Source organism: Gardnerella sp. DNF00550 (genome assembly GCF_049262685.1).
In the GTDB taxonomy this organism is placed as follows: Bacteria; Actinomycetota; Actinomycetes; order Actinomycetales; family Bifidobacteriaceae; genus Bifidobacterium; species Bifidobacterium leopoldii.
This window is the reverse complement of sequence record NZ_CP058397.1, coordinates 576,715-807,400: the sequence shown is the minus strand read 5'-3', so window position 1 is coordinate 807,400 and position 230,686 is coordinate 576,715. Positions and strand designations below refer to the sequence as shown.

Annotated in this window: 158 protein-coding genes, 4 tRNA genes, 1 other RNA gene, 3 pseudogenes and 1 riboswitch (2 of these 167 running past the window's edge); of the genes and pseudogenes, 109 read left to right on the top strand and 57 right to left on the bottom strand. The window is 39.7% G+C overall.

Going from position 1 to position 230,686, the window contains the following annotated elements; translation table 11 throughout:
* Together HXT29_RS02900 and HXT29_RS02895 are read right to left on the bottom strand one after the other, a co-directional pair.
* Window positions 1–137, bottom strand: the 5' end (the start) of a protein-coding gene (locus tag HXT29_RS02900; protein ID WP_422118238.1) for an Ig-like domain-containing protein. Its footprint begins 3,139 nt before the window's first position; the window shows 137 of its 3,276 coding nt (coding positions 1–137); it begins with the start codon at window positions 135–137; its stop codon lies beyond the left edge, outside the window.
* Window positions 138–494: 357 nt separating this feature from the next.
* The gene (locus tag HXT29_RS02895; RefSeq protein ID WP_241760354.1) at window positions 495–719 is read right to left on the bottom strand and encodes a hypothetical protein; all 225 of its coding nucleotides are present in this window, start codon (window positions 717–719) and stop codon (window positions 495–497) included.
* A gap of 544 nt (window positions 720–1,263) precedes the next feature.
* Here HXT29_RS02895 and HXT29_RS02890 point away from each other — a divergent pair.
* The 5 genes and pseudogenes from HXT29_RS02890 to sstT all read left to right on the top strand — a co-directional run bounded on the left by HXT29_RS02890 (window position 1,264) and on the right by sstT (window position 12,169).
* Window positions 1,264–1,854, top strand: coding sequence for a hypothetical protein (locus HXT29_RS02890; RefSeq protein WP_004119982.1), 591 nt, complete (start codon window positions 1,264–1,266; stop codon window positions 1,852–1,854).
* 311 nt (window positions 1,855–2,165) lie between these two features.
* A complete protein-coding gene (locus tag HXT29_RS02885; protein ID WP_004119980.1) occupies window positions 2,166–3,473 on the top strand; it encodes an MFS transporter in 1,308 nt (435 codons plus the stop codon).
* A gap of 185 nt (window positions 3,474–3,658) precedes the next feature.
* Window positions 3,659–8,158: pseudogene (locus HXT29_RS02880) on the top strand (GA module); the annotation flags it as partial.
* Window positions 8,159–8,191: 33 nt separating this feature from the next.
* Complete coding sequence (locus HXT29_RS02875; RefSeq protein ID WP_422118458.1) at window positions 8,192–10,486, top strand: hypothetical protein; 2,295 nt, start codon at window positions 8,192–8,194, stop codon at window positions 10,484–10,486.
* 426 nt (window positions 10,487–10,912) lie between these two features.
* Window positions 10,913–12,169, top strand: coding sequence for a serine/threonine transporter SstT (gene sstT, locus HXT29_RS02870; RefSeq protein ID WP_422118237.1), 1,257 nt, complete (start codon window positions 10,913–10,915; stop codon window positions 12,167–12,169).
* Between the two features lie 168 nt (window positions 12,170–12,337).
* Here sstT and epsC read toward each other — a convergent pair whose 3' ends face one another.
* Both epsC and cysK read right to left on the bottom strand, forming a co-directional pair.
* On the bottom strand, window positions 12,338–13,177 hold the full coding sequence (gene epsC / locus HXT29_RS02865) for a serine O-acetyltransferase EpsC (RefSeq protein ID WP_422118236.1): 840 nt from the start codon (window positions 13,175–13,177) through the stop codon (window positions 12,338–12,340).
* Between the two features lie 116 nt (window positions 13,178–13,293).
* Window positions 13,294–14,226, bottom strand: coding sequence for a cysteine synthase A (cysK, locus tag HXT29_RS02860; protein WP_004119971.1), 933 nt, complete (start codon window positions 14,224–14,226; stop codon window positions 13,294–13,296).
* 996 nt (window positions 14,227–15,222) lie between these two features.
* Between cysK and HXT29_RS02855 the strand changes: the two genes are divergently transcribed.
* The 6 genes from HXT29_RS02855 (at window position 15,223) to HXT29_RS02830 (ending at window position 22,366) form a co-directional block, all read left to right on the top strand.
* Window positions 15,223–16,824 carry an InlB B-repeat-containing protein gene (locus HXT29_RS02855; RefSeq protein ID WP_116971441.1) on the top strand — a complete coding sequence of 534 codons (1,602 nt, stop codon included), beginning with the start codon at window positions 15,223–15,225 and terminating at the stop codon, window positions 16,822–16,824.
* A 437-nt stretch (window positions 16,825–17,261) separates the two neighbouring features.
* A complete protein-coding gene (locus tag HXT29_RS02850; RefSeq protein ID WP_064340420.1) occupies window positions 17,262–17,684 on the top strand; it encodes a GNAT family N-acetyltransferase in 423 nt (140 codons plus the stop codon).
* 129 nt (window positions 17,685–17,813) lie between these two features.
* Window positions 17,814–18,623 carry a nucleoside phosphorylase gene (locus HXT29_RS02845; protein WP_004107172.1) on the top strand — a complete coding sequence of 270 codons (810 nt, stop codon included), beginning with the start codon at window positions 17,814–17,816 and terminating at the stop codon, window positions 18,621–18,623.
* A gap of 291 nt (window positions 18,624–18,914) precedes the next feature.
* Window positions 18,915–20,681 (top strand): ABC transporter ATP-binding protein, encoded by a 1,767-nt coding sequence (locus HXT29_RS02840; protein WP_422118235.1) that lies wholly within the window; start codon window positions 18,915–18,917, stop codon window positions 20,679–20,681.
* Window positions 20,682–20,951: 270 nt separating this feature from the next.
* Window positions 20,952–21,542: a type IV toxin-antitoxin system AbiEi family antitoxin domain-containing protein gene (locus tag HXT29_RS02835; protein ID WP_004119958.1), complete on the top strand. Its 591-nt coding sequence runs from the start codon at window positions 20,952–20,954 to the stop codon at window positions 21,540–21,542.
* Window positions 21,539–22,366 carry a nucleotidyl transferase AbiEii/AbiGii toxin family protein gene (locus tag HXT29_RS02830; RefSeq protein WP_422118234.1) on the top strand — a complete coding sequence of 276 codons (828 nt, stop codon included), beginning with the start codon at window positions 21,539–21,541 and terminating at the stop codon, window positions 22,364–22,366. The genes HXT29_RS02835 and HXT29_RS02830 overlap by 4 nt, the downstream gene beginning before the upstream one ends.
* A 245-nt stretch (window positions 22,367–22,611) precedes the next feature.
* On the opposite strand, the gene HXT29_RS02825 is transcribed toward HXT29_RS02830, so the two are convergent.
* Window positions 22,612–23,952 carry a Na+/H+ antiporter family protein gene (locus HXT29_RS02825; RefSeq protein WP_032842528.1) on the bottom strand — a complete coding sequence of 447 codons (1,341 nt, stop codon included), beginning with the start codon at window positions 23,950–23,952 and terminating at the stop codon, window positions 22,612–22,614.
* 526 nt (window positions 23,953–24,478) lie between these two features.
* On the opposite strand from HXT29_RS02825, the gene HXT29_RS02820 reads away from it, so the two are divergent.
* The 3 genes from HXT29_RS02820 (at window position 24,479) to HXT29_RS02810 (ending at window position 28,650) form a co-directional block, all read left to right on the top strand.
* Window positions 24,479–25,246: an ATP-binding cassette domain-containing protein gene (locus HXT29_RS02820; RefSeq protein ID WP_004119947.1), complete on the top strand. Its 768-nt coding sequence runs from the start codon at window positions 24,479–24,481 to the stop codon at window positions 25,244–25,246.
* A complete protein-coding gene (locus HXT29_RS02815; RefSeq protein ID WP_421789348.1) occupies window positions 25,236–27,314 on the top strand; it encodes a YhgE/Pip family protein in 2,079 nt (692 codons plus the stop codon). Before HXT29_RS02820 ends, HXT29_RS02815 begins: the two co-directional genes overlap by 11 nt.
* Before the next feature lie 163 nt (window positions 27,315–27,477).
* Window positions 27,478–28,650, top strand: coding sequence for a hypothetical protein (locus HXT29_RS02810; protein WP_421789350.1), 1,173 nt, complete (start codon window positions 27,478–27,480; stop codon window positions 28,648–28,650).
* Window positions 28,651–28,828: 178 nt separating this feature from the next.
* Here the strand turns inward: HXT29_RS02810 and HXT29_RS02805 are convergent, their stop codons facing one another.
* Window positions 28,829–29,959, bottom strand: a complete 1,131-nt coding sequence (locus HXT29_RS02805; protein WP_421789352.1) for a 4-hydroxybutyrate dehydrogenase — start codon at window positions 29,957–29,959, stop codon at window positions 28,829–28,831.
* A 192-nt stretch (window positions 29,960–30,151) separates the two neighbouring features.
* On the bottom strand, window positions 30,152–31,492 hold the full coding sequence (gene nox / locus HXT29_RS02800; RefSeq protein ID WP_421789354.1) for a H2O-forming NADH oxidase: 1,341 nt from the start codon (window positions 31,490–31,492) through the stop codon (window positions 30,152–30,154).
* Window positions 31,493–31,890: 398 nt separating this feature from the next.
* Here nox and HXT29_RS02795 point away from each other — a divergent pair, with 398 nt between their 5' ends.
* Window positions 31,891–32,499 (top strand): pyroglutamyl-peptidase I, encoded by a 609-nt coding sequence (locus tag HXT29_RS02795; protein WP_064340260.1) that lies wholly within the window; start codon window positions 31,891–31,893, stop codon window positions 32,497–32,499.
* 71 nt (window positions 32,500–32,570) lie between these two features.
* Here HXT29_RS02795 and HXT29_RS02790 read toward each other — a convergent pair whose 3' ends face one another.
* Window positions 32,571–33,014 carry a type II toxin-antitoxin system HicB family antitoxin gene (locus tag HXT29_RS02790; RefSeq protein ID WP_422118233.1) on the bottom strand — a complete coding sequence of 148 codons (444 nt, stop codon included), beginning with the start codon at window positions 33,012–33,014 and terminating at the stop codon, window positions 32,571–32,573.
* Between the two features lie 153 nt (window positions 33,015–33,167).
* Between HXT29_RS02790 and HXT29_RS02785 the strand changes: the two genes are divergently transcribed.
* The 5 genes from HXT29_RS02785 to HXT29_RS02765 all read left to right on the top strand — a co-directional run bounded on the left by HXT29_RS02785 (window position 33,168) and on the right by HXT29_RS02765 (window position 39,411).
* Window positions 33,168–33,905 carry a hypothetical protein gene (locus HXT29_RS02785; RefSeq protein ID WP_422118232.1) on the top strand — a complete coding sequence of 246 codons (738 nt, stop codon included), beginning with the start codon at window positions 33,168–33,170 and terminating at the stop codon, window positions 33,903–33,905.
* Window positions 33,895–36,519 (top strand): HAD-IC family P-type ATPase, encoded by a 2,625-nt coding sequence (locus tag HXT29_RS02780; RefSeq protein ID WP_422118231.1) that lies wholly within the window; start codon window positions 33,895–33,897, stop codon window positions 36,517–36,519. Before HXT29_RS02785 ends, HXT29_RS02780 begins: the two co-directional genes overlap by 11 nt.
* A gap of 85 nt (window positions 36,520–36,604) precedes the next feature.
* A complete protein-coding gene (locus tag HXT29_RS02775; RefSeq protein WP_116442665.1) occupies window positions 36,605–38,173 on the top strand; it encodes an L-serine ammonia-lyase in 1,569 nt (522 codons plus the stop codon).
* A gap of 279 nt (window positions 38,174–38,452) precedes the next feature.
* The gene (locus HXT29_RS02770; protein WP_116971448.1) at window positions 38,453–38,860 is read left to right on the top strand and encodes an FKBP-type peptidyl-prolyl cis-trans isomerase; all 408 of its coding nucleotides are present in this window, start codon (window positions 38,453–38,455) and stop codon (window positions 38,858–38,860) included.
* Window positions 38,861–38,931: 71 nt separating this feature from the next.
* Complete coding sequence (locus tag HXT29_RS02765) at window positions 38,932–39,411, top strand: GreA/GreB family elongation factor (RefSeq protein ID WP_004107146.1); 480 nt, start codon at window positions 38,932–38,934, stop codon at window positions 39,409–39,411.
* Between the two features lie 233 nt (window positions 39,412–39,644).
* Here HXT29_RS02765 and lexA read toward each other — a convergent pair whose 3' ends face one another.
* Window positions 39,645–40,319, bottom strand: coding sequence for a transcriptional repressor LexA (gene lexA, locus HXT29_RS02760; protein ID WP_100066613.1), 675 nt, complete (start codon window positions 40,317–40,319; stop codon window positions 39,645–39,647).
* A 217-nt stretch (window positions 40,320–40,536) separates the two neighbouring features.
* Here lexA and HXT29_RS02755 point away from each other — a divergent pair, with 217 nt between their 5' ends.
* Together HXT29_RS02755 and nrdR are read left to right on the top strand one after the other, a co-directional pair.
* Complete coding sequence (locus HXT29_RS02755) at window positions 40,537–40,914, top strand: LysM peptidoglycan-binding domain-containing protein (RefSeq protein WP_422118453.1); 378 nt, start codon at window positions 40,537–40,539, stop codon at window positions 40,912–40,914.
* Window positions 40,915–41,146: 232 nt separating this feature from the next.
* Window positions 41,147–41,602 (top strand): transcriptional regulator NrdR, encoded by a 456-nt coding sequence (gene nrdR / locus HXT29_RS02750; RefSeq protein ID WP_004119918.1) that lies wholly within the window; start codon window positions 41,147–41,149, stop codon window positions 41,600–41,602.
* Between the two features lie 61 nt (window positions 41,603–41,663).
* Here the strand turns inward: nrdR and HXT29_RS02745 are convergent, their stop codons facing one another.
* Window positions 41,664–43,940 (bottom strand): HelD family protein, encoded by a 2,277-nt coding sequence (locus HXT29_RS02745; protein WP_422118452.1) that lies wholly within the window; start codon window positions 43,938–43,940, stop codon window positions 41,664–41,666.
* Between the two features lie 112 nt (window positions 43,941–44,052).
* Window positions 44,053–44,979: a hemagglutinin gene (locus HXT29_RS02740; protein WP_410294538.1), complete on the bottom strand. Its 927-nt coding sequence runs from the start codon at window positions 44,977–44,979 to the stop codon at window positions 44,053–44,055.
* 250 nt (window positions 44,980–45,229) lie between these two features.
* On the opposite strand from HXT29_RS02740, the gene HXT29_RS02735 reads away from it, so the two are divergent.
* On the top strand, window positions 45,230–46,687 hold the full coding sequence (locus HXT29_RS02735) for an MFS transporter (protein ID WP_004107137.1): 1,458 nt from the start codon (window positions 45,230–45,232) through the stop codon (window positions 46,685–46,687).
* A 142-nt stretch (window positions 46,688–46,829) separates the two neighbouring features.
* Here HXT29_RS02735 and hrpA read toward each other — a convergent pair.
* Window positions 46,830–50,942, bottom strand: a pseudogene (gene hrpA, locus HXT29_RS02730) (ATP-dependent RNA helicase HrpA); the annotation flags it as partial.
* Between the two features lie 18 nt (window positions 50,943–50,960).
* Window positions 50,961–51,662: a class I SAM-dependent methyltransferase gene (locus tag HXT29_RS02725; protein ID WP_004107129.1), complete on the bottom strand. Its 702-nt coding sequence runs from the start codon at window positions 51,660–51,662 to the stop codon at window positions 50,961–50,963.
* A gap of 264 nt (window positions 51,663–51,926) precedes the next feature.
* Here HXT29_RS02725 and hflX point away from each other — a divergent pair, with 264 nt between their 5' ends.
* From hflX to HXT29_RS02705, 4 genes are all read left to right on the top strand, one after another.
* Complete coding sequence (gene hflX, locus HXT29_RS02720; RefSeq protein WP_050543387.1) at window positions 51,927–53,381, top strand: GTPase HflX; 1,455 nt, start codon at window positions 51,927–51,929, stop codon at window positions 53,379–53,381.
* 143 nt (window positions 53,382–53,524) lie between these two features.
* Window positions 53,525–54,487: an L-lactate dehydrogenase gene (locus HXT29_RS02715; RefSeq protein WP_004107125.1), complete on the top strand. Its 963-nt coding sequence runs from the start codon at window positions 53,525–53,527 to the stop codon at window positions 54,485–54,487.
* A gap of 124 nt (window positions 54,488–54,611) precedes the next feature.
* Window positions 54,612–56,096 carry a sensor histidine kinase gene (locus HXT29_RS02710; RefSeq protein WP_004107121.1) on the top strand — a complete coding sequence of 495 codons (1,485 nt, stop codon included), beginning with the start codon at window positions 54,612–54,614 and terminating at the stop codon, window positions 56,094–56,096.
* A gap of 186 nt (window positions 56,097–56,282) precedes the next feature.
* The gene (locus HXT29_RS02705) at window positions 56,283–56,555 is read left to right on the top strand and encodes a WhiB family transcriptional regulator (protein WP_004107118.1); all 273 of its coding nucleotides are present in this window, start codon (window positions 56,283–56,285) and stop codon (window positions 56,553–56,555) included.
* Window positions 56,556–56,562: 7 nt separating this feature from the next.
* Here the strand turns inward: HXT29_RS02705 and HXT29_RS02700 are convergent, their stop codons facing one another.
* The 3 genes from HXT29_RS02700 to HXT29_RS02690 all read right to left on the bottom strand — a co-directional run bounded on the left by HXT29_RS02700 (window position 56,563) and on the right by HXT29_RS02690 (window position 61,457).
* A complete protein-coding gene (locus tag HXT29_RS02700; RefSeq protein ID WP_410297221.1) occupies window positions 56,563–58,434 on the bottom strand; it encodes an FtsK/SpoIIIE domain-containing protein in 1,872 nt (623 codons plus the stop codon).
* A 187-nt stretch (window positions 58,435–58,621) separates the two neighbouring features.
* On the bottom strand, window positions 58,622–59,920 hold the full coding sequence (locus HXT29_RS02695) for an LCP family protein (protein ID WP_032842522.1): 1,299 nt from the start codon (window positions 59,918–59,920) through the stop codon (window positions 58,622–58,624).
* Window positions 59,921–60,023: 103 nt separating this feature from the next.
* Entirely contained in the window at window positions 60,024–61,457 is a 1,434-nt protein-coding gene (locus HXT29_RS02690; protein ID WP_004119875.1) for an LCP family protein, read from the bottom strand.
* A gap of 321 nt (window positions 61,458–61,778) precedes the next feature.
* On the opposite strand from HXT29_RS02690, the gene HXT29_RS02685 reads away from it, so the two are divergent.
* Window positions 61,779–65,180 carry a glycosyltransferase family 2 protein gene (locus tag HXT29_RS02685; protein WP_422118451.1) on the top strand — a complete coding sequence of 1,134 codons (3,402 nt, stop codon included), beginning with the start codon at window positions 61,779–61,781 and terminating at the stop codon, window positions 65,178–65,180.
* Window positions 65,167–66,753: a DUF5719 family protein gene (locus HXT29_RS02680; RefSeq protein WP_422118450.1), complete on the top strand. Its 1,587-nt coding sequence runs from the start codon at window positions 65,167–65,169 to the stop codon at window positions 66,751–66,753. Before HXT29_RS02685 ends, HXT29_RS02680 begins: the two co-directional genes overlap by 14 nt.
* 76 nt (window positions 66,754–66,829) lie before the next feature.
* On the opposite strand, the gene HXT29_RS02675 is transcribed toward HXT29_RS02680, so the two are convergent.
* The gene (locus HXT29_RS02675; RefSeq protein ID WP_004119868.1) at window positions 66,830–67,258 is read right to left on the bottom strand and encodes a metallopeptidase family protein; all 429 of its coding nucleotides are present in this window, start codon (window positions 67,256–67,258) and stop codon (window positions 66,830–66,832) included.
* Window positions 67,259–67,377: 119 nt separating this feature from the next.
* Between HXT29_RS02675 and HXT29_RS02670 the strand changes: the two genes are divergently transcribed.
* Both HXT29_RS02670 and HXT29_RS02665 read left to right on the top strand, forming a co-directional pair.
* Entirely contained in the window at window positions 67,378–68,199 is an 822-nt protein-coding gene (locus HXT29_RS02670; RefSeq protein ID WP_421791623.1) for an HAD-IIB family hydrolase, read from the top strand.
* A gap of 91 nt (window positions 68,200–68,290) precedes the next feature.
* A complete protein-coding gene (locus HXT29_RS02665; protein WP_117008896.1) occupies window positions 68,291–69,184 on the top strand; it encodes a ComF family protein in 894 nt (297 codons plus the stop codon).
* Here HXT29_RS02665 and HXT29_RS02660 read toward each other — a convergent pair.
* The 3 genes from HXT29_RS02660 to glgB form a co-directional block, all read right to left on the bottom strand.
* On the bottom strand, window positions 69,181–70,356 hold the full coding sequence (locus tag HXT29_RS02660; protein ID WP_116971455.1) for a sensor histidine kinase: 1,176 nt from the start codon (window positions 70,354–70,356) through the stop codon (window positions 69,181–69,183). The genes HXT29_RS02665 and HXT29_RS02660 overlap by 4 nt on opposite strands.
* Window positions 70,357–70,417: 61 nt before the next feature.
* A complete protein-coding gene (locus HXT29_RS02655) occupies window positions 70,418–71,170 on the bottom strand; it encodes a response regulator transcription factor (RefSeq protein ID WP_410294536.1) in 753 nt (250 codons plus the stop codon).
* A gap of 16 nt (window positions 71,171–71,186) precedes the next feature.
* Window positions 71,187–73,460, bottom strand: coding sequence for a 1,4-alpha-glucan branching protein GlgB (gene glgB, locus HXT29_RS02650; protein WP_421791618.1), 2,274 nt, complete (start codon window positions 73,458–73,460; stop codon window positions 71,187–71,189).
* A 134-nt stretch (window positions 73,461–73,594) separates the two neighbouring features.
* Between glgB and HXT29_RS02645 the strand changes: the two genes are divergently transcribed.
* Complete coding sequence (locus HXT29_RS02645) at window positions 73,595–74,191, top strand: CarD family transcriptional regulator (RefSeq protein WP_180946758.1); 597 nt, start codon at window positions 73,595–73,597, stop codon at window positions 74,189–74,191.
* Window positions 74,192–74,405: 214 nt separating this feature from the next.
* On the opposite strand, the gene HXT29_RS02640 is transcribed toward HXT29_RS02645, so the two are convergent.
* Complete coding sequence (locus tag HXT29_RS02640) at window positions 74,406–75,458, bottom strand: metal ABC transporter solute-binding protein, Zn/Mn family (protein WP_004119288.1); 1,053 nt, start codon at window positions 75,456–75,458, stop codon at window positions 74,406–74,408.
* Window positions 75,459–75,580: 122 nt separating this feature from the next.
* On the opposite strand from HXT29_RS02640, the gene HXT29_RS02635 reads away from it, so the two are divergent.
* From HXT29_RS02635 to glgX, 21 genes are all read left to right on the top strand, one after another.
* Complete coding sequence (locus HXT29_RS02635; protein WP_004107065.1) at window positions 75,581–76,465, top strand: bifunctional methylenetetrahydrofolate dehydrogenase/methenyltetrahydrofolate cyclohydrolase; 885 nt, start codon at window positions 75,581–75,583, stop codon at window positions 76,463–76,465.
* A gap of 146 nt (window positions 76,466–76,611) precedes the next feature.
* Window positions 76,612–78,114 (top strand): 30S ribosomal protein S1, encoded by a 1,503-nt coding sequence (gene rpsA / locus HXT29_RS02630; protein ID WP_004107061.1) that lies wholly within the window; start codon window positions 76,612–76,614, stop codon window positions 78,112–78,114.
* Window positions 78,115–78,326: 212 nt separating this feature from the next.
* Window positions 78,327–78,653 (top strand): TM2 domain-containing protein, encoded by a 327-nt coding sequence (locus tag HXT29_RS02625; RefSeq protein WP_422118449.1) that lies wholly within the window; start codon window positions 78,327–78,329, stop codon window positions 78,651–78,653.
* 67 nt (window positions 78,654–78,720) lie between these two features.
* Window positions 78,721–79,431, top strand: a complete 711-nt coding sequence (gene coaE / locus HXT29_RS02620; RefSeq protein WP_032835422.1) for a dephospho-CoA kinase — start codon at window positions 78,721–78,723, stop codon at window positions 79,429–79,431.
* Between the two features lie 6 nt (window positions 79,432–79,437).
* Window positions 79,438–81,552: an excinuclease ABC subunit UvrB gene (uvrB, locus tag HXT29_RS02615; protein ID WP_101885993.1), complete on the top strand. Its 2,115-nt coding sequence runs from the start codon at window positions 79,438–79,440 to the stop codon at window positions 81,550–81,552.
* A gap of 300 nt (window positions 81,553–81,852) precedes the next feature.
* Window positions 81,853–82,125 (top strand): type II toxin-antitoxin system RelB/DinJ family antitoxin, encoded by a 273-nt coding sequence (locus tag HXT29_RS02610; RefSeq protein WP_116442675.1) that lies wholly within the window; start codon window positions 81,853–81,855, stop codon window positions 82,123–82,125.
* Window positions 82,122–82,403, top strand: a complete 282-nt coding sequence (locus tag HXT29_RS02605) for a type II toxin-antitoxin system YafQ family toxin (protein ID WP_004107050.1) — start codon at window positions 82,122–82,124, stop codon at window positions 82,401–82,403. The genes HXT29_RS02610 and HXT29_RS02605 overlap by 4 nt, the downstream gene beginning before the upstream one ends.
* A gap of 397 nt (window positions 82,404–82,800) precedes the next feature.
* Window positions 82,801–84,240: a pyruvate kinase gene (gene pyk / locus HXT29_RS02600; RefSeq protein ID WP_004107046.1), complete on the top strand. Its 1,440-nt coding sequence runs from the start codon at window positions 82,801–82,803 to the stop codon at window positions 84,238–84,240.
* A 233-nt stretch (window positions 84,241–84,473) separates the two neighbouring features.
* A tRNA-Leu gene (locus tag HXT29_RS02595) sits at window positions 84,474–84,547 on the top strand.
* A gap of 275 nt (window positions 84,548–84,822) precedes the next feature.
* Window positions 84,823–86,361 carry an alpha-amylase gene (locus HXT29_RS02590; protein WP_410299670.1) on the top strand — a complete coding sequence of 513 codons (1,539 nt, stop codon included), beginning with the start codon at window positions 84,823–84,825 and terminating at the stop codon, window positions 86,359–86,361.
* A 216-nt stretch (window positions 86,362–86,577) separates the two neighbouring features.
* On the top strand, window positions 86,578–92,457 hold the full coding sequence (gene pulA / locus HXT29_RS02585) for a type I pullulanase (protein ID WP_422118448.1): 5,880 nt from the start codon (window positions 86,578–86,580) through the stop codon (window positions 92,455–92,457).
* A 179-nt stretch (window positions 92,458–92,636) separates the two neighbouring features.
* A complete protein-coding gene (locus HXT29_RS02580) occupies window positions 92,637–94,319 on the top strand; it encodes a VWA domain-containing protein (RefSeq protein ID WP_004119297.1) in 1,683 nt (560 codons plus the stop codon).
* Between the two features lie 52 nt (window positions 94,320–94,371).
* The gene (locus HXT29_RS02575; protein WP_422118447.1) at window positions 94,372–95,799 is read left to right on the top strand and encodes a glycoside hydrolase family 3 protein; all 1,428 of its coding nucleotides are present in this window, start codon (window positions 94,372–94,374) and stop codon (window positions 95,797–95,799) included.
* 575 nt (window positions 95,800–96,374) lie between these two features.
* A complete protein-coding gene (locus tag HXT29_RS02570; protein ID WP_004107001.1) occupies window positions 96,375–97,001 on the top strand; it encodes a hypothetical protein in 627 nt (208 codons plus the stop codon).
* 223 nt (window positions 97,002–97,224) lie between these two features.
* Window positions 97,225–99,189 (top strand): ABC transporter ATP-binding protein, encoded by a 1,965-nt coding sequence (locus tag HXT29_RS02565; RefSeq protein ID WP_422118446.1) that lies wholly within the window; start codon window positions 97,225–97,227, stop codon window positions 99,187–99,189.
* Between the two features lie 26 nt (window positions 99,190–99,215).
* On the top strand, window positions 99,216–99,989 hold the full coding sequence (locus tag HXT29_RS02560; protein ID WP_422118445.1) for an energy-coupling factor transporter transmembrane component T family protein: 774 nt from the start codon (window positions 99,216–99,218) through the stop codon (window positions 99,987–99,989).
* A gap of 54 nt (window positions 99,990–100,043) precedes the next feature.
* Window positions 100,044–101,129 carry a 1,4-dihydroxy-2-naphthoate octaprenyltransferase gene (menA, locus tag HXT29_RS02555; protein ID WP_422118444.1) on the top strand — a complete coding sequence of 362 codons (1,086 nt, stop codon included), beginning with the start codon at window positions 100,044–100,046 and terminating at the stop codon, window positions 101,127–101,129.
* A 232-nt stretch (window positions 101,130–101,361) separates the two neighbouring features.
* Window positions 101,362–102,150 (top strand): ANTAR domain-containing response regulator, encoded by a 789-nt coding sequence (locus HXT29_RS02550; RefSeq protein WP_004119309.1) that lies wholly within the window; start codon window positions 101,362–101,364, stop codon window positions 102,148–102,150.
* Between the two features lie 78 nt (window positions 102,151–102,228).
* Window positions 102,229–105,306 (top strand): DNA polymerase I, encoded by a 3,078-nt coding sequence (gene polA / locus HXT29_RS02545; RefSeq protein ID WP_410295043.1) that lies wholly within the window; start codon window positions 102,229–102,231, stop codon window positions 105,304–105,306.
* Window positions 105,307–105,327: 21 nt separating this feature from the next.
* Entirely contained in the window at window positions 105,328–106,212 is an 885-nt protein-coding gene (locus tag HXT29_RS02540) for a Nif3-like dinuclear metal center hexameric protein (protein WP_004106979.1), read from the top strand.
* An 81-nt stretch (window positions 106,213–106,293) separates the two neighbouring features.
* On the top strand, window positions 106,294–108,423 hold the full coding sequence (glgX, locus tag HXT29_RS02535) for a glycogen debranching protein GlgX (protein WP_032835386.1): 2,130 nt from the start codon (window positions 106,294–106,296) through the stop codon (window positions 108,421–108,423).
* Between the two features lie 106 nt (window positions 108,424–108,529).
* On the opposite strand, the gene HXT29_RS02530 is transcribed toward glgX, so the two are convergent.
* On the bottom strand, window positions 108,530–109,633 hold the full coding sequence (locus HXT29_RS02530) for a hypothetical protein (protein ID WP_004119320.1): 1,104 nt from the start codon (window positions 109,631–109,633) through the stop codon (window positions 108,530–108,532).
* 184 nt (window positions 109,634–109,817) lie between these two features.
* Between HXT29_RS02530 and HXT29_RS02525 the strand changes: the two genes are divergently transcribed.
* Both HXT29_RS02525 and aroA read left to right on the top strand, forming a co-directional pair.
* Window positions 109,818–109,891, top strand: a tRNA-Pro gene (locus HXT29_RS02525).
* Between the two features lie 81 nt (window positions 109,892–109,972).
* Window positions 109,973–111,334, top strand: a complete 1,362-nt coding sequence (gene aroA / locus HXT29_RS02520; RefSeq protein WP_064340547.1) for a 3-phosphoshikimate 1-carboxyvinyltransferase — start codon at window positions 109,973–109,975, stop codon at window positions 111,332–111,334.
* 77 nt (window positions 111,335–111,411) lie between these two features.
* Here the strand turns inward: aroA and HXT29_RS02515 are convergent, their stop codons facing one another.
* The 3 genes from HXT29_RS02515 to HXT29_RS02505 all read right to left on the bottom strand — a co-directional run bounded on the left by HXT29_RS02515 (window position 111,412) and on the right by HXT29_RS02505 (window position 117,239).
* Entirely contained in the window at window positions 111,412–112,641 is a 1,230-nt protein-coding gene (locus tag HXT29_RS02515; protein ID WP_174143377.1) for an acetate/propionate family kinase, read from the bottom strand.
* Window positions 112,642–112,791: 150 nt separating this feature from the next.
* Complete coding sequence (gene pta, locus HXT29_RS02510; protein ID WP_422118443.1) at window positions 112,792–114,498, bottom strand: phosphate acetyltransferase; 1,707 nt, start codon at window positions 114,496–114,498, stop codon at window positions 112,792–112,794.
* 263 nt (window positions 114,499–114,761) lie between these two features.
* Window positions 114,762–117,239: a phosphoketolase gene (locus HXT29_RS02505; RefSeq protein ID WP_004111342.1), complete on the bottom strand. Its 2,478-nt coding sequence runs from the start codon at window positions 117,237–117,239 to the stop codon at window positions 114,762–114,764.
* A 401-nt stretch (window positions 117,240–117,640) separates the two neighbouring features.
* Between HXT29_RS02505 and guaA the strand changes: the two genes are divergently transcribed.
* The 3 genes from guaA to HXT29_RS02490 all read left to right on the top strand — a co-directional run bounded on the left by guaA (window position 117,641) and on the right by HXT29_RS02490 (window position 122,054).
* Entirely contained in the window at window positions 117,641–119,203 is a 1,563-nt protein-coding gene (guaA, locus tag HXT29_RS02500; protein WP_004106945.1) for a glutamine-hydrolyzing GMP synthase, read from the top strand.
* Window positions 119,204–119,723: 520 nt separating this feature from the next.
* Entirely contained in the window at window positions 119,724–121,112 is a 1,389-nt protein-coding gene (locus HXT29_RS02495) for a PTS ascorbate transporter subunit IIC (RefSeq protein ID WP_004106942.1), read from the top strand.
* A 210-nt stretch (window positions 121,113–121,322) separates the two neighbouring features.
* Window positions 121,323–122,054 (top strand): GntR family transcriptional regulator, encoded by a 732-nt coding sequence (locus HXT29_RS02490; protein ID WP_422118442.1) that lies wholly within the window; start codon window positions 121,323–121,325, stop codon window positions 122,052–122,054.
* Window positions 122,055–122,154: 100 nt separating this feature from the next.
* Here the strand turns inward: HXT29_RS02490 and HXT29_RS02485 are convergent.
* The 5 genes from HXT29_RS02485 to HXT29_RS02465 form a co-directional block, all read right to left on the bottom strand.
* Window positions 122,155–122,242, bottom strand: a tRNA-Leu gene (locus HXT29_RS02485).
* Window positions 122,243–122,356: 114 nt separating this feature from the next.
* A complete protein-coding gene (locus HXT29_RS02480) occupies window positions 122,357–124,312 on the bottom strand; it encodes an FAD-binding protein (RefSeq protein ID WP_422118441.1) in 1,956 nt (651 codons plus the stop codon).
* Between the two features lie 40 nt (window positions 124,313–124,352).
* Window positions 124,353–125,897: a DNA-processing protein DprA gene (gene dprA / locus HXT29_RS02475; protein WP_421788830.1), complete on the bottom strand. Its 1,545-nt coding sequence runs from the start codon at window positions 125,895–125,897 to the stop codon at window positions 124,353–124,355.
* Complete coding sequence (locus tag HXT29_RS02470) at window positions 125,894–127,537, bottom strand: YifB family Mg chelatase-like AAA ATPase (RefSeq protein WP_117008853.1); 1,644 nt, start codon at window positions 127,535–127,537, stop codon at window positions 125,894–125,896. Before HXT29_RS02470 ends, dprA begins: the two co-directional genes overlap by 4 nt.
* Window positions 127,537–128,085 carry a YraN family protein gene (locus tag HXT29_RS02465; protein ID WP_422118440.1) on the bottom strand — a complete coding sequence of 183 codons (549 nt, stop codon included), beginning with the start codon at window positions 128,083–128,085 and terminating at the stop codon, window positions 127,537–127,539. The genes HXT29_RS02470 and HXT29_RS02465 overlap by 1 nt, the downstream gene beginning before the upstream one ends.
* Window positions 128,086–128,405: 320 nt before the next feature.
* Between HXT29_RS02465 and HXT29_RS02460 the strand changes: the two genes are divergently transcribed.
* The 4 genes from HXT29_RS02460 (at window position 128,406) to HXT29_RS02445 (ending at window position 135,978) form a co-directional block, all read left to right on the top strand.
* Entirely contained in the window at window positions 128,406–129,728 is a 1,323-nt protein-coding gene (locus HXT29_RS02460) for an O-acetylhomoserine aminocarboxypropyltransferase/cysteine synthase family protein (protein ID WP_117008851.1), read from the top strand.
* Between the two features lie 270 nt (window positions 129,729–129,998).
* Window positions 129,999–130,838, top strand: a complete 840-nt coding sequence (locus HXT29_RS02455) for an ABC transporter ATP-binding protein (protein WP_004106907.1) — start codon at window positions 129,999–130,001, stop codon at window positions 130,836–130,838.
* Window positions 130,839–130,855: 17 nt separating this feature from the next.
* The gene (locus HXT29_RS02450; protein WP_064340419.1) at window positions 130,856–133,549 is read left to right on the top strand and encodes an ABC transporter permease; all 2,694 of its coding nucleotides are present in this window, start codon (window positions 130,856–130,858) and stop codon (window positions 133,547–133,549) included.
* Window positions 133,550–133,932: 383 nt separating this feature from the next.
* Window positions 133,933–135,978 (top strand): hypothetical protein, encoded by a 2,046-nt coding sequence (locus HXT29_RS02445; RefSeq protein ID WP_004106902.1) that lies wholly within the window; start codon window positions 133,933–133,935, stop codon window positions 135,976–135,978.
* An 81-nt stretch (window positions 135,979–136,059) separates the two neighbouring features.
* Here HXT29_RS02445 and HXT29_RS02440 read toward each other — a convergent pair whose 3' ends face one another.
* Together HXT29_RS02440 and HXT29_RS02435 are read right to left on the bottom strand one after the other, a co-directional pair.
* Window positions 136,060–136,842, bottom strand: a complete 783-nt coding sequence (locus tag HXT29_RS02440) for a response regulator (RefSeq protein ID WP_004106900.1) — start codon at window positions 136,840–136,842, stop codon at window positions 136,060–136,062.
* An 18-nt stretch (window positions 136,843–136,860) separates the two neighbouring features.
* Window positions 136,861–139,389 carry a sensor histidine kinase gene (locus tag HXT29_RS02435; protein ID WP_422118439.1) on the bottom strand — a complete coding sequence of 843 codons (2,529 nt, stop codon included), beginning with the start codon at window positions 139,387–139,389 and terminating at the stop codon, window positions 136,861–136,863.
* 116 nt (window positions 139,390–139,505) lie between these two features.
* Here HXT29_RS02435 and HXT29_RS02430 point away from each other — a divergent pair, with 116 nt between their 5' ends.
* From HXT29_RS02430 to HXT29_RS02415, 4 genes are all read left to right on the top strand, one after another.
* Window positions 139,506–140,888 (top strand): alpha/beta fold hydrolase, encoded by a 1,383-nt coding sequence (locus tag HXT29_RS02430; protein WP_116442687.1) that lies wholly within the window; start codon window positions 139,506–139,508, stop codon window positions 140,886–140,888.
* Between the two features lie 126 nt (window positions 140,889–141,014).
* Window positions 141,015–141,818, top strand: a complete 804-nt coding sequence (gene proC / locus HXT29_RS02425) for a pyrroline-5-carboxylate reductase (protein ID WP_422118438.1) — start codon at window positions 141,015–141,017, stop codon at window positions 141,816–141,818.
* A 54-nt stretch (window positions 141,819–141,872) separates the two neighbouring features.
* Window positions 141,873–142,961, top strand: a complete 1,089-nt coding sequence (ychF, locus tag HXT29_RS02420; protein WP_004106888.1) for a redox-regulated ATPase YchF — start codon at window positions 141,873–141,875, stop codon at window positions 142,959–142,961.
* A 159-nt stretch (window positions 142,962–143,120) separates the two neighbouring features.
* The gene (locus HXT29_RS02415; RefSeq protein WP_004106885.1) at window positions 143,121–143,885 is read left to right on the top strand and encodes a L,D-transpeptidase; all 765 of its coding nucleotides are present in this window, start codon (window positions 143,121–143,123) and stop codon (window positions 143,883–143,885) included.
* Window positions 143,886–143,987: 102 nt separating this feature from the next.
* On the opposite strand, the gene HXT29_RS02410 is transcribed toward HXT29_RS02415, so the two are convergent.
* The gene (locus HXT29_RS02410) at window positions 143,988–145,049 is read right to left on the bottom strand and encodes a YeiH family protein (RefSeq protein WP_410295873.1); all 1,062 of its coding nucleotides are present in this window, start codon (window positions 145,047–145,049) and stop codon (window positions 143,988–143,990) included.
* 220 nt (window positions 145,050–145,269) lie between these two features.
* Between HXT29_RS02410 and HXT29_RS02405 the strand changes: the two genes are divergently transcribed.
* The 3 genes from HXT29_RS02405 to HXT29_RS02395 all read left to right on the top strand — a co-directional run bounded on the left by HXT29_RS02405 (window position 145,270) and on the right by HXT29_RS02395 (window position 150,926).
* Window positions 145,270–145,635, top strand: coding sequence for a DUF488 domain-containing protein (locus HXT29_RS02405; protein WP_101892149.1), 366 nt, complete (start codon window positions 145,270–145,272; stop codon window positions 145,633–145,635).
* A 337-nt stretch (window positions 145,636–145,972) separates the two neighbouring features.
* Complete coding sequence (locus HXT29_RS02400) at window positions 145,973–147,262, top strand: uracil-xanthine permease family protein (protein WP_004119362.1); 1,290 nt, start codon at window positions 145,973–145,975, stop codon at window positions 147,260–147,262.
* A gap of 133 nt (window positions 147,263–147,395) precedes the next feature.
* A complete protein-coding gene (locus HXT29_RS02395) occupies window positions 147,396–150,926 on the top strand; it encodes a UPF0182 family protein (protein WP_422118437.1) in 3,531 nt (1,176 codons plus the stop codon).
* A 100-nt stretch (window positions 150,927–151,026) separates the two neighbouring features.
* Here HXT29_RS02395 and HXT29_RS02390 read toward each other — a convergent pair whose 3' ends face one another.
* Complete coding sequence (locus tag HXT29_RS02390; RefSeq protein WP_116971367.1) at window positions 151,027–151,818, bottom strand: ABC transporter permease; 792 nt, start codon at window positions 151,816–151,818, stop codon at window positions 151,027–151,029.
* Window positions 151,819–152,126: 308 nt separating this feature from the next.
* Between HXT29_RS02390 and HXT29_RS02385 the strand changes: the two genes are divergently transcribed.
* From HXT29_RS02385 to mfd, 3 genes are all read left to right on the top strand, one after another.
* Window positions 152,127–153,179 carry an ABC transporter substrate-binding protein gene (locus HXT29_RS02385; RefSeq protein WP_004106862.1) on the top strand — a complete coding sequence of 351 codons (1,053 nt, stop codon included), beginning with the start codon at window positions 152,127–152,129 and terminating at the stop codon, window positions 153,177–153,179.
* Between the two features lie 139 nt (window positions 153,180–153,318).
* Window positions 153,319–153,918, top strand: a complete 600-nt coding sequence (gene pth / locus HXT29_RS02380; RefSeq protein ID WP_004111397.1) for an aminoacyl-tRNA hydrolase — start codon at window positions 153,319–153,321, stop codon at window positions 153,916–153,918.
* Complete coding sequence (gene mfd / locus HXT29_RS02375) at window positions 153,908–157,516, top strand: transcription-repair coupling factor (protein ID WP_422118436.1); 3,609 nt, start codon at window positions 153,908–153,910, stop codon at window positions 157,514–157,516. The genes pth and mfd overlap by 11 nt, the downstream gene beginning before the upstream one ends.
* 74 nt (window positions 157,517–157,590) lie before the next feature.
* Here mfd and HXT29_RS02370 read toward each other — a convergent pair whose 3' ends face one another.
* From HXT29_RS02370 to HXT29_RS02360, 3 genes are all read right to left on the bottom strand, one after another.
* Window positions 157,591–158,328, bottom strand: a complete 738-nt coding sequence (locus tag HXT29_RS02370; RefSeq protein ID WP_064340217.1) for an ABC transporter ATP-binding protein — start codon at window positions 158,326–158,328, stop codon at window positions 157,591–157,593.
* Between the two features lie 175 nt (window positions 158,329–158,503).
* On the bottom strand, window positions 158,504–159,502 hold the full coding sequence (locus HXT29_RS02365; protein ID WP_410295053.1) for an ABC transporter substrate-binding protein: 999 nt from the start codon (window positions 159,500–159,502) through the stop codon (window positions 158,504–158,506).
* 155 nt (window positions 159,503–159,657) lie between these two features.
* A complete protein-coding gene (locus tag HXT29_RS02360; RefSeq protein WP_064340336.1) occupies window positions 159,658–160,473 on the bottom strand; it encodes an ABC transporter permease in 816 nt (271 codons plus the stop codon).
* Window positions 160,463–160,587, bottom strand: a riboswitch (TPP riboswitch). (Overlaps the previous gene by 11 nt.)
* A 210-nt stretch (window positions 160,588–160,797) precedes the next feature.
* Between HXT29_RS02360 and eno the strand changes: the two genes are divergently transcribed.
* The 23 genes from eno (at window position 160,798) to HXT29_RS02245 (ending at window position 187,776) form a co-directional block, all read left to right on the top strand.
* On the top strand, window positions 160,798–162,093 hold the full coding sequence (eno, locus tag HXT29_RS02355; RefSeq protein WP_004106847.1) for a phosphopyruvate hydratase: 1,296 nt from the start codon (window positions 160,798–160,800) through the stop codon (window positions 162,091–162,093).
* Window positions 162,094–162,290: 197 nt separating this feature from the next.
* The gene (locus HXT29_RS02350) at window positions 162,291–163,205 is read left to right on the top strand and encodes an L-lactate dehydrogenase (RefSeq protein WP_004106846.1); all 915 of its coding nucleotides are present in this window, start codon (window positions 162,291–162,293) and stop codon (window positions 163,203–163,205) included.
* 262 nt (window positions 163,206–163,467) lie between these two features.
* Complete coding sequence (folK, locus tag HXT29_RS02345; protein ID WP_004119382.1) at window positions 163,468–163,968, top strand: 2-amino-4-hydroxy-6-hydroxymethyldihydropteridine diphosphokinase; 501 nt, start codon at window positions 163,468–163,470, stop codon at window positions 163,966–163,968.
* 55 nt (window positions 163,969–164,023) lie between these two features.
* Entirely contained in the window at window positions 164,024–165,163 is a 1,140-nt protein-coding gene (gene folP / locus HXT29_RS02340; RefSeq protein WP_410295054.1) for a dihydropteroate synthase, read from the top strand.
* A gap of 189 nt (window positions 165,164–165,352) precedes the next feature.
* Window positions 165,353–165,829 (top strand): FtsB family cell division protein, encoded by a 477-nt coding sequence (locus HXT29_RS02335; RefSeq protein WP_004106839.1) that lies wholly within the window; start codon window positions 165,353–165,355, stop codon window positions 165,827–165,829.
* Between the two features lie 94 nt (window positions 165,830–165,923).
* Complete coding sequence (locus HXT29_RS02330; protein ID WP_421792033.1) at window positions 165,924–167,591, top strand: DUF501 domain-containing protein; 1,668 nt, start codon at window positions 165,924–165,926, stop codon at window positions 167,589–167,591.
* A gap of 42 nt (window positions 167,592–167,633) precedes the next feature.
* Window positions 167,634–167,717 (top strand) — tRNA-Leu (locus tag HXT29_RS02325).
* Between the two features lie 42 nt (window positions 167,718–167,759).
* Window positions 167,760–168,005 (top strand): hypothetical protein, encoded by a 246-nt coding sequence (locus tag HXT29_RS02320; RefSeq protein WP_032842513.1) that lies wholly within the window; start codon window positions 167,760–167,762, stop codon window positions 168,003–168,005.
* Between the two features lie 464 nt (window positions 168,006–168,469).
* Window positions 168,470–169,105: a zinc ribbon domain-containing protein gene (locus HXT29_RS02315; RefSeq protein ID WP_004119400.1), complete on the top strand. Its 636-nt coding sequence runs from the start codon at window positions 168,470–168,472 to the stop codon at window positions 169,103–169,105.
* 189 nt (window positions 169,106–169,294) lie between these two features.
* On the top strand, window positions 169,295–170,326 hold the full coding sequence (locus HXT29_RS02310) for a cation diffusion facilitator family transporter (protein WP_410294523.1): 1,032 nt from the start codon (window positions 169,295–169,297) through the stop codon (window positions 170,324–170,326).
* A 116-nt stretch (window positions 170,327–170,442) separates the two neighbouring features.
* Complete coding sequence (locus tag HXT29_RS02305; protein ID WP_410294522.1) at window positions 170,443–171,351, top strand: TrmH family RNA methyltransferase; 909 nt, start codon at window positions 170,443–170,445, stop codon at window positions 171,349–171,351.
* A gap of 35 nt (window positions 171,352–171,386) precedes the next feature.
* Complete coding sequence (gene pheS / locus HXT29_RS02300; RefSeq protein WP_116973279.1) at window positions 171,387–172,487, top strand: phenylalanine--tRNA ligase subunit alpha; 1,101 nt, start codon at window positions 171,387–171,389, stop codon at window positions 172,485–172,487.
* A gap of 5 nt (window positions 172,488–172,492) precedes the next feature.
* Window positions 172,493–175,114: a phenylalanine--tRNA ligase subunit beta gene (gene pheT, locus HXT29_RS02295; RefSeq protein ID WP_116442693.1), complete on the top strand. Its 2,622-nt coding sequence runs from the start codon at window positions 172,493–172,495 to the stop codon at window positions 175,112–175,114.
* 257 nt (window positions 175,115–175,371) lie between these two features.
* Window positions 175,372–175,911: an arginine repressor gene (locus tag HXT29_RS02290; RefSeq protein ID WP_032842537.1), complete on the top strand. Its 540-nt coding sequence runs from the start codon at window positions 175,372–175,374 to the stop codon at window positions 175,909–175,911.
* Between the two features lie 272 nt (window positions 175,912–176,183).
* Window positions 176,184–177,398, top strand: a complete 1,215-nt coding sequence (locus HXT29_RS02285) for an argininosuccinate synthase (RefSeq protein WP_116442694.1) — start codon at window positions 176,184–176,186, stop codon at window positions 177,396–177,398.
* A gap of 34 nt (window positions 177,399–177,432) precedes the next feature.
* Window positions 177,433–178,950, top strand: coding sequence for an argininosuccinate lyase (gene argH, locus HXT29_RS02280; RefSeq protein WP_415688480.1), 1,518 nt, complete (start codon window positions 177,433–177,435; stop codon window positions 178,948–178,950).
* Between the two features lie 165 nt (window positions 178,951–179,115).
* Complete coding sequence (gene tyrS / locus HXT29_RS02275; RefSeq protein WP_004119411.1) at window positions 179,116–180,435, top strand: tyrosine--tRNA ligase; 1,320 nt, start codon at window positions 179,116–179,118, stop codon at window positions 180,433–180,435.
* A gap of 154 nt (window positions 180,436–180,589) precedes the next feature.
* Entirely contained in the window at window positions 180,590–182,197 is a 1,608-nt protein-coding gene (locus tag HXT29_RS02270; protein ID WP_415688481.1) for a hypothetical protein, read from the top strand.
* Between the two features lie 145 nt (window positions 182,198–182,342).
* Window positions 182,343–183,443 (top strand): HAD-IIA family hydrolase, encoded by a 1,101-nt coding sequence (locus HXT29_RS02265; protein ID WP_422118435.1) that lies wholly within the window; start codon window positions 182,343–182,345, stop codon window positions 183,441–183,443.
* Entirely contained in the window at window positions 183,440–184,243 is an 804-nt protein-coding gene (locus HXT29_RS02260; RefSeq protein WP_004119418.1) for a TlyA family RNA methyltransferase, read from the top strand. Before HXT29_RS02265 ends, HXT29_RS02260 begins: the two co-directional genes overlap by 4 nt.
* Before the next feature lie 97 nt (window positions 184,244–184,340).
* Window positions 184,341–185,264: an NAD kinase gene (locus tag HXT29_RS02255; protein WP_112928631.1), complete on the top strand. Its 924-nt coding sequence runs from the start codon at window positions 184,341–184,343 to the stop codon at window positions 185,262–185,264.
* Window positions 185,265–185,318: 54 nt separating this feature from the next.
* The gene (gene recN, locus HXT29_RS02250; protein WP_116442699.1) at window positions 185,319–187,112 is read left to right on the top strand and encodes a DNA repair protein RecN; all 1,794 of its coding nucleotides are present in this window, start codon (window positions 185,319–185,321) and stop codon (window positions 187,110–187,112) included.
* The gene (locus HXT29_RS02245; RefSeq protein ID WP_101886023.1) at window positions 187,096–187,776 is read left to right on the top strand and encodes an HAD family hydrolase; all 681 of its coding nucleotides are present in this window, start codon (window positions 187,096–187,098) and stop codon (window positions 187,774–187,776) included. The genes recN and HXT29_RS02245 overlap by 17 nt, the downstream gene beginning before the upstream one ends.
* 20 nt (window positions 187,777–187,796) lie before the next feature.
* Here HXT29_RS02245 and rnpB read toward each other — a convergent pair.
* Window positions 187,797–188,170, bottom strand: an RNA gene (gene rnpB / locus HXT29_RS02240) — RNase P RNA component class A.
* A gap of 211 nt (window positions 188,171–188,381) precedes the next feature.
* Between rnpB and hpf the strand changes: the two genes are divergently transcribed.
* Together hpf and secA are read left to right on the top strand one after the other, a co-directional pair.
* Entirely contained in the window at window positions 188,382–189,053 is a 672-nt protein-coding gene (gene hpf / locus HXT29_RS02235) for a ribosome hibernation-promoting factor, HPF/YfiA family (RefSeq protein ID WP_004106803.1), read from the top strand.
* Window positions 189,054–189,241: 188 nt separating this feature from the next.
* The gene (gene secA / locus HXT29_RS02230) at window positions 189,242–192,037 is read left to right on the top strand and encodes a preprotein translocase subunit SecA (protein ID WP_004106800.1); all 2,796 of its coding nucleotides are present in this window, start codon (window positions 189,242–189,244) and stop codon (window positions 192,035–192,037) included.
* Window positions 192,038–192,123: 86 nt separating this feature from the next.
* On the opposite strand, the gene HXT29_RS02225 is transcribed toward secA, so the two are convergent.
* Entirely contained in the window at window positions 192,124–192,792 is a 669-nt protein-coding gene (locus tag HXT29_RS02225) for a hypothetical protein (protein WP_004106798.1), read from the bottom strand.
* A 75-nt stretch (window positions 192,793–192,867) separates the two neighbouring features.
* Here HXT29_RS02225 and HXT29_RS02220 point away from each other — a divergent pair, with 75 nt between their 5' ends.
* Window positions 192,868–193,575: a lysophospholipid acyltransferase family protein gene (locus tag HXT29_RS02220; RefSeq protein ID WP_415705928.1), complete on the top strand. Its 708-nt coding sequence runs from the start codon at window positions 192,868–192,870 to the stop codon at window positions 193,573–193,575.
* Window positions 193,576–193,700: 125 nt separating this feature from the next.
* Here HXT29_RS02220 and HXT29_RS02215 read toward each other — a convergent pair whose 3' ends face one another.
* Together HXT29_RS02215 and HXT29_RS02210 are read right to left on the bottom strand one after the other, a co-directional pair.
* The gene (locus HXT29_RS02215; protein ID WP_415705930.1) at window positions 193,701–196,091 is read right to left on the bottom strand and encodes a Stk1 family PASTA domain-containing Ser/Thr kinase; all 2,391 of its coding nucleotides are present in this window, start codon (window positions 196,089–196,091) and stop codon (window positions 193,701–193,703) included.
* 97 nt (window positions 196,092–196,188) lie between these two features.
* Window positions 196,189–197,294, bottom strand: a pseudogene (locus HXT29_RS02210) (polyprenyl synthetase family protein).
* A gap of 195 nt (window positions 197,295–197,489) precedes the next feature.
* Between HXT29_RS02210 and HXT29_RS02205 the strand changes: the two are divergent.
* The 4 genes from HXT29_RS02205 (at window position 197,490) to HXT29_RS02190 (ending at window position 203,736) form a co-directional block, all read left to right on the top strand.
* The gene (locus HXT29_RS02205) at window positions 197,490–198,356 is read left to right on the top strand and encodes a hypothetical protein (protein ID WP_415705934.1); all 867 of its coding nucleotides are present in this window, start codon (window positions 197,490–197,492) and stop codon (window positions 198,354–198,356) included.
* Between the two features lie 130 nt (window positions 198,357–198,486).
* Window positions 198,487–199,956, top strand: coding sequence for an RNA polymerase sigma factor (locus HXT29_RS02200; RefSeq protein ID WP_410299627.1), 1,470 nt, complete (start codon window positions 198,487–198,489; stop codon window positions 199,954–199,956).
* Between the two features lie 106 nt (window positions 199,957–200,062).
* Complete coding sequence (locus tag HXT29_RS02195; RefSeq protein ID WP_410299628.1) at window positions 200,063–202,444, top strand: DNA gyrase/topoisomerase IV subunit B; 2,382 nt, start codon at window positions 200,063–200,065, stop codon at window positions 202,442–202,444.
* Between the two features lie 116 nt (window positions 202,445–202,560).
* Entirely contained in the window at window positions 202,561–203,736 is a 1,176-nt protein-coding gene (locus HXT29_RS02190; protein WP_422118434.1) for an MFS transporter, read from the top strand.
* A 134-nt stretch (window positions 203,737–203,870) separates the two neighbouring features.
* On the opposite strand, the gene HXT29_RS02185 is transcribed toward HXT29_RS02190, so the two are convergent.
* The 3 genes from HXT29_RS02185 to HXT29_RS02175 all read right to left on the bottom strand — a co-directional run bounded on the left by HXT29_RS02185 (window position 203,871) and on the right by HXT29_RS02175 (window position 208,402).
* Window positions 203,871–204,590, bottom strand: coding sequence for a hypothetical protein (locus HXT29_RS02185; protein ID WP_422118433.1), 720 nt, complete (start codon window positions 204,588–204,590; stop codon window positions 203,871–203,873).
* Window positions 204,591–204,679: 89 nt separating this feature from the next.
* Entirely contained in the window at window positions 204,680–205,594 is a 915-nt protein-coding gene (locus HXT29_RS02180; RefSeq protein WP_422118432.1) for a PASTA domain-containing protein, read from the bottom strand.
* Between the two features lie 144 nt (window positions 205,595–205,738).
* On the bottom strand, window positions 205,739–208,402 hold the full coding sequence (locus tag HXT29_RS02175; protein WP_422118431.1) for a DNA gyrase/topoisomerase IV subunit A: 2,664 nt from the start codon (window positions 208,400–208,402) through the stop codon (window positions 205,739–205,741).
* Window positions 208,403–208,563: 161 nt separating this feature from the next.
* Here HXT29_RS02175 and HXT29_RS02170 point away from each other — a divergent pair, with 161 nt between their 5' ends.
* Window positions 208,564–209,823 (top strand): alkaline phosphatase family protein, encoded by a 1,260-nt coding sequence (locus HXT29_RS02170; RefSeq protein ID WP_064340448.1) that lies wholly within the window; start codon window positions 208,564–208,566, stop codon window positions 209,821–209,823.
* A 138-nt stretch (window positions 209,824–209,961) separates the two neighbouring features.
* Here the strand turns inward: HXT29_RS02170 and sepH are convergent, their stop codons facing one another.
* Window positions 209,962–211,170, bottom strand: coding sequence for a septation protein SepH (gene sepH / locus HXT29_RS02165; RefSeq protein WP_422118430.1), 1,209 nt, complete (start codon window positions 211,168–211,170; stop codon window positions 209,962–209,964).
* 158 nt (window positions 211,171–211,328) lie between these two features.
* Between sepH and HXT29_RS02160 the strand changes: the two genes are divergently transcribed.
* The 3 genes from HXT29_RS02160 to HXT29_RS02150 all read left to right on the top strand — a co-directional run bounded on the left by HXT29_RS02160 (window position 211,329) and on the right by HXT29_RS02150 (window position 214,575).
* The gene (locus HXT29_RS02160; RefSeq protein ID WP_004106775.1) at window positions 211,329–211,622 is read left to right on the top strand and encodes a DUF4193 domain-containing protein; all 294 of its coding nucleotides are present in this window, start codon (window positions 211,329–211,331) and stop codon (window positions 211,620–211,622) included.
* On the top strand, window positions 211,623–212,102 hold the full coding sequence (gene dut / locus HXT29_RS02155; protein WP_004106773.1) for a dUTP diphosphatase: 480 nt from the start codon (window positions 211,623–211,625) through the stop codon (window positions 212,100–212,102).
* A gap of 121 nt (window positions 212,103–212,223) precedes the next feature.
* Complete coding sequence (locus HXT29_RS02150) at window positions 212,224–214,575, top strand: RelA/SpoT family protein (RefSeq protein ID WP_004119477.1); 2,352 nt, start codon at window positions 212,224–212,226, stop codon at window positions 214,573–214,575.
* Window positions 214,576–214,664: 89 nt separating this feature from the next.
* Here HXT29_RS02150 and HXT29_RS02145 read toward each other — a convergent pair whose 3' ends face one another.
* The 11 genes from HXT29_RS02145 to HXT29_RS02095 form a co-directional block, all read right to left on the bottom strand.
* On the bottom strand, window positions 214,665–214,946 hold the full coding sequence (locus tag HXT29_RS02145; protein ID WP_004119480.1) for an HU family DNA-binding protein: 282 nt from the start codon (window positions 214,944–214,946) through the stop codon (window positions 214,665–214,667).
* A gap of 205 nt (window positions 214,947–215,151) precedes the next feature.
* Window positions 215,152–217,587, bottom strand: a complete 2,436-nt coding sequence (locus tag HXT29_RS02140; protein ID WP_064340175.1) for a lysylphosphatidylglycerol synthase transmembrane domain-containing protein — start codon at window positions 217,585–217,587, stop codon at window positions 215,152–215,154.
* A gap of 15 nt (window positions 217,588–217,602) precedes the next feature.
* On the bottom strand, window positions 217,603–219,045 hold the full coding sequence (purB, locus tag HXT29_RS02135) for an adenylosuccinate lyase (RefSeq protein WP_004106765.1): 1,443 nt from the start codon (window positions 219,043–219,045) through the stop codon (window positions 217,603–217,605).
* Between the two features lie 61 nt (window positions 219,046–219,106).
* On the bottom strand, window positions 219,107–220,714 hold the full coding sequence (locus tag HXT29_RS02130) for an esterase/lipase family protein (protein ID WP_422118429.1): 1,608 nt from the start codon (window positions 220,712–220,714) through the stop codon (window positions 219,107–219,109).
* A gap of 300 nt (window positions 220,715–221,014) precedes the next feature.
* A complete protein-coding gene (locus tag HXT29_RS02125) occupies window positions 221,015–221,605 on the bottom strand; it encodes a DUF6466 family protein (RefSeq protein ID WP_410294518.1) in 591 nt (196 codons plus the stop codon).
* Window positions 221,602–222,717 (bottom strand): vWA domain-containing protein, encoded by a 1,116-nt coding sequence (locus HXT29_RS02120; protein WP_410294517.1) that lies wholly within the window; start codon window positions 222,715–222,717, stop codon window positions 221,602–221,604. The genes HXT29_RS02125 and HXT29_RS02120 overlap by 4 nt, the downstream gene beginning before the upstream one ends.
* Window positions 222,714–223,850, bottom strand: a complete 1,137-nt coding sequence (locus HXT29_RS02115) for a vWA domain-containing protein (RefSeq protein WP_410294516.1) — start codon at window positions 223,848–223,850, stop codon at window positions 222,714–222,716. The genes HXT29_RS02120 and HXT29_RS02115 overlap by 4 nt, the downstream gene beginning before the upstream one ends.
* The gene (locus HXT29_RS02110) at window positions 223,850–224,377 is read right to left on the bottom strand and encodes a hypothetical protein (protein ID WP_415705941.1); all 528 of its coding nucleotides are present in this window, start codon (window positions 224,375–224,377) and stop codon (window positions 223,850–223,852) included. The genes HXT29_RS02115 and HXT29_RS02110 overlap by 1 nt, the downstream gene beginning before the upstream one ends.
* 1 nt (window position 224,378) lies before the next feature.
* On the bottom strand, window positions 224,379–225,320 hold the full coding sequence (locus HXT29_RS02105; RefSeq protein ID WP_064340180.1) for a DUF58 domain-containing protein: 942 nt from the start codon (window positions 225,318–225,320) through the stop codon (window positions 224,379–224,381).
* Window positions 225,317–226,441 (bottom strand): AAA family ATPase, encoded by a 1,125-nt coding sequence (locus HXT29_RS02100; RefSeq protein ID WP_004119505.1) that lies wholly within the window; start codon window positions 226,439–226,441, stop codon window positions 225,317–225,319. The genes HXT29_RS02105 and HXT29_RS02100 overlap by 4 nt, the downstream gene beginning before the upstream one ends.
* Before the next feature lie 90 nt (window positions 226,442–226,531).
* On the bottom strand, window positions 226,532–227,248 hold the full coding sequence (locus HXT29_RS02095; RefSeq protein WP_004106746.1) for a uracil-DNA glycosylase: 717 nt from the start codon (window positions 227,246–227,248) through the stop codon (window positions 226,532–226,534).
* 129 nt (window positions 227,249–227,377) lie between these two features.
* Here HXT29_RS02095 and HXT29_RS02090 point away from each other — a divergent pair, with 129 nt between their 5' ends.
* The gene (locus HXT29_RS02090; RefSeq protein WP_004106743.1) at window positions 227,378–228,052 is read left to right on the top strand and encodes a LytR C-terminal domain-containing protein; all 675 of its coding nucleotides are present in this window, start codon (window positions 227,378–227,380) and stop codon (window positions 228,050–228,052) included.
* 199 nt (window positions 228,053–228,251) lie between these two features.
* Window positions 228,252–229,877, top strand: a complete 1,626-nt coding sequence (gene groL, locus HXT29_RS02085) for a chaperonin GroEL (RefSeq protein WP_004119509.1) — start codon at window positions 228,252–228,254, stop codon at window positions 229,875–229,877.
* A gap of 102 nt (window positions 229,878–229,979) precedes the next feature.
* On the opposite strand, the gene HXT29_RS02080 is transcribed toward groL, so the two are convergent.
* The gene (locus HXT29_RS02080) at window positions 229,980–230,273 is read right to left on the bottom strand and encodes a WXG100 family type VII secretion target (protein ID WP_004106739.1); all 294 of its coding nucleotides are present in this window, start codon (window positions 230,271–230,273) and stop codon (window positions 229,980–229,982) included.
* 53 nt (window positions 230,274–230,326) lie between these two features.
* Between HXT29_RS02080 and HXT29_RS02075 the strand changes: the two genes are divergently transcribed.
* A protein-coding gene (locus HXT29_RS02075) for a hypothetical protein (protein WP_410295858.1) crosses the window boundary here: on the top strand, window positions 230,327–230,686 show its 5' end (the start). It continues 546 nt past the right edge of the window; 360 of the gene's 906 nt are visible here — the first part of the coding sequence; it begins with the start codon at window positions 230,327–230,329; the stop codon falls past the right edge of the window.

Here is a 230,686-nt window from a genome sequence, read left to right as displayed (position 1 = left end):
GCAGGCTGGCTGCCTAAGCAGGTTGCTGCTGTCAACAAAGCAGCCATTGTTGCTAACGGAAGCGTATGTATTTTGTGAGCAGAATGCTTTCTAGAAGATTTTGATGATGTATGTTTTGAAGGTTTAGCGGTTGTCATAACAATCTCCTTAATTTTCCCTAATCTTTAATGAATTTTTAAACAAATAAATAGAACGAATTCTATGACAAATCTCTCCAATGCTAGTAATAAAACTCTCTATTTAAATGGGTCTACTTAAAATTCTATCATTTTTTGTTATTTTTCATGATATTTTTCAGTTTTAAATTAGTTTAAACTGTAAAATTTCCTACGGGGGGGGGGGGTGCTCTAAAAGAAAATTTTTTGCGAAATGTTATAACAACATATATTTTTCGAAAATTTTTTATTATTTTCGTAATCTGTAATAAGTCTTATGGTGTGTTGCAGATTTGTGATTGGGTAATCGCTGAACAAATGTTGTAGTTCATTACCTCACTATAATTTTGATACTAAATCGTTTAGTGCTTTATCGAATTCAGACATTCTGTTTTCTTGATTAAAGAATGGAAGACCTATAATCTTGTATCCTCTTCCTAAAATATCGTTAATCTTGTAGTTGTTCTCAATCTGCCCTAAGAATTTTTCTTTCCACTCATCTTCAAATAAAAGTTGACTACCTTTAGGCTCAACATATGCTTGATATGTTTTTAACATCCTCATACTCTTTCTCACGAATAAAGAGTATGAAATCAGGCTCAAAACGTTCACCTGAATCAAAAGAATAAATGGCAAGCTCAGGGATTCTCTCATTCTTAATAAGATAGTATTCAAGTCTTTTTGATTTAAGCTTCGGCTCCGTAAAAGTCGAAAGAATGTGAGCATTTGGAATGTTGAAAATCCAGCCTAGGGGTGCTTCTAGGATGTTTTTATGCTCAAAAATCAAGTTATCAAGCCAATCTTAAACCTTTTAACGATAGCCTTTCCTATCGTTAAAAAGTGCACTTATTTTGCCTATACATCTGTTTATGTATGGAAATAAGATCCTGTGGATTATCGGATGATTTTTAGCTACAATTATTTTGTAGATTGCATATATGCATTCTTTGTCCATAATTTACATCCCGTCAGTTTTATTAGACTCAAAGATGATTTGTACTACGAGATGAATGAATATTGGGCAGATGATAGTGAATAACAGAGTGAAAATTGAACATGATAATCGTAGCTGCAATTAGGTAAAGATTAAGTTGTAGAGGAGGCATAAATGAAGCATATCAAGTATTATGCTTTTTTGACTGTGGTAGTTTGCATTATGTCACTTATTTCAGGTTGTAAGAATCAAAATAGTTTTAGCGATAATAATAGAGAAGTAAAAACAGAAAATAAAAAGTCTGCAAGGAATGAAAAACACTCAGAAAATAATGAAGATGTTGACTGGAAAGAGGTAAGTAAAAATGGTGTTGATGAAACCTTGCTCATAAAAAACATAGATGAAAAGGTTCTCACATATGTGGCTAAACAATTACAAAATCTATGCGACGAGATCGGTGAAAAGGGGATCAAAGATAAATACCATTGGCTGACAGGACAATGGTATAACGATGTAATATATTCTAAACAATACAAGAGTGTTGTGTCGTTGGGTAAAAAAGCAATGAAACCATTGTTCCTAATAATATATAAAAGCAAAGAGGCTGGAATGTATGAATGGGTTTGTAGTAAAGCGTTAGATGAAATATCTGGTTTTGATTTCTCGGGATTAAACAATGGCGTAGGCTGGAGTAATTCTAAAGAATTTTTAAAGGCATTTACCGATAAAATTATTGAACAAAAAATTAGCAAACAAAAAAATTAACAACTCTCTGTTTACAATTGTCTTGGACGCCTACTAGGCAAGGTGAGATTGAGCATTATCAAGTCTCTTATTTGTGATTGCTAGTGGAGAAACTCGTAGTAGTTTTAGGATGGTTTCTCACGGCTTTAGATGCAAATTTTGCTTTTTTTTTAAACGAGAGTATAGTGTTATCAAATTTGTCAAATAAGCTATTGGATTTGTGTAGTTTGTAGTGAATTATTTAAGTTGGATAGCAATTTGCAAGTAATCATGCGAGTAGTTATGTAAGTTTGCATTATTTTGAAAAAGTTTTTAGGGGAGAGTTAGTTGCTGTGAAGACGATTTTTAGCAAAGATAATATTTTTATTCGTATGAGATCTATTAGTCCGGCATTGCGATGGGCGCTTGTTGGCTTTTGTTTTTCTATGCTCGGCAATCAGGCGTATGAAGGCTCGGTTTTGCCTTCGATTATTATTGTGGGCTTGCCGGCTTGGGTGATTGGTTTTCGTAAGACTTTTATGACGGTTGCCGATTTTCTTTCGCCATGCTCTGGTTGGATTGTTGATAAGCTTGGCGGTTTTCGCGCTCTTGCTATGACTGAAGGCGTAGAAGGCGTGCTCAGTTTGCTGCCGCTTCTTATGCTTGGCTCTCCTGCGTGGAAGTGGTCGCTTGTAGCTCTTTCTTGCGCGTTGTTGATTACTGGGCAAGTTATTGATATTGCTAGCGAAGTTTTCGAGGTTGATGCTGCCGGCGGCGATGACGGCATGATTGTAAACTACAGCGGCATTGTAAGCGTTTTGGCGAGTGTTACAGGAACCTTGCTCGGCTCTCCGCTTGGATCTTGGATTGCAAGCTGGTCGATTCCTGCGGTTTTGATTTTCTCGTCCGTGACTTCTTTTGCGGCTTGTGCTACGCGATTTATTATGAAACAAGATATTTCGCAAGCGTCTTGCGTAGAAGAGGAAGCGTCGCAAGATGTAGAGAATGAATCGCAAGAAAATCAAGAAAAGCAAACGGAACTGGAAAATAAAGCAGATTCCAAATCTGCAGATAATCAATCTACTATTAAGAAATCTGCGAATCCATCGCTCAAGAGTAAAATCATGCTTCTTGCCGGATCTCTTTTGGTTGCTTTTATTCCTGCATGCTCTGTTTCTTATATTCTTCTTGGTCTTGGTAAGCAATATGGCTCTAAATCCTTAACAATACTGTATATTTTCAGTGGCGTAGGAAGCGTGCTTGCGTCTGTTTTATATGCGCATTCGTCTCAAAAACTCGGTTTAAGAAAAATAGCGGTTTTAGGAATTGTTGTGAGCTTGCTTGCTTATTGCTTTATGTTTAGTAGTCTTTTGCCAATAATGTGGGTTGCATTCTTCCTTGAATCGATTGGTGGAATGTTGTTGGTGGAGCCGATTATTGTTGCGCGTCAGATTCTGTTCAAAGGAAGTGCGCTCGCTAAGTTTTCTGGTTGGGCGCGCCTTGCGTTTGCGATTGGTGCTACTACTGGATCTTGGATTGGATTTGCATTCTCGTCTACGTTCCAATGGCATCTGTTGCCTATACTTGCGCTGATTTTTACTGCCGGTTTGCTGGCTGTTTTACCACAGTTGCCAAATACCAGCTATGCGGCGCTCGCATGATTATTTGGAATATTTAATATTGAATATAGTTGTGACCTTAATCACATGGTAGTTTTTGTCTATATTACTTGAATTATTACGCGGGGGGGGGGGTATCCTTTGCTCTGTTAACAAGCTCTTTTACAAGATGTGAGTTTATGTCTGCAGAGCGAGTTGAAGAGAAAATATACAAGTGAGGACTGCTAATGGTTAAGAAAACACAAGCTGCTAAAAATGCTTTACATGTGTCTAAGAATTACGCGTATTTGAAGCCGAGTACACTTCGTTCAATGGCGAAAGAGATAAGTGGAACTCGTTTAGAAGCATGTAAGTCGTATGCGGTTTCACGTTTACCGAAAATTGCTGTGACTGCAACATTGGCAAGCTTGCTTGCTTGTGGTGCTGGTTTGCCAACTCATCAAGCTTGGGCTAATGGTTTTAATCTTCCTGATGGTAGCTATAGGTATGCAAATCGCGATTCTTCTACGCAAGTACAGAAATACGTGGATATTAACGCAGTTCCTTGTGATAAGAATAAGGAAACTGATAAAGACAAGGCTGATAGGGCAACATTCGGTCAGTACTATAAGGTTGAGTACCAGTTTAATTCTCATGGTGAATGGTGGGGCGGTCGACCATTCTGGTGGGCGAGCGTGCCTAAGGACGTCACGATTGTAGACGATAGCATTACTTTGTATAAGGACGAAGAGTTGACTGGTGGTTCAGCTTCTCAAAAAACAGGTACACAATATACAAAGGCTGCTTGGGATCAGTCTGTAAGCCGTTTCTGGTTTGATAATAATAAAGCGCAAGGTGCTGAATTTAAGAGTAACTGGGAAAGAATGACCGGTGAAGCCGGCGGTTATGACGAATCTGGTAATACTCTCGGTACTTCTAAGGAATATAAGGACGCTACTAGTGCCTTGATTATTAACTGGGAGAGTAGAGGCAATAGAAAGTCTAAGATTAGCTTCGTTATTAAACTGAAAAATAAAACAAAGCCGTTGAAGTTTGCTGCAGGTGTGTATCAGGTACTGGGTAACTGGCATTACACTGTTGGTAAGGTTGCGCTTGCGCCGACGTTGCCAGAGTATTCCAAGGAATTAGAGCTTACTTATCCTAAAGATAAAGTAGAGGTTGATTCTTCGAAATATGGCAAGAACCTTGCACAAGACGAAAAGAATAATGTTCTTACAAAGTTGTGGGAAGCTAATAAGAATAATGCTGATGTACTGAAAAAGCTTAAAGATATGCCGGAAGTTCCTACTGAAGAGGCTTTCAAGAAGGCTGTAAAAGTCAATAACGATGGTAGCGCAACGGTAACGTACAAAGATAACTCTACGGATACTATTTTTAAGGAGAATCTGACTAAACGCTACGTGCCATTGTCAGAGCGCACAAAAATTACGTATCCAGCTTTGACTTCTGTGAAGAATCCAACTGCTCTTGATCAGTCAGAGAAGAAGCAAGTTGAAGATGCTATTAAGAATGCTAATAAAGATAAGAATATCAAGAGTGTAACTGTTGATGCTAACGGCAAAGCGACTATCACGTTTGATGATAAAATTGGCACTCCTTCCACTAAGACAATTGAAGGCAAGTATCTTGTAAAGAAGCAGCGTTCACTTGCGGATAAGTTTACACCGTACTATCCAGTTCCAATGGCTGTTGGAAAACCACAAGGGTTGACTCAAGGTGAGCAAACAGAACTTGTGAAGAAAGTTTATGAGGCAAATAAAAATAAATCTGACTTCATAGATGCAATTGGTAAGCCTAAAGATCTAGAAGAAGCCAAGAAATCTATTACAGTAGATAATAAAGGCAACGTGACTATCACTTATAAAGATAATACTGCTGATTTTCCATCTACTGATAAGCTCGATGGCAACAAGCTGGTGTATCAAGCGAAGAAGCTTAATGAGACCACTTACATTACGCTTCCAGCTCGTACAGCAGTTGATAATGCTAAGAGTTTAAAAGAGGAAGACCAGAAGAAAGTTAGACAAGCTATATTAGGCGCCAATAGTGGTCTTAAAAGCAAGCTAAAAGATAAGAATGATAGCGCTATCGCATTTGATGACAGCAAGCATACTATGACTGTTAAGTTTAATGATGATTCAACGTCTACTTTCGACTACTCTGAATTGGTATACACCAAGGGGAATCCAGAAAAGCCAACGCTTAAAACTGGTGTAAATAAGAGTGGATATAAATATAACATCACAAAAATTGCTATTAATGATAAGGATAAACCACAGACTGCTGATTGGAATAATTTTGCGCGTCAATTTATTCGAGATAACTGGAAAGCAAAATCAGGTCAAACTGAAATAACAGATAATTTTATCAATAGTTCAGCTGATTTACTTCCTATGTTCAGCTCTGATGATCAAATTTCTACGGGTGGCATGCAGCTTTACCATTATGATGGTAAATGGGATGTTAAGAATGGTTCAGGTCTTACTCTGTCTAATGGTCGTAATACTGATGGAATACTTTCTATTTATCTTGGTAATGGCGTAATTGAAGTTAAGAGACTTAGTAACTGGAATCCTGGGACAGTATTTACTCTTACTAAGGATGACTGCTTTGTGTCTAATGCTGCAGCTTCTAATCCTGAAGCACTTAAGAAGGAAGCCAAGAATCTTATTGACAAGATTCTTCAGAAGCATGGCTTGAGTAAGGATGAGATTGATAAGTTCAAGAAAGATCATCAAGGTGAAATCAACAAGATTACTAAGCCAGAAGATGTAGACAAGATTATTAAGTCTGCTGATGAGCATGGTAAAGATGAGAAGAAAAAGAAAGATGCTCAGAAGCAGATTAATGATGCGATTAGTGGCTTAGATGAGAAAACTAAGCAAGAACTGAAGGACAAGCTTAAAGGTAAGACTGATCCTGATGAAATTAACCGCATAGTTAATGAAGCTAAAAATAAGAAGTCTGATGAGGATCAGAAGCAGAAGAATGATCAGCAAGCTGAGGAAGAAGAGAAGCAAAAGCAGGCTGTTCAAACTCAACAAGCTACTGATAATACTGCTGTCGACCAAAAGCAGCAGCAAGCTACTCAAGAGTAGAATACTTCTAATCAGCAAGCTGAAGAAGCTAAGAAGAAAGCTGAACTTGAGAAGCAAAAGCAGGCTGCTATTGATGAAATTAACGGGAATGATAAACTCAAGCCTGAGGACAAAAAGCAGTTTATTAATAGCATTCAGACTGCAAGTGATGAGAATGCTATAAATACTATAAAGCAACAGGCTAAAGAAAAGGCTACTCAGAATCAGACTGCTGCTGATAAAAATAATAACAATGGTCTTGATGCTGCTAAGCAAACTGCTAAGAATACTATCGGTAAGCTCACTAATCTTAATGATACTGAAAAGCAGAAGTATCAGGGTGAAATTGATAGAGCTAAAGATCTTGATGGTGTTGAAACCATATTAGATAATGCCAATACTGCTGATGCTAAAGCTGCAGCTAAGAAGAAGATTGCCGATCTGAAGAAGAATGATAGTCTTACTAAAGATGAAGCTAACGATTTAACCGGTCGCATTGACAGTGCTAAGGATTTGCGAGAAGTTGAGGGTATTCTTGAGGAAGCTGAGCTAAAGAAAGCTAAAAAGGATGCTAAATCTGAAGTAGATAAGCTCACCAATCTTAACAAAGCTCAGAAGGATGCGCTTAAAGCAGAGATTGATGATATTGAGACAGATCCTACCAGCAATAATTTGAATACTGTCGATCAGGCTAAGACCGCTATCACTGCTGTTGTTACTAAGGCTAAAGATCTTGATGGCAAGATGAAGTCGCTCAAGGATCTTGTGACTCTTGTTAATGGTCAGAAGTCTACTCTTACAGCAAAGCCTGATTATAAGGATAATAAGAAGACTGCTTTTGACAGTGCGTTAAAGGCTGCGGAAGATCTTATTAAGGCTGACTCTGCTGAGAACAAGACTGCTGATGAAGTTGACAAGATTAGTAAAGCTCTTGAACAAGCTGTTAAGGATCTCGGTGGCAAAACTGTTGATAAGTCTGCGCTGCAAACACTTATTAACAATGATGCTGATTTCAAGAAGACGATTGCTTATATTAATGCAGATCAGACTAAGAAAATTACTTACAATGAAGCTATTGCTGATGGTAATGCAGTGCTTACTGATGCTAATGCAACTGCTGAGAACGTAGCTCAAGCTGTTGATGCTATCAATTCTGCTAAAGCTGCTCTTGATGGCAAAGTCAATATAACTGGACTTGAGCAGAAAGTTGCTGAGGCTAAGAAGCTGAAGAAGTCGACTAACCCTCAATCTGCTGGCGATGCTAAGTATGAGAATGCTTCTGAAGCAAAGAAGCAAGCTGTTGATTCGGCTTTGCAACAGGCTGAGTCTGCTCTTGCTGATGCTAAATCTACAGCAACTCAAAAACCTGGTGAGGCTGCTAAGTCTCCTGAGGATAAGCAGAAAGCTGTTAATGATGCATTAACTCAACTTACTAATGCCATTAACGCTCTTGACGGTAACGACAAGACTCAATTGGTAACAAAGCTCACAGAAGTAAAAGATAAGAAGAATGATGTTTCTTATAAGAATGCTTCTGCTGGGAAGCAAGCTGCTCTCGACAATGCTATAGCTTCTGCAGAAGGTATTGTAAAGAAAGCTGGTGCAACAGCAGATGAGATTACTCGCGCTATCACTGCTCTTAAGAATGCTGTTACTGGTTTAGATGGTCATGATGCTTCTGGTTTGCAGGCGGCTGTGACTGATGCTGAGTCGAAGAAGAAGACTGTTGCTTACACGAATGCTTCTGATACTAAGAAGACTGCGTTTGATCAGGCTTTGCAAACTGCTCAGACTATTCTTGCTAAGAAGGGTGCAACAGAGAAAGAAATTTCTGATGCTACTACTGCTCTTAAGAATGCTGTTACTGGTTTAGATGGTCATGATGCTTCTGGTTTGCAGGCGGCTGTGACTGATGCTGAGTCGAAGAAGAAGACTGTTGCTTACACGAATGCTTCTGATACTAAGAAGACTGCGTTTGATCAGGCTTTGCAAACTGCTCAGACTATTCTTGCTAAGAAGGGTGCAACAGAGAAAGAAATTTCTGATGCTACTACTGCTCTTAAGAATGCTGTTACTGGTTTAGATGGTCATGATGCTTCTGGTTTGCAGGCGGCTGTGACTGATGCTGAGTCGAAGAAGAAGACTGTTGCTTACACGAATGCTTCTGATACTAAGAAGACTGCGTTTGATCAGGCTTTGCAAACTGCTCAGACTATTCTTGCTAAGAAGGGTGCAACAGAGAAAGAAATTTCTGATGCTACTACTGCTCTTAAGAATGCTGTTACTGGTTTAGATGGTCATGATGCTTCTGGTTTGCAGGCGGCTGTGACTGATGCTGAGTCGAAGAAGAAGACTGTTGCTTACACGAATGCTTCTGATACTAAGAAGACTGCGTTTGATCAGGCTTTGCAAACTGCTCAGACTATTCTTGCTAAGAAGGGTGCAACAGAGAAAGAAATTTCTGATGCTACTACTGCTCTTAAGAATGCTTCTAATGCTCTTAATGGAACTGTAGATACGTCTAAGTTGCAGGCTGAAGTTGACAAAGCTGATTCTTTGAAGAAGTCCGTACAGTATACGAATGCTGTTCAGGATAAGAAATCTGCGTATGATACTGCTCTTAAGAATGCTGAGTCTGCTCTTGCTGATGCGGAGAATGCTCAATCAGCGAATACTTCTGATCAGAAGCAGACTGCTGTTAATGTTGCGCTGCTTCGACTTCAAACCGCAGCTGCTGCACTAAATGGTGTTGATATTGCTGATTTGCAAGCTGAGATTGCTCTTGAGAATAGTGTGAAAGAATCTGTAAAATACGCGTATGATACTGCTGAAAAGCAGCAAACATATAATAAGGCTTTGCAAGATGCGAAGGAGCTTATATCTAAGCTAGCTGATCCTGCTGGTAAGGGTGTAGATCTTGCTGCTAAGTCTCAATCAGATCGTCAAGCTCTTGTTAATACTGCGTTAAAGAATCTTAAGAATGCTAAAGATGCTTTAAATGGTGTTAATAAGACGGTATTGCAAGCTGAAGTTGATGATGATTCTCACTTTAGCAAGTCGTTTGCCTACTTGCTTGGTGAAGCTCCTGATTTGGATGTGTATAAGAAGGCGTTGGCTGAGGCTAAGCGTGTGCTTGCTGATAAGAATGCTACTCAGGCTCAAGTTGATGCTGCGTTGAAGGATCTTCAGGCTGCAAAGAACAGTATTGCGAATAAGTATAACGGTGCTGGAACCGGCAATATTGGTTCTGGTTCTGGAACAGGTAATGCTGGAACAGGTAATGCTGGAACTGGAACTGGAACTGGTGCTGGTGCTGGTAATGCTGGTTCTGGTTCTGAAGCTGGTCATGGTGTGAATGATAATGCGCCTACTACTGTGGATAAGGGTGAGTTGAATGTTCAGATTCAGGGTGCTGAGTCTGATTTGCAGCCTGGAAATGCTGGTAACGGTAACGCTGGTGCTGGTGCTAATACTGGTAATGCTGCCAACGTAGCTGGTAACGCTGGTGCTGGCGTAAACTCTGGTAATGCAGGTAACACTGCTAACACCAATGCTGCCAACGCTAACGCTAATAATGCTAATGGCGTAAATTCTGCTGCTGTGAATGCTGCTGTTGAGAATAATCCGGCTGTGAAGCAGGCGGATGCTCAAGTTGCTAAGGCTCAGGCTGCTCTTGATGCTGCTTTGGCTGAGGCTAAGAAGGTTGCTGCTGATCCTAACGCTACTCAGGCTCAGGTTGATGCTGCGGTTCTGAATCTTTCTGCTGCTCGTAAGGCTTTGGCTGCTGCTAAGGCTCATGCGGCTGATGTTCGTGCTTCTGTGCGTGCTCAGGTGTTGAAGAGTGGTAGTGTTGCTCAGCTTAGTAAGACTGGTAGTGACGTGTCTGTGTTTGGCTTGTTTGCTGCAACTCTTAGTGCTGCTGGTGCTGCGCTTTTCTCGGCTAAGCGTCGTGGTACTTCTCGTCATAGTAATAAGTAGAATATTTGCTAGCTGGTCTGGTTATTGCAGATCAGCTAGTTTTAGAGCTGCTTAATGCTTGTTTAATTGTATTCAGTAAGTTTGCTGAGTATTGGGTTAATTAGCATAATGAAGTTAATGTAAAATGTGCCTCACTTTGCGTCTTTCTTTACTACGCAAAGTGAGGCATTTTGCTATTTTAGTTTGCGATTACACGGGAAGTTATTGTTGCTTACTATATCTTAAGAGTTATCTTGCTTACAAAGCACTTATTGAAGTGTTTAGTCACTGAGTTGCTAAGTTATTGAAATATCGAAACATTAAAGCTTAACGATTTGCATATATATGCATCCTTATGTATAATCTTTAAAAATAAAATCTTGCAAGTGCTAATACACGTAAAAGAGTATAAAACATTCTGCACAAATTACTATACAGGAGACTCTCATGCACAAGATTGTTCAAAAATGGAATAACATTGACCTTATTTTACGCATTGTAATTGGTCTTTTTCTCGGTGCTGCGCTTGGTATTTTTGTGCCAGCTCACGTCTATGTGCTAGATCTTATGGGAAAACTTTTCGTCAGTGCGCTTAAATCTGTTGCGCCAATTTTGGTATTTTGCCTAGTTATTGGTGCGCTTGCGCAAGCAAAAAGTGTTGGCAATATGAAATTGGTAATAGGGCTGTACACGCTATCTACGTTTACTGCAAGCCTTGTAGCTGTATGTGCTGCTATGATTTTCCCTGTTGATTTTACTTTTGCTCATGTTGCAGCAGCCTCTTCGCCGTCTCCTCAAGGAATTGGTGAGGTGCTTAATTCACTTGTGCTAAATATTGTTGTTAATCCTGTAGATGCTCTCGTTAAAGGTAACTTTATTGGTATCCTCTTCTGGGCGATTGCTTTCGGCGTTGCTCTGCGATTAGCCGAGCCTTCTACAAAAGCATTTTTCGATAACGTTTCGTCTGCTATTGGAAAAATTGTCCACTGGATTATTAACGCAGCACCTTTTGGCATTATGGGTCTTGTTTATACAACAGTTGCAAGTAACGGTCTTCGTATTTTTAGTGAGTATGGTTTCGTTATTGCTTTGTTAGTAGGCACAATGGCTGTTGTTGCTTTGATTCTTAATCCTATTTTGGTTTTCGTGCTTACGCGTAAGAATCCGTATCCTCTTGTTTTTAGAACTTTGCGCGATTCGGGTGTTACAGCGTTCTTCATGCGTTCTTCTGCTGCAAATATTCCTGTGAATATGAATTTGTGCGAAAAGCTTGGATTTAACAAAGACAATTACTCTGTTTCAATACCGCTTGGTTCAACTATTAATATGAGCGGAGCTGCTATAACTATTTCTATCATGTCTTTGTGCGCTGCTCACACGCTTGGTATTCGCGTTGATATTCCAACGGCTGTGATTCTTTCTGTGCTTTCTGCAGTTTCTGCTGCAGGCGCATCTGGTGTAGCTGGTGGTTCGCTTTTGCTTATACCTCTTGCATGCTCGTCGTTTGGTATTTCAAACGATATCGCTATGCAAGTAGTTGCTATTGGTCTTATTATTGGTGTTATTCAGGATTCTTGCGAAACTGCACTTAACTCTTCCACAGATGTTCTCTTTACTGCGGTTGGTGAATATCGTATGTGGCAGCGTGCAGGTATTAAGTTTAAAATGGGCAGGGATCATGAGCCAGTGCAGCTTAAAAAGTAGCTGTTCTAGCTGTTACTAGTTTTTGCTAAGTATTCTTGCTAGTGCGCGTTCTTACGTTTTTACGTTTTATGAGCGCGCACATTTATTATATTTGGATGTTTACTGTAAATGAATCTAACGGATGTTCAAATAAAATAGTAGAAGTGGAATCAGTATTTTTAGCGCGCATTAGACTTTAGGGAAGTGGTAGGTTGTGTTTGCAGGAATGCTGCGGTTGATCCACGCGTTTGCTGCAATTACGCTTCCGCTTCCGATTGTTGTTTCGCCGCCAAGAATAGTAGCATTTGCGTAAATTACTACGTTGTCGCCAATATTTGGATGTCTTTTCCCGCCTTTTATAGGATTTCCGTCCTCGTCTAGCGCAAAGCTTTTCGCACCAAGCGTTACTCCTTGGTAAAGCTTAACATGCTCGCCGATTACAGTTGTTTCGCCAATTACAATGCCAGTTCCGTGATCAATGCAAAAATATGCACCAATTTTTGCTCCTGGATGAATGTCAATTCCGGTTTTTCTGTGAGCATATTCGCTCATAAGTCTAGGAATTAGTGGCACGTTAAGCTCATAGAGTGCGTGAGCTGTGCGGTGAATAAGCATTGCGTAAAAACCAGGGTATGCGAGCGTGACTTCTACTTTGCTTGTGCAAGCAGGATCGCCTTCATATATTGCTTGAATATCTGTTAAAAGTAACTTTTTAATTGCAGGAAGTTTATGTATGAATTGATTGCAAGTTTCTTGAATTTTAATTGAGTTGCTTGTATGGGATTGAAGTTCATGGAATATAATGCGTTCTATAGTGTCTAACGCGTTTGAAGTAACGGTATTCAAAGTAGCATTGAGTTGCGCAGTATCGTTACTTACATTGCGTGCATGCAACTCAGGCAAAAGTAACACCTGAGTTGCATGTATGAGCGCAATAATATTGTGATAGTTAGGTATGAATGTAGCTTGCCTTATGTCAGAATCATGAATTGAATTGAGTTTGTTTATAAGGTCAAGATGCTCATTCATACATTAATCTCCAGTATTTTTTGTTTTCTTTATTTTCTCGTTTTAATTACTAATTAATATTTGCATATATTATTTAATCAAAACTTGCGTGTTTATAGTAGTGCTACTAAATACAGTTAGTTTTCAAATAATGCAGTAGACAAGTATCTATCTCCTGAATCTGGAAGTATTGCAACTATGGTTTTGCCTGCATTTTCTTCTCTTTTTGCTTCTTGGATTGCTGTCCAAACCGCAGCTCCGGAAGAAATGCCTACGAGAACGCCTTCTTTTTTGCTTATAAGCTTGCCGCTTTCAATTGCGTTTTCATTTGTTACATGAACAATACGATCGTAAATGTTTTGGTTGAGCACATCTGGCACGAATCCTGCACCGATTCCTTGAATCTTGTGCGCTCCTGGCTTGCCGCCTGCGAGCACAGGGGAGTCGGCTGGTTCTACTGCAATTACTTCAAGCTGCGGATTTTGCTCTTTTAAATATGTTCCTGTACCAGTAATTGTGCCGCCTGTTCCAACGCCAGCAATGAGCATATCCACGTTTCCGTCAGTGTCTTGCCAAATTTCTGGGCCGGTTGTGTTGTAGTGCGCGTGCACATTTGCTTGATTGGTAAACTGTCCTGGAGTCCACGCGTTTGGCGTGTTTTCAACGATTTCCTTCGCTTTGGCAATTGCGCCTTTCATTCCTTCTGCAGCAGGTGTGAGCACGAGTTCTGCCCCGTATGCTTTCATAAGTTTTCGGCGTTCAATAGACATGCTTTCTGGCATCACAATAATGCTTTTGTATCCTTTTGTTTGTGCAATCATTGCAAGACCAATGCCAGTGTTTCCAGAAGTTGGCTCAACAATTACTGAGCCTGGCTTAATTGTGCCTGTGGTTTCTGCTTCTTCAATCATCTGCTTTGCGATGCGGTCTTTTACGGAACCTGCTGGGTTGAAGTATTCGAGTTTTACGAGGATTTTTGCTGCTAGATTGTACTCTTTTTCAATGTGAGTAAGCTCCAGAAGTGGAGTGTGACCTACGAGTTCTTGCACGGACTTGTAGATGTTAGACATAATATTTCCCCTTACTTGTTTGTTTTGTTTAATTTAATTTGTTTAATTTTGTTTATTTTTAATTTTTAAAAAATAATTTTTTATTAATAAAGAGACTGTTGTTTATTAGTTGTTTCTAAAAATGCCATTTATCTGTTTAATATCTAATCCGTATTAAATTGTTATCTTTTCAACGTTTTATATTCGAATTTTGGCATAAAAAAAGAAACAGCGCGCTGTTTCTTAAATCGTAATTTGCTGTGTTCTAACGTAAATGCTTTTAACACAGGCTAGATGCTATGCACAGTTAGTGCTTGAAAACATCATTTCGATTAAGAAATGCGCAACAGCATACGTTACAACAACAATTTGTCATCATATTTGTATGATACATGTGCACTCCTTTACTCGTCGAAATGGTGATAAGTGGAAACTATAGCGAATGGATTTGCGTTTGTCAAACTTAATTTAAGTTCGCTAATCTTAATTTGTGCTCTATGATCCTATTTTGTGTTTGCCAAACTTAATTTTAAGAAATTATATGTTACTTTCATGCATTTTCGTTATTGCTGCTTTTGAGAGTTGGTTGTTTAGCAGATTTGATAGTTTATTTGTGAGTTATCTTATACTGGAATTTGCTAAGTTTGTTTGTTATAATTGGCATGTTAGTTCGGTGACGGAAGTTGACAAACTGAGATCATGAAAAATATAATCCTCGACAGACAGACAGACAGACAGACAGACAGACAGACAGACAGACAGACAGACAGACAGACAGACAGACAGACAGACAGACAGACAGACAGACAGACAGACAGACAGACAGCGTGATGCTGTCTTTTTCGTAACATAATTTTTATCGTCTCACCACTCTATACATTGTTTATTTTGTATTGAAATAGGTTAGTGGTTCTGCATATTTACACGCATTTTTGGTTTTGCGTTTGCACTATATCAATTTTCAAAATTAATAAAAATTATTGTTACGATAATAGTTAGTTTGGCTGGAAATAAAAAATGAATAATAAAATAATAAAAAAAGTTATTAGTTTAGTAGTTGCTTTTGTAGCTACGATTGGACTTTTTGCTGGAACAGTGACAGCTCAGGCGGTTGATAAGGGAACTGCAGAAGTCAAGAAATATCCGCTTTCACTCGATATGGATATCGCTTTGGATCCTGGGTATAGTCACACGTATCCAGGTGGTGCATGGCAGGACATGAAAAATATTGAAATTATGTGGAAAAACCTTCCGATAACGGTCGAGGAAGAAAACGGAAATAAAATCGAAGTTGAGAAAAAACTAAAATCTGGTTGTGAGCGTTTTGTTGGCAATTTTACGATAGGGCAAAAATTAACAATAACGATCGATACTAATAGTATTCCTGAAGGCTATCATATTTCTCATGAAAAGGATCGTAAATATATTTCTCGAGAAAGCGGTTACTCTAAATTCACAATTACATATCATCTCGACGAAGATGGTAAGCCCATACCTCTGCGAATTTCGTTTGGAAAATTGAACGTGAAATTCGACTTGCAGGGCGGAAGCATTGATGGTAAGTCGGGTACAATCACAAAGACTGTAAAAAAGAATAATACGGTTGATTTTCCGCAAAATCCAACAAAAGATAATTTAGTGTTTGGCGGATGGTACACCGAGTTACCTGATATTGCTGCTTATGAAAAACTTGGCATTGCAGGCAAACGCTACTACTGGAATAAGAAGTCACTGTTCTCGGATTACAACTGCGATTTGGTGCAGTGGAATGATAAGAAATTAGACCCTTTGGGTGACTATCAATTTTTACTTCGCGCACAATGGAATGCTCGTGCGACTTTTAACGCAAATGGAGGAGTGTTCAATGATAAAAATGAGAACACGAAGGACGAAGTAACAACTATAGTTGGTAAAAAAATTACAATTGCCCAAGCTCCTACGCGCGAAGATTATCAGTTCTTAAACTGGGTAGATGCTGCTGGTAAAACTTACAAGCCTGGTGAAGAATATACTTTGAATGCTAATACTGTGTTTACTGCCAAGTGGAAGCAGATTCGAAGCACGGTTACTTTCAAGAACGGCGATAAGACTCAAACGGTAAAGGTGGAAACTGGTAAGGCTATTGATACGGATGCGTTAAAAGATCAGTCAATGCCTAAGAATCCAACTAAAGATGGCTACACGTTTAAAGAGTGGAATACTAAGGCGGATGGTAAAGGTAAAGCATTTACTGGAACAACGCTTGTAAATAGTGATTTGACTGTGTATGCCATTTTTACGAAGAATTTGAAACCAGCACCTACTCCAGATCCAATTTTGCCTGCACCTTTTGAGCCTGAATCAGGGATGGAGAATCCATTGTCAGTTCCTGAATCTCAAACTCCGGAGACTAAACAAGAGCTATCTTCTGCGCCTAAGTCGGAGCATGAACATAATACAGCGCATGAATATGTGAAATCTCCTGTTGTGGAACATAAGACGGAAAAGCATGTTCCAGCTATGCCTAAGACTGGTGAGTCAGCTTCGGTTGTTGTGTTGATTTCTGCTTTAGGTTTTGCTATTGCTGGTTTCGCTGTTGTGCGATTGAGGAGAGTGTTTGAAGCAAAATCCGTAAGATAACTAGTGTTTACTTGCGTAAGTTGAAGTTTTACGCGCTTTTATAAGGCTTCGTAAAGTCTTATAAAGTAAATGAGGCGGCCTTGACTAGTTGATAGTTAAGGCCGTTTTGTTTACTGACGCTTGTTTTTGTTTACTTGTGTACCCTCTAAGTAAACAAATTCGGTGAGAATCTCGCTAGTTAAATCTCTTACGAAACTCACGTTGGAAGTTCACAGTACTTCCAATCCAAGTGAGTTTTTGCATCGAAGGAAATTGAAATCCCAATGGTTTCAATCTCGGTCAAAGCGCTATAGTGGTACACAAATGCACAGGTTGTCTTTAGCGCATTAAAGGCCTATGTTAAAAGAAGAGATAGGCGACTTGATATACTGAGCGATTACGCTAGAAAATTTAGGGTTTCAACGTTGATTGCACAGTATTCGGGGGTGTTATTGTCAATGAATTTAGCAGATGTTCAAATAAAAGAGTATGAAAAGTATAATAGCAAAGATATTTTAAGGTTGTATGATTCCGTTGGTTGGTCTGCGTACACAGATGATTTAGTTGCTTTGGAAAATGGTTTTAACAATTCGCTCAAGGTTTTAGCTGCATATAAAAGTGATGAGCTAGTTGGCATTGTTAGAGCTGTTGGCGACGGATATACGGTTGTTCTTATCCAGGATATCCTTGTTTTGCCTGAGTATCAAAGGCAGGGGATAGGGTCTGCTTTGTTAAAGGCGATTGTGGATTGTTATCCTAATGTTCGTCAAATTCAATTGACTACGGATTGTACTGAAAAAACTATTGCTTTTTATAAGTCAGCTGGCTTTATTGAGTTAGCAGAAATCGATTGCTGCGGTTTTATAAAAGACAGGACATGATGCAGAAAATATGATTCTCTAGTGGCCATTAAGTGCGAATTTGCAGCAATTGACCATTTTGTGATCTTTGCGTATTAATGTGTGTATTTGTATATAGGATTGAATGGTTTGTAGGATGGAGTTGATTATATGACAGAATATAATTTACCAATTTTAGAGTATGATTCCGATAAAAGTGCAGTTTTAATGCCAAAACACGATAATATTTCTGTTCAGCTTCCATCTAAAGCGGTTTTTGCTTTCTTAGGCGATGAAATTGATCAGTATGCTTTAAGTAGGAAAGCTACAATTGTAGCAAATTTTGAATCTGCAACTAAAAAATATCCGATATATGTTTTGGAAGAAAAAGTAGGAGATACAGTAAGAGAAAATACAAACAGCGCAGTAGAAGAAGAAACGCAAAAAATCTGCTTAGTACAGGCCCCGGTTGGCGCTCCGGCCGCTGTTCAGATCTTAGATTGGTTGATTTCTTACGGTGTTAGTGAAGTTGTTAGTGCTGGTTCTTGCGGATCGCTAGTTGATTATGCGGAAAACGTTTTTCTGGTTCCGTATAAAGCTTTAAGGGATGAGGGGACTTCTTATCATTATTTGCCTCCAAGTCGTTATGTTGATGTTTCAGAGCGTTCGAGGCATGCTATTTTGCAAACTTTGCAGGCGCATAATTTGCCTTATCATGAAGTTAAGACGTGGACTACGGATGGATTTTTCCGTGAAACTAAGACGAAAGTTGCTAACCGTAAGCAGGAGGGATGCGCGGTTGTTGAAATGGAGTGTTCTGCTTTAGCAGCTTGTGCGCAAATGCGCGAGATTGTTTGGGGTGAGATTCTTTATACTGCAGATACTTTGCATGATGTTGAAAATTATGATGAGCGCAATTGGGGTGGGGATTCTAAAGCGTATGCTCTTGAGCTTTGTATTGAAGCAGTGTTGCGCATTTGACACGTTTACGCTGATATCACGTATAAAACCATCGTTCTAATTTGATTTTTTTTTTAACTCTATGCTTATTATTTCTAACAAGCATTACATGTAAGTGTGTTTAACCATTTATAGGTGTTGTCAAGTAGATAAGCATGAACAATCAGGATAAGTATGATAGTGTAGCTTTCAACGTTTTGTAGCGGGCGAATCGGCAAAACAGAAGCGAAAATGCTAGCTACGAAAATGCTATTAGATAGGAAATAGTAGAAATATCGAAAATAGCTATAAAGGAAGTGAGAGGTAGCGAGAATGAACAAAACTGACAATACAGCAAATCAGCAATCGTCCGCGAATCAGCAATCATCCAAACTGCATCCCGACGTAAAAAATTACGTAAAACTATTTTTCAAAGAAAACAAGCTTGTAGCTTTTCTTTCGATGATAGTTTTTATTTCCTTGTCTATGATTTACACTGCTATTTCTTGGATTTTGCAAATTATTTTCGACTATATGGCAGGTAAAGGATCCTACTCTTTAACTACTATTTTGCTGCTTGTCGTTTCCTTTATGCTGGCAATCTCCCTGATTTTCGCGTTGAAGCGCAGTTTGTACCCTCGCTTTCTTGAAAAAGCAATGAATCAGTATAAAGAGTCTGTTATCAAGAAGCTTTTACAGAAGAGTTATAGTGATTTTTCGCTCGCGAATTCCGGCACGTATCTTTCTGTACTTACTAATGATTGCGAGCGTATTCAAGAAAAGTATTTGAAGAAGATTTTTGACTTTGTTCAAGACGTTCTTATGCTGGTAAGTTCGCTAGCTCTTATGATTTACTATAGTCCACTGCTCACTGTTATTGCTCTTATTATTTCCGTGCTTCCTATGGCGTGCTCGATCCTTACAGCTAGCGGAATTGCCACTCGAGAGGAGCAGGTTTCTAAGTCGAATGAGTCTTACACAGCTTTGACGAAGGATGTTTTGAATGGAGTTTCGGTTATTAAGAGTTTTAAGGCGGAGCAGGAGGTGATTAACCGTTATCAGAATCAGTCGATGGAGCTTGAGCATACGAAGAATCTTCGCGAAAAAACGATGACTACTGTTTCTGCTCTTGGAACGATTTCGAGCCTTGCAACTCAGCTTGGCGTGATGCTTGTTGGCGCTTGGATGGTTAATGCTCATGTTGGTGTTATTACTGCTGGAATGGTGTTAGCTTTCACCAATTTGATGAATGGTGTACTTCAGCCTATTGCAAGTCTTCCGCAAATGCTCGGCGAGATGAAGGGCGCTAAGAAGCTGATTAGCAAGATGGCCGATTATATGAGTAACGTTAAGGAAGATTCTGGCGAGATCATTGACGATTCTGTTAAAAACGTTGTTTTGCGCAATGTTTCGTACGCTTATGATGCGGATCATAAAGTCTTGAAAAATGTAAATCTAACTTTGCAAACTGGAAAATCTTACGCGATAGTAGGACCTTCTGGTGCTGGTAAGAGTAGTTTGATTAATCTGCTTATGGGCTACTACAAGGATTATGAAGGTAGTGTGAAGCTGGATAATCACGAGCTTAGTGATGTGAGCAAGAGTTCGCTTTACGATAAGACGACTCTTATGCAGCAGTCTGTGTTTATGTTTGATGCTTCGATTTTAGATAATATTACGCTTTTTAAGCCATTCCCTGATGTGGAAGTGGATCGTGTGATTCACTTGGCTGGTTTGGATGATTTGATTGCTGCTAAAGGCAAGGATTATCAGTGCGGCGAGAACGGTAGTCATCTTTCTGGCGGCGAAAAGCAGCGTATTGCTATTGCGCGAAGCCTGCTTAAAAAGTCCGAGATTCTGCTGGTTGATGAGGCTACAAGCGCGTTAGATAACGAGACAAGTGCGAACGTAACGCAGTCTATTTTGAATTTGCAAGGAATTCTTCGACTCGTGGTAACTCACCGCTTGGATGCCAATTCGCTTAAGCAATATGATGAGATTCTTGTGATGAAAAGCGGCGAGCTTATTGAGCGCGGAAGCTTTGAGGAGCTTATGAATCAAAAGGCTTACTTCTACTCGCTTTACACTGTGTCTATGTGAGGATGTTGATCAGGCTTGGGCTTGGCTTTCGCTTAGTTTGAGCTGAGCAATTTTAAGCTCAGTAGAGACACTGGTGCAGATTGCGTACTGCGCGATGTCTCTGTTTGGCGCTAGTGGCCATTAGGTGCAAAATTGCGTTGTTTGGCTACTTTGCTATTGGTTAAATGTGGTTTGACTATTTACACTTTACGATTTGCTTGCGCATTTGATACGTTTATGCTGATATAATATATGAAATCAGCGTAAAGGTATCATTAAGTAGGTGGGCAAATGTTAAAGGATCAATTGTGCAATTACATAGAGAAAAAGCAAGTTTTAAGCATTGATAGTGTCATCAAAGAACTTGGAATTAGCCCGTCTAGTGTTTATCGATTTATTAAAGATGAGAGCTTAGAACGCGTATCAAAAGGTGTTTACGTTAAGAGCAATTTGTGGAATGATGAAATGAATTTATTGTCAAAGCGCACATCTGTTGCTGTTTTTTCACATGAATCTGCCCTTCTTCTACATAATTTGACTGATAGAGAACCTTCTTCTTTAACAGTGACTGTTCCGTCAACTTATAATGCAAGTAGTCTAATTAAGACTGGTGTTAGGGTGTTTTATATAAAACCAGATTTTTTAGGAATTGGTAAGACGAATCTTATGTCGCTTGAAGGTAATCTTGTGCCTTCTTATGATTTAGAGCGCACAATTTGCGATATTTTGCGTTCTCGTTCTCAAATAGATGCACAGGTGGTATTTGGTGCGTTAAAAGCTTATGTTAAAAGAAAGGATAAGCGACTTGATATACTAAGCGATTACGCTAAAAAATTTAGGATTTCAAAGTTGATTTCACAATATTTGGGGGTGTTGTTATGAGAATGAAGGATGCTAATCAGCTTAAAGCAAAAATAAAGAATGTTGCACTCCAAAAGGGTGTAGATCCTCGCGTGCTAATGCGCGTATATATGATGGAGCGTTTTTTAGATCGTGTTTCTCGCTCGCGGTATAAAGACAATTTTGTTCTAAAAGGTGGAATGCTGATTTCTTATCTTGTTGGCGTAAATCTTCGTACAACAATGGATATTGATACAACTATGCAAAATATTTCTCTTAGTGAAGATGATGTGCGTATTTTTATATCAGATGTAATATCTATCAATATCGATGATGGTGTTAAATTTACGCTACAAACGCTTGATTCTATTATGCAAGAATCTGACTATCCAGGGGTTCGAGCTAGCCTAATTGCAGATTTTGATGGTACAAAAACTCCTGTTAAAATCGATATTTCAACTGGACATGCTATTACTCCATCTGCTATGGAAGCAGAATTGCCTTTAATGTTCTCAGAATCTATCTCTTTATTGACTTATCCAATTGCAACGATTTTAGCAGAAAAGTTGCAAACAATTCTTGTGAGGGAAGAATTTAACACGAGAATGCGAGATTTTTATGATTTGCATGCTCTTAGAGTGTCTCAAGGAGATAATGTCTTTAAGAAAGAAGAGATTGCTAAAGCTTTTTACGCTACTTCTCAAACGAGAAACACCCTTTATTTACTGAGTAACGTGAATGAAATTTTCGATAGGATTAAAGATAGTGAAGTGATGAGAATAAAGTGGAAGGATTACCAAAGGAAAGCACCTTGGGCTAAAAGTCTTTCTTGGGAAGAAATAATGCAAGATATGAATTTCTTTTGATGTTCTTTCATAATGAGGTTGTAGCTTAAGTTATTTTATTATTTGAATGGCTTTTATTAAATCATCGGGAGACGTGCGATAGTGGCCAATCGTTGCGAATTTGCAGCGATTAGCTACTTTGCGATTGGTTGATTGGTGGTTAAAAATAAACGCCAGGGAGTTTATTCAACTCGACTGGCGTTTATTAGTCATTTGTGTTATTCGCTAGTTGCGTTTTTACTTGCTGTGTTTGCCAAAATAATCTGCTAAATAAACTGTGATATTACAATGCCGGCAGCCATAAGCGGAATATTGAAAATAAGGAATGTTGGAACGCAAGTATCCCAAATATGACTGTGCTGACCGTCTGCGTTTAAGCCGGAAGTAGGTCCAAGTGTGGTATCGGAAGCAGGGGAGCCTGCGTCGCCAAGAGCTGCAGCAGAAGACATAAGAAGAATCGTTGCAGGAGTGCTGAAACCAATGCTCTGGCACAGTGGCACGAACAAAACCGCAAGAATAGGAACCGTGCCAAACGAAGTACCAATGCCCATAGTCACAAGCAAACCAATAAGCGTAATAACAAATGCAGCAACAAGTTTGTTTTGTCCCATAGAAGCTACACCAAAGTTTACAAGCTCCTCAACTCCGCCTGTCGCTTGGATCACGTTAGCATATCCGCCCGCAATGAGCATCACAAACGCAATAAGACCCATGAGTTTTACGCCGCCAGTAAGCTGATTGTCAATGTCATTCCACTTTATTGCTCCAAAAATAATCATAGTTGCAAGACCTGCAATAGACGAAAGCGAAAGATCCTTACTAATAACTTGCACTACTACAACAACAATAATTGCGAGAATAGTCACATAATGGCGTAAATTAAGAGGTCCGACAACGGCGTCGGCGGCACGAGTGTCAGTTTCTGTAGTTTTGTATTCGCGAGGTTTCCTGTAGAGCACAAACACTGCAAAAAGTAGTGATGCAAACATCGCAAGACCTAAATACCAGTTCACAGCACTAACGTCTGCAACACTAACCTTCATGCCATTTTTAGAAAGATTTGTAGCAATAACAGTTTGGAAAATAAGACCAAAGCCAAATGGAATAGCAATATACGGAACTTCAAGACCAAAAGCAGTGCAGCATGCTGCAGCTCGACGGTCAAGCTTCATCTTATTCATAACTCTCAAAATAGGCGGAATAAGAATAGGAATATAAGCAATATGAACCGGCACAATATTTTGAGACATGCATGCAATAATAGTTAGTACCGCAAGTAGAGCGTACTTTTTCATGCCAATAATTGAGCTAATTTTTTTAGAAATAATTTGAGCTAAGCCTGTTGCAGTAATTGCTTCCGCAAAAGTTCCAAGCAAAATGTAAGCGAGAGCGGTTTGTGCGTTGGTGGAGAAACCGTCGCAAAGCAAAGCCATAATTGTGTGATTTCCGTCACCGAAAAGAGGAAGATGACCAGCAATGCCACCTGCAATGCAAGCTACTATCATTGATAGCAAAACATTAAGTTTTGCAAGACTAAGCGCGCATAGCACTACAACCGACACAATAACCGGATTAAATATAATATTTAAAATTTGCAAACCTAGCATGCCGTTCACCCCTTTAAATGCTTGAATTTTAATATATTGTTTGAAGCAATACGTTTTATTTCGTATTGCTTACGCTTGTATTTTTGCATATGTATTCTCACATATGTATTTCTTACATTTAGTAATTAAGGACAATATAGCATGGAAGTGTTTACAACATGTTTCTTAATTAAAGATGAAATATAAACAATTCAACAGAAAGATTGAAGTAGCTTAACAATTGTTTACCCAAAAGAGTACCCTAAGGTATCAGTGGTGAAGAATTAAGAATAATCACCAAATGTCCGGTTTTGCACCGTTTTATGCAGCATTGCAACGTGAGTTTATCGCTAAAAATAGCGATAAAGCAATGTGAAAAGTAAAAATTGTTTTGCTAATTGCGAAAATCTAAAAATAAACAACAAACACAAACAACAAAATTAAAAATTGAAAATTGGTTATTTAGAGTAAGGAGGAATGCCTGGCGCTCTAAGCAAAATTTAGATACTGCGTTGTGTCTAAGCAATAAGCGTCAAACATACAAATTATGCAAGAGGAACAAACGTTTTTAGAAGCTAAAGAATTAGGGTTAAAAAGATTTAGAAGATCGCCATTTTGGGATGTGTCGCTAAAAGTTGCACCTCATCAAATCGTTGCAATTTCAGGCGAACATGGTTCTGGAAAATCAGCTTTGCTGCTTGCATTATCTGGTTATATGAAATTCACTAATGGAATTCTTACTATTGCGGACGTAACTCTTCCTAATGATTTCCAAGAATCTCGACAATACGTTGGTTTGGGATTATTTAGCGGAATTAACGAATTTTATAAAACGCAAACAATAGAAGAAGTTCTTATGAGCGAGTTGAAACTAGCAGCGCGCTCGCCTCTATTTTTGAAGCAATACAAAAATGATGTTAAAAACCGTGAAGCTTTACAGCAGTACGCTTACAACGTGTTAGCTCAATGGAAAGTATTTTCTCCTCACGAAACAGCAATAGGAGAGTTGACTCCGTGCGAGCGCATGCGTTTGGCAATTGCGCTTGCTTTGTTAAAAAAGCCGTGGCTGCTATTTGTTGATGGAATTGAAACGGAGCTTACTAGCGAGCAAAGCGAATACCTATTTTCCGATATTCGCGCGTATGTTAGTAAAAATTACTGCTCTTGCCTTGTTGGAGTTTTGCAAAGTGAGTTAGAAAAGCAAGCTGATCAAGTCTTAAGACTAAGCCCAAATCATGGGGAATCAGAAAATTCTCATATTGATTCACAGCTTGGTATAAGTGAAGCAAATGGTGGTGAAAACAATGCGCGTTAATACTCTTTCTCTTGCATTTCGAGAGCTTAACAATACGTTGAAAGGAAAAGCTCGAAAGCTTGTTATTGGAACCGTAGCTTTGATTCCACTTTTATACGGATCGCTTTATTTGTGGGCATTTACTAATCCTTATAAGACTTTGAATACTGTTCCTGTAGCTGTTGTTGTTGAAGACAATGGTGCTGTGATTAACGGCAAAATGCGTAACATTGGAAACGAAATCAAAACTCGCTTAAAGAATCAAAAAGATGGTAGTGAGGGATTCCAATGGAATTTTGTAAATAGTGCTGAAGCGAATAAGGGGCTTAAAAATGGCAACTATTTTATGGTAGCAACCATTCCAGCTTCCTTCAGTAAGTGCATTGCTTCTGCGCAATATGAAACTCCTACTAAAGCAAAACTTCACGTAAAGTACGATCAGGCAAGTAATATGCTGGCTTCGCAAATTGGTAAAACTGCTTTCCATACTATGCGTAGCGAAATCAGCGAGGCGATTGCTCAAGAGTATTGGGAGAACATGTTTGCGAAAGTTAATTCTGCTTCTGATTCTCTTGGTGACGCAGTAAATGGTGCTGGTGCTTTGCATGAAGGCTCAAAATCTTTGCAAAATGGAGTAAATAAGCTTGCAGATGGATCTAGTCAACTTTCACAATCTTTGCGAAAACTTCAAGGCGGATTAAGTGAGCTTCAAAAAGGAGCGAATACTCTTTCTAAAGCAAATACTCGAAGTAAAGCAGGGGCGCAATATCTTGCTCAAAAAACGCAAGATTTAGCAAACGGAGCTCAACAATTAAGCAAAGGAACTCAAAAACTATCGGCAGCAACAAGCGAATTTTACGATGGTGCGCAAAAGCTTTCTGCTTCTAGTAGTGAATTAGAGGAACGCGTTAAGGCTGGAAATGCTGAAACAAAAGCACAAATTATGGGTCTTCTTATGAAAGCGCAAGATCCTAGAGTTACTAAGGAAGACGTGCTCGCTAGTTTGCAAGGTTTAGCTGGAGGATTAAGTGAGAATTCTGATCTTCTAGAAACAAATCTTTCTGCTTTAAGCGCTGGAGCAGACAAGCTTTCTGCTGGAAGTTTGCAAATAAAGGGCGGAGCTGACGCAATATCTCAAGGTGTTGAAGCTGTTAATACTGGCTCAAATAAGCTTGCTGCTGGAGCGAATAGTCTTGCTGAAGGTTTGGCTCAAGTAAGTAACGGTAGCGAGAAACTAAATAATGGTGTGAATGCAGCTGCACAAGGTTCAGCGAAAATAGTGAACGGTTCTGATCAGCTTAATTCCGGAGCTAAGAAGCTATCGGATAATACTCCAAAGCTGGTTGAAGGCGCAAAAAAGTTGCATGACGGGCTTAAGAATTCTCAAAAGTCTGGAAAAATCAACAATATCGTGCAAAAAAGTAAGATGATGAGCGCGCCGGTTTCCTTGGAAGAACACGAGTATTCTCACGTTGAAAATTACGGAACAGGTTTCGCTCCTTACTTTATTTCCATCGGACTTTGGGTCGGTGCTCTTATGGCAACCTTTGTTTTGAGAGTTATGGATAGGCGAGCGATACTAAATGGCATGAATCCGCTTAAGAGTGCGCTTATTAGCTTAACGCCGTTTGTGATTATGGGCGTTGTACAAGCTGTAATTCTTATGGGCGTAGTGCACGTTGTGTTAAAGTTGCAAATTGACAACGTTCTTGCGTTCTACGGTCTTGGAATTATTGCATCCATAATGTTTATGGCAATAATGCAAATGATTATGGTGGTGTTCCACATACCAGGGCGAATAGTTGCAATTGTGCTGCTTATGTTGCAAATCACAAGCTCTGCAGGAACATTCCCAGTTCAAATGACGCCGGCATTCTTTAGAGCTGTTCACCCATATTTGCCAATGACGTACTCGATTATGGGGTTGCGTCAAGCAATGGCTGGAAAGAACAGTGGCGAAATAGTTTTCGGCATTGAAATGCTTGTGCTTTTCGGCGTGATTGCGATTGCTATAACAAGCATCGTTGCGCGCATGAAGCGTACTGTAACGATGTTTGATTTGCATCCTGTGATAACGCTTGAGGCGTAAGCGTCGTTTATCTAATACTAACCTGCGTAAGAGTGAATAGCTTTTGCGCAGGCTTTTTATATTTAAGTAGCCTAAATTTATGCAGTTTCCAAACATTACAACGTAGTATTAGAATATTTAACTTGCTTGCTTACAATTAGTTAAAGTTTGAGAAGGGGTAGTTATGCCTAATGGAATTGCGGTGAAGCTAAAAAAATTTATTGCTTTAGCACTTTCGCTGTTTCTTTTTATGCCATTATGTTCAGGATGCTCAAATCAAAATGGCGCAAATACAGAAGCTGTTAATAGTGCAAAAAAAGTTAATGTTATTAATGCAAAAGTAGCAGCTTTATATAAAAAAGTTTTAGCAAACGCTGATAAATATAACTTTAATGAAGCTGATTCAGAAATTGATACTAGCAAAAGTAAGTATTCTTACGCGTTAGTCAATATGAGCGATAGGGATATTCCGGAGCTTATTCTTCGGAAAAATTATAAATATGTGTCACGTTCGAAGGTTTTTGCTGCAAATAAAGATTACAGTGACGTTGTTTCTTCAAATGATTTAATTTGCGATGGCGTTGGAGATATTGGCGGTTTTAGGGCTTCGTTATCGCAATACGCAGACAGCAATTCATTAAGCTATGTTGAGTGGTCTTCTGGAACAGGGGATACTGAGGCTTACAAGGTTACTATGAATATTGCTGATAGTAATCCTCTTAAAAAAGAAAAATACTGGTCTGGAATAATCACTGATCTTCCTAAACAGAATACAAAAAATATTAATTTTGTCAGTACAGATGACACTACGCTTCTCGATAATTTGGCAAAAACTGAAGATAATACTTATAAGAAAACCGTAAGCAATAAAGGCGGCGACTCTAATTCAGAAGATAAGGATTCTAAGAAGTCTGGCGAGAATGCAAGTAAGAAAGCTGATTCTAAGAGATCCGCTAGTGGCGAATCTTTAGACAGCAAGATTAAAGTTGAAAAAGCAAGCGGAAGGCAAGTAGTTTCCGGAACTGTGAAGGTTTTGTCGTACAACCAGGTTCTTGAAGCGCAAAATATTCAAGATCCTAATCCTGGATCAGATACTAATCAAACTTTCATGATTCTTATTCTGGATAATAAAACCAGCGTTACTTTGCATCACGGCGGCGATATGGGTAATCCGCCTCATCCTAGCGATGCAACCATGATGGCGATTGATGATGGCAGTCAGGCTAAACAAATCATGGAGAAGTACGTTAATAAGAAAGTGTATATAAGCTTTACAGTAAACGATGGAGTTTTCCCTTCGGATACTGGATTGCCTTTAGGCGAGCCTCGTTTGTTTAGTCTTAAAGTTATTGAATAGCTATTGGATAGTTATTGTTCAATTATGAATAGTTGCAATAGTTGCTACAAATAAAATAAAGACCCCACATTTATTTGTGGGGTCTTTTGTTATTTTGCTTTTGTTTTACTCTGAAAAACTAGTAAAACGTAATTAAAGTCAACAAATTCCAGAAAGTAAGTTTGCTAGAAATTTGTTTTTAGAAAGTAGATGCGTAGACTTCGGCAATTGCAGATTCGTTCATATGCATATAGGAGTTCTTCAAAAGTCGCTGCTGCTCTTTAACAACGCTTGAAGCCCAACTTTGAATCATATCCTCGGTCATGCCATACTCGTGAAGCTTGTGCTTAGGAAGAATCGTGTTAAGCACTTCGTCAAGCTTGTCTAATACGTCCGCTTTTTGGCATTCAAGAATATTTGCCATGAAGCCGAAAAGCTTAGAAAGCTCAGTGTTTTCTGTGTTATTCTCGTTTGCGTCGTGCTTAGCATAGTATCGCAAAACGCTTGTAAGAAGCGCAGCATTCGTCTCGCCGTGAGCCACGTGGAAAGTGCCGCCAAGCGGATAAGCCATCGCGTGAACGCAACCGCAGCCAGCATTACCAAACGCAATGCCAGCGTAAAGACTTGCCGAAACCAAATCGCTTACAACTTGACTTTTTGTACTGCTGCCTTCCTTTACAACTCGCATATAACTTTGCAAAATAAGTCCGCAAGCCTTGTAGCTAAACATTTTTGTAAGCTCTGTTGCAATAGGAGAAAGTGCGGACTCAATCGAATGTGTAAGAGCGTCAATAGAGCTGGTTGCAAAAACGTAATCCGGTAGGCTCTTTAACAATTCCGGAATAAGAACCGCGTCCGTAGCGTAGCAAGCATCGTTTGCCAAACCTTTCTTGGTATTGCGCTTAGTAAGCGAGAACACGGCAACGTTCGTAACTTCAGAACCGGTTCCGCAAGTAGTTGGCACAAGAATAAGATCAGCGCCTTTTTGTGCAGGAATTTTGCCGTCGACCAAGTCTTCAAGCGGGCTAGTTTGTTTCAACGCACAAACCTTCGAAATATCCAAAACAGTGCCGCCACCAATGCCAATCACGCGCTTTGGAGTTGTGTGAATGTCGCTAACGATTGCATCAACCATTGCATCGCTCGGCTCACCCTTGCCGTATTTCTCTTGGAAAATAACGTCGCAATCAAGATTCAAATCACCAAAATAAGGCTCCCAAATGTATTGGTTTGTAATAACCAAATCACCCTTGCCGAGCTTGAATTCTTGCGCAAAGTCGCGTGCCTGCTCGAACTTATGAATAGTTGGTTTAATAGAAAGCTGCTTCATCCTAGACTCCTTTGTTTTAATCTGCATGTCTTACGCTAATATGCGCGTCGTGTGCGCGCTTTTGTGCGCGGATGATTAAAAAACCAAGCAACTGCTCCATTATAGAACAGATTGCTTGGTTTAATAAATGCGATTTAAGCTAATAGCAGAAGCTAATCGCAGAGATTAATCATCAAAGATTACAGATATTAATCATCCCTTCAACAAAGCAGTGTAAGCAGCCATCGTAATGTAGTTGTATGGCTGGTTGAAGTGAGGCATGAAGAAGATGTCGCACAAAGCAAGTTCCTTAATTGTGACTTTCTTCTGAATAGCCAGCGAGAACAGGTGAATTGCGGCAGACATATCGTAGTTAGAAGCCAATTGGCAACCAACAATAACCTTCGTATCCTTCTTGTAAACGATGCGAATCTTCACCTTTGGATTCTCAACTTCCATAAACGCAGGCTTTTGAGTATCCTCAAAATCAACGTAATCAACATCCATGCCCTCTTTTTGAGCGGCAGTTAAGCTCAAGCCGGTGCAAACAAGCTTGTAATCGTAGATCATCATTGCGCTAGAGCCTTGCACGCCCTCGGTTTCTACAGGAGTTCCGCAAACGTTGTGGCCTGCAATCAAGCCGCTTCGAACTGCGTTAGTAGCGAGCGCAATGTAGTTTACGCGGTCTCGAGCGTTGTCGTAGATTGTAGCGCAGTCGCCGATTGCGTACACGTCTGGATCGGAAGTTTGCTGCTTCTTGTCAACGAGGAAAGCGCCGTTAGCATACTGCTTTAAGTGATCTTTTCCGAGCGCAACGTTTGGGTGGAAGCCAATAGCGCAAATCACCATGTCTGCATCGTAAGTGCCTTTGCTTGTTTTAACAGCCTTGACTTCAGTGTCTCCAACAATTTCTTCAACAGTTTGACCAAGTTCAAACTTAATGCCTTTATCTTCCATAATTTGCTTCAAATTATCGGAAAACTCTGGGTCAAAGTAGCCGTTAAGAATATGGTCTTCCATGTCAATAAGAGTTACGTTCTTGCCAAGGCGCTTAAAAGCTTCTGCGAGTTCCACGCCAATGTAGCCTCCGCCAAGAACCACGACGTTACGGAAATCGCGCTCTTGAAGCTTAGCGATAACAGTTTGAGCGTTCTGGAAAAGCTTTACCATTTGCACGTTTTCCAAGTCGATGCCCTTAATGCGAGGCTTGTTTGGAAGGCTGCCGGTAGCAAGAACCAGCTTGTCGTAAGAATCGTGAATAACAGTGCCGTCTTTAAGCTCGACTGTTACTTCTTTCTTTGCGTAATCAATGTCTAAAACTTTACTTTCAAGATTTACCTTAGCGCCTTTTTTAACGAAATCTTCTGGCTTCTGATAGAACAGTCCGTCGCTGCTTTGAATTTGCTTGCCAATCCACAAAGCCATGCCGCAACCAAGGAAGGAAATATTACTATTCTGATCGTAAATGGTAAGCTCGTTTCCTGGGTAGCTCAAAATGGTGTTAGCGCAGGCAGTGCCGGCGTGATTTGCGCCAATCTGAATGATCTTCGTCATCGGTAATCTCTTTTCGTCGTTGAATCTAGTTTTAATTTTGTTTATTTCTGTTGAATTCTGCTGAAATTAATTTAATTCAGTTAATTTAATTTCGCTAAATTCTGTTGAAATTATTGTATGTGCTTCAACTGCTTTGTTTAATTCACGCTGCGGCGCGAATGCACATCCAATGCATAATACTATTACACGAATGCGAGTCTTACCAATTTTGATTTTGTGCGTGTTGTGGGGGGAGTTGTGTGGTTATTTCACAATCTGACTATCACTAATCTTTTCGCGAACATGAATTACATAGTAGAATCCTGAAGTTTGTATACAGTAGCATTCACATATGTACAGTTTTTTGTGATGCGTTTTAATGTTTTAATAAAGTGATATTCGTGTGAAGGGGTATTGTGATGCGTATTTTGATTACTGGTTTTACGCCGTTTAATAATGAGTCTATAAATCCGTCGTGGGAGATTGCACAATCAGTGCATGCGCCTGAGGGTGTGGAACTTGTTCGTTTGCAGATTCCTACGGAATTTAACAAGGGCGCGCGAAAAGTTATTGAGAAAATAGAGGAAGTTCAGCCGGATGCTGTGCTTTCATTAGGACAATTTGGTGGTTCTGCTTGTTTTAACGTTGAGTATGTTGGAATTAACTGTAGAGCTGCTCGCATACCAGATAATAGTGGGTATAAGCCTTGGTATGAGCCTGTTGAGCAGGATGGTGACGTGGCGTATAAAGCGACTTTGCCAGTTGTGAATATAGTTGAGGCTTTGAATAAGGCGAAATTGCCGGCGTCTGTGTCTTTTTCTGCGGGCGCGTACGTGTGCAATGACGTACTTTACAGTGTTTGTTATTATTGCCAGACTAGGAAATTGCCGATTAAGAGCGGTTTTATTCACGTTCCGTATTTGCCTGAGCAAGTTCTTGATAAGCCGAGTACGAGTTCTATGAGTTTAGCTGATATGCTTCGAGGTATTGAAGTTGCGCTGCAAGTAATTGCGGATGATTGCAAGTGATTGCAGATAAATCGCCAGCAAATCTTTAATTTGTAAGTAATTGCTAATAAATAATATGGAGTATTTATTTTCTACGCTCGCTCAAGCACGCGTTCAATAGCGTTATTTTGCGAAAGAAGATACACGCAATCCTGGTTCATGCTTATGCCTTCGGCTTGAGATTGCTCAGCCAACTGCCTGTGTAATTCTTTAGGAAGACGTAACTTGAATTGTCCGGAATAGTCATTTAATTCAGTGCGAGACGGCTCTTTTATGTTGATTTTGCTTTCAAGTGCTGCTTCAATCCAAGCGTGCTTAGCGTCTTGCGCATTTGCTGTTGCTTCTTGTTCGGAGTCTCCTGAACTTATGCATCCGGGCAAATCAGGGTAGTAGGACACAAATCCACCTTCATCCGGATCTTTCACAATTTCCAGCTTATACGGTAGTGACATGTAGTAGCTGAGTGTTTTATTTGTTAGTGTTTTGGCGTTGTTTTTATGAGTGATATTTTTGCTAGCTTTATTTGTTTTAGTCATATTTGATTTCATATTATGCTGATTTTTAAAAGTTTTATAAAAGTATAAGTGGTGTTATATGTGGTGTCAATGTGTTAATGTATTACAATTTGTAGAATTGCATGAAATACCCCAAAACCACCACTTATGTTGAAGGTGTGGTATAAAAGTCTTATGTTTTCTAAACGCGCTATTACCATTTTTGCGACTACTGTCGTAACTGCTTTAGCGCTGGGTGCGTTGAGTGCTTGCGAGCCGCAGGGTAAAGCTGTGGGGAATACTGGTCGCGTTGGAGACATAATTCACGACGGTGTGGATATTGACGATATTCATCTACTTGTAATTGGTTCAAAATTAGCTGCGCTTGATGACGAAGTTATGAAGCATTGTAAAACGTCAAAATTGAGTGCCTCTTATGTGCCGCTATCCAATGTTGCTAATCCTAACGAAGCTGCTCAGCAAGCTATTCGCGCTGCAAGCGAGCAACCTGTTTCATTAATACTTATAGACGCGCTCGACGTAACAGGCGTTGACGACCTGCATAATGCTAATAATCAACTTAATATAAAAGGGAATAACAAGCTTAATAACAGCACTCGCAATAAACAAAACGAAAGCAAAGCATGGATTTCTGCGCTGCAATACGCGCGTTACGCTGGAGTGCCAGTTGCGTTAATAAATCCTGTAAAAGCCCCAAAAGACGCAACTTTATACGCAGCTACTTTGTATTTTGATAGCGATGGGAGTGGAATTGGAAAAAATATTCATGAATCTTATTTATCAAAAAATAGCGAATCTTTAAACAATAAAAGCAAGGGATCAAAATTTGAGCGTTCGTCTTTGCTAAGCATCGTTCGAGCAATAATTGACAATACGCCACACAGCAGGGAAGTGATTATAAATGACAAATAACGAACAAAATGCAATAGCGTCTACAGAAAGCAGCAAAAATAACGCTATTGCGGTGCTTCCTAAAGTAGAAATTTCTGGTTTGAGTGACGAAGAGGTTGCGGAGGCAGTTTCTCGCGGAGATGTGAATATTACTTCTAAGCAGACTTCTCGTTCTTTAATGGATATTGTGCGCGCGAACGTGTTTACATTGTTTAACGCGATTATTTTCACAGCAATGGTTGTCGTGCTTGCCACGGGTTCGTGGAAGGATGCTGTTTTTGGTGTAGTAATTCTGGTAAACACTGGAATTGGCATTGTGACTGAGTTAAAAGCAAAGCGCACTTTGGATAGGCTTTCTATATTGATTGCCGCTCGCGCAATGGTGCGTAGAGGCGGAGAAAATATTGAGATTGCGCACAAAGATATTGTGCTTGGGGATGTTTTGTGGCTCAGAGCCGGCGAGCAGGTTCCAGCAGACGTAGAAGTGCTGGAATCGTGGGGATTGGAAATGGACGAGTCCATGCTCACAGGCGAATCTGCTACAGTTCGAAAAGCCCAAGGTGACGACGTTTATTCCGGATCTACTGCAGTTTCTGGAATGGCTTTAACGCGTGTTACTGCCGTAGGTGAGCACAGTTATGCTGCAAAATTGGCTGCGCAAGCGAAGGTTTATACCAAAACAATTTCCGACTTAAGTCGTGGAATTAATACGATTTTGAAGTATATGACGATGGTTGTGGTGCCTTTGTGTGTGCTGCTTGTGTGGTCGCAAATGCATAAGGTCGGCGGATTTGTTGAAGCTTGGCAGACTGGTGCTTGGAGGGGAGCTGTTGTCTCTGCTGTTGCAGGCGTTGTTGGCATGATTCCAGAAGGATTGGTTCTTCTTACTTCGCTTAATTTTGCGGTGGCTGCTATGCGACTTGCGCGTAAGCAAACGTTAGTTCAGGAGTTGGAATCTGTAGAAACTTTAGCGCGCGTAGACTGCTTGAACCTAGACAAAACTGGCACTATAACCGATGGTGGTATTGCATTCGTTGGTATAGAAAATCTAGATAATAGTAGTGTAGAAATATCTTTACAGACCAGCTTGCAAACTAATCAAGCTTTATTTGATTTATCTAATGAAGAAAATCCTAACGCAACAGGCGTTGCAATTATGCAAGGGCTTGATGCTCAAGGAGTTGCAGCTAGCGCGCATGTATCTAATCGTCTTCCATTCTCGTCTGCTAGAAAATGGAGCGCTGTGCAATATGTGCAAAGTAGTGGAGAGCGTGCAACTTGGTATATGGGTGCTCCGGAAGTGTTGCTAAGTGCGATTAATTATGCAAATTCTAATGAACTTTTAGCGAAAGTTAATTCTTATGCTGAGCAAGGCGAGCGCGTGCTGCTTCTTGCAAAAGTAAGTAGCGAAAGTAGTACTGTAAGTAGCGTCGATAGTAGCAGCTTAAGTAGCGTAACAGAAACAGATAAAACTTTTGGCGATTCTCCCACTATTTGCGCAAATGCTCAGCCTGTTGCTTTAGTTCGCTGCTCTGAGCGTATTCGTGAAGACGCTCGTAAAACTCTTTCGTGGTTCCGTGAGCAGGGTGTGCGCTGCCGAGTAATTTCAGGAGATAATCCTAGAACTGTTGCGGCTGTTGCTGCAAAAGTTGGCTTAACAGGAGATCGCAAGCCTGTTGCAATGGACGCTAGAAAACTGCCAGAAGATATTAACGAATTGGCTAAAGTGCTTGAAAATGTGGATGTGCTTGGACGTGTGCTTCCTCATCAAAAGAAAGCGATTGTTCAGGCGCTTCACACTCAAGGTCATGTGGTCGCTATGACTGGTGACGGCGTGAACGATACTTTGGCTCTTAAAGAAGCTGATTTGGGCGTTGCTATGGGCAATGCTGCTCCTGCTGCAAAAGCTGTAGCCCAAGTGGTTCTTGTCGATTCACGATTCTCGCATTTGCCTGATGTTGTTGCTCGCGGTAGACAAGTGATGGCAAATATGGAACGTGTGGCTGGCTTGTTCCTTGTAAAAACTGTTTATTCTGCGCTTATTTCTGCAGGAGTTGTGCTTCTAGCGTTGCACTTCCCGTATTTGCCTCGTCACATTACTTATATTGGTTCTTTAACTATTGGTATTCCAGCATTTTTGCTCGCTCTGGCGCCTAATACTCGTCGATATATTCCAGGATTCTTGAAGCGAGTTGTTCGTTTTGCTGTTCCTAGCGGATTTGCTATAGCTGCTTCTGTGCTCGCTACTGCTGTTATAGCTCCGCGAGTTTTGGGATTAAATCTTGACGATGTTGTTGCAAATAATTTGATAGCATCTCGTTTTATTGTTTCAAACGTGCAAGCTTTGGCAACTACTCGCAGTATTTGTTCCGTAATCGTATTTGTTCTCGGCATACTCGTGCTTGCAAGCGTCGCCAAGCCTTTGTGCTCGTGGAGAGGAATTATGGTTGCGCTATTTGCTGCAGCTGGAGTTGCTGGAGCTTTTATACCGTTTACTGCAAAGTTCTTCGAAATTCACGTGCCGACTGCAGGAAGTGCGTTTACGGTAATGCTTATAGCTGTTGTGTTAGCTGTAATCTTATGGTTTGCGTGTGTGAGTTTAGCAAACTTGTTATCTAAACAAAGTAAGAAGTGAACAATCTAACATATTTCTCATGTAATTAGTGTGTCGACGTGAGCTTAATAATGCTTACAATAGATACGTGTTTAGTATTTTAGAGATGTTTTCAGTTGGAGTTGGTCCTAGTTCTTCACATACAGTAGGTCCTATGCGAGCTGCATGCTCGTTTGTTTCATCGCTTAAAAAAAGTGGTAGTCTTGCAAACGTTGCACATGTAAGTGTGACTCTTTACGGATCGTTGTCTTTGACAGGTCTTGGTCATGGTACTGATCGTGCTTGCGTTGCAGGTCTTGAAGGAAATCTTCCAGATAATGTAGACACTGATCATATGCTTACTATTCGTCAGGAATGCAAAAAAACTGGCACTTTAACGCTCGCAGGTGAACATACTATTGCTTTTGATTACGATAAGGACGTAATTTTTGAAAAATGGATGCGAATGGTTGTTCATCCTAATGGAATGCGTTTTGTTGCAACTGATTCTGACGGAAATAAAATCGATGAGCAAGTTTGGTATTCAATTGGCGGCGGATTTATTCGTCAAGGGTGTGCAGATGATGCAATGGTTGGCTTGCATGAGCGTGTTACTGAGCAAGATGAAAATAATGCCAATAAGAATGGTGTAAGCGAGAATAATAGCGAAAGTAATAACGAAAGTAAGAACGAGAATAATAACGAAAGTAATAACGGAAATAATAACGAAAGTAATAACGGAAATAGTAGCGATAATGCTGCAAACTCCTCAAATCAAACAAAAGATTCCACTGTACCTTATCCTTTTACTTCATGCGACGAGCTTATAAATATTTGCCGAGAAAAGCATATGTCAATAAGCGATGTTGTGTGGCAAAACGAGCTTGCATTGCATGAAGGTGATGCCGACTACGTGCGCAACTATTTGCTGCATGTTTGGAAAGTTATGAGTAAATGTGTAGAAAACGGATGCAACTCAAAGCAACCGATTTTGCCAGGAGGTCTTGATGTGCCTCGTAGAGCTCCTCACATGTATGAGCGCTTAGCTGCAAATTCAGACATGCTTCGCAACAATCGTCGTCGTTCGGATGCTGCTTTAGAAAGTTCAGATTCTGCGTGGGTTAATCTTTTTGCGCTCGCTGTTAGTGAAGAGAATGCTGGTGGTGGGCGTATTGTTACTGCTCCAACGAATGGTTCTGCAGGAATTATTCCTGCAGTATTGCAGTATTATTGGCGATTTGTTGATTCTGCTGATGAAGACGGAGTTGTGCGATTCTTGCTTGCTGCAGGTGCTGTTGGTTACTTATTTAAGCGAAATGCTTCAATTTCTGGAGCTGAAGTTGGTTGTCAAGGAGAGGTTGGTTCTGCCTGTTCAATGGCTGCTGCAGGATTGTGCGAAGTGTTGGGAGGAACCCCGGAACAGGTTGAAAATGCTGCAGAAATCGGTATAGAACACCATTTGGGATTAACTTGCGATCCTGTAGGCGGTTTGGTACAAATTCCTTGTATTGAACGCAATGCTATGGCTGCAAATACTGCAATTAATGCCGTTCGAATGGCAATGCTTGGAGATGGCTCGCACATGGTAAGCCTTGACAAAGCGATTAAGACTATGAAAGAAACTGGTCATGACATGATGTCTAAATATCGCGAAACCTCAAAAGGCGGGCTAGCTGTAAACGTTGTTGAGTGCTAATTTGCTAATATTTTGCATTAATTCGCTGATATTTTGAGATTAATTTTTGCTAAGTTATACACAATGCGTATATTTCATGTACATACGTAACGTTTCAGTGCTAATCTAGGACAGGTTAATCTAGGAAGTGTTAGTCTAAACTGCATTTATTCGAATGTGCATTTACTTAAATGTACTATTTAAAATGCGCTGCTTTAGTAATGCAGGATGGTTAAAAGCTGTCTGTGTAGATGTTATACTGTTCAGATTATACTGTTTGGAGTTTGTAAAGGAGGAAATATGGCACAAGATATGCCAGAAGTGATTGCAGAATTTGGCACTACGCCAACGGTGACGTTCCCTGAATCTGAACCGCCAGCAGGTCTTAAAGTTGTTGAATTAGTTGAAGGTAATGGTCCTGTAGTTCGTGCCGGTGACACTGTAACTGTGAATTATCATGGTGTGGTTTGGGGTAGCGAAAAGCCATTTGATTCAAGCTTTGCTCGTCATACTCCAGCTAGTTTCGGTATTGGTGTCGGTCAAGTGATTCAGGGCTGGGATCGCACTGTTCCAGGTCATAATGTTGGATCTCGTTTGTTGATTTCTATTCCTCCAGAGTATGGTTATGGCTCTCGTGGCATACCTCAAGCCGGTATTGGCGGCGGAGACACTTTGGTATTTGTTGTTGATATTATTTCAACTCGTTGATAGAAGAGCGTGAATTTTATTTACGCGCGCATAGTTTTTATTTTTAGAGATTGTTGTATAAGGAGGTAGCAATGGCTGAAGAAAAAACTATTTTACTTACGCAGGAAGCGTATGACAAACTAAAAGAAGAGTTAGCGCATCGTGAAGGTGAGTATCGAGAAGAAATCACTGAGCGTATTGCTGCAGCTCGTGCTGAAGGCGATTTGTCTGAAAATGGTGGTTATCAGGCTGCTCGCGAGGAGCAAGGAAAGAATGAAGGTCGCATTAATGAGCTTATTGTGAAGCTTCGTAATGCGAAGATTCTTGAAGCTCCGAAGGATGGCACTGTTGGCAATGGTTCTTTGGTTACTCTTGAGCTAGCAGGTCGAGAAATGACTTATGTTCTTGGTTCTCGCGATATTGCTGTAGCTACAGATTATGACGTTATTAGCCCGGAATCTCCAATTGGAGCGGCTATTATGGGTGCTCATACTGGTGATACTGTTAGCTATGCGGCTCCAAATGGACGTGAAATTTCAGTGACAATTAAGGATTCACATCCACTTGCGTAAGTAAGTATTAATCTCCCCACCTAGTTCGTTTGTGAATAGGTGGGGAGATTTTTTTAGGGTTTGGGTTTTAAGTTTTAGGGTTTTAAGTTTCAAGTTTTGCGTTTTGCATTTTATAACTTGTTTTTTTTTTTATGGTTTGCAATTTATGTTCTCTGCTGCTTTAGCTCTATGAGCTAATGACAACTTACAACTTATTGTGTTAAATTCTATTGTTTGTTCAGCAGTTATATTTGTTAGATTTTTCGCAATACTGTAACAACTTTTCCCATAATAGTTGCGTGTGATCCGTCAATAGGAGAGTACGCCGGATTATGTGGAATAAGCCATACGTGACCATGGTCATTTCTGAAAGTTTTAACAGTTGCTTCGTTATCTAGCAGTGCTGCAACAATGTCTCCATTTACAGCCTCATGCTGCTCTCTAACTACTACATAATCGCCATCGCAAATAGCGGCGTCAATCATCGAATCGCCGTGTACTTCAAGCATAAAAAGATTTCCTGTACCTGTAAGACGTTCTGGCAATCGCATTACATCTTCAATATGCTGTTCTGCTGTTATTGGAGCTCCTGCTGCGATTCTTCCCACTAGAGGGACATCTCTAGAATTTATAACAGAATCAGATTCGTATGCGCTAATATTGGCAACTCTTGAAGAATTTTTATTAATTTTGTTGTTTGAATTGTTTTCAACAATTGAATTATCAAGAATTTCAATAGCGCGACCTTTATTTGCATTAATTCGCAAAATCCCTTTATCTTCAAGTGTTCGCAATTGATGTTTCACAGAAGATGGACTTCTAAGTCCAACTGCTTCTCCGATTTCGCGGAAAGAAGGAGGGAATCCATGAATTTTTATATTGTTTTGGATGGCATTGATAATATTGCGTTGGCGGTCAGTAAGTGACATTGCGTTAATATCGCTAGCATTAATGCCGTTGTTATCATTATTTGTGCCATCGTTATTCATGGTGCTCCTTTCGCTTTTACTATTTTAACGCACTTTCTTAGAAAAATCAAACATCTGTTCGACACGCCGTTGCAACTATCGAACAAATGTGTCATTATTAATACACCTGTTCGATAGAACAAATGTTCAGTCGATTAAGGAAGGAGAAAGGACAGTTATGAGTACGTCATTAATTAGAAGTGGCAGGGAAGCTAGAGTAGGTATGCAAGAAAATACTTATTTGATTCGTAAACGCTGCGTTTCTAATAAGCATGCGCGCAAAACTAGAGTTTTTCGTGTAGCTGTACTTTTGATGACAGCAATAACATTCTGTACATTGTTTATGCCAAAGACTGCTGTTTCTGCGATACCTGAAAGAGTTGTTACATATACAGTTCGTCCTGGAGATACGTTATGGAATTATGCTGCTACTATTACTCCTAAAAACGGTGATATATCAGATAATGTAGAGCGTTTAATGTCTTTAAATCATCTTTCTTCTGAAGATTTGGTAATCGGACAGTCTATTAATGTTCCATTAAATGATGCTCAATAGTTGATTGAGTGCAAATAGTATGAAATTGGGGGGAATATGAGAAGGGAAAATATTACTATATTTGAAATTGAAACTGATGAGATAAGTTTTACTGAAAATGATGATGTAATATTCAGTGTGTTTTATGGAGTATTTCGGATTATGGACAATAAAATCGTATAATATTCGGAAATATTTGAATAAAGTGAATAATATTATGTAGTTTTTCGCTATTTTTTAGTATGCTGAATATATGCATTGTCCTTTTTGTAAAAATTCTGATACGAAAGTTATAGATACTCGTATCAGCGAAGATGGTTACTCTATTCGCCGTAGACGTGAATGCCAAGTTTGTGGTAATCGATTTACTACAGTAGAAACAACTCAGTTGCTTGTAATGAAGCGTTCAGGCTCTATTGAACCTTTTGATCGAGCAAAAGTTGTTGCCGGTGTTAGCAAAGCATGTCAAGGACGCCCTATTAATGCTGAGGCATTAAAGACGATTGGTATGCGAGTAGAAGCTGATTTGCGAGCACGAGGTTTAGCGCAAGTTACATCTGAAGAAGTTGGCAAAGCTATTCTTAAGCCATTGCGTGAATTAGATGAAGTTGCATATCTTCGTTTTGCAAGTGTGTACCAAAACTTCACGGGTCTTGAAGATTTTGAACATGCCATTGAAGATTTGAAGCGCAGTAAAACAGAAGAATAATAATTTTATCGATTATTGTTACAGAATATCTATTCCCTGCGCTTTTGCATTATTTTGAGTTCTATTTCTCAAAATTTGCGTCATCTTTAGTGCGTATTATATGCAATTTTTGAGTTGGTCTAGTCATTGCAACATATAGATTGGCTGCAGCAGCTAGTCTAGATGCTGCTTCCTGCTCAATTTGAGAAGGTTGCAACACTATGACAGCGTCATATTCAAGACCTTTTACTTCCTCAGCTGTGCAAACGCCGCATTGGCAATCATCGGCATTTTGTTTGTTTAACTGATTCCATAATTTTTCAGGTAATGCATGTTCTAATGCTTGGTTTACAACCTTTTTAGCATGGCTAACCATGCTGTTAGGAGTAATGATTGCAATACGACCACTACCATCATCAGAGACAAATTTTTCGAATAGTTTTGTACAAGATTCTGCAAGTGCAGTATCGAGTTCATCTTGTGATTCAACCGTTTGTGATACAAGTGAATCAGGTACTGAGCGAACTGCATGAACAGTAGAAATGTATAATCCTGAATCTGTTGCAACCTTGCTTGCTGCTTCAGAAACTTCACTAGGATTTCGATAATTAATTGTTAACTCGTAAAGATCCCAATTTGGTTCTCCAAATAGAGAATTCATATTCTTCTGCCATCTGTGAGTTCCTCCGAGCGCAGAAGTCTGTGCAACATCGCCAACAATAGTAAAGGAGCGTGAAGGACAACGACGAATAAGCATTCTCCAATCCATTGCTGTGAGCTCTTGAGCTTCATCGACAACTACGTGACCATATGTCCACTCGCGGTCAGAAGCTGCTTTACGGGCAAGCATTCCTGCATCGTCGCCTTGCAGATTATCAAGAAGCATATCGGCGGTTACTATGCCATTTCCAATACCAGCTTGTGCTAGAGTGTCAGTTGCAAATTGCTGTTCTTCAAGTTTTTTTGCTTGTGCTGCAGATCTTTGAGCGTCAAGTTTTGGATCAGGACCAAGCAATTCCATAGCTTCATCAAGTAATGGAATATCAGAACGAGTAAGCGGGCTGCCTTTTGGTCTAGTAAGTGAGTTGATATCTTCGTTGCTTAACCAAGGTGCGTATGTGCGTAATTTGTCAGGTTTAGCAAAAAGTTGGTCAATAAGCCATTCTCCAGTCATAGGTAACCATGCAAGATTTAAAGTAATGCGCAGTTTATCGTCAAGACGAAGTTGAGAAGTTATATCGTTTAATTCAACTTGATCTGGAACATAATCAAGCTTTTCCAAATAACGATTTTTCAATATGCTGAGCACAGTTTTTATAAAAGTATTTCGCGCCTGGTTATGCGGCTGGTGAGTCCGTTGAGCATCTGATTGAGCTATCTCAATATCTTCTTTTAGAAGAGGAATACTAAATCCTCCAACATGAATTGTTGGAAGATTTTTAGGAACGCGAATACGAGCGGCAATTGCATTCGCAATAACTGTTCGCATACGATACATTCCTTTTAATTTTGCTGCGTATGGAGAATCTTCAGCTGTAGCACAAATTCCAGGAATTAAGTCGGAAATAGTTCTACTTACTACACCTGTTTCACCAAGAGAAGGGAGTACTTGATCAATATAACGCAAGAATGCCGAACTTGGACCAACAATAAGAACTCCTGAACGCTCAAGTTTGCGCCTGTGAGTGTACAACAAATAGGCTGCTCTGTGCAAAGCAACAGCTGTTTTTCCTGTGCCAGGACCTCCCTGTACAACAATAGTGTGATCAAGAGGAGCGCGAATAATTCGATCTTGTTCTGCTTGAATAGTGGCAACAATATCAGTCATTTTGCCGGTTCTGCGAGAACCTAAAGATGCGAGCAGTGCTCCTTCGCCAGTAAGAGTACCTTGTTGTGAAGCTTTTCCTATTTCATCAGAATGTATGTCAAGTACTTCATCTTCAACACCAATAACGTCTCTGAAACGGAGTGTAATATGACGACGCATAACAATATCGCCATGATGCGAAGGGGTTGCCTCATAAAAAGGTCGTGCAGCTTCAGCGCGCCAATCTGTAAGAATAGGATCATGGTTTTCGCTAAGCAAACCAATGCGACCAATGTATCGCCTAATGCCTTCTGTGTTATCAAGCCTTCCAAAAACAAGACGATCCTCAACAGCTCGTAATTGTGTAAGACGATCTTCGTACATGGTTGCGAATGAGTCGCGCTCTGTGCGCTGTGTTGGTGAACCGTGCGAACCTGACGCGCGCACAGCGTCTAAGCGTGCGCGAATAGTATTACGCAAATCGTCTAGACGGCTATAAGCTCGGTCAACAGCTTGTTGTTCTTCGCCAAGTTGTGAGGAATAGGTAGACATACGCATCCATTCTTCGTAAAATACCGCAACTAATTGTGCCAAAAATTAGACATTTAAGTATATCTCGATGCTTATACACCGAAATTGTATTTCTATGTTGATCTAACGAATATTATTTGCGAGGATCTCCGAACCATGCAGAGTAAATCAATGAAAAATTGCGATTTCCATATGCTGAGCACGAATTTCCTTCGCCGTATCCAGCTTTTAACGATTCTATATTTGGCTGATAAGGAGTATAGATATAAAGCAATGCAGTAGCCTTATTTTCGATATAAACATTGCTAGATCCGCATGATTTATTTGGCGAATATTGAATTGTGTTAATCGTGTTAGGGTGGTAGTTATATTGATCGTTATGAAGAAGATAATACCTATATCTTCTTGCGGAACCAATTACTTGTTTAAAGAATCCTGCAAAACGTGGGTTGCAATGAGAATCATCTGGACAATCTAATCCCATAGCTGATTTGTATTGGAAATCGCTAGGATCAGTGTCTGTTACAAGATGTTGTTCTTTTTGCAGCATTGTAAGTAATACTTGTTGACTGATATGACATGCTTTTGCTGATTTGTATATTATGTCTGCAGAAGATTCTTTGCTTACACCTTGATACTTTGAACATAGTGAATCGGCAGGAATAGTGTGAGTATTAAAGTACGCATTTTTTAAGCAATTTTTACCAGTGCATTTTGCTCCTTTTTTGCGTATAAAATTGCGTACTTCATCTTTACTCATTGCGTTATCGTCAAAAAATTGAGAATCAGAAATAATATTGCCTGGATTAAAATCAAAGCGTGACACAAGTTGTTCTTGTTTGTTGCGAAGATCAGAAACAGTCTGTTCCCAACGTATCCACTGAACAACAGGAATGATAATAGCAATGCCTATGACAGCAATAATAATGTTTCGTAAAATTTTATTGGAGTAAGACTTATGCTTTAAAGAACTGTTGTTTTTATTGTGATGAGCACCACTATTATGTTCACTATTTAGGTTGACATGAATAGAATCATGTTTCTTTCTTCTCTGCACCATGTTTCCTCCTACTTAGCTTGTTACATTATAAGTGATATGCGAATCATTTTATTATTGTGATTATTTTTTAAAATTGTTCCCAATTTTTATTGTTGATTGTAACTATCAAACTGTAGAATTATCCGATTGAGTAGCTACGCGCGAAGAATTTGTTGCGATTAACTTTAGATTGTTAGGGCAGATTGATTTATTTGCAGTAGTTTTCTGCACAAATGTTGGAATTATTAGGATGTGGCAGGAGAGTAAGATAATGATGATTGGAACTAAACGAATTGATTGTTCTTCTATGGATCCTTATGATGACCCAGAAATGCGCAATAAGGTTGCTGTTCGTGCGTTAATACTACTGCTTATTACATTTATTATTAGCACGTTGTGCTTGCAAGGATTCAACCTTGTTTATAAACAAGTTGGTATAGATGTGAAAGCTGTTGATCAAGCGCCTCTTATAACAGGTTTACCTGGCATTATTTTAGGAATCGTATGCTTTATTTACGGTTCTTTAGGCGACTTTGTGTCATTAAAAAAGCTAGTAACCATTGGATTAACGTCTTTGTTTATAGGCTCAGTTTTTGGATTTGTAGCTAATTCTTGTTTTGAGCCAAATTTGTGGACAGTTATTGCTGCTCGTATTATGCAAACAACTGGTGAACAAGTAGCAGGTTCATCATTCTTAGTAATTGCAACAAAATATTTGCGAAATGATTTGAAAGTTATCTTCTTCGGATTATTTACAGCATCGTACCAGCTTTCTGCATGTATTGGAGTGTTTTCAGCAGGATTGTTAAGCTCTATTGCTTGGCAATATTTATTCTTAATTCCAGCATTAACTATTCTAATATTGCCGGCATTATTGCATTATTTACCAACAAAAAACGGCAATGGTAAAAAAATTGATGTTGTTGGTTTTACAGTCTTTGGATTTGCTGTTGCATCTCTTACATTGTTCATTTCATACAGAAACTTGTTGATGCTTATTTCAGCAATTATATTGTTTATAATTTTTGGTATTTACATTAGTAAAGCTAAAGAGCCGTTCGTTACGCCAGCTTTCTTTAAGAATATTCGTTGGCTTTCTGGCATAATTTTGATGGGCATAATATACTTCACGAATTATTGCATAAGTCCACTGTTCAATAGAGTTGGAAAAACTTTGTATAATATGACTACTTCACAAGTAGCTTCTTATTTAGTTTGGGCTTTTATTGTTGCTGCAATATTCGGTTCATGCTCAGGCTTAATAATTAGTCGTATAGGAAGAAAAACAGGTTTATTATTAGCAATATTGTTTATACTTTGCGGATGGATTGGTATTGCAGTATTAATAAATTCTGGATTCTTGGCTATAGCTTTGTGTGCATGCATTTATTATGCAGGTTGTGGAATGGTGTATTCTCCACTGGCCTCAACAATTCTTTCATCTCTTCCAGTTGAAGAATCTGGCAGAGGGTGCGGAATGAATGATTTAGCTATTAGTGTTTCTGCGTCTGTTGGTGTAGTAATTTTTGACGGAATATTAGATAAAAACATGTTGAGTGGGGATTCTATAACCGGTGCTTCTGGTATTTCGTCTGGATTTGCAAACATATCTCTTATGTGTGCTGCTGTTGCATTATTAGGAATTATCGTATTTACATTCAGAAACTTTATCACTAAAGAAAGCAATGCAATCGAAGTAGACGAAGATCAAGAACAAGACCAAAAATAATAGTGAAAGCAAAAGCAATAGAATTATAATTGGCAATAACTTAGCAACTGTGCAAATAAAGTTTGTTTGCAACGTTATGAGCAATATTGTTTACAACATTGCAAGCGCTAAGAAAAATATATGCATATATGCGAAACAGTTTTCACCTTCCGTCAATCATCTTTCGCATGCGTTGTATGCTAATCGGATATGCAGTTCCCAATTCTTGCGCCCAAAGAGACACATAAAATTCTTCGCACATCCAACGTAATTTCTCAGCGATTATTTGCGACTCGTCATGAGCGGGTCCCGCTGGGATTTTCTGAGTGTCTTCTTGAGTTTTTATTACAAGCTTATGTGCTTCATCTGCTTGCCAAGCCCAACGTACGTCACGGTTTTTATCTGCTTTAGCTTTAGTAAGACGAATCACGTCTGCATGCAAGTAGCGTTCAATACGAGGTAGAGAATCAGATGGAGTTTTGGCAATAAATCCTTCGTATACAAGACTTGCAGTGTGTTCTCGGATTGATTGCAACACTGAAAGCAACGGTAAATCAGCCTTGCCGGAAACAGCTTTACTTGATTCTGCTTGACGCTTCAATATTGCGATCACATCGTGTGCAACAGCATAAACAGTGTCTTCATATACTTCAGATACGTTTGCAACAGTTTCGCGTAATAAATTGTCGTCAGTAATATTATCCGTGTTCGCAATTAGTCGTTTTACTGCAGCCATTTGCAAGTCTTCTGCTAAAGCATTAGAAGTTGAATAAGGTGCAGCTGCGAGCATTAAAGCTTCAGAACCAAGCCAGCGAGAAGTAATACGCTTATTGTCTAAATGCAGCATATTCAATGCGCTTTGCCAAACCATTTGTGCGCGTGAAAGGTTTGTAGCACCAGATTTGTGTAATAAATCTGCTCGTTCAATTACATGACCAGCTTGTGCTGCTTTATTTGCTTTGATATTTACAACTTCTCGTGCAGATTCTTGTGCTTCTTTCGCAAAACGCTGTTGCAATGCAATTAATGATTTGTCTGTTCCAAGAAGAGTAGGTTTTACGTGATTAGAGTACTTGTTGCGACCTGCAAGTTTATTGCGACTTTCGTTAGCTTTTCTCTCTTCAACACTAAACGTCATGCGCAAGTATGGCGAAAGTCTGCTTATTTGCTCGTCATCGAAAACTTCAGGATGTATTTGCGCGCCAACTACACAAATTGCAGCTTTAGTGAAAACTTCTCTAAAATCTTGCCATTCGCTTTTTATATTGCTTTCTGTTTCTCCAGTCCCAGGAAGCTCGTCGTAATGTTCGTCAATCCAAGAGCGAATTTTTTGAGCAGTATCAGGAGCTGGAACAAACTGTACTCGTAGAGCTTTAGGCAAAGATTTAATCATGCCAATAATAAGCTCATCAAGCAAACCTGGAACATTCCAAGTAAATTCTTCAGGAGTTAAACGCGAAAGTACGTAAAGCGGCACATGTACTGTTACGCCGTCCAAAGGATTAGCCGGATCATATACATAACTTAAACGCAACCTTATAATCTGACCGTCTGTACCAACTGTATTCCAATGGTCAGGATAGTCAGCTAAATCAGTGCTTTGTGTAGTTTGTAAACGTTCAACTTCATCGGGATTAAAGTCTAACTTGTGTGGATCTTCTTCGCGGTTATCTTTCCACCATTTTGCAAGAGCTGCAATAGTAGTTGCTTCTTGAGGAATGTGAGTGTCGTAAAAAGTAAATAAATCTTCGTCGTTTACAGTTTCGCTTATTTGGCGAGTGCGATTTGCTTGATTATCTGCATCTTCAAGCACATTGTGATTATTTAAAATAAACTCATCGTGTGCAAAACGCTGTTGCACATCTGCTTCAACTAAGCCTTGACGAATCATAATCATTCGAGCTTCGTAAGGATTAACTCTAGCCCATTGAACTGTGCGATCTTGAACAATAGGCAATCCGTATAGTAATACCTTAGATTTTGCTACAGCAGCACCTTTAGAAGCGCTCCAATGAGCGTCAGAATACGTGATTCTGGTAAGATTTTTAGCAAGAGGCTCAGCCCAAGCAGGATCGATTTGCGCGCAATATCTTGCCCAAAGTCTAGATGTTTCAACTAATTGCGTACACATAACCCATGAAGGAGTTGTTTTAGAAACAGATGAAGCTGGGAATATTGCGAATCTTCCTCCGCGCGCGCCTTGATAGTCGTTTTTAGCCATTTTTTGAGCGCGTTTCATAGCGCGAATTTTTGCTGATCCATGCAAATTGGCAAAATCTGAAGCTTTCGGTTCACGCACTACTTGCATTCCCAACATAGAAAGCAATCCTGCAAGCATCGACGAGTGTATTCCTTGCGAATCCCAAGAGCAGCACAAGCTGTGATCAGCCTGCTGATTATTAGGAAGTTGACGAATTTCCAAAGATACTCTTTTAGATGGAATAGGCTCGCCAACTTTATAATGTAATTCTTTACACAAGTCTTGAAGTTGATTAACTAAATCTTTCCACTGTTTTAAACGCAAAAAGTGGAAGAATTCCGCTTTACAAAGTTTGCGAAGAGCATTATTGCTCATATTTCCGTCTGCTTGGAAAATATAATCCCAAATATTTAAAGCAGTTAAGAAATCGCTTGTTTCATCGGCATAACGATTATGAAGTCTATCTGCTTCTTCACGCTGTTCTTCAGGGCGCTCGCGAGGATCTTGCAAACTCAAAAACGCAACAATTACCAGCACAGCAGCAAGAGTATTCGGAGTGGTTTTACGAGCTGCTTCAACAATTATGCGTCCTAAACGAATGTCAATAGGCAATTTCGAAAGCTCGCGTCCAATATGAGTTAAAGTAATGAAACCTGATTTTCTGCTTATTGCGCCAAGCTCGTTAAGCTCATTAAAGCCGTCGCTTACTGCTTTCATATCAGGAGGGTCAATAAAACCGAAATTCGTAATATCTTCGCCAGTTTTAGCAACGCCTACTGAAAGCATGTGTAATACTACTGCTCCAAGCGAAGTGCGCAGAATCTCAGGATCGGTAAAACGAGGTCGAGTTTCGTAATCTTCGCGCGAGTAAAGTCTAATAGCAATTCCGTCCGCGATTCGTCCGCATCGTCCAGAACGCTGATCTGCGCTCGCTTGAGAAACCGGCTCTATAGGAAGCCTTTGCACTTTTGCAGACTTAGAATATCTGCTAATTCTCGCAAAACCAGGATCGACAACGTATCGAATCCCAGGAACAGTAAGCGAAGTTTCAGCAACGTTCGTAGCAATAACAATGCGTTGATGAGAGTGATGTTCAAATACGCGATGCTGATCTTTTGCAGAAAGACGCGCAAAAAGCGGCACTATTTCAATAGCATCCGCTCGTTTCATATCACTTGCTCGAGTGCCAAAATATGAGCGTAATCCTGCTTCAAACTCTCGAATATCGCGCTCGCCGGAAGCGAAAACCATAATGTCGCGTGCGCCTTGCTCGTGGCTTGAATGAATAACTAATTGAGCGCATGCGCGAGTTACTGCAGATGTCATATCTTCATCTGTAATATCGTCTCGATTGCTTTCGTTAGATTGGCTTTCTGCGACAGTTTCCTCATCCATTGTTATGTCTGCAAAGCCGGGGACATGTCGCATAAGTGAAGGCGCGGAGCCAAGCGGCTCATAAAGCACTCTCACAGGGTACGTGCGTCCAGAAACTTCAATAACAGGAACTTTTATGTGTAAAGCTTGTTCGAAATGTTCACGGAATTTTGCAGAATCTATTGTTGCCGAAGTAATAATCAGCTTCAAATCGCGTCTTTGCGGAAGTAAAGTTGTTAAATACCCTAGCAAAAAGTCAATGTTAAGACTGCGTTCGTGAGCTTCGTCAATAATAATCGTGTCGTATTTAGTAAGAAGAGGATCTCGCTGAATTTGCGCAAGTAAAATACCGTCAGTAACAATTCGAAGCTTCGTTTTAGGTGAACTTTCGTCGGTAAATCGCACTTGGTAGCCGATTTCTTCACCCAGTTTTACTTCCATTTCGCTTGCGATTCGCTCAGCAACAGTGCGTGCAGCTAAACGGCGAGGCTGAGTGTGTACGATTTGCTTACCTCTTCCGCCTCTTCCAAGCTCAAGCGCCATTTTTGGGATTTGCGTAGTTTTACCGGAGCCAGTCTGTCCGGAAACAATCACGACTTGTGAAGACTTAATTGCTTCTATTATTTCGTCGTGTGCTGCGCAAATAGGAAGCTCAACAGGGTAGTCGAATTTCATAGTGTATATTTCTTTTCGTAAATTTTTTACTTTTTTGGTACTTCTTTAGTGCTTACTTTTTAGTACTTCTATAATTCGGTATCCTTTAGAGCTTGCATATTTTTCAACGTTGTAGTTTTCGCCAAGATTTTCAGCAAGCCAAGGAATAAGTGAGTCTGAGCCAAGATTTTTTTGCACAACTAAGTAAGCTGCTCCTCCCACTTTTAAACGCGGAATCCAAGTCATCAAAATGTCGTGCAACATTTCTTTTCCAACGCGAATTGGTGGATTGGACCATATGAGATCAAAATTATTAAATTCCAAAGTATTATTTTCTTTTAAAGCGTCATCTACTAAAGAAGTGCGAATATGCTTTAAGCCAGCGTTTTTTGCGTTTAGTTCAGTAAGCTCTAGCGCTCGCTCATTTACATCTACAGCTACAATTTCAGCTTCTGGAGATTCTAAGCCCATTGCAATGCTTATAGGACCCCATCCGCATCCAATATCAAGGAATTTGCCATTTTCTGGTGGTTTTGGAGCATGTTTTAGTAGCACAGACGTGCCTAGATCAAGCTTAGAAGCGCTGAATACTCCGTTTGAGACTTGTATAACAGTTTCATGATTTCTCAAAGTTACATGTAACGTTCTTCGCTCATCGCAAGATGATGGTGTTGCAGAAAAGTATTGTTCGCCACTGATTTTTTGCGTTTTTTCTGATTTTGGTGATTTGGTTTTATCGTATTGTTTAAATTGTTGATGACTTTCCATGATCTCGCTCAAAAATACCGTATTTCGCCTATAAATTTAAATTTATTAATATACTTTTTACTATTGTATCTTTATTTACATATCATACATATAGGTTGTGTTCATATATTGTCGTCTCAAGTCACCATAATAAGACAAACGTTGTAAAACGCTATTTACAATGAAATAGAGGAGGGACAGTTGGCGGATAGTAATGTGGTATCCGGGCGAGATGATGTGCTTAATTCAAACGATCTTTCCTTCCTCGAAAATGATTCTAATAATATGAATGAGCATAATCTCACCAATAATGCAGTGCTTTATGCTCATTCGGATGTGCTTCTAGACACTACTTCTGACAGTGAAAAGCATGATGAAGCTTGGCAGGAGCGTGAGTCTCGTAATGCTTTAAAGCGTGTAGCTGGTCTTGGTGAATTACAAGATGTTACCGAGGTTGAGTATAGAAAGCTTCGTCTTGAGCGCGTTGTGCTAGTAGGAGTGTGGTCTAGTGCAAAAGGAACTCTTGCTCAAGCTGAAGAATCGTTGCGTGAGCTTGCAGCGTTGGCACAGACTGCTGGTGCTGTTGTTTGTGATGGCATGTTGCAACAAAGATATAGGCCAGATGCTGCAACTTATGTTGGTTCAGGTAAAGCGCGTGAGCTTGCAGCAGTAGTTGCTCAACATGATGCAGATACGATTATTGTTGATGATGATTTACCACCTAGCCAGCGTAGAGCTTTAGAAGATGCAACCAAAGTTAAGGTTGTCGATCGCACTGCTGTTATTTTGGATATTTTTGCTCAGCACGCTACAAGCCGTGAAGGTAAAGCTCAAGTTGAGCTTGCTCAATTGCAATATATGCTACCTAGGTTAAGAGGCTGGGGTGCTGCTCTTTCTAGGCAGGCTGGTGGTAGAGCTGCAGGAGATGCTGGTATTGGTTCTAGAGGTCCTGGCGAAACTAAAATCGAAATGGATCGTCGAGCTATTCGAAATCGTATTTCTAAACTTCGCCACGATATTGCAAATATGGCACCTGCGCGCGATGTAAAACGCGGTTCTCGTAGACGACAAGATATTCCAACTGTAGCTGTTGTTGGATATACGAATGCTGGCAAGTCGTCTATTATAAATCGTCTTACTGGTTCACAAGAATTAGTAGAAAATGCACTGTTTGCAACTCTTGATACTGCAGTACGTCGTTCTCAAACTCAAGATGGTAGAAGCTATACTTTGGTAGATACTGTTGGTTTTGTTCGCAGACTTCCAACTCAATTAGTTGAAGCATTTAAATCCACTTTGGAAGAAGTTGGACAAGCAGACGTTATTTTGCACGTAGTTGACGGTTCGCATCCAGATCCTATTTCGCAAATTAATGCAGTAAACGAAGTTCTCGCTAATATTTCTGGTGTAGAAGATATACCTCAAATTATGGCATTGAATAAATCAGACATGATGAGTGATGCTGCGCGAGAACGTTTTTCTTCTCTTTATCCTGATGCTGTTATTGTTTCTGCATTCAGTGGCGAAAATTTACAAATATTGCGCAATCGTTTAGAAGAATTGTTACCGTCTCCTCGTGTTCGTGTAGATGTAACTTTGCCGTACGAGTTTGGTGGATTATTATCAAAAGTTCGTGAAAATGGTGTAGTTGAAAAGGCAGAATATGTAGATTCTGGGGTTGAACTTATTGCTTGGGTCGGACCATCGTTAGCTGCAAAACTTATGAAAGTAGCATTGTAATAATAAATTCCGGTGGTGCGATTAGAGTAAAGGTGTTCATACCAAAAGCTCTTAATGTGAGAGCAGCCCTTAGTAATGCATAAATCGTGGTATTTTGTGTGCTTATAAGGGTGTGATAGGTTGTTGAAAAGAGGTTTTTGCTCATGGTGAGTTCGCAGGTTAAGCCAACTAAGCTTGCAATTATTGGTGCCGGCGCAGTCGGATCTACTCTCGCTTTCGCTGCTGCTCAGCGTGGTGTTGCGCGTGAGATTGTGCTTGAAGATATTGCTAAGGAACGTGTTGAAGCTGAAGTTTTGGATATGCAGCATGGTTCTAGCTTCTATCCTGCAGTTTCTATTGCCGGTTCTGACGATGTGGAAATTTGCCGTGATGCTGACATGGTCGTGATTACTGCTGGTGCTCGCCAGAAGCCAGGTCAGACTCGTTTGGAGCTTGCAGGAGCCACTATCAACATCATGAAGTCAATCATTCCGAACGTTGTGAAGGTTGCTCCTAACGCAATTTACATGTTGATTACTAATCCTGTTGATGTTGTTACGCACGTTTCTATGAAGCTTTCTGGTCTTCCAGCAAACCAAATGTTTGGTTCTGGTACCAACCTTGATTCCGCTCGTCTTCGTTTCTTGATCGCTCAGCACACGGGCGTTAATGTTAAGAACGTTCACGCATACATTGCTGGCGAACACGGTGACTCTGAAGTTCCTCTGTGGGCTTCTGCAACCATTGGTGGTGTTCCAATGTGCGATTGGAACGCTCTTCCAGGTCATGAGCCACTTGATGCTGCTAAGCGCGAAGAAATCCATCAGGAAGTTGTTAACGCTGCTTACAAGATTATCAACGGTAAGGGTGCAACAAACTACGCTATTGCTATGTCTGGTGTAGATATTGTTGAGGCTGTTCTTCGCGACACTAACCGCATTCTTCCAGTGTCTTCTTTGCTCGATGACTTCCACGGCATTTCTGATGTGTGCATGTCTGTGCCAACATTGCTTAATCGCAATGGTGTAAACTCTCGTCTAAACACTCCAGTTTCTGATCGTGAGTTGGCTGCTTTGAAGCGTTCTGCTGAAACTTTGCGCGAAACTGCTGCTAAGTTTGGCTTCTAGTTTTAAAGAATAATTTATAAATTATTAAACCGCTTCTTCTCTTAATTGAGGAGGAGCGGTTTTCTTGTTCAAAACAACAACATGCCTCACAGAATTTTCTGTGAGTTCGATATATTATTACATTATGGCTGATTTTTCTAACATTCTTGCTACTCGTCCTGATTTTAATGACAGTGATCGTGAGTGGCTTCATCATTTGGTGGCCGATTGGCAGGTTATTGCAGATTTGAGTTTTGCAGATTTGCTGCTGATTATTCAAAATGGTGACGGTGATTATGTTGTTGCTGAACAATGTCGTCCTTCAACAGCTATTACTTTGCGTACTGATGATTTGTTAGGTAAAAAATTAGATGATTCTTTAGTACCTGAGCTTAATGAGGCGATGAAATCTGAGACAAGTTTCCACTCTTCAACCTTACGTTCTATTGGTAGAGCTACTGTATGCTACGTTTACGCTCCAGTTCGTCATAGGGGTAAAACCATCGGATTAGTTATGCGCGAAACTAATTTGGCAACGCGTGAATCTAACGGTCGTTATGAAACCGAAAGTATCAATGCTGGTAAAACTTTATTTGACATGATTCCTCGTGAACAATTCCCATATCATGAATCTGTATTAAATCAGCGACATAATGCTCGAGTATCCGATGGTTTTATTGTGCTAGAAGACGATGGAATAGTTCGTTATGCTTCCCCTAATGCCATTAGTTGTTTCCGCAGACTCGGTGGATTAAATACTATGCAAGGTGAATATTTAAGCGAATTTGGCACTAGGTTGTTGCATACAAACGATAATGTTCCCGAAAGTTTACCTCTTGTATTAACTGGAAAAGCTGATGTAGATTGTGAACTTGAAGCGAACCATTCTATAGTTTCCATGCGCTCCTTGCCTCTGTGGGGTCCAAATAATCGTGTTGGAGCTGTAGTGTTATGTCGTGATGTTACTGAAGTTTTGCGACGTGAGCAAGAATTGCGCACTAAGAATGCCACTATTTCTGAAATACATCATCGCGTAAAAAACAATTTACAGGCTGTTTCTGCTCTTTTGCGTTTGCAAGCCCGTAAAACAAAATCTATTGAAGTTAGAAAAGAACTTGAGGAAGCTCAACGTCGTGTGCAAACTATAGCACTAGTTCATGAAGGCTTGAGTCAAACTGCTGACGAAATTGTTGATTTTGACAAAGTTATTTCGAGTTTGTTGAAGATGTCAATTGAGTTGGCGTCTCAGAATCAAAATATTGATATTGATTTTGTTGGAAAATTTGGCAGATTAGCAGCTCAGGATGCTACACCATTATCTCTTGTTTTAACTGAGTTAGTGACGAATGCAGTTGAACATGGTTTTGAAGGTCGTGAAAAAGGTCATATTCGTATTGCAGTTGGTAGGGGCGGAGACAATCTTAATATTGTCGTTGAAGATGATGGAGATGGTATAGATAGCGAGTCTTCTCATGGAATGGCTAAACCATCTGGCTCTGGCCTTGGAACGCAGATCATAAACACATTTGTCACTAACGATTTTGGTGGTACAGTTCGTTGGTCTCCTCGAAGAGAAGGCGGAACTAGGGTAGTGTTAGACATTAAATTGCGCGTATCTGGTATTGAGTAGCTTTAGTAAAAATTGTTTTCCAACGTGCATTAAATGTTATACATTTAGTGTAAAAAGTATAGGAACAATTAAAATTGCTAATAAAGATGCAAAATACCTTGAAAAAACTTTCTTTTCATGATTTCCTTACATTCAGGGGAACTTCTAAAGCTCACCGTTGTAGGTAAGAAATGAGGATAATAATTCATGAGCAACTCGTTTGATTGGCGCACAACAGCAGCATGTAGTGACAAAGATCCTGAACTGTTCTTTCCTCTTGGCAGTGCTGGTACAGCAGTTCAACAGCTTGAAGAAGCAAAAGCAGTATGTCGCTCATGTGATGTTGCAACAGAGTGCTTAAAATGCGCATTAGAAACTAACCAAGATTACGGTGTGTGGGGAGGATTAAGCGAGGATGAGCGTAGAACTCTAAAGCGTAGAGCAATGCGCGCACGTAAAAGTCAAGATGCGTCACTATGAATAAATTTTATTCTAGGTGCACTATTTGAGTTAAACTTGCTGATCCTGGAGTGATTAAAACACATCGTCCTGGAAGTTGATAGTCTTCAATATCAAAACTTTTAGATAAAGCAGAAGGTATTCCAAGCATTGTATCTGTGCCAATATCTCCTGTTGGAAATATTATCCTCACTGGTGCTTGCTCAGGTAAACGTAAGTAGCGAGAAGTGCTAGTGCTCATAATAACTGGGTATTGTTTACTATTTAATCTTTTTTGAAAAGCAATAGCAGTTTGTCTCGTATTTAGCGGATCAAGCAATTCATCCGCATCGTCAATAATGATTGGCGTATTTTCGTTGTAAATGTTATTAATGTTTTGTTCGTATAGTGATTTTCCTGAATATATTGGCAGGTTTAAAGTTTTAGAAATTATTTTTAATATTGTTGTTTTGCCTTGTTTTCTACTTCCAATAACAGCGATATTTCCAAGGTGAATTGGTAATAGAGCAGGATATAAGTGTATGGTATCGTCTTGCAAACCAATAATAATATGCTTCGTATGAAATTCTTGAGTACGTAAACTTTGAGATATTTTTTGCTCCGAATTTTTGTATTTGTAATTATTTGAATACTCTGCAAGTTGTTTTGATGAAAGAATCGACGGCAATGGTTTGCTAAATAATTCTGGAGAATGATCATGATGGCAGAATCTACCAGCTAACTGTATTGCTCGTACTAAATGTGCAGGATTGCTGCTTTGAGCACATCGCAAAGCAGCTACTCCTTCTCCAATATTGTAATATGCGGCTCCTGGTGTATTTGGGCTTATTCTAGCTGCATGCGCTGTTCCTAATAATTCTTGCGATTGCATTCCGTCTCTAACTCTCAAGCAAATATTAATAGAAATATTAGCTTTCATATCTGCGCTTACTTGTACGAGTGGATTTTGAGTTCCAGCAATAATATGCATTCCCAAAGATCTGCCTACTGATGCAATTCGTATAAGACGAGGCATGTAGTCGGGAAGTTGATCTTTTAAAGCATGAAATTCGTCAATAACAATAAGCAATGAAGGCTCAGCTGGAGTTACTTGTGCAATATTATTACACCCATGATGAGCTACTAGTCTTTCTCGTCTATCTAGTTCTAGTTCGAGACCTTTTAGAGCGCGTATTGCGTGTTTAAGATTTAAATCTCCTACGTTTCCCATAGCATGTGGGAGTTTAGATAGTATGTCAAAAGTTGCTCCTCCTTTAAAATCCATAAAAACAAACCGTAGCTGCTGTGGGCCGTATTGAAAAGCCAAAGCTAAACACCAAGTCGTAAGAAGTACTGATTTACCAGAACCAGTTGTTCCAGCAACTAAAGCATGTGGTCCATTGTTAATTAAATCTAAATAGCAGTATCCATTATTGCTTATTCCAAGTGGAGCTATAAGGTGTTTAGTTTTTGAATTAGGTAAGTAGTTATAAATATTTGTATTTAGATTTTCCTTCATACTATTAGATTGGTTTTTTGTGTCGTATGTTCCTGCATTTTTTAACCATGTTTGCAATACTTCTTTCCAGTGATGTTGCGTATTAGAAATTGCATTTCTTCTCATAAGTAATGTTTCTAAACTTACTGGTGTAATAGTATCTGGCAAACTTTCTATAGTTTGTTGATTATAAGTTAAGTTATTTGACGATTGCGTAGTGTTTAATAATTGAATTTGCTGATTTTGTTGAACACTTTGAATAGAATTTTTCTCAGATATGTATTGAAAAATTTGTGGAATAAGACTTGCTATGTACATCATAATGCTTGGAATAATCATGGTTAGCATCATCCAATTATTTTGCATCCATGCCATTATAGCCAATGCTATGTGAGCGAATATGGGAACTATACTCGCTGCCATCTGTACATGCATAAGTACTTTAGTTGTAGACATTCCTGTATTAGATTTGTTACTCATAAATGTATGAGACAATATTCTTGATTTTTGTGCAATACTTATGCAAGATTGTGGTTAAAAGATATGAGTTTAGTGCTTTCTAAGTTATGGTATCTAATTGAAGTGTTGCTTATACAACAATACTTCGAAATTATTGTTGCTCCGCAAGAGTTCCAACTGATCCAGGTTTATGAGTGCCTGATGCAAGTTGGTTGAATAAATCTAAGTTTTTAGCATCATCGAGAAGCACAGATGAACCAACTCCTGGAACTTGATAGTCAGGATTCGTCCAATATACTGTTCCAGATATGCCTGACGGTCCAGTTGCTTCTTTGAATGCTTGAGCCATTTCCCATAATGTTCCTGGATTGGTTTTCTCGTCAAAAATAACTGAAGCAAGTCCCGTTTCAGCAAGCTTTTTTACTTTTCCAAAATTCAATAATGTATTGTGATCTAAAGCTTTTTTCATAATAGCTGCAATAACCATTCGTTGACGTGCAGCTCGTCCAAAATCAGATTCTGGATCTGCGTATCGCATTCGCGAAAATGCTAACGCTGTATTCCCATCAACGTGATGGCATCCAGAAGTCCAATTTAACCCGCTAAACTTATCGCTTACGGTACGGTTGTAGCATAAATCAATGCCGTCTATAGCGTTAACAACATTAGTAAGACCGCCAAAACGTATTTCTGCAACATGGTCAATGCGATGACCTGTAATTTTTTCTATTGCTGCTGTTAATGCTTTATTTCCAGCTGCTTGCGCAACGCTATTAATTTTTACTTGTTCGCCATTTAAAGAAACAAGAGAATCTCGAGGAATAGAAATTAGAGAGCTGTGACCATTGCTCGGCTTTGTCAATACAAGAATAGTATCTGTTCTAAATCCTGTTATCTCTTTAGCTTCTTCGCCTTCTCTTTGATCAGAACCAAGAATAAGCCATGCTTTGCCTTGAGTGCTAGGAGTATTAGTAAGCCAAGTAGTGCGGTTAATTCTTGAGTCAACCCAGTTCCATGAATATACCCCAAAACCAGTTACACCTACTGCCAGAACAACAAAAAATGCAATAAATGCATGTAAAATTCTGTGCGGTTTGTGCGGTAGTATTTTTGCTGCACTTCCAACTGCTTTATTTATAGTTGTTGGAATACGCATTTGTGAAATAGAACTTGTGCGCGGTGCTGGTCTTGGTTGCAATTGCGATGTGTAAGAAACAGGTCTAGAAGAACATTGTTCTGGACTTTTTAAGATTCTTGTTCTTTGAGTTGTAGGCGCAAAAGACGGCGCTTGTGATGGAAGCGCATTAGACTCTATTTTGCCTCTTTTTACGCGTTTTGGAGTGAAACTAGGAGGCACGTTTGAGTTAGATGAATCGTTATTATGAGAAGGAGTGAAGATAGGTGGGTTTATATTATCTTCAGAAGGGTCCTCATACAATCTCGAATTCATTCATCCTCCAAAATAAGCATGTATCTTCAATGACTATGAATATATAATATATAAATTTTATGCTCGTACATTAATATTCATAGATTACATCTTGCTTAATTGTTTACTTTTTTCTAGGCACAGCGCAAAGTACATTGTTTGCATACTTGTCTGCAAAGCCAACGTATTGTCCTGTTTGTGGATCGTGAATAGTTCCATTTTCAGGATTTACAATTCCTCCAGTATTTGGATCAATAAGTTGTCCTTGAGAATTTTTTATTAATCCTGTTTTTGGATCAACATGTCCCATCTTCTTTGGATTTGTAGTTTTATTAAGTTTGTCGTTTTCGCTTATATTGCTATTGTCATCCGTATCTTCATTGTCTTGATCGTTCGTATCCTTAGGCGAATTATTGGCATTCTTTTTGTTAGTGCCGTTAATTTTATGATTTAGCGATAGCGGTTTATTTTCACGCATTAAATCCCAAATATTGTCTGCTTCGTCAGACCATACAACACGATTTGGATCATAAGGATCTGGAATAACAGGAGTAGTACGAGCATAAATATGTGAAGAATCTAATTTACGCATGCTTAATGCCAAACCGACCAAAGTGGTAGGATTGGCCAAGCCTTCACTTATATTTAATGCTCCCAACGATGCTTTTGCAAGCTGGTAAAGCTCACTTGTCTGAGTAAATAAGTTTTTAGACAGTGCTTGATGTAAAAGCTGTTTAATCAAGTATTGCTGTCTTGTTGTTCGCATTATGTCAGAGCCATCGCTTGCTGTATCGTGGCGCATTCTAGCGTATTGAGTAGCAAGTCGACCATTAAGATGCTGCATTCCTTGTTTGAAATTTACACCCGTATAGGCATCGCGAGTTGCTGTTGGGATGCATACGGATACTCCACCAACTGCATCAATCATATTGCTTAATCCACTGAAATCAGCGACTATAAAATGATGGATATTTAAACCAGTAAGTGAATTAACAGCTTTTAACGAGCATGATGCTGCTGAGGCTAAATCTCCGCCTTGTGCATATCCTAAGGCGAAAATTGAATTAAACATCACATGTTTTCTTGCAGGAATATGTCCTTTTGTAGTGTCGCATGCTGGTGCGTTTACCATAGAATCTCGTGGAATAGAAACGATATTCATGTATGATCTATCTGCGCTAATTTGAACTACCATAGTAGTATCTGACTGATGATCACCAGTTTCACCGTCGTGTGTGAAGCTTTGATTGTTCCCATCTCGAGAATCTTGACCTAAAACAAGAAAAGTTACTGGTTTGCCTGCGTTAATATCAAGTGTCTGATTAGCTTCTGGATCTTTAGATATGACGTTTACAACTCTGTTACTTACAGCAGAAGAAAAATCTAACCATACTGCAGCTATGATTGTTGAAAAGAATGTAAGTACTGAAATAACAAGCATACACAGTATCTTGCGCGTGCGGTTAATCATTCTATAACCAAGACTATGATGAGGAGTTGAATTCCAATCTTCGCCTGGTTGGTACCGCATGCCTTCATGATACCGTGAAGTTGTCATCGTACCTTCTTTCTCAATAATGAGGAACCTTTTAGGTTGTGGCAATATCATTTCTTTTGCCATCGAATAAATCAATATTCAATGGACACATATAACGCGCCATTATAGTACATGGCAATGAGATTTATGACACCTGGTTGTGTTGAATATTATTTGATCTTTTAATGAAAATTTTAATAAGTTTAAGCAAATATTCTAATTAAATTTATATGGAATGCACTGGTTAATATGAACAAAAATATTAATAAAATATGTATAAATTTATTTAGAATTACGACTTGTGTTTTGGTGGATACATACCCCCTGCGTAAACTGGTAAGTATGGATTCGATAACCGCTCATAATCTTACATTTGAAGACGAAGTTTTACAGGTGCTGTCATCTGCGAAAGATGCGCATCCTCATGATGTGGATTCGTCCATTATGGCAATGATGTGTGTGGAACGAGATACTCGTTTTTATGCTGATACGTTACATGCAGTACTAAGTCAATCAATTCTTCCTGGAACTTTGGTAATAGTCGATTGTGCTAGTCGAGTAAAACAGACTATGCAAACGAATTTACAAATAAAAATTAATTCATCTATGCTTGCGGGAGCAATTAATACTAGGAAATCATTATTGCAGAATGCTAATAATATCGATTCCAATAATGCAATTGATAGCGATTCAAAATATAGACCAAATACTAATCGCGTAAATAATACTCGCGTAAACAATAGTGAAGATAAATCTGTACGCATAATTATTATTCCCATTTCTTATGCTCATTCTTTTGGAGATGCAATAGAAAAATCTTTGCGCAAGATTTTGCCTTGTGCAGGAGTTTCTGCATTATGGCTTTTGCATGATGATTCTCGTCCTGCAGACTTCCATTGCTTAGAATATTTGCGTGAAACTTGGCGCAATACTCCGACTGCATCAGTATTGGGAGCTAAACAAGTTGATTGGCAAGGAAATATCTTGCACAACGTTGGAATGTATGCTTGGCGTCACGGTATTCATACTCTTACTGTTGACGGCGAGCCAGATCAAGAACAGTATGATGGGCGTGGAGATGTGTATGCAGTATCGCTAGCAGGTGCTTTAGTCACATTAACTGCATGGCAAACTTTACGCGGTACGCAACCATGGATGACAACTTTTGGCGAATCAAGAGATTTTTGTCGTAGAGTATGTCTATCTGGAGGTCGTGTTGTTGTAGTTCCTTCAGCTCGTATCGCACACAGGCGTGCAAGGTTAGAAGGTATCCGTACTCGTAACGGTGATGCTAGAAATCATAATAATTCAGGATCTAAATATGGTGTAGCAGCTTCTCTCGTAGCTAAGCAGCGTTACAAATACACTGATATTAGTATTTTTTTGTGGCCTCTTATATGGATTCTTAGTTTGCCTGCTTGTTTCGTTGGCGCTTTGCATTCGCTGTTTGCTAAACATCCTTATATAGCGTGGATCCGTCTGCTTTTGCCATGGCTTGCTATCATGCAATTACCTAGAGCAGTTTTTGCTCGCAGAAGGATTGCAAGGAATACTCGTGTTCCATTAAAGCGACTTGTTCCTCTTATCGCAGATCGTCATCAAGTTGCACGTTGGCGTGATCGTAGTTCTGCTTTCCAAGCTCAACAGCATTTCGTGCTGTTAAGTCCTCTAGCGAAGCGGCATTTGCATATTCGAGTGTTGCGTAGGTGGAGTGCTGTTATTCTTGCGTCTCTTCTTCTTTTTGCAGTCATATTGAATTTATATGGCTCTCCATGGCGTGAAATTTTAAGTGGCGCTTCTTGGAATGCGCAGCAATGGTTACCAACGGGTGCAGATTTCAATCAACTATGGAATTCTGCTATTGGTGCATGGGTTCCTGATGATGGTTTTGGACCTGCAATTCCTCCAGCACCATGGCTAAGTATTTGGGCAATCGCATCAACTGTGGTTGGCGCTAACCCGTTATTGGCTGTCACATTAATGTTCTTCTTAGCTGCTCCAGCTATGTGTTTAAGTTTTTGGGCTCTTGCTGGCGTATTTACGCGCTCGGATACTGTACGTGTATGCGCTGGTATTTGCTGGACTATGATTGCTATTGCTTTTGGTTTGTTTGCACGCGGTGATTTGCCAATGTTAATGACTATGGCATTTTTGCCTGCAGCATTTGCTTTTGCGTTCCATGCTGTTGGAATGTACGTAACAGAAGATCCTGTGCGTCCTGTTAAATCCACTCAATGTGCAGCATGCGCAGCATTATGCTTTATGGTTCCAGTAGCTGCAGAACCGCAGCTTGTTTTGCCTCTTATTGTTATTTTTATTGCATCGTTTATTATGGTGCGCTCTCATCGTATTATGTTTGCGCTTATGCCTATACCATCGATAATTGTTCTGCTTCCTACAATAGGAAGTGCTATTAGATATGGCGAATCTGGAATGTGGCGTCAATTGTTCTCTAGTATGGCTTTGCCATTGAGAAGTGTGCAAGGTGCTCCACGCGTAAGCGATTACGCTGATGTTTTGTTGCACGCTTTTAATATGGCTTCTCCTAATGTTGAAATTAATATGCCATTGATGAGCTTAAGAACAATAATAATGGTAATTTTTGCAATTCTAGCTGTTGTTATGGCTGTTACGTCATTAACTTTGCCTTTTGCTTTGCGAGTTTCTCGAATGATGTGGGTTGTGATTATTTCCGGAATGCTGTTATCTCTTATTGCTGCTCGTGTTGTAGTTGCATCCGATATTTCGGGACCTGTTGCTGCAAGCGTTTTGCCTGGAGTCGCATTATCTACTGTCGGCATTTTATCTTGTATGTGCATGGTTGCCGGTCAAGCTGTTCGACGCTTTGAGCCACTACGTACTTCGAAGGAATCTGAGTCCCAAATTTTTGATAACTATAAAACTCGTGCAAGTAGACGTGCTGCAATGCGTCGTTCTGCGGCACAATTGTTGCAGCACATAATTCGCGTAGCACGCGCCGTTCTTGCAAGTGGCATGTTGACTATGGCGGTTCTTTTGGGTCTTTTTGCTGTATTGAGCGGACCTGCTACATCTATTTGCGCAAATAACAATGAGCTCCCTATGGTTGTTTCTGATTATTTGCGAAAAGACGATACTCGGCGAATACTTGCTTTAAGAGCTCAAAGTAGCCATGATTTGTCAATCTCTATTATGCGAACATCTAAGGGAGATGCAATAGACGAATCTCCAGCACTTCGTGTTAGACAAGTAATGTTTGGTGATTCATCAAGCAATAAAGCAATATATCGCGCCTCAGCACAATTGTTATCTCATGCAGATAATGGCGCAATTTCAACGTTAAAGCAACTTGGAATTGGCGGTATTTATATTGTTAATAGTTCAGAAAATAAGCAGGTTTCCCATAAAACTTCTATGTCAATACAACAATTGTTACATCCTTCTGTGCAAACTGTAAGTAATGTTAACAAAGAAGCTACTGAACAATTAATTGCACACGTTAACGCTTCTGACGGTACACAATTAGTTGTTTCATCACCGCAAGGAACTTATTGCAGATTTGATGGTGTGCCTGATTCTAAGTCGTTGTCTTCTACATCTCCGTATTATCGATCTAGGCCTCTTGCGTGGAGAGTTCCTTGGATTATTGTTTCTTCTATGGTATTACTGCTGTACTGTATTGTTGCCGTGCCTCGATTTGGCAGACATGCAATGATAGAACGTTCAGATGACAGGCATGAGGAGGAATTAGATGAACTGGCATAAAAATCCTCATGGGGGCTCTAAGCATGGTGAAGTAAATGCAGATGTAGATATTAATCGCAAGAACAAAATAGTCAGTATTGTCTCACTTGCTATTTTTAGTGCAATAATACTTATTGCTTCTGCATGTGTTGTTGCATTATGCTTACCAATGCCTCACTTTGTAGATAATCCTAATACTCCATCTAGTGGCGTTATAAGTAGTGTTGGTTCTACTCGTTTGCAAACTATTTGTCCTATTCGATTGTCTCTTCCAGATTTGACTCAATATGGTGATAGCGAATATAACGAATCAGAAGGCGATTTACAATCTTCTGCTCGTTATGGTGCTTTTGGAGATGTGTATAGTTCTAGCTTGCGTAACATACGAGATAACAATGATCAATCTATTACGTTGAATTCAAAATCAACTGATGATGATACGTCAGCTTTTATTGCTAACAATAATGTAAATCATGACGCTCAAGTTCTAGAAGGACATTTGTCACGAGTTGGATCTGGCACTGGAATATCTGCTTCTATGGTTTCATGGGCTACTAAAGGTGACGTAAAAGGTTTATCTGCAACTACCTGTTCCATGCCGTCTATGAAACAGACATTCCTAGTTCCAGAATCTGCTGATGGAATTTCTATTCGTTTAGAAGCATTTAATGCTGCTTCAAAATCTACTGTTGTTCGTGTTAAAGCTTGGTCTGCAGAACATGGCAACAATCAGTTAAATCTTTCTACAGGAAGTGCTTTTACTGTTCCTGCTCGTTCTCACGCATATTTTGATCTTGCTGCTGCTTCTCCTAAGACTTCTGGATTATACGTGCAAGTTGAAAGCGAGCAGACACCTATAGCATCATTTGTAAAAGTCGTTCATATGAGTGGCTTATCTGTAAAAGGTGTAGATATTGTTCATGAATTAAGCACTCAATCTAACACAAATATTCTTTCAGGTATTAGTGAAGGCGATCAATCTAAGTTATATGTATGGCCAAATAAAGATGGTAATGTAACACTTTCATGGATGAATGATACAGGTTCTAAAGAAGTAAAGAATTTGACGTTAAAAGCACACCATTTGCAAGTTGTCGATCTTGGAAAAGTTCCAGAGCATGTTAATGCTTTGAGCGTAAGTGGAGATGTTCCTACTCAAGTAATGATGTCTATTACTAAAGATGGCAAAGATAATCAGTCAGATGTAGCTTTTATTACACCATCTAACGTGCAAGGTAGTGGCGCAATTGTTTCACCTGTTTCTGCTAATGAAACAGCTCTATACCTTTCTTCTTCAAGCGATAAAGATACTTCTGTGCGTTTGCAAGGATTTGATTTAAATGGTGTATTAGCTGCTACAAAAAACGTAACGATTCCTGCGAATGCATCTTTAAGAATTCCTGTTTCAGACATTTCGCACGATGTAGTTATGTTTATTGCGAAATCGCATAGCAAAGTTTCTTTGTCTGCCCGTATTCATAAAGATGAAATCGATAAGGCTGGTATAGCAGGTATTTCTTGGCTTTCTGCGCAATCTTTGGAGCCGCAAGAAATGAAGGTATACGTTAAAACTGACAATCATATTGTGCAATAATACGAATAAAAATGTTGCTATAAGCGACTATAAATTAATTAAAATACTTAATAATTTTAATTAATTTAAAAATTGTTTACAAACCCCAATCTGGATCAATTTCTTCTGGTCTGCGACCGTATAGTTCTGCTAAGCGTTGCACAAGCTCATCTCTGATAGCATATTGAAGTTCACTTCTGCTGCTTACATGAGTGCATAGCGGAAGCCTATACAACACAATTCTAGATTGCATACCACGGCTAGCTGGAAACGCTTGTGAAAGTATTCTGCGGTTTTGTTCCCATAACAGTGGTTGTGAAGGTGGCACATCTTCTACTGCAAATTGAACGTCTTTAGTTAATGCTCTCCAAGCACTGTTAAGACGTCTAATTTGAGCCGCTACCATAGCATCGAACATTCCGCTAGCGGTTCTATATTGTGGCAGGCGAGTACCAAATATTGGTGCCCTAAGACCTCTACCATGCCTATTTCTATAGTGACGTTCTTCCCAAATTAGACCTGTCATGCTTCCACTTTACGAGAAGGCTAGGGCAATAATATGTAAATAATTAATATGCGGTGTGTGAAATACGCTCACACTATAGAATACTGTATATATGGTTTTAAAAGTCAGGAGGATTTGTAATGCTCAAACCAATAGTGCATGATTGGAATGAGTTTAATCTTGACTTGGGCATTGCTGAATCGTCTCTTATTGCTTTTGATTTAGATAACACACTGGCATGTTCTAAAAAACCTATGCTTAAATCGATGGCTGAATCATTAAGTAAACTGATTGATATAATTCCTGTTGCTGTAATAACAGGTGGCTGCTTAGAGTTAGTTAAGAAGCAAATTTTAGATATGCTAACTACTGGCACTAATCTTAAAAATATTCACATAATGCCCACTAATGGAACTAGTTATTATCGTGTGAATAATGACATGTCATTGCAATGTGTTTATGAGCATAGTATCGATTTTAAGCAAGCGCAATGCGTTATTGATGCAATACACAAGTGTGCAAAAAATATGGGCGTTTGGAAAGAACCCGGCGATCCAATGCTGTGGGGAGAACAGATAGAGAACCGCGGTAGTCAAATTACTTTTTCGGCACTAGGACAACTAGCTCCTATTGAATATAAAAAAACTTGGGATCCTAGCGGTTGTTTGAAAGCTCAACTTGCACAAAGCATTTCTCAAGCTTTACCTAATTTTGCTGTACGCGCTGGAGGAGATACTAGCATCGATATATACAGGCGCGGTGACGATAAAGCTCAAGCTTTGCGAATGCTATCTCAATATTGTGATTTTAATATTGAAAAAATTACTTTTATTGGCGATCGTATGTATCCTGGAGGAAACGATTATCCTACTGCCTTTACAGGAGCGTTAGTTGTTAAAGTAAGTAATCCTTCGGATACCTTAGAGCTTTGTAATAAGGTACTTAATATTTTAGAAATATAGAATTTTATTAATTTTTCATTTTAAAATACCTTTTATCCACAATAACATTTTTTATTTGCATAGTTAATAAGCGATCGCATATGCTGTCATTATGGTTGGGAGACGCAAGGTTATAAACCACCAAAACAAAAAGAAGTATAGAAGCGTGACATCTCATGGGGGATTAGCATGTCACGCATCTGTACCTTGTGGTGTATGTGAAAACAAGGATGTTGATTTTATAAATTGGCGTTTTGCTAGTTGGAAGAATGTAGCGATTGCTTTATTTAATTTATTTTTGCCTCGCGCATGTGCAGGCTGTGATACTCCAGATTATATATTGTGTGAAAACTGCAAGAAAGCGTTGCAATGCTGGAAACGCGCACCATTTGCCAGAACAGTATGTGGATATCGCTACGCGTGTGGTTCGTATTCTACGGTTGTTCGCCGCTCAATATTATTGTGGAAGGATCATTTCGATATTGCATGTGACAAAATATTTGGTGAACTTATTGGCGATTTAGTAGTAGAAGTTATATCTAAATTTTTGCGCTCGCATTCTTGTTATATAAGTGAAAATCCTATATTTGTTATACCAGTTCCGTCATCTAAGTATTCATCAAGACATCGTGGGCGTAAACATATGTTGCCTGTTGCAAATTGTGTTGCTAAACGATTGTGTAATAGTGGCATTAGGGCATACGTTTTAGATATTGTAAGTATGAATGCTAGAATTACTGCGAAATCAGTGCAAACTTCCGGTTTTCGTGGAAGGTCTAACAGAATTTCTAAAGCGTTTAGCATCGATTTCAAAGAATTGAGAAAGCAAAAGTCTGAAAATCAACGCGAGTACAAAGCTATTGTATTGGATGATATTGTAACTACTGGCTCAACTATGAATAGCTGCGTTTCAACTCTACAGAGTAGTGGAATTACTGTTTTGGCATGCTTTTCTTTAGCGTGTGTATGCAATAAGGATGATCGTACAGCAGATTACGAATGTTAGTTTACTATTGTATTGCTATAGTTTAGCGGAAGCGTAATCTCAAAGTTTGGACCACGCTTATCGTCTACTACTTTTACAGTTCCATGGTGCAATTGTGCAGCCCAACGAGCAATTGACAATCCTAATCCTGTTCCTCCTGATTCTGTGCCAATTCGCTGATTTCCTTTAACAAATCTTCTGAAAATATCGGCGCGATCTTCTTGAGGAATTTGTTCTCCAAAATTCACAACATTACATATTACAGAGTTTTGGTTGTGATTAATATGAGCACTTATAAGAACACGAGTTCCATCATCTGAATGTTTTAGAGCGTTGGAAATAATATTAGTAAAAAGTTGCGAAAGGCGAGCTTGATCTCCTGTTAATTCAATCTCATCATTAATTTGAACTTCAATATTATGATTATGACCTGAATCAGCTATTTCTAGTGGCTCAATAATTTCGTCAATAAAGTCTGTGAAATTAAATGAAGTTATATTAAGGCTTTCCGCACCTGCTTCAACTCTAGATAAATCAAGAAGGAAAGTAATAAGATCAGCAAGTCTATGAGTTTGGTTTAATATAGCTTCCATATTAGATGGAGTAGGATCAACAACTCCATCTGCAAGATTTTCAAGCATTGCTTGTAAAGCAGAAACAGGAGTGCGTAATTCGTGGCTTACGTTTGCTATAAGCTCTCTACGCATCTGATCTGCATGTTCAAGTTCTTCTGCCATTTCATTAAATGCAAGAGTTAATTTACCTACTTCGTCACGACGATTTTCTACAGCAACTCGTACAGAGTAGTCGCCGTCAGCCATGGCTTCTGCAGCATTTTTCATTTGACGAAGTGGTGCTGTAAGTCCTCTAGAAAAAATGTATGTAATTCCTAGAGCAACAATAAGCGTTAATGGCATTGCAATCCAGCCATTTAGACCAGTTTTAAGTAAAAACCATGCCATTACAAAAGCAATTGCTGTTGCAAAAACAATAATTGCCGAAAGTTCAATTTTTAGAGATGAAAAAAATCCGACAGGTCGATTTGGATAATTATGCTTTACAGAAGAATTCGTAAATCGAGTTTTTGACTTATTTCTAAGTTGAGGATTTGAGTTTTTATTTAATAAATTACGTTGCTTAGTATTTTTATATTGTTCAGAATTAGCAGTATTTATTTTATTTTCTAATACCATTTACGAATTTTCCGAAGCTAAAGTGTTGTAACTATTTACTACTTATGAAAGTTATAACTATTTATGAAACTTGTGATTGCAGAACTTTGTCGTAATCACTAATAGGTGGCTCGAATGCGTATCCTATTCCGTGTACAGTACGAATCCATTCCGATCCAATTTTATGCCTCAAAGACTTAATGTGCGAGTCCACTGTGCGAGTTCCAGAGGCATCTGGCCAATCCCACACCTCTTCAAGTAACTCTTCACGCTTAAATACGGTATGAGGATGACGAGCTAGAGTAGCGAGCAAGTCAAACTCAGTTGGTGTAAAATGTACCTCTTTGTCGTTTAAAGTTACAAGTCTTTGACGGGGTCTAATAATAAGTGACCCAAAATTAATTGTGCGTTCATGTTCCATTGTCTTTGCTATTTGCGATGCGCGTTCTACGCGTCTCAGCAATGCTGCGCAACGAGCAATTAACTCACGTGGCGAAAATGGTTTAGTCATGTAATCATCTGCGCCTGCGCTTAAGCCAACAATTTTATCGGCTTCTGCGTCGCGTGCTGTTAACATGAGGATAGGGACAGGCATTTTGGAGATAATTCGTCGAGTTGCTTCAATCCCATCCATAATAGGAAGCATAATATCCATAATTATGAGATCAGGTTTTAGTTGTTCGGCAGCTCTAACAGCAGACGCTCCATCTGCAGCGACTCTTGCTCTCCAGCCTTGTGCAGTAATGCGTTGTGCAATTGCTGTAGCAAGATCTGGCTCATCCTCAACAACGAGAATTGTACGAGCATTTACGCTAGCTGATGGAGCGTTTAGCATATTTTAAAAAGACCTTTCAGTGTTGTACTGGCTTCAAGAATACCGCACCTAACGCTGGAACAGTGATTCTTGCAGAGTATGGTCGAGAATGATACTCTTCAGCAGTAGCAGTGAATGTGCCGTTGTGAATATTAGATCCGCAATACTTTGCATCATCAGTTGTGAGTATCTCTTCCCACTGTCCGCCTTTTGGTAACGCAACCTGATAGTCTTGCCAAGCTTGACCTGAGAAGTTTACTACTACAACGATTTCTTCTCCGTCGTCGCCAATACGCATGTAGCTTAAAGTATTGTGATCGGAATCGTCGCTTGTAAGCCACTGGAAACCATCAGGAGTAAAGTCTTGACTCCAGAATGCACGAGAGCTCTTATACAGAGTATTCAAATCTGCAACAAGCTTTTGCACACCTTGATGGAACGGCCATTGCAGCTCATTCCAGTTAAGCGAAGTATTGAAATTCCATTCGCTGGACTGTCCGATTTCTCCACCCATGAACAGAAGGTTCTTGCCTGGATGAGACCACTGGTATGCAAGCAATGCTCGCAATCCTGCGAACTGTTGCCATTCGTCTCCTGGCATCTTTCCAAGTAACGAACCCTTACCGTACACAACTTCATCGTGGCTTAATGGCAACACATAATGCTCAGAGTATGCATAAACCATTGAGAATGTAATTTCGTTATGATGCCAACGACGGTTAATTGGTTCTTCTTTAAGGTATTGCAAAGTGTCGTGCATCCAGCCCATATTCCACTTCAAACCGAATCCTAAGCCGCCCATATCGGTTGGTGCAGTTACGCCTTGGTAAGCAGTGGATTCCTCAGCAATCATCATGATGCCAGGATTATTCTTGTATGCAGTTGCGTTTGCTTCCTTAATGAAGTCAATTGCTTCAAGATTTTCGCGTCCGCCGTAGATGTTTGGTCTCCACTGTCCTGCTTCACGGCTGTAATCCAAGTAAAGCATTGAAGAAACTGCGTCAACGCGCAACGCGTCAACATGGTATTCGTCAAGCCAGAAGCAAGCATTAGCAACCAAGAAGTTACGAACTTCATGACGACCAAAGTTGAAGATGTAAGTACCCCAATCAGGATGCTCGCCTCGCATAGGATCAGGATCCTCATACAATGCTGTGCCATCAAAACGACCGAGTGCAAAGTCATCCTTAGGGAAGTGAGCTGGAACCCAATCCATAACGACGCCAATACCTGCTTTATGGAGTTTATCTATCAAGTACTTAAAGTCATCAGGGGAGCCAAGGCGAGAATCGACTGCATAATAACCTGTTACCTGATATCCCCAAGACCCAGAGAATGGATATTGCGTCAGCGGCATGAACTCGACGTGAGTAAAGCCTTCTCTTTGCACATAATCAACTAAATGATCAGCAAGTTCGCGATAATTACCCAGATCGCGATTCCAGCTGTTAGCTTGCACTTCGTAAATGCTTATTGGACCGTTGTGAGCGTCTGTTTTTGCGCGCTTATTCATCCAATCGGTATCGTGCCACTTAAACTCAGAATCAACAACAACAGATCCTGTGTTTGGTGGAACTTCATGAGAGCGCTCCATCGGATCGGCTTTCATAATCCAATTACCAGATTGCGTAAGAATTTCGTATTTATATACTTCGCCCGCTGTAACTCCTGGAATAAAAAGTTCCCAAATGCCAGAAGAGCCGAGCGAGCGCATAGCGTGGCGACGACCATTCCAGTAATTAAAGTTACCAACTACGCGTACTGCACGAGCATTTGGTGCCCACACTGAGAAAGCAGTACCAGTAACTTTCTTTACCATCTTTCCAGTTTCAGGAGATATAAGCCCCCATGAATCTGTTATTGTTTTGACATGTGCGCCTAATGCTTCCCAAAGACGTTCATGGCGACCTTCTCCAAATAAGTACATGTCAAGTTCGCCAACTTGAGGCAGATAACGATAAGGATCGTCATCTGTGGATTCAGAACCGTCTATTTCCACAGTGTAAACGCGATAACTAGGAACAGACCAAGACTTTGTTTTTGTGTGCTTTACTGCAGGAATAACAGCTGTAAAGATGCCGTTATATTCGTGTTTAGCTTCGTATTCACCGTTCTTAGTAAGAATAACAACTTTCTTTGCCATAGGGCGCAATACGCGGACGGTTACAGTGTCGGCACCTTTGCCAGTTCCAAGGTGACCTCCGAGAACCTCATGTGGATTGTAATATTCTGCATTGCTCACCGCAGCTAATACGTCCTGTCGGACTGGGACTGCGACTGCATCTTCATTGATGTTAGTAACTGTACTCATGCTGACTATCATACATGCTTTATTGCTGTAAGTCGCGTGTGTTTCGCGCTATTGTGAAAAAAATATGAAAATTTTTTCAAGTCGTGACCTTATGGGAAACTGTTATGAGTTTTTCTGTGCATACGGAGGGTTCTGTGGAATATCAAGTCGGCGATATGGTCGTCTATCCTCGTCATGGTGCGGCTCGTGTTGAAGAAATTAGTGAGCGCACCGTAAAAGGTGTAACTCGTCAATATTTACGATTGGTAGTGTTATCATCTGATGGTTTAGAAATTAACGTACCTGTCGATAATGTTAAAAAAGTTGGCGTGCGAGACATTGTTGGAGCGCAAGAAGTTGCAAAAGTTTTTGAGATTTTGCGTACTCCAATAGTTGAAAAAGAAATGAATTGGTCTAGACGCTACAAGCTTAATGTAGAGAAGATTGCTACTGGCGATGTTAACAATATTGCTGAAGTAGTTCGTGATTTATCTCAGCGAGATGTTGATGAGCATGGTTTGTCTGCAGGAGAAAAGCGAATGCTTGCTCGCGCTCGCAGTATTTTAATTTCCGAAATTGCTTTGTCTGAAAAGATTGATGAGATTGAGGCGGAGCGACTTTTAGATGTGAATCTTGGATACAAGGAGCCTCAAAAAGGCGATGAAAATCACCATACTGTAGCTCCAGAAGAGCCTGCATCGCGAACTTTAGCGCTGTTAGAAGAGCGTAATAAGAAATCTAAGAAAAAGTGATTTGCGTTATGCAAAATAAATAGATATTAATTGTTCATATTATTTTAAGCCCTTCTAAACGTTGGTATATTGGCGAGTTAGAAGGGCTTTTGCTTATATATTTGCTTACGTATTTATTGTATGTTTTGCTTTTGTTCTTGCTTAAAACAGATAATAAAAAATCCTTGCATTTACAAAATGCAAGGATTTTTTATTTTAACAGATTCACCTAAATTTACTTACCTGGATCTTGTTGACCTTGGTTAGAATTTTTAGGATCGGTATTCTTTGCTACGTGTGGCTTCTCAGTGATTGGCTTTTTCTGAGGCTCTTTGTCATCAATGTCTTTACGCATATCCTTTGTTGCTTTTACAGCATTATGTAGGTCGTCACAAATCTTCATAATCCATTTATCAAGCTGATCTGCGTATTTTGGCATAAGTTCGCTTACTCGCACTGTGGACGTATAGCTGCGTCCTGCGATTCCGTTTAGCAAGTTTAGAACATCGTTTCCTTGTTGGCTATCGCTAATCAACACATCGATTTTGCGACCTTCAATAAGCTTCTGAAACTCCTCAACGCTTGAATGTTCTGGTTCATTATTGTTATTTAGTGCGTCAGCATATTCTTTAGGTGAGCTATCTTTCAAATTGGCATCAGACATTAGCCAGAAAAGAATAGGAGATGTAGAAGCATACTTTGCGTTACCATTTTCTTTAGAGAAATCACTTAAGTAGGTGGTTAATTTCTTTTCCTTTTCCTGCCATTGTGCTAGTCGCTTAGAAAAAGCTTGTTTTTTTGATGGCAAAACTTTGGAGAAGGTGTCAGCCATGGCAGATGCCATTGCATCCCTAGCATCGTGAGAAAACCAAAGATATGGATTGTCTCCGTTAAGTGCTCCTACAGTACCTGCTGCACTAAGCACTTCAGCTTTAGCTGGGTGTACTTTGTTTGCCCAATCATCGTAGCCTGCACCATTTGTAACTAATACTTGTGCATTCTGCATATTTTTTAAATCTTTTGAGCTAGGTTTAAACGACGATATGTCTGTATCTGAGCCAGTCATAACTGATTCAACTTTGACGTCAGAGCCACCGATCTCTTGAGCTAAGCTACCCCAGGTGTCAACAGTGGATACAACAGAAATATTTGTTGCAGCTTTTGGTTTTTCTTTTGGTTTTTCCTCAGTTTTTCCACAAGCTGCAAATCCAAGTATTACTGCAGAAGCAATAAGGCATGTTATGGCAGTTTTTCCAAACTTCTTTACTGCACAAAGAACGGTACGCATCACTGTGACTCCTCCCGTGATAATGGTGCGTCGGCGCACGCAAAATTGTTAGTCGACCCATATCTTCTATACTTCACGATAGCCTATCCTTACGAATTGTGCGAGTTGGGAGGAAATTTTTTATGGCTATTGTGTTAGATGGTAAAGCTTTAGCTAGTAAAATTAAAAAAGATTTGGCAGCGCGCGTTGCTATTTTACATAAAAAAGGCATTAATCCAGGTTTGGGCACGTTACTTGTAGGTAGTGATCCTGGTTCGTTGAAATATGTTGCTGGTAAGCATCGTGATTGCGAAGAAGTGGGGATTAATTCTATTCGTTGCGATCTGCCAGAAGATGCTAGTGAAGATGAGATTCTTGCTGCTTTACAGAAATTAAATAATGACCCTCTTTGTACTGGATTTATTGTGCAACTGCCATTGCCAAAAGGAATTGATGTTCAAAAAGTTATTTCTTCTATTAATCCTGCAAAAGATTGTGATGGAATGCATCCGTATAATTTGGGTGAACTTGTTACGCATATTTCCGGTGATATTACAACACCTTTGCCGTGCACGCCGCGTGGAATTTTAGCTTTGCTTGATGAATACGGTATTGAACTTTCTGGTAAGGAAGTTTGTGTGCTTGGTCGTGGCATTACGGTTGGACGTACTATTGGCCTTCTTTTAACCCGCAGGGGAGTAGATGCAACTGTTACGTTGTGTCATACGCATACTCGGAATGTGCAGGAGATTATGCGTCGTTCTGATGTAATAATTGCCGCAATGGGTTGTGCTGGTTTTGTTAAGCCAGAAGATATTAAACCTGGTGCTGTTCTTGTTGATGTAGGCGTATCTCGTGTTTTTGATGAAGAAGCTGGTAGATACCGCGTAAAAGGTGATGTTGATTCAGCTTGTCGCGAAATTGCTGGAGCGTATTCTCCGAATCCTGGTGGAGTAGGTCCGATGACTCGAGCTATGTTGCTGGCGAATGTTGTAGATATGGCTGAGCGAGCACTTAATTGCAAATAAAATGCGACACGCCCGAAGTAAAACGTAAATTTTGGCTATGCCTGTATATAAAATCGACAAAGCGTGTGCATGGCATACATGCGTAACGTAAATACATAATTAAATATCGAGTAATATCCACCCCAAGAAGAAACCACTAATAACTAATGGCAGAGAATAATAACGAAGTCGCCAAGGTTGCGATTAATGATATTGGCACCGAAGAAGACTTCATCAAGGCAGTCGATTCAACCATCAAGAATTTTGATGATGGTGATTTAGTTGAAGGTACCGTCGTAAAGATTGATCACGACGAAGTATTGCTGGACATCGGCTACAAGACTGAAGGTGTAATTCCTTCCCGTGAACTTTCCATCAAAAAAGACGTTGATCCAGATGATGTTGTCGAGGTTGGCGACACCATTGAAGCCCTTGTTGTCACTAAGGAAGACAAGGAAGGACGTCTTATTCTCTCCAAGAAGCGTGCACAGTATGAGCGTGCTTGGGGTGACATCGAGAAGATTAAGGATGCAGACGGCATCGTTGAAGGTACCGTTATTGAGGCTGTTAAGGGCGGCTTGATCGTAGACATCGGTTTGCGTGGCTTCTTACCAGCTTCCTTGGTTGAAATGCGTCGCGTTCGCGATCTTTCTCCATACATTGGTCAGAAGATTAAGGCTAAGATTCTCGAGCTCGATAAGAACCGCAACAACGTTGTGCTTTCTCGTCGTCAGTTCCTTGAGGAAACCCAGTCTGAAGTTCGTGAAACCTTCCTCTCTCAGCTTAAGAAGGGTCAGATTCGTGAAGGCGTTGTGTCTTCTATCGTAAACTTCGGCGCATTCGTTGATCTCGGCGGCGTTGACGGTCTCATTCACGTTTCTGAGCTTTCTTGGAAGCATATCGATCACCCATCTGAAGTTGTTAAGGTTGGCGATAAGGTTACCGTTGAGGTTCTCGACGTTGATCTCGATCGCGAACGTATCTCCCTTTCCCTTAAGGCAACTCAGGAAGATCCATGGCAGCGCTTCGCTCGCACCCATGTTCCTGGACAGGTTGTTAAGGGTAAGGTCACCAAGATCGTTCAGTTCGGCGTGTTCATCTCCGTTGAAGATGGCATTGAGGGCTTGGTTCACATTTCTGAGCTTGCTAATCGTCACGTAGAGAATCCAGAAACTGTTGTTAAGGCAAACGAAGACGTATTCGTCAAGGTTATTGATGTTGATCTTGATCGTCGTCGTATTTCCCTCTCCTTGAAGCAGGCTAATGAGGCTGTTGATCCAAATTCTGAAGATTTCGATCCAGCTCTTTACGGTATGCCAGCTGAGTACGATGCTGAAGGCAATTACAAGTACCCAGAAGGCTTCGATCCAAACACTAACGAGTGGATGGCTGGTTATGAGCAGCAGCGCGAAGAGTGGGAAGCTCAGTATGCTGCAGCTCACGAGCTTTGGGAAGAGCACAAGGCTTTCGCTGCTAAGGAACTTGCAGCTGCAGCAGAATCTGCTGCTGCTGACGGTCAGCAAGAAGAAGCTGAAAAGAAGCCAGCTAAGGAAGAAAAGAAGGAAGAAGTTGCTTCCAACTATTCTTCTGAAACAACTAGTGAAGGTGCTTTAGCTGATTCTGATCAGCTCGCAGCTTTGCGTGAACAGCTTTTGAGCGAAAAGAAGTAGTTTTCTACTAAAAGCGTATGAACGAAATGCCCTGGTGAGTAATCATCAGGGCATTTTGTTCATTGCGATTATCACAATGTGCTCTAAATACTCTGATTTTATAATTTATATTCTGTAATTAAATGTGAGTACAACAAATTTTCTTTTAAGAAGCACGATTATATGATTTTGTTAAAGCATTAATTAAGTTATTAAAAGGATTGGTGAAAATTATGAGTACATCTGATAACAATCAGAAGAATGCTCAGTTCCCTTCATACGATGGGAATAATTCAGCGAATAATGCTACTTTAGTAAGTTCTCGACATAAGCTTGCTGCCGGTCTTTTAGCGATTTTTGTAGGTGGTTTAGGGATTCACAATTTCTACCTTGGTTTTAAAGGCAAGGCTATTGCCCAATTGTTGATTTCTGTTCTTTCTATTGGTTTGCTTGCAGGTATTTCGATTATATGGTCATGTGTTGAAGGAATTTGCATTCTTTGCTCAAAGCCTGGGACTAAGTGGCATAAAGATGCTGATGGTGCAGAATTACAAGATTAACCATTTGTTTTCTTTTAATAACAATGCCCTGGTAATTATTTACTGGAGCATTACTTATAATTTATATATGACAATAATGCGGATTGCGGTAACAGGCGGAATTGCAGCCGGAAAATCTACTGTAGTAAACCATTTGCGCTTGCTTGGTGCGTTTGTTATTGATTACGATGTTTTAGCGCGTAAAGTAGTGGAACCGGGAAGCGCAGTATTGCAACAAATAGTAGGTATTTTTGGGGAAAATGCTGTTAAGAATGATGGTTCTTTAAATCGTGCGTTTATTGCAGAGCATATTTTTGGAGATGGCTATGAACGTAAGCAAGCATTAAGTAAGATTGAGTCTATAATTCATCCTGCTATTTATGATTGCGCAAAGCTTTTAGAAAGCGAGTATATTAGTAAAATTTCTAAGGAAAATTGCAATGCTAAAGAAAATCGCAATGAGGTAAGCAGCGTAAGCTCGGTTATTGTGCACGACATTCCACTTCTTGCGCAAGTAATCGACAGCATTCCATTTAGTTTTGATCATATTATTACTGTTGAAGCGCCTCAAGAAATTCGCGTTAAGCGAATGATAAGCGAGCGGAACATGACTGAGAGTCAGGCTTTAGCGCGCATAAATAGTCAACTTCCAAGTAAAGTTCGAAAAGATATGGCGGATTTTGTAGTTGATTCCACTAAACCAATGGAATCTATGCTTAACAGTGTTGACGATACGTTGAAATCATGGTTGCGCGAAATAAACAATAAAAGTGCTGAAATTGCGAAACTGGGGAAGTAAAAGATTATGTCGAATAAAATTCAGCGCACAAACAAGCCTTTTGTAGTAAAAGCGCCGTATGCGCCTTCGGGTGACCAGCCGCAAGCAATCGAAGAGTTAGCGAATCGCATTGAAAACGGAGAAAACGACGTTGTTTTAATGGGTGCTACTGGAACTGGTAAAACTGCTACAACCGCTTGGCTTATTGAGCGTTTGCAACGACCGACACTTATTATTGAGCCGAATAAAACTTTGGCAGCTCAGCTTTGCGCGGAATTTCGCGAGCTTATGCCAGATAATGCCGTGAGCTATTTTGTGTCTTATTACGATTACTATCAGCCGGAAGCGTATATTCCGCAAACAGACACGTATATTGAAAAAGATTCGAATATTAACGACGATGTTGAGCGGCTTCGTCATGCTGCTACAGCGAATTTGCTTACTAGACGCGATTGCGTTGTTGTGGCTACTGTTTCTTGCATTTATGGACTCGGTACTCCAGAGGAGTATGCCGAGCGAATGCTTATGCTAAGCGTTGGTGAGCAACTTGAGAGAGATGATTTATTGCGTCAATTTGTGAGTATGCAATACAAACGCAATGACATTGCCTTTACGCGCGGAACTTTTAGAGTGCGCGGTGACACAGTTGAGATTATTCCAGTGTACGAAGAATTAGCTGTGCGAATTGAGTTCTTTGGTGACGAAATCGACAGAATTACCATGTTACATCCTCTTACAGGAGAAGTAATTCGCCAGGAGAGTAGTGTTCATATTTTCCCAGCATCTCACTACATTGCAGGACCGGAGCGCATGGAACGCGCGTTAGAGGCGATTGAAAAAGAGCGTGACGATAGAGTAGCGCAGCTTAAAAAGCAGAATAAATTGCTGGAAGCTCAGCGTTTGGAAATGCGAACTACGTACGATTTGGAGATGCTGCGTCAGGTTGGTGTGTGCCCAGGAGTGGAAAATTATTCTAGGCATTTTGACGGACGCGATGCAGGCACACCTCCGCATACTTTGCTTGACTTTTTCCCAGATGACTTTTTGCTAGTTTTAGACGAGTCGCATGTAACAGTGCCGCAAATTGGAGCTATGTATGAAGGTGATGCTTCGCGCAAAAGAACGCTTGTGGAGCATGGTTTTAGGCTTCCTTCTGCAATGGATAACCGCCCGTTAAAGTGGAAAGAATTTTTGGAGCACATTGGTCAAACTGTGTATCTTTCTGCAACGCCTGGAGATTATGAGCTGGGGCTTTCAGATGGCGTAGTTGAGCAAATTATTCGCCCAACTGGGTTGCTTGATCCTAAGATTGAGGTTCGCCCTGTTGAAGGCCAGGTTGACGATTTGCTTGCGGAAATCAAGGAGCGAGTAGCAAAAGATGAGCGCGTGCTTGTTACTACGCTTACAAAGAAAATGGCGGAAGACTTAACTGATTACTTTTTGGAGCTTGGTATTAAAGTTGAGTACTTGCATTCTGATGTTGATACTTTGCGCAGAGTGGAGCTTTTGCGCGAGCTTCGCGAAGGCAAAATTGATGTGATTGTTGGCATTAATTTGCTTCGTGAGGGTTTGGATTTGCCGGAAGTCTCGCTTGTCGCGATTTTGGATGCAGATAAGGAAGGCTTCTTAAGATCCTACCGTTCGCTTATTCAGACGATTGGTCGTGCTGCTCGTAACGTTTCTGGGACTGTTCTTATGTATGCGGATACTGTTACGGATGCTATGAGTAAGGCGATTAGCGAGACAGAGCGCCGCCGTGAAAAGCAAATCGCATATAACAAGGCTCATGGAATTGATCCTAAGCCTTTGCGAAAGAAGATTAGCGATGTTAACGACATGCTCGCTAAAGAGGATGTTGATACGCAAACTTTGCTAGCAGGCGGTTACAGAAATGCTAACAAGGCTGGGAACTCGCATTATGGCGTGCCAAAAGAGCCAAATCTTGGGCAGCAAAGCAAGGAAAAGCGTATGGCGAATATTTCTGAGCTTCCGCAAGACGATATTATGTCGCTGATTAAAAATTTGAGCGAGCAAATGCATGTTGCTGCAGAGCAGTTGCAGTTTGAGTTGGCTGCTCGTTTGCGCGACGAAATACGCGATCTAAAGAAAGAATTGCGTCAATTGGATGCGGCTAATAGGTGATGCTAATAAATGAGCATTGCAAATTGATGAGCGTTGCAAATCAAAAATGTTCGTGCAATTGATTACTTTTATCTACTGAAAATATTTGACGCGTATGTCAAAATATTTATTGATTTTTCTAACATGCTGTAATTTTGGGCTTAAAACTACTTAATTAGTAAGAGAGTTTAATTTATTCAATCATGTGAATTAAAGATTATTGGATTACTTTAGTTAGTTTAAGTTATATACAATGCAATGACAATATGTTGAATGTAAACGAATGTTTGCGTATAGTAAAAGAAGATGGAGGTGTCGTATATGACTACTACGAATTTAAATATTAGAACAGATAAGGGAATTAAAGAACAAGCTGATAAGATTTTTTCAGAACTCGGGCTCAATATGACAACAGCGATTAACATATTTTTGCGAACAACTATTCGTGAGAACGGGATTCCATTTTCTCTTAAATTAGAGGTTCCAAATGATACAACGATTGCTGCTATTGAGGAAGGTAGACGGATTGCGTCTGATCCTAGTGTAAAGGGTTATCGGAATATGGGAGATCTTAAGGTGGCTCTTGATTTATGAAATATGAAGTAAAATTCACGAATCAATTCAAAAAAGACCTTAAATTAGCTAAGAAGCAAAATAAAAATACGGATAATCTTTTAAAAGTAATTGATGTTTTAGCTAACGGTGGTGTACTAGAAGCTAAATATTGTGATCACGGTCTGACTGGAAAATATAGCGGAACAAGAGAATGTCATATTGAACCCGATTGGCTTTTAGTTTATGAAATTAAAAATGAAATTCTTGTTTTGATGTTATACAGGCTTGGTACGCATTCAGAATTATTTAAGAAATAAAAACACATTTTAAATCTACAGCTTTTGTTGATAAAAGGTTTAGTGTGTGGCTGCTTTAGGCTGAGCTTGTGCAGAATAAGCAGGTTGCAAAGTAGTCTGGCTGGTATAAATCGTAAGCATGCTAGGCATTTGCGCTAGCTAGTGTTAGCTATATAGTGCGCTAATCGCGGCTAATCGCAAGCTAAACGCGATTAATAAGAGAGCGTATCTAGTCGTGTTTAATCGTAGTAAATAGATATTCCTTGAGTATTTTTTGTGAGCGTTCACAAAACGCCGAATAAATACAATAAGCGGTCACAATACGTTGATACACTGGAAAGCGGAATTGGGCGTTTTATGGTTTTATCATTAAATCGCCCATAAAAAAATAAACAGAAATAGAAAATAGGTAGGCATTATGCGTAAAGCCAAAATCGTTGATACTATTGGTCCAGCTACCGAATCCTTGGAAGGTATTACCAAGCTTGTTGAAGCCGGTATGGATGTTGCTCGTTTGAACCGTTCTCACGGCACTCCTGAAGATCATTTGCGCGTTTACAACAACGTTCGTGCAGCTTCCAAGTCCACTGGCCGCAATGTTGCTGCTCTTGTTGATTTGCAAGGTCCAAAGATTCGCTGCGGATGGTTCAAGAAGAACGCTGAAGGCGAAGATAAGGTTTATTTGGAAGAAGGTCAGGAGTTCATCATCACTACTGATGATGTTGAAGGTGACGAGCACCGTACTTCTACAACCTTTAAGGGCTTGCCAGGAGATTGCCACGCAGGCGACCCAATTCTTATCGATGATGGTAAGGTTCGCCTTGAGGTAACTAAGGTAGAAGGCAACGACGTTCACACTAAGGTTATTGTTGCTGGTCCAGTTTCCAGCCACAAGGGCATTAACCTCCCAGGCGTTGCAGTTTCCCTCCCAGCTTTGACTGAAAAGGATGAGGCTGATCTTCGTTGGGCTATTCGCACTGGTGCTGACATTATTGCTATGTCCTTCGTGCGTTTCGCTACCGATATTGATCGCGCTCACGAAATCATGGACGAAGAAGGTCGTCGCATTCCAATCGTCGCCAAGATTGAAAAGCCACAGGCTGTTGAAAACTTGGAAGAGATTGTTAAGACCTTCGATGGCATTATGGTTGCACGTGGTGATATGGCTGTGGAAATGCCTCTCGAAGAGGTTCCACTTGTCACCAAGCGCTGCATTGAGCTTTCTCGTCGCTATGCAAAGCCAGTTATCGTTGCTACTGAAGTTCTTGGCACAATGGTTAACTCTCCAGTTCCAACCCGTGCAGAAGCTTCTGACTGTGCTAACGCTGTTCTCGACGGTGCTGACGCAACAATGACTTCTAACGAAACTGCTGTTGGCAAGTATCCAGATGTTACCGTTAAGACTATGTCTCGTATTTCTCAGTATGCTACTGAGCACGGCTATGATCGCATTCCTGCTGTTGAGCTTGACATGTCTAGCACCGGTGCAGTTTCTTCTGCAGCTGTTGATTTGGCAGATAAGCTTAATGCTAAGGCTATTGTTGCCTACACTCAGACTGGTCGCACAGTTCATCGCATTTCTCGTGAACGCCCAACCGCTCCAATCTACGGCTTGACTAACAATGAGCACACTTATCGTTGGTTGGCTTTGAGCTGGGGTACTGAAGGCTTCTTGATTGATGAAGATTACCATGACATGAATCGTCACGATTTGATGATCTTCACTGACAAGGTTCTTCGCGAAGCCGGTAAGGTTTCCGATGGTGATCAGATTGTTATCTTGAGCACTGCTCAGGGTGAACGCCAGGCTGGTCGCACTGACTCCATCTACGTTCACACCGTCGGTGCTTGCGACTAATTGCTTGATTCTGCGTTTCTTGTACTAATACGCTAGTTCTTCTAGTTTAAGTGCATTTGCGCAGTAGTATAGTTTGCATAATGCGCGCTAGCTGTTTTGCAGTTTGCGCGCATTATGTTATGTATGATCAATATTGTTGATTTGCGACACGCGCAAAACGCTTTAACTATTTGCATGTGGCTTAAAGTGTGCTATAGTCAACAAGTCGCAAAAAAATGCGGAAAATTAAAAATGCCCCTGTATCCCAATTGGTAGAGGAAACAGCCTCAAAATCTGTGCAGTGTGAGTTCGAGTCTCACCGGGGGCACGTGCACGACGTCGCTTAGCTTGCTAGGCGACGTTTTTATTTTATATTTTAATGTCTCGTACATAAACAATAAGCGTATAATAATAAAAGTATTCTCGCACAATGAAAGTGCTGTACGTGATGTGAAAGGAACAACGATGATCCACAGTGCACGATTGCAAGTAAGTGAGCGTAAAAGAAGTAATTATGCTTGCGAATTAATCAATAATTACAAGCGCAATGTAATGTGCTCTTTTACTGCAATTACTGCAATTGCTGCTGTAGCAACAGTATTAATGTGTATTTTTGCTATTGTTCCAAACTCTTCGGCATTTGCTTCAACTAAATCAACAGACGGTCTTCCGTCAAAAGGTGTGATTGTTACTGCTTTTCAGCAAAATTGGAAAAGTATTGCAAAAGAGTGTAAGCGAACTTATGGTCCTGAGGGTGTGAGTTATGTACAGGTTTCGCCGCCGCAGGATCATATTAAAGGTAAAGCGTGGTGGACTTCTTATCAGCCAGTTAGTTACAATCTAAATTCAAAGCTTGGCACTGAAGACGAGTTTAAAAATATGATTACTACTTGCAGGGCAGCTGGTGTTGGAATTGTTGTTGATGCTGTAATTAATCACACAACCGGTGATAGTAATAAAGATACTGTAGGTGTTGGCGGTAGTAAGTATGATGCGGCAAATCAAAGCTATCCGGATGCTGGTTACACAAAAGATGATTTTCACCAAATAGATAAAGATATTTACACATATAAAGATGCGCAAGTCGTTTGGAATTATCGTTTAGTTGGTTTGCTTGATTTGGATACTTCTAAGCCTCATGTACAAAAAATTCTTGGTAACTATTTTGCAAAATTGCTGAAAATGGGTGTTGCGGGCTTTAGAGTTGATGCCACAAAACATATGTGTCCTGAAGATGTGAAAGGCATAAAAGAAGCTGCTGCTAAAGCTGCTGGAATGAAGCCTGAAAATATTTGGTGGATGCAAGAAACAATTGGTTTTCCTGAACAAGATCCTAAAATTCAGCCAGATCAATATGTTGGTACAGGTGAAGTAGATGAGTTTGAATACTCGTATCGCTTGCGTAATTATTTCTATGGCTCAATTGAGAATTTGTCTCATATTACAGATCAGCTTATTCCTAATAAGAAAGCAGCTATTTTTGTGACTAACTGGGATACTGAGCGTGACAATTCGACTCGAGTTCTCACTTATAAGGATGGGGCAAAGTACGAGTTAGCTAATGCTTTTATGCTTGCTTATCCGTATGGAACACCAAATATTTATTCTGGATATAAGTTCACTCAGCGCGATGACGGTGCTCCTGGTGCAACTGATACGAACATTCCAGATGTAAAGTGCGGAAAGAATTCTCAGTGGCAATGCACTCAGCGTTGGACTTCTATTCGTGGAATGATTGGATTCTACAATGCTGTTAAGGGCACGAAAGTAACTCAATGGCAGGATGACAACGATAATAACATTGCTTTTAGCCGCGGAAACAAGGGATTCTTGGCGATTAACAATACTGATAAGCCTAAAAATGTGAGTTATAAAACTGATTTGCCTGACGGTGAGTATTGTAACGTATATGCTTCACGTAAATGCTCTAGCACAGTTACTGTAAATGGTGGGAAAGTAGAGACAACTATTCCAGCTAATTCTGCTATTGCTTTGCATGTTAAGGCTGTAGAGCATTTTGGAAGTACTTCCACGTTTAGTACTTTGTTAATGATCGTAATTGTTTTCGCTGTGCTATTGATTGAGTTAGCTCTGATTCTGTGCAAGAATAAGGCTGATTCTAATAAGAAAGATGCGAAGTAAAAGACGATTTGGAAATAAATTTGTATTGACATTATTACAGTTTCCGTATAGTTATTGCAATATTGTCAGTATGTAGATGTTATAATTTTCTCCGCTGATAATGCACGCTTATGACGATGGCTGGCAACATAGTAGTGCTAGCCATCGTTTGTGCATTGAGGCTATTAATGCGCCCAAGGAAGAAGCGTGTTGATACCAATGGAGGAAAGGATACTGATGAGTCATCGTCGACACTTTGCATCGAAGATGGTTGCTGTTGTTGCGTCTGTTGCAATGCTTGTAACTGGTTTTGCTGTTACGGGTAGTGCAAACGCTGTGACTAGCGGGGAGTCTAGCAATAGCAAAGAAACTTCTTCGAATGTAACTCTTAAAGGTAAAGGTGTTATTGTTACTGCTTTTCAGCAAAATTGGAAGAGTATTGCTCAAGAGTGCACTAAAACTTATGGTCCTGAAGGTGTGAAGTATGTGCAGGTGTCTCCACCGCAGGATCATATTAAAGGTAAAGCCTGGTGGACTTCTTACCAGCCTGTTAGCTATAAATTAAATTCTAAACTTGGCACTGAAGCTGAGTTTAAGCAGATGATTCAAACTTGCAAAGCGGCAAATGTTGGAATCATTGCTGATGCTGTTATTAATCACATGGCTGGCGCTGATAATAAAGATAAAGTCGGTGTTGGTGGAAGTAAGTATGATGTGTCTACTCAGACTTTTGAAGATGCTGGATACACTAAAGACGATTTCCATCAAAGTGCTGAAAATATTAAAGATTATACGAATGCTGAAGAAGTTTGGACTCACAGGCTTGTAGGCTTACTTGATTTGAATACTGGTAGTCAGCATGTTCAGCAAGTTTTAGGTAAGTATTTTGCAGATTTGTTGAAGCTTGGCGTTGCTGGTTTCCGTGTGGATGCAGTTAAGCATATTTCGCCAGAAGATATGAGGGGCATTAAAGCTTCTGCTATAAAGCAATACAACGAAAGTGTTGAAGATAGCAAAAAGATTAATGACATCTGGTGGATGCAAGAGACTATTGGCAACTCTTCAGAAGCTGCACAAATTCAGCCGTCTGCACATTTGAATGAAGGCGAAGTTAACGAGTTTGGCTACTCTTACCAGCTTAAGCAAAACTTCAAAGGCTCGCTGATTAAGGCAAGCAAGCCTCTGAACAAAATTCAAGACGGAATGGTTAAGAGCGATAAAGCTGCTATTTTTGTTACGAATTGGGATACAGAGCGCGGTAACAGCGTGCTTACGTATAAGGATGGTCGTCGTTACGCTTTAGCAAACGCGTTCATGCTCGCGTGGCCATACGGCACTCCAAACGTGTATTCCGGATACAAGTTCGATAAGAATGATGATGGCGCTCCTGGTGCAACTGATATTTCTGTTTCGGATGTGACTTGTGGTAAGGATTCCAATTGGCAGTGCACTCAGCGTTGGACTTCTATTCGTGGAATGATTGGATTCTACAATGCTGTGCAAGGTGCGAAAGTTACGAATTGGCAGGATGATGGAGACAATAACGTTGCTTTTAGCCGTGAAAAGAAGGGCTTCTTAGCAATAAACAATTCGCTTGACGAAAAAGAAGTTTCTTATAAAACTGATTTGCCTGATGGTGAGTATTGCAATGTGTACGCTGCAGGTGACTGCTCTAAGACTGTTAAAGTTGCAAAAGGTGAAGTTAAAACCAAGATTGGCGCTCGCGAAGCAGTAGTTTTACATGTTAATGCAACAAAAGCTACACATCCGGCTGGCACTGCTACAGACCCATCTGATCCTAAATATGGTGAAGAAAAGCCTGATGCAGGCATGCCAGAAGATCCTACAACAACTATTTACTTTAAGCCAGACGAAAAGTTTAACGGTAAAAAAGTATATGTTCATTACGGCATAGGCTCAAGCTGGACTCAGGCTCCTGGCGATGAGATGAAGAAGGCTTGTGACGGTTGGTATAAGAAGACAATTAGAACCAATGGTAAAGCTTATGAAGCAGTGTTTAATAATGGTGAAAACTACTGGTATCACGAAGGATATAATAATAACTTTAAGATTCCAGCTCACACTGATTCGTATTTAGCTCAAGATCACAAGGGTAGCGTTGGAGTAAATCCTTGCCCAGTAGCGTATAATCCAAAGACCACTGTTCGCATCCACTATGCACAAAAAGCGGGTGATACTCGCGATATTGGCATTTGGTTGTGGGGCAAAGACAAGGATGGTAAAGATTTACCTGGAGCTTGGCATAAGTTTAATGGCACTGATAAATTCGGCAAAGTTTTTGAAACTAAAGTTGATGGTGCTTTTGAAAACAAGTCACTTTCCTTTATTACTACTACAAAAGGTTGGAGTAAAGACGGTGGCGATCGTGCTATTGAAAACTGTGCAAGTGGTCTTGCTGAAGCTTGGGTAACAGGCGGATCGGATACTACACAGTTCACTGCTCCAGACAACCTTAAGAGTAAGCCAAAAGAATTAAAGGTAACAGTTCATTATCGCAGGAATGCTGGCGATTATGAAGGCTGGAACATGTGGACTTGGAACGACGGAACTAATGGATCTGCTCGTTACTTCACTTCGCATGACGATTACGGCAAAGTTGCAACCTTTACTGCTAAGAATGATGGTGGTATTGACAGTGTTGGTTTCAAAGTTAGAAAATCTACGCCAATTGACGCTTGGAATCAGCAAGATCCTAGCGATCGCAGTATTCCAAACAATGCTATTAAGATAGATCCAAGTGATCCAAACAAGGGTAGTGCTGAAGTCTGGTTAATGCAAGATGACATGACAGTGTATTTAAACGCTACTATGCCACAACTTACAGCTCACGTGATGTCTGCTGATATTGCTGGTTTAAAGAAGTTAGCTGTAAAAGTATCTGGAGATGTGTCTTCTGTAAAAGACTCTGACGTAACACTTTTGGATACTAGTGAAAATCCTAGCAAGAAAGTTGAAATTGCTTCTGCTAAAGCTAATGGTTCAGAGATTACTATCGAAACCAAGAATGACCTTAATATTAAGCATAAGTATGAGTTGAGTATTAAGGGATTAGCTACAGGTATTAAGCTTTCTGCTTCCTCGAAAACTGGTGCTAGCGTAATTCGTACCGATGAATTCGATAAGAAATACGCTTATACTGGCGATGATTTAGGTGCTGTGTATTCTGCTTCTTCAACTACTTTCAAGCTTTGGGCTCCAACAGCAACTGAAGTAAAGTTGATTACTTATAAGTCAACTGCTGAAAAAGCTGAAAAAGATAAAGAAACAGTTATGAAAGCAGAAAATCATGGCGTATGGTCTGTAAAGCTTGATGGCGACAAAGCTAATACGGCTTACGCATATGAAGTTCATTTTGCTGATGGCACAGTGAATGTTTCTGCTGATCCTTATGCTAAAGCTGCAGTAGTAAATGGTGAGCGTTCTGTTGTATTAGCAGATAAAGACGCTGGTAACGCTGGAAAGCGTATGCCAAAGTTTACGAATCCAAGTGACGCAACAATTGCAGAAATGGATGTTCGTGACTTCTCAATCAATCCAAACTCTGGTATTAGCGATTCTCATCGTGGTAAGTATCTTGGAGTAATAGAAGAAGGTACTAAGACCACAGATAAGCATAATATTTCTGGCTTTGATTATTTGAAGTCGCTTGGTGTCACTCACGTACAAATCATGCCAATGTATGATTTTGGTTCTGTGAATGAAGCAGGTAACTTGGGTTACGGTCAGCCAGGAGCTCAAAACTGGGGTTATGATCCGCAAAATTACAATGTTCCTGAGGGGTCTTACTCTACGAATCCTGCTAATCCAACAACGCGAGTTAAGGAAGCTAAACAAATGATTGCTGGCCTTCATAAGGCTGGTTTGCGTGTGATTATGGATGTTGTTTACAACCATGTTCATGATGTGCAAAAGCATTCGTTTAACAAGACAGTTCCTGGATATTACTTCCGTTATAAGGATGGCGCTCTGAATGGTAATTCTGGATGCGGTAACGATACTGCTTCTGAGCGTCAAATGATGCGCAAGTATATTTTGGATTCTGTGAAGTATTGGGCTACGCATTACAACCTTGACGGCTTCCGATTTGATTTGATGGGCTTAATTGACCTGAAGACTATGCAGGAAGTGCGTGCTGAGCTTAATAAGATTGATCCTTCAATTATTGTGCTCGGCGAAGGCTGGGATATGAATAAACTGCTTCCTAAGAGCGAGTCTACTATTCAGCCAAATGCTTATAAGATTCCAGGTGTAGCGTTCTTTAACGATTCCTTCCGTGATTCTACGAAGGGTTCTGTGTTTGGTGATGCGTCTACTGGTTTTGTCAATGGCAATACTAGTAAAGACACCAAGGCTTTGCTTGAGCATAATTTGCTCGGTTGCCAATTTGGTACAGGCAGTAAGACTGCAGATGGTAAGAGTACTATCAAGTGTTGGAATGGTAATGCTGAAACGCACTTTGCTGATGCAGGTCAAATTGTTCAATATGTTGAAGCTCACGATAACTTGTCGTTGTACGATAAGCTAAAGGTTTCTGCTACTCATGACACTGAAGACGTACGATTGAAGCGAGTAAAGCTTGCAAATTCAATGATTTTGCTTTCTCGTGGCATGCCATTCATTCAACTTGGTCAGGAGTTCTTGCGAACTAAGAACGGTAACGCTAATAGCTACAATTCTGGAGATAAAGACAATGCTCTTGATTGGAATCGTGCAACAGAAAAGTCTGATTCCGTGAACTATTTCAAGGGATTGTTGAAGTTACGCAAGAGCATTAAATCTCTTCGTGATTTTGATTATGCAACAATTAACAAGAACATGAAGATGATTGATGGCACTCCTGATGGTGTAATTGCTTACACGCTTAAAGATGCAGATAAGCAATACGTCGTAGTGTTCAATGCTAATAATGCTGAAACTCAAGTAAAGATTCCAGCAGGAAAGTATTCTGCTCTTGTTGCTAATGGCAAAGTTAATGACGCTGCTCAAGCTCAAGAGGCTAATGTTTCTGCCGACGGAACATATAAGGTTGCTGCTCTTTCGACTGCTGTGTTGCTTAATGCAGAAAAGACTCCAACTCCTAAGCCTGGTCCTGGTCCTGTTAATCCTCAGCCTGGTCCTGTAGTGCCAACACCTCAGCCACCAGCTCCTGGACCTCAGCCGCAGCCTGGTCCGCAACCAGCGCCAGTTCCAACTCCAACTCCTGGTCCTGTGAATCCTGCTCCGGCGCCGACTCCTCAGCCTCAGCCATCTGAGCATGAAACTCCAGCGAAGCCGGATCAGACTAAGCCAGGTCAGACTAAGCCAGGTCAGACTAAGCCAGGTCAGACTAATCCGGATCAGTCTAAGACTGAAACTCCAGCTGAGCATTCTGCACCAGCAAAGTCTGAACAGTCTGCGCCAGCCCAGTCTGAGCATTCTGCACCAGCAAAGTCTGAACAGTCTGCGCCAGCCCAGTCTGAGCATTCTGCACCAGCAAAGTCTGAACAGACTGAGTCGGCTAAGTCTGAGCATTCTGCACCTGCAAAGTCTGAACAGTCTGCGCCAGCTAAGTCTGAGCATTCTGCACCGGCTAAGCCAGCATCAGCTGCTCCAGCTCCTACCGCTCCTGAAACTGTTCAGCAGCTTAATCCAGAATTAAAGGGAACTCTTAGCGTTGGTAACAATAACGTTGCAACTGCAGGTGTTGTTAACAGTGTAAGAATTAATCTTGTAAACAGCGAGTTCATCGAGCGTTTGCAGCGCGATGGAGTAGTTTATGCATACGCGTACATTTACTCGTCTCCTCGTTTGCTTAAGGGTGCTGATGGTTCAAAGTTTGTGACTGTTCGCATGGTTAATGGCAAGCCTCAGTTTGATGCTCAATTCCCAGCTGGATACATCGGAAAGCATACGGTTGTTTTGGTTGACGAGAAAGGTAATCAAGTTGCTTGGACAGATATCACAGTAACAAACAATGCAGTTTCGCAACAGCTTCATAGTTTAAGTGCGACAGGCAGTAATATATTCGTAGTTACTGCTGTATGCTCAATACTTATTGCTGCTGCGAGCGTATTGCTACTTCGTATTAAGAGTCACAAGCGCTATAGGAATTCGTGAGGTTTTATTAGTAAATAAATGAACTAATAAGTTCGCTCATTATAAAAGCCGAGGATAATTGCATTTGTTGCGATATCCTCGGCTTTGTGTTTGAAGCAGGGTATAGAATTAACAGATAGTTTGGTTTTTTATAACTGTATGTGAATGTTTTACTAATAAGGAAGAGAAAGAAGAAAATCATGTACTGCGTTAATTGCGGAGCTATTTTAAAAGATAATACGAGGTTCTGCACGCAGTGTGGTGCAGAAATTACTTCTTCAGCAAATAATACTCAGTCTCAGCAAGCAGAGCAGCCTCATCCTGAAGCGCAAACGCAAGTATTTTATACCAGCAACATTCCTAATCAGTATTATCGCCCTGAAGCAAATACACAATACCCGTATCAACAACAATACGGGTATGCGCAAGTTGCTGCTGAAAATGATGCGAAGCGAAGGAATATTATTATAGCTATTATTGTTATGATTGCTGTTATTCTTTCAAGTATTTTCGGGTATTGCATTTGGGATTATATGAGACCAAAACAAATTCCTTACGAAACTTTGCGAAAAGAAATTATGAAATCCAATAAATACGCGGATTATAAGTTGAAAATTGTTGACTCTGACGTATCTAAATATCCTCATGTAAAACTGTACTTTTCGCTTACTGATAGTAGTGGAAAAGCTTTGGAAATTGATTCTCCTACTGCTGCAATTCGTGAGAAGATTGGTGGTGGCAGAGAAGCTGAAAGACTTATCCATAAAGTTGAGCGCATTAAAGATAAACAAGGTGTTAATTACGAAATTCTGCTTGATAAATCTGGATCTATGGAAGATTCTATAGATACGATGAAACGTACTATGAGTGATTTTGTGCGCAATCTTAATTATAAGGTTGGCGATACAGGAGAGCTTATATCTTTCGATAGTTACTTAATGTATATGGCAACGTATACTAACGATAAAGATCGATTGCTTACAGGCATTGATAATATGACTCCTTACGGCATGACAGCTTTGTATGACGCACTTTATACCGGAATTACTAATGCTTCTAATCATCCTGGCTTTAATTGCGTAATTGCGTTTACTGATGGTCAAGATAATGAGAGTACTCATACTGCTGATGAGGTTATTTCTTTAGCTAAAGAAAAAGGTATTCCTGTATATTTGATTGGTACTAGTGAAGCTGATTCAAGTACTCTGCAAAATATTGCGAATGAAACGAATGGTTACTTCTGGGATATGAATTCAATTTCAGATATGCAAGAGGTAATGAATAGAATTCGAGTCAATCAAGATAATGTTTATTGTTTAGAATATGATTCTGATTCTTCTTCGAATGCGTATGCTGATCGAGTGGTTTCTGCATTGGTTGCAGATTCCAAGAATCATCAGTCTGGTGGTATTGGTGATGATTTGTCGTTTAAGCCAATTAAGAAGAAGAATTATAAGAAGGGTGCAACTCGCTTCGTGCTACATAAGGGCGATGTGAAGTGGACTGAAGCTAATAGTGCATGCATGCAAGATGGTGGTTACTTAGTAACTCTTACCAGTAAGAGTAAAGAGAAAAAGGTAATCAATATGGCGAAAAAGGAAGGCGTTAAGTATGTGTGGATTGGCGGTTATACTTCGCAACGTGAGAATGGTGACGTATTTGCGCACTGGGTTACTGGTGAAAAAGTAAAGTATGAAAACTGGTTGCCAGGAGAACCAAGTCGAAACGATAAAGATGGAGAGCCTGAGTTCTATCTTATGCTTTGGCGTTTAAATGATGAGTGGTCTTGGAATGATCAGCGCGATGATTTATTTACGACTCCTACATTGCGTAAAACCTTTAGCGGTAAAACTGGCTATGTTTGTGAGATAAATAGGCATTAGTATTACGCTACTACTTTTTGGTTCATTTTTAGCGAATTAGAGGAAACTCGTTATGCGAAAGCAAAGGACACGTAAACTACAAAGCAGTCCGCATTATGTAGATGGTCGCACTATGCAATATCGTAGTGCTCAGCATCATAATCAAATTGCAAGTGTTGTTCCAAGAAAGCGTTTTGCTGCTATTTTAGTGGCTATTATAGCTATTGTTTTACTTACAATATCTATGTTTGCTGCAGTATCTGTTATGCGCTCGCATTTTTTTAATGTTTCTTCTAAAACTTATGTTAGTAAGAAAACAGTTAACCCTGCGGATGTGGCTAAAAAACTTGAAGCACTAAAGCAAGCACGTAAAAGGCAAGCAAGACGGGGGATTGACCCTAATAGCAGTGTTGTTAAAAATGTGCTATCAAAGATGTCTCTTGAAGATAAAGTTGCTCAAATGTTCATAGTTAAGCCTGAAGAATTAGCTGGAACATACGGGACTGTGGTATCTTCTGGCTCGCAAATGCAGCAGTCGTTTAATTCCATACCTGTTGGCGGAATAATGTATAGCAGGGAGAATATTCAGAATCCTAATCAAACTCAGCAAATGATTTCTGGGTTGCAATCAATAAGCGAATCTAGAGTGTCACTGCCTGCTTTAGTAGCTGTTGATGAAGAAGGTGGCACTGTTGCGCGAGTTAGCTCAAATCCTCAAATGGGTGCTAATTCCTCGCCTAATATGAGGGATATTGGAGCGACTAAGAAAACTCGCAAAGCTTATAAAACTGGTGCTTACATTGGTAATTATCTTTCGAATTTAGGTTTTAATGTTGATTTTGCTCCAGTTGCTGATGTGATTACTAATCCGGATAATAACCTGATGATCAAGCGTTCATTCGGCTCTAATGCTTCGCTAGTTGCAAATATGACAGATGCGTTTACTGACGGTTTGCAAGAGCATCACGTTTTTGCCACGTATAAGCATTTTCCTGGTCATGGCTCAACTTTTGAGGATTCTCACAAAGGCGTTACTGTTTCGAACCAAACTCCACTTGCGTTAAGAAAAATAGATTTAGTACCATTCAAAGATGCTGTAGACACTGGTGTTAAGTTTATTATGGTCAGTCACGTGTCGTATCCGAAGATTACAGGTGATGATATTCCTGCTAGCATGTCTGAGAAAATTGTTACTGGTTTAGCTCGTAAAAAGCTTGGTTATAAAGGTATTCTTATTTCTGACTCTTTAGGAATGGGCGCAATATCGTTGCGCTATTCTCCTGGAGTTGCTGCAATTACAGGAATTAAAGCAGGCATCGATATATTACTTTCTCCTGCAAATTTGCGTCAAGCGTATTATTCTGTTGTTAATGCAGTTCGTCAAGGTAATATACCTGAGTCTCGAATTGATGAGTCTGTAAAGCGAATTATTGCAGTAAAATTGCAAATTGCTCAGCAATTAAAGAGTCAAAATGTAAAAAATTCTAAAATAACTAAATGAATCAGCGTGTTGCATTTATTTAAGTAAATTTTTTCTTTTACATTATTTCGGGAGTTTCTTTATTTAAAACGAGATTTTCTTTGCAAAATAAGGATTTACGAATAATAAATTTATAAATATTTTTGTAATAATTATTTCATTAGGAGAATATTTTTGAAAAAATGTTTGCATTTGTACTTTTATGGTGTTAGCATCATTTCCAACACAAACAAATATCGAATACTTCGGTTGGGGTTTGTGCGTGAACCACAGTTAGTATTAATGAGTTAAGGAGGCAGACATCATGCTTAACATGAACATGAATGCTGAATCTTTCGATACTCTTAATGCTGCACGTATGTGGTGGTGGCAGTCTTCTTTTTGGCGTGAGTTTACTCTGAAGTTTTAGAAGCTGCGTATAAAAGCTTGTAAAAGACCTCCGGGTAAGCCCCGGGGGTCTTTTTGTATACAAGCCTTAAATTTCAAAAATAACCAAATCACAAATCACAAATCACAAATCACAAATCACAAATCACAACAAAATATTCGATAGCTTTGTATTCAAATAATATGAAGCTTAAACAAGGAGAGAAATCATGGCTAATGAAACTAATGAAAAAGTTATGGAAGCTACTAGCGGCGTCGCAAATGCAACTGCTGATGTTGCGTCGGTAATGATGAAAAATGCGAAAGTTAAGAATCATGCACTAAATATTACTTCGTTAGTGCTGGTTGCAGTTCTATTTGCAGCAGGATGCATTCTTGATTTTACTGTTGCCAAGCCTCTTTCTATTGGAAATATCCAGCCTGAGTTTGTTATTGCTTCATTCTGCTTGGCGATTTTGTTGGTTCGTCCAAAGATTTATCAAGGAGCTATTATTGGAGCTCTTGCTGCAACATTAATCCAACTTAATACTTCGATTCCATTCCTTGAATATGCGTGTGACATTCCTGCTGCAATTATTATGACAGCTATTTTAATTGGATATGTCCATCTCTTCCCAAAGGATGCTGCTCGTAAAGTAAGTGTTTTCCCATTTATTGCAACTTTTGTTACAACAGTAATTTCTGGTTGCATTTTCGCTTCTATTGCTGCTTACTTTATTCTTCATTCTCCAAACATGGTAATCGTAATGATGCCAATTATTTTTGGTACTGCTGCATTTAATGCGATTATTGTTGAAATTCTTTATACTCCATTGCGACTTGTATTGCACAAATAATAAATAATGTAACTAAGAAATTCTTATGATTGCATGTTTAATTGCACGTTATACATCATTATTAACGAATGTGTTTAATGCGTATAAATGTATAAAGTCATAGAAGTATAAATATAAAGGTATAAAAGCAAGTTGGCATCAGTCTAATATGATTGATGTCAACTTGTGTTTTTGTGTTATTAATTTTTTAGCGTTTGCTCGGTGTGTTAGAGTTAGGAATGTTATGTCTCAGCAAGAAAAATATGTTGCAGATAATCATTTAGTTGATTCTGCCGAACCGTGTAAAGAGCCTATGAAAAAAAGTGATGAATCAGTAAAAGAAGTGCCATTGCTTGAATTAAGCAATGTATCTTTTCGTTACGATACTCATAGTGATGAAAGTGTTGCAAATAAAGATAAAAAAGACAATGAAGATAATTGCAACTATGCTCTTCATAAAGTAAACCTTAGTATTCATCAAGGTGAATTCGTTGGAATTATTGGACCTTCTGGGTCTGGTAAAACAACTCTTGCTTCACTTTTTTCTGGAGCAATTCCTCACCATTATTCGGGAAAGTTTTTCGGAACTGTCAGAATTGCTGGTCATGACACTACTACTCTTGAGCTCACTAATATTGCTTGTTTAATTGGCTCTGTTATTCAAGATATTGATGCGCAAATGGTTGCTGCAAACGTTGAAGATGAGTTGCTTTTTGGCTTAGAAAACTTCGGAGTTTCGCACGATGAAATTCCTGAGCGTATAGCAAATGCACTAGAAACTGTTGGTATTAGCAATTTGCGAAATCGTGATTTAGACACGCTATCTGGAGGTCAAAAGCAGAAGGTCGCAATAGCTGCTATTTTGGCTTTAAGGCCTAAAGTGATGGTTTTAGATGAGCCTACTTGTGCGCTGGATCCAGTTTCTTCACGTATGATTTTCGATGTTTTAAGTGATTTGAATAAAAACTTTGGTATTACTATTGTAGTGATTGAGCAAAAAGTAGCTTTATTAAGTGAATATTGCAAGCGTCTTATAGTGCTTTCTAAAGGTGAGCTTGTTCTCGATGCTCCTGTTTGCGAAGCTCTTAAAGATATAGAGTTACTTCGTAAAGTAGGTATTAATTATCCACGTACTACGCGATTGCTTAAACAATTGCAAGATGAACAAATTTGCGATCCAGCACCTCTTAGTGTTGGCGTTGATGAGACTGTAAATACTATTGTTAAAACTTTGCGTTCTGATTATTTTAAACTTTCTAATCGCGATGATGTGTATGATGTAGAAGCTGATTTAGAACTTAATAAAGAAGATTCTAAAAGAGCTAACAATGCAGTTAATAATATTGATAAGCCATGCCTTTCAATAGATCATGTGAGTTTTGCTTATGCAAATGATGTCAAGGCTCTAAAAGATATTTCATTTGATGCTTATGCTGGTGAATTGATCGCATTAATTGGTAAAAACGGTGCCGGAAAAACTACTATTACAAAAATTATTAACGGTTTACTAAGACCTACTGAAGGTAGTGTGACAATTGACGGTATCGACACCAAGCCATTGCGAATTAGTCAAATAGCAAAATATGTTGCGACATTATTCCAAAATCCTGATCATCAATTATGTAAAGAGACTGTTCTTGAAGAAGTAGAGTTGAGCTGTATTTTAATTGGTGAAGATTCTAGTCAAGCGAAAACGCATGCAATGGAAATTATTGAGAAACTTGACTTAAATCCTACTGACAGTCCATTCATGCTTTCTAGAGGGCAGAGACAAATGGTGGCATTGGCTGCAACTGTCGTAACGCGTCCTAAAATACTTGTTCTCGATGAACCAACTTGTGGGCTTGATTACCATGAATGCGTGAGAATTATGCAAGTGGTTGAGGAGTTGCGAGCTCACGGTTGTTGCGTGATTATGGTTTGTCATGATATGGAAGTTGTGCTTGATTATGCAACTAGACTTATAACGATTAATGATGGAAAGCTTATTATTGATGGTTCGGCGCATGATGTTTTTGAAAAACCAGATGTCTGCTCAGCTGCTTCTTTATATCCACCATTATTGTGTGCTGTTTGCCAAGGTTTGGTTTCTAACGGTTTCAAGCAATGCGATGGATTGTACACGAGAAAAGAATTAGTTGAAGCGTTGCGTTTTGGTAAAATCGCAAAACTTAGTCAGAATAAGCAGCATAATCAGCAGAATAGTTAGAAGTAAAATAAAGGCATCTGATATTTATGAAAACGAGACTATTAACATATCAATCAGGCAACACATTCCTTCACCGCACAAACCCTATTGCGAAGCTAATTCTTGCTGCGAGTATTGTAATAAGCATATTTATTGCTAAACAGTATTCTGTACTTATTGCGCTAGCTGTTATTATTTTTGTTGGCATGGCTTTTACTCATGTTGTTAAAACATTATTTGGCCTTATTAAAGCTATGCTAATAATTTCTTGCGTAATGTTTTTGCTACAAACTGTTATTGCTCAAAGTGGGAACTATATTTTTCTATGGTTTACGTTAAGAGGTATTGATATTGGAGCGAAAGCTTCTTTGCGTTTGTTCTGTTTTGCTTTTCCTCTTGTTACAGTGCTAACAGTAACTAAATTAAACGATCTTGCAAATGCTGTAGTCCAATATTTGCATATTCCATATTGTTATGCTTTTACTATAACTACTGCGGTTCGTTTTGTGCCTATTTTTGCGCAAGAAATGTCTCAAATCACAGAAGCTCAAATGGCTCGCGGAGTTGAATACGATAGTAAAAATCCATTTAAAAAATTAAAACTTATGATGCCTCTTATTGTGCCTCTTTTGGTTTCTTCAGTGCGTAAAGCAGATAGTTCTGCGCTAGCAGCGGAAGAGCGCGGCTTTTATTTGCGTACACGCAAGTCTTCGTATTACAAATACCCATTCGGATGGCGTGGATTCTTGTCTTTAGTTATTTCTGCACTTATTATTGCTTTACCAATATGCACTTCAATCTTTTTGCCAAATTTAGTGTAAAATATTTGTGTAAATCATAAATAAATAAATCATAAATAATTTATGAGGCTTTTGATGAAAAGTGTAAAAATTTGGCTTAAGGGTGCAAGAATTTACACGCTTCCAATAGGCTTAGTTCCTGTTGTTATGGCGTTTGCGGTTTCATTTAGAATGATGCGATTTTCGTATTTTGAAGAACCAATTATGCATCTAGAGCAATGTTTTATACAATTTTTCTTGTGCTGCATGGTTGCTGCGTTTATACAAATCGCCGTCAATTATGCCAATGATTATTGTGACGGATTGAATGGCTTGGATGAGAATCGTAGTTTGCGTGCTTTAAGTAGCAATAATTCAAAGCCTTTATGCGATGTATCTTGGCGCCTTGCAAATGCTGGAATTTCCTCGAAATCTGTGCTTAAAGCTGTAATAATTTCTGCTTTTATTTCTTGTATTTTTGGTTTGATTATTGTTTTGCGAACTGGAATATATTGGTTTATTTTACTTGGAATTGCGTGCTTTGCTGCAGCCTGGTTTTATGCCGGGGGTAAACATCCTTACGGTTATAAGGGTTGGGGAGAAGTAAGTGCGTTTGTATTTTTCGGTCCTGTTCCTTTTATTGGTTCGTTATGCGCAATTACATACGGAATTGGTATTCCAGAAACTAGCATATTTATCAATAACGGGCAAAGGATTTTGGCTTGTTTGCTAATATCTTGCATTCCTGGTGCTTATTCGGCTTGCTTAATGATGGTAAACAATCTTCGAGATATTAAAAGCGATAAAGAGCATGGAAAAATAACTGCTATGGTTAAAATTGGCGAGCGCAATGGTAGGCGTTTATGCGCTGCTATGAGCATTGTTTCTGCTGTTCTTTTGATTGCATATTCTGTTTTGATTATTGTGTTACCTTCTACAGTGCCATCAATATGGCGCTTTTATAGTGTTGAAGTTTTCCTCAGTTTTAGTGCGATTGTATGCAATACTTCATGGCATTTATTTTTTGCTGCTTTTCAGTGGCTCTTATTGTTAGTCATTGCAATTAAAGCTTATAAGTTTACTAAATGTGTGCTTATAGGTGATTACAAGAACGCTTTTCCTATGTGCGTTGCTCAGGCAATACTTGGTGCGCTGGCTGTATTATTATCTGCGATTATATAAAATAAGCAAAATAGTGCTAATTGTATGTGCTTGTTCGCGCGTCTTGCAATTCTTATGATATTATTAATTGACACGAACATGGTGCGCGTGCGGTATTTTAATGACTTGCAAATTGTGTTATGATGCGCAATTTCCACTAGTGTTTGTGAGTGTGCCGTTGCGTGAGCGCCATGTTAAAGATGCATGGTGATGTTGCCCTGTGAATGTGTGGCAATGAAGTGAGGTTTTGAATATGCCAGGTATGGATGAAAATGAAGGGACAGAGCCAGCGATGCCTGAGGTACTTACTGATGATGAGCTGCGCAAAGCTGCAGATGATGAAGCTGCTCAGCGAGAATCTAAAGAAAAGAAAAACAATCATATTCGTACTGTGGTAGTTGCAGAAGATGAATCAGTTAATCGTATGGATTTAGTGGCAATGCTTGAAGATAACGGATATCAAGTTGTAGGTCAGGCTGCTAACGGTCAAGAAGCTATTGAGTTGACGCGTGAAAATCATCCAGATGTTGTATGCATGGATGTTAAGATGCCTGTTATGGATGGCATTACCGCCGCTGCAACAATCTGTGATGAGAATATTGCTCCTGTAGTAATGCTCACTGCTTTTTCACAGTCAGATTTAGTAAAACAAGCAACTGGTGCTGGAGCGATGGCGTACGTTACTAAACCGTATGAAGAATCTAAACTTCTTCCTGCTTTGGAAGTTGCTATGGGTCGCTTTAGCGAGATCAACGATTTATTAGATAGTGTTGAACGTGCAGAAAACAAGTTACACGATGCTGAAGATCAGTTGAAGAAGACAGAAGAAAAGCTGAAGAAAGCTGAAGATACTTTAGAAGAACGTAAGCTTGTAGATCGTGCTAAAGGTCTTCTTATGGATAAGGCTGGATTCTCTGAGCAGGGTGCTTTCCGCTGGATTCAAAAAACTTCTATGGATCAGCGTATCCCTAAGAAGCGTCTTGCAATGGCTATTATTGCAAAGTATAGCGATGATAAAGCAGAATCTTCATCTGAAAATTAGTAGGGTTATATTTATTCATTTTTATATAACTGCATAGTTATTTATTAGTAATTACGGAACGTGGGTGAGTAGTCAACAGTGAATACCGACATCGTTGAAGAACATTCTTCGGAACTTAAGAATGAGAAAGGAACGTTGTTGGTTGTCGATGGCCATTCTCTTGCGTTCCGTGCTTTTTTTGCAATATCTGCAGATAATTTTTCTACTCGCTCTGGGCAAGCAACAAATTCCATTTGGGGATTTATTACTATGCTTTCGCAGGTTGTAAAAAAAGAGAAGCCTGACCGCTTAGCTATTGCTTTTGACGTTAAAGGTGGAACTTTTAGAAATACTATGCTTCCTCAATATAAAGGTACTCGTGATGCTGCTCCGCAGGAGCTTCTTTCGCAGCTTCCTATTATTCAACAGATGCTTAAAGCTCTTGGTATCACTTATATTGAGAAACCAGGTTATGAAGGTGATGATGTTATCGGCACCCTTGCAACAATGGGAGCGAATGCCGGTTATAGAACTTTGGTACTTTCTGGCGATCGTGATGCATTCCAACTTATAGATGACAATATTACTGTTTTGTATCCAGGACAGCATTTTAAAGATTTAAAAGAAATGGATAAGGATGCTGTTTTTGAAAAATATCATGTTACGCCTAAGCAATATCCTGATCTAGCAGCGTTAAGAGGAGAAACTGCAGATAATATCCCAGGAGTTCCAGGTGTTGGAGATGGGTACGCTGCTAAATGGATTAATCAATTCGGCAGCCTAGAAAATATTATTGAACATTCGAATGAGATTAGCGGTAAAAAGGGAGAAGCTTTAAGAGAAAATATTGATCAAGTTCGTTTAAACCGTAAAGTTAATGCTTTAGTTTGCGATTTGGATTTAGGCGTAACTGTAGATGATTTGTGCTTTGGTGATGTTGATGCTGCAAAATTAGGAATCTTGCTGTCTCAACTTGAATTTGGCGAATTAAAAAAGAGAAAGATTCTCAAAACTTTTAGCAACGGTACGCAACAATCTATTGAAAATAATATGCGTATAATGTTTTCGTCTACGTATGAAGGTAATGCTAATAACGATGAGCTAGTTCAAGGTGATCAATCAAATATTGACGCAGAAAATTTTCAAGAAATGCTAGCAAGCATTGACTTGCATCATGTTAAAACTGTAGAAGACTTTATTAATTGGGAGAATTCCGTTTCTTCTTTACTTTATACAGAAATAAAGAAAGATTCAAAAAATACTGAAGATACTTTCGACCAACTAAGTTCCGAAGAAGAGAATTTTGAAGAATTAAGTTCCGAAAAAATTATAAATAATTCTCGTAAATGTGCCGAACCTATACTGAAAAATCAAGAAGTTGTAATATACGCTCATGAGTGCAAGAAGAATTCAAAACATCATTTTGAGTTGACTGCAGATTCTTTAATAATTCTTGTTGCTCATAAAGCTGTGTTATTGTACGCGTCTGATTTGCAATCGGCAGATCGAGCTTTGCTCGAGATGTTGCGAAAGTTCTTGCAAAAAAATTCTTCAATAACAGTATTGCATGATTATAAAAAGCATTTGGGATTGCTAAAATCGTTAGAATTATTCGATTCGAATAATTCATTTGGCACTCCACTTCTTGATACTCGATTGGCATCATATTTATTGGAGCCTGATTTTCGAGCTGAAACTTTAGAAAATATGGCTGAACATTATTTAGATATTCAGTCAGATGAAGATAATTTGGGTGAAAATGAAGCTAAGCAGGGTGAGCTCGATCTTCTTATTGACGATGAAACGCCAGCCAGTGAAGAAGAAAATAATGAAAAGCAAACTCAAGCGCGTGAAGCTAAATTCTTAAGAACTGCGCTTCTTATTCGTCTTTTGGCTCTTCATTTTGCTTCAACACTTGATGATAGAAAACAAACTGGTTTGATGACTGATTTGGAAATGCCTATTTCGCGAGTTTTGCGTGGCATGGAAGACGTCGGTGCTGCAGTTGATATGCAACGTTTAAGTGGTATGCTTAAGCAATTTTCTGCAGATGCTGAGTTCGCGCAAAATATGGCTTGGAAAGTTGCAGATAGTTCTGTTAATTTACAAAGTCCTAAGCAGTTGCAGCAAATACTTTTTGAGCATTTTGGTCTTAAACCTACTCGTCGCACAAAGAATGGCTCGTACACGACTAATGCCGAAGCTTTGCAAGCTATGTACGTTAAACTCGATCCCGAAGAGCCTGCAAGTCAATTCTTGGGCGCCTTACTTAAACATCGCGAAACTAATAAATTGAAGCAGATTGTGCAAAGTTTAATTGATGCGGCTCATTATGATGATAGGCGCATCCATACAACTTTTGAGCAGACTATTGCGGCAACTGGTCGTTTAAGTTCTGCTGATCCTAATCTCCAGAATATTCCTAATAGGAATGCTGCTGGTCGTGAGATTCGTGCTGCTTTTATTCCAGGAGAAGAATTTGAATATTTAATGAGTTGTGATTATTCACAAGTTGAGCTTCGTATTATGGCTCATGCATCTCATGATAAAACTCTTATTGAAGCATTCCGTTCCGGCGCAGATTTTCATAAATATGTTGCGAGCTTAGTTTATAAGATTCCTGTTGAACAAGTAACGCCGGATCAACGTTCTCATGTAAAAGCTATGAGCTATGGATTAGCATATGGATTGAGTACTTATGGACTAGCCAAACAGCTTTCTATTAGTCCGGCTGAAGCTGAAATGTTGAAGAATAAGTATTTTGATACTTTTGGCAATGTTCATGACTATCTGGAATCTCTTGTGTCAAAGGCAAAAGAACTTGGATATACAGAAACTATGTTTGGTCGACGTAGGTACTTCCCGCAGCTTTCTTCCAATAATCGTGCATCTCGTGAAGCTGCTGAGCGCGGAGCTCTTAACGCTCCAATACAAGGTACTGCCGCAGATATTATGAAACTTGCTATGCTTCGTGTTGATTTGGGATTGCGTGAAGCAAAAGTTCGTAGCCGAGTAATATTGCAAATACATGATGAATTGATTTTAGAAATTTCACATGGTGAGCAAGAGCAGGTAGAAAATATTGTGCGTAAAGCTATGGAAAATGCTGTGCATTTAGATGTTCCTCTTAATGTTTCTACTGGAGTTGGTGTAGATTGGCAACTAGCAGCGCATTAACACTACTTAAAGGTAGAAGAAATGATTAGATTAAGCAAAGTAATTGAAGCTATAGAAACATTGTACCCATTAAGCTTTGCTGAAGAGTGGGATGAGCCTGGTCTTATTGTTGGAGACTTGAATTCCCAAATTCAGCGAATCGTATGTGTCAGTGATCCTACGATTAGCGCAGTTGATCGAGCGTTATCAATGGGTGCCAACCTATTAGTGACTCATCATCCGCTATTTTTCAAAGCTGTGCATGGAGTTTCAAACGAAACTGTTCGTGGCGAAATTGTACAGCGTTTAATTAGTAATAATTGTGCGCTATGGGTTGGCCACACTAATGCGGATGTCGCGTGGCGTGGAGTTGCTCATGCTGCGGCAGAGTATTTTGGTCTTCATAATTTGCGTCCAATTGTTGTTTCTAAACAGATCGATTCTGCTGGACGTAACATTGGCTTAGGCAGAATTGGTGTTTTGGATGTGCCAATATCATTGCGTGATTTTGCGCAAAATGTTTTTAACGTTCTTCCTCATACAAAAGTTGGTGTTCAAGTTGCTGGAAATCTTGATGCGAAAGTTAGTACAGTAGCTGTTTTGCCTGGTTCTGGGGAAAGCTTGTTAGATGAAGTTCGCAAGGAAAAAGTTGACGTATATGTTACAAGCGATTTGCGTCATCATCCTGCACTTGACGCAATTGAGCGAGCTAAATATGAATCGAAACTGCGTCTTTCTTCTGGTGAAGATTACATTCAACACACATATCCTATGATTATTAACACTTCTCATAGTGCTATTGAATCATTGTGGTTTACTTATGCGATTAATGATATTGCTGACTGCATAGAAGAAATGTATGGAGAGCGTCCAGAAGTTGCTTGGTTAGGTGAAGCTTGCGATCCATGGAATTACGTTATTAATTGAGGCTTTCATTTAAAATTCAAGCTTTTTTAAATAACGTCAACATGACGTGAAAACTACTCGAATATATGAGATACTTATATTATGCATATACGACCAGGTTCCATGTATCCGCTTGGCGCAAACTATGATGGCGCTGGCGTGAATTTTGCGCTGTTTTCCGAAGTTGCAAAGCGCGTTGAATTATGTTTATTTGATGAGCATGATAATGAAACACGTATTGATATGACTGAGCAGAACTCATACGTGTGGCATAACTATGTTTCAGGCATACAGCCTGGTCAGCGTTATGGTTATCGTGTTCACGGACCCTATGATCCTTCTCATGGTTTATGGTGCAATCCTCATAAGTTGTTGCTTGACCCATATGCCAAGGCGATTGAAGGAAATATAGACGGTGATGAGAGTCTTTTCTCGTATTGGTTTGATAATCCAGATGATATTTCAGCAATGAATACTTTGGATTCTGCGGATCATACGATGAAGGCTGCAGTTATTAACCCGTATTTTGATTGGGGTAATGATCAGCACCCTATGATTCCGTATCATGATTCTGTTATTTACGAAGCTCATGTTCGTGGAATGACTAATCTTGATAAACGTGTTCCTCCAGATATTAGAGGCACTTATGCTGGACTTGCACATCCAAGCGTTATTTCTTATTTAAGGAAGCTTGGTGTTACTGCAATAGAATTGATGCCTATCCATCAGTTTGTAAACGATTCTTTCTTGCAAAATAAAGGATTAAGTAACTACTGGGGATACAACACTATTGGTTTCTTCGCTCCTCAAAATTCTTATTCCAGCTCTGGTCAGCGCGGAGAGCAAGTTAACGAATTTAAGTCAATGGTTAAGGCGTATCATGCTGCAGGCATGGAAGTGATTCTAGACGTTGTCTACAATCACACTGCTGAGGGCAATGACCGTGGTCCTACTTTGAGTTTCCGTGGTATTGATAATCGTGCATATTATCGTCTTGTAGATAATGATCAGCGTCATTATTTTGACACTACTGGTACTGGTAATTCCTTACTTATGCGTTCTCCAAAAGCGTTGCGGTTAATCACAGATAGTTTGCGTTATTGGGTAACTGAAATGCATGTCGATGGCTTCCGTTTCGATTTAGCAGCAACTCTTGCTCGTCAGTTCCAAGAAGTAGATAAACTTTCTGCATTCTTTGACATTATTGAGCAGGATCCCATTATTTCAAGTGTGAAGCTTATTGCTGAACCTTGGGATATTGGTGTTGGTGGATATCAGGTTGGTGGATTCCCTCCAAGTTGGTCTGAGTGGAATGGAAGATATCGCGATTGTGTTCGCGACTTTTGGCGCTCACAACCATCTACATTACCTGAATTTGCTAGCAGGCTTATGGGTAGCTCAGATTTGTATGAGCAAAATGGACGAAAGCCTGTAGCTTCCGTGAACTTTATTACAGCTCACGATGGCTTCACTATGAACGATTTAGTTAGCTATAACGAAAAGCATAATGAAGCTAATAAAGAAGGCAATTGCGATGGTGCGAACGACAATCGTTCGTGGAATTGCGGTGTTGAAGGACCTACTAATATTCACGATGTTAACGAATTGCGTGAACGTCAAATACGTAATTTGTTCTCAACTCTTTTGATGAGCCAGGGCATTCCTATGATATGCGCTGGTGATGAAGTCATGCGCACGCAGAATGGTAATAACAATGCTTATTGCCAAGATAATGCTATTTCGTGGATAAGCTGGGATTATAACGAAACTCAGCGAGATATGTTCGATTTCGTTTCTAAGCTTATTCACCTGCGTTTGAAGCACCCTGTGTTGCATCGTCGTCGTTTCTTTACGGGTCGTTCTGCTGGAGATGATGTAAGCGATATTCCACAAGTTGAATGGCTTGACCATAACGGTACTGTTATGGATATGGAGGACTGGTCAAATACTCATGCTTTATCTGTGATGATTTATTTGAATGGTTCGGATATTCCAGAAACTGACTGGTATGGAACGAGAATGGTTGATAATGACTTTATTCTTATTTTTAATGCGCATTATGAACCTATTACTTTTACTTTGCCAGATAAACGTTATGGTGAGAAGTGGAAGTTGATTGTGGACACATATAATCCAAAGGGTCCGGAATTGTTATATGAAGCAGGATTTAATATTGTCGCACAATCTCGTAGTTTCTTGCTTCTTATGAGCGAGCATAAGCCAGAATGTTGAGTATTATGCTTTATTCGTAAAGAAGTTCGTGACTTGTAAAAACTAAAAGCAGCGCAGAAATTTAAGTTTCTACGCTGCTTTTGTTAGTTTAATTTATCTTTTGTTCTTATTCTATTTGTGCTTTTGAGCTTCTATTTAATATTAAAGCTTGATTTATTTTTGATTGAAGACGATCGCTTTGCATAGCCGCAACTTGTCGTGAAAATACAATAATCCATCCAAGAAATAGCAGACATGATAATGCTTCAACATTTGTAAGAGTATTATTTCCATGTACCCACTGATTTCCTGCCCACGCAGTAAGAATAACCGCTAAATCGGAAGCAATATAGAATGTGCGAGAAAGCCTAGGAGCAAGCCATGGAAGGCAAACAAGCATTGTGCAAATTAATCCTGTCACTCCTCGAGCACATAAATCATGTAAGAAAGGATGTGGCGTGTATCTAAAAGTTCCTATTCCAATAAACGATATTCCTCCAAGAATCAGCAAAGCTGCCATAACAGTTGTGCGCATCTTGAAGTGTTTAATCAGTTTTTGGTTATTGTGTTGTAGCATTTCGTGCTGTGTTGCAACGAATTCAGTAATAGCAAAGTAGCTCGTTATGATAATGCAAATTCCTGACAAAACAAGTGTTGCATTAAACATACTAGCTGCAAATGTTGTGCGGTCTCCAAGTTGAGAGAAATTATTGTTATACCAGTACGGATCATCTGTCGTAAGACCTGCAGTTGCAGCTCCAGAAATAACGAATAATGGCAGGAGGGAAGCCACAGTTTTAGCTTCAAGAAGTTCAGCTTGAATAAGAGTTGCGTATCCAACTATTCCAGATAAAGCTGAGCATAATACTGGTAAATAGCTGTTCATTGCCGCTCTGCCAATAATGCTATTAATAATAGATAGCAAAGCAAAAGACATAAGAAACATCGTTGCGCCGTAAATCGTAGAAAGCGCTGTTATTTCAAACGCGTGCTTAGCTACTCGAATTAAGTGATGGCTGATAACTTTTTTATTTGTACGCAAGTATCCAACAATAAAAGCGCCTACGCTGCACAAAGACACAATAGTTGAAGCTGTAAGGAATAGTCGCTGGCTAATTTGCCAAAACGCTGGCATTGTTGCCATATACATTCTCATAATAATCATTCCACAAGCTGCGCAAACTATGAATGATATTAACCCCATTGCCTCTGTTCGCTGGAAGCGTCCCATACTTAGCCCCTTTTTCTTTAAACTAATTCTATTGTATCGTTTGGTGGCTAGTAATGAGTTTTGTTAGTCGAATTTTGTAATGAAGAAAAAATTTTCATAATACGTGTGTCGTAATTTGCATTTGTCTGCAAAGTGCGCTATTGTAATTGATTGTGCTTGGAACTGGTGATCAGTTCAAAAGCCTCGGGGTGTAGCGCAGTTTGGTAGCGCGCCTGCTTTGGGAGCAGGATGTCGCAGGTTCGAATCCTGTCACCCCGACTTTTTATATCTAATGAAATATGCGTATTTTTGCTTTTTATTCTTATTTAACAGTACATGTCAATCGATAGTATTCATAGTATGAGTGGTATTAACGATATTGCAGATTGCACTACTTTTTGGAAAGCGCCGTATGCTAATCATCAATTAAAAGCTTATATTGAGGTTCCTGGAAGTAAATCTTTGTCGAATCGTTATTTAATTTTGGCAGCTTTGGGCACAAAACCAGTAGTTTTACAAGGATTATTGCGCTCGCGCGACACGGAGCTTATGATTAGCGCTTTATCTACATTTGGCGTTAGATGTGAGTCATTAAATGAAGATGGAACTAAGCTTCGTGTAATTCCTCCAGAAGACGGAGTTTTTAGGATTCCAGATAATGCTGAAGTGTATTGTGGTTTAGCTGGAACTGTAATGCGTTTCGTTGCAGCTTTAGCTTTATTTGCAAATAAAGCTGTGCGATTTGATGGCGATAAGCAAGCTTATGCGCGTCCTATGAAGCCAGTTCTTGACGGTTTAGAGCAGCTTGGTGCTCGCGTAGAGTATCAAGGAGAAGAGGGTTTCTTACCTTTTACTATTACGCCACCTTCAGTCGAATTTAAAATAAATAATTTTTCTGAAAAAATCGTGCAAATTGATTCTTCTTCATCATCACAATTTATTTCTGCGATGCTTCTAATTGGTTCACGTATACCTGGAGGCTTAAGTCTTAAACATATTGGTGACACATTGCCAAGTATGCCGCATATTCGCATGACTATGGACGATATTTGCAAAGCGGGTGGGGTTGTAAATATGACTAGCAACGCAATGTGGCATGTTAAAGAGAGCAAAATAGCTTTATCTGATACTGTTACTATAGAGCCTGATCTTTCTAATGCTGCGCCATTTTTAGGAGCATCATTGATTGCTGGAGGAAGTGTCAGTATACCTAATTGGCCGTTTTCTTCAACTCAACCTGGAGGATTGCTTCCTGGAATATTAGAGAAAATGTGCGCAAAAGTTAGTTTTGAAAAAACAAGCGATGATGCTGGAATAATGCATGTGGAAAGCGATGGTTCGATTAAAGCAATTCCGTATCTTGATTTGAGTGCAGCAGGAGAGATTGCTCCTAGTATTGCAGCTATTCTTGCTTTTGCGGACGGTCCGAGTGAACTTCATGGTATCGCGCATTTGAGAGGGCATGAAACGAATCGTTTGCAAGCTTTAGTTAATGAATTGAATCGAGTTGGGATTGGTGCTAAAGAGCTCGAAGATGGCATTCGTATTGAGCCAAGTAATCATATGCATGGGGAAGTAATGGAAACTTATGCGGATCACAGAATGGCAACTTTTGCTGCAATGCTTGGATTACGCATAGAAAATATAAGAATCAAAAATATTTCTACTACTCGCAAAACGATTCCTGATTTTCCAGGAATGTGGCATAGAATGCTTGAATAATAAATAATCCCGAGCCTTTTTGACCCGGGATTATTCATATTTATTTATTTTGTTCTACGCCGTTAAGCGCAAACAATTTAGTGCTCAAACTTGTTGCCGTAGCTATCTTCACCAGCTTCAGCAATGGTTGCAGCCTTGCGCGCAATAGCCAACTCTTCGTTCGTTGGAATCACAGCAATAATCACAGAGCTGTCTGGAGTGGAAATAACGCGTGGCTCCTTAGAACGAACCAAATTCTTTTCCTTATCGAGCTTAACGCCGAATGGCTCAAGCTTTTCGCATACGCGAGCGCGCACAATTTCGTCGTTTTCGCCGACACCAGCTGTGAAGGTAATGACATCAACGCCGCCCATTTGAGCAGTATAGTTGCCAATATAACCAACAATGCGGTGCACGTATACGCCGAGAGCGAGCTTAGCGTTTTCATCGCCTTCTGCGATGAGCTTGTGAATATCACGCAAATCGCCATGACCAGTCATACCCATCATGCCTGAACGCTTGTTGAAGAGAGTGTCAAGTTCGTCCACGTTCATGTGAGCGTTGCGAATAAGGTGGAATACTACAGCTGGGTCAATATCGCCAGTGCGACCGCCCATCATCAAGCCTTCGAGTGGGGTTAAGCCCATAGAAGTTTCGACTGGTTTTCCAGAAATCTGAGCAGAAGCAGAAGCACCGTTACCAATGTGCAAAACAATCTGCTTCAAACCTTCTGCAGGCTTACCGACAACGCTTGGAACAACAGAGCCAATGTATTCGTGAGAAGTGCCGTGAGCACCATAACGACGAATATGATAGCGATCTGCGATTTCCTTGTTCAAAGCATAAGTTGCTGCAACCTGTGGCAAATCATGGAAGAATGAAGAATCGAATACCATAATTTGTGGAACATCTGGCAAAAGTTCAGTCATGACTTCAGCGCCAACAGCTTCTGGACCGTTGTGAAGTGGAGCCAAAACTGCCAAATCCTTAACCTTATTGATTGTCTTTTCATTGACTAATGCAGGCTTAGGGAATGTTAAGCCACCCTGAACAACGCGGTGACCGACAGCAACAATGCCAGATTCTGAAAGCTTTGGACCATATTCTTCGAAGAATCCAAGTACGCGTTTCAAGCCCTGCTCGTGATCGTGAACTGGCTCATCGAACTCATGCTTTTCGCCATTGAATACGTGCTTGTAGTGGCCGTCAACTGGCTCGCCAATCTTCTCAACGATGCCGGAAGCGATGCCTTCACCGCTTTCCAAGTCAACGAGTTGATACTTAATCGAACTGGAACCAGAATTGATAACAAGAACGGTTTTTGCCATGTGGGCATCCTCCATAAGTATTGATAAGGCTTATAAATTGCCACGCTCTAGTTTAGCGTTAAGTTCCTACAAACTTAAAGATATTGAGTGCAATGCAATACCTCAAGGTTACGTACGCACTGTGATGCTGTTTTAGGAGCTTTATTATGTTTATTCTGATTGTGCTTCTAACGCGGTTAAAGCAACGGTATTAATAATATCTTGTACTAAAGCTCCTCTAGACAAATCATTTACAGGCTTATTTAATCCTTGCAAAATTGGACCAACAGCCAGTGCTCCGCTAGAGCGTTGCACGGCTTTATAAGCGATATTTCCTGCGCATAAATCAGGGAATACAAATACATTCACATGACCAGCAATACTATTATTTTTTGCTTTTGCTGCAGCAACTGTAGGAGACCATGCTGCATCAAACTGTATAGATCCAACAATTGCTAAATCAGGTGCTTTTTCTTTCGCAATGCGTGTTGCTTCCTCTACAGTATCAACATCTGGCCCTTTTCCTGAACCAAGCGTTGAATAGGATAGCATTCCAACTTTAGGGTTGAGTCCGAAAGTCTCAGCAGTGTGTGCAGACTGAATAGCAATATCAGCAAGCTGTTCTGCACTAGGATTTGGGTTGATTGCACAATCTGCAAATACAGATACGTGATCTTTGAAGCACATAAGGAATGCTCCAGAAACCAGCTTAGAACCAGGCTTAGTTTTGATAACTTGAAGAGCAGGACGTACAGTGTTAGCGGTTGAATTAACTGAACCAGAAACAAGACCGTCTGCTTGACCTAGTACTACTAGCATGGTGCCGAAGTAGCTTGCATCTGTTAATTGTTCACGCGCTTGCTTTTCTGTCATTCCTTTCTTTGCTCTTAATTCGCAAAGTTTTGTAATCATATGGCTTAGCATTGCTTCATCGTGCATAGATTGGAAACTAGCTTTGCAAAGAGAATTGAGATTTAGTTCTTCTGCTCGAGCAAGAATAGATTCGCGTTCTCCAATGATAATTAGATTTACAATATCACGTTCTAGCAAATAGTTTGCTGCTTTAAGAATACGATCTTCTTCTCCTTCCGGAAGAACTATAGTTTTCTTATTTTCTTTTGCTTTCCCTAATAAACTGTATTGGAAAGCATAAGGTGTAGTTGGAACTTTAAATGGTTGGTGGAAAGCATTAAGAACATCATTTTCTCGAACGCAATTTACGAATGTTTCTAATGAAGAATTTTTAGTTTCTTCATCTATTGGTGGCAAAACCCATAATGGAGTTTGGCCTACTCGGGATGCTTCGTCGTTTGAGTTTGCATAATTCCTAGAGCTATAGTCACGCATTAACTCAGCTCCAAGTTCTGGATCGCAGTTTGTAACAAATACTCCTAAAACTTGTGTGCATGATTTAAGAACGCAAGCATTTGCAGAATCTATAGTTTGTAAAATTTGTTGTGAGTTTCTGCCTTGAGCTGAAACTGTGAGAAAAACAGGTGATGCCAAGTCAGCTGCAACAGTTGCGTCGAAAGAAAACAGTTCTGGATCATATGCTGGGTTTGCGTCACTAGAAACAATAATAGAAGCTTGAGCAGAGGTGGATTGCAACAATCCGTTATAGCGCGCAACGATATCTCCTCGCACTGTGTCTTTATTTGTTCTAACTATTTCTGGAGTTGTTGCAATAACTTGCTCTAATTTCGCTGAAGTATTTGTGATACCCAAAAGTTGTTTAGTAAAAGTGTCATTTGGTTGAGCGCATGGACGAAAAACAGTAGTGCTGTAGTTATTAGACAGAATATGTGTTATTCCGAATGCAACAGCATTTCTGCCGTACATATCTTCGTTGCCGATAATTGTTACATTAATATGCGACACGATGCGTTCTCCTTTGATACTTCGTGTTACTGCTAGGTTTATATTGTTAATGTAAGTTTTGCATTTTGCAATATAAACAAACTTTTTCTATTGTACGGCTTATCTATGTTGTACACGCACAAAATAGTAATTATAAATGTAATTTATTTTGCATATAACTAGTTTTATTGCATTGTTTGTTTTAATACACAAAACGGGAGCCAATCTTTCGATTGACTCCCGAAATGTTTTAGCTAACCAATTTTAGCTTTATCAGCTTAAAACTACTCGTTATCGCCTGCGGTTGCAGCGGTAGCGGTGACAGCGCCTGGCTTATCGGTCTTAACGCCTGGCCATACCCAATCGGTGTAGTCTGGGTGATCAAGACCCTTGTCGACTGCATACTGGAAGGCTTCGAGGCGGAAGTCCTCGAGCTTCTTGATTTCGTCGGCATACTTAGCGGCGTCAACCATGCGCAATGCTTCAGCGGTAAGCTCGTAACGATCCATGTCGTTCACACGAACCATATCGTATGGCGTTGTGGTGGAGCCCTGCTCCTTGTAGCCATGAACGTTGAAGTTATCGTGGTTTGGACGATCATAAATCAAGCCGCGAACGTCATGTGCGTAGGAGTGGTAAGCGAAGAGGACTGGCTTGTCAGCAGTGAAGAGTTCAGTGAACTCTTCGTCAGTCAAAGCTTCGTTATTTTCCTTAGCGGACTGCAACTTGAGCAAGTCAACAACGTTAACAACCTTGAACTTAACGCCAAGCTTGTTCAACTTGTCGGCAGCTGCCATCAATTCCTGCTGTGGAACATCGCCAACACCAGCGAGAACAACCTGAACTTCGTCATTGTTCTTAGCGTTGGAAGCCCACTTCCACTCAGCAGCACCCTTCTCGAGCTCTTCGCGAGCTTCGTCGAGAGTCAACCAAGTAGCAGCTGGCTGCTTACCAGCGAAGATAGCGTTAATCATGTTGGTGGACTTGTAAGCCTTTTCAGCAACAGCAAGCAACATGTTGGAATCTACTGGGAAGTAAATGCCGATTACGTGATCGTTGTTGAAGGTCTTGTTCAAGAGCACGGAGGTTACGCCTGGATCCTGGTGCGAGAAGCCGTTGTGATCCTGACGCCATACGTGAGAGGACACCAACAAGTTCACAGAGGAGATTGGCTTACGCCATGGGATCTCACGAACGGTAGCCTCAAGCCACTTTGCGTGCTGGTTCAACATGGAGTCGATAACGTGTACGAAGGACTCGTAGGAGCTCCAGATGCCGTGACGACCGGTGAGCAAGTAACCTTCGAGGAAGCCTTCCATCTGATGCTCGGAAAGCTGCTCGGTGACCTGACCGGTAACAGCCATGTGCTCATCGACTAAGCCGGAGAGATAGCCAGCATCCCACTGCTTGTTGGTTACTTCGTAAGCAGCCTGCAAACGGTTGGAAGCAGTCTCATCTGGTCCGAAGATACGGAAGGAATCTGGGTTGTTCTTGATGATGTCACGAGTGTAAACACCAAGACGACGGGTAGCTTCGAGCTGGCCCCAGCCGTGACCGAATTCCTTAACTTCCTTGACTTCGTAATCCTCAAGCTTTGGAAGCTTCAAATCTTCACGAATACGACCACCGTTGGCGTTTGGATTTTCACCAATGCGGAGTTCGCCCTTTGGCATGAAGGAAAGAACGTCTTCCTTCACAGCGCCCTTTTCATCGAAGAGCTCTTCAGGCTTGTAGGACTTCATCCAGTTCTTCAAAACCTCGAAGTGAGCTTCGGTATCGCGAGCAGATGCCAGTGGCACCTGGTGTGCACGCCAAGAACCTTCGGTCTTCTTGCCATCGATGAACTTCGGGCAGGTCCAACCCTTTGGAGTGCGGAAGATAATCATTGGGTAGTAAGGACGAGTTACATCGTTAGTCTGAGCCTCAGCCTTAATATCGCAAATTTCATCGAAGATAGTTTCGAACATGTCAGCAAAGCGACGGTGGATGGACATATGATCCTCATCGTCGAAGCCAGCAACGAACTCGTATGGTTCATAACCCATGCCGTGGAAGAACTCATGAAGCTCTTCATCGGAAATACGGGAAAGAATTGTTGGGTTAGCAATCTTATAGCCGTTCAAGTGCAAGATTGGAAGCACGATACCATCGGTACGTGGGTTCACAAGCTTGTTGGACTGCCAACCGGTAGCCAAAGGACCGGTCTCAGCTTCACCATCGCCAACGATTGCTGGAACGAACAAGCTTGGGTTGTTCATAACAGCGCCGTAAGCGTGAGAAAGTGCGTAACCGAGCTCGCCACCTTCATGGATGGAACCTGGGGTTTCAGGAGCGAAGTGAGAAGGAATACCGCCTGGGTAAGAGAACTGACGGAAGAACTTCTGCAAACCAGCTTCGTCCTTAGTAATCTTTGGATAGTACTCAGTGTAAGTACCGTCGAGGTAAGACTGAGCAGTACCAGCTGGGCCGCCGTGGCCTGGACCCATGATAATCACGGTGTTCTGCTGGTGATCAGCGATAAAACGATTAATGTGGCCGATAAGGAAGTTAAGACCTGGAGTGGTGCCCCAGTGGCCCACCAGACGATGCTTAACGTCTTCGCGAGTGAACGGCTCCTTCATTAGAGGGTTGCTGCGAAGATAAATTTGGCCGATTGCAAGATAGTTGGCAACGCGCCAGTACTTGTCTACGCCTTCGATAGCTGCCTCGGAAACTGGAGCGTTTAGCTTCTTCCAAGGTGTGCCAATAACAGGACTCGTCATGTGTACTCCTGTACTCAAGCACTTTTCAGTGCAATTTGATCATTACCATTTGGTTATAGAGACTGGAAAACAAATGTATTACAGCTCTTTTTCCATCCGTTTCAGTATAGTGCCAGCGTCTGACTTTTGTTCGTTTGGTTACTTCTTCGTGCATTTGTGTTGAAAAAATGTGTGATTATGTGCGTAAAAAATGAGCCATTTGTATAGATTATGTTATATTTAATGTTCATTTTATACTTTATAGTTAAGCGTTTCGCACAAAAATCTACCAACGTTATTTGCAGTGTTAGACTGTACGTGTAACTTTTGTGTTTAATTTTCGGCGTTTTGTAATTATATAACGTCGCAAAGTTTCACTATTATAAGTTGAATCGTGTTAGAACATATATATAAGGAGAATCATGGCAAAAGGACCAGTGCTTGTCGTTGATTTTGGCGCTCAATATGCTCAGCTTATTGCTCGTCGAGTGCGCGAAGCAAATGTGTATTCAGAACTTGTTCCTCACTCTATGCCAGTTGACGAAATGCTTGCTAAGGATCCTCAAGCTATTATTCTTTCAGGTGGTCCTGCTTCTGTTTATGAACCAGGTGCTCCTGACATTGATCCAAAGATTTTTGAAGCAGGTGTACCGGTTCTTGGTATTTGCTATGGCTTCCAGGTAATGGCTCATGAGCTTGGTGGCGATGTCGATAAAGCTGCACTTGGTGAGTATGGCAAGACTGCTGCAACTATTGATGATTCTGAAGGTTTACTTTCCGGATCCCCATCTGCGCAGAATACTTGGATGAGTCACGGTGTTGCTGTTAAGCGTGCTCCAGAAGGTTTTACGGTTTTGGCTCACACAGAAGGTGCTCCAGTTGCAGCAATGCAAGACGAAAGTCGCAAACTCTACGGTGTGCAATGGCATCCAGAAGTTAAACACACTCCATTGGGTCAGGAACTTATATCTACATTCTTACATAAGTGTGCAGGGCTGGATAATAATTGGAATCCTTCTAATATTATTGAGGATCAAGTTGCTAAGATTCGTGAAGAAGTTGGCGACGCGCAAGTTATTTGTGGTCTTTCTGGCGGCGTAGATTCTGCTGTTGCTGCAGCATTGGTACATAAAGCAATTGGCAATCAGCTTACTTGCGTTTTTGTTGACCACGGTTTGCTTCGTAAAGGCGAAGTTGAGCAGGTTAAGCATGATTTTGTTGAAGCAACAGGCATTAAACTTATTGCAGTTGATGCAGAAGATGACTTTTTGAACGCACTTAAAGGCGTGAGTGAGCCGGAGCGCAAGCGCAAGATTATTGGCGAAAAGTTTATACGCACTTTTGAAAAAGCTCAGCGTCAAGTTATCGAAGAAGCTGGAAAATCTGGAGCAGAAGTTAAGTTCCTTGTGCAAGGCACGCTTTACCCGGATGTAGTTGAATCCGGTGGCGGTGATGGTGCTGCAAACATCAAATCTCATCACAATGTTGGAGGTTTGCCAAAAGATTTGAAGTTTAAGCTTATTGAACCTTTGCGTACTTTGTTTAAGGATGAAGTTCGTGCTATTGGAACTGAGCTTGGACTTCCAGATGAAATTGTTTGGCGTCAGCCATTCCCAGGACCTGGTTTAGGTATTCGTATCGTGGGCGAGATTACACGCGAACGCTTAGCTGTTCTTCGTGAAGCAGATGCTATTGCACGCGAAGAGCTCTCTAAAGCTGGATTGGATCGCGACATTTGGCAATGCCCAGTCGTTTTGCTTGCTGATGTTCATTCTGTTGGTGTTCAGGGTGATGAGCGTACATATGGTTCTCCAATTGTTTTGCGTCCTGTGAGCTCTGAAGATGCTATGACAGCTGATTGGTCTCGTGTGCCTTACGATGTGTTGGCAAATATTTCTACTCGAATCACGAATGAATGCCGTCAAATTAATCGTGTAGTGCTTGATGTAACGTCTAAGCCGCCTGCCACGATTGAGTGGGAGTGACAGTTTTTGATGAGAATTATTGACTGAAATATAAACATATGTTTATACAGTAAAACATATGTTTATTTTCATTAAAAACTGTAATAATTACTGATTTTTATAAAGCACTTCGTGAAAATGGAGTGCTTTTTTCTGTATATTGGTGTGTCGAATTTTCTAAAAACAGGTAAATTTTCGAATTTTATCGATATTTAATGAATATTTTAGTAGTAAATACTGTTGTTTTTAATTGTTTATAATGTTTAAACGATATAATGAATTTTACATGAAACAACAGTATGAGCTGTAACAGTAGTTGTTGGCTGGGTGTAAAAACTGCTGCTCGTAGTAGCTCTTACTACTTTGCTTCATTGCGGAACCGTGAATTTTGTATGTGTAGTTTTACTATGCTACGAAACTAATCGTGTATTTCGAATAGTTTCGCCTACGGTATCGTTTGCGAAGTTTGTAAGATATTTTTGCCGCCAATAATTGCGTAAGCCGCTCAAACTATATCGATTAATATGGTAAGGAGAGTTACGTGGACGGCATTCTGTCAGTACTGCTCGATATTTTCAGACAGCCATCTGTTATAGTTGCGCTTATTTCTTTTATTGGGCTTGCAGTGCAAAGAAAGAAATTCTCGGATATTTTGCAAGGATCAATCCGTACCCTTGTTGGTTTTCTTGTTTTAGCAGCTGGTTCTGGAGTTATTACTGAAGCGTTGAATCCATTTGGCAAAATGTTTCAATACGCATTTCATGTGCAAGGCGTAGTGCCGAATAATGAAGCAATTATTGGAACTGTTTTATTGAAGTATGGCTCTGAATCTGCGCTTATTTTCTTCTTTGGAATGATTGTTAATATTATTCTTTCTATTACTTCTCGTTTTAAATTTATCTATTTAACGGGTCACGTAGCTTTCTATATGGCAAGTATGCTTGCTGTTATATTTAATGTTGCTGGTTTTAGCATGTGGGAAGTCCTTTTATGGGGTTCAATTGCTCAAGGATTGTTTACGACAATTTCTCCTGCACTAGTGCAACCATTTATGAAAAAAGCTTCAGGCAAAGATGATGTTGCTTTAGGACATCCTGCTGGTACTGGTGTTGCTTTAGGTGCGTTAATTGCAAAAATTACTGCTTCAAAAAAGCGTCCTTCTAAGTCAACTGAGGATATTAAATTCCCAGCCGCATTGGGATTCTTGCGTGATACAACAGTTCTTATCACGCTTTCTATGGCTGTTATTTATATCGTAGTGGCACTTTTTGCTGGATCTTCGTATGTTGAAACACATTTATCTAATGGTCAAAACTCCATTGTTTTCGTTATGTTGAAGGCTGCAACTTTTGCTGCAGGTGTTTATATTATTCTTGCAGGCGTGCAGATTGTTCTTGACGAAATTGTTCCAGCTTTTAAGGGAATATCGGAAAAGCTTGTTAAAAATGCTCGTCCTGCTTTAGATGCACCAATGACTTTTGGCTTTGCTCCTAATGCTGTTCTTATTGGCTTCTTGGCTAGTTTCTTTGGCGGCTTGCTTGGAATGACGTTTATGGCGATTTTGGGAACGACAATTATTATTCCTGGAATTGTTGCGCATTTTATGGCTGGTGGTGCTGCAGGAGTATTTGGTAATGGTCAAGGTGGAATACGTGGTTGCTTGACTGCATCATTTATTAATGGCCTTTTCATTACTTTCCTTCCGTTGTTCCTTTTGCCAGTGCTTGGCAATTTAGGAAGTGCAAATTCTACATATTCTGATGCAGATTATGGCGTATTTGGTGTAATACTTGGTCACGTAAATATTGTCGGTGGTCGTACTGTTCTAATTTCTGTAATACTTATTGCACTAATATTGTTCTATTCTGTTTCGATATTGATGAATAAACGCGATTCTAATAATTTTGAAAAAGTTGAAGAAATAAAATAAGTAAAGAAAATAAAAATACAATTAAATAATTGTGTAGACATAGATTAAATTCTTTTTACTCATTTTCCTATTTGTTTGTACATTTTATGTTAGGGCTGATAGGATAACAGAGTTATTAGTTTTGCATGAGCCGTTGTTACTATGCTGTGTTTTACACAAACTAGTATCAGCGGCTTTTTCATGCTAGCGCTTAGTTAGGGGAGAGTGATAATGGTCGACGGTGTGCCTAAATATATTGCTGTGCGAGATAATCTACGCGCTCGTATTGATTCTATGGAAGCTAACGAACAATTACCTCATGAAATTGAATTGTGCAAACAGTACAATGTGAGTCGTATCACTTTGAGGCATGCAGTTGATAATCTTATTACTGAAGGATTACTTGTTCGTGAGCAGGGTAGGGGAACATTTCGAGCTTCTTCAATTATTCATACTTATAATCAGGAAGTGATTTCTGATCGCGCGCAAGGATTTTATGAGCAGGCTTATTCTAATGATGCAAAAGTTAGAATAAAAGTTATTGAAAAAGATGTTATTCACGATGAAGATGCTGCTGCTCGTTTAGGTCTTGATCCAGAAGATGAGTTGATATGTTTGAAACGCTTGCGCTATGTTGACGATGTTTTATCGCGTTATAGTGTGATTTATTTGTCTGCTTCGCGTTTTCCTAAAATTTTGACGCATGATTTTTCAGATGATTCGTTAGCTGATTTTTTGTTCAAAGCGTACGCTGTTCAGCTTGTAGAAAATGAGGTGTCTGTGCATGTAGAAGAGCTGTGTGACCGGCTTGCGGCAGTACTGAATGTTGAAGTTGGAACTTCTGTAATTGCAGCTTATTCTACTGTAAAAGATAAGTTTGGCACGATTATTGCTTTTGGTGCAGCTGTTTATACGCCAAATTCTGGCGAGATTCGTTTCCATTTGCACTCAAATGCTGCTTAATTAAATTTTTTAGGGCTAGCTAAGATGATCTTCTTAGCTAACACCTTTTTTGCGTTAGAAAACAATAAAACCTTGCTGGCTTTCCAGCAAGGTTTTTTCGTGTCCGGAGCGGGAGTTGAACCCGCACGCCTGTAACAAATAGGCACTAGCACCTCAAGCTAGCGCGTCTACCATTCCGCCACCCGGACAGGTGTTTTAGACAACAGATAAGACTATAACATCTTTTTTTCTTCTTCGCTTCGGCGTGTTGAAAAAATTACGAATTTTCAAAATATTTATATATGAAAATAGTAATAATAGTTTTAAATTATGCTATTTTCAGTATAAAAATCTCCTTTACTATCTTGTTTAAAATCAATAACATTCACTGGCTTTTTTGCCAAGTTTCCATCAAAGTCAATGAACGAGTGTTGTGGCAATGAAGAAATATCATGTTTTGGATAGTCTCTTCTAAAGAAAGCACCTCTAGATTCATGTCTAGCAAGTGAAGATTGTAATACTGCTTTTGCAAGTAGTGACATGTTCTTTATTTCCCATATTGCAGTAATTTCTTGGTTAAAAACTAAATTATCGCTATGAATGTGTAATGACTGAATTTTAGGATCTATAAATTCTTGTATGTCATTGAGTGCTTTCTTAATTGATTGTTCGTCGCATGATATTGCAACAGCGTTTTCCATGATTTTTCCTAAATCTGCAAATAATTTATAAGGATTATCTTCTTCTATTTGTGAAGATTCGTCGTTATAACTGTTGTCTGTAAAATCTGTAACTTGCTTCGCACTCGTTTCCATAAGCTGATTAAGTTCATTATTTCTTTGTTTATATAAGACTTGTAGTGCAACATTACTTGAGATAGTTTTATTGGTTTCGTTCGTTTCGTTCGTTTCATTGATTTCGTTACTGTTAGTTTCATCATCCTTGTTTAAGTTTTTCAATTCTTTTGCTATTGTTGCTCCTGCGCGATTTCCAAAAAGGCATGCGTCAAGCAAGGAGTTTCCTCCTAATCGATTAGCTCCGTGCACTCCTACACATGAGCATTCTCCGGCAGCGTATAAACCATAAACAATATTTTGGTTGTTATTTTGCCATCTATATACTTTTCCATTCAAAGTTATCGGTATTCCGCCCATTGTGTAGTGAGCTGTAGGGCGAATTGGGACTAAATCGCAAGTTGGGTCAAGATGAGCATATTTTTCAATAGTTTCTGTAACTTGTGGCAAGTATTCTAACATATTTTCTCGGCTGATATGTGTCATATCTAGCCAAACACAATCGTTATGCGAATTGCTTTGTTGCGTAGTTGTTGAATCGTTTACACCTCTTCCTTCGCGAATTTCTTTGGCAATTGCACGAGAAACAACATCTCTTGGAGCTAAATCTGCATGTACTTCATCGTATTTTTTCATAAAAGCTTCGCCATTTGAGTTCCTAAGCACGCCGCCTTCAGCTCTTGCTGCTTCTGAAAGCAGAATGCCAGTATGAGCTAGTCCAGTAGGGTGGAATTGAATGAACTCGCAGTCTTCAAGTTGTAATCCTGCTTTTAGAGCTAAAGCCATGCCATCGCCTGTTAAATCCCACGAATTAGATGTTGTTGCAAATAATCTTCCCGATCCGCCTGTAGCTAAAAGTAAGAATCTAGACCTTATTGCTCGCAAGTTTCCTGCAGATAAATCAAATGCAACAATTCCTTCAACGCTCATAGTTTGATCGTTTATAGCAACATCTGTTACGTAACAATCTTCAGCAAATACAATATTCTCGGAAACACATTGTTGCCATAAGCTATGCAAAATTTGGTGGCCAATACGATCTGCAGCAAAAGCCGCACGTTCAATTGGATTCTTTCCAAAATTAGCAGTATGCCCACCAAAACGGCGTTGATTAATATACCCATTTTGCGTTCGAGAAAATGCTACGCCATCATGTTCAAGCTGAATAACTGTTTTCGGCGCTTCTTTTGCAAGTAGCTTTGCTGCATCTTGATCGCTTAGCCAATCTCCGCCATGAACTGTGTCATAATAATGCCATTGCCATTTGTCTTGTTCAACATTTCCAAGGCTTGCTGCTATACCTCCTTCAGCAGAACCCGTGTGTGAACGCAATGCTGGCACTTTAGAAATCACTAAAATTGATGGTGTTTTTCCTTCTTTTCTCATACATGCGTATTCTTCGGATTTAATTAATCCTAGTGCTGCAGATAATCCTGCAGCTCCAGCGCCAACAATAATAACATCGTAGTATTCGCTTGATTGCATACTTTTATTTTCTCACATATCTTGTATTGGGCGCGTTATTTTACGCTACTTTTTGCTGTGATAATGTTAAATTTTCTTTATTTTGTACAATAATTCCTTCCAATTCTAGCAATGCAATTTTCCCAGAAATTTCAGCAATAGATGGTATGTAATCTAATTGTTTTTCTTTGTAAGAAGCTTTTATTATTTCGTATATTCTGTCAACATTTGCAAGTTCACGTTTGCGTTTGCATGTTGTAATTGCGCCGATAATTAGTTTTTGCGTATTGTCATAATTTTTATAGTCTATACTTAATTTTTCTGGTTTAGGTTGAGAATAAGCAAAGTAATGATGAGATTGAGGAAACAGAATATCTATATCTTGAGTTGAACACAATATTATAGCTTGTGAATCGTGTATTAGCTTGTTGCATCCTGCGTTATTAGGCTGATTGATATCTCCTGGTATAGCGTATAGTTCGCGATTTAAATCAGTTGCCCATGTTGCAGTATTTAGCGCTCCGGATTGTAATCTTGCTTGAGCAACTATAATTTTTGATGCTAGAGCTGCAATAATTCTATTTCGTAATAAAAATCTGTGGCCTACAGGTGTTGTATCTGGGCATAGTTCGCTAATACACGCTCCGCCTTTTGCAATAATTTGTTCAAAAAGCTGATAATTGCATCTGGGTCCCATATGATTTAATCCTCCAGCAAATACAGCAATGGTTTTTCCTGTAGGCTTATTTTCATCTACATCTTGTGCATCTAATGCGCCCCAATGTGCTGCTGCATCAATTCCGTACGCTCCACCAGAAATAACAGTATGGCCTTTCGAAGCGCAATCATAAGCAAATTGATATGCAAGTTCTCTTCCGTAGTCTGTGCAAGAGCGTGAGCCAACAATAGCAAGTGGATTATGACATTGTGTTAATGCTTGTGGATTCCCTACACCCCACAAGCATAAAGGTGGTGAGAAATGACTCTGAAAAGCCAAATCTTGTAATTGTTTCGGCCAATATTTGCTGTGTGGTGCAATAATCCATTGCTTTCCGCCAGAAGTGAACCATTGACATAGTGATTCATTATTCCATGTTGGTAAATGCAATAATCGAACGCACCATTTTGAAATAGAATTGTGTAACACTTCTAAAGACTTAGGCGCATTATTGTTGTGATAACCCCACGCTGTTAAGCCCTTCTTGAAATAATTTTCTAAGAGTGTAAGTTCTTTATGGTTTTTTATGAAACTTAACATTGTAGATACTAATTCTTGATTTTTGTTACGTTTTCTTGAACTAAAAGTTTTAGAATTGGCATCGTTTTCTTGATCTGCTACTTCACTAATAATTGGAAGTTGCATTTGTTGAGCTGAGCCTGTTGATTGTTGTTTCGTATAATTTTTCACAATTGTTTTTAATATTGAAACAATTTCTTTAGCGCTTTTAGATCCCAATAGTAGCGTGTACATAATTGCATCCGCTCCTTCAAGGCAGAATGTAAGTATTGCACGAGATATTGTTTCTTCGTCTGGTGAAGAAAAATCGCTAGGTACACTAATGGTTTCTTCAGTGTTATCCGTGTTGTTTATGTTCTTAGTATTCATATTCGTGTCCTTAAACTGATAGCTTGTGCAATGTCTGTCATGTCTGGTGAAGTGTGTCCAGAAAGATCAGCAAGCGTCCACGCGAGTCGCAATGCTCTATCTGCTCCGCGCAAACTCAGTTGATGCTTTTCTAATGCACGGTTGATAAGTCCTACAGCTTGCTGTGAAGTGTATTTTCTAAGCCACGTTCCAGATGCTTGTGCGTTGCAATCCCAACCTTGTTTTATAAAACGGTCTCGAGCAATTTTACGAGCTTCTATTACGTTATCTCGCATTGTTTTGCTATTTAGATACGTGTTTTTAACTGTGTTTTGTACATTGTTTTGATGATGGTTTGAAATAATAATTCGTTCTACCGGAGGCACATCCATTTGAATATCAATACGGTCAAGAATTGGACCTGAAAGGCGTGAAAAATATCGTGCTCTTTCGCGCTCTTTGCAAGTACATCGTTCTCCATTTCCGTATGCGTATCCGCAAGGACAAGGATTTGCAGCAATAACAAGCTGGAATTTAGCTGGATAAAGAGTTGTCCCTTTTGAACGAGAAATAGCAATATGCCCTGATTCCAATGGTTCTCTTAGGGTTTGCAATACTCTAGGAGAAAACTCTGGAGCTTCATCCATAAACAGCACTCCGCAATGTGCTCTAGTAATAATCCCAGGTTTTGCAACTCCTGTTCCTCCTCCGATAAGAGAAGCTGCTGAAGCAGTATGGTGAGGTGCTTCAAATGGTGGAATATTGCTAATTCCGTAATAGGGTAGTGTTCCACAAAGTGAACGAATTGAAGCAACCTCAAGCTGTTCTTGTTCGTTAAGTGGACACATAATGCTTGGTATTCGTGAAGCTAGCATGGTTTTCCCAGATCCTGGAGGCCCAATCATCATTACGTGATGCCCTCCAGCTGCAGCAACTTGTAGAGCCCATTTTGTATGTTCTTGCCCTATTACTTCAGACATATCTCCAATTTCATATTTTGGTTCAATTTGTAGTGGAGAAGTGCTTTCTTCGTGAATTGACGAATTATAATCTTCTTCTCCATTGTTATAATTTCCATTTCGTTCAAGGACTTGCATATGTTTATACGCAGGGTCTTCTTCAATAAGCTTGAGTGATTCTTCGCTCAAACTGCCATGCAATTGCGTCACTAAATCTAAAATATGGTGTATTCCAATAGATTCAATTCCATCTACAAGTTGCGCTTCGGCAAGATTTTCTTGCGGAATAAGCATTCGTTTAAAATGCATCTTTTTTGAGTAAAGTGCAATAGGAAGAATGCCTTGAATAGGTAATACTGTCCCGTCAAGATTTAGTTCTCCTAAAATAACTGTATTTTCTAATTCTGTAAGTGGAATATACTTTTCTGCGCTTAGTATGCTTGCCGCGATAGCTAAATCGTATGATGCTCCGCTTTTTGGCATTGAAGCAGGTGATAAGTTTACTGTTACCCTTCCTTCAGGCCATTTGCAATGCAACGCAAAATGAGCTGATTTAACGCGCTCTCTTGCTTCGCTTAATGAAGTGTCAGGTAAGCCGATAATAGAAAAGTTTGGCATATTTCCAGATATAAAAGCTTGCAGATGAATAGTAAAAGCTTTAAGACCAATAAGTCCTATTGATGTTGCGTTTCCAATATGCATTAGAATGCTCCTTGAACATGCTTGAATTGGATTGATGAATTATCTTCAATTTCTTCCAAAGATTGCAATTCATATGCAGAATCTGGATAAGTGTATTTGTTAATAATAAGAATAGATACAGCGTCAAATCGAATACGGTAATGAGGTATGTCGCTTCCGAATTCTTCCAGCCATTTCATGCCAGTTGTACGTAATTTGCTACGTTTTTCTTGAGTAATTGCTTCAAGTGGAGTGCCACAACGTACGCTTCTTCGAGTTTTTACTTCCACGAATACCAGTTTTTGTTCTGGAGTAATCATCACCAAAGCTAGCTCTCCATTACGGCAATGCCAGTTTCGGTCAATAACGTGCCACCCTTTTTGTATGAGTCGCAAAGCTGCGTATGTTTCTCCCAGTTTTCCCAACTCTTTACTTTCAAGAGAATCATCTTGAAGCTCGTTGGACACTTGTTCAAGTTTTTCTTGCAAAAATACTTGAGCAGTCTCAGCGTCGTCAATCTCGTCAAGCGAGATAATTTCATCGTCAATAATGTGTTTTTGTGTAATCATGCTGCTATTTTCTGTGCTTATTGAGCAGTAATCCAGATTTTTTAAGCATTGTGGATAAAAGCTGCATACGGCGTGTTGTATTAGAAATTCAGTATATTTTCTGTATTTTTCTAAAACAGATTTCGCTATTTTTTGCAAACTGTTAATTCGTTATAGCTAATTTTGATAACCTCAGGTATGTACGAATGAACCATAGTGGCATATTGTCGTTATCACTTAAATAAATATGTAAACAGAAAACGGAAAAGTAAGCGGATGCGCAAAGTAAGCTGAAGCAAGCTAATCTACTGTTTAAAAAGTCGCAAAACTGGAGGGGTATTATGAGCGATATTGAAGAAACGCAAGGAAAGTATCATTTTGAAACCTTGCAGTTGCATGTTGGTCAAGAGCAGGCGGATCCGGCAACTGATTCTCGTGCAGTTCCTATTTATCAAACGACGAGCTACGTGTTCCACGATTTTGATCATGCCGCTGCTCGTTTTGATTTGCGTGACGCTGGAAATATTTATGGCCGTTTGACGAATTCTACTCAAGATGTTTTTGAGCGTAGAATTGCAGCTCTTGAAGGTGGAACTGCAGCTTTGGCTGTTGCTTCTGGTGCGGCAGCTGTAGACTATGCTATTCGTAACATCACTCAGCAGGGCGATCACATTGTGTCTTCAAAGAATGTGTATGGTGGAACTTATAACCTTCTTCGTCATACTCTTCCTCGAGATGGTGTAACAACTACTTTTGTGGATCCTAAGAATCCTCAGAACTTCGAGGATGCAATTCAGCCGAATACGAAGCTCGTGTACTTTGAAACTTTTGGTAATCCTAATGCTGATTTGCCTGATTTTGAGGCTATTTCCGAGATTGCGCATCGCCACAATCTTCCTGTTTTTGTTGACAACACTTTTGCAACTGCATACTTGTTCCGTCCGCTTGAGCATGGTGCAGATATTGTAGTTGAGTCTGCTACGAAGTTTATTGGCGGCCATGGCACAACTCTTGGTGGCATTATTGTTGAAGGCGGCAATTTTGATTGGGCTAAAGTCCCTGGAAAATTCCCAACTCTTACTGAAGCTGACCCTAGCTATCATGGTTTGAACTTCTATGAAGCTTTAGGTTCTGTGGCTTTTGTGACTCGTATTCGTGCGATTATTTTGCGCGATACTGGCGCTTGCATTAGCCCGTTTGCAGCGTTCTTGCTTTTGCAAGGCACGGAAACTTTGAGTTTGCGTGTTGAGCGTCACGTTGAGAATGCGTTGAAGGTTGTTCAATATTTGCAAACTGTGCCAGAGGTTGAATCTGTAAGTCATCCTTCTATTGAAGGTCGTTCTGATCACGAGCTTTATAAGCGTTACTTCCCGAATGGTGGAGGCTCTATTTTTACGTTTGATATTAAAGGTGGAAGGGATGCAGCTCGCGTATTTATTGACAATTTACAGCTTTTCTCATTGCTTGCAAATGTTGCTGACGTAAAGTCATTGGTTATCCATCCTGCATCTACTACGCACTCTCAGGAAACTTCTGAAGAGTTGGAAGATCAGGGCATTCATGAAGGTACTATTCGTTTGTCTATTGGAACTGAACATATTGACGATATTCTTGCCGATTTGCAGCGCGGATTTGACGCTGTTCGTAAAGCAGGACTTGCTTAAATAGAAAAGAGAAAGCAAAGTAAAAAATTATTAATTAAAAATATTCCTGAAGATCCATTACCATTTTATTCGGAGCGCATTCGTATTTGTATGTGCTCCGATTTTTTATACATTATGTAAATTTACGCATCATACTTTAGGATGAGATGCTAATTTTTTCTCAATAATTTCCGCCTTACGCACGATAGTAACCAGCAGTCTTTTCACGTAAATTTAAGTATTAGCAGTAGATAACTATGCGATTACTACTTTTTAAGAAAAGGAGCAGTTATGAACAGTCCGTACGAAACAAGCTCATACGAGCAAGAAAATGCTTTAGATTTTAGAGCAGATTTTAACCAAAACTTGATTGGTGAGACGGCAGTTGCAGCTTTGCATGTTGTTAAAGATTTTGGCAAGGGTGCAGGCATTGTTCACGCTTTGCGAGACGTTAGTGTTAGCTTTGAGCGCGGCAAGTTCACTGCGATTATGGGCCCGTCTGGCTCTGGAAAGTCAACTTTAATGCATTCTTTGGCTGGTCTTGACAGCGTTAATTCTGGAAAAGTTTTGGTAGATGGCCTAGATATTACAGGAATGAGCGATAAACAGCTTACGCTTATGCGACGCGAAATGGTTGGGTTCATTTTCCAAAGTTTTAATCTTCTTCCAATGTTTAGTGCTGAGCAAAATATTCTTATGCCTCTTACTTTGGCAGGCAAAAAGCCAGATAAGCAATGGTTTAATACTTTGGTTTTAACTCTTGGCTTGCAAGATCGCTTAAAGCATAGGCCTGCTGAGCTTTCTGGCGGTCAGCGACAACGCGTTGCAATTGCTCGAGCTTTAATCTCTAAGCCTTCCGTAGTTTTTGCGGATGAGCCTACCGGTAATCTTGACTCTGCTTCCAGCTCAGAAGTTTTGCATTTTTTGAAGAAGTCTGTAACGGAACTTGGTCAAACTGTGATTATGGTTACTCACGACGCTGTTGCAGCGTCTTATGCGGATCGAGCAATCGTGTTTGCAGATGGTCAAATCGTTGAAGACGTGCAAAATCCTACTGCAGAAGGAATGAGCAAGATGCTTATGGAACGCAGCGAGGCTGGCGTTAATAATCAGCCTGCTCAATTGCAATAAAAGGTGGTGAAGTTAGAATGTGGAAAATCGCACTAAAACTTATGCGTAAAAGCGTGCGCATGCTAATCGCCTCTGGAATTGCAATTCTTATAGGCAGCATGTTTATGAGCGCTACTTTGCTTTTTGCAAACAGCGTTGATGACTTGATGGTTCGTAACGCAACAAATGAATTCGGTAGCGCAAATTATGCAATCTCATTTAAAAATCCTAACAGCTCTCCGAGTAGTGAAATTCATTACAAAGACCTTCATTTAGACAAAATATCGAAGATGCCTGGTATCAACGGTATTCGTAGTGACGATGCGACTGCGCTTGTAAGAGTGGAAAAAGGTGATAAATCAGTTACAAGTATTGCTTGGTCTAGTGGTTTGTATGGAAATCTTCCTGTTTATAAATCAACAGAAGGTAGAGATCCGCAAAAAATAGGCGAAATTACGCTTATTAAAAGTATTGCAAAATCAATACATGCAAACATTGGCGATACTATAACTTTGGTTAAAGTAGATGACACTGGCGGAGATAAAGAAAAATCGTACGATGTTCGTGTGGTTGGTCTTGTAGACGATGGAGAACATTCTCAAATACCAGTTTCAAATCGCGGCACGTATCTTGGTGGAGTAACGAATGATTTTTGTGCAAAACTCAACAATCTTAAGAATTTTGACAATGAAGTTGTGCAAAGCAAAGTGTACATGAGTATTGATGAATCTAAAATAAACGATTTATCTCCTAAGATTAACTCTTTGCTTCCTTCGAGATTCTCTCTTATGTCTAGGCATGAAGTTGGCGTAAGAGCTGTTCGAAATGTGTCTAACGGCACTAATTTTGTAACCATGTTCTTGCTATCTTTTGGTATCCTAGCGTTGCTTATTTCTTCGCTTGTTATAGCAAACACATTTCAAGTTTTGGTTGCTCAACGCAGACGCACTCTTGCACTTTTGCGCGTAATCGGCGCACAATCGCACCAGCTTTATGCAGCAGTTTTGCTTGAAGCCGCAATACTTGGAGTTATTTCTGCGGCTGTTGGCGTGCTTTGCGCAATAGGATTTATGGGCGCAATTAGTAACGTGAATATTAATTCTGGACCGTTATCTAAGATTCCTTTGATTGTTTCACTTCCGGCAATTGTGTGGCCAATAGCAATTGGTACGATTGTAACAGTTCTTGCATCTATGAGTGCTGCTCGATCTGCTACAAAAGTAACGCCTATGGAAGCGCTGCGACCAATGGATTTGATTAAAGATAAGCGTGCAAGCATTATTCGCGCTGTTTTTGGCGTTCTGTTTATTGTTGTAGGTATTTTAGCTACGGCTTTAAGTGCTACTTCTTTGGCAAGCATGATTGCGGGTAAGTCGCCTACTGCTGGTTCTGACTCTTGGATGACTTTGCTTGGAGCAATGTTTGGTTGTGCGCTTGTTTTTATTGGCATTATTATTACAGCAACATTCTGGATGCCGTTTGCTATGAAGGCAACTGGAGCAATTATGGCGCTTTGTGGGCCCGCGTCTAAAGTTGCTAATGCAAACGTGCAAAGAAATCCTAGAAGAGTTGCAGCAACTGGAACAGCTTTGCTTATTGGAGTAACGCTTGTTTCTACAGTAGTAACGGGCGCAATTTGTGGTAAAGCAACTCTTAAAGGTGTTGTTGATGACCATTACAGTGTTGACATTATTATTCAAGGCAAGAATGTTGATGAATCTTTAGCTGCCGACATTTCAAAGATTAGTGGAATAAAGCATACTGAGTTGCTTCCTGCAGTTCCTATGACTTTTAAGAACGCTAAGGGCAAAACTGAGTATGCTATGGCAGCTGGAGTTGATAATGTAAATCAACTTAAAAATGTAATGCACACTGATCTTGATGGCGTTAATATAAACAAAGATTCTGTGCTTTTGCCTAAGTTTAACGAAGAAGGGGGAGAACCCTTTGAACTTAAAAAAGGAAACCTTAATCTACAAGCTTATGTAGAAAAGTACAGTTCTGGTGAAACAGACAGTGATGATATTACGCCATTTACCGGAATGAATACAGACCCGAGTAATAACGATAAGAGCATTACTGTAAAGCAAGTTCAGTTTAAGAAGTATAGGAATGTCAATATATATTCAAGGAATACTGCTTTTGTGAGCAAATCTTACTTCAATAACTACCTTAAGCCTACAACGCATATTCTGCTTATTTCGGTAGACTCTAGCAAAGCTAATCTTGTAGATATTGTTAAGAATATTAGAAATATTACATCTAGCTATGCGGAGGTTATGGCTGGTGGAAGCGTGTTCCAGCGAGCGCAGTGGGAAAGTGCTATCGACGTAATGATGATGTTGCTTGTTGGCTTAATAGCAGTAGCTGTTGTGATTGCTTTAATAGGTGTTGCAAACACATTAAGCTTGTCTGTTATTGAGCGAACCAAAGAATCTGCAACTTTGCGAGCAATCGGCATGACAAGAGGACAGGTTAGAAGATCTCTTGCGTTGGAAGCAACGTTGATTTCCTTAACAAGCACCGTTTCTGGCTTGATTGTTGGAACAGCGTTTGGGTGGATTGGATCCTACATGGTGTTTAGCGCAATTGGCAAAGTTCCGTTTGTAATTGATTGGACTATTTACGCGGTTCTTGCTCTAATCGCTTTGCTTGCAGCGCTTCTTTCCAGCGTTCTTCCAGCTCGTAGAGCAGTAAAGTCTTCGCCAGTAGTTGCGCTCGCGGAGGACTAAATTTCGTAAGAACATATGTGAAAAGATAGTCTGTAGAAGTTAAGTTGCAGAAAAAATAGAGATAATGCCGGTATGTAAATTTTACTTATCGGCATTATCTTTTTCTTAGGCTTTTTCGACACTCTGAAAAAATTTGTAATATTGTTATTATTTTTTAAAAATTATTGTGTATAACTATTCGAATTATATAATATTATGTGCATAATTGGCATTTTTTATTAATGGTCTTCAAAAATAATACGATTATTATTCATTATGACAAGTTTTATCGGAAATATTCCGAATAAATAGCGTTGAAAATGTATTTATTCCTTTGTTATGCTCAAGGATGACTGCTGACATAAGTTAGACATGAAGGCCGCTACGAGCAAGGAGTAACAAATATGGTAACGGTCAAGAAAAAATCTGCCGCAGCAATCGCAGGATTTGTTTTGTTCCTGCAAGGCCCAATGCCAGCATGGGCGCAAGAAGCTGTTGAGGATGTACAAAATACGCAAGCTCAAACAGAGGTGACTGCAAAAGCATCTACTGAAGAAGCAATTGAAAAAGCTGAAGAGCAGGTTCAGCAATTAGAAGCTCAAATTGAAGAGTATAAGAAAAAAGTTGCAGAATTTGACGATCTTTTAAGTAAAATCTCTGAAACTGAAAAAGGATTTGAAAACGTTGAGAAAGATAAGGAAAAGGAACTTTTAGAAGCTGAAAATGCATTGAAAATGGATTCCGAAGCCGCAAAAGTAAAAATTGCAGAATTTGAAAAATCCAAAGAAGAAAAGGATAACGAGCTTATTGGATTAAAAGCCGCATATGAACTTTTAAAAGAGCAATATGATCATGCAAAATTAGCTCTTGATGCTTTGCAAAGTGACGAAGAAGAAAAAAGTCAAACAAAAGAAAGAGCTGCAGCTAATATAAAACAATATGAATCACAGATTTCAGATCTTCACAAAGAAGTAGATAATCTTAATGAATCTATTGCAAGTGATTCTGCTCAAATTAAAGAGTATGATACAAAAATCGGTGAATTGGAATCCGCATTAGAAAAAGTTGATCCAAACGATGGTGATAATATTTATTCTATAGCGGAGCAGTTTAGAAAAGTCTCTAATGATCAAACTTCACTTAGCAAAAAAGTTGAAGAAAATAAGAAACTTGTTGCTGCTAAAGAAAAAACTGTGAAAGAATTAGAAGTTCTTTTCCAGAATGCAAAGCAAGAATTTGAAAAAGTAAGTGAAGATCTTCAAAAAATTAAAGATCAAATTGATGAGTCTAAAAAAGATGTAGCTAGTAAGCTTGAAGCTTCCAACAGTAAAGATTCTGAAGTAAAGAAAGCAGAGTCTGAAACAAAGCTTCTTAATAATATTATTGAGAACTATAAGTTAGTTGACGACAAAAAGAAACTAGATGAAAAAATTAAGTCATTAAGAAATGGCTTTGAAGGCGCTAAAACATTTAAGAACAATCAGATTCAGGAGAGAACTGCGAAAAGTGATTTAAAGAAGCAAGCTGAGGATTCTTTAAAGGACGCAGAAAAGAATCTTGAGGAAGCTAAAGCTAAAGTTACTATTCTTAAAGCTCAATTGAAGAAGGAAAAAGATCAAAAAGATCAGCAAAGTGGTAACAGTTCTGCTGGTAATAATGAGGCAAAAGAATCAGGAAAACAGACTGGTCCTACTGCTCCAGCACCTTCTGATTCTAAAAAAGATAATGAATCTCAAGAGCATGCTGCTCCAGTCCCTGCACCTCCAGTAGCATCTGCTCCGAAAGTAGCTGCTCCTGCCGAATCCGATACACAATCAAATGCTGCTTCTGAGGTTCCTAAAGCTAAGGTTCCAGTGCCATCTGTTAATTCTCCGGTTGTGCCGCCAGCTTCTGCGGCTCCAACAGTACCAGTTCCTACTGTTCCTACTGTTCCGTCGGCACCTGCTGCTCCTGCAACCCCTGCGGTTCCAGCAGTTCAAGTTGAAAATAATTCAACTCATGTTGTTCCTGCAGCTTCTGCGGTTCCAGCAGTGCCAAGCTCCAAGCCTTCTGATGCAAATACTCAGAAAGTAGTAGTTCCGGTTGTTGAAATAGTTAAAAAGGTTTCTTCTGCAGCCGAATCTCATGCTCCAGCTGCTGCTAATACTTCTTCTTCGCCTGTGACTCCGACAGACAATACTTCAAAAACAAACAAGTCAACCGAATCACAGGTTTCAGAAGAAAACTCTACGAAGCCTGAAAATAACAAGGGTGATGTTGAGGAAGTTGAAGAAAAGACTCCTGTTGAAAGCAATAAGCCACAAGCTCAAGCTAAAGTTGCAGGCGAAAACAAGTCTTCTGGTAATATGCTTAGCACTATAATGCTAGGCGTTTTGGGTGCATTAACTATTTCTGGAGCTGCTGCTGCCGGCGTGACTGTTATGCGTCACCGTCGCCTTCCAAGAGCATAAATTAAAAGGCTACTAGGTACGTTGATAATCTAAATTGCGGCTATTTGTGTCTATGCATAAACAGCCGCAATTTTATATTTTTTACGGCTTAACTAAGCCATTTTCGTAAGCGAAAACTACAGCTTGAACGCGGTCTCTAGCATCGATTTTTCCTAAAATATGCGCAACATGCGTTTTTACTGTGGGCAAGCTAATAAATAGTTTGTCAGCAATTTCCTGATTTGAAAGTCCGTGAGCAATTTCAACAAGAACTTCGCGTTCTCTATCAGTAAGTTCTGGAATAGCAGAATTTTCGTATGTGCAGCTTTGCGTTTCTTGTACATCCGGATTTGTTTGCGCAGTCGAACTTGCCTGTACATCGTAACTTGCTTGTGCGGTATAATTCGCAGCACTGTTTTCTGTAGTATTTGTTGCTACTTTGCTTTGCTGAATCATAGTTTCAATCAAACGCTTCGTAGCAGTCGGAGCAATAATTGCGTTTCCTTGATACACTGTTCGTATTGAATTAAGCAAAGTTTCAGGTTCAGTATCTTTCAAAAGGAACCCGGAAGCGCCAGCATGAATTGCAGCCATAACATATTCGTCTAAATCAAAAGTTGTCAGAATAATAATTTTAGTATTTTCGTTAGTTTTTTGCTGCAGAATCTTGCGAGTTGCTTCCAATCCGTCCATTACAGGCATGCGAACGTCCATAAGAATAATGTCTGGATGATCTCTTTCTGTAATCTCTACTATTTGTTTTCCATTCGCTGCTTGAGCAACAACTTGCATATCTTGCTGCGAGTTAATTACCATAGCAAATCCTGCACGAACAAGCTCCTGATCGTCTGCTATTGTAACGCGAATTACTCCATTGTTTTCCATATTTTCTATAGTATCAACTTATTCTTGCTTATTTAATGCACTGTGTTGAATTTGCTCATCGAGCGAGGGAGCAGGGCGAACTGCAATTTCAGTTACATTCGCACCATTATTTGCTGAATTAACGCTTGATCCTGTTTCTCGCAAAATTCCAAGCAATTTTCGCATATATTTTAGTGCTGAGCGACCTTCATCTCCAATATTTTTGAAAGCTTTACTAATTTCTTCACTTTGTCCCTGTGATTGCTCTGGGTCTGATGACTTTCGATTTTCTGTATTGTTATTTGCTTTTTCGTATTTATTTAGCATATCAATTCCGTTATTTGCGGCATCGATTACTTTATGCAGTGTAACAGCAACTTTTTGCTGAATATTTGAGCTAAGTCGCTGCCTTTCTGCGTTTGCTGCAAGTACTTCTAGCTGTTTTTGTTCTTGCTCGAGTTCTGTTCTGCGTGTTTTTAGAAGCAATAAATTATTGTCATCGTTTCTTCGGTAATAAGCAAACGCAATAACTGTAAAACAAATTAACGCAACTGCGAAACCAAAAACTAATCCTACGGATGCCATTTGCATAATGATATAAAAATTAGTCGTGTCTATATTCGATGTAAAGAATTGTATTGGAGTTGCATTTTTTGGAATATTTCTTGATGCGATGCCAATTTTTAGTGCAAAAATAGCAGATTCTAAAAGTACTATTGCGCTAATCCATTGCCATGCGCGCTTTTTGCCGTATAGAACCGCAGCATAAATAATGCTTGGAATGAATAAGTTAGCAAACAAAATATTAGGTAAGAATATTAGCTGTATTGCAGAAAATATTGCGGCAACAATTGCGCATGTTGTTGGAGATTTTCTACGGAACATAAACGGCACCATGGTTGCAAGAGTAAATACTCTATAAAATATTTCTAACGAAAGTGAGTCGAAATATTGTGAAGACATTCCATCTCCAAGAATAAAATCATAAGTTGGTACAAAAAGCATCAGAACAATCCAAGGCGCTGCATAAATAATGTCTCCAATAAGCCAATGTTGTTCAAACCATTGTGATACTTTCTCAATCTTATTTTGTGAAGCATTTACTTCTGGAAAAACTTTTGATGAGGTTGGAACATTTGCATTTGCCGGTTTTGTTTGCGCTACTGATTGATTATTAATTTTTGCATTCTTATAAGTAACGTTAGGAATACTATTTAATACAGAAGCAGTAGTATTTGACGGGTCTGTGCTGTAAGAATATGGAATAAAAGCAACAATACTAAACGTTCCATCGTTTAGTTTCCCGTAATTAAGCGTTCCGTGAAGATTTTCAATGCGTTCTTTCATGCCAATTAAGCCATAACCGTTTTTATGCTGCGCATTGCTATTTTGCGTTTGGTTAACTTCGATTTTGTGTATTTCATTTGTAATTTTTAGTTTTAAACCTTGGTTGTTCCATTCTTCATGAATGTTTACTTTAACGCATTCGCCTGCATGCTTGCGAATATTAGTAAGTGCTTCTTGAATAATTCTATATGCTACAGTTTGTGCAGCTTTGTTGAGTTTATGAGAAGAATTTATGCCATCAACAGTATGCCAAAAAATATTATTTGGTGAAGCAATTCGCGCTTGCTCAATAAGTGATGGCACGTGATTCAAATTAGTGTCGTTAGAAGGTGCATCAGTTAAAGCTTCTAGCAGCCTACGCATGTCGTGAACGGCGCGCTCAGCTTCATTTTTAATAATATGCATTGTTTTTTTAGCGAGCGAAATATTTTGTGTTGCGGCATAACGGCCGCCATCTGCTTGCACAATAATAATAGAAAGCGTATGAGCAACAATATCGTGCATATCTCTAGCAATTCTTGCTCGCTCTGCAGTAACAGCAATGTGTTGAGCTTTTCGGCGGTACGCGCGAATAGCGTTATTGTGTTCTTGCAAAAGTTGAATAGTATGCACATGAGTGCGCTGCCAGTAGCCAATAATAACCGTAATAGTGGTAATAATAATCGCAAAAATTATGGAAGGAATCGCAAAATTAAGTATATTTGAAACGCAATTTTTTATATTACTGCTATTTATATTTCGTACACTGCAGGTATAACTAGATTTCGAATGATTATTGCCATATATTGGTCCCATTACAACATTCCACGATATTAATGCGCAAGATAATATGGTTGTTATGTAAGCTGTAATAACAAAAACTTTCGTATGCGTTGGGTTTCCACGCGCAATAGCGTTAACAAGCAGCACGAAACCAAAGAAATCAGCGAAAAGTTGAGCTGGACCAAATATTACTTGCACAATGCAAATAACAATAAAAATAATAGCCGCCTGTTCAGGCCATATCTTTCTTACTGAAAGTAGTAGTGCAACAACGATATTTGTAAGCGCTACTGTAACCAGCGAACCCTGAGTCAGTAAACCGTCAACATAGCTTATACTATATCTATTGTTTGAAAGTATAAAAAGAATAAGTGGAATAATACCCCATAATATGTCGTTTAATGTGAGCTCTTTTCGTAAGGGCTGTATAACACTTTGAAACATATTAGGTACTTTCATAATTACTAGGCTAGTGCATAGCACTTTATAGAACAATCGAACTTGAGTATGATTTATATAAGAATGTGTAATTGACATTGCATGTAGCATGCAAGAGTACAGAAAGGGAGTGCGAAATGGCGTTGCTTACAAGCTATTATGTTCCGGGATTGCATATCGAAGAACGTGCAATTGACGTGCCGCTTGATTGGGAAGGAAACACTCCTGGTGGAGCTATTAAAGGCGAAACAATCCGATTGTTCTGTAGAGTAGTTTGTGCTCCTGAGCATGTACATGATAATTTGCCTTTGTTAGTATTTTTGCAAGGAGGTCCTGGTGGGCAGTGTCCGCGACCACTTTCGCCTTCTAGTGATGGCTGGATTCAAGAAGCTATTAAACATTTTCGCGTAGTCTTGCCGGATCAGCGTGGTGTTGGGCGTTCTTCAAGAGTAGACGCTTCAACTATGAAGCGCATGGCAGATGACGGAGTAAGCGTTGAACGACAAGCCTGGTATTTAAAGCGTTTCTTGGCTGACTCTATTATTCGCGATTTTGAACATCTGCGACTTACTGAATTCGATGCTAAGCCATGGGTTTCACTTGGTCAAAGCTATGGTGGCTTCTTGACTCTTACATATCTGTCACTATTCCCTCAAGGATTAATTGCAAGCTTTACAACAGGAGGTATTCCTCACGTTCCAGCAAATGCGCGTGAAGTCTATGAGCATACTTTTCCTCGTATGGCGCGTAAAACTGAGCAATTCTATGAGCGCTATCCGCAAGATGTTGCTCGTGCTGCAGCTATTGCAGATCGTATTGCACAGGGTGATGTTGTGCTTCCGAACGGTGAAAAACTTACGGTTGAGCGATTCCAAATGTTAGGTTCTTCATTTGGAATGAAACCAAGTTTTGAACGAGTGCATTGGTTAATTGACTCTGCATTTGCAGATGGTGATGGTTCCTTGAAAGCATTTAAGCACGGCGGAGGAGCTTCTGCAGGTAGTTTAAGTGACGAATTTGTGTATGGTGTCATGGATTCTACAGCTTCTAGTCCACTTTATTGGCCATTACAAGAATTTATTTATGCTGATGGTGAATTGGAACACCCAATTTTGTGGGCTGCTCAGCAGGTTCGAGAAACTATGCCAGAGTTTTCTGGTTCTGCTCGCCCTATTATGTTTACAGGTGAAGCAATGTTTCCTTGGATGTACGATCAAGAGAAAGCTTTGCAACCATTCCTTCCAGCTGTTGACTGCTTGATGAAAGATAAGCAGTTTGGCAAAATTTACGATCAAGATCAACTTGCTAATAACGAAGTTCCATTGCAATCAGCAGTGTATTTTGATGACATGTATGTCGATTCTGGTCTTCAGCTTGACACTCTTTCTCGTATTGCCAACTCCCACTATTGGACAACGAACGAGTTTGAGCATGATGGTTTGCATGGAGACATTGTTTTCCGTCATTTGTTTGATGAGGCGCTGAATCGTGGTGATTTGGAGGGAATTTATAAGAGATAAGCCATATATAAAGGTAATAATTTTAATATGCGCAATGATTATAGTGCACTCTTTGCTATGCTATACATCTGTTTGCTTAGTAATGAGTGCGCTATTGTTTTATCAATGCGCTAAAGGGGGTCGTGTATGAGTACTTGTGTATCTGAAACTGTTGGTTTTATAGGTTATGGCAACATGGCACAAGCAATCGCTAAAGGTGCACTGAATGCTGGCGTATTACAAGGTGAAAATATTGTTGCTTGCGCGCATAATTTTGAAAAACTCGAGCGTAATACTTCGCTGATTGGCGCTCGCGCTATGCACACTGCTCAAGAAGTATGTGAAGCAAGTGATGTGATTATTATTGCTGTAAAGCCATATCAGGTTGCTGAAGTACTTAAGCCAATTTGTGAAATTATTAATGAACGAGGTATTGCTGTTATTTCCGTTGCAGCCGGTTGGACGCTTGAGCGTTACATGGAACTACTTGGCAAGGAAGCTCATGTTCAGTGCATTATTCCTAATACTCCTATTTCTGTAGGCCAAGGTGTGACTTTAGCTGAAACTACTCATACGCTTACTGATAGTCAACTTTCAATGTTTAATGCTTTATTTGAGCCAATTTCTTTGGTAGAGCGAGTGACTAGTGATCATATGAATATTGCAATGTGTATTTCTAGCTGCGCTCCAGCTTTTACAGCAATGTACATGGAAGCATTGAGTGATGCTGGTGTGAAGTATGGTTTGCAACGTGATTGTGCTTACCGTTTGGCTGCAAAAATGATTGAAGGAGTAGGTGCGTTATACATGGATTCGCGCACGCATCCTGGTGCTATGAAAGATGCAGTGTGCTCTCCTGGAGGAACCACTATTCGTGGCGTTGCTGAGCTAGAATCTCGCGGATTTAGGGGAGATGTGATTGCTGCAGTTGATGCTATTGAAAATAAATAGTAAATAAAATCAAGTTGTGTCGGCTTTCCCGGCGCTGGTCTAAACTAGGTAAATATGTCTTTAACTATTGGAATCGTTGGATTGCCAAACGTTGGTAAGTCCACTATGTTTAATGCTTTAACCCGCAACAACGTTTTGGCGGAGAATTATCCGTTTGCAACTATTGAGCCTAATACTGGTATTGTTCCGCTTCCGGATCATCGTCTTCCAGTTTTAGCTAAATTAGTTAATACTGAAAAGATTGTTCCAGCAACAGTTACTTTCGTTGATATTGCAGGCATTGTTAAGGGTGCTTCCGAGGGTGAAGGTTTGGGCAATAAGTTCCTTGCTAATATTCGCGAAGCAGACGCTATTTGCGAAGTTGTGCGCGCATTTAATGATGATGATATTGTGCATGTTAACGGCAGAGTAGATCCTGCTGACGATATTGACACGATTAATACTGAGCTAATTCTCGCCGATATGCAAACTATTGACAATGCTCTTCCAAAGTTGGAAAAGGATTTGCGCGGTAAGAAAGTTACGCAGGAATACGTAGACGCTGTAAATAAAGCTAAGGAAATTCTTGAATCTGGAAAGACTATTGACCAGGCTCATAACGAAAAGCTTATTGATAAAAACGATGTGTATGATTTACACTTGCTCACTGCTAAGCCATTTATTTACGTGTTTAACGTGGATGATTCGGAGTTGGCTGATGAAGATTTGAAGTCTAAACTTTCTGCATCTGTCGCTCCTGCAAAAGCAATATTCCTTAATGCTCAGTTTGAGTCCGAGCTTACTGAACTTGACGAAGCTGATGCTCGTGAAATGCTTGAAGATGCTGGTTTGAAGGAATCTGGTTTGGATCAACTTGCGCGTGTGGGATTCGATATTTTAGGTCTTCAAACCTATTTGACTGCTGGTGTTAAGGAAGTTCACGCTTGGCAGATTCATAAAGGTTGGACTGCTCCACAAGCTGCTGGTGTGATTCACACTGATTTTGAGCGTGGATTTATTAAGGCAGAAATCGTATCTTATGATGATTTCGTTGCTGCTGACGGTTCTATGGCAAAAATTAAGGAAGAAGGAAAGCTTCGTCTTGAAGGTCGCGACTATGTGATGCAAGACGGTGATATTGTCGAATTCAAATTTAATGTATGATTATTTTCATGTTCGTTCAAAAAAATTTATGATTTTTATGTTACGAGTGATTTTAATATCATAATAAATAAAAGATTTATTTTTTTTTTAAGCGTTGCTCTCCTCGGTTTGCTGTTAAACTAGGGGGAGCGACGTTTTTGCTTTTACAATGGAGATGTTATGCAATTTATTCGTAACTTTGTGAGCGATATACGCAAGTGTGTTCGCATTGTTGCAAGATTTTGCAAATGGTGGAAGCGTAGTTCTAATTTTGCTCGTTGTGTTGCATCAGCTTTATTGGCTACATTATTGATTCCGTTCTTCTGCTTTGTTGGTTTTGAAACTTCTAATGTTGTTTCTGCTTCTTTAAGGCATAGTGCTCAGTTAAAAAAAATTAATTTGAGTGAGCGTGAAAAAATTGATTGCAAAATAAGCAAACTGAACGGTAATGATAAATCTTTTATTAAAAAATATTGCAAAAATTATCTAGAAAATAAGTCTTTACTTAAACCTAATTTTTGGAAATATCCTACTGGTGGAGCCTATCCTAATCTTACAGGAATAAAGGTTTCGGATTTGCATGTGAATGTAAATTTGAAAAAACAGCGTGTTTATATTATTGCTCATGGGAAAACTGTGTATTCAATGGTTATGAGTTCTGGAATAAAAGACTCGACTCCTCATGGTAATTATCAAATTAATGGTCGTGGTGATCATTTCTTTAATCAAGATGAAAAAGTTGGAGCGGATTACTGGGTTGCTTTTATTGGATCGCAATATTTATTCCATTCTGTGCCGACGAATTATAATTTTGGAGAATATATTCCGTCAGAAGGCATGAAGCTTGGAAAGCCTGCATCGCATGGTTGTGTGCGTTTAAGCGTTGCGGATGCCAAATGGTTTTATAAAAATATTCCTGATGGAACGGCTGTGCATATTGGATAGATTTTTCAAAAATACACGAAAATAAATTATCGAGAATATAAAATGAGGATCTTCAAACGAAGACCCTCATTTGTTAAGCAAAACTATTTTGTAATGTTGTATTTAGAAGAACAGTACTGCAGCTGCATAAGCCAAAGCAACTAAAACAATAGAAGCTAGGAAGCTTGCTGCAAATGCTGCGCGACCTTGCTTAAAAATAGCTCGGAAGTTTACGTTAATTCCAAGTGCAGCCATAGCCATGCCAAGGAAAACGTATCCTGCTTCTACAAGAGTTGATGCGTGAGCTGTTATGAAAGGAACATAAGTTCCAATAACAGATGCTGCAATAAAGCCAAGCATAAACCATGGGAAGCTAATCTTATGCTTTCCGCCATTTTCAACTTTGCTATGACGAGCATTCCACCAAATTGCAATAAAGATGGAAGCTGGAACGAGCATAAGAACTCGTGAAAGCTTCATGATTGTTGCAACATCGATACTATCGAATGCTCCGCCAGCTGCAACGGCATGTGCGATTTCGTGAAGTGATGCACCAGCTGTAATGCCAAGCTGCTGCTTAGTCATGCCAAAGTTAGGCAGGATGAAGATTTCAGCAAGAGCGTAAATAGTGCCCATAATTGCAACTGTTGCAACAGCCATAACTTCGTTCTGTTCTTTCTCATCTTCCTCTTCTGGAAGAACTGGCATTGAGCCAGAAAGACCCATAACTGCAGCAGCTCCACAAATACTTGTGCCTCCTGCTGTAAGCATTGCAAGCTGAGGATTTACCTTCAAGAGTTTAGCAATGTTATAAGTTATGCAAACCATTATTGCAACTAACACAGCTGCAATAGGCAAGCATTTAATGCCCTTGGTAAACAAATCATGCAAATTCAGCTTAAATCCGAGGAGAATAATACCTAGGCGAAGAAGTTTGTTTGCAATCAAACCAGCAGCGCTTTTAACGCCTGCTCGCCTTGAATCATTATTCATTTTGTACACGTGCAATGGCAGCTGCAGAGCCATGCCAACAAGCAACGCAATAATAAGAGCACCAAGTAATTGGAAACCTGGGTACTGCTTAAGCCAGCTACCAATGAAGGAAGCTAGAAGTGTCAATACAGCAATAAGAGCCATATCGATGGTGCAGATTTTCTTTTTCCATGTATCAAAGAAATTAACCATTTAGCCAAGTATTCTCCCATAATCGGACAAAAACGAACATAAATTAAAAAATTAAGCAAATTTTATATAATTTTGCTGCAAATAAACGCGACACGCCGACATAAAATCACATAATCGAACATAATAACTCAATTTATATCGCATATATCTTTTGCTAGTAAATAATTCCTTGAAAAAATAAATAAAGCTGCGATTATAGTAAACGTATAAAGGAGATTTTATGAACAAGTGCACTGTGAAGATTAAGCGTGTGTATGAAACGGTTAGTGAAGATGATGGTGTGAGAGTCTTGGTTGATAGACTTTGGCCGCGTGGTATAAGCAAAGAATATGCTCATATTGATAAATGGCTTAAAGATATTGCTCCTACTTCGCAGTTACGCAAGTGGTTTAATCATGATCCGGAGCATTTTGAAGAATTTTCACATCGTTATGTTGAAGAACTTGATTCAAATCATGAAGCTGTTGGTGTGATTATGGATTTGTTTAATAAGTATCAAACTATAACTTTGTTGTATGCTGCAAAAAATCCAAAAGTAAATCACGCATTAGTTTTGCAAGAATATTTACAAAAATTACTTGCTTGAATATGTGTTTACTAATTTTGCGATTGTTTAACTTTGCCTAACTTTAATTATTTTATAAACATAAGTTAGTAAGTATCAACTTTAGTTGGTGTTCATTGCATTCTTTTCAACACGCCGACTTTGCTTGATATTCCAACAAAAATAAAAAACAAAACTGTAATTTTTTTCTTATGCTCGACACTTTCGTTTTGCAACATTAGAATGTCCCTTTGGCATATGGGTCGGTGGTGCAATGGACCTCCCAGAAGCTGCCATCCCAGCGCTCAATGAGTGCTTGTTTTTTAGCGACACTTGTTTACACAACATTCTGCATAGCTTGTTTTTGCAAGGAGAAGAAATGAATTCATTATTCACGTGGCAGCTTCACGGTAATGGTAAAACGTTAAAGCCTGGTGAAGTTGTAGAGCCAGACGAGCGTTTGACTTGGACTCGTACTGCTGGAATTGGTGCTCAGCATGTTATTGCAATGTTTGGTGCTACGTTCTTGGTGCCTATTCTTACAGGCTTTGATCCATCAACAACATTGATGTTCACTGCTATTTCTACAGCACTGTTCTTACTTATTAACGCAAATAAGCTTCCTAGTTATCTGGGAAGCTCTTTTGGTCTTATAGCACCTGTTATGGCTGTAACAACAGCTCATAAAGGTATTGCAGTTGCAAGCTTTGGCATTATGTGCACAGGTTTACTTCTTGCTCTTATAGGTGTGCTTGTACATTTTGCAGGAGCTAAGTGGATTGACATTATTATGCCGCCTGTTGTAAACGGTGCAATCGTTGCAATTATTGGTTTTAATTTAGGACCTGCAGTTTGGACTAATTTCCAGAAAGCTCCAGATACGGCTCTTGTGACATTAGTTGCTGTAATGCTTATTGCTGTAGTATTTCGCGGTCTTCTTGGTCGTTTAAATATTCTTTTAGGTGTTCTTGTTGGTTACGCTTATGCATGCTTCCAAGGTCAAGTCGATTTTAAAAAGATTGAAGAAGCTTCTTGGATTGGTTTTCCTAAATTCCACACTCCACAAGTTGATTTCTCTGTTCTACTTATGTTCTTGCCGGTAGTACTTGTTCTTATTGCAGAAAATGTTGGTCACGTAAAGTCTGTAGCTCAAATGACTGGTCGCGACTATGACTCTAAGATTGGAACTGCATTATTTGCAGATGGTTTTGGTACAGCTATTGCTGGTTTATTCGGTGGCTGTGGTACTACTACGTACGGCGAAAATATCGGTGTTATGGCCGCAACAAAGGTCTATTCTACTGCAGCTTATTGGTGTGCTGCAGCTTTTGCATTCATCCTGAGCCTTTGCCCAAAGTTTGGTGCTGTTGTAAACTCAATTCCAGCTGGTGTTCTCGGTGGCGTGACCACTTTGCTTTACGGCATGATTGGCATGATTGGCGTAAGAATCTGGGTAGAAAACAAAGTGAACTTCGATAAGCCAGTGAATATTATGATTGCTGCAATCGTTATGATTATTGGTATTGCTAACTTCCAGTTTGCTATTTCTGGCATTCAGTTCAACGGTATTGCAATCGGAACCGTTGTGGTGTTGGTTGTATATCACTTATTGAAGGCTATTGGAAAGCTTACTGGTACGATCGCTAAAGATGATCCTGATGTTGCCTAGCTTAAATGCTCCAATTTGATTTAATTTAATCGCTTTAAGCGCGCTTGCATTAATTTGCGGGCGCGCTTTTTGTAATTAGTTTTGATTACATAATATGTAGAGTGGGAATAATTAATATAGTACTATTAACTTTATGTTGAAACTCATCATAGAAATAATTATTGGCGTTGCATGGGCTGCTTTTGGCGTGTATATGGCTAAAAAACCTAAAAATACTAAGACGCATAAGCGTGCCGATTATACAAGCGACGGAAAGAAAAAGCGCCAACAAGATAACGATTCTACTGATTCTATTGAGCAAGATGTAATTGTAGAAAGCATTGATGAAGATAATAAAAGTGATGATGTTGTTGATAAAGACGATTCTAAAGAGGATGCTAAAGACGATTCTAATAGTGAAAACAAAGGTAAGACTTTTTCAAAGTTTACAAAAAAAATAGAAGATTGGGCAGACTATTATAGTGATGATGGTGACCTTGGTGACCTCTTTAGTGATTTATTAGAAGCTAAGAAAAAACTAGAGAACAAAGGCGATTTTCCAAAAAATAGCGAAAGTAATAATATCAATAAAAGCGATTATAAGAGCACTGAAAATAAGGAGCATAAGCGTTCTATGAGATTAGAGTTTAATGTAGGTAAATTTATTGGCGGCTCAAGAAGATGGCGGTGGATTCTTGCGATAGTAGTGTTAATCGTTGTGCTTGCTATAGCTGCAATATTTGCTCTCGCAAGGTTCATAACTGATTGCATGTGGTATTCACAGCTAGGCTTTGAAAGCGTTATTTGGATTCAACTTGCAGCAAAAGTAGGCGTTTGGGTGCTTTATGCAATATTAATGTCTGCTTTTGGCTACTTGTCTGCAGCTTTGGCAATAAAAGCGCGTCCAAGCAATGCAGATGGAACTTATATTCGAATTAAAGGCAATGTTATTGATTTAAAGCAGGGAATTAGTTCAAAGCTTGCTTTGCATGTTGCAGGAATTTTTTCATTGATTGTAGGCGCGGTATTTGGATTTAAATTCTACAATCATTGGGCGCAAATTTTGTTAATGTTTAACGCCCAACCTTTTGGCATTAAGGATCCGCAATTTGGAATTGACAATGGGTTTTATGTATTCGTACTACCAGGATTAAGGTTATTTATAAGCGCATTTGTGCTCTTATTGGTAATATCCCTTGTTTTCTCTATTATTACGCATGTTCTTATGGGAGCAATTCGTTTTAGCATGCCTATCGACGGTAAAGGCATATTAAGTATTACAAAACGAGCACGTAGACAAATTTCTGTATGGTTTATGCTTGTGATTTTGACGTGGGCAGCTCAGCAAATTTTAGACATGTTTGCTGTTGTAACTCTTGACGGTCCTCGTATTACTGGCGGTTCATACACGGATATGAATGCTGGAGTTCCTGGAAGCATAGTTATGGCAGTAATTACAGTGTTAGTTGGTTCTGTTATTGCATTTTGGTTTATGAAATCTCACGCTTTATCTGTAGAAGCACCAATTTCAGTGCGTTTTAAAACTGCTGTAAAAGCTTGGAAAACTCCGACTATTGCTTTAGCTTTTATGATTGTTTGCTCAATTGTTATATCTTTTGCCTGGCCGGCACTTGTGCAGCGATTTAAAGTTGCTCCTAATGCTCAGGAATTGGAAGCTACTTATATTCAGCGTAATATCGATGCTACAAAGTTTGCTTACGGTCTAAATAATGTAAAGAAAGAATCGTATAACGCTACTTCTAAAGGTAAATCAGGTGCATTATCAAAAGAAGCAGAGTCAACTGCGCAAATTCGTTTGTTAGATCCACAAGTTACGTCTCCAACTTTCCGCCAATTGCAGCAATCGAAGCAATACTACACTTTCGCAGATACGCTTTCAGTTGATAAATACGATATTGACGGTGTAAGCCAAGATACAGTTATCGCTGCACGTGAACTCGATTTAGCTGGAAACGATAATCGAAACTGGGTTAATGATCATACAGTTTATACGCATGGCTACGGAATTGTTGCAGCCTACGGAAATAAAGTAACTACAGATGGTCAGCCGCAATTCATGGAGTACGGTATTCCTGCTCAAGGCAAACTTACTAAGTCGCAAAAGTATGAACCACGTATTTACTTCTCTCCGAATGCTCCTGAGTATTCTATCGTTGGATCTCCAAAAGGGACAGCTCCATGGGAGTTTGATTATCCGACTGGTTCTCAAGGTGCATTAACTACTTTTAATGGCAATGGTGGTCCAAGTTTAGGCAATTTCTTCTCTAAACTTTTGCATGCAATTAGGTTTGGGTCTGATCAGATTCTTTTCTCTGATCGTGTGACTTCTGAATCTCAAATTTTGTATGATCGTGATCCTAAGACACGTGTGTCTAAGGTTGCTCCTTACTTAACTTTGGATGGTCGAGTTTATCCTGCAGTAGTAGATGGTCGCGTTAAGTGGATTGTTGATGGCTATACTACTTCTGATTCTTACCCTTATTCTCAGATGACTGATTTTGGTAAGGTAACTCAAGATTCCACAACAACAACTTCTCATTCTATTAAAGGATTGACTAATCAGCGAGCAAACTACATTCGTAACTCTGTGAAAGCTACGGTTGATGCTTATGACGGATCTGTTGATTTGTATGTGTGGGATACGAAAGACCCTGTAATCAAGGCTTGGAGATCAATTTTCCCAGGTCACTATCACGATATTTCTAAGATTTCTGGTGATTTGATGAAGCATTTGCGTTACCCAGAAAGCTTGTTTAAAGTCCAACGTCACTTATTAGCAAAATATCACGTAGATACAGCAAGCCAATTCTTCTCTGGAGAAGACTTCTGGCAGATTCCTGTTGATCCAACTGAATCTCAAAAAGCACAAAAAGAAGATATTTTGCAACCTCCATACTATTTGACTTTGCAAACTGGAGACGCAAAGAAACCAGTATTTTCGCTTGTCTCTACTTATATTCCAGCTGGTAAAAGTACGCGTGAAATATTGACTGGTTTCTTGTCTGTTGATTCAGATGCGGGGGATACTCCTGGAAAGATCGGTTCAAATTACGGTAAGATTCGTTTGCAAGAATTACCCAAGATATCTAATGTTCCAGGACCTGGCCAAGCTCAGAATAATTTCAACGCTAATGCAAATGTTTCTAAAGAATTGAATTTGCTTGAATCCGGTTCTACTAAAGTTAAACGTGGCAATTTGATTACATTACCTCTTGGTGGAGGACTGGTTTATGTAGAGCCTGTTTATGTGCAATCTAGCGGTTCTACTAGCTATCCTTTGCTTAAGAAGGTGTTAGTTGCGTTTGGAGATCAAGTTGGATTTGCAGATACGTTAGATGAAGCACTTAATCAAGTATTTGGCGGAAACTCGGGTGCTTTGGCTGGTGATGCTTCTAATAATTCTTCTTCAAACAATGCTGCTGAAAGTAATGAATCTAAGGATGCTGATTCTAAAGAAGGTAGCTCTAAGGAAAGTGAGTCTAAGAATTCAGAAAAATCTCATTCTATGAGCCAAAAAGCTAAAGAAGCACTTAAACGTGCAGCTCAAGCGTTAAAAGATTCTGATTCTGCTATGCGATCCGGAAACTGGGAAGCTTACGGAAAGGCGCAAAAAGAGCTGAGCGATGCTATTAATGAAGCAATGAAAGAAGAATCAGGTAAGTAGTAAGTTTTCATTAATATCTCAGTTTGTGAGTTACAAAAGTAGCGAATGTTGCGTTATTTTCGTCACTTTTGTAACTCACATGTGCTGTTTTAATGCAATTTCACAATTGGCTATCTGGGTCATCATCTTCGTCTGCTGAACCAATCATAATTCTTTCACAAACGTTAACAATGCACATAAGAAGCGCAGTAAGAATTATTATTACTATTGTTGCAGAAAAAATAAGTGGTGTTCTAAATGAGTTATAAGCGAATTGAAGCCAAATTCCTAGCCCATCTTTGGCTCCCAGATATTCCGCAGTTGAAGCAGTTCCAAAAACATAAGCTGCACTAATACGTATGCCACCAAAAATTTGGCGAGCTGCAACCCTTAATTTAACATGCCACAAAGTCCAAGTTCTACCTGCTCCACAAGTTAAAGCAACATCTGTATAAAAACTTGGAACGGCGTCAAGACCTCGTATAGTTTGCACAGCAATAGGGAACATGCTGAAAACCATTACTATTACAATTTTCCCCGATATTTCAAAACCAAACCAAATCAAAAAAATTGGCGCAATAGAAATTAATGGCATAGTTTGCGCTGCGCATAAAAGAGGGAATAAAGCAGATTTAACAAGCTTACAAACATGGAAAATAACACCTAAAAGAATTCCAACTACTATTGCAATAGAAAAACCGATAACTGTTTCTTGTGTTGTAATTAATGCTGCAGGTAATAGAGTTGGCAAAGCGTCAGCTGTTGATTGAACAATTGAAGATGGTGTTGGAATCAAATTTTCCGAAATTTTATAATATTCGCATGAATACTGCCAAAAAACAAGTAAAACTATTACAGAAAATACAGTTGGCAGATATTTAATTAGCATACGTTTAAAACGCGATTGCGTCATGAAAACTCGATTCCTTTCTTTAAAGGACTTCGATTGCTGCCCCAATCGAATTATTTAAAACTACAAACAGCATGTACATTCTATTAGAAGCGCACAACTTCTGTGAATTTAATAGTGTACATTATTTTTATTTGTCTATTTAATCGTTCATAATCTAAATGTTTCGTGAGTCAATGTGTGGCAAACTGTAGCAGATTGAATCTGCTCAGGGGCATTGAACGGCGCGGGCTAGGCCCTTTGTTACCGTTTTCTGCCGAGTTCGTGTCACTTTCCCAGAAGAACGGTACAAGAAACAAAGTAGGGAACTCATGAATATGCGTATTGTAAAGCGTACTCTTGCGTTTATTCTTTCTGCGTGCTGCGTATTTTCTTTCTCGGCATGTGGATCTGCAAGTAGTAGTAAGAATGCAAATCTTCGTAAAGTGTCGTTTATGCTATTTTGGGCACCGGATACTAATCATATTGGTATTTATGTTGCTAAGCATAAAGGATGGTTTAAAGATGCCGGATTAGATGTCAATATACTTGCTGTTGCTCAGACTGGTTCGGAACATGCAGTTGATAGTGGTGTTGCTGATTTTGCTCTTAGTACTTTGACAAATGCTGCTGATTTTTCAACAAAGGGAGCAAATCTTGAGCAAGTTATGCAAGTTCAGCAAAAGCCAAGTGCTATTTGGTGTTCACTTGCTTCGAACAATAAGATTCATTCTCCAAAAGATTTTGATGGTCGTACTTTTGCAACTTTTGGTTCAGCTGAAGGTGATGCTGTAATTCGTAGGATGATTCAACACGATGGCGGTCAAGGTAAGTTCGACAAAGTTACTGTTGGAACTTCAACTTTTAGAACTCTTGAATCTGGCAAAGCTGATTTTGGTGGCTTCTACGGCACTTGGGAAGGCGTGCAGTCTGAAATGTTTGGACCAAAGCTTCGCTGCTTCATGGAGGGCGACTACGGTGTGCCAGGTCAGCCAGATACTATTGGAATAATTGCAAATAAGCGTACTGTAGCTAAAGATCCTAAGCTTGTTCGAGCGTTTGTTAAAGCTGCAAAGCGCGGATATGAATATGCTTATGAACATCCTGATGAGGCTTCTGAAATTCTTGTGAAAGAAGCAAAAGATGCTAATCTTGACATAAAGTTTGTTAAACGTAGCATGAAGATGATTGTTGACGGTCAATATTGGGGCAATCGCGCGGATATTAAGAGCGGAAAATTTGTGTTCGGAACCACTGATGTTAAAGGCGCTCAAGCTTACTTTAACTTCTTAAGTAAGGAAGGTGCTTACACTGATTCTAAAGGCAAAGTAACTCATAAAACTCCGCAAGCAAAAGAATTGTCTACTGACGAATTTTTGAAATAAATAACATAATGACTTGAGTCTTGATAGAATAGGCTGAAGTATATAAGGGCGTATCGAATAGTTGTAATTTTACGTTCAGCTATAATCGATGCGCCCGTTTTGTTGTTTTGCTAAATATTTGAATGGGGAGTGGTCTGCCATGGCATCGGATTTTTGGCTTATTGCTGGCTTAGGAAATCCTGGTACAAAATATGAGGGTACTCGACACAACATGGGTTTTATGGTTGCAGACGTTTTGGCACAACGTTGGTCAGTATCTCTTTCGGATCACAAAGGTTTAGCTAAACTTGGCAAAGGTGTTATGAATCTTGATGGTCGCGTAGCAAAGTTTTTCCTTGCTAAACCGTTGACTTTTATGAACGATTCTGGTGCTGCAGTATCTTCTATAAGCTCCTATTATCAAATAGAACCGGATCATATTGTGATAATTCACGATGATATGGATTTAGATTTTGGGCGCATTAAAGTAAAAGCAGGAGGCTCTGCTGGAGGACATAACGGTATTCGTTCTATCGATCGCTCTCTTGGTACTCCTCAATATTCTCGAGTGAGAATGGGTGTTGGTCATGCGCAGCGTGGTGCTCACGCGCACGATAATACCGTCAATTGGGTTCTTGGAGGTTTTGCTGCAGCTCAAAAATCCGATCTTCCAAACTTTTTAGCAGATGGTGCTGATGCTGCAGAAAGTATTATTTTCCATGGATTAGCAGCGACGCAGGAGAAGTTTAATGGCCGCTGATAGCAGGTCTAATATCAAAAACAACAAGAATGATAAGACTGATGATATTTCAGTAATAAGCTTGAGAGATATTCTTAATGATTTATCAACTAAGGACTCACTTTTTAAAGCTTTATCTGAATATGATCTTGATGCGATATCTGATTATTGTTGCGAAAGTGCAAATAAAAATCGTAAAGATTTAGATTCAATAAGTGAAGATTTAACAATTTCTTCTCCTATTGGAATTCGTTCTGCTATTGTTGCTGCATTAGCTAAGAAAAAGCCAGTTGTTGTTATTGTTCCATCGAGTAGAGATGCTGAAGATTTTATTGCGTCTGTGCGTGATTGGTACGATGGTGATGCTCAAGACGTTGCTAAATTAGAAGCTTGGGAAACGTTACCTCATGAAAGGCTTTCGCCTAGGGCAGATACTGTTGCTAGCAGGATTGCAGTGTTTCGTAGGCTTTGTCATCCTGAAAATAACACATCACTTTTTGGTCCGATTCGCGTGTTGGTTATGCCTGTGCGATCGCTTATTCAGCCTGTAGTTGAAGGCATTGGTGATATAGATCCTCTGTTGTTTGAGTGCGGAAAAGAATTAACTCTTGAATATGCTGTGAAACGTTTGGTAGAAAACGCATATACTCGTGTTGATTTGGTGATGGAACGTGGAGAGTTTGCTGTTCGTGGTGGAATTATTGACGTTTTTGCGCCAACAATGACGCATCCTGTGAGAATTGAATTTTTTGGTGATGAAATTGATACTATAAAGCAATTTCATGCTTCTGATCAGCGTACTTATGGCAATAATATTGCAAGTATTTGGGCTACGCCTTGTCGTGAGCTTCAGATTACAGAAAAAATTTGCAAGCGCGCGCGTTCTCTTATTGGTGCAATTCCAAATGCTGACGATATGCTTGAATCAATCGCAAATTCTATACCAGTAGAAGGTATGGAGTCTTTGTTGCCTGCACTAGTGGATCGCATGGAATCAGTGCAAAATATGCTTCCGAAGGAATCTGTTATTATTCTATCTGATCCTGAAAAATGCCGTAGAGCTGCAGATGACGTAACTGCTACAGCTAACGAATTCTTAGCGGCTAGTTGGCATGTTGCTGCTTCTGGACACGGTTCTGGAGCTCCAATAACATTCGATCAAGCTAATTTCTTGGATTTTGATGAAACGATTTCATCGTTAGAATTGTCTAATCATGATATATGGAAATTAACATCTTTTGGTGTTGACAATCAAATTTATGGAAATATTGCTTTGCCAGCATCGGCGCCACAAGAGTTTCGAGGAGATGAATCGAAAGTTTCTGTTGGTATCACTTCTCTTGTCGACAATGGTTTTGCTGTAACTATTGCATCTGCGGCTTCTGGTACTCTTGCACGCTTGAGACGCGCTATATATGCGACTGGTGTACATGAATTTACTACAGTGCGCTCAAGTATTTCGGATGGCTTTATCGATAATGTTGCGCGTATCGCGATTCTTACAGAGCGTGATCTGACAGGTAAATCTTCTGCATCAGCTCAACTAAAAACTCCAAAACGCAGGCGCAAAGCAATCGACCTAATGGAACTAAAGCCTGGTGATTTCGTTGTGCACGAACAGCATGGTATTGGACGTTTTGTTGGTATGAAACAACGTAATATTGCTGTTTCGGGTGGTAGTGCAACTCGCGAATATTTAGTAATTGAATATGCTCCTAGCAAACGTAATGCTCCTAACGATAAGCTGTTTATTCCAACAGATCAGCTTGATTTAGTGAGTAAATATATTGGTGCCGAAATACCAAAGCTTAACAAACTTGGAGGTTCCGACTGGGCTCAAACTAAAGCAAAAGCTAAAAAGCATGTTCATGAAATTGCTGAAAATCTTATTAAGCTTTATTCGGCAAGGCAGCAATCTCGCGGATTTGCATTTAGTAAAGATACACCTTGGCAAAAAGAGTTGGAAGACGCATTTCCTTATCAAGAAACTGCTGATCAGCTTACAACTATTGACGAAGTAAAAGCAGATATGGAAAAGCCAATCCCAATGGATCGCTTAATTTGTGGAGATGTTGGTTTTGGTAAAACTGAAATTGCGTTACGTGCAGCTTTCAAAGCAGTGCAAGATTCTAAGCAAGTTGTTGTTTTAGTTCCAACAACCTTGCTTGTTCAACAGCATTACGAGACTTTTACAAATCGATTTGAAGGATTCCCAGTAAAAGTTGCTGCAATGAGTAGATTCCAAACTTCTAAAGAGATTGAAGAAACTTTAGCTGGATTGCAAGATGGAAGCATTGACGTTGTTATTGGAACGCATAAGCTTTTGAATCCTAGTATAAAGTTCAAAGATTTAGGTTTGGTTATTATTGACGAAGAGCAGCGTTTTGGTGTGGAACATAAGGAAACGCTCAAAGCTTTGCGCACAAACGTTGACGTATTAAGTCTTTCGGCAACGCCAATTCCTAGAACTCTTGAAATGGCTGTAACTGGTATTCGTGAAATGTCTACTCTCGCAACTCCTCCAGAAGATAGGCTTCCAGTGCTTACATACGTTGGTGCGTATGATAATTCTCAAGTTGCTGCATGCATTAAGCGCGAATTGTTGCGTGGGGGTCAAGTTTTTTACGTCCATAATCGTGTTGAAGATATTAGTTCTGTTGCAAGTAAGATTCAGGAGCTTGTGCCAGATGTCCGTGTTGCTATTGCTCATGGAAAAATGGGCGAGAAGCAGCTCGATGCTGTTATTCGTGATTTTTGGCATAGAGATATTGATGTGCTTGTTTGTACAACGATTATTGAAACAGGTCTTGATATTTCTAATGCGAATACACTTATTGTCGACCACGCAGATAGATTCGGTTTAAGCCAGTTGCATCAGTTGCGTGGTCGAGTAGGTAGAGGTCATGAGCGTGCTTACGCTTACTTCTTGTATGATCCTTCAAAGCCTATGACGCAACAATCTCACGATAGACTCTCAACAATTGCTCAGCATACTGCACTTGGTTCTGGTTTTGATGTTGCGATGAAAGATTTGGAATTGCGCGGAACTGGAAATTTGCTTGGAGATGAGCAAAGTGGCCACATTGAGGGTGTTGGATTTGATTTGTATGTTCGTATGGTTTCTGAAGCTGTTGAAAAATATAAGGAACCTGAAAGAGTTGAGCCTGTTTGTGTAACTATTGATCTTCCTGTTGAGGCTTCTCTTCCAATTGATTATATTGCTTCTGACAAGCTTCGTTTGGAAGCGTACCGGAAGCTTGCTGCTGCTAAGGATAATAGTGATTTGCGAGAACTTCACGATGAGCTTCTTGATCGCTTTGGTAATCCGCCTGAAGAATTTGAGTCTTTGTGTGATGTTGCTCGTTTGCGTTTTAAAGCACGCGAGATTGGTATTACGCAAATCAGCTCTCAAGGAAAATCAGTGCGAGTTGTTGGCGTCGATCCAAAAGAGTCTGTGATGATGCGTTTGAAGCGTATTTATAGAGGATTGCAGTATCGTCCTCTTACTCATATGCTTATTGTTCCAGCTCCTTTTGAATCTTCACTCGGGTCTGGTTCAATGCATGAGCATGAAATACTTTCCTGGGTGCGTCAGCTTCTTGATGACGTTGCTTGGTAAATTTTCTTGTGTTTATTTTATAAATAAAGGCGGCCGCTATTTTGCAGTCGCCTTTATCAATTATTTTTTCGTTCTTACTGTAACGCTTCTCTAAGCTCATCTTCTATTTCAACGTGATTATTTGGACGCTTTTGTGCATCAAGTTGGCTTCGATCAATATTCCAGTTTTTCTCAATGATTCCGTCTTTAATCATAAGAATTCTGTCAGAAAGTCTTACTGCTTCAGAAATATCGTGCGTGACCATTATCGTGGTCCAGCCATGTTTTTGTCTTAGATTATCAAGCAAATCTTGCATGTCTAAACGAGTTAAAGCGTCTAATGCTCCGAAAGGCTCGTCTAAAAGTAGTAATTCAGGATTATGAACTAAAGCTCTAGCTAATGAGACTCGTTGTGCTTGACCACCTGAAAGTTCTGATGGCCATTTCGAACCGCAATTATTAAGTTGCATATCGTTAAGAGCTTTTTCTGCAATAGATTTTAGTTCTGATTTGTTTCCTTGCATGCCGAAAACTACGTTCTTACTTACTGTTATCCATGGTATTAATCTTGCGTCTTGGAAACCTATTGCTTGATGTTGTGTGACGTTTATTGTTCCAGAATCAGGTTTGATTAATCCTGAAATAACTTTAAGAAGAGTGGTTTTTCCGCATCCTGAGCGTCCTATTAGAGATACGAATTCGCCTTTTTTAATATTTAGATTTATATCTCGTAATATTTTAGCGTTATTTTTAAAAGTCACACCAATATGTTCTAGAGTAACGCAGTAAGAGTTATCTTTAGTCTCATAGTTTTCTTCTATTTGAGTGTTCATATTTACTCCTACTGCGTTGCTCTAAATCATGTTTATATAATATTTATATAACTTTGTTATACAAGCATGTTATATAACTTTGTTTTAATTTTGATTAATCAGTTATATATTATTTTATTTTGATATTTAATTTTTTGTTTTTACTGATATGTGTTTTATAGATATATGGATTAATTTACTTCGTGCAATCCATTACAGAATCTTTCAAATTCTTTGGAGCTTGCTTAATTAAACCATATTTCACGTATTCCTTAGCTTGAGTTTCCATCATTTTCAAACCTTTTTCATCGATTGGACGAATAGTTGGATTGTCAAACTTTTCAATTTGCTTAATAATAGTTTCGCTTGCTCCAAGCTGCTTGTAAGCGTTTCCAATAACATTGTTTTCTTTATGAGACTTTTCTGCTTCGCGAACAAGAGCCTTGTACATCTTCTTAACAAGATCTGGATGCTTTTGGGCAAAGCTCTTAGAAACAATGTGAATAGTAACGTTCATATTGCCGTACTTTTTAGCATTTACAAGCAATTTTGCGCCTGGAGTTGTCATTGCTGCAGCAAGATTCTGATCGAATGAGGAAATTGCATCGATCTGTCCAGAAGTAAATGCTGCCTGGAAGTTCTTAGGGCTCATCTCAACTTTGTTAACTTTAGAAACGTCTAAACCGCTTTTATCAAATGCGCGGTGAAGCATGTAGTCGCCAGTGTCACCGTTATGAATAATAGCAACTTTCTTTCCGTATAAGTCTTTTAGTGTTTTTACGCCGCTTTTTGCGGATGCAACGATTCCTTGAGAATCACCATTGTAATATTCGAGCGCAAAAGCTACCCATGGTTGTCCTTCAGCAATCAAATCAATGAAGCGTCCAGTTCCGGTAGTTGTAGCATCTGCATTTCCGCTCATAACAGCAGTAAGACCATCAACTGGAGTGTAAGGACCAGTGTAAACTACTTTAGATTTGCCAAATTCGTCTTGAAGGAATTTCTCATTTTTCAAAGTAGTTAAATAATTTGCTGTTGAAAGATAAGCAACTCTCATAGTTTCAGCGTCTTCTTTTGAAGAAGCGCTTGATGATTTTTGTGAGCTTCCGCAAGCTGCGAGAGATACTGTTGCGCAAACAGCGCAGATTAATGCAATAATGCTCTTTTTAGAAAATTGCATTTTTAAATTAGTCATGATATATAGTTCCTTTTGTTTGTTGTTTTATTTATCTGTTGTTTGTTTGGTTGTTATTATTTGGTTGTTGATTCTAAATATTGACTAATTCTTAAAAAGCAATTTAATGCATTTTAAAAAGTAGTTAACTTTAGAAAAATGTTGATATTACTAGATTATTGGCGTGATTTTCTATCTAATCTGCGTTCAGGTATAAGAAGATATTCTAATATGTTTGCAGTAAGCTCAGATCCAAGACCTGCAATTGCGTACATAATAACGCATGCCATCATTTGATCTGGCCTAAAGAATTCTTGCGCTCTTGAAAGAATGTATCCAATTCCAATAGAAGAATTAACTGTTTCGCAAGTCACTAATGCAACCCATGCTACAGATATTGCAAATCGCAAACCTGTCATAAAACTTGGAAGTGTACCGCGAAGCAAAATAGATATAAAAATAGTAGATTTTTTAACGTGATAAACCTGCGCTAATTCGAGAAGTTTCGGATCAATATTACGCACTCCGTCGCGAATATTAACGTACATAGGTCCAAAAACGCCAACAGCTATAAGCGCTATTTTCATCGTTTCATCTATTCCGAGGAAAATTATTAATATTGGAGCTAAAGCCGGGAATGGAATTGACCTCAACATGTGGCTTGGTTTATCAACTACAATATTGCCAAGCTTACTGCCTCCCGCAAGTATGCCTGCAGGAACAGCAAAAATAATTCCTAACAAAAGTCCTAAAAGAACTCGTAAAATACTTATTCCTAAGGATTTTAACAATATGCCTTCGTTGTTTAAATCAATAAAAGCTTGTATTACTTCATATGGGGACGGCAAAGAACGGTCTTCGATTGGAGAAAGAGTTGTAAAAAACCACAAAACCAAAATGAGGATAGTTGAAATCCACACTTTGAAAGAAGATACCGCTTTAAATGCAATCTTCAATATGTTTTTCGCTTTATTAGGCGAACTGTAAGTCATGCGACAATCCCTTCGATAGTTTTAGCTATATCAGGTTCAACGAGTGTATTCTCAGCGCAACACTGTATGTATTGTTGTCTGGCACGATGTAGTTGCGCACCCCGTGTCTGTGGTCATTATCTCCCAAGGGTATGGACATGTATATTTGAAATCGATATTTATAAACGATATTGCTTAAAAATATACAATTGGCTCATATGACTCGAATTAAATCAAAATATTGTGAACGTTCACGGCATAAATACGCTGGTACTCAATATAACGTCCATAAAACGCACTAATCTTGGAAGAGTCATCACAACCCATAGGTATAAAGGAGTAGTTGTGGCAGCTATTGAAAGCGTATATGCACGCGAAATTTTGGATTCTCGTGGAAATCCTACTGTTCAGGTTTATTTGGAGACCGAAGATGGCGCTCAGGGTATTGGTTTAGTGCCTTCTGGTGCTTCTACTGGTGAGGCTGAAGCTTGGGAACGTCGCGATGGCGACAAGTCCCGTTATCAAGGCAAGGGCACGTTGGAAGCTGTTAAGGCTGTCAACGAGGTAATCGCACCTAAGGTTATTGGCATGGATGCCACCGATCAGCGCGCTCTTGATGAGACGATGATTGAGCTTGATGGCACGCCAAACAAGGGCAAGCTTGGTGCTAACGCAATTCTCGGCGTTTCCCTCGCTGCTCTCTACGCTGCTGCCGAGTCTGCTCAGCTTCCGTTGTACCGCTACATTGGCGGCACCAATGGTCACATTCTTCCAGTTCCAAACATGAACATCATGAACGGTGGTGCTCACGCTGATTTCGCAACCGATATTCAGGAGTACATGATTTCTCCTTACGGTTTCGCGACCTACAGCGATGCTTTGCGCGCTGGTGTTGAGGTTTATCACACCTTGAAGAATGTTTTGAAGAAGGAAGGCTTGGCTACTGGTCTTGGTGACGAAGGTGGCTTCGCTCCAAAGATGAAGTCCAACGAGGATTCCTTGAAGTACATCATGGATGCAATCGAAGCCGCTGGCTATGAGCCAGGCAAGCAGATTGGTATTTCTCTTGACGTTGCTTCTTCTGAGTTCTACAACAAGGAAACTGGTAAGTATCGTTTCGATGGCGAAGAGCGCGAATCTGCTTACATGCTCGATTACTACGAGAAGCTCATTAACGAGTATCCAATCGTTTCCATCGAAGATCCATTCCAGGAAGAAGGCTGGGATGATTGGGCAGAAATCACCAAGCGTCTTGGTGATCGTTTGCAGTTCGTTGGCGATGACTTGCTCGTCACCAATCCAAAGCGTTTGGCTAAGGGTATTGAGCTTGGTGCAGCTAACTCCTTGCTCGTGAAGTTGAACCAGATTGGTTCCGTTACCGAGACCCTCGACGCTATTGAGCTTGCAACTAAGAACGGCTTCACTTCTATGGTTTCCCATCGTTCTGGTGAAACCCCAGATACCACCATTTCTGATCTTGCTGTTGCTAAGAACACCGGCCAAATCAAGACTGGTGCTCCTGCTCGTGGCGAGCGTATTGCTAAGTACAACCGCTTGCTTGAGATTGAGGAAGAGCTTGGTTCTACCGCTCAGTATGCTGGTTACAGCGCATTCAAGGCTTGCAAGAAGTATATGAAGTAACTTTTAGTTTTAAGTAACTTAGTGGCTTCTTGAGTCTTTGAGTTTTAACGGTCAGTCGTGTTTACGGCTGACCGTTTTTTATTAAATATTTTTTAAAAAATCACAACACGCAAAAAATTTTTCTTAAATTTACTTTCATTCTCCGCATAATGGTGATATTTTTGTGAGAAAATCGAAACAGAAGGAGATGTTTCATTATGCGAAAAGTAGCAGTTATTGGTATGGGAAATGTTGGCGCAGCTGTTGCTCATCAGCTTGTTGTTGGTGGTTACGCCGACGAGCTGTACTTATATGACAAGAATGAAGCTAAGGTTAAGGCTGATGCATTGGATTTTGAGGATTCAATGGACAATTTGCCTTTTAATGTAAACATTACTGTCAATGATTACGATGCTTTGAAAGATGTTGAAGTTATCGTAAGCGCTATGGGCAATATTAAGCTTTTAGACGTCCCAAATCCTGATCGTTTCGCAGAACTTAAACATAATCGTGTTCAAGTTGAAGAAGTTGGCGCAAAGATTAAAGCTTCTGGCTTCCATGGTGTTCTAATTGATATTACGAATCCTTGCGACGCTATTTGCCAGCTTTATAAAGAAACAACCGGTCTCCCTTATGAAAAAGTTATTGGCACTGGAACATTGCTTGATTCTGCACGTCTTCATCGCGCTGTTGGTAAATTCTTCGGAGTGCATCCAAAAGCCGTGAAGGGCTATAGCTTGGGTGAACATGGTGATTCACAGTTCGTTGCATGGTCCACAGTTAAGGTTCTTGAGCAGCCGATTGTTGAGTTTGCAAAAGAAAAGAACATTGATTTAGATGCTGTCGATGAAGAAACTCGTCAAGGCGGCTTCACTGTGTTCTACGGAAAGAAGTATACAAATTACGGTATTGCTGCTGCTGCAGTTCGTCTGGTCCATGCTGTTCTTTCGGATTCGAAGGAGCAAATGCCTGTTTCGAACTATCGAGAGGAATACCATTCTTATCTTTCTTACCCAGCAATCGTTGGTCGCGAAGGTATTGTGAAGCAGTGCCAACTTGACTTGACTGAAGAAGAGTTGCAAAAGTTGCAGCATTCTGCAGATACAATTTTGAGTAAAGCTCAAGCAAAGTAGATGAGTCAAAAATAAAATAACTAAAAAATACTACTTTTGAATCTAAAATATTTTTACAGACTTTAGACAAAAGCGTATTGAAAAATGTCGTTGTAGATTTAATTGCTCCTAAAGAGTGTTGAATTTACAGCGACATTTTTGTTATAAAAATTTTTGATATTAGCTTATTTATTATTTGAATTTATAAAGTTGGCTAGTCCTAATTGTTTATGATATATACTTTTAACTATAAATTGAATTATTTTTTTTGGGGGGTGGAAATATGATTTCTAGTGCATACATAAGTGTTGGAAGCAATATAGGTGATAGATTACTTAATTTGCGCCAAGCTGTTTCGCTATTGAAGCAAAATTCGCATATAAGCAATATTATCGTTTCTTCAGTGTATGAAACTGAACCAGTTGGTGACGTAGTGCAAGACAGTTTTTATAACATTGCTTTACGTTTGGACACTGATTTAACAGCTTTTGAATTGCTTGATTTTATTCATGATATTGAACAGCGTCTTCATAGAAAGCGCATAGTTCGTTGGGGTCCTCGAACAATCGATTTAGATATTATTGATTTTGGTGGTCAAACTATAAAAAGTGAAAATCTTACGATTCCGCACAAAGAAAGAGATAATCGCAGATTTGTATTAGTTCCTTTGCTCGAAATAAGCGCAGACGATGCAAATTATCATGAGCTCATCCAAGATAAGCTTAATAAAACTAGCGACACTAATTGGATTAATATTATTGAAAGTAGCGAAGTTTTTAATTAGTTTGGAATATAAATTTAGTTTTTTAAATATGAGGTTTTAGAAAGAAAGAATACAAATGCGAATTATTGAAAGCAATTTGGAGAATGCATCTTCTAAAAATATTGCAGATATAGCGTTACTGCAGGATCTTTGTGTAAATCAAAAAATTTTATGCACGTGGGAAAATATTAGCGAAAACGATTTAAGCAAAGTAGCTGATTTTCTCGATCATTTTGATACAGCTATCAAAGTTTCCGAGTCTTCTATTGACTTCATTTTGCCGCTTATTGCTCTTAAACCTTTTATGCAAGAATGCGAAAAAGCATGGTACGAAGATCGAGAATTACTTGCAAGTTTGCGCTCGCTATTAAAGCAAAAAGCAATTGTGTGGAATGCAGGGCGATTCTGCTTTGATACACTTGACAAGCCGATAGTTTACGCGATTTTGAATATTACTCCTGACTCATTCTATGACGGCGGCAAGTACCAAAGTGAGGACGAAGTAAATAGCCATATTAAAGAAATAGTTGAAGCCGGTGCTGATGTTATAGAAGTAGGCGGTCAAACTACAAAACCTGGCGGTTATTTAGAAATTACTCCAGAAGAGGAAATAAGTCGCGTTATACCTGCTATTAAGTATATTCACAAAAATTATCCTCAAATTGCTGTAGCAGTAGACACTTACAAGTTACCTGTAATGGAAGCTGCAATTGAAGCTGGCGTAGATATTATAAATGATGTTCGTGCGTTTGATTCTCCAGAAAAAGTAAAGCTTATGGCAGATTCTAACGTTGGATTAGTAACAATGCATAGCAATAGAGATACAGAATATGACAATTTAACAAAGGTTATGTGTCAATTCTTTAGTGATAATTTAAAAATGCTTGTTGATGGAGGAGTTGACTTAAATAGGATCATTCTTGATCAAGGAATTGGCTATGCAAAGGTTGCTGATGGTGAACAAGATTATGCAATGATGCGCAATATTAATCAATTGCATCGTTTTGGTAGACCAATATTGGTTGCGATTTCTAGAAAAGGCTTTGGTAAGAAGCTTTTTAATTTAGATAAAGAAGATCGTTTGCCAGTTACTTTAGTTGCAGAAACAGCGATGTTTATGGCTGGTGGACGTGTAATACGTGCTCATGATATTGCAGAAACAAAGCAATTAGTTGAAATGATCGATGTTATTAATAGAAATTACTGGTTTAAGTAGAAAAATTTGAATATTTTTTTGCAGTTTTGTTCGTCAGTTTTTTAATTTTAATAACGAATAAATGTAGAGTGACTGTAAATGTAGCGTGACTGTAAATGTGGTACAACAGCATTTTGCATCTAAAGCACGTAAGATATTAGCGGAATACATGATGTTTTCACGTCGAATACATCAAGTAATTTAGAGAGTATGGTTATGAAAAAGCGTCGTAAAACGGCATTAGGTGAGGATGTAGTATCACCATTGCAACAGCGTCGACTACTTTCAGGACCGCTCGTGTTTTTATTTATGGTTTTTGTAGTTACCGTTGGTTCAATTGAATGCATTTCAACAGTTAGAAATTATGCGTTAAGCTTGTCGGAGCTTCATGCACTTCAGCGTGAAGAAAGTGATTTACGTGAACAAAAGCGTACGTTGGATAATAATATTGACCGATGGAAAGACAAAGCATACGTTACCGCTCAAGCTAGAGATCGCCTCGGCTTTATTTTTCCTGGTGAGCAGGCTGTTCGTGTAGAGCATCCTGAGGCAGTAACTGGAAAAGTTCCGAATGAATTTGCTCAAGAAAATAGCGAAACTAAGACTCATTCAGTCTTGCCTTGGTATAGTGACTTAATGTATGCAATACATAAAGCAGACAAACCAGATACCGTGCCATCCTTATAACATATAAACTGATAAAGTAAAGAATTATTTATTTGTAAAACAGCTTTAACAGGAGTAGAAACGCATGGCTAACAGCCAAGAAAGTTCAGATAAAATGCAGAACAGTAATAAGAATTATATTCCAAAAGAAGCTGTAAAACCTTTATTTACTACACCTGCGAGTGATGCTGAGCGTGCAATTGTTGAAAAGCAACTTGGAAGATTCCCTAGAGGAATGGTAGCCGTTGGTGCGCGTTGCGTTTGTGGTAGGCCTCTTGCTGTTATTACTAGACCGTGCTTAGAAGATGGCACTCCATTCCCAACTACATGCTACCTTACCAGTCCTGAAGCTGTAAAAGCGGTGTCTCGCGTAGAAGCAGACGGTATTATGCGAGAATATAACGAGCTATTACAATCGGACGAAGATCTAAAGAAACAATATGAGCGTGCACATAAGTATTATTTGGAATTCCGTCATGAATTAGCTGTGTCTTTGGGGGATAGTGAGGAGCATATTAGTCAGATGAGCGCTGGTGGAATGCCAGTTCGTGTTAAATGCTTGCACGCTTTGCTTGCGCAAACATTGGTAATGGGCAAAGGTGTAAATCCGATTGGTGACATGGTATTAGAGCGCATTAAAGATGAGTTTGATCCTAACGTGTGCCGCTGTACTACTCCGTGGAGCGATGATGCATATGCTACTGAAACGGAAGTTGTTGTGGAAGACGAAACGGCTAAAACTGCAGAGGGTGAAGCTGTAAAAAGTGAAACGACTACTTGCGCAGAAAAAACAGTACAGGTTGCTGCAATTGACTGCGGTACAAATTCTATTCGACTAAAAATTGCGCAAGTTTCTGAGCATGGAATGAAAGATATTGTGCCTCGTATGCTTCGCGTCGTTAGACTCGGTCAGGGAATTGACGAAACTCATCGTTTCGCAGATGACGCTTTGAAGCGAGTGAGGGAGGCTGCGCACGAATTTGCGCAAGTTTTGAAAGAACATCCAGTTGATGCGATTCGTTTTGTGGCAACCTCAGCTACACGAGATGCTGAAAATCGTGAGATTTTTGAACAAATGATGATTGATGAGCTTGGTGTTCGCCCTGAAGTTATTAGTGGTAACGAAGAAGCGGCTCTTAGCTTCCTTGGAGCAACAAGCGTTGTGTCTCGCGATGAGTTGCAGCCACCGTATCTCGTAGTTGATTTAGGTGGAGGCTCTACTGAGTTAGTGCTTGGAGGGGATGGTGACTGCTTGCCAGCGCACAAGGTTTCTGCAGCATACTCCATGAATGTTGGTTCCGTTAGAATGACGGAAAGGCATTTGCATACTGATCCTCCGACTGAAGAGGAAATTCAAGCTGCGATTGAAGATATTGACAAGCATATTGATGATGCTTTCAAAGTTGTTCCTGCAGGACGAGCTCGCAGTATTATTGGCGTTTCTGGAACTGTGACAACTATGGCTGCTTTGACTATGGGATTGCAGCATTATGATCATACTGCTGTCGATGGTGTGCGTATTGGATTAGAGCAGGCTTATGCTGTTAATAATCGATTTTTGCGTATGCCTAAGGACTGCAGGCGCACGTATGCGACGATTCACCCAGGGCGTGTGGATGTTGTTGGCGGTGGAGCAGTGATTTGGAGCCGAGTGTTGGAGAGATTAGCAAAAGCTGCGTATGAGGATCACGGTGGGGTTTTAGATACGTTTGTTGCAAGTGAGCATGGTTTGCTTGACGGAATCACGATTGATTTGGGAAGAAAGTTACTCGCCACACGCTGAGCTTGTTCTTTGCTTAGATGTATGGCATAATAATTGATTGCTGCCTCTGTGGCGGAATTGGCATACGCATCAGACTTAAAATCTGACGCCCTTACGGGCTTGTGGGTCCGAGTCCCACCGGAGGCACAAACGAAACGCTGCACAGCTGTTTGCTGTGTGGCGTTTTTGATGAATGTACAATCATGTGGATTCCAGCCAAAGGTACTGGTTGAAACCCCTAGTTCCTCAATTTTCCCCACTATTATGAGTAGAGCAAGAGTATTAGGTATTATTTCGGCAATATGCGCCATCACTGCGGCAACAAATGTTATTTTACAAGTGCCGTTTGCTGGCATTGGATTTACTTTAGCTGCTGGCATAGCTGGCTTATCAGCTGGACTATGCAGCAGTAAATCCTCTAATAAGCGTGAGTGAATTTCTTCCTGTACGATTATAAGTAATAAAACAAGAGTGTTTTCCTACATGTGCTTGTTAGTCATGTTTTGTCATATTGTAGCGGAATACAATGTTTAATAATGATTAATTCTCTTGATTTATTCGTAATATTATGAAAGAATCGATGATAGATTTTGGGTACTACTAGTTTCCAGAATCCGTTGTTTTATAAATTTTATCGCGTTTACAATTTAGCCAAGTCATTATGATAACGGATAGAGTGTTGACGCGTGAGCGCTGCCCAATCTATTTGCAATCGCCACCCTGAGATAACAATTGGGGGTGGCGATTCTTTTTGACCTATAACCCACATTTGCACTTTACTTAGCATATTTGCGATTGACAATCCCGTATTTGTCTTATAGTCAGTTCGATTGTTATAATTGTTGCGAATTTGCAATGCAATAGTTGTATTGCTTAACAACTGAAGTAGAAGGTGAATTATGCTTTGTAATTTTTGCGGTAAAGAGAACGACGCAAATAGTCAAGTATGTGCTAATTGCGGAAATCGCTTAGGAAACCCAAATGTGCAGCAGACTGTTCAAAATACTCAGCAGCCAGCAAACGATACTTTAAATTCTGTTAAAGATGGCTTTAAGAATTTTAATGAGACAATAGATTCAGTAATTGAAGATTCAGATCCTGAGCTTTTACATAAGTACTCCTTGATTGCTTATATGGCAGCTTCTGTTGTTGCAATTATTGCTCCATTCTTGCCACTTATCACTGTAAATTGCTTTGGTCTCTCCAAGTCGTTTAATTTTGTAAACAATAATAACACTCCTGGCGATGGAATTTTCTATATAATTATTGCTATTGTTGCTTTAGTTTTTGCTTTTATGAATAAGTCAAAAATAATGATGATTGTTGGCGGTGTTGCTGCCGTATTTATGATTTTTGAGTTTTTCCATATTAATGGCAAGATATCTTCCCTCAAATCGCAGTTTGGCGGATTCTCGATGCTTGGATCTGTAAGTTATGGCATTGGTTTCTACTTATTCATTCTCTCTGCACTTGCTTTGCTTGGATCCTCTGTATTGTACTACCTGTGTGAAAGAGTGCTAAAAGCAGAGAAATAGCATTACTTTGTAACATGTTTTGTACAATGTTTATGCATGTTGACAGCTTGTGATTACATAGTCATAGACAAAGTAATTGATAATAGTGAACCCCGGCTTAGGCTGGGGTTCATTGCGTATACGGCAAAATGCGAATGATATTGAGAAACGATATCGCCCAAATATTTTAATATTTTAGGAGGCTGGAAAGTGCATAATCATAACGATGTAATTCAAACTAACGGCACTGGTTCACGCTCAAGCAGTGTGAATGCAAATGTCAACTCTTTCGATACTCATTACAATAACGCCAACGCAGCTTCCCAAGCAGCCGCAATTCACGCAAGTCATGCACATCAGCATCGTTTGCTTCTTACGCTTTCTCTTACTGCAACTGTGTTTTTTGCTGAGGTAATTGGTTCTTTTCTAACTAATTCTTTGTCGCTGCTTATAGACGCAGGTCATATGCTTACAGACATTTCAGTTCTTGCAGCTTCAACAGTTACTGCAATTCTTATGCGTCGTCGTCCAAATAGTAAGCGTACGTGGGGCTGGGCGCGTCTTGAGGTTATTACAGCTGCTGCGGGAGCTCTTATTTTACTGCTTGTAGGAGTGTATGCTCTTGTTGAAGCTGGAATGCGTCTTTTTGGTAGTGGTCATCAAGGCATTCATGATGTAAATCAGCTTCTATTCTTTGGTATTCTTGGCTTAGCTGCGAATTTAGGCTCTCTTGTAATTCTTATGTCTCAATCGCAAGACAATATGAATATGCGTGCTGCTTTTCTTGAGGTTATGAACGATGCTCTTGGATCTGTTGCAGTCGTAGTTTCAGCTATTGTAATGATGAGCACAGGTTGGGCAGGTTTTGATGCTTTAGCTGGCGGTATTATTGCGCTTCTTATGATTCCACGTGCGCTAAAGCTTCTTAAGAATGCTGTTAAGGTTCTTCTTGAGCAGACTCCTGAAGGTCTTGATTTAAACAAAGTTCGTGAACATCTAGAGCATGTTCCTCATGTTCTTGCAGTTCATGATTTGCACGCTAGTACTGTCTCTACTGGTATGCCGATTTTTATGGCACATGTCGTTGTGGATCCTAATATGACAATGTCTCAATGCTCTCATGTGCTTTCTCAGCTTCAGGACTGCTTACGCGAACATTTTCCTGTTTCTGTGTCTCACACTACTTTTCAACTTGAGCCTAAAGGCTATACAACTTCCAGTGCTTCAGAGCATCATGAATAGAGTTTATAAGGTTTTGCTTATTTACAAGTTTTGTTGCAATGAATGTGGCAGGTTTGCATAAATATGTGAATGTGTATTTCCTGTGTCGTAATCGTTTTTGAAGTAAAGTTATATTTATGCCGTTAAAAGAACTAATTGATAATACTCACAGTGAGCGCGTGCGCAGACTCGTTTCTTTAGGTCGCGCAAAGTCGCATGATTTGCAGCGTTTTTTAGTTGAAGGTCCGCAAAGTGTGCGCGAAGCTGTACGTTATGCCACAGATTCGTTATGTGATATTTATGTTACTAAAGATGCTTGTGAAGGTAATGAAAAGGAAAGTTCACAATTTTCTTCTTTGCGGGAAATAGTTAAAGAAGCTTTATCTCGATCTTGTTATGTTCATCCTGTTGAACCGAGTATTATGCAAAAAATTAGTGCTGATTCACAGGGAATTGTTGCGGTTGCTAATTCGAAATCTTTAGATGATATCTATTTTAGTGAGTTTAAAAATTTGCAACAATCAGCACAAGTAAAATCAAAAAACGATTTTAAGCCTCTTCGTATTGCAGCTTGCTGGCAGGTAAGAGATCCTGGCAATGCTGGTGCTATTATTCGCGTTGCAGATGTTGCTGGATGCGATGCTGTTGTTTTTGTTGATGATTGCGTAAGTCGTTGGAATTCTAAGCTTGTGCGTTCGACTGCAGGTTCACTATTTCATCTTCCTGTAGTGCAATTAAGCGTTCAAGACTGGTTCGAATGCGCTGCAAAATCAAATATTCGAATTATTGCAGCTGATATTTACGGAACTGACAAGATTAAACCTGTGCCATTTCCAAAAATTTTAGTCAATTCCGAGGTTATTAGCAGTTCTTTGGCTATTTTATTTGGCAATGAAGCTAGAGGCTTACCTAAAGAAGTATTGCAACAGGTTGATGATATTTCAATAATTCCAATATATGGAAAAGCAGAATCAATGAACCTTGCAACAAGTGCAGCAGTAATGCTTATGGGCTTGGCTATGTCGAGTCATGAGCGAAAAATATAGCTTTGGGCAATATTTTGCAATATCGTATATAAACAATGAATACGTATAACACAGATAGGAAGGGTGCTGTGACCGATAATAAGCCATTCGATATTAAAGCTGTAACTAAAGCAGTAAAAGAAGGTATTGCTAGCGTTACAGCTGCTCAAACTATGGAAGAACTGAAGGCTGTTAAAACTAAGTATGCTGGCGCACAGTCAGTGATGACTGTTGCAAGCAAAGCAATTGGTTCTTTGCCTGCAGATCAAAAGAAGGAAGTTGGCAAGGTAATGTCAACTTTGCGAGCTGATTTTGGTCGAGCTTTTGCAGAAGCTACAGAGCGAATTAAAGCCGTTGAAGAAGCTAACATGCTTTCTGCAGAGACTGTAGATATGACTCTTCCAATTAATCGTAAGCCTTTAGGTGCTCGTCATCCTATTGCTCGTATTATTGAAGATTTTGAAGACTTCTTTGTGTCTATGGGTTGGCAGATTTCTGCGGGTCCAGAAGTTGAAACTGAATGGTTTGATTTCGATGCATTGAACTTTGGACCGGATCATCCTGCGCGTCAAATGCAAGATACTTTCTACGTTCAAGGAAATCAAGCTAAGGATGCCGCAGGCTTTGTTGGTTCAAATATGGTTTTGCGCACGCAAACTTCTTCTGATCAAGTACGTGCGTTAATTGAGCGTGGAGTTCCTCTGTATATTGCTTCTCCTGGTAGAGTGTTCCGCACTGATGAACTGGATGCAACGCATACTCCAGTTTTCCATCAATGTGAAGCTTTGGCTGTGGATAAGCATTTAACAATGGCTGATTTAAAGGGTGTTCTCGATCGTTTGGCTGTTGCTATGTTTGGTCCAGATGCAAAGAGCCGTTTGCGACCAAGCTACTTCCCATTTACTGAGCCTAGTGCTGAGCTGGATCTTTGGTTCCCGGATAAAAAGGGCGGTCCAGGCTGGATTGAATGGGGCGGATGCGGAATGGTGAATCCTAATGTCCTTAAATCTGCTGGTTTAGATCCAGAAGTTTATACTGGTTTTGCTTTCGGAGTAGGTTTGGAGCGAACTTTGCTACTTCGACATGACATTAACGATATGCATGATTTGGTTGAAGGCGATAAGCGCTTCAGTGAACAGTTTGTGATGGGGGAGTAAAACTCATGCCAATGGTAGATATTGACTGGCTTAAAGATCATGTTGAAGTGCCAGAAGGTTTAACATACGAACAGCTTGCTAAAGATTTAGTTCGTGTTGGTTTAGAGGAAGAAGAGATTCACACTTCTCAAGTTACCGGTCCAATTGTTGTCGGTTACGTAGTTGACGCAACTCCTGAACCGCAGAAAAATGGCAAAACTATTAATTGGTGCCATGTTGATGTCGGAGATAAATACAACGATGTTGACGAAAACGGTAAAAAAGTTCCTCGTGGCATTATTTGCGGTGCTCCTAATATGGCTGCTGGTGAAAAGGTTGTTGTAACTCTTCCTGGTGCTGTTCTGCCTGGAGATTTTAAGATTGAGCCGCGCAAGACTTACGGTCATATTTCTGACGGTATGTGTGCTTCAGAGCGTGAGCTTGGTTTGGGAGATAGCCACAATGGCATTATTTTGTTGCGTGAATATGGCTTTTCTAAGGCTGAATATGATGAGTTGAAGCCTGGCGATGATGTAATGGAGTTGTTGCATCTTAATAAGCCGATTTTGGAGATTAATATAACGCCTGATCGTGGTTATGCTTTCTCTTATCGTGGTGTTGCTCGCGAATATCATCATTCAACTGGTGCTGTTTATACGGATCCTGTTTCAAAGTTGAATGAGCAGGTATCGCAAATTAATGATGAAGGTCACAAGACTTCAGATATTGACGTGAGCATTGAAGATACTAATCCAATTCATGGTGTACCTGGTTGTGATCGATATTATGCGCGTGCTGTACATGGTTTTGACTCCACTTGTGCAAGCCCACGTTGGATGCAGCGTCGTTTAACGCGTGCAGGTATGCGCAGCATCTCTCTTGCTGTTGATATCACTAATTATGTCATGCTTGATTTGGGTCAACCTCTTCATGCTTATGATTTGGACAAAATTGAAGGTCCAATTGTAGTTCGCCGTGCACATGAGGGCGAACATCTTACGACTTTGGATGGCAAAGATCATGAATTGCATGTTGAGGATTTAGTTATTTGCGATTCTCCTCATGGAAACCACGGTTCACGCGTGCTTGGCTTAGCAGGTGTTATGGGAGGCATGTACGGCGAAGTTACGAGTGAAACGAAAAATATTTTGATTGAGGCAGCTCACTTTGATCCTGTTTCAATTGCTCGCACTGCTAGACGACATAAGATTCCTTCTGAGGCTTCTCGTCGTTTTGAACGTGGCGTTGATACTCAATTGCAGCCAGCAGCTGCGCAAATGGCTGCGAATCTTTTGGAACAGTTTGGTGGAGCTAAGCCATCTACATCGCCGTGTGATGTTAATAATACTCAGTCGCGAAATGTGATTGTGTTTAAAGCTAATGAAGTGCAGCGAGTTGCTGGTTTGGAAGTTGATTTGAATCGCATTAGCGATATTCTTACCGATATTGGTTGCTCTGTTGCTGGTGGTGGCAATGGATCCTTCTCCGTTCTTCCTCCAACTTGGCGTCCTGATTTGAATGAGCCTTGCGATCTAGTAGAAGAAATCGCTCGACTTATTGGATATGATGAGATTCCTGTTAAGGTTCCTGCAGTTCCTGTTACTGGTCGAACCGGTTTAACCACGCAACAGCAAACTAGGCGAGCTATTGCTTATGAGTTAGCAGAAACTGGTTTTGTTGAATCTTTAAGTTATCCATTTGTTGGTGAAGAAGACATTAAGGCTTTCCGCCAAAATGTGGACGAAGTTGCTGAAGTAAGTGTTCGTATTGCTAATCCTTTGGCTGGAGACAGACCTTGGCTTCGTCGTTCTGTTTTGATGACTTTGGCTGGCACTGTTCGACGCAATCTTCATCGTGGTTTAACAGATATTTCCATGTATGAGCTTGGTCATGTGTACTTTAGCGATCCAAATGCTCCTGCAATTCCTGCATTACCTGGTTCTGTTAGACCTTCTAATGCTGAACTTGCTGCGCTGGATGCTGGATTACCGGAACAACCTTTGCATGTTGCTGCTTTGCTAACTGGTCATGCTGAAGAAACTGGTTGGCTTGGTACTCATAGAGATGTCGATTGGAGTGATGCTGTTGAAGCACTCCAGCGAGTTGGTAAGAGAATTGGTGTTAAGTTCATTCTCGAACAGTTTAAAGCTCAAGATGCTCCATCTTCTTGGCATCCTGGTCGTAGTGCTCAAGTTTGTGTTCTTGCTGAAGATGGTTCAAGCGTCAATCTCGGTGTTGTTGGCGAATTGCATCCGCATGTTTGTGAAGCATTAGATTTGCCTAAGCATTCTGCAGCATTCGAGCTTGATCTAACTGAATTGTTTAAGAATATGCTTATGAAGCCTGTTCAAGCTAAACCAATTTCAACTTTCCCTCCTGTAAAGCAAGATTTTGCTTTCACTGCACCAATTGAGTTGAAGGCGAATGAATTGCAGTCTGCTATTGAAAAGTCTGCTGGAGATTTGCTTGAATCTGTTGAGTTGTTCGATGTGTATGAGGGTGAACAGCTTGGAGAAGGCTTGCGTTCTCTTGCTTATTCTGTAACGTTCCGAGCAAATGATAGAACGCTTTCTGGCGAAGAGATGGAAGAAGTTCGTAAGAAGATTACGGATGCTGCTGAAGTCTTGCACGCAACTTTGCGAGTGTAAAATATAATATATTTTAATTAATGCGATTGTGCATACGTTCTAATAATAGTATGCATAATCGCATTTATTGCATTATTGACTCTTTTTTCTTTTTATGTAAAGTAACATTCATTTTTTAATGAGAATCTAGCGTTTTCATGCATAATAGATATGTGTGACGAAGAACACATAAATAATTTTTTATGCATGTAGATATGTATACACATATTCGTATATATTTAATTGAAAATATGTTTATGAAAGGTTTTGATAAAACTATGATGAATCCAGAAACGGATGCAGAATCAAATAACGAAGTGTCAATAAAACAGCAACGTCCTGCAACAAAAGCAGCGCGTTTAAACGCTATTGAACAAGCGTTACTGGCAGAAGTGATTACTTCTCAATCTCAACTCGCTAAAGTGTTGGCGCGTCATGGTTTTAATGTTACTCAAGCTACTTTGAGCCGAGATTTAGATGAGTTAAATGCCGTTAAAATTCGATTGACGGATGGCAGGATTGCGTATGTGCTTGGCGATGGTACTGGCAATCGTCATGCTATGGATACTGTGCGAATTGATCAGCAAGTTGCTCGCACTTTAGCAGGTCTTGTCACTGAAGTTGGGCATGCAAATAATATTGTTGTTATTCACACTCCATCCGGCGCTGCACAATACGTTGCAAGTGTTATAGATCGTCAGCCTTTGAAAGGTATTTTAGGATCAGTTGCTGGAGATGATACTGTTATTATGGTTTGTGTTTCAAATGAAGAAGCTGAAAATCGAGCAAATTGGATGCTTTCAGTAGCTTCTCGTTAAACAATTTATTAAGAAATATTGTGGCTATTTAAATAAATATTATATTAGAAAAATTTGCAGTAACGAAAAGAATTTATACGCGTGCAGTGCATTGCTGAGCTGCGCGCGTTTTTATATGTATAACTATAATTGATATATTTTTTATATTTTATAATAACTCTTCAAAGATGATAAAAATATAATAATTTTTTAGCGCATCTGTTGATTTTATTTTATATGTATAATATGCTCTTTATTGTTTATTTATTCAATACATGACCTGGGAGGTCACTATGACTAATAAAAAACGTATTGTCTTGGCGTATTCAGGTGGCCTCGATACTTCTGTAGCAATTCCATACCTTAAAGAGCAAACAGGTCAAGACGTTGTAGCTGTGTCACTAAACGTTGGTCAGGGCGGTGAAGCGCTTGAAGTAATTAAAAATCGTGCTTTGGCTTGTGGTGCAGTTGAAGCATATGTTGTCGATGCTCGCGAAGAATTCGCAGATAACTATTGCATGCTTGCATTAAAAGCTAACGCAATGTATGAAGACGTGTATCCATTGGTTTCTGCTCTTTCTAGGCCTTTGATTACTCGACACTTAGTGAATGCAGCTCATCAATTTGATGCAGACACAATTGCGCACGGTTGCACAGGTAAAGGAAACGATCAGGTTCGTTTTGAAGTTGCAATCCAATCTTTGGATCCAGAATTAAAAGCTATTAGCCCAATTCGAGACTTGTCACTTACTCGTGATGTTGAAATAGAGTTCGCTAACAAGCATAAGCTTCCAATTGAACAGAGCAAGAAAAGCCCATATTCGATCGACCAAAACGTGTGGGGTCGTGCAATTGAAACCGGTTTCCTAGAAGATCCATGGAATGCTCCGACTGAAGAGTGCTACTCTTATACGCAAAATCCTCTTGAATCTCAAGAACCGGATGAAGTTACAATTACTTTTGAAGAAGGTATTCCAGTCGCAATTGACGGTCATAGCGTAACGCCTTTGCAAGCAATTGAAGAAATGAATGCAAGAGCTGGAGCGCAAGGAATTGGACGAATCGATATTATTGAAGATCGTCTTGTAGGAATTAAATCTCGCGAATTGTACGAAGTTCCAGGTGCTCAAGCTTTAATTGTTGCACACCAAGAGCTTGAAAATTGCTGCCTGGAGCGTGAGCAGCACAGGTTAAAGCGTGCTCTTGATAAAAAGTGGGCTGAATTTGTCTATGATGGTCAGTGGTTCTCTCCAGTTGTGCGTTCTCTTAACGCATTTATTAATGAAACTCAAGAGCATGTTTCTGGAGAAATTCGAATGACTATGTATGCTGGCAAAGCTGTAGTTACTGGACGCCGTTCTGATGAATCATTGTATGACTTTAATTTAGCAACATATGATTCTTCAGATACATTTGATCAGCGTGCTTCCAATGGATTCATTGAAATCTACGGATTGTCTAGCAAGGTTGCAGCAGCAAGAGATATGCGCGTTGCAAACAACAACTAATACGATATATAAAAAGATATAAAGGTAATAAACTATGCACGATGCAACAAAAGCAGCAGCCGCAGAACTAGAAAATAATGAAACTAATAATACTAATCACCCTATTGCATTGTGGGGTGGACGATTTAGTTCAGGTCCTTCAGCAGAGCTAGCGAAACTAAGCAAGTCCACACAATTTGATTGGCGATTAGCGGATGATGATATTGCTGGTTCTAGAGCTCATGCGCATGCGTTGCATCGTGCAGGTCTTCTTAACGAAAAAGAGTATGCTGATTTATCTTGTGCATTAGATGAATTGCAAAAGCATGTAGATGACGGAACTTTCGCACCCATTGAGGAAGATGAAGATGAAGCTACAGCGTTAGAGCGCGGTTTACTTGAAATTGCTGGAAATGAGCTTGGCGGAAAGCTTCGTGCAGGTCGCTCTAGAAATGATCAAATTGCAGCTTTAATACGTATGTTTTTGCGTAGGCATGCGCGCATTATTGCATCATTATTGTTGTCAGTTTGCCAAGCGTTGCTGAATCAATCAAAAAATGCAAAAGACGCGGTGATGCCGGGTCGCACTCATATGCAACATGCTCAACCAATTTTGCTTGCGCATCAGTTAATGGCACATGTTTGGCCGCTTTTACGAGATGTAAATCGCTTCATAGATTGGGATTTGCGTGCAGATGAAAGCCCTTATGGAGCAGGCGCTTTGGCAGGCAATACTCTTGGTCTTAATCCAGAAGAAGTAGCTAAAGAGCTTGGTTTTTCAAAAGTTTGCGCTAATTCTATAGACGCAACTGCAAGTAGAGACTTAGTTGCAGAATTTTCATTCATTGCAGCAATGGTTGGCGTTGATATATCACGATTAAGTGAAGAAATTATTATTTGGAATACTCAAGAATTTGCATTTGTTCGTTTAGATGATGCTTATTCAACTGGCTCATCGATTATGCCTCAAAAAAAGAATCCAGATATTGCAGAACTTGCTCGCGGTAAAGCTGGTAGATTAATAGGCGATTTAACTGGTTTAATGGCAACTCTTAAAGGTCTTCCTACTGCTTATGCTCGCGATTTGCAGGAAGATAAAGAAGCTGTTTTTGATCAAATTGACACTTTAGAAGTGATGCTTCCAGCTTTTGCTGGAATGGTAGAAACTATGAAATTTGATCTAAATAGACTTTATGAACAGTCTTCTACTGGTTTCGCTCTTGCTACAGATATTGCAGAATGGCTTGTAAAAATGGGTGTTCCATTCCGTAATGCTCATACTTTGTCTGGTTTGTGTGTAAAGCGAGCTGAGGAAATTGGGGGAGATCTTGCTGATTTAAGCGATGATGATTTTTCAAATATTCTAAGCGGTTTTGTTGATAGCGAAGAAATTGCGAATATTAGAACAATATTGACTAGTGCTGGATCTGTGTCTGCCAGATGCGGTCGTGGCGGTACAGCCTTCGTGCGAGTTAAAGAGCAAATTGTAGAGGCTGAAAACGCAATGGATAATTATTATAAATTTGCAAATTCGAAAAGCGATGGTTCTGCTTATATTTCGTCTATAAAATAATTTTAAAATTAGATTATTAGCTGTAACGTTATAGTGCCAAGTATCGTACGTTATGATATTTGGCACTTTTTATTATGCGTGTCGTCATGTGCTGCAAAAATTGAAAGGCTTGTGGACGCGCAAAGCGCCCGATATTTATCGGTATTCTGTATTAAGGAGATACGAATGGCTCAGGTCAGGAACTACAAGGAAGCAGGTTTTGCTTCTTTGTTTGAAGAGCTTAAGTGGCGTGGATTAATTTCACAATCTACTGATGAGCAGCAACTTGCTCAAGCGCTTGACGGAGAACCATTAACGTATTATTGCGGTTACGATCCTACTGCTGCTTCATTGCATATTGGTAATCTTGTGCAGCTCATTAATATGCGCCACTTGCAGGCTGCAGGTCACCATCCTATTGCTTTAGTTGGTGGTGCCACTGGTTTGATTGGTGACCCTCGTCAAAGCGGAGAACGCACTCTTAATTCTAAAGATATTGTGGCTGGCTGGGCTGAACGTTTGCGTAAGCAGATTGGCAGAATTTTGCCTCTTGATGGTGAAAATCCTGTTCGTTTTGTCAGCAATTACGACTGGGTTTCTAAGATGTCTGCTATCGACTTCTTGCGTGATGTTGGTAAGAATTTCCGTGTTGGCACAATGCTTTCTAAGGATATTGTTGCTCGTCGCTTAAATTCCGATGAAGGTATTTCTTTTGCTGAGTTTAGCTATCAAGTTTTGCAAGGCAACGACTTCTTGTACTTGTTTGATAATTACAACGTAACTTTGCAACTTGGTGGTTCGGATCAGTGGGGTAATCTCACTTCCGGCATGGATTTGATTCGTAAGGTTCGTGGCGCATCCGTAAATGTGTTTACTAGCCCAATTATTACAGATAATCAAGGTCGTAAGTTTGGTAAGTCAGAAGGTAACGCCATGTGGCTTGATCCTTCTATGCTTAGTCCTTATCGCTTCTACCAGTTCTGGTTCAATCAGCCTGATGATGAAGTTGTTAAGTTGCTTAAAGTGTTCACTTTCTTGCCAAAAGATGAAATTGAGCGTTTGGCTCAGCAAATTCAGGATGATCCTGGAAGTCGTGAAGCTCAGCGCGTGCTTGCGTGGGAAGTTACAAGTTTCGTTCACGGTGAAGATTTAACGAACCAGGCTATTGAAGCTTCTTCCGCTTTGTTTGGACGTGGTGATCTTTGCAATATTGATGAGCAGACTCTTGAAGCTGCTCTAGATGGCGTTAAGGTTAAGGCTGAAGACGGTAGTTTAGATTTCGCTAAGGCTAAAGTTGCAGATCGTGTTGTTGAGGCTGCAGTTGCCGCAGGTCTATTCCGCACTGTTTCCGAAGCTCGTCGCGCTATTGAAGCAGGCGGTTTGTATCTAAATAATGAACGTGTAAGTGGTGTCGACGATGTGTTAAGTGAGGGCTCTTTCTTGCACGGTCGTTTCGCTTTGCTTCGCCGCGGCAAGAAAGCTATCGGTGCCGTAGAGCGCGCTTAATAAATGTTTGTGATTTATTAAAAAATACATCTGTTGTAAGCTTGCTGCTTGATGTATGCTATAGCTTGCTTACAGCAGATGTTTAGTTGTTTTATGAATATAATTAAAATGTGATTTTGTAATAAAATTGCACATAGATGAGAGGTATGCCAGAATGGGCGAAGAACGCGAACACTCGCGGAGTGGTAAGAAATCTTTTGGTGAACGTGGCGGATTTGGTCATCGCAATGGTAGTAAAAGTAGCGAGCGTCGCGGCGGTTTCCATAAAGATGGTTTCCATAAAGGCGGTTTTAAGAAGGGTGGTTTCCGCCGTAATGATGATGACCGTGAAGAGAGCTTCCGCTCTGGCGTAAAGCGTGATGGTGATCATCGTTTTAACCGTCATGACGATCGTAAAGATGACCGTCGCGGTGGTTTTAAGAAGAATGGTTTTAAGAAGGACGGATTCCGCTCAGAGAATCGCGATAATGATCGTCGCTTTGATCGTAACCGTCATTTTGATCGTATAGATGATCGTCGCTCTAGAGATTTTGAACATTCTGGTGAAGAAGGTGGCAACCCACGCTACAAGAAGTTTGATGGTGAGCATCGTTTTAACCATCGTGACGATCGCAGGGATAATCGTCGTGAGAACCATCGCAATGGCGATTTCCATAAAGATTTCCATAAAGGCTCTAAGGGTGGCTTCCGTGATGATCGCAGAGACGATCGTCGCGATGAGCGCAGAGATAATGAGCGTCGTTTTGATCGTCGTGACAATCGTATAGATGACCGTCGCACAAATTCGCGTAGTAACTTCCGCTTTGAAGATGGTCCACGCCGCAATTCTGACGGAACTGTTTCTTATCCATCTCAAAATCCTTATACAGCACGCCGCCCTGGTGAGCCTAAGATGCCAAAAGGTTTGGAATGGGCAATGCTTTCTAAAGAAGATCGCGAGCGTTTGCGCGGTCTTTCAAAAGAGCATGCTGAAAATATTGGTCTTCATATTCTTGCAGCCTATACTTTGCAAGAAGAAAATCCTGAACTTGCATTAGAACATGCAAAGTGGGCTGCTAAGCAAGCTTCTCGTATTGATTTTGCTCGCGAAACTTTAGCTTTTGTGGCCTATCGTCAGGGCGATTACAAGCTTGCTTCTAAGGAATTCCGCACTGCAATGCGAATGAATGGCTACCTTGATTATTTGCCATTTATTGCCGATTGCGAGCGCGGTATGGGAAATCTAGATAAGGCTTTAGAAATTTGCATGTCAGATGAAGCAAAAACCTTAAGAGGAGAAGTAAAAGCCGAAATGTTCCTCGTTTATGCAGGCGTTTTGGCTGATACTGGTCATGCTGATAAGGCTATTGAATTGGTTCATGCAATGGGTCGTTCAAAGGGTCTTCCTGGGGAGTATCGTATGCGTGCAGTTCAAGCAGAACAATACTTCTTGGAAGAAGCCGGTCGTAGTGACGAAGCAATTGAATTAGAGTCTTTGCTTGATAAGCTTGAGCAACAGTATGCAGATGTTGATGACGAAGATATAAATCCTGATGATATTGTTATCGACTATGATTTAGAGCATTTGAATGATGACATGATGGATGAAATTGGCATGAGTGAAGATGATGCTCAATTTGCTCCTGATGAAGAATCTGATGAAGAATCTGAAGTAACTGAAGATTCTGAAGATTTAGAAGACTCAGAAGAGACAAGTAACTCTGAGAATGCGGATAATACGGATACTATCGAGATGAGTGCTGTTCACGCTGACGAAGAGTAGTTCGTAACATTTGAATATTTGCGCCCGGCTGCTTTTAAGTAAGCCGGGCACTTGCTGCTTTAAGAGTTGATATTTATAAAATAGGCTTAATAAAATTTGAATCTAAATTAAGTGCAGTGTTTAGCAAACTTAAATGAGGTATAGTATGCAAGTTGAAACGAAAAAGAATTTTTCTTCATGTAATCGTCCGTTAAGCGATGCATTTCGTCTAGCACTGCTTGATTTAGATGGTGTTGTATATCGTGGTGGAAATGCTATTGAATATGCGTCTGATTCCATTTTGTTTGCGCAAAAAAATGGAATGGCAATTGAATACACAACTAATAATTCTTCGCGTTTCCAATCTGTTGTTGCAAAACAACTGGAAAGTTTTGGCTTAAAAGTAGAACCATGGCAGATTATAACGTCTTCTGTTGTTGCAGCAAGAATGGTAGCTCGCAATGTTGAGAAAGGATCTAAAGTTCTTGTTCTCGGCGCTGAACATTTGCGTCAAGAAGTGCAACGCGTAGGATTACAACTAGTAGATTCGTGCGAAGATAACCCTAAAGCTGTTATTCAAGGCTGGTATCCTCAAATGACTTGGCAAGAAATGGCGGAAGTTTCTTTCGCTGTTGAGCATGGTGCAAAATATTTCGTTACTAACCGCGACTTAACTATTCCAAGAGAGCATGGTATTGCTCCTGGATGCGGTTCCATGATTCAAGCTGTTATTAATGCTACGGGTGTGGAGCCTATTTCGTCTGCTGGAAAACCAGAATCTGCAATGTATGATGAAGCAAGGTTTTTGGTTGCTGCTAATGCTAAGCATGATGATTCTGAATGTGAAGAATACACTGAAAAAGACGAGTATGGGAATCCTGTAATTAGTATTGAGCATTCATTAGCAGTTGGAGATCGTTTAGATACTGATATTGAGGCTGGGACAAGAGGAGGCTATGCTTCTCTGCTTGTTCTTACTGGAGTTACAGATCCTTGCATGCTTATGCTTGCACCAAAACATTTGCGTCCAAGTTTTGTTTCTAAAGACTTGCGAGGATTAAACGAATCTCATAATGCTCCTGAACGCGTTAACGGTACTACTTTTACTTGTGAAGATGCTATAGCAAGAGTTGTGAATAATAATATTATTGAAGTTAATAACACCAACGATTGCAATGCTTTGAGAGCTGCTTGTGCGCTGGCATGGAGTTTGCAAGATTGCGGTGAAAATATGGAAAATTATACTCTTCCGGAGTTTTCCTTATGACTGTGAATGAGGATTTAAGTAAACTTTCAAATAACAATATTTCACAACGTTTAGATTGTGCTTTGGTTAGTCGTGGTTTAGCAGAAAGTAGGACAACTGCTCAGCGTTTAATTCATGCTGGCGTAGTGAGTGTTGACAATCGAAATATTACAAAATCCTCATTTTTAGTAAACAATTCACATGCAATAACAATCGATGAATCAAAAAATACGCAATCTTGTATTAGATACGTTTCTCGCGGAGCGCTTAAGTTAGAAGGTGCTTTCGAAGCGTTTTCTAAAAATGGTTTAACTACTTCCAAATCAACTAAAGCTCTAGATATAGGTGCATCAACGGGCGGTTTTTGCGACGTTCTTTTGCAAAGAGGCGTTCATTCTGTAATAGCTTTAGATGTTGGTCATGGTCAATTGCATCCAAAAATAGCTAACAATTCACATGTAATTGAAATGAGCGGTGTAAATATTCGAAATGTGTACGAAGAAAACTTGCCATATAAGCCAAATCTTATAGTTTCTGACGTTTCTTTTATTTCTCTAACGCTTGTTATTCCAGTAATTTCTAGAATAGCTCAATTGCATGCAGATATTGTGCTTTTAGTTAAGCCGCAATTTGAAGTAGGAAAAGGAAACCTTGGAAAAGGTGGAATAGTAACTGACGAAACTTTAAAAATTAAAGCTTTAGAAACAATAAAAAGTTGTGCAAATCAAAACGGTCTAAAGGTTATCTCCTCTTGTGAATCTCCTATTGAAGGAACACATGGCAATACGGAGTATCTTCTTTATGCGCGTTACGAGAAATAAGAAATAAGTTAATCATTGAATGTTTAACATTTTTCAATATGTATCCTAACAATTACAATAGTAGTAGTTGTGTTTAAACAGTACGAAGGGGCTGTATATGCAGGAACATTTCGATACTAATTCCGCTTCGGCGGCTCGTCGTGCTCTTGTAGTTACTCACGCTAGGATTGATGTTCACAGTAATGTGGTAAATCAAGTCAAGACTCAACTTATTAAAGCTGGATTCGTTGTTGACGTATTCAACAGTGCTTCTGTGTCTGATTTTGCTAAAAAAACTACTCGTATAGTTGACGAAAATACAGAAATAGTTGTGGTGCTAGGGGGAGATGGCACCATGCTTCAGGCTGCTGAGTTAGTGCATTGTACTACTGTTCCAATTATCGGCATAAATCTTGGCCATGTTGGTTTTTTGGCAGAATTTGAAAGTTTTCAAATTAATGATGCTATTCGTAGGATTGCAAACAAGGATTACACTATTGACAGGAGAATGGAAGCTCATGTAGATGTGTGGCTTCCTGGCGAAAGCGAGCCTTTAAGTGATTGGGCGTTGAACGATATAACTCTTGATCGCGAAGACAGAGGTCGAATGGTAGAACTTTCAATACGAGTAGACGATGTTGAAATGTCATCTTTTGGTTGCGATGGTGTAATAGTTTCAACTCCTACTGGTTCTACAGCTTACGCATTTTCAGCAGGTGGATCAATTATGTGGCCAAATGTAGAAGCATTGCAATTAGTGCCATTAGCTGCTCATGCTCTTTTTGCGCGTCCTCTAATTATTGGTGCCGGTTCTACTTTTACTATTGACATTCTTAATGAATCGTCTTCTGGAGGTTGGATTTGTTGCGACGGTAGAAGACAGCGTGCGCTCCCTCAGGGATCAAGGATTCAAGTTCGTCAATCAAAAGATGAGCTATTATTAGCTAGACTTTCTGGCGCTCCTTTTACGAAGCGTTTAGTTACAAAATTTGATTTGCCAATAGTTGGATGGCGTGAGCACAATAATAATTCTTTAAAATGAATTATTTAAGTAGAAAATAATATTAAATATAGCATTTATAAAACGAGGTACAGCGTGCTTGAAGAGTTAGAAATACGTAATCTTGGGCCAATTTCACATGCGCTTATTACTCCTTCGTCTCACATGACAGCTATTACGGGCGAAACAGGTGCCGGAAAGTCAATGCTTTTAAGTGCTATCAAGCTTATTTCTGGATCCAAAGCAGAAGTTGCAAGGATTTCTCCAAATGCTAAAGAAGCGTGGGTCCAAGGCATATTTAGTATTCCTAAAACAAGTGAATTAGTAGATGCTGTTGGCAAATCCGGTATTGAATTAGAGCCTTCAGAAAATGACGAAAATAAATCAGATATGTATGTTTCTAGAACAGTACCACAAGAAGGTCGTTCAAGAGCAACAATTTCTGGTTTCGCAGTACCAAAAACAGTTCTTGAACAAGTATGTTCTCGATTGATAGTGATTCATGGACAAAGTGACCAATTACGCATAGCAACAAATTCAAAACAACGCGAATTGCTTGATACTGTATCTAAAAATAGTGAATTACTTAAGCAATACGCATGTGCGTATCAAGCGTGGAAAGATGCTAAAGAAACATGTAACCGACTAGAAAATCAAGCGTCTTCTTCACGGCAACGTGCAGATTACCTTAGAGAATCATTAGCGCGAATACGAGATGTGAATCCTCTCCCTAATGAAGATAAAGAATTGCGCGCAAAAAGAGAAAGAATTGAGAATTCTGCTCAAATTGTCAAAGCAGTGAGCATTGCGCTCGCATCCCTTGATTCCAGTCAAATAGATTGTGGTGCTTCAGAATCATCTGAAGATGCTTGTTTCCTTGTAGATAAAGCTTCTCAAGCATTACGAAATATTCGTGTAGATGATTCTTTCAATTCTATTGCAAATCAACTTGACGATATTCATGCTCAACTTGACGATATCGTAATGCAGCTTGCTCAACAGTTGGATATCGATGTAAGTGAAAAAGATTTAGATGATTTAAATTCTCGTATTCATGATCTTACTGATTTAACTCGTAGGTGGGGCCCAACATTAGATGATGTACTTGATTGGTCCGAAAAAGCTCAGTTTGAACTTGAAGATTTAGATGATTCTCCTGAAGCTATTGCCAAAGCGCGTGCTAAATGTGCTCAACGATATGATGATGCTCTTAAACTTGCTGAAGAATTATATAAAACTCGTTTAAATGCAGCTCATGATTTTGGCACTTTAGTTAGTGAAGAATTAAACTCTTTGGCCATGCCAGGTGCTCAATTAATTATCAGTGTAAATAAGCGTTGCGAAGATTTATCTGGTTCTATTCCGCTTGATGCTAACGGATGTGATGATGTAGAGTTTTTGTTCCGACCATTTCCTGCTTCTTCAGATTTGCCGATGAGCAAAAGTGCTTCTGGTGGTGAATTAAGTAGGCTTATGCTTGCAATTGAGCTTGTTATTGCGAAGTTGACAGATTGCGACGAAGAAAATATGACATTTATTTTCGACGAAGTAGATTCTGGTGTTGGTGGTGTTGCGGCAGTAGAGCTAGGTAAACGTTTGGCTCAACTTTCTAAACATGCTCAAGTTATTGTTGTTACTCATTTAGCTCAGGTTGCTTCTTTTGCAGATGTACAATTTGCAGTACAAAAAAATCTTGTTGAAAATGGCGATAATAGCGAGAATAGCTCTTTTGCTAAAGTTGCAAATACTTCTGTTATTGAGCTTAATGATTTGATGCGTGAACAAGAGATTGCTAGGATGCTTGATGGAAGTGAATCAAAAACTTCACTAGAACATGCTCGTGAACTATTGAATGCAAGTAGGAAGATCATTGATGGATTTACAAAATAATTCGTCTATTGTTGCAGCGATTTTTGATTTTGACGGCACATTACTTGATTCTTTAAGCGTTTGGGATGATATTGATCGAGTAAGTTTTGCGAAACGTGGTATGAGCGTTCCCTCAATCTTTGCTAGTACAACTGCAACAATGAATCCTAGACAAATTGCAGAATATGTTATTAAAAATTACGGGTTCACTGATTCTCCTGAAGCTTTGATGAAGGAGTGGTCAGATATGGCTTTTGACGCTTATGCTAATCATCTTCCGCTAAGAAAAGGCGCGTATGAATATGTGCATTATTTGCATTCTAATGGTGTAAAGCTTTTTCTTGCCACAACTCTTTCTAAACGCTTGTGTATTCCAGCTTTAAAAAGAGTTGGTATTTTTGATTGTTTTGATTTTCTTCATTTTGGAGAAGATTTATCTGAAAAAGGTAAGCATAGTCCTAAAACTTATACCGATATTGCTAATCAGCTTAAAGCAGATCCAGCTGAATGCATAGTTTTTGAAGATTCTGCTACAGCTTTATGTTCAGCTCAGCAAGCTGGTATGCAAACATGCGGAGTAGTTGATAATTCAAACGTAAAAATTGATTTAGATTCGTCGTTTAATAAGTGTTTAGCAGTATTCTCTGATTTTTCTTTCGCTCCAAAAATCAGCGATATAAGTTGAAAATATGCTATTTGGTTGAGTTGATGAGGTTTCACATACCCCGGGTTTTGTCGCATACACAAGTGCATGCGGATGGCCATCCATCTCGATTTGACGTTACCGCCAAACTCTAGCAGTCTACCCGAAGACTTGAGCGAGCAGCTCTAAAGCGTCTTCTGCTTGACCTTGCTCCCAATGAGGCTTGCCATGCGGCTTACTGTTGCCAGAAGCCCGGTGGTCTCTTACGCCGCCGTTTCACCCTTACCCGAACGAAACGTTCAGGCGGTCTATTCTCTGTTGCGCTATCTCTCAGGTCGCCCTGGGCGGACGTTATCCGCCATTGTGCTCTGTGGAGCCCGGAAGTTCCTCAGTCACTCCGAATGAACATTGTGACCGCGGCCATCGTGAAACCTCAACCTTCCTAATTATAGCAGATAATATTAATATCGTAAAAAATTCGTTATTTTATAAGAAATTCCGTAATAAACGTTAATTTTTTTATTTTAATTTAATAAATTGCTAGGTTTGTATGGATTTAGCAGATATAATAGAAGAACCGACGGCATCGTGGCAGTCGGGTTGTACAAATCGAGCTTAAGGTTCGAGTCTATATGGGGAGGTTTCGCATGGAAATCGTCATTACTGGTCGTCATACGCAGATTAATCAAAGGTTCCGTGACGTTGTAGAAAGTAAGATGAATCGTGTGACCGCCATTGCGCCTGATGCGCAGCGCGTGCAAATCGTGTTGACTCATGAAGGCAATCCAAGGCAGGCTGACACAGCAAAGCGAGTTGAAATCACTGTTGTTGCAGGAAGCACTGTGATTCGCGCAGAAGCTTCTAGCACTGATCAATTTAGCGCATTAGATATGGCGCTTGATAAGTTGACGCTTCGTTTGCGTCGTACTCGCGATCGTCGTAAGGATCATCGCCGTGGATATACGGAAATGACTCCTGTAGATATGGGTGCTGTAGAACCTGAGATTGAAACTACCGTTGAAGAGCCAGAAGAAAATGAGGTTAATAGCGCAGATGCTGCTGTTGCTTCCGATTTAGGTCCTGGTGAATCTGTGGAAGTAAGTGTTGGCGACACTCCTATTGTGATTCGTCGTAAGCTACATATTGCAGAGCCTATGAGCATAGATGAGGCTTTGTATGAGATGGAGCTTATTGGACATGATTTCTTCCTGTTTGTAAACAAAGAAACTATGAGACCATCTGTAGTATATCGCAGACATGGTTGGAGCTATGGCGTGTTTGAAATTGATACACCTGAAAATGTTGCTAAGCAAAAGTAATGGTTAAAAACATGTCTAAAGTGCGCGAATAAGTGCGCGTGCCCGTCTAGCACAATGTTGGGCGGGCATTTTTATGTAGAAATCAGACTCGCTAACTTACAAAAATCGTAGCCGTCGCGTAATATAGGCACAGTTTACGTCTATGTTGGCTAGGCCGTCGTCATAGACATGACCTAAGGGAGCAAAACGTGGTAGATATCGTCGATAAAGCCTTGCGTATGGGTGAAGGCCGTCAATTGAAGCGCCTTGAGAACGTAGCCAAGGCTGTGAATGCGTTGGAAGATGAAATTTCCGCGCTTTCCGATGAAGAATTGAAGGGTCAAACTGCTAAATTCAAGCAGCGTTTAGACAATGGTGCAAAGCTTGATGATTTGATGCCTGAAGCCTTCGCTACTGTGCGAGAGGTTTCAAAGCGTACGCTTGGCCAGCGTCATTTCGATGTGCAGCTTATGGGTGGTGCTGCATTGCATTGGGGCAATATTGCAGAAATGAAAACCGGTGAAGGTAAAACGTTGGTCGCTACTTTGCCAAGCTATCTGAATGCTTTGGAAGGCAAAGGCGTGCACGTTGTCACAGTCAACGATTACCTTGCTAGCTATCAAAGCGAACTTATGGGTCGTATTTATAGATTCCTTGGCATGAGCGTTGGCTGCATTATTACCGACCAGCAGCCACCTGAGCGTCGTAAGCAATACAATGCTGATATTACTTACGGTACAAATAATGAGTTTGGCTTCGATTACTTGCGCGATAATATGGCGTGGGAAAAGAGCGAACTTGTGCAACGCGGTCATCACTATGCAATTGTCGATGAGGTTGATTCCATTCTTATCGATGAAGCTCGTACGCCACTTATTATTTCAGGTCCTGCTGAAGGTGATGTAACTCATTGGTATCGTGAATTTGCAAAACTTGTTTTGAAGCTTACTCGCGATGTTGATTACGAGATTGACGAAAAGAAAAAAACCGCAGGTATTCTTGATCCTGGCATTGCAAAAATTGAGGATTACTTGGGCATCGATAACCTTTATGAGCCAAGCAATACAGCTCTTATTGGTTATTTGAATAACGCTTTGAAAGCTAAGGAGCTTTTCCTTCTAGATCGTGACTATGTTGTCACCAACGGCGAAGTTTTGATTGTCGATGAGCATACTGGTCGTGTTCTTCCAGGTCGTCGTTATAGCGAGGGCTTGCATCAAGCAATTGAAGCTAAAGAAAATGTGGAAGTTAAGGCAGAAAATCAGACTTTTGCTACTATTACTTTGCAAAACTATTTCCGCATGTACGACAAGCTTGCTGGTATGACTGGTACTGCTGAGACTGAAGCTGCAGAGTTCATGGGAACTTACAAGCTTGGTGTTCTTCCAATTCCTTCCAATCGTCCAGTAATTCGTAAAGATAAGGACGATTTGATCTTCCGCACAAAGAAAGAAAAGCTTACTGCTATCGTGCGCGATGTTGCTGAACGCCATGCTAAAGGACAGCCTGTGTTGCTTGGTACAGCTTCTGTTGAATCTTCTGAGATTCTTTCTTCACTCCTTGACGTTGCTCGCATTCCTCACCAGGTTTTGAATGCTAAGCAGAATGCTAAGGAAGCTGCTGTTGTTGCTGTTGCTGGTCGTAAGGGTGCTGTAACTGTTGCTACTAACATGGCAGGTCGTGGTACTGATATTATGCTTGGTGGCAATGTTGAATTCTTGGCTGATGCAAAGTTGAAGGCTGATGGTTATTCTCCAGACGATACTCCTGAAGAATATGAGAAGCGTTGGCCAGGCGTTTTAGCTGAAGTTAAAGAGCAAGTTAAAGACGAGCATGAAGAAGTTAAGAAGCTTGGTGGCTTGTATGTTCTTGGCACTGAGCGTCACGAATCTCGTCGTATTGATAACCAGCTTCGAGGTCGATCTGGTCGTCAGGGCGATCCTGGCGAATCTCGCTTCTACTTGAGCTTGGAAGATGATTTGATGCGCCTGTTCAACACTCAGCTTGTTGCTCGTGTTATGGCTAAGGGATTGCCAGAAGGCGAACCAATTGAGTCTAAGTACGTTTCTAACGGTGTACGCACCGCACAGAAGACTGTTGAAGCTCGTAACTTTGAAATGCGTAAGAACGTTTTGAAGTATGACGATGTTATGAATAAGCAGCGTACTGTGATTTATGCAGAGCGTCAGATGGTTCTTAAGGGTGAAGATATTCACGAGGACATCTTGAAGTTCATCAGTGACACCGTAGAAAGCTATGTGCGTGGCGCAATGAACGGTTCTGATAAGCCAAAGAATTGGGATTTGGACGGCTTAAAAGATGCTCTTAACTCTGTAATGCCTGTACTTCTTGATTGGGATCAGGTACGTGAAACTATTATCAATCTCAAGGGCGAAAAAGCTGTTTCTGCTTTGCGTGATTTGATCGTCGACAGTGTAGTAAAGGTTTACTCTCTCGTCGAAGATCGTCTCGGTGCTGATCCACTTCGTCAAATTGAACGTCGCGTTGTTCTTTCTGTTCTCGATCGCAAGTGGCGTGAACATCTTTATGAGATGGATTATTTGAAGGATGGTATTGGTCTGCGTGGTATGGGTCAGCGTGATCCGCTCGTTGAATATCAGCGTGAAGGCTACCAGATGTACAATTCGATGATTGAGGCAATTAAGGAAGAAAGCATTCAGCTTCTATTCCACATTGATGTCAATCAGATTGCTTCTACTGAAGATATTTCTTCTGACGATGAGCTTGATGAAGATGTTGCGCAAGCTTCGTCTGAGGTAGATGCTGAAGATCAAGCTGCTGGTATTGTTGGTCCTGCACCTTTGAGCCATGCTGAAGGCGATGTTCCATTAACCATGCGACCAAAGAATGAAGAATGGAAGACTCCATGGTCTGATGGACGTACATTCCCAGGAACAAATAAGAATGACGAATGCCCATGTGGTTCTGGTCGTAAGTACAAGCTTTGCCATGGTCAAAACGAAGCTGAAAATGAAGCTGAGTGACTTGAAAGCTTACTAAAGTAAAATATAAATAAAAGGCGGTGTGATCAAAATCATGCCGCCTTTTATTATATTCGATTGATTATTAGCTATACTCGAGCACCATCTCCATAATCGCTGTAATCTTCTTTATACGGATCAGGTTTTTTGCGATTCATAAGTAATCCTGCTCCACTAAGTAGCATTAATAAGCCGCATATAATACCAACAATGTTCGCTATAGTAGGAATAAAAGCACTTACAATAACGCCGAAGATACCTATAACAAATAGAATCCACAAAACTACATTAACTAAAGATACGTTATAAAATTGTGGATTTGGAGGCACAAAATCATCGCCATAGTCTTCCATAGTCTTATCTAAATCGAGCCAACTTGTGCGGGTATTATCACGAGGACCTTTAGCAGTTATAATCGTGTGAGAATCTTGCATTCTAGTAGGAATAATATAAGATTTATGGCTACTTAGATTTTTTAAGTTAAATTTATTTTTTATTACACTTTTTTGATTTTTAGAATTATTGTCGCTTGCTATAGTGTTGCGCTCTTTCTTTTTTTCTTCTTTCTGAGCGTGCTTTTCAAAACTTTTTGCGCTACGTGAATTAGCAATATCGTTCATGTCATCAGAATGTTCTGCAACAAAAGATGACCATTCGTCATCAAAATCTCCGTTGTTTTGTTTTTGATTATTCTTTAACGATTCTGACGTTAACTCGTCATCCCGGCGAGGGTCGTTGGTATTCTTAGAAGAAGTCATGAACTATACTGTAGCAAGTCTTCCTGATTCTATGCTTAAAATGTTCGAAATTGGACTTGCAAGAAAGGATATGGTATGTTGTACTGGTTCTTCGTGAAGGGACTTGGGGGTATTGCCCGCATGAGGATTCATCCATCAGCGCAAGGTATTAAAAATGTACCTAAAAAAGGTGGAGCTATTATTGCTGCAAATCATCTTGCTGTTATTGATGACGCGCTTCTGCCATTGACTTGTCCTCGTATGATCCACTTTATGGGTAAAGCAGAATATTTTGAAGGCAAAGGTTTAAAGGGTCGTTTTAAGAAGTGGTGGTTTACTTCTGTGGGCGTTTTCCCTGTAGATCGTTCTGGAGGCGCAAAATCTCTTGGCGCTTTGAATCATGCTTGTGAAATATTAGAAAAAGGTCAGCTTTTTGGCATTCATATTGAAGGCACAAGAAGCCCAGACGGTCGTTTATATCGTGGTCATACTGGTGCTGCACGTCTTGCTCTTGAAACAGGTTGCCCGATTATACCTGTTGCAATTATTGGAACTAGAGAATTACAAGTGCATGGTCAAGTTATTCCAGCAAAAGGCAAGACTAAGGCGATTTATGGCGAGCCTATTCAAGTAGAGCGTGTTCGTGACGAAAGTGAGATCACTCACGAGCGTTTACGCGAAATTACAGATAAAGTAACTAAGTCTATTCAGCAAATGAGTGGTCAAGAATACGTTGATGAATATGCTCAAACCGTAAAAGAACGTATGCGTCAAAAACGTGAAGAAAGTAACGAAAATAAGTAAAATATAATGCTGATTCTCATGCTATTAGATTAACATTATTATATATTTAAATTTTATTTATGTTCAAATATGTAAGCGGCGAAAGTTATTGAGCTTCCGCCGCTTTTATAATACTTAAGACACGCTTATATTACTGTAAGAGTAATAATAGAAGGATTTCCATTAGAATCCTTCAATGGCACTTCGCTTCCAGCTCCAGGGGATTGGAAGCGCACTACGTGCATTAAATCACCAAGTGGAGCAGAAACACGAACTTTAAGCCCTAGACTTTCAATAATCCTTCTAGCTTCATCACTGCTCTTTCCGCAAACGTTTGGCAATGTAACAGTTTTTGGACCTTTTGAAACAACAACTTTAACGCTATCGCCCCAATGTAAGTCAGAACCAGCTTCAACAGAAGCGCGGATAATCTTACCCTTTGCTACAGTATCGCTATTTTCTTCTTCGTACTTTATATCCAGCTTAGCGTCAGTCAAAGCTAAGTCAGCTTCATTCTTTGTTTTCCCAACTATATCTGGCATTTGTACAGGCTTAGGTCCCTTAGAAAGTAAAATACTTACTTCTTCGTTATGGTTCATGCGCGTGCCAGGTTTAGGGTTAATATCAATTAAGCTGCCAGCTGGTATATCTATAGAATACGTATCTCCTGACTTATCGTGAATAATGTTAGTAAAGCCTGCTTTACGCAATGTTTTCAAAGGATTTTTGCCATTGTAAGTCTTTGGATCTGTAATATCGTCCGGGATTGTAGCCTTACGAATTCCACGCGAAATTACAACATTAAGAGCACTATTATTGTGCTTTTGAATATGGCTTCCGACAACATCAGGATTTGTTGAAACTACTTTTCCTTCTGGCACATCGTCACTATAATCTTTTGAAACTGTGTAAGGAATTCCAGCAACTTTAAGCGTGTGCTCATATCGTTGCCAATTGACATCAGTTATTTTGCAAGATGCATAATTGTTGCATTGAAGGTCGTCAGGCTTAGGTAGCGTCCAATAACTGCCAGGACCTAAGAAATACCAAAAACCACCAATAGCAGCAATTGCTAATACTCCAGCTGTACTTAAACCTGCAATAATGAAAACACGCTTTTTAGAAGAGCGGTTAGACTTGTTTCCTAAGTCCTTTTCTGTATATGACAGGCCCAATGGTTTTGTTGCATTTAAGTTGTTGTTAAAATTGCGAGAGCTAATAGCAATTGTTGGCATATTGCTATCGTCAAATTCTTCTAAAGGATTATCTTGCGAATTGTATGACACATCTTCTGCATTAGTAGCATGCCATTGCATAGCTTGTGTTTTTTGAAGATTATTCGCATCGAAAGCACTGTTGGACTTCGCTAGTGAATTGTCTATTGCTACATTATTGACTTCAGGATTATGTAGATCATTATTTGTGCGTGAATCGAGTTCACCTACAGAATTATCTCTAGGTATTGCAACAGTTTCGTCTGTAGCATTTTGCAATAAAGAGTTGGAATTAGCAGAAAAATTAGAGCCTGAAGTATTTATCGCTCGTGTAGCATCTGAGTCATTATTAGGATTCAATTTGTCCGAATAATTTGCTTCAGGGGGAACACGCAAATTATTAATAGGAGAAAAGTCTGTTTCTTCTGAAAACTCTTGTGGTTCTTCTGCTTTGTATTGCCAATCTTCAGGGTTTAATTGTGTAGAAAGTGCACGTAATTTTGCTAATGCTTCACTTGCATCTTTAGGTCGTTCGTTCATGTCGCGAGCAGTGAGGTTTGCTATGAATTGTGCAACTTTTTCGCTAATTCCAGGGCAAGCTGTAGCAATTGAAGGAGTGTTTTCATGCACATGCTTGAAAACAAGCGTAACAGGATTATCTGCAGTAAAAGGCACTCTTCCTGCAAGCATTTCCCAAGCCATCATGCCCGCTGAATACAAATCACCTTGAGGAGTTGCAAGATTATGCTCAATAAGTTCAGGAGCAAGATAAGCTGCTGTGCCAAGAAGCAATCCTGTAGAAGATAATGTTGCTTGCGAAATTGCTCTAGCTAAACCGAAATCAGTAATCTGAACATGACCTCGATCGTTAATTAAAATATTTTCCGGCTTAATATCTCTATGCACAACTCCAGCATTATGTGCAGAAGCGAGACCATCCAAAGTTTCTGCAAGTAAACGCAGCGTATCTCGCACACTGAATGTGCCTTGCATATTCATTTCATAACGCAAATTAACGCCATGAACATATTCCATCACAAGATAATCAAGCCCATCATATTCGCCCGTATCATAAACTTGTACAATATGTGGATTGGCAATTGCTGCAGCAGAGGTTGCTTCTCTGCGGAATCTAGCAATAAATTGCTGGCGATGCACTCCTTGAGCAAGTTGAGTGTGCATGATTTTAATTGCTACAGGTCTATCAAGGCGTTCATCTTCTGCTTGATACACAGTAGCCATGCCACCCTGAGCTATTTTGCGCACAATGCGATAGCGATTTTCAATGCGCATACCTGGCTGCGCCTGCGTAGCTTCATCCATTGTCACAATCCTTATACGCGTAAAACCATTTTTGCTACTTACGAGTGTACAAGCAAGATAGTAAAGAAGGCTAATTTCGAGCGTTATTTACTAAATATTATTGTACATTACGCCATGCTTCTGGTATAAATCGTTTGCTAATTTCATGCAAAATAGTTTTTCCACTATCGCTCAAAGTACTTGATTCGATTGCTTGTTGTGAATCATTCCATAGATTCTCAATTCGCTTTTTGATTTTTCAATAGCACCAGAAGTATGGTAAATCTGTATTATTTTATTTACATCATCTTCACTCCTAGTACTACTCGTATAAGCTTTTAATAGTATTTCTCTTTCGTTATCGTTTCCGTATTGCAAAGCATCTGCAAGAAGAACTGCACGCTTACCTTCTCTAATATCACCGCCAATAGGCTTACCTGTAATCTTGCTATCTGAAACAATATCAAGCAAATCATCAGCAATCTGGAAAGCAATGCCTAACGAATTGCCAATAGAATTAGCAAGATTGTATGCTTCAGTTGGTTGCATATTTGCTGCAAGAAAGCCGAGAGTTAATGGAGCAACAGTAGTGTAACTGGCTGTTTTCCATCTAAAAACATTCAAAGATGATTCCGCAAGTTGTATTGGATTATCTAGTTGCATCATTTCTATAGACAAATCCAATACTTGACCAATACCAACATTTCTTTGCATAGACGCAAATGCTGCTAACAATTCCTCGCCATAAGTAAAATTCTTCGCGCAATTTCTTGCAATATCGAAACTTTCTGTGGCAAGTAGATCTCCCAGCATTAAACCTAAGCCTGTGCCAATATGCTTATTATTGCAAGCTTTACTTAATGCACAATACGCACTAGGCTTTCCACGTCTCAAATAAGATTCGTCAATAATATCATCATGAATTAATGCAGCTGTTTGAAATACTTCTAGAGCACAAGCTATGTCAAATACAGACTGTTCATGGATTTTTTGAATATTGGTTTCTTTTGATGCAGCGTAAAATGCTGAAATCGTAAGAAGAGCTCTAAGACGTTTTCCGCCTTCGCTTGAAACAATAGCTTGCTTTATTACTTGCTGTAGTGTTTGCGCACATGTGGATGAAAGATTATCTTCTAGTCCCGTATTAAATTGCTGAGAAATTAAAAAAGTAATTCTAGATTCAATATCGTTAAGACTGTAATTGTTGCCTATAAATGTGCTCATATTATGAAAGTTATCCACAGGGCTGAACATTACAAAACGCAGTTATTATTATGGTTTAATAAGCTTTTCACCGCGGAAATAGTTTTTTATTGAATGCTGACTTATGTCTTGAGAAACTTCAATATATCAAAAAATGCTATTGCATAGTTTGATTATCAAAATAAAAAATCATGTAAAAAATGAGGGGGAGTATGCATGGAAATTGTAGAGGATGATTTGAAAACAAAGATATCGCATAATTGTATGGATGACTTTGATATGCAAAGTCTTATGCAAATTTATGGTGAAAGCGCTAATTCTTTTAATGGTTGTTTAGATTTTGCAGGTTCAGAAGATTTTGAAAGTTTTGCTGGAAGAGAAATTTCAGATATTAATGGGAATATATATCCTTCCAAAGAGTGCAGCTTTTTTATGACTTTCTCTAAGGAATATATTTATAACAACTGTAGTGATAGTGCGCAATGGATTAAAGGATTAGAATATTGGGTTCCGGCAGTTTCGGAAGCTTTTATAGAAAATGTTGATCGAAATGGCAAGCAATACGCTATTAGAGATAGTGCAAGCAGAGCACTTATGCGATGGTACAATATGTTTGCTTACGATGAAAAAATGTTTGGATATGATCTAGTAAACCTGCCAATAGCAATGTTGCATAATATTAATGTTCGTGATGCAATGCTTATTTCTATTTTGGATGAAAATCAAGAATGGTATGACGAAAAAACTTTGTCGGAATTTGCTTGGTGTCCTCACACTCCTGAAGTATCTCGTAATTTGCGGCATTGTTTAGAAGCAAAATTCGCTCAAACAAATAATAAGCCTAATATAAAGAGAGCTATTTTCGCGGGCAAAATTTTAAAATCTATGGCTATTATTACTAAAAGCATTCCAAAATTATCTGTGCAAGTTTACGCTTTATTAGCTTATATCAGCTGGTGGTTTAGGCTAGGAGAAATAAAGTATTATTGTGATTGTGCATTGCGCATTGATCCTGATTGTTCTATGGCAAAAATAGTGTGTGGAGCATTCGAAAATGGTCTTGAGCCAGCATGGATTGAATAATTCGCCACGCCGCAAAAAATTAGTTGGGGAATAATCGTCTTGCTTAAATGGTTTACTACTTAAGGTAAAACTTGCCCTTGCATGAACTATGCCTATATGCGTTACAAGGGGATAATACAGGAGGAACAGTTTGACGAGTGAAGTTGGATCAACGGTCGACAGCGACGAAATGCAAGATGATACTAAGCCTGTAAAAACTCGCAAGGCTAGCGCTGCGCGTAAAACCAGTACTCGAACTTCGTCAGCTGATAGCAAGACACGCAGTTCTCGCTCAAAGAAAACTGAAGACAACAAGATTGATACTGAATCAGTATCGTCTGATGCTAAACATGACGAAACTGAGGATAGCGTAGATATTGAATCTCAAGATCAATTATCTATTGGCGATCCTTTAGATGACGATCCACATCTTGATGTTGATGATGAACATTTGAATCTTGATGATTTAGACGATATCCAGCCAGAAGATATATCTGATGTTGACGATTTAAGCGATATTGACGTTGCAGATGATCTTGATGATGAAGAGTCTGAAGATCTTGATGAAATTGATGATCACGACGAAATTAAGCATGATGCTCCGCAAGTGCCACAAGCAAAAGGCGCATTTGTTGTACGAGACGATGACGATGATGATAATCTGACTCCGTCTGGTAATCCTAAGCGTCGTGTAATTGCTACAGGCGCTACTGCAGATCCTGTTAAGGATTATTTAAAGCAGATAGGTCGCGTGAGCTTGCTTAACGCTGAGCAAGAAGTTGATTTGTCGGAGCGTATTGAAGCTGGATTGTATGCTCAGCATTTGCTTGATACTCAAATTGATCAAATGGAGTTTAAGCGTAAGCGTGAGCTTAAGTGGGCTGCAGCAGATGGTAAGAAAGCTAAAGATCATCTTCTTGAAGCAAACTTGCGTCTTGTTGTTTCTCTTGCTAAGCGTTATACGGGTAGAGGCATGCTTTTCCTTGATTTGATTCAGGAAGGTAACCTTGGTTTGATTCGTGCAGTTGAAAAGTTTGACTGGAAGAAGGGCTTTAAGTTCTCAACTTACGCAACTTGGTGGATTCGCCAGGCTATTACTCGTGCTATGGCAGATCAGGCTCGTACTATTCGAGTTCCAGTGCATATGGTTGAAGTTATTAATAAGCTTTCTAGGGTTCAGCGTCAAATGCTTCAAGATTTAGGTCGTGAACCTACACCAGATGAGCTTGCTCGCGAACTGGATATGCCAGTAGAAAAGGTTCAGGAAGTACAAAAGTACGGTCGTGAACCGATTTCTTTGCACACTCCTTTGGGTGAGGATGGCGATTCTGAGTTTGGCGATTTGATTGAAGATACTGACGCAATCGCACCGTCTGATGCTGTTGCATTCTCGCTTCTTCAAGAACAGTTTAGGCAAGTTTTGGAAACTTTGGCCCCTAGAGAGGCTGGAGTTATTAAGATGCGCTATGGCTTGGAAGATGGTCAACCAAAGACTTTAGACGATATTGGTCGCGTTTATGGTGTTACTCGTGAACGTATTCGTCAAATTGAGTCTAAAACAATGTCTAAGCTGCGTCATCCTTCTAGATCGCAGACTTTGCGTGACTTCTTAGATCAGTGATTGTGTGAAGTTATATTACAAAGTGTCGTATTGTTGCTTTTGCGATAGTACGACACTTATTGCTTAAAATAATCGGTTGTACGTTTAATAAGTGCAAGGGGTAGAAGTGATCTCTCATAAAGAGCAATATGATGCTGATAGCTTGACTGTGCTTGAAGGCTTAGACGCAGTTCGTAAGCGTCCGGGCATGTATATTGGCACTACAGACAGTCAAGGTTTAATGCATTGCCTTTGGGAGATTATTGACAACGCAGTTGACGAAGCTTTAGCTGGAGCTTGCGATCATATTATTGTTACTCTTCACGACGATGGATCTATTGAAGTTGCAGATAACGGTCGTGGTATTCCAGTAGACGTTGAGCCTAAAACAAAACTTACAGGTGTTGAAGTTGTTTTAACTAAGCTTCACGCTGGAGCAAAGTTTGGCAACGCTTCTTATAATGCTGCAGGCGGTTTACATGGCGTTGGCTCTTCTGTTGTAAACGCTTTAAGTTTGCGTTTGGATGTCGAAGTTGATAGAGACGGTAAAACGCATCATATGGCGTTCCATCAGGGACATCCTGGAGTTTATAGTGATGCAGATCCAGAGCATCCATCTCCTGCTTCTCCGTTTAAGCGCACGCGAAAAAATAAGCCTACTGAGCTTGAAATTATTGGCACTGTTTCGCCAAAAACTACTGGAACTCGTGTACGCTACTGGGCGGATCCAGAAATTTTTAACTCAACTGCGCATTTCAGCTATGAGCAGCTTATTGCTCGCGTGCGTCAAACAAGTTTCCTGGTTCCAGGCTTAAAAATTACTGTTATTGACGAGCATGTGCCTGAAGGTGAATCTGCAAATATTGAAGAAATTGATTCTCCAGAAGACAATGTTGTAGAAGATAATGCTGCAGAAGATAATCTTCTTGAAAACCAGTCTGATAATAGCGATGACTCTGTGCCTGAATTTGAAGAATTAGAATCTGAAACAACATTAGAAGATGAAGATGATTCTGAAGATGAGACTGAAAATATCGCGAATGAAGATGCTGAATCTGAAGAATCAGTTGCACAATCTGTTGCAAATGCTGAGTCTGCTAACTCAATGCAAAATAAGCATCATCCTCGAGTAGTTGAATTTTTGCATAATGGTGGCGTCAAAGATTTCGTTGATTTTCTTTCAAAAGGTGAAGCAGTATCGGATATTTGGCGTATTTCTGGCGAAGATACATATGTAGAAGAAACGCAAGCTGTTGATTCTGCAGGAGATTTACATGCTCAACAAGTAACGCGTAAGTGCGGCGTTGACATTGCAATGCGTTGGGTAAACGGCTACGATTCAACGATTATTAGTTTCGTAAACGTTGTTGAAACTCCTGGCGGAGGTATGCACGTTGACGGATTCTTGCAAGGATTGACCAAGCAAATTCGTAAAGCTGTTGAAGACAACGCACGCAAACTAAAAGTAAATCTTAAAGATTCGAATACGAAAATTGAGCGAGACGACATTACAGCAGGATTGGTAGCAGTCATAACTGTTCGCATTGCTGAGCCTCAATTCCAAGGTCAAACTAAGGATGTTCTTGGAACCGCACAAGTTAAGCCAATCGTTACTAAAATGACTGATGCTCAATTTGGCGAAATGATTACTGGATCTAAGCGAGGATTCAAAGAGCAGTCTGCTAGGGTTTTGGAAAAAATCGTTTCCGAAATGCATGCGCGTATTCAGGCGCGTAAAACTAAGGAAGTTACGCGCAGAAAGAATGCGCTTGAGTCTGCTTCAATGCCACCAAAACTTTCTGATTGCCAACCTGGAAACGACGATGTTGCAGAACTTTTCATCGTCGAGGGTGATTCTGCACTTGGCACTGCAAAAGCTGCTAGAAACTCTGCTTTCCAAGCGCTTCTTCCAATTCGCGGTAAGATTTTGAACGTGCAAAAGGCAAGTCTTGCACAAATGCTTTCAAACAAAGAGTGTGCTGCAATTATTCAGGTTGTTGGAGCAGGATCGGGCGCAAGTTTTGATATTTCGCAAGCGCGTTATAACAAGATTGTTATGATGACTGATGCTGATGTTGACGGCGCGCACATTCGTATTTTGCTGCTGACGCTGTTCTATCGTTATATGCGTCCGCTTATTGAGCACGGTCATGTTTATGCTGCAGTGCCGCCTCTCCACAGAATTGCGCTCGCTGGAAAGCGAAAGGGTGAGTATATTTATACTTACTCAGACGACGAATTGGCTGGAAAGCTTGATGATTTGCAAGCTAAGGGCATTGATTTTAACAGCGATATTCAGCGCTATAAGGGCTTGGGCGAGATGGATGCGGATCAGCTTGCAGACACTACTATGGACCCTAGAACCCGTATGCTTCGAAGGATTCGTATGGAAGATGCTCAGCAAGCGAGCGAAGTATTCGATTTGCTGATGGGTGATGATGTTCCTCCGCGCAAGCAGTTTATTGTTGATAACGCTGATGACTTTGATCGTTCCAAAATCGATACCTGATGTCGGCATGTTGTTTGCGTTGTTTTATGTCGCCTTGTATATTTATATTCCTTTATATTGCTTTATGAAGGCGTGTTTGCGTTAGAAATATGAAGTACTAATGTTTGGGAATTTTTATGATTAACCTTCTTCTTGTTGTTATTTATCTTGCTTTTATTAGTTTGGGTTTGCCGGATGCTCTTTTAGGAGCTGCGTGGCCTACGATGAGTCACGATATTGGTGCGCAAATTTCTTGGGCTGGCGGAATATCAATGGTTATTTCTGCAGGAACAATTATCTCTGCATTACTTTCGAACAAACTTACGTGCAAATTTGGCCCTGGGAAAGTTACGCTTATTTCAGTTGCTCTAACAGCTTTAGCGCTACTAGGTTTTTCTTTTGCTCCGAATTATCTTGTGCTTATTTTTCTAGCTATACCCTACGGTTTAGGTGCTGGAGGAGTGGATGCGGCTCTTAATAACTACGTTGCAGTGCACTATGAGAGTTGGCATATGAGCTGGCTTCACTGCATGTGGGGAATTGGTGCTTCTACAGGTCCTTATATTATGGGTTTTGCGCTTTCGCATGGTCAAAGATGGACTGCTGGATACCAGTATATTGCCGTTATGCAGATTGCTTTAACACTTGTGCTGCTCATGAGTTTGCCGTTGTGGAAAAACAATAAAAAGAATGAATTGAATAAGATCGTTGAGTCAAAAACAAAATCTTTTGAAAAGGTATCTTATGCGGGAATTTTGCGCATTCCAGGAGCTAAAAATATACTTATTATGTTCTTTTGCTATTGTGCGTTGGAACAAACTGCAGGCTTGTGGGCTAGTAGTTACATGGTTTTGCATGGAGGAGTTAGCCGCATTGTTGCAGCTGGTTGGGCAAGCCTGTTCTATGTTGGTATTACGGTTGGTCGTTTTGTAAGCGGATTTCTTACTATGCGTTTTAACGATGCAACCATGATTCGTATTGGGCAGTGCGTAATGCTTATGGGCATTCTGGTGTTGCTGCTGCCTTTGCCGAATCATATTGAGCTTGTTACAGGATTCATTATTATTGGACTTGGTTGCGCTCCTGTTTATCCATGCATCATTCATTCAACTCCGCATTATTTTGGTGCTGATAAGTCTCAAGCAATTGTTGGCATGCAAATGGCAAGCGCATACATCGGCTCTATGGTAATACCTGCGATTTTTGGAATAGTTGCACAGAATGTTTCCATGATGCTGCTTCCAGCTTATTTGCTTATTCTTCTCGCTGTAATGACTTTTATGCATGTGCGTCTGATGCGCGTTTATGCATAATAATCTCTTATAATAAAATTAAGCCCTTAAAAAGTTGAAATACTACAACTAGAAGGGCTTAATTTTATTGATAAGCAAATGATTAAGCGTTTTTTAAGTGCTAATATTATTTGCTTTACAACGTCAAATTTTAACTACAAGGTTTTTATAATATCGAACCTTAACCAATTTAAAGGTTCTTCAATCTTGTAATAAACATTGTCGTCGTCTGGAGCTGGCGCGAAAGGCACTGGCTTGTTCTTTTTCGTTGGCACAAACGGGCTAGTTGGATAATCGGGTCCAGTAACTCCATCAGGAATAGCTACTTGTGTTTTATCGTACAGCTTTGGATCTCTTCGCATAATGAATGGTCGGCTAAAATCAGGCTTATTTTTCCCTTTGCCTTTAAAGTATCCGCTCTTTTCAAGTTCATCAAATTTTGTATTTACAGGAACAAGCACAAAGAAATCATGCATTTTGTAGGTTAATCCTGTATTAGCATCTTTGTTAGAACCTTTATACATTCCTTGATCATCAAATTTTTCAGGGCTGTTTTCTGCGTTTATATCTTTACCATGTTCACAAACTCTTACACCTGGTGATGGGGAAAATATATTGTTTCCGCAAGATGGCAAATCTAATCCTTTGTAGAATTCTACTGCGCCAGTATCGCCGGAAAGTAAATGATTTTTCATCATATCATTCATAGGTAATTTTTTATCGTATAGAATAGATCCAGATATATCTTGCGAATAGTTATTCATGCTAAGATAATTTTCATCACTTATCATAATAGGCTTAGCTCCATCATTCATGAGATCGCCAACGCGTGTCCCTAACACAACTGTAGATTCACCTTCAACAAACGATGGCATTTCATTGAAGTATAAGCATTCGCCGCCTTTATTACACCAAACTCCTGCAATTGGAGAAAGGCCTTTTGTTACGCGGACATCAGCATTATTTATTCCGTCCAGATGCTCTTTTTAGTTAGTACTTCTTTTGTTTCACTTGCATCAACACCGTAGTATAGAGTAACTTTTTTTACTTCTTTCAAATTTTCTTCACCCAATGCAGGGTAGGAGCCCACAATTTTATCAATATGATTACGAGAAGAAAATCGTGGTTTTAATTCGTATTTCGTTATTCCAACTTTTTCCAGTATTTGTTTTGCGCTGTCTATATCTTTTCCTAACAAGTCTGCAGGTACTACTTTTTTGTTGCATTTACTAGCAATAGCAATATGCATATTGTCACCTTCGTAAGCTGCATTAAAAGCTTCTCCGGGCATAGGATAAGTTGAAATAATGGTTCCAGGCTTTACTGTTGCAGGAACTTTATGAACTTCTACTTTTAAGCCCATTGCTTTTACTTCGTCAGTAATTTCGTCTACAGTTTTCCCAATAACGTTTTTTGGCATACCTGGACCAAGAGATTCCACAACTGTTATTTTTGTGGAATGATTAACTTTACTACCTGGTTTAATGCCTTTTAATGAAATGAAGGAACCTTTTTTGCGTTTATTAAGTTCCCTAACAATTTGTACTTTAAAACCTTTTGAGCGTAAATTCGTTGCAGCAGCTTGAGCATTTGTATCTTTAATTACTGGCACTGTAGCCATACCTGAATTTGTCTGTACTCTCGTCATGTAATAAATTGTTCCAATGGCTGCAACTATAGCTAGAACGATTATTGCGCAAATAATTGATATGAATGCACCTTTTTTCTTATGATTTTTATTACCTTTATTAGGTTCTTTTTGCAACTCTTGTGCATGTGTTTGTTGCTCTACTTGATTTATTTCTTGTTCTTTAGTTTTATCTTCGTAATTTTCGTTAGGCGTACCGCATTGTTCGCAAAACTTTGCATCGTCTACCATGCTACTGCCGCAATGAGTGCAAAATGACATATTTTCCCTTTCTCTTTAAAAAATTTACCTAATTTTTAATAGCTTTAGTTTTATATTATCTATTTTCTTATTGGTGACTAATCACTAATAATTTTCTAAAAATTGTTCGTAATGCTATCCAATATGTGCAATTGGGGAAACAAGCTCAGTTCCAGAAGCATCCCTACGCATATCTGGTTTAGGTAGCTCAACATTGCTTCCGCCTTCTGTAACGGCTTGCAATGGATAGTATCCAACGTACGCGTGTATCAACGTATCTTGACCTTTAAGGAATCTTTGCGAGCGCACGCCACCAGTTGCGCGACCTTTTGTTGGGTACATGTCAAATGGAGTAATCTTTGCAGAACCGTTTTCGGTTCCAGGAAGAGCTTCACTGTCTCCAGCAACGGTGAACACTACTGTTCCAGAAGCGGAGAATAAACCATTTTCGCCTTCTTCGTAATGCCACTCTATTGATTTTTCTGGCACTACTGCGAAGGTTGCAACTTTAGCGCCTTCTGCTAAACGAATACCTGCCATTCCGCCTGCTGTACGTCCTTGTGGCCTAACTTGTTTAGCGTCAAAAGTAAGTAATGAAGAATCACTACTAATGAACACAAGTCTGTCGTTGTCTTCCGCTGGGGCTGCAGCAATAACGGTGTCGTCGTCTTTTAAGTCAATTATGCTCCATGAATCCATGGTAGTTGGAGCTTCAAAATTCCATCTTTTAACTACACCGTTTCGTGTGCCGATTGCAAGTGGAGTAGCGTTTTGTGAGGCATCAAATGCTATTGCTGAAACTACATGTTCTCCTCTTACTGGATCCGTGCTTTGTGTGGAAGTTAGCAATTCTTGTGCTTTTACTCCGTGGCTGAGCAGCGCAGGTTTTCCTTCTTCATAGTTAAGTTGTGGCAAATCTGCAACATGAGCTAGAACTAGTCGACCAGATGAAGTAACAAGAGCACAAGTTGAACGCGTTGTTGTTTCAAACATTGTTTTACAAGGAGTGTTAAATACGTTGTTGTTGTGCGAATTCCAATGTTCTAACACTGCAATGCTTGTTCTGGCAATTAACCCTGAAGTACTTAATGCTACTGCACAAGGCTCGTCACTTAATTGCATTGCAACAGAAGATGCGTCAGCTTCTCCAGTTTTACGAGCTGCATTAGCTGCTGCAGCCAAATCTGCTTGAGTTGAAGTAATTTTATTTGCTGATTGCACAGCTTTAATCGCAATATCCTCACTGTTTTTATTTATGCTGGAGGCTACTGGAGTAAAACTACCATCTTCATTTTCGTCAAGCAAAATTGTTCTGCGTGGAGTATCCCATTGTTTAACCGCAGAATCCATATCTGCTATTACGACGTTGTCGAGTTTCGCTTCAGAACTTAATATTTGATTTAGCTCTTCAATTTTCTTGAGCAAATCGTCGCGTTCAGCTTCGAGCTCTATTCGGCTCATTTTAGTAAGTCTGCGAAGACGTAAGTCAAGAATATACTGTGCTTGAATTTCATCAAGATCGAATACTTTAATTAACTTAGTTTTTGCACTATCTGCATCTTCAGATGAACGAATAACCTGAATTACTTCATCAATATCAAGAAGTGCAAGAAGCAAGCCATCAACCAAGTGTAAGCGTTCTTGAGCTTTTTTGCGCCTAAATTCGCTGCGTCTGCGTACTACTGTTCTGCGGTGAGAAATCCAAACGTCTAATAGCTCTCTCAAGCCCATTGTGTGAGGTCTGCCGTCAACAAGTGCAACATTGTTAATAGTAAAGCTCTCTTGCAAAGGAGTGTGCTTAAAAAGTTGAGCAAGCACAGCGTTAGGATCAAAGCCTGTCTTAATCTCAATAACAATACGAGTTCCGTTATGTCGATCTGTTAAATCAATAGCACCTGAAATACCATCTAATTTTCTTGATTTAACTCCTTGAGAAATTCTTTCCAAAACGCGTTCTGGTCCAACCATAAACGGAAGTTCTGTAACAATAATAGCTTTTTTGCGAGCAGTAATATTTTCTATATGTGTTGTAGATCTTGTAGTGAATGCTCCGCGACCTGTTGCGTAAGCTTCGCGAATGCCACTTCGACCAATGATAATTCCTCCGCTAGGCCAGTCAGGTCCTGGAACTAGTTTCATAAGATCATCTAGGGTTGCGTCAGGATGTTTCATAACATATTTTGCTGCAGCAACTACTTCTCCTAGATTATGTGTTGCCATATTAGTTGCCATGCCTACAGCAATTCCAGAAGCGCCATTTACTAAAAGATTTGGAATAGCTGCAGGAAGCACAGTAGGTTCTTTTAGTTTATTGTCGTAATTTGGTACGAAATCAACTGTATCTTCGTTGATATCCGCGTTCATACCTAGTGATGCAGGAGCTAAACGCGCTTCTGTGTATCGAGAAGCTGCTGGACCGTCGTCAAGAGAACCAAAATTACCGTGTCCGTCAACAAGTGGCAAGCGTAGGGAAAATGGTTGAGCTAAGCGAACCATTGCCTCATAGATTGCAGAATCACCGTGAGGATGAAGTTTACCCATTACTTCACCAACAACGCGCGCTGATTTCATATAAGCATGATCAGGACTCAAATTCATATTGCCCATTTGATACACAATGCGTCGCTGCACTGGTTTCATTCCGTCTCGTGCGTCCGGTAAAGCTCGAGCATAAATAACTGAATAAGCATATTCCAAGAAGGATTTGCTCATTTCTTCGTTCAATGGTGTTTCAACAATATGCTCTTTAACTTTTCTTGGGTCGAAAGCTTGCTGTGTTGAGTGATGGCGTGAGGGCATATTTAGAACTCCTTGGATGACATTACGGCTATCAATCTTACCAATTTATATGCACAAACAGCATGTTTTTGTTGAATTTTTCAGCAATTTGACTAGTTATTTATATAAATATTTGTTATTCGCGTTTTGTTCAATGCAATATAAGTGGTTCAATAGTAAGTATGAGTGCTGAAATACCGTCTGAAAATGATCTTTTACAATTCGTTGGTAATGTTAAGTACGGTGATTTTTCTAATTTCGTAGTTAATGAAGATTTTTCTTATGATTTTAATGAAAAAAATCTTGGTGGAGCGTTACATATATCTTCGGTTCTTCCAGCTTTAAGTGATGCAATAGATGCTCCTGTCAAAACAGCTATTCATAACGATCCACACGCTTTACGAGAAAGCCTTGGTTTCCCTAAATCTAATTCTGCAATTGTAGTGCTAATAGATGGTTTAGGATACTGGAATATTCTTATGCGCAAAGGTCACGCTCCTTATTTACGATCCTTACTTAACGAATCAATAAATCAAAGACCAATTAGCACGTGCGTCCCAAGCACAACTGTTGCTGCAATGGCTACTTTTGGAACAGGCACATGTCCGGGTCTTACTTGTATGACCGGTTACACGCAAAAGAATTCTCAAACTGGTAAACTTGCGCAGCTTATTCAATTTAATGATGCGCCTGATCCGCTAGTTTTGCAGCAAGAGCCAACTATATTTGAAAGTTTAGTTTCTAATGGAGTCCGTGCAGATAGCGTGGGATTACCAAAGTTTGAAAATACTCCTCTTACCAAAGCTGCTTTTCGTGGAGCAAATTATATTACTGCTGGAACTCCTAGAGCTCGCATTCTTAAGGCTGCTAATAGCAGTAAAACTCCAGGTTTAACTTATATGTATTTACGTGACGCTGATAAAACCGGTCATAATTATGGTTGGGATTCTCAGCAGTGGGTTTCTGTTTTTGAGCAAATTGACGAGCAGTTGCGTCTTTTGCGAGCAAATTGTGCTCCTGGAACATTAATTGTTATTACTGCAGATCATGGGATGATTAAATCTGATCCAAATAAGCGAGTTGATATTGCTAAGCATGATAAGCTGATAAAAGGCATATCGATGGTTGGTGGTGAACCTCGTTCTGTAATGTTGTATGCTAACAGTGACGCAAATCCTGAAGATATTATTTACCGTTGGCGTGAATATTTTGGAACTAATGCAATTGTACGCAGTAAAAAACAAGCCATTGACGATGGTCTTTTTGGTTTAGTAAACAACAGGGCAGAGGCTGTTATTGGCGATGTTATTGTGCAAGCTTGTGGAGCTTACACAATTGTTGATTCTCGCATTCAATCTGATAAAGCTATGAGTTTACCTAGCGTTCATGGATCAATGACTCACATGGAAATGGATATTCCGTGCCTCATAGATTTAGTGTAATTAGTGAGTTTTTGCTTCTAGTATTGAAAATGTTTTTATAAATCACAACTTAGCAAATAAAATGTGTGACACTCAAATTTTACTAAGAGTGTCACACATATTGTCAATAAGCGAAAAATTTATTTTTAAACTTCTTATTTAGCTTTCACCAAATAATATTTCATCCCAGCTTGGTACTGCTGCTCTTCCAGCTTTACGTTTATTGTGCTCAGAAGATGATTTTTCTTGACCATTAGCATTAATTTCTTGATTATTTTTAGCAGAATTTTGATTACTTTCAGCAGCATTTTTTTGCAAATTCGTACTAACAATATCTGCTTTTTCAGCATTTTGAACTTTTGCAGCCAATGATTTTTGCGCTTCATTAGACTCATTGACGATTTTGCTATTCGTTTCGTTTCTATTAATAAATTCAGCATCCGGTTGTATTAGCGAAGGCTGCTGAGAATTATCTTCTTTAATAAATTGCGTATTTGTTTTAGTAGAACGCTTAGAATAGCCTTTTTCTAATACTTGCTGTATGTCAGAATCATTGTCCTGATTTTCGAAGGAAGATTGGGCTTGTGCATCTGCAAGTTTGTCACTGTTTCTAAGTTCCCATTGAGAAACAGCTCGTTCGATTCTGGCAGAACGAATAGAATTTCCTGGAAGCTCTTCAGTGTTGAATGGGAAATTAATGCTTACAGTGTCTCTATAAGCTCCACCATATGGAGACTGTTTAGAAGTATCCGCTGCATTAACATCTTCACCAAGCAATAATCTAGACGAAGGGTTCGCGCATGCAACAGAGTTGTCATGCATGTTCCATGTCCACTCAGCTTTAATAGTGCGACTAGCAGTTTTGAAAGTAGCAGTAATTCGCCATGGCTCTAATCCTCTGCGCGTTGCTTTCCATTGCACTGTTTCCATGCCAATATGTGCTTTAGCTAACGTTCTTTCAATTAAATCTGCAATAGTGCGCATATTGCTTTGTTTAGGAGCAGGTACTAGAAGGAACTGCTCAATTGCATACTGCTTTTCGGTTTCAACGCCTGCAGAAAAACGCCTAACTTGTGCTTCACTAACGTTGTATCTTTGTGCTACATGTGAAGGTGCAACTCCTGCGCGAATCAATGCCTGAATTTGCGAAATAGGCAATGTTGCATTAGATTGCATAGAATTTGCGCCAGCGTTTGCTGAGTTCTGTTCATCGCTGTTTTTACTCGTAATTTTATGTGAACCAGCGATGGCGCGTTCCAGCGTGTCGTCCACTTGAATACGTAACGGCGTGTTTTCACAAATGAAAATCAAATTACCGTCTGCGTCAATATGGTCGAAACTCGCCTCTTTTGGCGGATTTTCAAGCATTATGCACCACTTTCTTCGCTTTTAACAATACTATTTATACACTTTAGTCCATACACTGCATTCTTTACCATTTTATTTAAAATAAAAAATGTGTAATATACGGGGTAGCATTCGTGTATGCTATGCGCGTAAGTAGCTTTAAAAACGAAAGGACCATAATGGCACAGGATTATGATTCTCCTCGTAGCAAAGATGAGGACGAAGAGTCGTTGGAAGCTTTGAGTAAAGGTTCTCAAAATTCAAGCAGCGATATTGACGATGATGAAAATGCTATTGCTGAAGACTACGAGTTGCCAGGTGCTGATTTAAGTAACGAAGATGCATCCGTAACTGTTATCCCTATGCAAGGCGATGAATTTATTTGTTCTGAATGCTTCTTAGTTAAGCATCGCAGCCAGTTAGCTGAAACTAATGCTGATGGTCAGCCTATTTGCAAGGAGTGCGCAGCTTAAATGGCATATGACGAGACCTATACTGGCCCCGAACAGGTTGAGGTATTAATTAAGTATCTCGATGATGAAACATCTACATTACAGCCGCTTTGCTACGCGCATGCAGGTGATGCAGGTGCCGATTTAAGAACTACCCAAGATTTTACCTTGCGTCCTTTCCAGAGAGCGCTTGTTCCTACTGGAGTTGCTATAGCTTTACCTGCAGGTTATGTTGCTTTAGTGCATCCTCGTTCTGGTTTAGCAGCAAAACAGGGTGTGACTGTGCTAAATGCACCTGGAACAGTTGATGCCGGGTATCGTGGTGAAATTAAGGTTCCTCTTATTAATTTAGATCCTGAGAACACAGTGCAATTCCATAAAGGTGATCGTATCGCTCAAATGGTTATACAACGTTATGTAGAAGCACAATTTATTCCCGCATCTAAATTACCTGAATCTGATCGCTCTGATAAAGGTTTTGGCTCCACTGGCGTACAATAATCTTTTTATAAATATCCGACCGGTTTTTAAAACTGAGTCGGATTTATTGTATGTATTTTTTGTTTTTGTAGTGTATTGAGCGAATTGCAGGTAGGATAGTAAAAGTACCAGGAGGTGCCAAATGGGTGAACTTCAAGAGGATGTAAAAGGATCCAATAGGCTCGGATGTGAAATCAGCGAAGATTCTCGAAATCCATTATTGCCAATATTGAGCATGTGCCAATGGCATCATCCTAATGAGGATATGAGCATTCTTCATAGAGCTTATGATCGTGCTGTAAAGCAGCATACAGGTCAAAGACGCAAATCTGGTGAGCCATACATTATTCATCCTCTTGCTGTAGCTCAAATTCTTGCAGATCTTGGAATGGGACCAATTGTTGTTGCTTCAGGATTATTACACGACACTGTAGAAGATACAGATTACACGCTAGAAGAATGTCGAGCTGAATTTGGCGATACTGTAGCAGGTCTTGTAGATGGTGTTACAAAAATATCCAACATGGAATATGGCGAAAGTGCTCAAGCAGAAACTATTCGTAAGATGGTTGTTGCAATGAGCCGCGATGTGCGAGTGCTTGTAGTAAAGCTTGCGGATCGTTTGCACAATGCTCGCACTTGGAGGTATGTTAAGCCATCAAGTTCACATAAAAAAGCAAGAGAAACTCTTGACGTATATGCGCCTCTTGCTAACCGTTTAGGTATGAATGCAATTAAAACTGAACTTGAAGAGCTGAGTTTTAAAGTACTGTATCCAAAAATTTATAATGAAATTGTTGTTTTAGTTGCTCGTAGAGCAGGTCAGCGCGAAGTTTATTTACGACAAATTCTTGAAGAAATTAATGCAGATCTTGCAGAACAACACGTTAAAGCATCAGTAAAAGGTCGACCAAAAGATTATTTCTCTATTTACCAAAAGATGATCGTTCGAGGTCATGATTTTGCTAATATTTACGATTTAGTTGGCGTGAGAATAATAGTCGATTCTATTCGTGACTGTTATGCAGCATTAGGTGCAGTGCATGCTCGATGGAGCCCTGTTCCAGGACGTTTTAAGGATTACATTGCAACTCCAAAGTTGAATATGTATCAAAGCTTGCATACTACAGTTGTAGGCCCTGGTGGAAAGCCAGTAGAGATTCAAATACGCACATGGGATATGCATAGGCGTGCTGAATTTGGTATCGCAGCGCATTGGAAGTACAAAGCTAATGGTCAGGCTGGTCGCGCTTTAAGTAAGCCTGATAATGATGATTTAAAACGCGAAAATAATATTGATGACAAAAAAGAGCTTAGCGAAGCAGATAATCTTAAGTGGATTCAACAGCTTGCTGATTGGACTAGTGAGACTCCAGATTCAGATGAATTCTTAGGTTCATTAAAGCAAGATCTTGGTGCTTCTGAAGTTTATGTTTTTACTCCAAAGGGGAGTATTGTTGCGCTTCCGCAGGATGCAACTCCTGTTGATTTTGCATATTCTGTGCATACTGAAGTTGGTCATCGCATGATGGGTGCTCGTGTAAATGGACGTTTAGTTCCTCTTGATACGAAGCTTTCAAACGGTGACACTGTAGAGGTACTTACTTCAAAGTCGGATACAGCTGGACCATCACGCGATTGGCTGAGTTTTGTAAAATCTCCTCGTGCTCGAAATAAAATACGTCAATGGTTTAGCAAGGAACGCCGCTCTGAGGCGATTGAAGAGGGCAAGGATGAGCTAACTCGCGCTATGCGTAAACGTAACTTGCCTTTAACTACTTTGATGACGCAGCAGGCATTAATTGGCGTTGCTGATGAATTGAATTTGCCTACTAATGTTGAGTCTTTATATGCGGCTATTGGCGAAGGCCAAGTTTCTACACAGAATGTTATTTCGCGTTTAGTAAAAGATGCGGGCGCTGATGAAGTTGCAGAAGAAGTAGAACAAGAAGCATTGCCTTTACGTCATGTTGAGCGCAGCCATAAGTCTAACGGCGCTTTGGGAGTATCAGTTAAGGGTGTTGGAGACGTTTGGGTAAAGCTTGCAAAATGTTGCATGCCAGTTCCAGGAGATATGATTATTGGTTTTATAACACGAAACCAAGGTGTGTCTGTGCATAGGACTGACTGCCAGAACATGCTCGATTTGCAAAAAACTCAATCAGAGCGCGTTATTCCTGTTCAATGGACTAGCGATAAAGGCTTGTTCTTGGTTAAGGTCCAAGTTGAAGCATTGGATCGACAACATCTTCTTTCGGATGTTACTCGCGTTCTTTCAGATCATGGAGTAAATATTCTTTCCGGAACTATTGCTACAGGCGATGACCGTGTTGCAACAAGTCAATTTACCTTTGAAATGGCAGATCCTCAGCACTTAGCAACTCTACTTGCTGCTATCCGTAAAATTGAAGGCGTTTTTGACGTTTACCGCATTACGGGAGCAAAAGATAGCGCAGAGCCGCGTTTGCGAAAAATGGAACGAGGAGATTTATAAAAGATGGGCACCCCAGCTTTGGAGTGCCCATCTTCGTTTTTGCGCAAATAGTATTTGTTTAATGTAATAAATACGAAAAACGCTTAATTTCAGGCAGTGACAGCCTTCTTCAACAAGGAGCCAGCAGAAATACGTACACCGTAAGAAGCTGGAATCTTGATTGTTTCACCGGTACGCGGGTTGCGGCCAGTGCGCTCAGCACGCTTTACGCGTTCTGCGGAGAACAGACCAGTAAGCTTCAAACCTTCACCGGACTGTAAAGCCTCAACGAACACATCCTGGAATGCGTTGACGGCGGCTTCGGCCTGTGCCTTGGTCAGGTTGGACTTCTGTGCGATCTTAGAAACGAGATCAGACTTGTTGTATGCCATGCAGCATCCTTTGTGTCAGGGGACCTTCTCTTCAAAGGTCACGTTCATACTAGATACTAGTACATTTTCCCTACAAATGTAGCCATTTTTGCATTTTTTCTTAATATTTTTATTTATTTTTTGTTATTTTTTATTTAAAACATACTCGTATTAAATCAGATACGATATTTGCTAATAAAAATACACAAATGTTTGTAAATCTCACTTATATAAGCTCATTATTGCTAAGCCACTTCATTGCAAACGCGCCTAACGGAATTCTTAACCAGTAGAACATAAGTCTATACAGAAGGGTGGCAGACAAAGCAACTGTTGGAGGAACACCTACAGATGTAAAAGCGAAAGTAAGAGAAGCTTCGACAGCACCCAAGCCGCCTGGTGTAGGCACTGCCGACCCAGCAGCGTTAGCAAGTAAGAATAGTAAGATTGTTTCCCAAGGATTTGCGTAATATCCAAATGCAAGTAAAGAAATCCAATAACCCAATCCAATGCATGAAACAAGCACAATAGCACCGAAAGAGCCCGCAATAAGTTGCATAGGATGTGAAATAAGTTCCTTAATTTGACGACCGTAATCAGATAATATTGGCAAATAATGTTTGCGAATTGTTTTACGAGCGGACGGGATAACCATTAAAACACAAACTATAAGAGTGATTATTCCAATGAAAGTAATGAGCATATGAGTAGGAATCATTCCAGAAAGCACATTTTTACCGGTGAAAATGCCTATAGAAAGTAATACTAAAGTTGTCATTAATGCTTGAATAAGCCATACTGCACTAGTAATTGCTGTAGCTTGAGCCGGAGTGTACCCGTTTTTCTTTAATAATTGCATATTTACAAATGCAGGACCAACACCAGCAGGCATAGAAACTGCTGTGAAACCAGAAGCTGCTTGAGATGCAAACAAAACATGTGCAGAAGGTTTTTGATCATCCATGAATGAGCCGAGAGTAATTGCAGATCCAATCCAAGCAAACATGCTGCAAGCAAAGCACATAAATACCATTACATTATCTGCGTGACGCAAGGCAGCAAATATTTCCTGAGGATGCCACTGTGTAGCGATAACAGCAACAGCAACAATTGAAAGAACTAAGCTAACAAAGAAACGTATATTGAAACGAGCTAAACGCACAGTATCATAATCTTCTTCATCTGTGCTTAAAGCAACTGTTTCACTTAGCTTATTGCAAAGATTTTGGAAAACTTTTTTATTCCAAGATGGCAAAGATCTCGTAGAAGCAGGAATAGCGGCTTTTTGCATAAAAGGCAATAGCGCAGATAACTTTTCTACACCCCATGTGTTAATAGCAGCTTTAAGAGCAGTGTCAATATCTGTGCAAGATGCAATAAGCGTTAAAAGCTGAACTTTATCAAGTGCAATATTTGTATCATCGCTGGCAACATCGCCATTTTGCCAACCTGCAATAACTGGGGTTCCATCTTCAAGCCTAGCAATAGTTTCAGGAGTGATGCGTCTATGCGTAATACCGCGAGTATTAGCCGCATCGACATAACGCATTAATTTTGCTGCATCATCAATAGTTAAAGTGTTCAAATTACAAGGCAGCAGAGCGTTAGAAGCATGAAAAACCATTATTGAAGATTTATCACTGTCGCTTACTCCATAAACATTCGCTGTTGGTAAATGCATATTTCGTAAAACAAGAAGCATAGAAAGATGGTGATGAACAGAATGCCTAGCAGAACGATCTCTACGAGTCGGTATATCTACTAAACGCACCCACTGCCATAATTGATTTAAATAACCTGGTAAATGAACTTGATTATCTAATACTGAAATTACATAACGTATGCCGTGAATGTCTGTTGCATCATACAATCTTGAATTTTCAATTAAATCGTCATCAAGACTTGAACGAAGAACTCCAGTATGATCAGCTTGCTGAGTTCTACGAGTTAATTGAGTAAGATTATCTATGCCAATATTTTTTAAAGCAAGAACAATATCGTCACCCCAAGCACCCTTACTGCGTGTGCCTTTTGCGAAACGAATAAGCGTACCAATTGCTCTTCCTAAGCAGCATGATACAAGAACAGCGGAGTAGGAGTCCCAAGATGAAAATAGAAGTATTGCTGTAACAATGAATAAAGCATTCCAGCCCCACATTACATGCTTATATTCGCGTCTAGGACCACTAACTGTAAGAAAAGCAACTAGAACAGCGTACATGTCTGGAAGCAAATCAGCCCAAGCGTTATTGGACCGCATTTGTAAAGATTCAATCAAAGCTATATTGTGTGTAGAAAATATCGCAATAGATAACAGCCATACTGAACCATAACTTATAAACAGTGTAATAACAGAAATAGCGGTATCAATCCAACGCCTGTCAGAAACCATGTGTGCAATAACTTCTGCAACAACAATGAGAGTAAGACCTTGCTGTATCAGAACAAATGAAAGATTATTAAAAGATAACCCTATAATTTGAGTAGCACTTCGTGCATCAATCTTCATAGCATCAGCCGTTGCTGACAAACACATTGACGACAACAAAGTAAAAACGCCAATTACAACTGATGATATTGCATACAACAAATCAGCCCAACTACGTACTAAGCTAGGCTGAGTATCTTCAATAACAAGATTTGGATTTATGCTAGATTGCATGGCTTTACCGTCTACTTAATCAATAAAGTCCACCAATCGTGAAGCAAATCCAGTGTAAGATTCTGGTGTCATTGCTTGCAAACGAGCTGCAGTATTGGCATCAAAGCTACGAGATTTAATGAATTCTTCTACGTCACTTTGTGAAATATGGTGACCGCGCATTAATTCTTTTACTTGCTCATATGGTCGTTCCATACCAGGTACGCCAGCAATTTCTTCAGCACGCATTGCTGTTTGAATTGGCTCTCCAAGAACTTCCCAATTTTCGTCTAATTCTTTTGCCATAAATTCTTTATTAGGATGAATAGACTTCAAACCGCCTAAAAGATTATTCAAAGCAAGAAGAGCATAACCGAAAGCTGAGCCAACATTCCTTTGAGTAGTAGAGTCTGTAAGATCACGCTGCCAGCGGCTTTCAGTAAGAGTTGCACATAATGTGTCAAACAGTGAGCAAGAAATCTCAAGATTAGCTTCAGCGTTCTCAAAACGAATAGGGTTAACCTTATGAGGCATAGTAGAAGATCCTGTAGCTCCCTTTACAGGAACTTGCACAAAAATACCCCTAGAAATATACATCCATACGTCAACTGCAAGATTATGCAAAATATGGTTTATGTGACTTACAGTGCTATAAAGTTCAGCTTGCCAATCGTGGCTTTCAATTTGAGTTGTTAATGGATTCCATTGAAGACCCATTCTATTTTCAACAAACTCTTGAGATACGCTAATCCAATCAACTTCTGGGAAAGCAGCTAAATGAGCTCCAAAAGTTCCTGTAGCACCATTCAACTTTCCTAAATACTCTTGATTATCAAGATGACGAAGTTGACGACGTAAACGATATGCAAACACTGCCAATTCCTTACCCAAAGTAGTTGGAGTAGCAGGCTGGCCATGAGTTAACGAAAGCATAGATAAATCTCTATATTCGTTAGCATTCTTAACTAAATAATCAACTATCGCTTCTAAATTCGGACGATAAACGTTTAAAACAGCTTGCTTTACGCAACGCGCAATAGAAAGATTATTAATATCTTCACTTGTGCATGAAAAATGTACTAAAGTTTTTAAATTTGAAAGCTCAGTAGCATGACCAAGCTTATTCTCTGCTTCGTCTAACGCATCGTCAATGTAGTATTCAACAGCTTTAACATCGTGATGAGTAATAGCCTCATGCGCAGCATGACGAGCAATTCCTTCAGCATCAAAATTTTCAGGAATAGAACGCAAATATGAGCATTCTTCATCAGTTAAAGGATTAACACCCTTAACAATTGGCTGGAATTGATTAGCTTCATAACCATTTGCGAGAAGAATCATCCACTCAACTTCTACACGCATGCGCTCGCGATTTAACGCAGGTTCGCTTAAATATTCAACGAGTGCGGATGTTTGATTATGATAACGTCCATCGAGAGGAGTCAGAGCTATTGCAGGAGAAATATCGGTAAGCTTCATAGTTTAAGGTTACATCATGCTGCGAATTAGCTTAATTTTACTCAATAAGAATTTAATTATTTTATTTTTTCATTATTCCTTGCCACAATGTAGTACTTTGCAATTTGCCATTAATAGTATTCTGAAAATGTCGATCTTGCTCGCGCACACTTTTAGATCCGAGTTGAAGAGCATCTTCATAAGCTGCAGTATGGTAATGCAAATCATGAGTTAAAGTTCCTTCTTCTGGAACATCATTAACGAATATTCCGTCATTATCGAATTTTTTAATCGAATATTGTTTGCCAGAAAAACGCGTGACTCCAGGAGGTAAAGAACGCTTAGATTCTTTAATATGAATTGCATGCCCATGAATAGTCACCCAATTATTTCTACGAGGATTCTCCTTGCCATCTAAAGAAGGTACAATCTCATCGTCCATCTCAATACTAGTAACCCAAGTCTTCTTAGGAATTGGATGATTTGCAATAGGAGATCCAGCAGTAACAACATGCTGTATGTTGTACTGTTTAGAGTAATCGCTTGCAATGCTTGCTGCAACAATGCCTCCCTGAGAATGGCCTACTAAAGCAACAGGCTCGTTAGGTTTAATTCCAGAACGTTTCATAGCTTCTACAACCATTCGAGTGCTATCAGCTTGTTTTCTCATTAAAGAACTATGACTCATTACTTCTGCGTTTTGTGCCCAACCAAAAGGAGAGTGTGCTTTACCGTCAGTTCCTGGAATTATTACTAACCATGACGAACTGCCATCGCTGCGCTTAAAACGTTGAATTGCAATAGTAGCAGCATCTGGATTAACAAGTGGTGGCCTAACGCCCAAATTTCCGCTTCCAAGTTCCGTTAAATTTTCTAAAGTTTCAAGCAGATTACGTCCAGGTCTAGCAAGAACAGATCCAGGTTTTCTCCACGTCTCATTTACTTTAGTGAGAAGTAAATTATTACCTTGCTTTCGATCATTAATAGGCGCGCTTACGAAGCTAAGAGCACTAGAAATAAATGGAATAGCTTGTGATAAATATTTTTGAGCATTGGATAAAAAGTTTAGTGAGGTTTCACGCTCTTTTTTATTTATGGGGCCTTTCGCATTTCCGGCAATAAATATTGGCAAACTTGTAATAGGATTTAAAATAAGGTGCTGCGATAAACCTCGAATAATTCCTTGTTGCATACTCTTAGTTGCGTAGGACCATTTAGCAAGATATTGGAAACCTGAATGATTTTTATCATCTTGTTTGACAGCAAGACTTGCGGACAATAAAACGTGTAAAGCAAAAATAGGGTTTGCAAGAGCCAAGAAAGAAATTTTATTGTCTAACTCGTCTTTTGTACGAAATTCTGCATCTTCATATAAATTATTTGCTCTTACAATAAGAAAAGCAAGATTTTCTAAATTTTGAGACATTAAATAACATTTATGAGCATACTCATGACATATGCTTTCAGTTAAAAATGATTGTGAAGAATCATGAATATATGCTCCTGATTCTTTTTGTATACCATAATTTTGACCGGCAATAACCATCGCTGCATTAAGCCATAAATTTTTTAGCGTAAGCAATTCTTTAGCAATATTGTTGAGTTTTCTGGAGAAACTAATATACGCTTCTCTATCAGCAACGCTAAGCGTCATTCCACCTACAACAGAGGACTTAACTTTCCAAGACATACTATATTCCTCCGCGAATGTTATATAACGCATACGCTTGTGCGGAAATATTTTTCATACTATGACGAAAATGTTCGGCTGCAAGCCCTTGCCAATCTTCTAATTCAGTCGCTGCGGATTCTGCTATAACGCAGCGAGCGCACTCTTGAGTGCGTTGTATAAGCCATTGCCATTCGTAATATGTGTGCATAATCGTTATTACACACGTTCATTAATAAAAAGTCACTAAAAAATATTCAATGTGGTTAAAAGGTTATTCAATGCTTATTGCTTCGCTTATAACCAATCTTGAAGATTTAATTACCAAGGCTTATTGCTGCTTTCATCAGTTTTAGTACGTTTTTCTGTCTTTTCTAAACCTTGCTGGTCTTCTTGATCCTGTGAATATTTAGAATCCACATGATCGTTCTGTTTTAGCAAGTTTTCAACTTTATTGCGCTGAGTATTGTCCAACTGAGGTTTAGACGAATCTGACTGCTTTTTATCTTTAGAAGAATTGTCAGAATTATCGTTTTTAAAATGATTGTTATGCTTTTTCGGTTTCTGTTGCTTATTAGTATTGTTTTGATTCTGCTTTAATTTTTCTGTTAACTTTCGTGATAATTCAGCATTTTTGTCAATACTATTTCGAAGTTGAGGAAGCAGCATCATTTCTTGAGATTTAGCATCATCAAATTGAGCATCAGTTTGCTGTTGCTGAGTTAAAAGCACATTCTTGTCGCTATCGATACTCTTGGAAGATTTTATGTTAGAAATAAGGCTATCAGTAGCAGCATTATATGCGTATTGTGCTCTCCAATTTACGATAGCAAAATACGCTATTAATATCGCAATAATCAAGAACAAGAATGCAACAATGCGAATAATTGTGCGACTAGACATGTGCTTCATACTAATTTCCTTGAAGTTATAAACCACGACATTAATTCCCAAATTAAAAGTATCGACGCAAATATTGCAAACGGCCAAATAATTGGTTCAGGTCTCAAACGAGGTTTTGCTGTCTCGTTCATTCTCCATTGGTGTGAAAGAATTGGTTTTGCTTCGTCTCCAAATGTTACGTTTAAAGATGAGTGCATATACTTGCCGCTAAGCTCATCGGCAATATTTCGCAAGTTCTTTTCATCAAGCTTTGAAATGCCAGGATTTCCTGTAGCAGGATCAATAACCCATTGATTAGAGGTATTGTCTTCGCTGTAGTCGTCAAGTTGCAGCTGTGTTTTTTCCAAAGGTATTTTAGCTCCTTTAGATGAGCCTATTCCAATAACAAATGCGTTAGTAATATAAGCTCTGAGCGATGAAAATGTGCGGCGCTTCCGTTGAGTTGTTTCCTCACCGTCGCTTATAACATACAAAACTGTTGTGTCATCTGGATGAGCATCATGTATAGCTTTTGCAGTAAGCAAAGTTTGATCTATAGGTGCGTCAAGACTAGTTCCAGTAGCTACGCTAGTTGGCTCAGTTCGTAGAGTATTTATCCAATTGTCAACTGCTCTAGCATCAGGCGTCAATGGGACATCAACAGACGTAGAAGCACCAAAAGAAATAGCAGCAAAACTTGAGTTAGCATAGGATTTTGTTATTTGATGAATAATATTCCTTGCTGCTTCAATACGCTCAATCTTACTATTTTTTGCATAATCAGCGTCTTTTGCTCTCATTGAACCTGTTATATCTAGAGCAATAATCACGTTTGTTGCATTTACTGCTCTTTGTAAAGTTGAACGCATAATACTTGGAGATAGCACGCAAATTATTAGCATTATACATATGCCAATACGTCTTAATCTCATGCAAAAAGTTTCATCACTTGATTCAGGTTTCCTGCGTATAGGCACAATTTCAAAAAACATTGCTGCCAACAAAACCAATATTGCAATAATCGCAATAATCCAACCATATGATGGAGAAAAAACCAACTGACCTGCTTGAGAAGTGTCAGAAGCTTCAATTTTAGCGTGTGCAAACAGTAGGGTAGTAGCAGAAAATAGTGTTGTTGTCATCGCTTCATCCTCTTTGCAATAGCTAGCCAAATCACAACGCTAAACACAGTAAACAAAACCCAAAGACCAGGATCGTCACTAAATGCAGACTGAGCAGCGCCTTGAGGAATTGCTGTATGTCTTTTTTCAATTTCTTTTACTAAATTAATAACGGAATCAGAATTGCGTTGAGAAAGGAAAATTCCACCATGAGATTCAATAAGCTGTTTCATTTCTAATGTAGTGTCATCATTCTCATTCTGTTTTGCGCCAGAATATAACCCATCGACCGTAATTTTAGCCTGCTTTGTTAAATCTAAAGCTTGCTTTAATGAGTAAGTTTGTTTTCCAGAAACGACATTATCTGTAGCAAGAACAATGGAAGAACTTCTATTAAAACGGCTTTGCATTTTATGGTTATTATGAGCAGAACCATAAATAAAACCTGGAAGCATTGCTGCGCAACTAACTAAACCGTCTCCAATAAGCGATGTTGCGTTTTTGCGATTTTGAGTTCCTTCAAGCCAGTCAGAAATTTCTTGATATTGACGTTGTTGTAAACGATTAATGCGACTTTGCGATTGAACTCCGCCAAGCAAATTTGCAGCATATTGCAATTGTTTTTTAGCCAATCGATAGTCGTCAGTCAGTGGAAAAACTGTCCTAGATGTGGAGTTAAAAATGCTCAATCCAATGCGTTCACCCTGAAAATGCTCAATAAAATTAAGATACGCTTGAATCACTTCGCGATCATATGGTAGAGCAGAACCTGAAACGTCTAAGCATAAAACAATGTCTCTAGAACTAACTTGCTCGTTCGCATTAAACACTCGTGCTGGCCTGGAAGCAACAGCAAGCGCACTGCACAAAGATACTACCAATGCAGCCGTAGCAAACCTTCTAAACATTCGCCACATATACCATGAATGACTAGTAGTAGTTCCTTGTAGATCATTGTCAAAAGTAAAAGTATAGAATTTTCGCGTAATATTACTAGTTTGACTCTTATACTTCTTTTTTAAAATATTCCTACGAATGGAATCTAAAATCAGTAAGACAGCAAAAATTGCTACAGAAACAACAACGCCTGCAACAAAAAGCAGCGGCCATTGCCATCTCCATGGCCATATGTATTCCCAAACATTATTACTCATCAACGTTTGTCCTTCGTTTGCCAGCCTTCAAGCAATACTAAAACCCATTCAGCAGCCTGCTCAACAGTAGTATTTCGCGCTTGCTCGTTTGCTTTGCGATCAGCAAATTCTGGAGGATACAAAGCAGATATTGTTTGGCGTAACATATCAGCACCTTTTTTATTGCGCCATTTCAAACGCAAAGAAGCCAATTCTCCCAAAGTGTGAGTTTGAATATCTTCACCGCTCATCTTCGAAATATAAGATCTAGCAATAGACGCCAATTTTGCACAAGCCTGATCTTTAGTAAGTTCATTGTTATGATACTTCTCAACAATCGCATCAATATCTTTACGCCAAGCTTGTTTGTTTACATTATGAATGTGAACTGCTTCTGTAGAATTGCTACTTTCAGCTAATTTCTTTGGCTTTTTAAAAGAAAAATATAAAACCGCAAAAGCAATAAAGATAACAACAAGCGATGCAGAAAGTAGTATTAAAAAAAGCGTTTCATCATGTAAAGGCTTTTGAATATCTTCCAGGCTCATTCTATTCAACCTCCTTGCTAAATGAGTCAGCAAGATAATTTGTACGGCTCACCTTTTGCGCAGAAATATGGAAAACTTCTTCACTTGAAGAACCATGAATTATTGAAGATTGAACACCAAGCAGCATATCGTATAAAGCGTTTATTCTAATATTTCTACGAGCTTCAACTTCATTTTTATTTGATTCTTTTTTCAAAAACGCCGGTACTTTACGTAAAGTAATTCCATCAAATATTTGCAAATCAATTGCAGAATCAAAAGGATTAATAGGAGAAATAACAATAACGACAAGCTTATGGTTTTGCGTAATTTTGCGCAAAGATTCAGCGTTATGAGCTTGTAATGCATACTCATCAGTTATTAAAACTACCAGACCATTATTGTCAATATTTTTTAGTAGCGAAGTAAGCAACGCATCAATATCTCTGGTATTTTTACGAGTATTAAGCAACGTATAATCTAGATTTCGCTCAAAATCAGAAAAGTTGCTAGCAGCATGAACATTGATAACATTTTTTCCATCTGCACACAACAACGAAACAGCATCATGACGTTTTAAACTCAAAGACGCAAAAAAGCATGCAGAATTAGACGCAACTTCATACAGAGATTCTCCAGAAACACAAGCTCCATTCATATTTATGCTTGTATCTAAAGCAATCCAAGTATGAGAAGACGAAGTACGCTCTCTAGAAGACACCATAGGCTGTCCAGTTCGAGCGCTCGCAGACCAGTTCATCATGCGAGCTTCATCTCCTGGCTGCCATGCGTGTATGTCAATAACATCACCTGTGCCAAAACGCCTGTGCGAAGGATGGTCTCCCTCTAATAAGCCTAAAGCTTTACGCGCAATAGGCAAATCAATTCGCTGATCCAAAAGCTCAATTTTGCGACGCACGGCTTTAGCAGGTTCAGATAATACTAACCGCTTCGTACGCATCATGGCACAGGAACCGTCTTAACTAATGCATCAATTACTTGATCTGTAGTAATAGAATCAGCTAAAGCTTCAAAAGTTAAAAGTATGCGATGCCTTAACACTTCATGCGCAAACAATTTAATATCTTCAGGTATCACATAATCGCGTCCAGAAAGTAAAGCGTGAGCTTGAGCAATACGAATAAGTGCAATTGATGCACGCGGGCTAGCTCCCATACGAACCAATGAATTAATCGTAGGAAGTGGATGCGTACCTTCACCGCGAGAAGTGGCAACAAGATCAACTACATACTTCATAACTGCTTCAGAAACGTGTATATGACGCGCTGCAGTACGCATAAAAACAACATCTTGCAAACTTATGCGTTGAGTATTTAGCTTTGAAGGATCAACGACATCCGATCCTCGTTGAGTAAGTAATTGCAGCATACGAACTTCCTCGTCAGGATTAGGGTAAGTCATAACTGCTTTTACCATAAAACGATCCATCTGGGCTTCTGGAAGATTAAATGTTCCTTCTTCCTCAATTGGATTTTGCGTAGCAATAACCATAAATGGTTGAGGCAGAGGAATTCTTTCGCCTCCAATAGTTGTTGCTCCTTCTGCCATAGCTTCAAGCATTGCAGATTGAGTTTTTGCGTTTGAACGATTAATCTCATCCAACAAAATAACATTTGCATGGATAGGACCAATTTGCGTAGTAAAACGTTGGGAAGCAAAATCAAAAACTTGAGTACCAACTAAATCTGCTGGCATTAAATCCGGAGTACACTGCACACGACGGAAACTACCTGACATAGCTGTTGCAAGAGTTTGAGCAGCAGTAGTTTTTGCGAGACCTGGTACTGATTCAATAAGAATGTGTCCGCCTGCAATAAGAGTAAGGATAAGAGACTCTCGTAAAGCGTCTTGACCGACTAAGGTTTGTGCAAAACGTGCGCGCAAAATATTTGCAATTTGCTGGCAACGACGTATGTCATCACTCGAAATAGTTGCAGTAACTTGCGCACTTGTATTAGAAACAGCAGACGGCTGAGGTACAGCTGATCCAATGCCAAGCTTAGAAGCAATTGAAGTTTTATCGGTTAACGGTTTCTTCTGTGGTTGCGGTGGAAATAATGCCATAAGAGACATTTTAACCGATATGCAGTACTGACATGTTCAAAAATGGCATTTTTATTGTCTTTATAAGATAATTTGCAATATTTAAGACAATTAGATTTCTTGAGAATCTAGGGACCAATTAATTGGCGAAACTCCCATATTAATTAAGGCCTGATTAGCTCTTGAAAATGGATGCGATCCAAAGAATCCTCGCATTGCAGAAAGAGGGCTTGGGTGCGCTGATGTAATAAGAGTTGCATTCGTCAGCAAAGGAGCCAAACTTTGCGCATTACGACCCCATAAAATAGCTACAAGCGGCAATGGATTACCATTGCAATCAGTTCTATTGTTTAATGCTCGAATAGCTGCATCGGTTACAGGCTCCCAACCTTTTCCTTGGTGGCTATTTGCCTTACCAGCCTCAACAGTTAAACATCTGTTAAGAAGCATCACACCCTGCCTGGTCCACGGTGTTAGATCTCCACTCTTTGGAGTTTCTACGCCTAAATCGTTTACTAATTCTTTATAAATGTTTATGAGACTTTTTGGCAGTGGGCGCACTTTTGCAGCTGTGCAAAAACTTAAGCCTACTGGATGGCCCGGCGTTGGATATGGATCCTGGCCAACAATTAAAACTTTAATGCTTTTTAGTGGAATAGAAAAAGCACGCAAAATATTGTGGCTAGCAGGAAGAATATGATGTCCGCTTTCTATCTGCTCTCGCAAAAATACTCCCATTGCGCGTATTTGTGGCTCAACTGGCTTTAATGCTTCAGCCCAATCAGGATCCATTAGCTCGTTTAAAGGTTTAATATTTTGAGGATTCATATTGCTACTGTATGTCAAGGCATACCATAAAAGGAAATTAATCAAATTTTCTAAATTTGTGCTTTGTGCTAAGCATTGGATAATATAGATTCATTGTTGTTTAAATGATCTTTTATAAGGAGTGCAATTATGGCGCGAAATAATCAGAACGTGTCGTATACGCCTGATGCTTTTGATGAGCCACCAGAGGGACCAGTTGGAGTTCATCGTGGAAATCCTGCGTGGTATGCCGTAATACTTCCTTATTTTGTTGCATTAATCATTGCGGCGGTTGTTGGCGTTTTGGTTTGGGCTATTGCTTCTGGTGAAATCTCACATCTTCCGTTGCCTTGGAACCATCAGCAACAATCATCTCAATCAGCATCTCCTACTAAGCCTTCTGAAAACAAAAAGTCTGCTAAAAGCGACGAAGATAAATCTTCTGAAGACGAAGATGATGACGACGATAATAATAAATCTGAAGAAAATAAATCAGATAAGAAAGATGCTGATGACTCTAAAGATAATTCAGCAAATGATTCTAAAGCACAAACTTCACTGGACAAATCAGTTGCTGTGAAAGTTCTTAACGCAACCAAGATAAGCGGTCATGCTGCTGCTGGCGCAGATAAGTTAAAGCAAGCAGGATACGCAAATGTGACAGCTGGAAATCCAACTGGTAAAGTCCCAAGCGAATCTGTTGTTTGGTATAAAGACGATTCCCAAAAAGCTGCAGCTGAAGATATTGCAAAGACTTTAGGTATTAGCGCTGTCGAAAACGAAAAAGAAATCGTTTCTCCGATTGTAGTTGTGCTTTGCAAGTAATATTTTTCGCATAAAAATAACCGGTTAGAATTATTTCTAACCGGTTTTTGTGTATAAACGCCAAAAAAGTTGGCACTCGGGTACATAGAGTGCTAATCTTCAAATTAGCACTCAAGCCTTGAGAGTGATAATAAGCAGCTGACGGCTTATTACTCAAGATTGCAGTGAAAAGTCCATAAATAACGTATGTGGAGGAATAATGGCAAAGATTATTGCCTATGAAGAGGACGCCCGTCAGGGTATGCTCGCAGGTCTTGATAAGCTTGCAGACACTGTTAAGGTTACACTTGGTCCAAAGGGTCGAAACGTTGTGCTTGACAAAGCCTACGGCGCTCCAACCATTACTAACGATGGTGTTTCTATTGCTAAGGAAATTGATCTTGAAGATCCATACGAGCGTATTGGCGCCGAACTTGTTAAAGAAGTAGCTAAGAAGACTGATGACGTTGCAGGCGACGGAACCACAACTGCTACTGTTTTGGCACAGTCTTTGGTGCATGAAGGTTTGAAGAACGTTGTTGCAGGAAGCAACCCAATTGCTCTTCGTCGCGGCATTGAAAAGGCTGCTGAAGCAATCGTTAAGGAATTGCTTGCTTCTGCAAAGGATGTTGAGACCAAGGAACAGATTGCTGCTACTGCTACGATTTCTGCAGCTGATCCTGAAGTTGGCGAAAAGATCGCTGAAGCTTTGGATAAAGTCGGTCAGGATGGTGTTGTCACAGTTGAAGACAACAACAAGTTTGGTCTTGACTTGGACTTCACTGAAGGTATGCGCTTTGATAAGGGTTATATTTCCCCTTACTTCGTCACTAACGCTGACGATCAAACTGCTGTTCTTGAAGATCCATACATTTTGCTCACTTCTGGCAAGGTTTCAAGCCAGCAGGATATCGTCCACATTGCTGAGCTTGTTATGAAGTCTGGTAAGCCATTGCTTATTATTGCTGAAGATGTTGATGGTGAAGCATTGCCAACGCTTGTTTTGAACAAGATTCGTGGAACTTTCAATACTGTTGCTGTTAAAGCTCCAGGATTCGGCGATCGTCGTAAGGCTATGCTCCAGGATATGGCTATTTTGACCGGTGCACAGGTTGTGTCCGACGATCTTGGTTTGAAGCTTGATTCAATCGATGCTTCTGTTTTCGGTCATGCAGCTAAGGTGATTGTTTCTAAGGATGAAACAACTATCGTTTCCGGTGCTGGCTCAAAGGAAGATGTTGATGCTCGCGTAGCTCAGATTCGCGCCGAAATTGAGAACACTGATTCTGATTACGATCGCGAAAAGTTGCAAGAGCGTCTTGCTAAGCTCGCTGGTGGCGTTGCTGTTATTAAGGTTGGCGCTGCTACTGAAGTCGAAGCTAAGGAACGCAAGCATCGCATTGAAGATGCAGTTCGTAATGCTAAGGCTGCCATTGAGGAAGGTTTGCTTCCAGGCGGTGGCGTAGCTTTGGTTCAGGCTGCTGCGAAGATTGAAAAGACACCAGCTATCACAGAGCTTAAGGGTGAAGAAGCTACAGGTGCTGCGATTGTGTTCCGTGCTGTAGAAGCTCCAATTAAGCAGATCGCTCAAAACTCTGGTGTTTCTGGAGACGTCGTTCTCAACAAGGTACGCGAACTTCCAGAAGGCGAAGGCTTCAATGCTGCAACTAACACTTACGAAGATTTGATGGCTGCCGGCGTTACTGACCCAGTTAAGGTAACTCGTTCTGCTCTACAGAATGCAGCTTCTATTGCTGGTTTGTTCTTAACTACTGAAGCTGTTGTTGCCAACAAGCCTGAGAAGGCAGCTGCTGCACCACAAGCTGGTGCCGACATGGGCTACTAAATAAAAAATAAAAGTGACTCAAAAGTCTAAAACTCAATAGTTTAAGTAAATGGCGGCATGCTCAATGTAAGCGTGTCGCCATTTACTTTTTCATCACATTAATCAGCTCATCCCAAATAACGAAGTAGCTTGCGTTTCAGCATCAAGATACACTCCTGATGCATGTTGCATAGCTTGCTGAATTGCTTCTAGCGATTGTTCCATTTGTTGTTGCGCTGCTCGCCATTGCTGAGCGGTCGACGCAAATCGTGTAGCCGCCGATCCAGTCCACACGCTTTGTAATTGCTGTAAATTGGCATACATCCCGTTGACTGCATCTCTAATTGCACTAACCGAGGTTCCAACGGCTGCCGCAGCCTGCTGAATTTGCTCTGAATCAACTCGAAATTGTGCCATATTTCCCCTCCATTTGTTTTGCGTCTAAATAAACGCTTCTTTATAAATTATTTTTGCGAAACATTTCACATAAATTAAGCAAAGATTTTTATAATGGTACTTTTACTTGTGTGATGTCACGCTATTATGAATATATGCCATCAAAAAAGTACGAAAAAGATTTATGCGCCAATGTGGTTAAAAGCTTAGCTTGCACGCGCGTTGCAAATTTTAACTACCAGCATCTTCACTCAAAACTATTTTTAGCTAAACGCGTATTGCTTTTATTAATGGCATTTTTATTTAGTTTTTCTTTTATTCTTCCAACTCTTCCAATAAATTCGCTCATATTTTCACCTTTAAATGGAGTAAATACAATTAATGCATATGCTGAAAGTAATGAGCAAAATTCTGGAATAGTTGCAACAGACTCA

Coding starts and splice junctions, on each gene's coding strand:
- guaA (WP_004106945.1), top strand. CDS start 117,641: ATGGCAAAAGGACCAGTGCTTGTCGTTGATTTTGGCGCTCAATATGCT.
- HXT29_RS02245 (WP_101886023.1), top strand. CDS start 187,096: ATGGATTTACAAAATAATTCGTCTATTGTTGCAGCGATTTTTGATTTT.
- HXT29_RS02370 (WP_064340217.1), bottom strand. CDS start 158,328: ATGAACACTCAAATAGAAGAAAACTATGAGACTAAAGATAACTCTTAC.
- HXT29_RS02890 (WP_004119982.1), top strand. CDS start 1,264: ATGAAGCATATCAAGTATTATGCTTTTTTGACTGTGGTAGTTTGCATT.
- HXT29_RS02430 (WP_116442687.1), top strand. CDS start 139,506: ATGGCGTTGCTTACAAGCTATTATGTTCCGGGATTGCATATCGAAGAA.
- HXT29_RS02660 (WP_116971455.1), bottom strand. CDS start 70,356: ATGGTATTAGAAAATAAAATAAATACTGCTAATTCTGAACAATATAAA.
- HXT29_RS02840 (WP_422118235.1), top strand. CDS start 18,915: ATGAACAAAACTGACAATACAGCAAATCAGCAATCGTCCGCGAATCAG.
- HXT29_RS02830 (WP_422118234.1), top strand. CDS start 21,539: ATGAGAATGAAGGATGCTAATCAGCTTAAAGCAAAAATAAAGAATGTT.
- HXT29_RS02450 (WP_064340419.1), top strand. CDS start 130,856: ATGTGGAAAATCGCACTAAAACTTATGCGTAAAAGCGTGCGCATGCTA.
- HXT29_RS02560 (WP_422118445.1), top strand. CDS start 99,216: ATGAAAACGAGACTATTAACATATCAATCAGGCAACACATTCCTTCAC.
- HXT29_RS02775 (WP_116442665.1), top strand. CDS start 36,605: ATGTTTTCAGTTGGAGTTGGTCCTAGTTCTTCACATACAGTAGGTCCT.
- HXT29_RS02105 (WP_064340180.1), bottom strand. CDS start 225,320: ATGATGCGTACGAAGCGGTTAGTATTATCTGAACCTGCTAAAGCCGTG.
- HXT29_RS02255 (WP_112928631.1), top strand. CDS start 184,341: ATGCAGGAACATTTCGATACTAATTCCGCTTCGGCGGCTCGTCGTGCT.
- HXT29_RS02110 (WP_415705941.1), bottom strand. CDS start 224,377: ATGAGCCTGGAAGATATTCAAAAGCCTTTACATGATGAAACGCTTTTT.
- HXT29_RS02810 (WP_421789350.1), top strand. CDS start 27,478: ATGCCTAATGGAATTGCGGTGAAGCTAAAAAAATTTATTGCTTTAGCA.
- HXT29_RS02415 (WP_004106885.1), top strand. CDS start 143,121: ATGCAATTTATTCGTAACTTTGTGAGCGATATACGCAAGTGTGTTCGC.
- HXT29_RS02820 (WP_004119947.1), top strand. CDS start 24,479: ATGCAAGAGGAACAAACGTTTTTAGAAGCTAAAGAATTAGGGTTAAAA.
- aroA (WP_064340547.1), top strand. CDS start 109,973: ATGAGTGGTATTAACGATATTGCAGATTGCACTACTTTTTGGAAAGCG.
- HXT29_RS02805 (WP_421789352.1), bottom strand. CDS start 29,959: ATGAAGCAGCTTTCTATTAAACCAACTATTCATAAGTTCGAGCAGGCA.
- glgX (WP_032835386.1), top strand. CDS start 106,294: ATGCATATACGACCAGGTTCCATGTATCCGCTTGGCGCAAACTATGAT.
- epsC (WP_422118236.1), bottom strand. CDS start 13,177: ATGAATGAGCATCTTGACCTTATAAACAAACTCAATTCAATTCATGAT.
- HXT29_RS02145 (WP_004119480.1), bottom strand. CDS start 214,946: ATGGCATACAACAAGTCTGATCTCGTTTCTAAGATCGCACAGAAGTCC.
- HXT29_RS02390 (WP_116971367.1), bottom strand. CDS start 151,818: ATGACGCAATCGCGTTTTAAACGTATGCTAATTAAATATCTGCCAACT.
- HXT29_RS02845 (WP_004107172.1), top strand. CDS start 17,814: ATGACAGAATATAATTTACCAATTTTAGAGTATGATTCCGATAAAAGT.
- HXT29_RS02570 (WP_004107001.1), top strand. CDS start 96,375: ATGGCTAATGAAACTAATGAAAAAGTTATGGAAGCTACTAGCGGCGTC.
- HXT29_RS02815 (WP_421789348.1), top strand. CDS start 25,236: ATGCGCGTTAATACTCTTTCTCTTGCATTTCGAGAGCTTAACAATACG.
- HXT29_RS02575 (WP_422118447.1), top strand. CDS start 94,372: ATGCGAAAGCAAAGGACACGTAAACTACAAAGCAGTCCGCATTATGTA.
- HXT29_RS02550 (WP_004119309.1), top strand. CDS start 101,362: ATGCCAGGTATGGATGAAAATGAAGGGACAGAGCCAGCGATGCCTGAG.
- HXT29_RS02665 (WP_117008896.1), top strand. CDS start 68,291: ATGGTTGGGAGACGCAAGGTTATAAACCACCAAAACAAAAAGAAGTAT.
- nrdR (WP_004119918.1), top strand. CDS start 41,147: ATGCATTGTCCTTTTTGTAAAAATTCTGATACGAAAGTTATAGATACT.
- HXT29_RS02285 (WP_116442694.1), top strand. CDS start 176,184: ATGACTAATAAAAAACGTATTGTCTTGGCGTATTCAGGTGGCCTCGAT.
- HXT29_RS02695 (WP_032842522.1), bottom strand. CDS start 59,920: ATGAATTCGAGATTGTATGAGGACCCTTCTGAAGATAATATAAACCCA.
- HXT29_RS02465 (WP_422118440.1), bottom strand. CDS start 128,085: ATGATTACACAAAAACACATTATTGACGATGAAATTATCTCGCTTGAC.
- sstT (WP_422118237.1), top strand. CDS start 10,913: ATGCACAAGATTGTTCAAAAATGGAATAACATTGACCTTATTTTACGC.
- folK (WP_004119382.1), top strand. CDS start 163,468: ATGATTTCTAGTGCATACATAAGTGTTGGAAGCAATATAGGTGATAGA.
- HXT29_RS02765 (WP_004107146.1), top strand. CDS start 38,932: ATGGCTGAAGAAAAAACTATTTTACTTACGCAGGAAGCGTATGACAAA.
- HXT29_RS02190 (WP_422118434.1), top strand. CDS start 202,561: ATGATTAACCTTCTTCTTGTTGTTATTTATCTTGCTTTTATTAGTTTG.
- HXT29_RS02640 (WP_004119288.1), bottom strand. CDS start 75,458: ATGCGTACCGTTCTTTGTGCAGTAAAGAAGTTTGGAAAAACTGCCATA.
- HXT29_RS02785 (WP_422118232.1), top strand. CDS start 33,168: ATGTTTTCTAAACGCGCTATTACCATTTTTGCGACTACTGTCGTAACT.
- HXT29_RS02140 (WP_064340175.1), bottom strand. CDS start 217,587: ATGCAATCTAGCATAAATCCAAATCTTGTTATTGAAGATACTCAGCCT.
- HXT29_RS02780 (WP_422118231.1), top strand. CDS start 33,895: ATGACAAATAACGAACAAAATGCAATAGCGTCTACAGAAAGCAGCAAA.
- HXT29_RS02605 (WP_004107050.1), top strand. CDS start 82,122: ATGAAATATGAAGTAAAATTCACGAATCAATTCAAAAAAGACCTTAAA.
- HXT29_RS02655 (WP_410294536.1), bottom strand. CDS start 71,170: ATGCTAAACGCTCCATCAGCTAGCGTAAATGCTCGTACAATTCTCGTT.
- menA (WP_422118444.1), top strand. CDS start 100,044: ATGAAAAGTGTAAAAATTTGGCTTAAGGGTGCAAGAATTTACACGCTT.
- HXT29_RS02690 (WP_004119875.1), bottom strand. CDS start 61,457: ATGACAACTTCACGGTATCATGAAGGCATGCGGTACCAACCAGGCGAA.
- HXT29_RS02130 (WP_422118429.1), bottom strand. CDS start 220,714: ATGTCTTGGAAAGTTAAGTCCTCTGTTGTAGGTGGAATGACGCTTAGC.
- HXT29_RS02770 (WP_116971448.1), top strand. CDS start 38,453: ATGGCACAAGATATGCCAGAAGTGATTGCAGAATTTGGCACTACGCCA.
- HXT29_RS02445 (WP_004106902.1), top strand. CDS start 133,933: ATGGTAACGGTCAAGAAAAAATCTGCCGCAGCAATCGCAGGATTTGTT.
- nox (WP_421789354.1), bottom strand. CDS start 31,492: ATGACGAAGATCATTCAGATTGGCGCAAATCACGCCGGCACTGCCTGC.
- coaE (WP_032835422.1), top strand. CDS start 78,721: ATGACAATAATGCGGATTGCGGTAACAGGCGGAATTGCAGCCGGAAAA.
- HXT29_RS02610 (WP_116442675.1), top strand. CDS start 81,853: ATGACTACTACGAATTTAAATATTAGAACAGATAAGGGAATTAAAGAA.
- HXT29_RS02315 (WP_004119400.1), top strand. CDS start 168,470: ATGCTTTGTAATTTTTGCGGTAAAGAGAACGACGCAAATAGTCAAGTA.
- HXT29_RS02675 (WP_004119868.1), bottom strand. CDS start 67,258: ATGACAGGTCTAATTTGGGAAGAACGTCACTATAGAAATAGGCATGGT.
- HXT29_RS02260 (WP_004119418.1), top strand. CDS start 183,440: ATGACTGTGAATGAGGATTTAAGTAAACTTTCAAATAACAATATTTCA.
- HXT29_RS02335 (WP_004106839.1), top strand. CDS start 165,353: ATGGTTATGAAAAAGCGTCGTAAAACGGCATTAGGTGAGGATGTAGTA.
- pyk (WP_004107046.1), top strand. CDS start 82,801: ATGCGTAAAGCCAAAATCGTTGATACTATTGGTCCAGCTACCGAATCC.
- HXT29_RS02715 (WP_004107125.1), top strand. CDS start 53,525: ATGGTGAGTTCGCAGGTTAAGCCAACTAAGCTTGCAATTATTGGTGCC.
- tyrS (WP_004119411.1), top strand. CDS start 179,116: ATGGCTCAGGTCAGGAACTACAAGGAAGCAGGTTTTGCTTCTTTGTTT.
- HXT29_RS02320 (WP_032842513.1), top strand. CDS start 167,760: ATGAATGTACAATCATGTGGATTCCAGCCAAAGGTACTGGTTGAAACC.
- rpsA (WP_004107061.1), top strand. CDS start 76,612: ATGGCAGAGAATAATAACGAAGTCGCCAAGGTTGCGATTAATGATATT.
- HXT29_RS02115 (WP_410294516.1), bottom strand. CDS start 223,850: ATGAGTAATAATGTTTGGGAATACATATGGCCATGGAGATGGCAATGG.
- HXT29_RS02685 (WP_422118451.1), top strand. CDS start 61,779: ATGGATTCGATAACCGCTCATAATCTTACATTTGAAGACGAAGTTTTA.
- HXT29_RS02225 (WP_004106798.1), bottom strand. CDS start 192,792: ATGACTTCTTCTAAGAATACCAACGACCCTCGCCGGGATGACGAGTTA.
- HXT29_RS02460 (WP_117008851.1), top strand. CDS start 128,406: ATGAGCGATATTGAAGAAACGCAAGGAAAGTATCATTTTGAAACCTTG.
- HXT29_RS02330 (WP_421792033.1), top strand. CDS start 165,924: ATGCAGAACAGTAATAAGAATTATATTCCAAAAGAAGCTGTAAAACCT.
- pulA (WP_422118448.1), top strand. CDS start 86,578: ATGAGTCATCGTCGACACTTTGCATCGAAGATGGTTGCTGTTGTTGCG.
- HXT29_RS02160 (WP_004106775.1), top strand. CDS start 211,329: ATGGCACAGGATTATGATTCTCCTCGTAGCAAAGATGAGGACGAAGAG.
- HXT29_RS02400 (WP_004119362.1), top strand. CDS start 145,973: ATGAATTCATTATTCACGTGGCAGCTTCACGGTAATGGTAAAACGTTA.
- pheT (WP_116442693.1), top strand. CDS start 172,493: ATGCCAATGGTAGATATTGACTGGCTTAAAGATCATGTTGAAGTGCCA.
- HXT29_RS02855 (WP_116971441.1), top strand. CDS start 15,223: ATGAATAATAAAATAATAAAAAAAGTTATTAGTTTAGTAGTTGCTTTT.
- uvrB (WP_101885993.1), top strand. CDS start 79,438: ATGTCGAATAAAATTCAGCGCACAAACAAGCCTTTTGTAGTAAAAGCG.
- HXT29_RS02470 (WP_117008853.1), bottom strand. CDS start 127,537: ATGCATATTGGAAACGCAACATCAATAGGACTTATTGGTCTTAAAGCT.
- HXT29_RS02360 (WP_064340336.1), bottom strand. CDS start 160,473: ATGACTTACAGTTCGCCTAATAAAGCGAAAAACATATTGAAGATTGCA.
- HXT29_RS02790 (WP_422118233.1), bottom strand. CDS start 33,014: ATGACTAAAACAAATAAAGCTAGCAAAAATATCACTCATAAAAACAAC.
- purB (WP_004106765.1), bottom strand. CDS start 219,045: ATGAAGCTTACCGATATTTCTCCTGCAATAGCTCTGACTCCTCTCGAT.
- pheS (WP_116973279.1), top strand. CDS start 171,387: ATGAATACGTATAACACAGATAGGAAGGGTGCTGTGACCGATAATAAG.
- dut (WP_004106773.1), top strand. CDS start 211,623: ATGGCATATGACGAGACCTATACTGGCCCCGAACAGGTTGAGGTATTA.
- HXT29_RS02490 (WP_422118442.1), top strand. CDS start 121,323: ATGGTCGACGGTGTGCCTAAATATATTGCTGTGCGAGATAATCTACGC.
- HXT29_RS02175 (WP_422118431.1), bottom strand. CDS start 208,402: ATGCCCTCACGCCATCACTCAACACAGCAAGCTTTCGACCCAAGAAAA.
- HXT29_RS02725 (WP_004107129.1), bottom strand. CDS start 51,662: ATGGAAAGTCATCAACAATTTAAACAATACGATAAAACCAAATCACCA.
- HXT29_RS02090 (WP_004106743.1), top strand. CDS start 227,378: ATGGCGCGAAATAATCAGAACGTGTCGTATACGCCTGATGCTTTTGAT.
- HXT29_RS02635 (WP_004107065.1), top strand. CDS start 75,581: ATGGCTATTGTGTTAGATGGTAAAGCTTTAGCTAGTAAAATTAAAAAA.
- HXT29_RS02220 (WP_415705928.1), top strand. CDS start 192,868: ATGTTGTACTGGTTCTTCGTGAAGGGACTTGGGGGTATTGCCCGCATG.
- groL (WP_004119509.1), top strand. CDS start 228,252: ATGGCAAAGATTATTGCCTATGAAGAGGACGCCCGTCAGGGTATGCTC.
- lexA (WP_100066613.1), bottom strand. CDS start 40,319: ATGTCACTTACTGACCGCCAACGCAATATTATCAATGCCATCCAAAAC.
- HXT29_RS02745 (WP_422118452.1), bottom strand. CDS start 43,940: ATGTCTACCTATTCCTCACAACTTGGCGAAGAACAACAAGCTGTTGAC.
- HXT29_RS02100 (WP_004119505.1), bottom strand. CDS start 226,441: ATGGCATTATTTCCACCGCAACCACAGAAGAAACCGTTAACCGATAAA.
- pth (WP_004111397.1), top strand. CDS start 153,319: ATGGCATCGGATTTTTGGCTTATTGCTGGCTTAGGAAATCCTGGTACA.
- HXT29_RS02410 (WP_410295873.1), bottom strand. CDS start 145,049: ATGGTTAATTTCTTTGATACATGGAAAAAGAAAATCTGCACCATCGAT.
- HXT29_RS02170 (WP_064340448.1), top strand. CDS start 208,564: ATGAGTGCTGAAATACCGTCTGAAAATGATCTTTTACAATTCGTTGGT.
- folP (WP_410295054.1), top strand. CDS start 164,024: ATGCGAATTATTGAAAGCAATTTGGAGAATGCATCTTCTAAAAATATT.
- HXT29_RS02290 (WP_032842537.1), top strand. CDS start 175,372: ATGATGAATCCAGAAACGGATGCAGAATCAAATAACGAAGTGTCAATA.
- HXT29_RS02215 (WP_415705930.1), bottom strand. CDS start 196,091: ATGGATGAAGCTACGCAGGCGCAGCCAGGTATGCGCATTGAAAATCGC.
- HXT29_RS02185 (WP_422118433.1), bottom strand. CDS start 204,590: ATGCCATCGTTTGTTGAAGGTGAATCTACAGTTGTGTTAGGGACACGC.
- HXT29_RS02120 (WP_410294517.1), bottom strand. CDS start 222,717: ATGACAACAACACTATTTTCTGCTACTACCCTACTGTTTGCACACGCT.
- HXT29_RS02385 (WP_004106862.1), top strand. CDS start 152,127: ATGAATATGCGTATTGTAAAGCGTACTCTTGCGTTTATTCTTTCTGCG.
- HXT29_RS02670 (WP_421791623.1), top strand. CDS start 67,378: ATGCTCAAACCAATAGTGCATGATTGGAATGAGTTTAATCTTGACTTG.
- ychF (WP_004106888.1), top strand. CDS start 141,873: ATGTCTTTAACTATTGGAATCGTTGGATTGCCAAACGTTGGTAAGTCC.
- HXT29_RS02265 (WP_422118435.1), top strand. CDS start 182,343: ATGCAAGTTGAAACGAAAAAGAATTTTTCTTCATGTAATCGTCCGTTA.
- HXT29_RS02180 (WP_422118432.1), bottom strand. CDS start 205,594: ATGGTAGACGATGCAAAGTTTTGCGAACAATGCGGTACGCCTAACGAA.
- HXT29_RS02735 (WP_004107137.1), top strand. CDS start 45,230: ATGATGATTGGAACTAAACGAATTGATTGTTCTTCTATGGATCCTTAT.
- HXT29_RS02540 (WP_004106979.1), top strand. CDS start 105,328: ATGATTAGATTAAGCAAAGTAATTGAAGCTATAGAAACATTGTACCCA.
- sepH (WP_422118430.1), bottom strand. CDS start 211,170: ATGCTTGAAAATCCGCCAAAAGAGGCGAGTTTCGACCATATTGACGCA.
- HXT29_RS02625 (WP_422118449.1), top strand. CDS start 78,327: ATGAGTACATCTGATAACAATCAGAAGAATGCTCAGTTCCCTTCATAC.
- HXT29_RS02740 (WP_410294538.1), bottom strand. CDS start 44,979: ATGGTGCAGAGAAGAAAGAAACATGATTCTATTCATGTCAACCTAAAT.
- HXT29_RS02825 (WP_032842528.1), bottom strand. CDS start 23,952: ATGCTAGGTTTGCAAATTTTAAATATTATATTTAATCCGGTTATTGTG.
- HXT29_RS02530 (WP_004119320.1), bottom strand. CDS start 109,633: ATGGGACGCTTCCAGCGAACAGAGGCAATGGGGTTAATATCATTCATA.
- mfd (WP_422118436.1), top strand. CDS start 153,908: ATGGCCGCTGATAGCAGGTCTAATATCAAAAACAACAAGAATGATAAG.
- HXT29_RS02455 (WP_004106907.1), top strand. CDS start 129,999: ATGAACAGTCCGTACGAAACAAGCTCATACGAGCAAGAAAATGCTTTA.
- HXT29_RS02795 (WP_064340260.1), top strand. CDS start 31,891: ATGCGTATTTTGATTACTGGTTTTACGCCGTTTAATAATGAGTCTATA.
- HXT29_RS02580 (WP_004119297.1), top strand. CDS start 92,637: ATGTACTGCGTTAATTGCGGAGCTATTTTAAAAGATAATACGAGGTTC.
- HXT29_RS02305 (WP_410294522.1), top strand. CDS start 170,443: ATGCCGTTAAAAGAACTAATTGATAATACTCACAGTGAGCGCGTGCGC.
- glgB (WP_421791618.1), bottom strand. CDS start 73,460: ATGAGTACAGTTACTAACATCAATGAAGATGCAGTCGCAGTCCCAGTC.
- HXT29_RS02505 (WP_004111342.1), bottom strand. CDS start 117,239: ATGACGAGTCCTGTTATTGGCACACCTTGGAAGAAGCTAAACGCTCCA.
- HXT29_RS02480 (WP_422118441.1), bottom strand. CDS start 124,312: ATGCAATCAAGCGAATACTACGATGTTATTATTGTTGGCGCTGGAGCT.
- HXT29_RS02080 (WP_004106739.1), bottom strand. CDS start 230,273: ATGGCACAATTTCGAGTTGATTCAGAGCAAATTCAGCAGGCTGCGGCA.
- hflX (WP_050543387.1), top strand. CDS start 51,927: ATGAATGAGCATAATCTCACCAATAATGCAGTGCTTTATGCTCATTCG.
- argH (WP_415688480.1), top strand. CDS start 177,433: ATGCACGATGCAACAAAAGCAGCAGCCGCAGAACTAGAAAATAATGAA.
- HXT29_RS02700 (WP_410297221.1), bottom strand. CDS start 58,434: ATGGCAGCGAGTATAGTTCCCATATTCGCTCACATAGCATTGGCTATA.
- HXT29_RS02515 (WP_174143377.1), bottom strand. CDS start 112,641: ATGGCAAAAACCGTTCTTGTTATCAATTCTGGTTCCAGTTCGATTAAG.
- HXT29_RS02895 (WP_241760354.1), bottom strand. CDS start 719: ATGAGGATGTTAAAAACATATCAAGCATATGTTGAGCCTAAAGGTAGT.
- HXT29_RS02435 (WP_422118439.1), bottom strand. CDS start 139,389: ATGAAAGTACCTAATATGTTTCAAAGTGTTATACAGCCCTTACGAAAA.
- HXT29_RS02095 (WP_004106746.1), bottom strand. CDS start 227,248: ATGAATCCTCAAAATATTAAACCTTTAAACGAGCTAATGGATCCTGAT.
- HXT29_RS02850 (WP_064340420.1), top strand. CDS start 17,262: ATGAATTTAGCAGATGTTCAAATAAAAGAGTATGAAAAGTATAATAGC.
- hpf (WP_004106803.1), top strand. CDS start 188,382: ATGGAAATCGTCATTACTGGTCGTCATACGCAGATTAATCAAAGGTTC.
- proC (WP_422118438.1), top strand. CDS start 141,015: ATGAGTACTTGTGTATCTGAAACTGTTGGTTTTATAGGTTATGGCAAC.
- HXT29_RS02565 (WP_422118446.1), top strand. CDS start 97,225: ATGTCTCAGCAAGAAAAATATGTTGCAGATAATCATTTAGTTGATTCT.
- HXT29_RS02365 (WP_410295053.1), bottom strand. CDS start 159,502: ATGACTAATTTAAAAATGCAATTTTCTAAAAAGAGCATTATTGCATTA.
- HXT29_RS02405 (WP_101892149.1), top strand. CDS start 145,270: ATGAACAAGTGCACTGTGAAGATTAAGCGTGTGTATGAAACGGTTAGT.
- dprA (WP_421788830.1), bottom strand. CDS start 125,897: ATGAATACTAAGAACATAAACAACACGGATAACACTGAAGAAACCATT.
- HXT29_RS02440 (WP_004106900.1), bottom strand. CDS start 136,842: ATGGAAAACAATGGAGTAATTCGCGTTACAATAGCAGACGATCAGGAG.
- HXT29_RS02590 (WP_410299670.1), top strand. CDS start 84,823: ATGTGTATTTTTGCTATTGTTCCAAACTCTTCGGCATTTGCTTCAACT.
- HXT29_RS02270 (WP_415688481.1), top strand. CDS start 180,590: ATGGGCGAAGAACGCGAACACTCGCGGAGTGGTAAGAAATCTTTTGGT.
- HXT29_RS02755 (WP_422118453.1), top strand. CDS start 40,537: ATGAGTACGTCATTAATTAGAAGTGGCAGGGAAGCTAGAGTAGGTATG.
- HXT29_RS02125 (WP_410294518.1), bottom strand. CDS start 221,605: ATGAAGCACATGTCTAGTCGCACAATTATTCGCATTGTTGCATTCTTG.
- HXT29_RS02350 (WP_004106846.1), top strand. CDS start 162,291: ATGCGAAAAGTAGCAGTTATTGGTATGGGAAATGTTGGCGCAGCTGTT.
- HXT29_RS02205 (WP_415705934.1), top strand. CDS start 197,490: ATGGAAATTGTAGAGGATGATTTGAAAACAAAGATATCGCATAATTGT.
- HXT29_RS02835 (WP_004119958.1), top strand. CDS start 20,952: ATGTTAAAGGATCAATTGTGCAATTACATAGAGAAAAAGCAAGTTTTA.
- HXT29_RS02680 (WP_422118450.1), top strand. CDS start 65,167: ATGAACTGGCATAAAAATCCTCATGGGGGCTCTAAGCATGGTGAAGTA.
- HXT29_RS02710 (WP_004107121.1), top strand. CDS start 54,612: ATGGCTGATTTTTCTAACATTCTTGCTACTCGTCCTGATTTTAATGAC.
- HXT29_RS02150 (WP_004119477.1), top strand. CDS start 212,224: ATGGGTGAACTTCAAGAGGATGTAAAAGGATCCAATAGGCTCGGATGT.
- cysK (WP_004119971.1), bottom strand. CDS start 14,226: ATGTCTAACATCTACAAGTCCGTGCAAGAACTCGTAGGTCACACTCCA.
- HXT29_RS02395 (WP_422118437.1), top strand. CDS start 147,396: ATGTTGAAACTCATCATAGAAATAATTATTGGCGTTGCATGGGCTGCT.
- HXT29_RS02705 (WP_004107118.1), top strand. CDS start 56,283: ATGAGCAACTCGTTTGATTGGCGCACAACAGCAGCATGTAGTGACAAA.